Annotated in this window: 204 protein-coding genes, 2 tRNA genes, 3 rRNA genes and 1 pseudogene; 163 read left to right on the top strand and 47 right to left on the bottom strand. The window is 43.2% G+C overall.

The annotated features are described in order from the left end of the window. Positions 1 to 499: 499 nt before the first annotated feature. Entirely contained in the window at positions 500 to 1,141 is a 642-nt protein-coding gene (locus FNC98_RS12510) for a YitT family protein (protein WP_143581553.1), read from the top strand. Positions 1,142 to 1,218: 77 nt separating this feature from the next. On the opposite strand, the gene FNC98_RS12505 is transcribed toward FNC98_RS12510, so the two are convergent. Further along, positions 1,219 to 1,914 (bottom strand): PEP-CTERM sorting domain-containing protein, encoded by a 696-nt coding sequence (locus tag FNC98_RS12505; protein ID WP_143581552.1) that lies wholly within the window; start codon positions 1,912 to 1,914, stop codon positions 1,219 to 1,221. 287 nt (positions 1,915 to 2,201) lie between these two features. Between FNC98_RS12505 and FNC98_RS12500 the strand changes: the two genes are divergently transcribed. Continuing rightward, positions 2,202 to 2,570 (top strand): DUF2750 domain-containing protein, encoded by a 369-nt coding sequence (locus tag FNC98_RS12500; protein WP_143581551.1) that lies wholly within the window; start codon positions 2,202 to 2,204, stop codon positions 2,568 to 2,570. A 28-nt stretch (positions 2,571 to 2,598) separates the two neighbouring features. On the opposite strand, the gene FNC98_RS12495 is transcribed toward FNC98_RS12500, so the two are convergent. Further along, on the bottom strand, positions 2,599 to 3,375 hold the full coding sequence (locus tag FNC98_RS12495; RefSeq protein ID WP_313904105.1) for an MBL fold metallo-hydrolase: 777 nt from the start codon (positions 3,373 to 3,375) through the stop codon (positions 2,599 to 2,601). A 139-nt stretch (positions 3,376 to 3,514) separates the two neighbouring features. Here FNC98_RS12495 and FNC98_RS12490 point away from each other — a divergent pair, with 139 nt between their 5' ends. Continuing rightward, a complete protein-coding gene (locus FNC98_RS12490; RefSeq protein WP_143581550.1) occupies positions 3,515 to 3,979 on the top strand; it encodes a nuclear transport factor 2 family protein in 465 nt (154 codons plus the stop codon). Here FNC98_RS12490 and FNC98_RS12485 read toward each other — a convergent pair. Continuing rightward, positions 3,974 to 6,298 carry an FdhF/YdeP family oxidoreductase gene (locus tag FNC98_RS12485; RefSeq protein ID WP_409574557.1) on the bottom strand — a complete coding sequence of 775 codons (2,325 nt, stop codon included), beginning with the start codon at positions 6,296 to 6,298 and terminating at the stop codon, positions 3,974 to 3,976. The genes FNC98_RS12490 and FNC98_RS12485 overlap by 6 nt on opposite strands. A gap of 432 nt (positions 6,299 to 6,730) precedes the next feature. On the opposite strand from FNC98_RS12485, the gene FNC98_RS12480 reads away from it, so the two are divergent. After that, positions 6,731 to 7,615 carry a MipA/OmpV family protein gene (locus FNC98_RS12480; protein WP_143581549.1) on the top strand — a complete coding sequence of 295 codons (885 nt, stop codon included), beginning with the start codon at positions 6,731 to 6,733 and terminating at the stop codon, positions 7,613 to 7,615. A gap of 712 nt (positions 7,616 to 8,327) precedes the next feature. Here FNC98_RS12480 and FNC98_RS12475 read toward each other — a convergent pair. The 4 genes from FNC98_RS12475 to FNC98_RS12460 all read right to left on the bottom strand — a co-directional run bounded on the left by FNC98_RS12475 (position 8,328) and on the right by FNC98_RS12460 (position 14,536). Continuing rightward, positions 8,328 to 9,497 carry a hypothetical protein gene (locus tag FNC98_RS12475; protein WP_143581548.1) on the bottom strand — a complete coding sequence of 390 codons (1,170 nt, stop codon included), beginning with the start codon at positions 9,495 to 9,497 and terminating at the stop codon, positions 8,328 to 8,330. A 489-nt stretch (positions 9,498 to 9,986) separates the two neighbouring features. Then, complete coding sequence (locus FNC98_RS12470) at positions 9,987 to 10,517, bottom strand: DUF6702 family protein (protein ID WP_260680355.1); 531 nt, start codon at positions 10,515 to 10,517, stop codon at positions 9,987 to 9,989. 2 nt (positions 10,518 to 10,519) lie between these two features. After that, entirely contained in the window at positions 10,520 to 12,976 is a 2,457-nt protein-coding gene (locus FNC98_RS12465; protein WP_143581547.1) for a M1 family metallopeptidase, read from the bottom strand. 201 nt (positions 12,977 to 13,177) lie between these two features. Further along, positions 13,178 to 14,536, bottom strand: a complete 1,359-nt coding sequence (locus FNC98_RS12460) for an alpha-amylase family glycosyl hydrolase (RefSeq protein WP_143581546.1) — start codon at positions 14,534 to 14,536, stop codon at positions 13,178 to 13,180. Between the two features lie 198 nt (positions 14,537 to 14,734). On the opposite strand from FNC98_RS12460, the gene FNC98_RS12455 reads away from it, so the two are divergent. Continuing rightward, on the top strand, positions 14,735 to 15,181 hold the full coding sequence (locus FNC98_RS12455; protein ID WP_260680354.1) for a hypothetical protein: 447 nt from the start codon (positions 14,735 to 14,737) through the stop codon (positions 15,179 to 15,181). A gap of 784 nt (positions 15,182 to 15,965) precedes the next feature. Then, positions 15,966 to 16,487 carry a GNAT family N-acetyltransferase gene (locus tag FNC98_RS12450; protein ID WP_143581544.1) on the top strand — a complete coding sequence of 174 codons (522 nt, stop codon included), beginning with the start codon at positions 15,966 to 15,968 and terminating at the stop codon, positions 16,485 to 16,487. Here the strand turns inward: FNC98_RS12450 and FNC98_RS12445 are convergent. Further along, positions 16,484 to 16,729, bottom strand: coding sequence for a hypothetical protein (locus FNC98_RS12445; RefSeq protein WP_143581543.1), 246 nt, complete (start codon positions 16,727 to 16,729; stop codon positions 16,484 to 16,486). The genes FNC98_RS12450 and FNC98_RS12445 overlap by 4 nt on opposite strands. 110 nt (positions 16,730 to 16,839) lie before the next feature. On the opposite strand from FNC98_RS12445, the gene FNC98_RS12440 reads away from it, so the two are divergent. Beyond that, positions 16,840 to 18,234 (top strand): class I SAM-dependent methyltransferase, encoded by a 1,395-nt coding sequence (locus FNC98_RS12440; RefSeq protein WP_143581542.1) that lies wholly within the window; start codon positions 16,840 to 16,842, stop codon positions 18,232 to 18,234. Here the strand turns inward: FNC98_RS12440 and FNC98_RS12435 are convergent. Genes FNC98_RS12435 through FNC98_RS12425 form a run of 3 tightly spaced genes read right to left on the bottom strand, consistent with a single transcriptional unit; the run spans position 18,227 to position 22,490 of the window. Then, a complete protein-coding gene (locus FNC98_RS12435; RefSeq protein WP_143581541.1) occupies positions 18,227 to 20,122 on the bottom strand; it encodes a sulfatase-like hydrolase/transferase in 1,896 nt (631 codons plus the stop codon). The genes FNC98_RS12440 and FNC98_RS12435 overlap by 8 nt on opposite strands. Positions 20,123 to 20,125: 3 nt before the next feature. Next, entirely contained in the window at positions 20,126 to 22,135 is a 2,010-nt protein-coding gene (locus tag FNC98_RS12430) for a sulfatase-like hydrolase/transferase (RefSeq protein WP_143581540.1), read from the bottom strand. Then, positions 22,128 to 22,490 (bottom strand): hypothetical protein, encoded by a 363-nt coding sequence (locus FNC98_RS12425; protein WP_143581539.1) that lies wholly within the window; start codon positions 22,488 to 22,490, stop codon positions 22,128 to 22,130. The genes FNC98_RS12430 and FNC98_RS12425 overlap by 8 nt, the downstream gene beginning before the upstream one ends. A 219-nt stretch (positions 22,491 to 22,709) precedes the next feature. Here FNC98_RS12425 and FNC98_RS12420 point away from each other — a divergent pair, with 219 nt between their 5' ends. The 17 genes from FNC98_RS12420 to FNC98_RS12340 all read left to right on the top strand — a co-directional run bounded on the left by FNC98_RS12420 (position 22,710) and on the right by FNC98_RS12340 (position 39,452). Beyond that, on the top strand, positions 22,710 to 23,618 hold the full coding sequence (locus tag FNC98_RS12420) for a helix-turn-helix domain-containing protein (protein ID WP_143581538.1): 909 nt from the start codon (positions 22,710 to 22,712) through the stop codon (positions 23,616 to 23,618). Then, on the top strand, positions 23,563 to 25,254 hold the full coding sequence (locus tag FNC98_RS12415; RefSeq protein WP_143581537.1) for a L,D-transpeptidase family protein: 1,692 nt from the start codon (positions 23,563 to 23,565) through the stop codon (positions 25,252 to 25,254). The genes FNC98_RS12420 and FNC98_RS12415 overlap by 56 nt, the downstream gene beginning before the upstream one ends. A gap of 104 nt (positions 25,255 to 25,358) precedes the next feature. Continuing rightward, on the top strand, positions 25,359 to 25,556 hold the full coding sequence (locus tag FNC98_RS12410; protein ID WP_143581536.1) for a Flp family type IVb pilin: 198 nt from the start codon (positions 25,359 to 25,361) through the stop codon (positions 25,554 to 25,556). A 33-nt stretch (positions 25,557 to 25,589) separates the two neighbouring features. Further along, positions 25,590 to 26,156: a prepilin peptidase gene (locus FNC98_RS12405; protein WP_143581535.1), complete on the top strand. Its 567-nt coding sequence runs from the start codon at positions 25,590 to 25,592 to the stop codon at positions 26,154 to 26,156. A gap of 3 nt (positions 26,157 to 26,159) precedes the next feature. Beyond that, the gene (locus FNC98_RS12400; RefSeq protein ID WP_409574583.1) at positions 26,160 to 27,695 is read left to right on the top strand and encodes an AAA family ATPase; all 1,536 of its coding nucleotides are present in this window, start codon (positions 26,160 to 26,162) and stop codon (positions 27,693 to 27,695) included. A 51-nt stretch (positions 27,696 to 27,746) separates the two neighbouring features. Then, a complete protein-coding gene (cpaB, locus tag FNC98_RS12395; RefSeq protein ID WP_143581533.1) occupies positions 27,747 to 28,619 on the top strand; it encodes a Flp pilus assembly protein CpaB in 873 nt (290 codons plus the stop codon). 10 nt (positions 28,620 to 28,629) lie between these two features. Next, a complete protein-coding gene (locus FNC98_RS12390; RefSeq protein ID WP_143581532.1) occupies positions 28,630 to 30,129 on the top strand; it encodes a type II and III secretion system protein family protein in 1,500 nt (499 codons plus the stop codon). A 2-nt stretch (positions 30,130 to 30,131) separates the two neighbouring features. After that, a complete protein-coding gene (locus tag FNC98_RS12385; protein ID WP_143581531.1) occupies positions 30,132 to 30,437 on the top strand; it encodes a hypothetical protein in 306 nt (101 codons plus the stop codon). 35 nt (positions 30,438 to 30,472) lie between these two features. After that, on the top strand, positions 30,473 to 31,786 hold the full coding sequence (locus tag FNC98_RS12380) for a Tad domain-containing protein (protein WP_143581530.1): 1,314 nt from the start codon (positions 30,473 to 30,475) through the stop codon (positions 31,784 to 31,786). Then, the gene (locus tag FNC98_RS12375; protein WP_143581529.1) at positions 31,787 to 32,302 is read left to right on the top strand and encodes a TadE/TadG family type IV pilus assembly protein; all 516 of its coding nucleotides are present in this window, start codon (positions 31,787 to 31,789) and stop codon (positions 32,300 to 32,302) included. Then, positions 32,286 to 32,780, top strand: a complete 495-nt coding sequence (locus tag FNC98_RS12370; protein WP_409574556.1) for a TadE/TadG family type IV pilus assembly protein — start codon at positions 32,286 to 32,288, stop codon at positions 32,778 to 32,780. Before FNC98_RS12375 ends, FNC98_RS12370 begins: the two co-directional genes overlap by 17 nt. A gap of 14 nt (positions 32,781 to 32,794) precedes the next feature. Continuing rightward, the gene (locus FNC98_RS12365) at positions 32,795 to 34,036 is read left to right on the top strand and encodes a CpaE family protein (protein ID WP_143581528.1); all 1,242 of its coding nucleotides are present in this window, start codon (positions 32,795 to 32,797) and stop codon (positions 34,034 to 34,036) included. A gap of 3 nt (positions 34,037 to 34,039) precedes the next feature. After that, on the top strand, positions 34,040 to 35,359 hold the full coding sequence (locus tag FNC98_RS12360) for a CpaF family protein (RefSeq protein WP_143581527.1): 1,320 nt from the start codon (positions 34,040 to 34,042) through the stop codon (positions 35,357 to 35,359). Positions 35,360 to 35,383: 24 nt separating this feature from the next. After that, entirely contained in the window at positions 35,384 to 36,352 is a 969-nt protein-coding gene (locus tag FNC98_RS12355) for a type II secretion system F family protein (RefSeq protein WP_143581526.1), read from the top strand. A gap of 8 nt (positions 36,353 to 36,360) precedes the next feature. Then, positions 36,361 to 37,326: a type II secretion system F family protein gene (locus tag FNC98_RS12350; protein WP_143581525.1), complete on the top strand. Its 966-nt coding sequence runs from the start codon at positions 36,361 to 36,363 to the stop codon at positions 37,324 to 37,326. Positions 37,327 to 37,337: 11 nt separating this feature from the next. After that, on the top strand, positions 37,338 to 38,426 hold the full coding sequence (locus FNC98_RS12345; protein WP_143581524.1) for a tetratricopeptide repeat protein: 1,089 nt from the start codon (positions 37,338 to 37,340) through the stop codon (positions 38,424 to 38,426). A 135-nt stretch (positions 38,427 to 38,561) separates the two neighbouring features. After that, positions 38,562 to 39,452 (top strand): D-hexose-6-phosphate mutarotase, encoded by an 891-nt coding sequence (locus tag FNC98_RS12340; protein ID WP_143581523.1) that lies wholly within the window; start codon positions 38,562 to 38,564, stop codon positions 39,450 to 39,452. Between the two features lie 643 nt (positions 39,453 to 40,095). Here the strand turns inward: FNC98_RS12340 and mutH are convergent. Next, on the bottom strand, positions 40,096 to 40,764 hold the full coding sequence (gene mutH, locus FNC98_RS12335; RefSeq protein ID WP_143581522.1) for a DNA mismatch repair endonuclease MutH: 669 nt from the start codon (positions 40,762 to 40,764) through the stop codon (positions 40,096 to 40,098). A 145-nt stretch (positions 40,765 to 40,909) separates the two neighbouring features. Between mutH and rppH the strand changes: the two genes are divergently transcribed. From rppH to FNC98_RS12310, 5 genes are all read left to right on the top strand, one after another. Further along, entirely contained in the window at positions 40,910 to 41,452 is a 543-nt protein-coding gene (gene rppH / locus FNC98_RS12330) for an RNA pyrophosphohydrolase (protein WP_143581521.1), read from the top strand. A gap of 169 nt (positions 41,453 to 41,621) precedes the next feature. Then, the gene (gene ptsP, locus FNC98_RS12325; RefSeq protein WP_143581520.1) at positions 41,622 to 43,883 is read left to right on the top strand and encodes a phosphoenolpyruvate--protein phosphotransferase; all 2,262 of its coding nucleotides are present in this window, start codon (positions 41,622 to 41,624) and stop codon (positions 43,881 to 43,883) included. 45 nt (positions 43,884 to 43,928) lie between these two features. After that, positions 43,929 to 44,720 carry a sulfite exporter TauE/SafE family protein gene (locus FNC98_RS12320; protein ID WP_143581519.1) on the top strand — a complete coding sequence of 264 codons (792 nt, stop codon included), beginning with the start codon at positions 43,929 to 43,931 and terminating at the stop codon, positions 44,718 to 44,720. Between the two features lie 12 nt (positions 44,721 to 44,732). Then, the gene (lgt, locus tag FNC98_RS12315) at positions 44,733 to 45,584 is read left to right on the top strand and encodes a prolipoprotein diacylglyceryl transferase (RefSeq protein ID WP_143581518.1); all 852 of its coding nucleotides are present in this window, start codon (positions 44,733 to 44,735) and stop codon (positions 45,582 to 45,584) included. Continuing rightward, entirely contained in the window at positions 45,581 to 46,432 is an 852-nt protein-coding gene (locus FNC98_RS12310) for a thymidylate synthase (protein WP_143581517.1), read from the top strand. The genes lgt and FNC98_RS12310 overlap by 4 nt, the downstream gene beginning before the upstream one ends. Positions 46,433 to 46,966: 534 nt before the next feature. Here the strand turns inward: FNC98_RS12310 and rpsT are convergent. Continuing rightward, the gene (rpsT, locus tag FNC98_RS12305) at positions 46,967 to 47,227 is read right to left on the bottom strand and encodes a 30S ribosomal protein S20 (RefSeq protein WP_143581516.1); all 261 of its coding nucleotides are present in this window, start codon (positions 47,225 to 47,227) and stop codon (positions 46,967 to 46,969) included. Positions 47,228 to 47,972: 745 nt separating this feature from the next. Between rpsT and murJ the strand changes: the two genes are divergently transcribed. The 7 genes from murJ (at position 47,973) to FNC98_RS12270 (ending at position 56,127) form a co-directional block, all read left to right on the top strand. Next, positions 47,973 to 49,538: a murein biosynthesis integral membrane protein MurJ gene (gene murJ, locus FNC98_RS12300; protein WP_143581515.1), complete on the top strand. Its 1,566-nt coding sequence runs from the start codon at positions 47,973 to 47,975 to the stop codon at positions 49,536 to 49,538. Between the two features lie 171 nt (positions 49,539 to 49,709). Further along, the gene (ribF, locus tag FNC98_RS12295; protein WP_143581514.1) at positions 49,710 to 50,657 is read left to right on the top strand and encodes a bifunctional riboflavin kinase/FAD synthetase; all 948 of its coding nucleotides are present in this window, start codon (positions 49,710 to 49,712) and stop codon (positions 50,655 to 50,657) included. Between the two features lie 8 nt (positions 50,658 to 50,665). Beyond that, positions 50,666 to 53,488 (top strand): isoleucine--tRNA ligase, encoded by a 2,823-nt coding sequence (gene ileS, locus FNC98_RS12290; RefSeq protein ID WP_143581513.1) that lies wholly within the window; start codon positions 50,666 to 50,668, stop codon positions 53,486 to 53,488. Positions 53,489 to 53,518: 30 nt separating this feature from the next. Further along, a complete protein-coding gene (lspA, locus tag FNC98_RS12285; RefSeq protein WP_143581512.1) occupies positions 53,519 to 54,019 on the top strand; it encodes a signal peptidase II in 501 nt (166 codons plus the stop codon). A gap of 26 nt (positions 54,020 to 54,045) precedes the next feature. Continuing rightward, a complete protein-coding gene (gene fkpB, locus FNC98_RS12280; protein ID WP_143581511.1) occupies positions 54,046 to 54,480 on the top strand; it encodes an FKBP-type peptidyl-prolyl cis-trans isomerase in 435 nt (144 codons plus the stop codon). A gap of 33 nt (positions 54,481 to 54,513) precedes the next feature. After that, positions 54,514 to 55,443, top strand: a complete 930-nt coding sequence (gene ispH, locus FNC98_RS12275; protein WP_143581510.1) for a 4-hydroxy-3-methylbut-2-enyl diphosphate reductase — start codon at positions 54,514 to 54,516, stop codon at positions 55,441 to 55,443. A gap of 111 nt (positions 55,444 to 55,554) precedes the next feature. Next, entirely contained in the window at positions 55,555 to 56,127 is a 573-nt protein-coding gene (locus FNC98_RS12270) for a GspH/FimT family pseudopilin (RefSeq protein ID WP_143581509.1), read from the top strand. Between the two features lie 13 nt (positions 56,128 to 56,140). Here FNC98_RS12270 and FNC98_RS12265 read toward each other — a convergent pair whose 3' ends face one another. Genes FNC98_RS12265 through FNC98_RS12250 form a run of 4 tightly spaced genes read right to left on the bottom strand, consistent with a single transcriptional unit; the run spans position 56,141 to position 58,584 of the window. Continuing rightward, positions 56,141 to 56,557, bottom strand: coding sequence for a type IV pilin protein (locus tag FNC98_RS12265; protein WP_144035554.1), 417 nt, complete (start codon positions 56,555 to 56,557; stop codon positions 56,141 to 56,143). 14 nt (positions 56,558 to 56,571) lie between these two features. Next, on the bottom strand, positions 56,572 to 57,072 hold the full coding sequence (locus tag FNC98_RS12260) for a hypothetical protein (protein ID WP_143581508.1): 501 nt from the start codon (positions 57,070 to 57,072) through the stop codon (positions 56,572 to 56,574). A 42-nt stretch (positions 57,073 to 57,114) separates the two neighbouring features. Then, complete coding sequence (locus FNC98_RS12255; RefSeq protein ID WP_143581507.1) at positions 57,115 to 58,050, bottom strand: PilW family protein; 936 nt, start codon at positions 58,048 to 58,050, stop codon at positions 57,115 to 57,117. Between the two features lie 36 nt (positions 58,051 to 58,086). Beyond that, complete coding sequence (locus FNC98_RS12250) at positions 58,087 to 58,584, bottom strand: prepilin-type N-terminal cleavage/methylation domain-containing protein (protein ID WP_143581506.1); 498 nt, start codon at positions 58,582 to 58,584, stop codon at positions 58,087 to 58,089. A 613-nt stretch (positions 58,585 to 59,197) separates the two neighbouring features. Here FNC98_RS12250 and FNC98_RS16990 point away from each other — a divergent pair. The 9 genes from FNC98_RS16990 (at position 59,198) to FNC98_RS12205 (ending at position 69,424) form a co-directional block, all read left to right on the top strand. Further along, positions 59,198 to 59,779 (top strand): GspH/FimT family pseudopilin, encoded by a 582-nt coding sequence (locus FNC98_RS16990; protein WP_143581505.1) that lies wholly within the window; start codon positions 59,198 to 59,200, stop codon positions 59,777 to 59,779. Beyond that, positions 59,779 to 60,558, top strand: coding sequence for a PilW family protein (locus FNC98_RS12240; RefSeq protein ID WP_143581504.1), 780 nt, complete (start codon positions 59,779 to 59,781; stop codon positions 60,556 to 60,558). Before FNC98_RS16990 ends, FNC98_RS12240 begins: the two co-directional genes overlap by 1 nt. Before the next feature lie 46 nt (positions 60,559 to 60,604). Continuing rightward, positions 60,605 to 61,801 (top strand): PilX N-terminal domain-containing pilus assembly protein, encoded by a 1,197-nt coding sequence (locus FNC98_RS12235; protein WP_185967958.1) that lies wholly within the window; start codon positions 60,605 to 60,607, stop codon positions 61,799 to 61,801. A 19-nt stretch (positions 61,802 to 61,820) separates the two neighbouring features. Next, positions 61,821 to 63,863, top strand: coding sequence for a prepilin-type N-terminal cleavage/methylation domain-containing protein (locus tag FNC98_RS12230; RefSeq protein ID WP_143581502.1), 2,043 nt, complete (start codon positions 61,821 to 61,823; stop codon positions 63,861 to 63,863). Between the two features lie 17 nt (positions 63,864 to 63,880). Beyond that, entirely contained in the window at positions 63,881 to 64,315 is a 435-nt protein-coding gene (locus tag FNC98_RS12225; RefSeq protein WP_143581501.1) for a type IV pilin protein, read from the top strand. 354 nt (positions 64,316 to 64,669) lie between these two features. Next, positions 64,670 to 65,344 (top strand): Tfp pilus assembly protein FimT/FimU, encoded by a 675-nt coding sequence (locus FNC98_RS12220; RefSeq protein ID WP_143581500.1) that lies wholly within the window; start codon positions 64,670 to 64,672, stop codon positions 65,342 to 65,344. Next, a complete protein-coding gene (locus FNC98_RS12215; RefSeq protein ID WP_143581499.1) occupies positions 65,332 to 66,117 on the top strand; it encodes a hypothetical protein in 786 nt (261 codons plus the stop codon). The genes FNC98_RS12220 and FNC98_RS12215 overlap by 13 nt, the downstream gene beginning before the upstream one ends. Positions 66,118 to 66,119: 2 nt before the next feature. Then, a complete protein-coding gene (locus tag FNC98_RS12210; RefSeq protein ID WP_143581498.1) occupies positions 66,120 to 67,343 on the top strand; it encodes a PilX N-terminal domain-containing pilus assembly protein in 1,224 nt (407 codons plus the stop codon). Between the two features lie 8 nt (positions 67,344 to 67,351). After that, a complete protein-coding gene (locus FNC98_RS12205) occupies positions 67,352 to 69,424 on the top strand; it encodes a prepilin-type N-terminal cleavage/methylation domain-containing protein (RefSeq protein ID WP_143581497.1) in 2,073 nt (690 codons plus the stop codon). Positions 69,425 to 69,492: 68 nt separating this feature from the next. Here FNC98_RS12205 and nadE read toward each other — a convergent pair whose 3' ends face one another. Together nadE and FNC98_RS12195 are read right to left on the bottom strand one after the other, a co-directional pair. Continuing rightward, entirely contained in the window at positions 69,493 to 70,323 is an 831-nt protein-coding gene (nadE, locus tag FNC98_RS12200; RefSeq protein ID WP_143581496.1) for an ammonia-dependent NAD(+) synthetase, read from the bottom strand. 75 nt (positions 70,324 to 70,398) lie between these two features. Continuing rightward, a complete protein-coding gene (locus tag FNC98_RS12195; protein ID WP_143581495.1) occupies positions 70,399 to 70,683 on the bottom strand; it encodes a hypothetical protein in 285 nt (94 codons plus the stop codon). 485 nt (positions 70,684 to 71,168) lie between these two features. Here FNC98_RS12195 and FNC98_RS12190 point away from each other — a divergent pair, with 485 nt between their 5' ends. After that, entirely contained in the window at positions 71,169 to 71,507 is a 339-nt protein-coding gene (locus tag FNC98_RS12190; RefSeq protein WP_143581494.1) for a P-II family nitrogen regulator, read from the top strand. Between the two features lie 70 nt (positions 71,508 to 71,577). Here the strand turns inward: FNC98_RS12190 and FNC98_RS12185 are convergent, their stop codons facing one another. Beyond that, a complete protein-coding gene (locus FNC98_RS12185; RefSeq protein WP_143581493.1) occupies positions 71,578 to 72,342 on the bottom strand; it encodes an outer membrane protein assembly factor BamD in 765 nt (254 codons plus the stop codon). Positions 72,343 to 72,462: 120 nt separating this feature from the next. On the opposite strand from FNC98_RS12185, the gene rluD reads away from it, so the two are divergent. The 3 genes from rluD (at position 72,463) to clpB (ending at position 76,979) form a co-directional block, all read left to right on the top strand. Continuing rightward, complete coding sequence (rluD, locus tag FNC98_RS12180; RefSeq protein ID WP_143581492.1) at positions 72,463 to 73,437, top strand: 23S rRNA pseudouridine(1911/1915/1917) synthase RluD; 975 nt, start codon at positions 72,463 to 72,465, stop codon at positions 73,435 to 73,437. A gap of 53 nt (positions 73,438 to 73,490) precedes the next feature. Beyond that, on the top strand, positions 73,491 to 74,216 hold the full coding sequence (pgeF, locus tag FNC98_RS12175; protein ID WP_144035553.1) for a peptidoglycan editing factor PgeF: 726 nt from the start codon (positions 73,491 to 73,493) through the stop codon (positions 74,214 to 74,216). Positions 74,217 to 74,408: 192 nt separating this feature from the next. Further along, positions 74,409 to 76,979, top strand: coding sequence for an ATP-dependent chaperone ClpB (clpB, locus tag FNC98_RS12170; RefSeq protein WP_143581491.1), 2,571 nt, complete (start codon positions 74,409 to 74,411; stop codon positions 76,977 to 76,979). Here clpB and FNC98_RS12165 read toward each other — a convergent pair. After that, the gene (locus FNC98_RS12165; protein WP_143581490.1) at positions 76,968 to 77,408 is read right to left on the bottom strand and encodes a DUF4124 domain-containing protein; all 441 of its coding nucleotides are present in this window, start codon (positions 77,406 to 77,408) and stop codon (positions 76,968 to 76,970) included. The two genes, clpB and FNC98_RS12165, sit on opposite strands and share 12 nt — an antisense overlap. Positions 77,409 to 78,226: 818 nt before the next feature. Between FNC98_RS12165 and FNC98_RS12160 the strand changes: the two genes are divergently transcribed. The 5 genes from FNC98_RS12160 (at position 78,227) to rrf (ending at position 84,054) form a co-directional block, all read left to right on the top strand. Next, positions 78,227 to 79,769, top strand: a 16S ribosomal RNA gene (locus FNC98_RS12160). A gap of 84 nt (positions 79,770 to 79,853) precedes the next feature. Next, positions 79,854 to 79,929 (top strand) — tRNA-Ala (locus tag FNC98_RS12155). A gap of 23 nt (positions 79,930 to 79,952) precedes the next feature. Further along, a tRNA-Ile gene (locus FNC98_RS12150) sits at positions 79,953 to 80,029 on the top strand. 502 nt (positions 80,030 to 80,531) lie between these two features. Next, a 23S ribosomal RNA gene (locus FNC98_RS12145) occupies positions 80,532 to 83,752 on the top strand. A gap of 187 nt (positions 83,753 to 83,939) precedes the next feature. After that, positions 83,940 to 84,054, top strand: a 5S ribosomal RNA gene (gene rrf, locus FNC98_RS12140). Together the 16S, 23S and 5S rRNA genes with 2 tRNA genes alongside form the textbook arrangement of a ribosomal RNA operon. 423 nt (positions 84,055 to 84,477) lie before the next feature. Here rrf and FNC98_RS12135 read toward each other — a convergent pair. The 3 genes from FNC98_RS12135 to ygfZ all read right to left on the bottom strand — a co-directional run bounded on the left by FNC98_RS12135 (position 84,478) and on the right by ygfZ (position 87,007). Then, positions 84,478 to 85,251, bottom strand: a complete 774-nt coding sequence (locus FNC98_RS12135) for a hypothetical protein (RefSeq protein ID WP_143581489.1) — start codon at positions 85,249 to 85,251, stop codon at positions 84,478 to 84,480. 296 nt (positions 85,252 to 85,547) lie between these two features. Continuing rightward, on the bottom strand, positions 85,548 to 86,030 hold the full coding sequence (locus FNC98_RS12130; RefSeq protein WP_143581488.1) for a peptidylprolyl isomerase: 483 nt from the start codon (positions 86,028 to 86,030) through the stop codon (positions 85,548 to 85,550). 8 nt (positions 86,031 to 86,038) lie between these two features. Then, a complete protein-coding gene (ygfZ, locus tag FNC98_RS12125; RefSeq protein ID WP_143581487.1) occupies positions 86,039 to 87,007 on the bottom strand; it encodes a tRNA-modifying protein YgfZ in 969 nt (322 codons plus the stop codon). 183 nt (positions 87,008 to 87,190) lie between these two features. Between ygfZ and FNC98_RS12120 the strand changes: the two genes are divergently transcribed. Both FNC98_RS12120 and FNC98_RS17110 read left to right on the top strand, forming a co-directional pair. Then, positions 87,191 to 87,442: a succinate dehydrogenase assembly factor 2 gene (locus tag FNC98_RS12120; RefSeq protein WP_143581486.1), complete on the top strand. Its 252-nt coding sequence runs from the start codon at positions 87,191 to 87,193 to the stop codon at positions 87,440 to 87,442. After that, the gene (locus FNC98_RS17110; RefSeq protein ID WP_409574555.1) at positions 87,390 to 87,881 is read left to right on the top strand and encodes a protein YgfX; all 492 of its coding nucleotides are present in this window, start codon (positions 87,390 to 87,392) and stop codon (positions 87,879 to 87,881) included. Before FNC98_RS12120 ends, FNC98_RS17110 begins: the two co-directional genes overlap by 53 nt. Positions 87,882 to 87,886: 5 nt before the next feature. Here the strand turns inward: FNC98_RS17110 and nadB are convergent, their stop codons facing one another. Next, on the bottom strand, positions 87,887 to 89,491 hold the full coding sequence (gene nadB, locus FNC98_RS12115; RefSeq protein ID WP_143581485.1) for an L-aspartate oxidase: 1,605 nt from the start codon (positions 89,489 to 89,491) through the stop codon (positions 87,887 to 87,889). 258 nt (positions 89,492 to 89,749) lie between these two features. Here nadB and rpoE point away from each other — a divergent pair, with 258 nt between their 5' ends. From rpoE to acpS, 11 genes are all read left to right on the top strand, one after another. Beyond that, positions 89,750 to 90,328, top strand: coding sequence for an RNA polymerase sigma factor RpoE (rpoE, locus tag FNC98_RS12110; protein WP_143581484.1), 579 nt, complete (start codon positions 89,750 to 89,752; stop codon positions 90,326 to 90,328). Positions 90,329 to 90,342: 14 nt separating this feature from the next. Further along, on the top strand, positions 90,343 to 90,927 hold the full coding sequence (locus tag FNC98_RS12105; RefSeq protein ID WP_143581483.1) for a sigma-E factor negative regulatory protein: 585 nt from the start codon (positions 90,343 to 90,345) through the stop codon (positions 90,925 to 90,927). Then, complete coding sequence (locus tag FNC98_RS12100; protein ID WP_143581482.1) at positions 90,927 to 91,943, top strand: MucB/RseB C-terminal domain-containing protein; 1,017 nt, start codon at positions 90,927 to 90,929, stop codon at positions 91,941 to 91,943. The genes FNC98_RS12105 and FNC98_RS12100 overlap by 1 nt, the downstream gene beginning before the upstream one ends. 607 nt (positions 91,944 to 92,550) lie before the next feature. After that, on the top strand, positions 92,551 to 93,102 hold the full coding sequence (locus FNC98_RS12095) for a SoxR reducing system RseC family protein (protein WP_185967957.1): 552 nt from the start codon (positions 92,551 to 92,553) through the stop codon (positions 93,100 to 93,102). A 73-nt stretch (positions 93,103 to 93,175) separates the two neighbouring features. Beyond that, entirely contained in the window at positions 93,176 to 94,966 is a 1,791-nt protein-coding gene (lepA, locus tag FNC98_RS12090; protein WP_143581480.1) for a translation elongation factor 4, read from the top strand. 6 nt (positions 94,967 to 94,972) lie between these two features. Beyond that, positions 94,973 to 95,893 carry a signal peptidase I gene (gene lepB / locus FNC98_RS12085; RefSeq protein WP_143581479.1) on the top strand — a complete coding sequence of 307 codons (921 nt, stop codon included), beginning with the start codon at positions 94,973 to 94,975 and terminating at the stop codon, positions 95,891 to 95,893. Beyond that, a complete protein-coding gene (rnc, locus tag FNC98_RS12080) occupies positions 95,894 to 96,574 on the top strand; it encodes a ribonuclease III (RefSeq protein ID WP_409574554.1) in 681 nt (226 codons plus the stop codon). Beyond that, positions 96,567 to 97,478, top strand: coding sequence for a GTPase Era (gene era / locus FNC98_RS12075; protein WP_143581478.1), 912 nt, complete (start codon positions 96,567 to 96,569; stop codon positions 97,476 to 97,478). The genes rnc and era overlap by 8 nt, the downstream gene beginning before the upstream one ends. Positions 97,479 to 97,481: 3 nt before the next feature. Continuing rightward, complete coding sequence (gene recO, locus FNC98_RS12070; RefSeq protein WP_143581477.1) at positions 97,482 to 98,201, top strand: DNA repair protein RecO; 720 nt, start codon at positions 97,482 to 97,484, stop codon at positions 98,199 to 98,201. Positions 98,202 to 98,228: 27 nt separating this feature from the next. After that, positions 98,229 to 98,996, top strand: a complete 768-nt coding sequence (gene pdxJ / locus FNC98_RS12065; RefSeq protein WP_143581476.1) for a pyridoxine 5'-phosphate synthase — start codon at positions 98,229 to 98,231, stop codon at positions 98,994 to 98,996. Between the two features lie 583 nt (positions 98,997 to 99,579). Further along, on the top strand, positions 99,580 to 99,960 hold the full coding sequence (acpS, locus tag FNC98_RS12060; protein ID WP_143581475.1) for a holo-ACP synthase: 381 nt from the start codon (positions 99,580 to 99,582) through the stop codon (positions 99,958 to 99,960). Between the two features lie 589 nt (positions 99,961 to 100,549). On the opposite strand, the gene barA is transcribed toward acpS, so the two are convergent. Beyond that, a complete protein-coding gene (gene barA / locus FNC98_RS12055; protein ID WP_143581474.1) occupies positions 100,550 to 103,330 on the bottom strand; it encodes a two-component sensor histidine kinase BarA in 2,781 nt (926 codons plus the stop codon). A gap of 448 nt (positions 103,331 to 103,778) precedes the next feature. On the opposite strand from barA, the gene rlmD reads away from it, so the two are divergent. The 4 genes from rlmD to FNC98_RS12035 all read left to right on the top strand — a co-directional run bounded on the left by rlmD (position 103,779) and on the right by FNC98_RS12035 (position 110,551). Beyond that, on the top strand, positions 103,779 to 105,113 hold the full coding sequence (gene rlmD / locus FNC98_RS12050) for a 23S rRNA (uracil(1939)-C(5))-methyltransferase RlmD (protein WP_143581473.1): 1,335 nt from the start codon (positions 103,779 to 103,781) through the stop codon (positions 105,111 to 105,113). A gap of 418 nt (positions 105,114 to 105,531) precedes the next feature. Then, a complete protein-coding gene (gene relA / locus FNC98_RS12045) occupies positions 105,532 to 107,724 on the top strand; it encodes a GTP diphosphokinase (RefSeq protein ID WP_143581472.1) in 2,193 nt (730 codons plus the stop codon). Positions 107,725 to 107,733: 9 nt separating this feature from the next. Beyond that, a complete protein-coding gene (mazG, locus tag FNC98_RS12040; protein ID WP_143581471.1) occupies positions 107,734 to 108,540 on the top strand; it encodes a nucleoside triphosphate pyrophosphohydrolase in 807 nt (268 codons plus the stop codon). An 877-nt stretch (positions 108,541 to 109,417) separates the two neighbouring features. Beyond that, positions 109,418 to 110,551, top strand: a complete 1,134-nt coding sequence (locus tag FNC98_RS12035) for a DUF3083 family protein (RefSeq protein ID WP_143581470.1) — start codon at positions 109,418 to 109,420, stop codon at positions 110,549 to 110,551. A 296-nt stretch (positions 110,552 to 110,847) separates the two neighbouring features. On the opposite strand, the gene FNC98_RS12030 is transcribed toward FNC98_RS12035, so the two are convergent. Further along, on the bottom strand, positions 110,848 to 111,312 hold the full coding sequence (locus FNC98_RS12030; protein ID WP_260680353.1) for a secondary thiamine-phosphate synthase enzyme YjbQ: 465 nt from the start codon (positions 111,310 to 111,312) through the stop codon (positions 110,848 to 110,850). 367 nt (positions 111,313 to 111,679) lie between these two features. After that, on the bottom strand, positions 111,680 to 112,036 hold the full coding sequence (locus FNC98_RS12025; protein ID WP_143581469.1) for a four helix bundle protein: 357 nt from the start codon (positions 112,034 to 112,036) through the stop codon (positions 111,680 to 111,682). Positions 112,037 to 112,675: 639 nt separating this feature from the next. On the opposite strand from FNC98_RS12025, the gene FNC98_RS12020 reads away from it, so the two are divergent. Next, complete coding sequence (locus FNC98_RS12020; RefSeq protein ID WP_143581468.1) at positions 112,676 to 114,313, top strand: CTP synthase; 1,638 nt, start codon at positions 112,676 to 112,678, stop codon at positions 114,311 to 114,313. 67 nt (positions 114,314 to 114,380) lie between these two features. Next, the gene (gene eno, locus FNC98_RS12015; protein ID WP_143581467.1) at positions 114,381 to 115,679 is read left to right on the top strand and encodes a phosphopyruvate hydratase; all 1,299 of its coding nucleotides are present in this window, start codon (positions 114,381 to 114,383) and stop codon (positions 115,677 to 115,679) included. Between the two features lie 309 nt (positions 115,680 to 115,988). On the opposite strand, the gene FNC98_RS12010 is transcribed toward eno, so the two are convergent. Further along, complete coding sequence (locus FNC98_RS12010) at positions 115,989 to 116,276, bottom strand: GIY-YIG nuclease family protein (RefSeq protein ID WP_143581466.1); 288 nt, start codon at positions 116,274 to 116,276, stop codon at positions 115,989 to 115,991. Between the two features lie 364 nt (positions 116,277 to 116,640). On the opposite strand from FNC98_RS12010, the gene FNC98_RS12005 reads away from it, so the two are divergent. From FNC98_RS12005 to FNC98_RS11865, 29 genes are all read left to right on the top strand, one after another. Then, positions 116,641 to 117,282 (top strand): hypothetical protein, encoded by a 642-nt coding sequence (locus tag FNC98_RS12005; protein WP_143581465.1) that lies wholly within the window; start codon positions 116,641 to 116,643, stop codon positions 117,280 to 117,282. A 1,462-nt stretch (positions 117,283 to 118,744) separates the two neighbouring features. Then, positions 118,745 to 119,023 (top strand): cell division protein FtsB, encoded by a 279-nt coding sequence (gene ftsB / locus FNC98_RS12000; RefSeq protein ID WP_143581464.1) that lies wholly within the window; start codon positions 118,745 to 118,747, stop codon positions 119,021 to 119,023. 51 nt (positions 119,024 to 119,074) lie between these two features. Further along, the gene (ispD, locus tag FNC98_RS11995; protein ID WP_313904104.1) at positions 119,075 to 119,785 is read left to right on the top strand and encodes a 2-C-methyl-D-erythritol 4-phosphate cytidylyltransferase; all 711 of its coding nucleotides are present in this window, start codon (positions 119,075 to 119,077) and stop codon (positions 119,783 to 119,785) included. Positions 119,786 to 119,787: 2 nt separating this feature from the next. Then, the gene (ispF, locus tag FNC98_RS11990; protein WP_144035549.1) at positions 119,788 to 120,297 is read left to right on the top strand and encodes a 2-C-methyl-D-erythritol 2,4-cyclodiphosphate synthase; all 510 of its coding nucleotides are present in this window, start codon (positions 119,788 to 119,790) and stop codon (positions 120,295 to 120,297) included. 18 nt (positions 120,298 to 120,315) lie between these two features. Beyond that, positions 120,316 to 121,377, top strand: a complete 1,062-nt coding sequence (truD, locus tag FNC98_RS11985) for a tRNA pseudouridine(13) synthase TruD (protein WP_143581463.1) — start codon at positions 120,316 to 120,318, stop codon at positions 121,375 to 121,377. Continuing rightward, on the top strand, positions 121,358 to 122,104 hold the full coding sequence (surE, locus tag FNC98_RS11980) for a 5'/3'-nucleotidase SurE (RefSeq protein WP_144035548.1): 747 nt from the start codon (positions 121,358 to 121,360) through the stop codon (positions 122,102 to 122,104). Before truD ends, surE begins: the two co-directional genes overlap by 20 nt. Further along, a complete protein-coding gene (locus FNC98_RS11975; protein ID WP_143581462.1) occupies positions 122,101 to 122,754 on the top strand; it encodes a protein-L-isoaspartate(D-aspartate) O-methyltransferase in 654 nt (217 codons plus the stop codon). The genes surE and FNC98_RS11975 overlap by 4 nt, the downstream gene beginning before the upstream one ends. Beyond that, positions 122,751 to 123,329 carry a YqaA family protein gene (locus FNC98_RS11970; RefSeq protein ID WP_143581461.1) on the top strand — a complete coding sequence of 193 codons (579 nt, stop codon included), beginning with the start codon at positions 122,751 to 122,753 and terminating at the stop codon, positions 123,327 to 123,329. The genes FNC98_RS11975 and FNC98_RS11970 overlap by 4 nt, the downstream gene beginning before the upstream one ends. A gap of 66 nt (positions 123,330 to 123,395) precedes the next feature. Continuing rightward, entirely contained in the window at positions 123,396 to 124,241 is an 846-nt protein-coding gene (locus FNC98_RS11965; RefSeq protein ID WP_221932887.1) for a peptidoglycan DD-metalloendopeptidase family protein, read from the top strand. A 65-nt stretch (positions 124,242 to 124,306) separates the two neighbouring features. Continuing rightward, complete coding sequence (rpoS, locus tag FNC98_RS11960; RefSeq protein ID WP_143581460.1) at positions 124,307 to 125,242, top strand: RNA polymerase sigma factor RpoS; 936 nt, start codon at positions 124,307 to 124,309, stop codon at positions 125,240 to 125,242. 1,096 nt (positions 125,243 to 126,338) lie between these two features. Further along, a complete protein-coding gene (gene rfaH, locus FNC98_RS11955; RefSeq protein ID WP_143581459.1) occupies positions 126,339 to 126,875 on the top strand; it encodes a transcription/translation regulatory transformer protein RfaH in 537 nt (178 codons plus the stop codon). A 784-nt stretch (positions 126,876 to 127,659) separates the two neighbouring features. Next, complete coding sequence (locus tag FNC98_RS11950; protein WP_143581458.1) at positions 127,660 to 129,996, top strand: polysaccharide biosynthesis tyrosine autokinase; 2,337 nt, start codon at positions 127,660 to 127,662, stop codon at positions 129,994 to 129,996. A gap of 832 nt (positions 129,997 to 130,828) precedes the next feature. After that, positions 130,829 to 132,187 carry a flippase gene (locus tag FNC98_RS11945; protein WP_143581457.1) on the top strand — a complete coding sequence of 453 codons (1,359 nt, stop codon included), beginning with the start codon at positions 130,829 to 130,831 and terminating at the stop codon, positions 132,185 to 132,187. Between the two features lies 1 nt (position 132,188). Next, a complete protein-coding gene (locus FNC98_RS11940; RefSeq protein ID WP_143581456.1) occupies positions 132,189 to 133,013 on the top strand; it encodes a sulfotransferase domain-containing protein in 825 nt (274 codons plus the stop codon). A 35-nt stretch (positions 133,014 to 133,048) separates the two neighbouring features. Beyond that, positions 133,049 to 133,753 carry a sulfotransferase family 2 domain-containing protein gene (locus FNC98_RS11935; protein ID WP_143581455.1) on the top strand — a complete coding sequence of 235 codons (705 nt, stop codon included), beginning with the start codon at positions 133,049 to 133,051 and terminating at the stop codon, positions 133,751 to 133,753. Between the two features lie 13 nt (positions 133,754 to 133,766). After that, positions 133,767 to 134,699, top strand: coding sequence for a glycosyl transferase (locus tag FNC98_RS11930; protein WP_143581454.1), 933 nt, complete (start codon positions 133,767 to 133,769; stop codon positions 134,697 to 134,699). Then, positions 134,692 to 135,561, top strand: a complete 870-nt coding sequence (locus FNC98_RS11925; protein WP_143581453.1) for a glycosyltransferase — start codon at positions 134,692 to 134,694, stop codon at positions 135,559 to 135,561. The genes FNC98_RS11930 and FNC98_RS11925 overlap by 8 nt, the downstream gene beginning before the upstream one ends. Before the next feature lie 58 nt (positions 135,562 to 135,619). After that, positions 135,620 to 136,765 carry an O-antigen ligase gene (locus FNC98_RS11920; RefSeq protein WP_185967956.1) on the top strand — a complete coding sequence of 382 codons (1,146 nt, stop codon included), beginning with the start codon at positions 135,620 to 135,622 and terminating at the stop codon, positions 136,763 to 136,765. Beyond that, positions 136,765 to 137,967, top strand: a complete 1,203-nt coding sequence (locus FNC98_RS11915) for an alkaline phosphatase family protein (RefSeq protein ID WP_185967955.1) — start codon at positions 136,765 to 136,767, stop codon at positions 137,965 to 137,967. The genes FNC98_RS11920 and FNC98_RS11915 overlap by 1 nt, the downstream gene beginning before the upstream one ends. Continuing rightward, positions 137,960 to 138,919 carry a hypothetical protein gene (locus FNC98_RS11910; protein ID WP_143581450.1) on the top strand — a complete coding sequence of 320 codons (960 nt, stop codon included), beginning with the start codon at positions 137,960 to 137,962 and terminating at the stop codon, positions 138,917 to 138,919. The genes FNC98_RS11915 and FNC98_RS11910 overlap by 8 nt, the downstream gene beginning before the upstream one ends. 113 nt (positions 138,920 to 139,032) lie before the next feature. Next, a complete protein-coding gene (locus tag FNC98_RS11905) occupies positions 139,033 to 139,398 on the top strand; it encodes a hypothetical protein (RefSeq protein WP_143581449.1) in 366 nt (121 codons plus the stop codon). Next, positions 139,359 to 140,120 (top strand): glycosyltransferase, encoded by a 762-nt coding sequence (locus FNC98_RS11900; protein WP_185967954.1) that lies wholly within the window; start codon positions 139,359 to 139,361, stop codon positions 140,118 to 140,120. Before FNC98_RS11905 ends, FNC98_RS11900 begins: the two co-directional genes overlap by 40 nt. A 37-nt stretch (positions 140,121 to 140,157) precedes the next feature. After that, positions 140,158 to 140,862 carry a WecB/TagA/CpsF family glycosyltransferase gene (locus FNC98_RS11895; RefSeq protein ID WP_185967953.1) on the top strand — a complete coding sequence of 235 codons (705 nt, stop codon included), beginning with the start codon at positions 140,158 to 140,160 and terminating at the stop codon, positions 140,860 to 140,862. After that, positions 140,837 to 141,490, top strand: coding sequence for a uridine kinase (udk, locus tag FNC98_RS11890; protein ID WP_185967952.1), 654 nt, complete (start codon positions 140,837 to 140,839; stop codon positions 141,488 to 141,490). Before FNC98_RS11895 ends, udk begins: the two co-directional genes overlap by 26 nt. 33 nt (positions 141,491 to 141,523) lie before the next feature. Beyond that, positions 141,524 to 142,999, top strand: a complete 1,476-nt coding sequence (locus tag FNC98_RS11885) for a mannose-1-phosphate guanylyltransferase/mannose-6-phosphate isomerase (RefSeq protein ID WP_143581445.1) — start codon at positions 141,524 to 141,526, stop codon at positions 142,997 to 142,999. A gap of 277 nt (positions 143,000 to 143,276) precedes the next feature. Beyond that, a complete protein-coding gene (locus tag FNC98_RS11880; RefSeq protein WP_143581444.1) occupies positions 143,277 to 143,630 on the top strand; it encodes a four helix bundle protein in 354 nt (117 codons plus the stop codon). After that, positions 143,623 to 145,086, top strand: coding sequence for a phosphomannomutase CpsG (locus FNC98_RS11875; RefSeq protein ID WP_143581443.1), 1,464 nt, complete (start codon positions 143,623 to 143,625; stop codon positions 145,084 to 145,086). Before FNC98_RS11880 ends, FNC98_RS11875 begins: the two co-directional genes overlap by 8 nt. Positions 145,087 to 145,111: 25 nt before the next feature. Next, a complete protein-coding gene (locus tag FNC98_RS11870) occupies positions 145,112 to 146,281 on the top strand; it encodes a nucleotide sugar dehydrogenase (RefSeq protein ID WP_143581442.1) in 1,170 nt (389 codons plus the stop codon). A gap of 164 nt (positions 146,282 to 146,445) precedes the next feature. Then, positions 146,446 to 147,867 carry an undecaprenyl-phosphate glucose phosphotransferase gene (locus FNC98_RS11865; protein ID WP_143581441.1) on the top strand — a complete coding sequence of 474 codons (1,422 nt, stop codon included), beginning with the start codon at positions 146,446 to 146,448 and terminating at the stop codon, positions 147,865 to 147,867. 201 nt (positions 147,868 to 148,068) lie between these two features. Here FNC98_RS11865 and FNC98_RS11860 read toward each other — a convergent pair whose 3' ends face one another. Further along, complete coding sequence (locus FNC98_RS11860) at positions 148,069 to 148,716, bottom strand: PEP-CTERM sorting domain-containing protein (protein ID WP_143581440.1); 648 nt, start codon at positions 148,714 to 148,716, stop codon at positions 148,069 to 148,071. A gap of 336 nt (positions 148,717 to 149,052) precedes the next feature. Between FNC98_RS11860 and FNC98_RS11855 the strand changes: the two genes are divergently transcribed. Beyond that, positions 149,053 to 151,044, top strand: a complete 1,992-nt coding sequence (locus FNC98_RS11855; RefSeq protein ID WP_143581439.1) for an acyltransferase family protein — start codon at positions 149,053 to 149,055, stop codon at positions 151,042 to 151,044. Between the two features lie 542 nt (positions 151,045 to 151,586). Here the strand turns inward: FNC98_RS11855 and FNC98_RS11850 are convergent. Further along, positions 151,587 to 152,345 (bottom strand): DUF1643 domain-containing protein, encoded by a 759-nt coding sequence (locus FNC98_RS11850; RefSeq protein WP_221932886.1) that lies wholly within the window; start codon positions 152,343 to 152,345, stop codon positions 151,587 to 151,589. A gap of 728 nt (positions 152,346 to 153,073) precedes the next feature. Here FNC98_RS11850 and FNC98_RS11845 point away from each other — a divergent pair. Then, positions 153,074 to 153,433, top strand: coding sequence for a hypothetical protein (locus tag FNC98_RS11845; RefSeq protein ID WP_143581438.1), 360 nt, complete (start codon positions 153,074 to 153,076; stop codon positions 153,431 to 153,433). A 174-nt stretch (positions 153,434 to 153,607) separates the two neighbouring features. On the opposite strand, the gene FNC98_RS11840 is transcribed toward FNC98_RS11845, so the two are convergent. Genes FNC98_RS11840 through FNC98_RS11830 form a run of 3 tightly spaced genes read right to left on the bottom strand, consistent with a single transcriptional unit; the run spans position 153,608 to position 157,058 of the window. Continuing rightward, a complete protein-coding gene (locus tag FNC98_RS11840) occupies positions 153,608 to 155,191 on the bottom strand; it encodes a M48 family metalloprotease (protein WP_185967951.1) in 1,584 nt (527 codons plus the stop codon). After that, positions 155,184 to 155,555, bottom strand: coding sequence for a hypothetical protein (locus tag FNC98_RS11835; RefSeq protein WP_143581436.1), 372 nt, complete (start codon positions 155,553 to 155,555; stop codon positions 155,184 to 155,186). Before FNC98_RS11835 ends, FNC98_RS11840 begins: the two co-directional genes overlap by 8 nt. Before the next feature lie 18 nt (positions 155,556 to 155,573). Next, complete coding sequence (locus FNC98_RS11830) at positions 155,574 to 157,058, bottom strand: CHASE2 domain-containing protein (RefSeq protein ID WP_143581435.1); 1,485 nt, start codon at positions 157,056 to 157,058, stop codon at positions 155,574 to 155,576. A gap of 194 nt (positions 157,059 to 157,252) precedes the next feature. On the opposite strand from FNC98_RS11830, the gene FNC98_RS11825 reads away from it, so the two are divergent. The 6 genes from FNC98_RS11825 to FNC98_RS11800 all read left to right on the top strand — a co-directional run bounded on the left by FNC98_RS11825 (position 157,253) and on the right by FNC98_RS11800 (position 163,205). Then, positions 157,253 to 157,906 (top strand): excalibur calcium-binding domain-containing protein, encoded by a 654-nt coding sequence (locus tag FNC98_RS11825; protein ID WP_185967950.1) that lies wholly within the window; start codon positions 157,253 to 157,255, stop codon positions 157,904 to 157,906. 947 nt (positions 157,907 to 158,853) lie between these two features. Further along, a complete protein-coding gene (locus tag FNC98_RS11820; RefSeq protein WP_143581433.1) occupies positions 158,854 to 159,081 on the top strand; it encodes a type II toxin-antitoxin system ParD family antitoxin in 228 nt (75 codons plus the stop codon). Beyond that, positions 159,082 to 159,369 (top strand): type II toxin-antitoxin system RelE/ParE family toxin, encoded by a 288-nt coding sequence (locus tag FNC98_RS11815; RefSeq protein ID WP_143581432.1) that lies wholly within the window; start codon positions 159,082 to 159,084, stop codon positions 159,367 to 159,369. It abuts the gene before it with no gap. A 1,216-nt stretch (positions 159,370 to 160,585) separates the two neighbouring features. Further along, positions 160,586 to 162,220: a hypothetical protein gene (locus FNC98_RS11810; RefSeq protein WP_143581431.1), complete on the top strand. Its 1,635-nt coding sequence runs from the start codon at positions 160,586 to 160,588 to the stop codon at positions 162,218 to 162,220. Positions 162,221 to 162,706: 486 nt separating this feature from the next. Then, a complete protein-coding gene (locus FNC98_RS11805) occupies positions 162,707 to 162,928 on the top strand; it encodes a TA system antitoxin ParD family protein (protein WP_143581430.1) in 222 nt (73 codons plus the stop codon). Beyond that, positions 162,921 to 163,205, top strand: a complete 285-nt coding sequence (locus FNC98_RS11800; protein ID WP_143581429.1) for a type II toxin-antitoxin system RelE/ParE family toxin — start codon at positions 162,921 to 162,923, stop codon at positions 163,203 to 163,205. The genes FNC98_RS11805 and FNC98_RS11800 overlap by 8 nt, the downstream gene beginning before the upstream one ends. Positions 163,206 to 163,734: 529 nt before the next feature. Here FNC98_RS11800 and FNC98_RS11795 read toward each other — a convergent pair. Both FNC98_RS11795 and FNC98_RS11790 read right to left on the bottom strand, forming a co-directional pair. Beyond that, complete coding sequence (locus FNC98_RS11795; RefSeq protein WP_143581428.1) at positions 163,735 to 164,415, bottom strand: peptidoglycan recognition family protein; 681 nt, start codon at positions 164,413 to 164,415, stop codon at positions 163,735 to 163,737. 8 nt (positions 164,416 to 164,423) lie between these two features. After that, entirely contained in the window at positions 164,424 to 165,467 is a 1,044-nt protein-coding gene (locus tag FNC98_RS11790) for an LD-carboxypeptidase (protein WP_143581427.1), read from the bottom strand. Positions 165,468 to 165,597: 130 nt separating this feature from the next. Between FNC98_RS11790 and FNC98_RS11785 the strand changes: the two genes are divergently transcribed. Further along, entirely contained in the window at positions 165,598 to 167,091 is a 1,494-nt protein-coding gene (locus FNC98_RS11785) for a M14 family zinc carboxypeptidase (protein WP_143581426.1), read from the top strand. Between the two features lie 351 nt (positions 167,092 to 167,442). On the opposite strand, the gene FNC98_RS11780 is transcribed toward FNC98_RS11785, so the two are convergent. Further along, a complete protein-coding gene (locus tag FNC98_RS11780; protein WP_143581425.1) occupies positions 167,443 to 167,799 on the bottom strand; it encodes a four helix bundle protein in 357 nt (118 codons plus the stop codon). A 746-nt stretch (positions 167,800 to 168,545) separates the two neighbouring features. On the opposite strand from FNC98_RS11780, the gene FNC98_RS11775 reads away from it, so the two are divergent. From FNC98_RS11775 to FNC98_RS11670, 26 genes and pseudogenes are all read left to right on the top strand, one after another. Next, complete coding sequence (locus FNC98_RS11775; RefSeq protein WP_143581424.1) at positions 168,546 to 168,812, top strand: DUF3012 domain-containing protein; 267 nt, start codon at positions 168,546 to 168,548, stop codon at positions 168,810 to 168,812. 361 nt (positions 168,813 to 169,173) lie between these two features. Then, positions 169,174 to 169,404, top strand: coding sequence for a PA3496 family putative envelope integrity protein (locus tag FNC98_RS11770; RefSeq protein ID WP_143581423.1), 231 nt, complete (start codon positions 169,174 to 169,176; stop codon positions 169,402 to 169,404). Between the two features lie 297 nt (positions 169,405 to 169,701). Then, a complete protein-coding gene (locus tag FNC98_RS16985) occupies positions 169,702 to 169,827 on the top strand; it encodes a hypothetical protein (protein ID WP_260680352.1) in 126 nt (41 codons plus the stop codon). A gap of 221 nt (positions 169,828 to 170,048) precedes the next feature. Beyond that, positions 170,049 to 170,210 (top strand): hypothetical protein, encoded by a 162-nt coding sequence (locus FNC98_RS16815; protein WP_185967949.1) that lies wholly within the window; start codon positions 170,049 to 170,051, stop codon positions 170,208 to 170,210. Between the two features lie 227 nt (positions 170,211 to 170,437). Continuing rightward, positions 170,438 to 170,845 carry a hypothetical protein gene (locus tag FNC98_RS11765; RefSeq protein ID WP_143581422.1) on the top strand — a complete coding sequence of 136 codons (408 nt, stop codon included), beginning with the start codon at positions 170,438 to 170,440 and terminating at the stop codon, positions 170,843 to 170,845. A 1,220-nt stretch (positions 170,846 to 172,065) separates the two neighbouring features. Further along, on the top strand, positions 172,066 to 173,220 hold the full coding sequence (locus FNC98_RS11760; RefSeq protein ID WP_143581421.1) for a polysaccharide export protein: 1,155 nt from the start codon (positions 172,066 to 172,068) through the stop codon (positions 173,218 to 173,220). A gap of 21 nt (positions 173,221 to 173,241) precedes the next feature. Further along, positions 173,242 to 173,682 (top strand): low molecular weight protein-tyrosine-phosphatase, encoded by a 441-nt coding sequence (locus FNC98_RS11755; protein ID WP_143581420.1) that lies wholly within the window; start codon positions 173,242 to 173,244, stop codon positions 173,680 to 173,682. A gap of 99 nt (positions 173,683 to 173,781) precedes the next feature. Further along, positions 173,782 to 174,762 (top strand): SIS domain-containing protein, encoded by a 981-nt coding sequence (locus FNC98_RS11750; protein WP_143581419.1) that lies wholly within the window; start codon positions 173,782 to 173,784, stop codon positions 174,760 to 174,762. 57 nt (positions 174,763 to 174,819) lie between these two features. Beyond that, positions 174,820 to 175,572 (top strand): ABC transporter permease, encoded by a 753-nt coding sequence (locus FNC98_RS11745; RefSeq protein WP_260680351.1) that lies wholly within the window; start codon positions 174,820 to 174,822, stop codon positions 175,570 to 175,572. Continuing rightward, positions 175,569 to 176,234 carry an ABC transporter ATP-binding protein gene (locus FNC98_RS11740; protein WP_143581417.1) on the top strand — a complete coding sequence of 222 codons (666 nt, stop codon included), beginning with the start codon at positions 175,569 to 175,571 and terminating at the stop codon, positions 176,232 to 176,234. Before FNC98_RS11745 ends, FNC98_RS11740 begins: the two co-directional genes overlap by 4 nt. After that, positions 176,224 to 177,435 (top strand): lipopolysaccharide biosynthesis protein, encoded by a 1,212-nt coding sequence (locus FNC98_RS11735; RefSeq protein WP_143581416.1) that lies wholly within the window; start codon positions 176,224 to 176,226, stop codon positions 177,433 to 177,435. The genes FNC98_RS11740 and FNC98_RS11735 overlap by 11 nt, the downstream gene beginning before the upstream one ends. Beyond that, a complete protein-coding gene (locus tag FNC98_RS11730) occupies positions 177,435 to 179,078 on the top strand; it encodes a polysaccharide biosynthesis/export family protein (RefSeq protein WP_143581415.1) in 1,644 nt (547 codons plus the stop codon). Before FNC98_RS11735 ends, FNC98_RS11730 begins: the two co-directional genes overlap by 1 nt. Before the next feature lie 55 nt (positions 179,079 to 179,133). Then, complete coding sequence (rfbA, locus tag FNC98_RS11725) at positions 179,134 to 180,090, top strand: glucose-1-phosphate thymidylyltransferase RfbA (protein ID WP_143581414.1); 957 nt, start codon at positions 179,134 to 179,136, stop codon at positions 180,088 to 180,090. Continuing rightward, on the top strand, positions 180,087 to 180,632 hold the full coding sequence (rfbC, locus tag FNC98_RS11720; RefSeq protein WP_143581413.1) for a dTDP-4-dehydrorhamnose 3,5-epimerase: 546 nt from the start codon (positions 180,087 to 180,089) through the stop codon (positions 180,630 to 180,632). The genes rfbA and rfbC overlap by 4 nt, the downstream gene beginning before the upstream one ends. Before the next feature lies 1 nt (position 180,633). Continuing rightward, complete coding sequence (gene rfbD / locus FNC98_RS11715) at positions 180,634 to 181,533, top strand: dTDP-4-dehydrorhamnose reductase (protein ID WP_143581412.1); 900 nt, start codon at positions 180,634 to 180,636, stop codon at positions 181,531 to 181,533. 93 nt (positions 181,534 to 181,626) lie between these two features. Further along, on the top strand, positions 181,627 to 182,709 hold the full coding sequence (rfbB, locus tag FNC98_RS11710; protein WP_221932885.1) for a dTDP-glucose 4,6-dehydratase: 1,083 nt from the start codon (positions 181,627 to 181,629) through the stop codon (positions 182,707 to 182,709). Beyond that, positions 182,702 to 184,891 (top strand): glycosyltransferase family 2 protein, encoded by a 2,190-nt coding sequence (locus FNC98_RS11705; RefSeq protein WP_185967948.1) that lies wholly within the window; start codon positions 182,702 to 182,704, stop codon positions 184,889 to 184,891. Before rfbB ends, FNC98_RS11705 begins: the two co-directional genes overlap by 8 nt. After that, positions 184,884 to 186,098, top strand: a complete 1,215-nt coding sequence (locus FNC98_RS11700) for a glycosyltransferase (protein WP_143581410.1) — start codon at positions 184,884 to 184,886, stop codon at positions 186,096 to 186,098. Before FNC98_RS11705 ends, FNC98_RS11700 begins: the two co-directional genes overlap by 8 nt. A 164-nt stretch (positions 186,099 to 186,262) precedes the next feature. Continuing rightward, the gene (locus tag FNC98_RS11695) at positions 186,263 to 187,342 is read left to right on the top strand and encodes a discoidin domain-containing protein (protein WP_185967947.1); all 1,080 of its coding nucleotides are present in this window, start codon (positions 186,263 to 186,265) and stop codon (positions 187,340 to 187,342) included. A 185-nt stretch (positions 187,343 to 187,527) separates the two neighbouring features. Then, on the top strand, positions 187,528 to 187,920 hold the full coding sequence (locus FNC98_RS11690; protein ID WP_144035544.1) for an adenylyltransferase/cytidyltransferase family protein: 393 nt from the start codon (positions 187,528 to 187,530) through the stop codon (positions 187,918 to 187,920). Positions 187,921 to 188,682: 762 nt separating this feature from the next. After that, a complete protein-coding gene (locus FNC98_RS17105) occupies positions 188,683 to 188,838 on the top strand; it encodes a glycosyltransferase (protein ID WP_185967946.1) in 156 nt (51 codons plus the stop codon). Beyond that, positions 188,831 to 189,115, top strand: a pseudogene (locus tag FNC98_RS17100) (glycosyltransferase); the annotation flags it as partial. The gene FNC98_RS17105 and the pseudogene FNC98_RS17100, both read left to right, overlap by 8 nt. Positions 189,116 to 189,334: 219 nt before the next feature. Then, on the top strand, positions 189,335 to 190,234 hold the full coding sequence (locus tag FNC98_RS11685; RefSeq protein WP_409574582.1) for a glycosyltransferase family 2 protein: 900 nt from the start codon (positions 189,335 to 189,337) through the stop codon (positions 190,232 to 190,234). After that, entirely contained in the window at positions 190,227 to 190,736 is a 510-nt protein-coding gene (locus FNC98_RS11680) for a sulfotransferase family 2 domain-containing protein (RefSeq protein WP_143581408.1), read from the top strand. Before FNC98_RS11685 ends, FNC98_RS11680 begins: the two co-directional genes overlap by 8 nt. Positions 190,737 to 190,912: 176 nt before the next feature. After that, positions 190,913 to 191,314 (top strand): hypothetical protein, encoded by a 402-nt coding sequence (locus FNC98_RS11675; protein WP_143581407.1) that lies wholly within the window; start codon positions 190,913 to 190,915, stop codon positions 191,312 to 191,314. Next, positions 191,304 to 192,599: a hypothetical protein gene (locus tag FNC98_RS11670; RefSeq protein WP_143581406.1), complete on the top strand. Its 1,296-nt coding sequence runs from the start codon at positions 191,304 to 191,306 to the stop codon at positions 192,597 to 192,599. The genes FNC98_RS11675 and FNC98_RS11670 overlap by 11 nt, the downstream gene beginning before the upstream one ends. Before the next feature lie 5 nt (positions 192,600 to 192,604). Here the strand turns inward: FNC98_RS11670 and FNC98_RS11665 are convergent, their stop codons facing one another. Then, on the bottom strand, positions 192,605 to 193,726 hold the full coding sequence (locus tag FNC98_RS11665) for a glycosyltransferase family 1 protein (protein ID WP_143581405.1): 1,122 nt from the start codon (positions 193,724 to 193,726) through the stop codon (positions 192,605 to 192,607). A 655-nt stretch (positions 193,727 to 194,381) separates the two neighbouring features. Here FNC98_RS11665 and FNC98_RS11660 point away from each other — a divergent pair. From FNC98_RS11660 to FNC98_RS11590, 15 genes are all read left to right on the top strand, one after another. Then, positions 194,382 to 196,415 (top strand): capsular polysaccharide biosynthesis protein, encoded by a 2,034-nt coding sequence (locus FNC98_RS11660; RefSeq protein ID WP_143581404.1) that lies wholly within the window; start codon positions 194,382 to 194,384, stop codon positions 196,413 to 196,415. A 20-nt stretch (positions 196,416 to 196,435) separates the two neighbouring features. Continuing rightward, complete coding sequence (locus FNC98_RS11655; RefSeq protein ID WP_143581403.1) at positions 196,436 to 197,656, top strand: capsule biosynthesis protein; 1,221 nt, start codon at positions 196,436 to 196,438, stop codon at positions 197,654 to 197,656. A gap of 512 nt (positions 197,657 to 198,168) precedes the next feature. Then, positions 198,169 to 198,711, top strand: coding sequence for an acyloxyacyl hydrolase (locus FNC98_RS11650; RefSeq protein ID WP_185967945.1), 543 nt, complete (start codon positions 198,169 to 198,171; stop codon positions 198,709 to 198,711). A 147-nt stretch (positions 198,712 to 198,858) separates the two neighbouring features. After that, entirely contained in the window at positions 198,859 to 200,025 is a 1,167-nt protein-coding gene (locus FNC98_RS11645) for a nucleotide sugar dehydrogenase (RefSeq protein ID WP_143581401.1), read from the top strand. A 215-nt stretch (positions 200,026 to 200,240) separates the two neighbouring features. After that, a complete protein-coding gene (locus FNC98_RS11640; RefSeq protein ID WP_143581400.1) occupies positions 200,241 to 200,588 on the top strand; it encodes an SH3 domain-containing protein in 348 nt (115 codons plus the stop codon). Between the two features lie 225 nt (positions 200,589 to 200,813). Further along, positions 200,814 to 201,341, top strand: coding sequence for an outer membrane beta-barrel domain-containing protein (locus FNC98_RS11635; protein ID WP_143581399.1), 528 nt, complete (start codon positions 200,814 to 200,816; stop codon positions 201,339 to 201,341). A gap of 192 nt (positions 201,342 to 201,533) precedes the next feature. Next, the gene (locus tag FNC98_RS11630; RefSeq protein WP_143581398.1) at positions 201,534 to 202,070 is read left to right on the top strand and encodes an AraC family transcriptional regulator; all 537 of its coding nucleotides are present in this window, start codon (positions 201,534 to 201,536) and stop codon (positions 202,068 to 202,070) included. Between the two features lie 21 nt (positions 202,071 to 202,091). Beyond that, the gene (locus FNC98_RS11625) at positions 202,092 to 204,152 is read left to right on the top strand and encodes a tetratricopeptide repeat protein (protein ID WP_143581397.1); all 2,061 of its coding nucleotides are present in this window, start codon (positions 202,092 to 202,094) and stop codon (positions 204,150 to 204,152) included. Continuing rightward, positions 204,152 to 207,034, top strand: a complete 2,883-nt coding sequence (locus FNC98_RS11620; RefSeq protein WP_143581396.1) for a tetratricopeptide repeat protein — start codon at positions 204,152 to 204,154, stop codon at positions 207,032 to 207,034. The genes FNC98_RS11625 and FNC98_RS11620 overlap by 1 nt, the downstream gene beginning before the upstream one ends. After that, the gene (locus FNC98_RS11615) at positions 207,021 to 207,758 is read left to right on the top strand and encodes a tetratricopeptide repeat protein (protein ID WP_143581395.1); all 738 of its coding nucleotides are present in this window, start codon (positions 207,021 to 207,023) and stop codon (positions 207,756 to 207,758) included. The genes FNC98_RS11620 and FNC98_RS11615 overlap by 14 nt, the downstream gene beginning before the upstream one ends. Continuing rightward, on the top strand, positions 207,751 to 208,128 hold the full coding sequence (locus FNC98_RS11610) for a hypothetical protein (protein WP_143581394.1): 378 nt from the start codon (positions 207,751 to 207,753) through the stop codon (positions 208,126 to 208,128). Before FNC98_RS11615 ends, FNC98_RS11610 begins: the two co-directional genes overlap by 8 nt. A gap of 114 nt (positions 208,129 to 208,242) precedes the next feature. Next, complete coding sequence (locus FNC98_RS11605; protein ID WP_143581393.1) at positions 208,243 to 208,884, top strand: MotA/TolQ/ExbB proton channel family protein; 642 nt, start codon at positions 208,243 to 208,245, stop codon at positions 208,882 to 208,884. 14 nt (positions 208,885 to 208,898) lie between these two features. Next, positions 208,899 to 209,459 (top strand): ExbD/TolR family protein, encoded by a 561-nt coding sequence (locus FNC98_RS11600; RefSeq protein WP_143581392.1) that lies wholly within the window; start codon positions 208,899 to 208,901, stop codon positions 209,457 to 209,459. Continuing rightward, positions 209,459 to 210,010 (top strand): ExbD/TolR family protein, encoded by a 552-nt coding sequence (locus FNC98_RS11595; protein WP_143581391.1) that lies wholly within the window; start codon positions 209,459 to 209,461, stop codon positions 210,008 to 210,010. The genes FNC98_RS11600 and FNC98_RS11595 overlap by 1 nt, the downstream gene beginning before the upstream one ends. After that, positions 210,010 to 210,981 (top strand): AgmX/PglI C-terminal domain-containing protein, encoded by a 972-nt coding sequence (locus FNC98_RS11590; protein ID WP_143581389.1) that lies wholly within the window; start codon positions 210,010 to 210,012, stop codon positions 210,979 to 210,981. Before FNC98_RS11595 ends, FNC98_RS11590 begins: the two co-directional genes overlap by 1 nt. Positions 210,982 to 211,421: 440 nt before the next feature. On the opposite strand, the gene FNC98_RS11585 is transcribed toward FNC98_RS11590, so the two are convergent. From FNC98_RS11585 to FNC98_RS11570, 4 genes are all read right to left on the bottom strand, one after another. Beyond that, positions 211,422 to 212,396 (bottom strand): HupE/UreJ family protein, encoded by a 975-nt coding sequence (locus FNC98_RS11585; RefSeq protein WP_143581388.1) that lies wholly within the window; start codon positions 212,394 to 212,396, stop codon positions 211,422 to 211,424. Further along, positions 212,396 to 213,238, bottom strand: coding sequence for a peptidyl-prolyl cis-trans isomerase (locus FNC98_RS11580; RefSeq protein ID WP_143581387.1), 843 nt, complete (start codon positions 213,236 to 213,238; stop codon positions 212,396 to 212,398). Before FNC98_RS11580 ends, FNC98_RS11585 begins: the two co-directional genes overlap by 1 nt. A 78-nt stretch (positions 213,239 to 213,316) precedes the next feature. After that, positions 213,317 to 215,182: a DUF3604 domain-containing protein gene (locus FNC98_RS11575; RefSeq protein ID WP_221932883.1), complete on the bottom strand. Its 1,866-nt coding sequence runs from the start codon at positions 215,180 to 215,182 to the stop codon at positions 213,317 to 213,319. 82 nt (positions 215,183 to 215,264) lie between these two features. Further along, on the bottom strand, positions 215,265 to 216,845 hold the full coding sequence (locus FNC98_RS11570; protein ID WP_143581385.1) for a glutamate synthase-related protein: 1,581 nt from the start codon (positions 216,843 to 216,845) through the stop codon (positions 215,265 to 215,267). 137 nt (positions 216,846 to 216,982) lie between these two features. Between FNC98_RS11570 and FNC98_RS11565 the strand changes: the two genes are divergently transcribed. The 4 genes from FNC98_RS11565 to FNC98_RS11550 all read left to right on the top strand — a co-directional run bounded on the left by FNC98_RS11565 (position 216,983) and on the right by FNC98_RS11550 (position 220,677). Continuing rightward, entirely contained in the window at positions 216,983 to 217,672 is a 690-nt protein-coding gene (locus tag FNC98_RS11565; RefSeq protein WP_143581384.1) for an SDR family oxidoreductase, read from the top strand. A gap of 29 nt (positions 217,673 to 217,701) precedes the next feature. Beyond that, complete coding sequence (locus tag FNC98_RS11560) at positions 217,702 to 219,279, top strand: FG-GAP repeat domain-containing protein (protein WP_143581383.1); 1,578 nt, start codon at positions 217,702 to 217,704, stop codon at positions 219,277 to 219,279. 290 nt (positions 219,280 to 219,569) lie between these two features. Continuing rightward, positions 219,570 to 219,917, top strand: a complete 348-nt coding sequence (locus tag FNC98_RS11555) for an MGMT family protein (protein ID WP_143581382.1) — start codon at positions 219,570 to 219,572, stop codon at positions 219,915 to 219,917. Positions 219,918 to 220,236: 319 nt separating this feature from the next. Beyond that, positions 220,237 to 220,677 carry a hypothetical protein gene (locus tag FNC98_RS11550; RefSeq protein WP_143581381.1) on the top strand — a complete coding sequence of 147 codons (441 nt, stop codon included), beginning with the start codon at positions 220,237 to 220,239 and terminating at the stop codon, positions 220,675 to 220,677. 240 nt (positions 220,678 to 220,917) lie between these two features. On the opposite strand, the gene FNC98_RS16980 is transcribed toward FNC98_RS11550, so the two are convergent. Both FNC98_RS16980 and FNC98_RS11540 read right to left on the bottom strand, forming a co-directional pair. Next, on the bottom strand, positions 220,918 to 221,169 hold the full coding sequence (locus FNC98_RS16980) for a hypothetical protein (RefSeq protein WP_143581380.1): 252 nt from the start codon (positions 221,167 to 221,169) through the stop codon (positions 220,918 to 220,920). Positions 221,170 to 221,692: 523 nt separating this feature from the next. Next, on the bottom strand, positions 221,693 to 221,959 hold the full coding sequence (locus tag FNC98_RS11540; RefSeq protein ID WP_143581379.1) for a hypothetical protein: 267 nt from the start codon (positions 221,957 to 221,959) through the stop codon (positions 221,693 to 221,695). Positions 221,960 to 222,571: 612 nt separating this feature from the next. On the opposite strand from FNC98_RS11540, the gene FNC98_RS11535 reads away from it, so the two are divergent. The 7 genes from FNC98_RS11535 to FNC98_RS11505 all read left to right on the top strand — a co-directional run bounded on the left by FNC98_RS11535 (position 222,572) and on the right by FNC98_RS11505 (position 228,616). Further along, complete coding sequence (locus FNC98_RS11535) at positions 222,572 to 222,781, top strand: cold-shock protein (RefSeq protein ID WP_143581378.1); 210 nt, start codon at positions 222,572 to 222,574, stop codon at positions 222,779 to 222,781. 597 nt (positions 222,782 to 223,378) lie between these two features. Beyond that, complete coding sequence (dbpA, locus tag FNC98_RS11530) at positions 223,379 to 224,767, top strand: ATP-dependent RNA helicase DbpA (protein WP_144035543.1); 1,389 nt, start codon at positions 223,379 to 223,381, stop codon at positions 224,765 to 224,767. Positions 224,768 to 224,991: 224 nt separating this feature from the next. Beyond that, positions 224,992 to 225,474: an Hsp20 family protein gene (locus FNC98_RS11525; protein WP_143581377.1), complete on the top strand. Its 483-nt coding sequence runs from the start codon at positions 224,992 to 224,994 to the stop codon at positions 225,472 to 225,474. A gap of 304 nt (positions 225,475 to 225,778) precedes the next feature. Further along, a complete protein-coding gene (locus FNC98_RS11520; RefSeq protein WP_143581376.1) occupies positions 225,779 to 226,204 on the top strand; it encodes an ATP-binding cassette domain-containing protein in 426 nt (141 codons plus the stop codon). Continuing rightward, positions 226,201 to 226,503: a hypothetical protein gene (locus FNC98_RS11515; protein ID WP_143581375.1), complete on the top strand. Its 303-nt coding sequence runs from the start codon at positions 226,201 to 226,203 to the stop codon at positions 226,501 to 226,503. The genes FNC98_RS11520 and FNC98_RS11515 overlap by 4 nt, the downstream gene beginning before the upstream one ends. Further along, positions 226,493 to 227,347 (top strand): RNA polymerase factor sigma-32, encoded by an 855-nt coding sequence (locus FNC98_RS11510; RefSeq protein ID WP_143581374.1) that lies wholly within the window; start codon positions 226,493 to 226,495, stop codon positions 227,345 to 227,347. The genes FNC98_RS11515 and FNC98_RS11510 overlap by 11 nt, the downstream gene beginning before the upstream one ends. Before the next feature lie 300 nt (positions 227,348 to 227,647). Then, positions 227,648 to 228,616 carry an NAD(P)H-quinone oxidoreductase gene (locus FNC98_RS11505; RefSeq protein ID WP_143581372.1) on the top strand — a complete coding sequence of 323 codons (969 nt, stop codon included), beginning with the start codon at positions 227,648 to 227,650 and terminating at the stop codon, positions 228,614 to 228,616. A gap of 374 nt (positions 228,617 to 228,990) precedes the next feature. On the opposite strand, the gene FNC98_RS11500 is transcribed toward FNC98_RS11505, so the two are convergent. The 3 genes from FNC98_RS11500 to FNC98_RS11490 are packed head-to-tail and all read right to left on the bottom strand — an operon-like array spanning position 228,991 to position 230,641. Next, entirely contained in the window at positions 228,991 to 229,749 is a 759-nt protein-coding gene (locus FNC98_RS11500) for an SDR family NAD(P)-dependent oxidoreductase (RefSeq protein WP_143581371.1), read from the bottom strand. 36 nt (positions 229,750 to 229,785) lie between these two features. Further along, positions 229,786 to 230,187, bottom strand: coding sequence for a thiol-disulfide oxidoreductase DCC family protein (locus tag FNC98_RS11495; RefSeq protein WP_143581370.1), 402 nt, complete (start codon positions 230,185 to 230,187; stop codon positions 229,786 to 229,788). Position 230,188: 1 nt separating this feature from the next. Beyond that, positions 230,189 to 230,641: a DUF3429 domain-containing protein gene (locus tag FNC98_RS11490; RefSeq protein WP_143581369.1), complete on the bottom strand. Its 453-nt coding sequence runs from the start codon at positions 230,639 to 230,641 to the stop codon at positions 230,189 to 230,191. Between the last annotated feature and the right edge of the window lie 45 nt (positions 230,642 to 230,686).

Genomic DNA, 230,686 nt, shown 5'->3' with positions numbered 1-230,686 from the left:
CAGCTCTCGCGGTGACAACGAAGGGCCTTATGGTTAGGGGGACGCGACCAACAGCGTCGCTCCGGGTAAAAGCGCTCTCAACTCGAAGGGCGTTTTCTGCCCGTACCCGAAGCTGATTTATCAGCGTACCGTTAACAGAGATTTATTCCGGGTAAAAGCGCTTTTCCTCGAAGGGCGTTTTCTGCCCGTACCCGAAGTCAAAATCCCATTTTGACGTACCCGAAACCGAAATTTATTTTCGGTGTACCCGAAGCTGATTTATCAGCGTACCAATTAATTCTTGTTTGGTATGATTTATCAGCCCCTTAAAAGAGTCTATTTTGATTGAAAAATTACAAAAAACATTCAGCTTCTTAAGTGTTTTGGCTTAAAAGTAAACATTATTTTCCATATTGTGTAATTTTATGTAATTTAGTTAAGAATAATTACTCTAAAAACTTTCCTGTAGGGTTAACAATCCGTATAATTCGCGCGTTTTTTCTAACCTTTACCAGAATCTATGACCGCATTAACCCGTGATGGTGAGATTGATAATTCTCCTGCACCGAAAAAAAATCACTCTCTTATCGAAGACTTTCTTGCCTATGCCTGTGGTGGCTTGTTAATTGCGATGGGCGTACTTTTGTTTGAAAAAGTCGGCATTATTACCGGCGGTGCAGCTGGTATGGCGTTAATTCTTTCGAAAGTGTCACCACTTAGCTTTGGTATGTCCTTTTTCGTAATTAACTTGCCGTTTTATGCCCTTGCGTGGATGAAAATGGGACCGAGATTTACCATTAATAGCTTCTTCTCCGTCGCCTTGGTATCTTTTCTTTCAGATTACTTACATTTGTTTGTTGAACTTACATCTATCGATCCATTGTTTGCGTCGATTATGGGTGGGTTTTTAATTGCAATGGGCGTACTCGCGTTTTTCCGCCATCGTTCAAGCGTTGGTGGTATCGGTATCATGGCGGTATTTTTGCAGGAACGTTACGGGATCCGTGCGGGTAAATTCCAAATGGGTGTGGATTTTTCTATTTTAGTGACCGCGTTTTTTATTATGCCCATTGACCTGATTTTACTATCGGTTGTCGGTGCGGTTGCGGTTAATCTGATGCTGACATTGAATCACAAGCCAGGGCGCTACCAGATAACTTAATCATTCCTGACAATAAAAAAGCCAGTAGCGATACGTTACTGGCTTTTTTGCGTATTTAGCATAGTGAGCATTAATCGTTATGCTTTTTTTCTTCTACCAAGCAGTAAGCTAACTAAACCCAGACCCATCAACACCAATGAGGTGCTCTCAGGTACTTCTTGAGGCGGTTCTTCACCATCAGGGCGTCTGCCATTGTAAAAGGTGATGTGAGATAGCTCTTTGTCAGCTGGTGTTGTCCATGAACCTGTAGATGTTACTAAGGCACGACTCATACAATCATAAGTATCGGCATCGTTGGCACAATAACTGTTGTAATCGTCCATGGTGACATTCCAGAACAGAATAAAACCACCACCGCTGTTACCTTTACCACCGGCTTTTGCGGACCAGAAGCGAACAGCAGGCGCTTGTGGATCAGTAGGATTGTAACTCCAGGTGCCTGTAACATTATCACTCACCCCATCAGAAAACTCCCAATCACTGGCGCTAACCACGCTGGTGTAGAATTTGTTAACATCCTCAAATCCTGATAGATCACCTTTGAACTTCGCGATTACCGGCGAGATAAACATTTGAGGTTGATCAGATGCAAAAATCTGACAGCTAGAAAAACCTCTTCCGGTATTGAAGTAGCCGGAGCAGTCATTTTCGCCTGCGACAAACAACTCTACAGTCTTGATAGGTGACGCTTTAGCTGGAGTTGCGAATAGAAGGGTGAAAGTAAATAGGGTTGCGACCAAATAAATCGCAGATTTTAAAGAAAAATTTTTCATTTTCTTTCCTTTCAGTTTTTGTTATTTAACGTTTTCGGTTACCCGAATTCCTTGCTTTGTACTCTAAGCATTAGTTTCAAAGCATAAATTGTGCCTGATGTAAAAAAGATATTAAAAACAAATGTTTAGAGGTTTTTATGCCCTCTTGGTCGACGTCGGTGTTAATAATGCTGACAGGGTAATTTCGACATCGGCTAATTATCCAAAGAGATTGGGTTTGAACTGGTCGCAGTTGTTAGTTATTTGCTATGATCCTCAGCAACATAGATAACAGGAGTCGTTAACAGATGTCTGAGTTAACTGAAAAACAAATAGCCGCAATTGATAGCATGAGTGATCAGGTGCGTTTTGACCATCTGCTGAAAAACATCAAGCAACAGCAAAGTGTTTGGACATTAGCCAATGATAGCGGCTGTTTATTAATTGATACCGGCGAAGAACAATGCCTATTGTTATTTTCCCACGAGCAGCTTGCAGCATATTGGGGGGCTCAGGAACATCAGGAGTTTCAGCCTCTGGAAATTCAATTGTCAGTATTTACCGAAAAATGGCTTCCTGGCATGGCAAATGATGGGTTTTATCTTGCCTGCCAACCAAACCTACAAGGAGAGGCCTTTGTTGAATCGCCTACAGAATTTGCGGCGAGCTTTATTTGACGGCGAAGGCTAGTTAACAGCGAATTCTTTAGCTAAAAAACGCCTTTTTAAATTTTGCCTTGGTAGAGCGCCAGTGGGTCATCGGAACCTTTGGCGCTATTTTGAGAATCGTAGTAAATTCATCTTCACAAATACGGGTTTGCGGGCCGTGTGCCATAAGAACGTCGACGTCCTTCATTGCTCTTAGGCGTTCTATAGATTCGCGGTAACGACGCGGATAAAATACCGGGAAGGGTGGGACTAATTTACCTTTGACCCGAACTAACAAGTCGGCGATGTAGATTTTGCCGACACTCTCATTATAAAGAGATAAGTCCCTGTCGGTATGCCCCTGAGTATTTAATACCTGCCAAGCTTCAAAACCTGGGATCCTATCACCATCATCTAACAATATGTCCGCCTTTAACTTTCGCGGATAGTACACCGATTTTCTCGGTTGTTGGCGACGTTTAGCCACCCATTGGGTCAACGCAAGATCGGTCCAGTGCATCAATATACCATCCCAGCCCTGATACCAATGGCCCGGCACGTTGGCGCTTACAATTTTACAATTAAACAGTCGTCGAAATTTGTGAGCACCACCGGCATGATCCGGGTGCATGTGGGTGACAACCACCAATTTAAGATCGGTTATCGGGCGCTTGAGTTTCTTGGTAACGAATTCTGCAACGGTTTCGACATCGGCTTTTGCACAACCGTCGAGTAAAAATAATCCGTGGTCGTATTCGATAAGAAAAATATTCTGGATGTAACCGTTAATCTGATGGATCTTCATTAAAATTAAGAAATGGGAAGTTATAACCACGTTTCCCGAATTTTGCCTTATTTAGCAGGTTTTTTATAGATCTTTTTCTAAGCGAGAATATTCTCAAAGGGTTGCGCTGGGAATTTATCTAAGTTTGGCTAGTCTTTTAGACATCTGGTTATGTTTCTCAAGGTTTGGCATGCAAACGATTCTGACTCCAAATGTAGATGATATTGCTATCAAACAACGCCTGTTTAGTTTTGCTAACTATGCAGATAATCGCGAATTTTCTCTTTTAGGAGAGATTTTTAGTGAGCAAGTGAGGTTGGATTACACCTCCACCTTTGGTGGCGAAGTACAAAACCTGTCGCGTCAGCAGTTAATTGACCAATGGGCTGAGTTCCTGCCTGGCTTTGAACTGACTTGGCATCATTTGAGCAAAGTGCGGGTAACCATTAACGAGGATAGGGCGAGTGCAGAAGCTGACATAATCGCTTCACATTTTCTGGGATCGCATTTCTGGCAACTTTGTGGTCGTTATCATTTTAAATTACATCGCAATTCTGCAAACCCGCATTGGCAAATATATGAACTTACCCTGCATTTTGATTCAGAGCAGGGTGATCGTCAGGCCATTATCGAGGCCCATAAATCGGGATTATAAAATCCTGTTGTTTTTGGTTGGAGTCAAAAATACCGGCACGGATTTAGAGGTCGGGGTAAAAGATTCATCACCATAACTGTCGATGGCTACGAGCGGATTGGTCTCAGGGTAATATGCTGCCAGATTTCCTTTAGGAATATCGTAAAAGCACAGGGTAAAGCCTTCGACAGTGCGAGTCTGGTTGTTCTCCCAGACAGAAGTGATATCAACCAATTGTTGGTCTTTAAGCGTTAAATGCTTTGCGTCTCTTTCATTAATAAACAAGACCTTGCGATTGTTACTAATGCCACGGTAGCGATCGTCATAGCCGTAAATCGTGGTGTTGTACTGATCGTGAGAACGAAGGCTTTGTAAGGTAAACAGTTGTTGCTTGGTTTCGCTCTGCAACGTCATCTGTTCCTGAATTAGATGCTGTGGTAAGGCTTCTGCACTGAATTCCGCCTTACCTGAAACCGTGTTCCAGTTACGTTCCCGAGCACTGTTGCCGAGGTAAAACCCGCCGGGTTGCTCTATTTTCGCGTTGAAATCTTTAAAGCCGGGTATGGTTTGCTCAATTAAATTTCGGATAAGGTCATAATTTTTTACCAATGCTGACCAATCGACAGTGGCATTACCCAACGTTTTCTCAGCAATGGCGCAAACAATGGCTGTTTCCGATTTTAACATTGAAGATGCGGGAGGAATTTTCCCCAGCGAGGCGTGAACCATGGAAAACGTGTCTTCCACGGTAATCGCCTGTTCGCCAGTTAATTGCTGATCGATTTCGGTTCTGCCAAGACAGGGTAAAATCAACGCCTGTTTTCCCGGGTGCACGTGTGAGCGATTCAGTTTGGTACTGATTTGTACGCTAAGTTCGGCTTTTTCCAGCGCTTGCAAGGTAAAAGCGGTATCTGGAGCCGCTGCAGCAATATTGCCGCCCAGGCATATTAAAATCTTACTTTCACCACGGTTAAGTGCTTTTAATGCTTTTACGGTATTGTTACCGGGCGTTTTGTTGAAATCGGTTTTAAAGTGTTGGTTTAAGCCATCGATAAAGGCGGCGGTCGGTTTTTCATTAATACCGACCGTACGATTTCCTTGTACGTTCGAATGCCCCCTAACCGGACACAGGCCAGCACCGGGTTTGCCAATATTTCCGGTTAGCAATTGCAGATTCGCCAGTTCGCGAATGGTCGCTACCGAATGCTTATGCTGAGTTAATCCCATGGCCCAGGTACAGATTACCCGTTTGCCGCTAAGCAAAATATTCGCCGCTTGTTCGATGTCCGCCTGCTCTAAGCCAGATTGCTGATAGATTTTTTCCCAGCTGGTTTCGTTAACTTGTGCGATATAATCATCAATATTATTGGTGTGTTGTGCAATAAAGTCTTGGTCAACAATACTCGGCTTATGCTGTTCCTGATTTGCTTGTTCTTGCTCTAAAATGTATTTCACCATGCCACGGATGGCAGCCATATCACCACCGAGTTTGGGGGTGAAATAGGCGTGGGAGATTTGCGTCGCTTTTGGTGTTAATAGCTCTATTGGGTCCTGCGGGCTGGCAAAACGTTCTAAAGCCACTTCTTTGAGATTATTAAAGCTGACGATTTTGCATCCCTTTCGCGCAGCGCTGCGCAGGGCATTCATCATTCTCGGGTGATTGGAACCGGGATTTTGGCCAAAAACAAAAATGACATCTGCCTGCTCAAAATCATCGAGGGTAACGGTACCTTTGCCGATACCAATACTTTTATTAAGAGCGATACCACTGGCTTCGTGGCACATGTTGGAGCAATCCGGGAAGTTGTTAGTGCCAAATAACCGCCCAAATAGTTGATACAGGTATGCGGCTTCGTTACTGGCTCGACCCGAGGTATATAGCTCCAGTTGTTTTGGGCTATCGAGGTTATTTAATGAATCGGCAATCAATGAGGTGGCATCATCCCAGCTAATGGGTTGGTATTTATCCGTTTTTGAATCATAAACCAGAGGTTCGGCCAGGCGCCCCTGATACTCCAGCCAAAAATCACTTTGTTTTTGCAGGTAGCTAACGCTGTGTTCGCTGAAAAAAGCTCGGTCGATGGTCTTAGCGGTGGATTCCCAGGCGATGGCTTTCGCACCATTTTCACAAAACTGGATTAAGCCTTGTTTTTTATCGCCCCAGGCACAGCCCGGACAATCAAAGCCTTTATCCTGATTGGCACGTTTAAGGTTGTATAAGTTGGCCCTTAACTGTTCACTTCTGAAAACATGTTTAACGGTCGACGCCAGCGATGGCAGGCCACCGGCTTTATTAGGTTTTTGATGTTTATCAGTATCGCTCATGACAGGAATGAACATATTAATTTAAGGTGTCCTTTATCCTATCATGATTCCGCTACTGATACCGTATTCACAACCAGTCTTCGCAACCAGTTGAAGGCTAGCAGATTATGAATATCGCGGATTATCATGAGTGACAGCGCCTTTAATCGCTACTGGGTTTTGTGAAGGTTTCGTTTTGGTTTCGTTATTAATTATTGATGTAGAGAGTTTAATTAATAGCAATATTGGTCAATGATTGTTTTTATTTGCTTGTTAATCAGTGGGTTTTACTTTTTATTGGCAAGCAAGATCAAAGCTTCGCTTTCATGCTAATTGAGAAGCAAGTTGATAAACGGTACTTTGTACTACTGATACATATTGCCGATTTGCGATATGATGCCCTAAATGAATACCTTTTAATGGCCGTTGGCAAATGCCCAAACTTTAAAATAACAACCAGGAACTGTAGTGAAAAATACCATTGTTATCCTTCTTTTATTTGCCTTTATTGTCGCGACAGCACCTTTTTATAGTGTCGCCAAAAAGCAGGGCGGACCGTTAAGCAATCCACCGAAACCAGGCGATCCGGTATGGGAAGCTGGGATGTTTGGTGCCTATTTCAGCAATGCTTTGTATCCCGCTTCTGCCGATTCCCAACACAAAATTTTGCCTGTGCCATTTTTTATTTATCGTGGGGAATATCTGCGTGTTGGCGATGATGCCATCGTGCGAGCAGTGGCGGTTGAGAAAGAGCGAATTAAGGTAGATTTATCTTTAGCAGGGGCGTTCAATTCAAGCTCTAGTGATAGTGCGGTACGTTCTGGAATGCCAGATCTCGACTTCCTGTTTGAAGTAGGGCCGGAAGTAAGTTTTCGCCTGGATGATCCTGGTGATTCTGACGACTCGGAAATGTGGTTAAACCTGCAATTGCGAAGCGTTTTTTCTACCGATTTTGGTGGCGTTGACCATATTGACCACCGCGGTTATGTATTTGAGCCGGAAATCTCCTGGGAATCGGAAGATTTCGGCTATCCGGATTTAACCTTATATCTAAGTGCTGCAACATTATTTGCCAGTGAGAAAACTCACGATTATTTTTATCAGGTTGCTCCTGAGTTCGTTACCGATGATCGGCCCGCTTATGATGCGAGTTCTGGATATCTGGGGAGCAAATTCGCGATGTCGATAAAGTACGAATACGACGATGATTTAACCTTTTTCGCCGGCGCCCGCCTTGGTATGTGGAGCGGCAGTGCGAGTGAAGATAGCCCGCTTTATCAAAAATCCCTGACCTATGGTTTAGGGCTTGGGGTGAAGTGGCGCTTATTAGTGAGTGAGCAAAAGGTTAAGTAACGTTGCCGGCAACGTTACTGTTAGAAGGTGACAGACTGACGTCGGTGGATAAAACCTGCTGTGCTTACGGTTTTTAGGTGACAGACTGACGTCGGTGGATAAAACCTGCTGCGCTTACGGTTTTTGGGTGACAGACTAGCGTCGGTGGATAAAACCTGCTGCGCTTACGGTTTTTGGGTGACAGCTAACGCGGTGGATAAAACCTGCGCCGCTTACGGTTTTTAGGTGACAGCTAACGGGGTGGATAAAACCTGCGCCGCTTACGGTTTTTAGGTGACAGCTAACGGGGTGGATAAAACCTGCTTCGCTTACGGTTTTTGGGTGACAGCGAAGCGCCACTTTCCAACGCCATCCCGGCGAAGGCCGGGATCTCGCTGTTTAGTAAGTCGGGATTTCCTGTCGTAGCAGGAAATGACGAGGCTTATTGTTGTCAGCTGACGAAGCGTTTTTTGCTTCGTCTGTCAGCGTGAAAAATATATTATTTTTCACTGTCACCGAAAATTGCTCCTCGATAACTGCTCCTGCGTTATTCTAACTACATACATCCATGTATTAGTGCATTTTCGGCATACCGTCCATCCATGGACATAACCATTTCGAAATATCCTATTTCGAATGTCACCGTTTGGTGGTTTGGCAAGAGAATTGATGTTTAAACAATTCTCTCAATTAATCTCCAAACATCGTCACCCTTGGGGAATGAAGATCCTGCCTATTCCCCAAAGATCGTCTTCATCAAACCAATCACCTGCGTCACGCTTTTGCCTTGCTCAACGCTACTAATGATAGAACTGCGGTTGTTAACCAGATATTCCGGCATACCTTCGGCTTCGATGGCTTTATCGACGATTTGTGCCGCTGACTCTTTACTACGTTTCATCGCCCTTGGGATTGATGCTGCTTTTTTCGGCTTATTTTTCATCCGCAGATAATTGGATTGCTCCGCCTGATCTTCTTTGGCAAACAAAAATAAATCGAGGAAAAGTGCACGGTATTTCACCAGTCGCTCTTCATTTTCTCCTTGTGCTAAAGGCTGAGAAAACCAAGGACTGACGCGAATACTGGCAATCAATTCGTGCCAGTAGGTATCAAACCCCTGATTGTTAAGCTTGCTGATAGCAAATGCCTGGGAATAGGAGTCCATTTTGCTATTGGTAAGCGCTACGAACTGATCTGGACGGCGCATTGCCAGCAATCTTGTCGCTGGAGCAAGCGGCGCTTTATCGCCCTCACCATGCTCGTTAAAGATTCTTTGATAAGCACTGACAAAGCCATTGTAGTCGGCGATCGTTATATCACCTTCTAATGGTATATGGGCCAGTGCCTGATCAAACAAGCTCGGATACTCAGCCAATAAACGATGGAAGGTTTTTGCCGCTTTCGTGCTGGCAAACCACTCAACATCAAAATCATATTGCTCAGGACTGTGAGCACTGGTGTGTTTGCCGGCATAAGCGAGACGATCGGCTTCGTTCATATCGGCAAGATTTTGGCTGTTTAACTGCTCGATATAGGCGAGCAGGCGTAAACGTTCTTCTAAGCTTTGAAGCTCGGAACTTTGCTCAATAAAACCTGCAAACATTGGCCATGGCGTCACCCGTGTCATTTTTAACTGACCGAAAGAAATGGCCTGTTGCAGGATTTCCTGAAGTTTCTTTAATGGCCTGAATTGATGCTCATCGAGTAAGTTTCGATTAACGCCGTGCTCGCAAAGTTGATTTAGCTCGATGCACCAGTCGAGAAAGTCCTGCGGACGATTTTCGACTTTGACTGCCATCAAATTCAGGCTGATTTCGGATATGTATTTTAACGCGTTTTGGTAAATCTGATTTTCAATACCTGAGAGGGGCATTTTTACCGGAGAAGAAAGCAACTGTCTCATGAAAATTAAGGGCTCCAACGTCGAGATATATTATACCAATTGCGTTTGGTGTAAGCGCTATTCAGAATGCCAGCCGAGACTTTTACCCGAGGCGTCGATATTTAGGAATGGTGATTCCATTTCAAATAGCGACAACGAAGGAGAAATGGCTCTCGGGCATTCCCGTAGGGCGAGTTTTAAAAAGCCGCATGCTGCGTTATTCGAAATTGAAATAGATGACTATTCCTGCTTTCGAAAGCCTTGCCTGAGCCGTTTTAAATCCTTGCTGAATGGGCAGACTCCAATCGTAATTGGTATCGTCTAGATATTAGTTCAGGACGCGGGATAATACCTGTAGAAATTTTCGGTGCAAGAAGAAAATGAAATAAGAAACGAGAAGGGAGAAAAAATGAACAGATTGAGTGCAAAGATTGCAGAGTACAGAGTTCAGATAAACGAAAAGCCTTTCTGCTCACTGAATTCTGTGCACTGCCATCTAAGTCAATTTCGTTAGAAATTGACTGGTAATTTCAACCATTCATCATCTTTGTTAATGCGTACCGCTTTGGTTTTGCCATTACGCTCAACATTAACCTGATTGATTTGCGCCGGCCAGACTTCCTGTAGAGCCTGCATCTGGATATATAACGCCTGTAAATCTTCAGGCTGAGGAATTTCCTGATAAACCCAGAAGAACTTTCCTTCCACTTCATAGCCAACACTGCCAAGCTCAAGCAATTGCTTGTCCTGATTTAACAACCGAAATTTTGATTGAATGTAATCGGCAAATTTCTGTTGGGTGCTAGTATCGGAAATGATATCGGCTTTACCCTTGAACAGGTGCGCCAGAGCATGTTCCGTATCATGGATATAAAAGCGATGGGAAACTTCCAGATTACCACTACGGTCATTAAATAATACCGTGGTGTAGGCTTCCTTTTGCTGATGGGCAAGGGCATTTGAGCCCGCGGTTAAAACGGCAAATACCACCAAGAAACGCCCGAAGGCGCTCCTTAGTTTTAGCCAGTTCAAAGTGTTCATCATTACTTCTTGTACGGCTTTTCTTTAACGTCTTTTAACTCAGTTTTTGAGTCGTGCATGATGTCACGGGTAACACCTTTAGGCGTCGATTTCTTCTTAAAGGCTTCGACACGTGAATCGATGATCTTACGTGGGTAGTGGTTGTTGTGATTGTTCACATCGGCCGTTTCCCAGTTCGGATCGACGGTGATTGACTCGATTTCTTTACCTTTCTCGGTAACGATAAGTTTCGCTACTTTCTTTGGAGAACGACGCCAGATTTCCGCAGGGATATGCATCATTTCCTTGCTGCCATCAACATAGGTCATTTCTAATAGAATCGGCATTACCAAACCACCTAAGTTTGAGAAGCGAATCACGTAGTAATTCTTGTCTTCTTTAACGGCGCGCTCTAATGCTTTGCGTTCCCAAGGCTTAAGTTCGGCCATAAACTTGTTATAGGCATTACGCTCTTTGTTGGTCACGGTATAGATATCATTTTCGTCGTAGTAATCGCTGATATCCGGGTTTAATTCAACCCAAAGCTTTTTGCCTTCGGCTTTGTTACGCTCAACAAAGTATGAGCTTGGCTTTTCTGCTTCTTCCTGGCGACGACGGTCAAAGTCGATGTCCGGGTTTTTGGTATCTAAACGCAGTTTGTAAACACTGTCGACAGCGATATCAACGTGATCTGTGGTGTAGAACCAACCGTGCCAGAACCAGTCTAAGTCCATACCTGAAGCTTCTTCCATGGTACGGAAGAAATCAGATGGCGTAGGACGTTTGTTTTTCCAGCGAACCGCGTACTCTTTTAGGGCGAAATCAAACAGTTCGCGACCCATAATGACTTCGCGAAGAATGTTTAATGCAGCAGCAGGCTTAGTGTAAGCATTTGGACCTAAACGCAATACGCTATCAGACTGAGTCATTACCGGAACCTGAACGTCGGACTTCATGTAACCGACGATATCACGAGGCTCAACACCCCAAGGAATATCTGGATCCCATTCACGGCCAGCAACACCATCAAGGAAACTGTTCAGGCCTTCATCCATCCAGGTCCACTGACGCTCGTCAGAATTTACAATCATTGGGAAGTAGTTATGACCCACTTCATGGATAACGACGCCGATAAGGAAACGCTTTTCTGCCAGGGTGTAGGTACGAGAACCATCTTCCTGCCACTTAGTCCGTGGGCCATTGAAGGTGATCATTGGATATTCCATACCGCCAACAGGACCGTTTACAGAAATCGATGTAGGGTACGGGTAATCAAACGTGTAACGAGAGTAAACTTCCATGGCGTGGATCACCGATTCCGTAGAGTACTTCTTCCATAAATCGCCACCTTCTTTCGGGAAGTAAGACATCGCCATAACATGTGGCATTACGTCGCCACCTTGCTCATAACCTTTTGCGTCCCACATGAACTTACGGGAAGAGGCCCAGGCAAAGTCACGCACGTTTTTGGCTTTAAAGTGCCAGGTTTTGCTTTTATTGGTGCCTTCTTTCTCGTTTTCTAACGCTTCTTCAGCGGTAACAACAAATACTGGACGTTTTGCCGTTTTCGCTTGCTCTAAGCGTTGGCGCTGAGTCTTGGTTAATACTTTTTTCGGATTCTGTAATACCCCGGTAGAAGCCACGATATGGTCCGCAGGTACCGTCATTTTTACGTCATAGTTACCGAATTCAAGGGTAAATTCACCACGACCTAAAAACTCTTTGTTGTGCCAGGCTTCATAATCAGAAAACGCTGACATACGTGGGAACCATTGGGCCAGAAGGAAGATGTCGTTACCGCCTTCGCGGGCATCATCCGGGAAGTGTTCATAACCAGCACGGGCAGAAACGGCGTTTTCTTCAAGAATATTGAAAGCAAAGTTTAAGCTAAACTCGTACTTTTCACCGCTTTTAAGTGGCTTAGGTAAATCAATGCGCGCCTGAGCACCGGTGATGGTGATCTTTAATGGCTTGCCATCTTCGTCAGTAACGTTAGTGATATCGTAACCAATTTCATTGTCGTCATAATATTGCTGACGACGCAGCTCGCCCAAGCTAATTTGTGCTGGATTACCGTCTTTTGCCAAGGAAGTGCTTGGACCGCGGCGGCCTAAGCCACCAAATTCAACGGTACGCTCGGCAACTGAATCTGGCTTGAATCGGTTTTGCTCAAGTTGCAGCCATAAATACTTTAATTTGTAAGGAGAGTTATTGTGATAAACAATCGTTTGCTTTGCCGTTAAACGACGCTGGTTTTCATCAAGCTGGACGTTAATTTTGTAGTCCACTTGTTGTTGCCAATATTCTTTACCCGGTTCACCGGCGGCATTTCGATAATCATTAGGAGTCGGAAGAATTTCTTCTAACTGGCGAAACTTATCTTCAAAATCACCTTTAGTTTGCTTAACTGCTGATGCCTGTACCGAAGTCGATAGCATCAAAGCAAGCCAACTGGCTGATATTAAAGCTTTAATATTCATGAGCCTTCCAGAATGTATAGTTAGATTAATGGGTGCTTCACCTGGCGGCGAAATACTCTTTGATTTTGTTATAAGAATGGGAGCGTGACAGCTGTCCCATTTATGGCAGGCTATGTTAGCGGATTCACACCATGAGAACAATCAATCACGAAAAATTACAACGGGAAAACATGTGACTTTATCGCAATTGGATTTTGGTGGTTATTGCTCCAAATTTTTTGATACCAAAACCCGATATCCCCAAGCTTCCAGCTCAACTTTTTTAAAGTCCGTATCTTTGCTTGAAGATGAACTGGTATAACACTCTAGTTCGGCGAACTGGATGGCGCGATGATCTAGCTCGATAATGCGTTTTTCTTCACTTAGATTAGCAATAAACACCAGGCAATGATTGTGGTTTTGGTGTTGGCTCTGGCGAGAAAACGCAATGATATGGTTTCGTTGATCATGAGGGATTTCCTGCATCAAACTCCCGGCACAACCATTTTGCAGGGCAGGGTGGTTGGATTTTAGCGTTAGCATTCGCTGTAACCAGACATGCCTTGGATGCGTCACGATTTGCTCTGGCCATTGAATCGGGTCCCGTTCAAAAAACGCCAGCGATTGCTCCGTTGCGACTTCTTGCCCAGAGTAAATCAGTGGCATGCCGTCCATAACCATGGTTAGCGCCATTAATGCTTCTTCGGCGATGCCAAATCGTTGTTGGACGCTACCGTCCCAGGCGTTTTTGTCATGATTGTCGAGAAAATTCATCCGTATCGCATTAATCGGAAAGGCATTGTTATGTTTTGCGATATAACCACACAGGTTTTCAGCATTGCGTTTACCATTGGCTATGTCCTCAAGCAAATCATTGAGTGCCCAGGCATAAGACATATTAAAAGCACGTTTGTGAAGATCCCGCTCTTCCCATTCGGCTAACCAGAACAATTGTTGGTCAGGATCTAGGCTAGCCCTTGCCTGCTCCCAGAACTCAATAGGCACAAAACCTGCGACATCGCAGCGAAAACCATCAATATGAAACTCATCCAGATAATATTGCATTGCGTTCAGCATGTAATCACGCAATCCCTGTTGCTGGAAATCAAACTCAATAATGTCATCCCAGTCAAACCAGGTGGTAGAACGAAACTGTCCCTGGGGATTTTTCTTATACCAATGGGGGTGTGAGCGAGCGAGCGGGTTATCCCAGGCACTGTGATTGGCAACCCAGTCGATAATCACATACATGCCAAGGCGATGAATCTCATTAATCAGAGCGCGAAAATCTTCCTCGCTGCCAAGCTCATTATTAATTGCGCGGTGATCGCTAATGGCATAAGGGCTGCCTAAACTCCCTTTGCGATGTTGTATGCCGATAGGATGAATTGGCATTAACCAGAGTATCGTTACCCCGAGTGCTTTTAGTCTTGGCAGATGCCTGGCAAAGGCGCGAAAAGACCCTTCTGGGGTGTATTGGCGAATATTTACCTCATAAATGCTGGCATTCAAACTCCAGCTTGGGTGCTCTATTTGGCTGTATGGCGGAAGTGGTACATGGTTAAAAGGTGCGGCCTTCATTACTGCCTCATTATGAGATTAAAAAGAAGATTTGCTGTTTCTAACTTTGGTTAGCATTGGCGATTTTTACAAGTTTCCTGCAAAACCACGTTGATGATTCATTTACCTATTGAAAGCCAGTGCTAAAAGCCTGACAAGTGAATAATATTCAATTCGCGTTGTTACTTGTCTGACACTATTGAAACCGCAAGAAAAACAATGATTTTCTGCTATAACTTAAGTTTATCTATCGCCAATAATGGCAACCTTGCGAACCTGGGAGGAGCAATGACAGGTAATATTTCAACGAAGATTTGTGGATTGGTAATAGTGGCCCTGAGCAGTCCGTTAGTGTTTGCCAATGAAGCCCCTAATGCCCAGGAACGGCAGGAAATCGAAATGCTGTTGGCAGAAGCCGCCGGTAAGATGATTTATCTGACTAAACAGTGCGACAAACCGGTTGATAAAGATAAATTTAAAGAGTTATCCAAACTCAAAGCATTCTCAGAAGGCTATGAAAGTATTGAGGGGATAAGCTGGGAAAACGTTCGCGATGAAGCGAACCAAAATTATGGTGAGCTAAAAGCGAAAGGCCCGAATGGTGAGTTTTGCGAGCAGTATGAAAAAGATATCAAGAATGCTTACCCATTTTTAAAACCATTGTAATAAATAGGGGACGCCAAAACAGAATTTTGGCTTCGGGTACACCGAAAACAAGTTTTCGGTTTCGAGTACGTAAAAATGAAATTTTTACTCAGAGTACGGGCGGGTAGTGCCCTTTGAGTAAAAGCCGCTCTAACCCGCAGTGAAACACGTTTTTCGTTTCACGTACCCGAAACAATGAAGGAGCGCCAAAGCATAACTTTGGCTTCGGGTACGTAAAAATGAGATTTTTACTCCGGGTACGGGCGGATATCGCCCTTCGAGTAAAAACCGCTCTAACCCGCAGTGAAACATGTTTTTCGTTTCACGTACCCGAAGCGACGCTGTCTGTCGCGTACCCAAAACAATGAAGGAGCGCCAAAGCATAACTTTGGCTTCGGGTACGTAAAAATGAGATTTTTACTCAGGGTACGGGCGGATAACGCCCTTCGAGTAAAAACCGTTCTAACCCGCAGTGAAACATGTTTTTCGTTTCACGTACCCGAAACAATGAAGGAGCGCCAAAGCATAACTTTGGCTTCGGGTACGTAAAAATGAGATTTTTACTCAGGGTACGGGCGGACAACGCCCTTCGAGTAAAAAGCCGCTTTAACCCGCAGTGAAACATGTTTTTCGTTTCACGTACCCGAAGCGACGCTGTCTGTCGCGTACCAGCAGGAATATTCATATTCCGTACCCGAAGCGACGTTGTTTGTCGCGTACCCGAAACAATCTCTGATTGCGTATTTACTTTTCCGCGTATTTGCCACATCTTAGTAACAACTATCATCAATAACCGTCATTACCCGTGTATCCCATTGTCACTGAGCGATTAATAATACGTCCCATCACCGAAAATGAAGCCGAATTCATTTTACAATTGTTAAATGACCCTGGCTTTTTAAAATACATCGGGGATAAAAACGTTCGCACTCTGGAGCAGGCAAGAGAGTATATTCGTACGGGGCCGATGCAAAGCTTACTTGATAATGGTTTTGCATTGCATCTAGTGTCGTTAAAAAATGAAGACGGAATAAAAGAGCGCCCTATAGGGGTTTGTGGGCTGCTACAGAGAGATTTTCTCGATGCCCCGGACTTAGGCTTTGCCTTTCTGGAAAATGATACTGGCAATGGATATGGATTTGAGGCGGCCTCAGCAATACTTGAGATTGAATGTCATTATCTGGACGTACAGCATGTGCTGGCATTTACATCAATAGACAACCAGGCCTCACAGCGTCTTCTTAGCAATTTGGGTTTTGTATTTGAGCGCAACATGCCATATCCCGGCGGCGAGGAAGTTGCGCTTTTTAAGACTAACCTTGACTAACTTTTTGTTGAGTCGTTTGAATCTTGTTTTGAATTCACGAGTTCATTGTCGTCTTCCGATTCTGATTTTCTAAAAAAGCCAGTAAATCGGTGCCACCACATTTTCATGGTCGCCAGGCCAAGCGCTATGGATGCGATAATTCCCTGAATAATAATACTACCTGTCCCAGGGTCGAGATAAGCATACGATGGAAAGGATAATAGAATCAGGCTGATACTGGATGTGATAATGGAAAGTTTCATGTCTACTACTCATCAATGACAACGCTAAAACTATAGAAGTAATTTGAAAATCTGCAAAATCTCGATGTTCGATTATATTTTATGGATTGATTTGATTGATCCGGTAATTTATGAATAAACCATTTTCGCCTCATCCGGCATCCTTTCGCGATCCTGCTGGATTTATCTTTATTAGAAACGATGTATTATACCGGCAGATAAATCCTTCCGGTTTAAGCGACTATCAAGGGTTCGTGGATTCGAAATTATATAAAGAATTGACGAATCGTAACTGGCTGATTCCACACCAGGATGTAACGTCAGACTTTGCCTCCGCTGATGAAAGTGTGGTGATAAAACCACAGTTAATCCCCTATGTCAGCTACCCATACGAATGGTGTTTCTCACAATTAAAAGCCGCAGCGTTATTGACCTTAAACATTCAGTTGCTGTCTTTACAGCACGGCTTTAGCCTCAAAGATGCCAGTGCTTATAACGTCCAATTTGTTGATTGCGCACCGTTCTTTATCGATACCTTATCCTTTGCCGCGTATTCCGAGGGGCACTGGCCGGCATACCGGCAATTTTGTCAGCACTTTCTGGCACCCTTACTATTAATCAAGCACACAGATTTTCGTTTAATGTCGCTAGCAAATAATTATATCGACGGTATCCCCCTGGACTTAGCCAGTAAATTATTACCACGGCGAACCTGGCTGAGTTTGTCGGCATTGATGCATATTCATCTGCACGCTAATAGTCAGTCGCGTTATGCCGATGTCCGCGCCAAACCTCTAGCAAAAGTGCAGTCCATGTCGCGACAAAAATTAATCGCCTTGATTGAAAATCTCAAAAACTATGTGGAAACGCTTGAACTTGGGCAACGACAAACTGAGTGGGGGAATTATTATCACAACAATGACTATGATGATGGTCAAGCACAGCAAAAAGGCGACATATTAAAAGGTTTTTGTGAACAGATGACAGCAACGTTGGGGCTGGCAGCGGATATAGGCTCCAATTCTGGATACTATACGAAAATTATCAGCGACAAAGCGCGTCACGTGGTAGCTTTTGATATTGATTTTCAGGCGATTGAATATCTGTATCGCGATGCGAAGGAGACAGGCAACAATATTCTGCCGTTGTTGCTTGATTTGACCAATCCCAGTCCAGCCATAGGCTGGGGTAATGATGAGCGAAGTTCTTTTTTTCAGCGGGCTAATTTCGATACTGTGGTGATGCTGGCAATCATTCATCACCTCGTCATTGGTAATAATGTGCCAATGGCGAAAGTCGCCGAAAGTCTATTTCAAATATGTGATCAATACCTGGTTATTGAATTTGTTGGTAAGCAGGATTCTCAGGTAAAGCGGATGTTGTCGACAAGAGAGGACATTTTCACAGATTACAGTAGTGAATCGTTTGAAAAGCATTTCACTGACTATTTTAGCCTGCGATCGCGAGTCCCTCTGGATAACTCCCAACGCGTTATGTACTTGTTTGAAAAGCCAGCTTCTAACTAGGCGGGTAATATCGACGCAGATGCTCCCTCAACATTAATTCAATATCTGAACGACTTAGATCTTGTTCTGGACATTGATAGTCTGGTTGATGAAGCTGTTCAAATATTTGGTGTTCTGGAGATTGACTCATCAGGTTGAGCGTTAGTATCTTTCCGCAATAAAAAACTGACAGGGTTCCCAGGGAAAAATAGGGTGGTTCCAAAGAGGCTGAAACCTTCCAGTTATAATTATTTATTTTTCGAGTGATACTAGAACCGACCATATAAATGGGAACATGTTCACGTCCCTCAGCGAGCAAGCTTTGCCCTGTCATCCAAGTTGGCTTATCAATATTGAGATAGTCAAGAATCGTCGGTGCGATATCAATTCGTTGTGAAGGTAGCGATTCGGAGCCTGCATGACTACCTCGGGGATAGCGAATCATTAGGGGAAGGTCGTTATTGATTGTATGTTGCCAGCCATGATCACTATTAAAAATCAACATTGTGCTCTCCAATTGGTCGAGTCTAGAAAGTTGTTGATAAACCGCTTTGGCATAACTATCCCATTGATAAATCGCGTTATTATAATGCTCTTCCATCCATTCATGTGGCTGCTTGTTTGAAGCTGTAAATATCGGCTTTTCGTAAAAAAATCGGCTTCCGTGGGGACCGAGAAGATGAACATGTATAAAGTAAGGTTGAGGTGCGTTTTTGATACTGTTAATCAGCGCTTGCATGCGTGGAATATCAGACAAATGCTCCTCGAGCCCCTCTGTCTGGGTTACTAACACAAAAGGATTTTTCCAATCGTTTAAAAAGCTCAAGTGGAGTGCACGATAAATTAACCGTTCCCAGATGCTGTCGATAAACTTAGATGTTTCTTCCTGATGTCGATACATCCAAAGACTGAGTCCATGTCTAGAAAAGATTGGTCTTTCGTTAGCAAAATCGAAGGAATTATATAGGTTTAGATCTTCAGCGTCGATGTAATGACGAACGCTGATATCGATATTGTAGTAACCCAGTTTACTTAAAATAGCAGGCATGTGTTGATATCTATCTAACCCTTTAAAAGCGTCGGGGCGGAAAATTACTTTAGTTTGAGTCGGTAATTTACCCGTCAACAAAGCTCCCACAGACCCTGTGGTTTTCGCGGAATTTGTAAAATGATTGTCATAAATTGCCAGTTCATCGCGAATACTATCAAAAAAAGGCGTCGTTTCTTTATTGTAGCCGTATAGAGACATCTGCTTTGCATTTACGCCATCGGCACTGAAAATAATGATATTCGGGCGTTCGCCCCTGTGTTGTGAAACTGGAACCGGTAACGAGGTTGAAGCGTTTGACGTAAAGTTTTGAGTAAATGTAATCAGGGACAGGATAAATATTGGAATCAGGCTGAACAAAAGCGATTTTCTAACCTTAAGATTAGCATTCAAATAATCCATCATATTGCCGGTTTTCAGATAGAAATAGCCGCATAGTATGATTATCAAACCTAGATACAAAAGCCGATGTAAACTATCTTGCACCGTGTATGAGGCAAAGCTAAACAGGGTGTAAGTATTGTTATCAATAATCAATAAAACAGAGACTGAGCACAGTAGCAAAGGAATCAGTCGAATTGCGACACGATTCAGCAGCTCAGGCAGTTTTAAAAGCAATCCTGCGGTTTTCATTAGCAGTTGGATAAGCAGATAAAGTAAAACGTTTATGATTGTTAGAATTAAAAAACTATTGAGGAGAATCGCGACTTTTTGAAAATTGTCGATGTAGCTGAGAAAAGAAGGTTTAGTTAAGAAAAAAATCCATTCTAAAAATAAAAAAACAAAGGTGCATATCACTATGACGAGCAGGCCGCTCACGGTTCCGCTCTTGTTTGACTTGAGAGGATTTACATTGCTCATATATTATTGGCTCGTTAGATTTGTTTGATGCTGAGGGGGTTCACAAAAATGGATGTCTAAAGATTGGTAATGATGGCACAACATGCTCATTAGTCTCTGTTTGAGAAGTTCGTCCGGAAATTGCGAGTATAAATGCCATTGCTTCTTCTCGATATTAACGATGACCATATCCTTTATGGTTGGAATATATGCCAATTGCCAGTTATCGATATAAACACTACGCTGTTTCTGTTGCGAAAACTCCTTATAAGCCTTGGGTGACATAACTAAATGTCCTTCGTCTGTGACTTCATAGTGCTCCATCGAACGATAAATTATGCTGGTTTCATTGACCTGGCTGGTATCTACGGCTTTGCTGGGCAACGAGGAGTCGACGAATATAGCCCTATTTTCGCTTACTTCAGACTGCGTCATTGGCAATACATGTCCTTGCATCGATTCCGATGCAGCGGGTGAGCTCATATCCAGAGTATTTAGTATACTGGGCATAATGTCGGTAATCGAAAATAGACCATTTAGGGTGACACCAGGGTGAACTGGCTCGCCATTTTTAAAGGCGTTGTAGGCGAGTAAAATTTCCGACTGGGTCTGATCAAGTATATTGGTTCCATGCCCCCAGGAACTGACCCTTAACTCCATAGGAGGCGGCAACTTCGCGGGTTTTAAGGCATCTTTATCTAGGCGAAAGCCGTCGCCATGGTCGGAAAATAGATAAACCAGAGCATTATCAAGGTAGCCTTGACGTTCGAGCTCGGTTATCAGCTGCTCAAATTGGCTATCAAGGCGTTGTAACAAGGATGCATACATAAAATAGGGATAGTTGTTGTTCCAAAGGTCGTTTTTTACCTCGATAAAGTCTTTCGACGTATATGGCCAGTGCAACATACAAAGGTGCAATGCCAAAAAGTTTGGTTTGTCGGGTGACAGTGTGTTAATCACTTCCTCATTAAACATGATCGGGTCGTAGGTTTTTCCCTGCGCTCTGTTGAGATACAGAAATGGAAAAAAATAACGACCAAAAGACAGGTTAGTGAGAATATTGATGATGGGAATATCCGATACGCCGGTGATCAATTGATCGCCGATACCAATTGCCGGGCCTACTACAGTATCGAAACCGTAGTCAGTATCGATATGATTGAAACGCCGTTCGTCCAGCGCATAGATAGTGTGGTATCCGTGTTGTTTTAATAAGTTTAATGGCGCGATGTTTTTATCAACCAAAGTCGGGTGAGGGATGTTAAATCGACCGCCATGCTGATGCGGATATTGGCTTTTCAATAAACTGTGCCAGGCGACAAATGTTCGGGGAAGTGTGGTGTAGCTTCTGTCGTAAATTACCGTATCCTTTAAAAACCGGTTTAGAGTCGGCATTTTGTCTGCAAGGTGCTGGCGAGAATACTGCAAATGGTCGGGACGCAATCCATCGAGACCGATGAGGATAACATCGGGTTGTTCTTTGTCCTTATCCGGGTTGTCGAAAAAAACTGGAGGAGTCAGTAAAAACAAGAAGGCAACACTATAGACAAGGATTTGAATGTTTCGTTGTCGCTTGATTAAACCGAAATAAAATAGGCTTGTCAGCGCTAGCGTCAGAGGCAAGATAAACCACAGGGACGCAAACCCAGTGTTCCTGAAGATACTCAGCAGTGAAGTCGGGTACAAGTAGGAATTCAGAGCTAGCACCAAGAACAAGTGTAACACCACGATAATTAACCAAAATATGGTTCTTTGGTTGTCATTTCTTAGCTTTTCAAACCATGGGGCGCAACTGATTGTAATCAAATAAGCCCAGACAAAATGCAAAGCCAACACCACCACAACAAAGTAAACGAGATCAAAAATGGCGCCAATGGTCAGGTATTCGGCAGCTCTTTCGTGGGCAAGTATATTTAATAATGACAAGCTAGGAATGGGTTGCAGAGCGCTGCGAAAGTCAAACACCAATACCATCGACAGGATCAGTATCGCGACGGAACGAAAATAGGTACGTTTGAGGCTGACCTTATTCATTGTTGGTGTCCTGATTATCGGATTTCAGAACTTTGAGATTGTTACCTGCCTGTTGCTGAGCGAGGTTTTTCACCTTGGAAGCGGGGGGATTGTCGGCTGGCGTCTCTTCATCATCTGCCTCAACAATGAAATTCTGAAAGTTTCGGATCAGAGAATTACCAGGATCGGACTCAGGCCAGTCACCAACCTGCAGATACCGGTTGGCAGATATATTCATTGGTAATTCCTGGTCTTTCAACTCATTTCTGACCGACAGTGCAGAAGCAAAGTAATAGCCCAGAACCAAAACCAACCCCAACAAAATGGCGCTAAGTCCTGCCGTGGAAAGTACCGCTGTTTTTAACCGCTCAACCATACAACTACCTGATAACAACATTCATCAGCTAGACAAGTATAGAGGGTTAATGGCTATTGTCTAAATCCTGATGATGCAGATGGTTTTGTTTACAATTAGGTAGCTGAGGTGAAAAAATTTAAGAAGTCCATATTTGACATACCGTGCCTCACTACCTAGTTTTTGTTAAGCGTTTTTCAGAGTTTCTCTGAATCGGTAGTAACGTAATAGGTTGTGGTTATGCTAACAGGCGATCAAACCGGGGGGATTACTCTGGTTGCTTTTGATAATGCTTTAGCAGAAGTTTTTCAGAGCAAAATGAGCGAGTACTTTCAGGTTAACCTGATAGATACGATGCAGCGGCTCGAAGAATTCAATGGCTCGGTGTCTAGCTTTGCCTATTTGATGAGCCATACCACAAGTGATCACCTTCACAATATCCAGTACTTGTCTGAACGTTATTCCAGCATTCCGATTTTCGTGTTTAGTAATTCCTTGTCCATTCCGCTGTTGCAACACGGCTTACATTGCAACGTCCGGGAAATGTTTTTATTTCCGTTGACAGAGCAGGATATGCAGGTGTTTTTGCGAGAACTGGAAGTTATCGGCGATGTTTGCGTTCGCAAGGCCAAGCAACCGAACCTGGTACCTCTAGCTAATTTGCAGCAATCACCGGCGGCTAGGTATGGCGCCATCGCAGAGTTGCTGGAAGAAATTGAAAAAAACTTTTCTCGCGGCAGTTCACTGCAGGATTTTTGTCACTCTATCCATTTAAGCCAATCGCGGTTGAGCCATTTGTTTAAAGACGTGAGCGGTATCACCTTTAGCCATTATTTAATTTGCAGGAAGTTAGAAGAGGCCGAACGAATACTATCGTCACAACCCATGAGCAGTACCTCGGTGGCTTTTGAATTAGGGTTTTCTAACCCATCGCACTTTTGTCGGGTGTTTAAAGAGCACTTCGGGTTAAGTCCAATGGCGTACTCAGAAAACAATCGAACCATGCGAAATAGCAAAATGTATCTACAATATCTTAGAGTGCGCAGCAGTTTGTTTAACGAATTGGATAATACAGGGACTGGACGAATCAGCGATGCAAAACATGATAAAAACTCAGGGAACCAAGGCGTATCTAAAACTAGCCGCTAGGTTTAAGCTGGCTATTCACCTTTACCTGGCAAGCGCATTGTTGCTGTCATTATCGGCTATTGCGGGTGCGCCACTGTCTGGTATTCACTCGGGCTATAGTCCCTCATTTTCGTCGCCCACCATATTACAACTAAATGATATTGCATTACCTGCAGGCAGTTCATTTTATCTTCATGATAGTGGCATCATCTCCCGTTCTCATTATCAACTAATCCTGCAAAAAACTGGCCGTAGTGCCTTATGGTTTGAGTCTCAGGGGCTGAGTTCGTCAGGAAAGTACTTGTATCGATTGCTCGATGATTTGGGGTGGCTTCAGGAAAAGTCCTGGCAAAACGCCTCTGACACCTATCAGCGGGATATTCTGCTCACCCAAGGTACGTATTTTCTGTTGCAGTCTACCCAGGTAAACAATAACTCGGGCAATGGTCATGAGCTTCCAACCAGCACCTTGATATCAGCTTTTAACAAGCAGCAGGAGCAGGAACTTCTCTATCGAATGCTACCCAGACAATCGCAGTTTTGGCGACTACGAGGGCAATTGCAGGAATTTCGCAAACTTGCTGCTCTTTCCTGGCCAACGTTGGACCATTCATTTACCCCAGAACTGGGCCAGGCACACCCAGAGGTCAGAAAACTTAGGTTTATTCTGGAAAAATATCAGGATCTCGACGTTAAGTATCAAACCCCAACCAGGCAAGATGTTTTTGATTCAGTTGCCATTGAGGCGTTAAAACGGTTTCAGTTACGTCATGGCCTGAAGGCCGATGGCAAGCTGGGACCGAATAGCCATATGGCTTTGGCAATTGCTCCGCAACAGCGGGTTACACAACTTCAGATCAATCTGATGCGTTGGTTGCAGCTACCGCGAAGTTTTCGTGGTAACGAGATTCTGGTTAACATACCCAGTTATCAATTACGGCTTTTAAATAATGGCAGAACCCAGAAAACCATGCGGGTTATAGTCGGTAACAAAGAAAATCCCACCCCAGTGATAACCAGCGCGGTGAACCGCCTGACGGTAAACCCAACCTGGACCCCAACGCCGAAAATTATCAAAGATGATTTACTTGAAGAATATCAGCGTGATTTTCGTTATTTGCAACGCAAAGACTTTCAATTGGTGCGCGGCTATTGGCGCAACAAAGAGATTCGTCAAATCGATTCCCCCGATTATGACTTGCTTAATCTGCCCGATAATTTTCGCTTGGTGCAATCTGCCGGGCGCTCAAATCCCCTCGGCCGTTATCGATTTAACATGCCAAATGGCTACGCCATTTTTCTTCATGATACGCCAGCGAAATGGCACTTTAGTAAACCTTATCGGGCGCTGAGTCACGGTTGCATTCGCTTAGAGGAACCAAGATTTCTTGCCAACGAGCTGCTCAAACAATTGCCGGAACAGAACAAACATAAACAAACCATGCAAAGTGCGCTTCAAGAAAAACACACACAAATGTTGTTTTTAGAGGAGCCTGTACCTGTCTACATTACCTATCACACCGCCTGGATTGATGAACAGGGGGTGATTAACTTTAACCGTGATATTTATGGTTGGGATAATAAGGCAAACCTCATCGCGCAATTTAAGACCATAATTAGCAATCCAGTGATAACCCTTTCCTTGAATAACCTCTAATCTTGATACCGTCCAGTAATACACCAAAATGTTGCTGTACTTCATGCAGGGCAGAGGCTGAGTTGTATTTGCCCTGCAAGATTAACAAGTTGGAGTTATTTCACATGAGAAATCTAAACACCCTATTTACCGATTTTATCGATGATGAAAGCGGTTTGACGACGGTCGAGTATGCGATTGCTGGTGCCCTGGTAGCTGGTACGTTAGTGGTTGCTTTCACTAATTTAGGCGACGCGGTAAGCGGTACTATCAATTGCTTGACCAGCGCAGTTAATGGCGGCAGCACAAACTGTGCCTCGTAAATGAGAGTGCAGCATCAGGTTTAGGAGTGTGAAATGATTGATAAGTTTCTTCTCACCGAGTTAATCGCTATCGCTATTATCTTTAGCATTGCTCTGTATTTTGATCTCAGATATCAACGCATTCCTAATAGCCTGTGTCTGCTCGGCCTGATTACCGGCATTGCGGTACAGTTTGGATTTATGGGCCTTAACGGTGTTGGTTCGGCGCTATTAGGCGCTGGACTGGCATTTATCATTTTGTTTCCTCTTTACATGTTTCGGCTGCTTGGCGCCGGCGATGTGAAACTAATGATTGCTATTGGCGCATTTCTGACCCCCGCAATGCTGGTCTGGTCTTTATTGTATGGTCTTGTTTTTGGGGCCATTAGCTCGATTGGCATCGCCCTGTATAGATTCGGTTTTCGTCGCTGCATAGAACTTGTCGGCCATTACGCAAAATGTTTGTGGTATCGGGTTTACATAAAACCAGACACACCCGGTTTACTGAAAATGCAGATACCGTATGCACCGGCCCTTGCTTTCGGATGGGCTTTTGCGGCATGGCACAATGACAACGTCCAGTGGCTCATTTCTTCGTTACGATATTCGTGGGGGGCATAGGTGATGGGGTTATTTGGCTTTTCACGACAAAACGACTCGCAACCAGAATCTGAGACGCAAGAGGAAGCACTTACCGCTTCACCAGCAGAAAGTGCTGTTCAATTGTCGGTTGAATCATCGCAATTGCCCAAGGAGGCTGATGATACCGAGATTGATGAACCAGATATCACCACTGAGCCTGTGGTTCTGGATGAGGCACATGAAAATTTAGCGCAGGCACGAGTGGTTGAATCACAAGCGTCTTTGCCCGAAGAGGACAACAACCATGGGTTTGCATCCTACGCGCCAAAACCCGGAAGTATTGAAGAAACCGGGCTGCATATTAATTTATTGTTAGAGTTGTTGATCAAGCACATATATCGTTCTGGTGTTAGCGACCTGCAACAACTCTCTAAAGATCTCTGCCTTTCAGGAAGCATTGTTAAAGCCTTGTTGGATGAGGCCAAGCAAAAGGCCTGGGTTGAGAATCCATCGTCCAACGACAATGGTCAGTTTCGTTATTCACTAAGCAATATCGGTACCCTGGAAGCGGAAAAAGCGTTTTTAAAACGTGGTTACTTAGGTCCGGCACCAATACCGCTAGAGCTTTATCAAAAGGTCAGTAAAATCCAGTCGAATCGAACTCAGGTGCTGACTGAAGCTGAGATGCGTGAAGGTTTTGGCGATTTGGTTTTCCCTGATGAGGTTATTAACAGCGTTGGCCCGGCATTGAATTCCACCAAACCGATATTGATATATGGCGGTGCGGGTACTGGTAAAAGTTATTTTTGTCGGCACCTGAATCGATTGTTTGGTGAAACTGTACTGATCCCCTATGCGATTGAAATTAATAACGAAATCATTCAGGTCTTTGACCCTGAACTACATCATGTTAAGGATCAGCACCAGGCGTCTAATGTCGTCAGTGCGTTACGGATTGCGGATGGCTATGATCGTCGTTGGCTAGCTTGTGAGCGACCGTTATTGGTTACCGGCGGTGAGTTGACGCTGTCGATGTTGGAAGTGCAGTTTGATAACGCGTCTCGCTGTTTTCTTCCGCCGATTCAATTAAAAGCCAACAATGGCATATTATTTCTCGACGATTTAGGTCGCCAGCGGGTTACCCCAAAAGAGTTATTTAACCGTTGGATTTTGCCACTTGAAGAACGCCGTGATTTTTTGGCATTGCAGAATGGTCAACATTTCGAAGTACCCTTTGAGTTACTTTTACTGTTCTCCACCAACCTAACGCCTCAGGAACTGATCGATGATGCGTTTTTAAGACGACTCGGCTATAAGATTCAGTTTCAGCCGCTATCCAAAGAATTGTATCAGCAAATCTGGTTTCGCGAATGTGAACGATTTGAATTGAATTGTGATAACCAACAGTTCGATTACCTGATTAACATGTTACACCAACCAAATAATAAACCTTACCTTGCCTGTTACCCTCGCGACATTTTATCAATTGTCAGGGATCAGGTGTTATTTAAAAATTTACCAAATTCAGTGAATAGGGAACTCATCGACTTTGCCTGGCAAAGCTACTTTGTTGCTTAACTCGCTTTATTGGTTAGAAGCCTGGCTTCGAAATTCGATTCTGGAGGTAGTATGAACCGGAATAGTGTGTTGTTTATCCTTCTCTCCGTCATATTTGGCGTTGGTGCTGTTTTTGTAGCTCGTAACTGGCTGGAAGAAAATCAACCTAAAGATGTTGGTGAGAATCAAGTTGCAGTGGTGACCGTTAATGTCGAACTGCCAACAGGGACTATGTTGGAAGATAAATACCTGTCAATGAGGGTGATTCCTAAAAATATGGTGCCCAAAGGCGCTCTTACCGACAAAAAACAGATAAAGGACATGTTGGTAAAGCAAACGCTTTACGCGGGCGATATTGTGCGCGAGCAACGCCTTGTTAAAAAAGGTGAAGGCAGTAGTTTGGCTAGCTTAATTGGTAAAAATAAACGTGCTATTACCTTACGGGTTAACGACGTTGTCGGTGTTGCCGGATTTTTATTACCAGGTAACAAAGTCGATGTATTAAACACGTTTGGCCAGGGTGGCCGTCCTACCACTCAGGTGGTGTTGTCCAACGTTAAAATACTGGCGATTGACCAACGGGCATCTAATGATGAAAACAAACCTCAGGTGGTCCGTGCGGTAACCCTTGAATTGGGTTTGGAACAGGCAGAGACCTTATTAAACTCTAAGAAACGCGGCTCGATTCAGCTGGCGTTAAGAAACCCTAATGACGAGTCGGATTCTATCATCCTTGCGGAACAAAGTGATGCTACTGGTAAGCAATCCGTTGCTCATTCAAGTTCAAATAACGAGCAAGCTGCTGCGGGAACCGAGCAGGTAGCGTTGGCCAGAACCAACACTAGCCCGGCAACATCGAAATCTGCGGCACCAACCAGTTATGTTAATAATAAAGTGGAAGTCATTCGCGGCGTTAAACAACAAACCATTCAGGTTAACAAATAAGAGGTGTGTGATGAACGCAGTAACTCATCGTACAAAACACTGGGTGACCAGGGAAATACCGCTACTACTCGTCGCTTTTAGTCTTTTGGTTTGCGCCAAAGTCAGCGCTGGCGGTTCTATTGAAAATCAGGATCCGACGATAAAGATACCCATCCATAAATCGAAAAATGTGTCAATGGATCAGCCGGTTAAACGGGTGTCTATCGCCAATCCTAAAATTGCCGACATTCTGATTATTTCCAAAGATGAAATTTATGTGGTTGGCAAAAAGCTTGGCACCACGAACGTGATGATTTGGGACGAAAATGACGACATCATCGACGTATATAATCTGGAAGTAACCCATGATCTGGCAACACTTCGAAAACGAATTCATCAGTATCTTCCGGATGAAAAGATAGGTATTGAATCCTCACAGGGGCATCTTGTGCTCAGTGGTGAAGCCTCATCCACCGAAAAAATGGCAATGGCGGTGAAATTCGCAGAAGGTTATGCCACCGCCGCTGGTAGTGGAAAAAGTGGTTCACAAGTATTGAATATGATGTCTGTCGGCGGGGGACACCAGGTTATGCTAGAAGTGACGGTCGCCGAAGTTCAAAGTGAAGTTGCCCGTCGTCTGGACAGCAAAATGTTACTCGCCGTAGATGGCAGTGACGGTACCATAGGTATTACCTCTGGCTCGGATTTTTTAAGTTCTCTGGGGCTTACCCAAGGTATTGATCGCGGTTTGTTTGGATCGTACTTAGATGGTGATTTACTGCTAAATTTTGCCCTCGATATTGCTAAGCAAAACGGTTTAGCAAAAATACTGGCGGAACCGAATATCACGGCATTGAGTGGCCAACAGGCAGACTTCCTATCCGGTGGTGAATTTCCTATTCCGGTTCCGAACCGTGACGGTATTACTATCCAGTATCGAGATTTTGGGGTCGGTGTAAGTTTTGTTCCTACGATTCTCGATTCCGGAAAAATCAATCTCAACCTGCAAGTCCTGGTGAGTGAGTTAAGTTCAACCAATACCGTAGCGATTTCGCCAGACGAAACTAATACTAGTCTTGTTATTCCTTCCATTATCAAACGAACTACATCGACCACGGTTGAATTAGGTGATGGGCAAACCATAGCTATCGGTGGATTGATCAGCGATAACTTTCGTGAAAGCGTTAACAAAATCCCCGGATTAGGTGATATTCCGGTGTTAGGGCAGCTGTTTAGAAGTCAGGAGTTTATCAAAGGCCAATCTGAATTGGTGATCATGGTAACACCGAGATTAGTACGTCCTTTTAATCGTGAGGGGATCAAATTGCCAACCGATGGTTTTGTTGAACCGGGCGATATGGATTTCTACCTGCTTGGGCGCACATCTAGCAGACCGATAAATGAAACCAATGAAAGCAACCCGAATACCAGTGGTGATACCAGTAATCATTCCAGCGAATTGTTATTGGATGACGGCGGAACATCTGCCACCTATGGTCACGAAATATCTACCAATGAGTTTCAGGAGTAATTATGAACAGCTTAGCGATGACAAAACCTTTTATTGCCCTGACCGCCATCTTGTTGGTAGCCGGTTGCAGTGTGGGTCCTGAATACGAATATCGGTTGTCTGGTCATTATGACCAGATTTTGGAACGGCAAATTCTTGATCCGGCTGCTCCGGAAATGAATGCCGGCATTGTTAATTCTTTAGATGGTGACGTTGCCAGTAAGAATATTGAAGCTTATAAAAATAGCATTTATCAGCCTAAAGAAGCGCGAGGTGGTGGCAGTAGCTTTAACTCGGGCAGCGGATCAGCCAGTACTGGCAAAAACTAGCGCCCTTTAGTTTATTAATTTGAAGTGGAGGCTTTATGAAAAATCTTCACAAAAATAACGGTAATATCGTGGTTTTGGCGACTATTTCCTTAGTCGCCATTATCGCAGTAAGCGCATTGGCGCTAGATGGTGGGCATTTGCTATTGAGTAAATCTCGTTTGCAAAATCTCGCCGATGCCGCCGCTTTATCGGCAGCAAAAAGTCGTGATCGCGGCGAAACGATCACTCAGGCAAGGGCAGAAGCAGTGGCCATTTTGACGACCAACCTTGCCCATCAGGAAAATGGCGAGTTGGAATCTTCTTTGCCATTGACCGGTGCTAACACTTCCACCGTACAGGTGACATCTTTGTTGTCAGTCGATTTTTCGGAATCTCCCGATCCCTTTATCAGCTCTACTAGCAGCGATGCAATCTACGCCAAAGTGTCGATTGAAGATGTACCCTTGGATAGCTTTTTTGCGAGAATATTTTCTTTTGCCAAAGACGTCACTGCCACCGCATTGGCTGGCCCAAGTACCGATTTAACTAGCGACAAGTGCACTTCCGATTTAGTGCCGTTGTTAATTTGTGGCGACAAGAGCCAGCCGCCATCAGAAACCGGTGCCTGGGGTTTTAACTATGGTGACCTTACCGTGATGAAAATTGGCTCTAATACCGAGTCCAGGGTAGGACCGGGCAATTTCCAATTGGTTCGACTGCCAGGAAATTCCGGAAAAAATGATGTGCGGGATGCGCTTGCCAATGGTAATAGTTTTTGCTTGGGTGATTTGGATATTAATTCTTTCACGACCGAGACCGGTAATGCGGTCGGTCCGACGGAGGCTTTAGATGCGAGATTTACTGGTTCAGCACAGGGCTTAAAAAGCGTCGACGCCAGAGATTGGAATACCTGTCAGGGGCCGCCAATTGCTTACGATGATACCCAGCCCGATTTGATGGAATCTGGATACTTGAGTAAAGCCTATCGTTTTTCCAGTTATAAAACCGATACCGAAGCAAGCTCTTGTTCATTGCCTGGGTCCCTTGATGTTGTTAAGAGTGGAGGGTTACCTGACCGCCGCCTCTTTAACGTCGTGGTGGTTGAATGTGATGGAGAAACCAATGGCCATAAATTGCTCAGTGTTATTGACTTTATGTGTGTGTTTTTAACGCAACAGGTTCCGAGTGGCAACAAGGGGCAAGGTGGTGGAAACGGACAAAACAGTTATGCCGTTGGTGAAGTGGTTCGGGTATGCCCTTTTGAGGGCGATACCGACGATAACAGCGGTGGCCAACCGGGCACCACACCAAATGGTTCCGGTGCCTATCGCATCGTCCTTTTCCATGTACCTAACAGTAAGGATTCCTAAATGAACCCCCTTACTTCGAAAACAGCAGGGCAAAAGCTAGCGGTAATTTCTTCGGGTCGATTCAAACGTCAACGCGGTATTGCTGCGGTTGAGTTAACCATCGTTTTACCAATATTTTTGTTGTTGATTTTCGCGGTAGCAGAAATTGGTCGCTTTATTTATCAATACAACACCTTAACTAAAGCTGTACGGGATGCCTCCCGTTATCTTGATATTTATGCGACTCCGGGGATTTCTGATGTAATCGATATCACCCCAGCGCTGGAAACGGAAGTGGATAATCTGGTGTTTTATGGCACAACGACCAACAGCGGAAATGAATTACTGCCTGGTTTGAGTGGCAGCACCACAACCATTAGTGTTTCCGGGCAGTTAATTACCTTGTCGGTTAATTACACCTTTCAACCCATGTTTGCCGACGCCATTCCTAATTTTGGTCAAGGCGGTGACATAGGATTAAATTTCCCGGTCAGAGTCAGTTATACATTGAGGGCACAAAGTGGTGGTATTCGTTAAACATAACCGGAAGCGTCAGTCCGGTATTTATAGTGTGGAATTTGCCCTGGTGGCAGTGGTTTTCATGGTTATTTTATTTTTGACCATTGAAGTAGGACGATTGATGTATACCTGGAATATGCTGACGGAAGTTACCCGGCGTGGTGCTCGCCTTGCCACGGTTTGCAACGCTTTGACCAATACCAGCAACACTAATACCGTGGCTCAGCAAACAGGCCTTAGTACCACCGCAACTTTCTCAGGAACCGATCTACTGCCTAATTTAACGGCCAGTAATATCATCATTAACTATCTTGATAGTGCCGGCAATATTACCACCAATGCTGAACAGGTTGCGGCAGTGCAGACCCAGATAACCAACTACCAACACCGATTTATTGTGCCATTTTTCTCAGTCACATTAAATTCTCCGGCGTTAACGACGGATATCCCACGGGAAAGCCTGGGCTTTACCCGCTCGGGCATAACTTCTTGTTAAATGGTGAAATTACAATGAATAAAAACCTGTTCAGAGTTCCAATGATGCAAGAAAGCCTTGAGAGTAAAGCCGAGGTCTCAATGAACTTATCCATTTTGCTTGAGTGTCTGTTGGTTTGTCAGGACGAGGGATTAAGGGCCGAAATATCAGCATTTCTTGGAGGTTTTAATAACCTGGAAGTCGCATCTTCTGTTGATATTTCTAAGAATGAGCCGCAACTTGGCCTGATTATCATTACTTATAGCGGTAATATCGATTTTGTTACCGAGCAGATGGATAAACTCAGTAGTCTGGATAAAGCAATGATTTTGCTTGGAGACGATTTACCACCGGAATTACTGCGCCATGCGGTGCAGTTACAAATCAAAGATTTGGTACCAATTTCAGGGTACCAACATGAGTTAACCCAGACCATTAAAAACATCAGCACGCAATTGGAGTCTCAGGTTAAGCTGGCGCCAATCGTCAGCATCTTAAATGCCAAAGGCGGAAGTGGTGCAACCTTTATATCTCACGGCCTTTCCGATGTTCTGGGCCAACAATCTCCTATGGATATCGTGCTGTTTGATGGCGATTTTCAGCACGCTACCTTGTCAAAAATGTTGGCTCCGGATGCCACATATTTTCTTAATGATGCTATCAATGAATTAGATCATCTGGATGCATTGGCAGTGCGTAACATGATGTCGAAAAACGAAACTCTTCGCATTATGCCAGTGCAACCATTCTCTCACCTCAACCTCAACCAACATGATTACATCCAGAATCTCACCAGATTGTTGGCCAAAGTGCAGATGGGGTATGACCTGATTGTGGCCGATCTGTCCAGGGGGATTGAATCTGTCAATTTGCCAATTCTTGAAGCGTCTCAGGAAATACTGTTGTTGGTGCAACCCGATATTGTAAGCGTCCGCGAGGCCCAGGCTGTGCTTAAATTTTTAATGTCTCAGCTTGGCAAAGGAAAACAGAATATCGTGCTTTTAGTCAATCGTTATGATGAAAAAAACTCACCAATTTCTCTTAAAGAAATTCAACAAACCCTTGGTCTGGATCGTGTTTATGCGGTTCGCAATAATTTTTCCGTGGCCAGTGAGTGTAACGACTTAGGCCGCAATATTGTCAATGTCGATGGCAGTCGTCGGATTGTTGAAGACTTAATTCAACTGGTAAATCAACTGTCCAGTGTGGAGCTCACGGAGCAGGGTCATGATCGGGGCTTTTGGTCGAAAATGTTTAACAAGGTATATAAAGGTTAAGTTATGAATCCAGTGCAACCGAGTAATGATTTTGCGGTATTAAATCCCCAGGACCTTGAAACCAAGCAACAGATTTACGGAAAAATCGTCAAGATGCTTGATTTATCAGTGCTGGAAACTCTCGAAGAAAATCAGGCTGTGCTGCAAATCAAGGAATTATGTCAAAACCTGTTAAATGATGTGCCCAGGCCCTTAAACGTTCACGCCAGAGAAAAAATCACGCAATTAATTATCGATGAGATTCTTGGCCTGGGGCCACTGGAAACTCTGCTTGCCGATCCATCAATTTCGGATATTTTAGTGAATAATCATGATCATATTTACATTGAACGCCAGGGCAAGCTAGAGCGAGTTCCGGTGGCTTTTTATGATGATAAGCATTTACTGAATATTATTGATCGTATCGTTTCTCGAGTGGGTCGTCGCATTGATGAATCATGTCCCATGGTCGATGCTCGCCTCGAAGATGGTTCGCGTATTAATGCCATTATTCCGCCGCTGGCACTCGATGGTCCTTGTTTGTCGATCCGTCGTTTTACCGTGGAAAAGCTCACCGCTGCACAATTAGTAGATTATAAAACCATGAATCAAGATATCGGCACCTTCATCAAAGCCATTGTCGAAGGCAAGATGAATGTATTGATTTCCGGTGGTACCGGCAGTGGCAAAACCACGTTACTGAATATTCTTTCCGGATATATCCCTGAGGATGAACGTATCATTACCATAGAAGATTCTGCGGAATTGCAATTGCAACAACCCCATACGGTGCGCCTGGAAACTCGGGTAGCCAATATTGAAGGCAAGGGTGAAATCAAACAGCGTGAACTGGTGATCAACAGCTTGCGGATGCGACCTGATCGCATCGTTGTTGGTGAGGTTCGTGGTGGCGAAGCCATTGATATGCTGACGGCGATGAATACCGGTCACGAAGGAAGTTTAACTACCTTGCACGCCAACAGCCCTCGCGATGCCTTATCGAGAATGGAGAACATGGTATGTATGGCCGGTTTTGATATGCCGGTTGTGAATATTCGCTCGCAAATTGCGTCGGCGATTGACGTGGTTATTCAATTACAGCGTCAGGAAGATGGAAAACGTCGTATCACCAGTGTCCAGGAAATTAATGGCATGGAAGGGGATATTATTACCATGTCCGAAATCTTTAAATTCGAGCGTCGCGGCAGGGATGAACAAGGAAACGTATTAGGTGACTTTAAAGCTACAGGTGTGATCCCTAACTTTAATCATCACCTGCAGGCGCGGGGCATTATTCTTCCCAACTCGATTTATGGGGCGGATTTTGAACTGGCGCGACTTTAATAAAGCGCGACAGGAGGTAACACCATGAGTAACGAATTAATTTTTCTGGTTTTGATATTTGTAACGGTGATTTTCTTATCGCAATCGTTATTTGTGTCTGTCTACAACCCACAACGAGCTAAAACCAAAGAGCTGCGTAAACACCTGGCAGACATGGCCCGTAATCAGGAATTCAAGCATTCAGACCTGTTGCTGGACAACAAAATTAATAAGTTGCCACCGGTATTTCGAGCGATGGAAAGCTGGGGTTTTATTAAGGACCTGACCTATAAAATGGAGCTTGCCAATTATAAGTATCTCGGCCATCAATATTTCTTATTATCATTGTTTTCGGCGCTCGCGGTAACGCCTTTGGTGTGGTACTTCACCCGCGATATTCTGTATGTGCTTATTACCTTTTTGATTATATTTTCGTTGTTTATCGTCAAGCTAAATCGCGATATTAAAAAACGTCTGGAAAAAATTGAAGAAGAGTTTCCCGAGGCCTTAGATGTTCTCAAACGAGGATTACAGGCCGGTTATGCGTTTTCTGAATCGTTAAAGCTAGTATGTGATGAAACCAATGGTGAATTGCGTAGAGAATTTAACTATCTATTCCAATTAATCAATTACGGTACCGATATTAAAACGGCGTTATTGCTGTTTGTGCAACGGGTACCTATCACCTCTGCGATGGCCTTTGCCAGTGCTATCAGTATCCAAAAAGAAACCGGTGGTAATCTGGCGGAAAAAGTGGAAACCCTGGCTCGGGTGATTCGTCAGCGTTTTACCTTTAAGCGACGGGTCAGGACCTTGTCGGCTGAAGGCAGGATGTCCGCCTGGATTTTGGTACTGACGCCATTTGTGTTGTTTGCTTTTATTTACATTAGTACGCCCAGCTATCTAAAAATGCTGATCAGTACTGAAGATGGGATCTCGCTACTCAAGTGGGGCGCTCTGGCGATGATTATCGGCATCGGCTGGATTAATAGATTATTACAGCTGGATGTATAGGAGGAGGCATGGAATATATTAATAGTTTGATTTACAGCGTTACCCAGGATCCACAATTGTCGCAATGGGTGGTTCTCGGTTTGGCTGCAGCAGCAGGTATTACCCTGGCATTGGCAGTGAGTTATTTGTTATCCAGTGTTTTTTCTCCGGCAAAAGCGGAATTAAAGAAAATCCAAAGTGAAGGAATCGGTGCCAATACAGGTGGCGGTTTTAATCAGTCCCTGGAGCATGGATTAGACAAAGTCCCTTTTATCAAAAGCTCATTTGTAGGAGACAGCGACGCCAAGCGCTTGCTGATTCATGCTGGTTTCCACTCTGAAAATGCGCTGAAAATCTACAATGCTTTGAAGTTGTTGTTGCTGCTCATCAGCATTGCTCTTTGTACAGTAGTCCTGAGGTTATTCCCGGACCTGTCATTCATTCTGTCAATTTATGTCATTGCCCTGATTGTCGGTATTGGATACCTACTACCGGGTATTATTCTCACCTACCTGGCCGATAAGCGAATGCAAAGTTTACGAAAGCATTTTCCAGACGCTTTGGATTTACTCGTCGTTTGTTGTGAATCAGGTTTAGGGTTATTGGAATCCTTTCAACGGGTCAGCAACGAATTGAAAATCGCGCATCCGGTGCTGTCTCACGAACTGAATTTAGTCTGTAGCAAAGTTCGGGTCGGTTACTCGCTGCAAGAAGCTCTGCATGAATTTTCAGAACGAACCGGCCTTGAGGATATCCGCGGCCTAAATTCCGTTATCGTGCAAAGCTTAAAACTGGGTACAGGTATTGCCAGTACCTTGAGAATTTATGCCGAAGAATATCGCGATAAACGCATTCAGGAAGCCGAAGAAAAAGCCGCTAAGCTGGCGGTGAAGATGGTTTTCCCAATGATTTTTTGTATCTGGCCAGCGTTTTTTATTGTTGCCGTTGGCCCAGCAATTTTAAAAGTTATGTCGGTTTGGGATGTGGCGTTTTAGGAATCAATAAAATGAAAATACAACGATTTTATATTCTATTGCTAGTGGTAATAGGCCTGCTTTCGGGCTGCGAGACCACGCAACAGCAAACCACTAATCCACAGCCATCTACAAACAGCGAGTTTGCCGGTGAGTCTCAGGCCAATAAAGGCATTAACGTCAACTCCAAAGGCCAGGCAATTGAGCGAGCTGAAGAAGCCAAACGCGGTCGTGATTATGAAAGAGCCCTGTATTACTACATTCAGGCACTCGAGTTCGATCGCCAAGATGCGGATATCTATTTTCAGATTGGTGAGATACACCGTCGTTTACAAAATCTTGAAGTTGCAGAGAAAGCTTATTTAAAAGTCTTGCAGTTTGAGAACGAGCATTTAGGGGCGCACAAGGCGCTGGGCGTTTTATTTATGGTGCAACGGGATTACCTGGAAGCTCAGCGTCATTTGCAAAAGGCCATAAGTTTGGATCAAATTCGACTTCGACAGCAGGCCGAGACTGCCAAACACAACCCTCAGACACAGTTAAAAACCGTGTATCAGTCCCTGGATGACAAGTCACCAATCGAGGCTTATGTTGTTACTGGCGTTATCGAAGATATCCAGGAAAACCACCCTCAGGCGAGAAGCTATTATCAGTTGGCGCTGCAATACAAACCTAAATCTGCGGTTTATCTTTCTAATCTGGGTTACTCGTTTTATTTAACCGGTGATCTGATAATGGCTGAGCGCTATTTTAAACGGGCAATTAATTTTGATTCGACCTTTAAACGGGCCTGGAGTAACCTCGGCTTGGTGTATGCGCGCCAGGGGCAGTACGAAAGGGCGATCAAAACCTTTAAACATATTATGCCGGAACATGATGCCTACAATGATCTTGGTTATTTCTTGATGTTGGAATCGAACCTGCAACTTGCAGAACGTTATTTAAGGAAGGCGATTAACTTATCTCCTACCTATTTCGAAAAGGCTAATTTAAATCTGGAGCAGGTGGAAATGCTGCAACGCGACCAATGGCAGGCGCAACAGTCTCGAAAACTAGGCTCTGAAAATATTCCGGCGGGAAATCAACAGACCGAAGAGAGCGTAAACAGCACATATCGCTGAAAGTTGCATACGAATTCTTAACAGAAATATGACGTAACATCATAAGCCAATATTGCTTTTTTTATAGATTTTGTAATTATCGTCTCTCTTGCGGTTATTGTTAGATAGTTTCTGTTAAAGATGGGATGAAATATTATGAGTGTACAGTTGGTGGCTGAAGGCAAGGAACTGATCACTGAATCTGAACAGGGTTCGGTACATCAACAGGTCATAAATGGTAAGTTAGTCTATCTGACCATTTCTCACAAGTTATGTGAAGCCAAGGTTTCCTTATTCGGTGGGCAGGTCGTCTCCTGGCAACCCAATGGTCACCGTGAAGTTTTCTGGCTTAGCAAAAAAAGTGCATTTGATCAGTCTCGTCCGATTCGCGGGGGTATTCCAATTTGCTGGCCATGGTTTGGTCCATTAGTAAACGAGACCAGCCATGGTTTTGCCCGCAATAGTGACTGGCAGTTAGGCGATATACAATTAAATCCTGATGGTGTGGTTGTGCAGCTAAGTCTTGGTAAAAGTACACATCCTAACTGGCAGGGAACCTTTCAACTGATTCAGACGCTGCAGTTCAGCGATACCTTTAGTCAGGCACTAACAATGAAAAATTTATCGGCTGAGGCGCAAAATTTAAGCTTTGCTTTGCACAGTTATTTTGCTGTGAGCGACCCAGAGCTGGTAACCATTCCATCACTTGCTGACAGTACTTATGAAAACAAGGTGTCAGGATTGAAGCAGTGTCAACAGGTAGGCCAGGCCAGCGGTCTTGGGCCGGTTGATAATATTTATCAAAACAGCAAATCGGCAACGCTTATCGATAAGGGCTGGGGCAGGGCGATAGAGATTAACAAAAGTAATGCCAATCAATGGGTGCTGTGGAACCCTGGGCCAGAGACTGCTGCCGGTATGGCTGATGTTCATCAGCACGGGGAACAGGAATTTGTTTGTCTCGAAGCGGCAAACACGCAATGGTTTGCTCTTGACGCTGGCGCTGAAATTACCGCGAGTCAGGAAATTAAAGTCTATAATCTTTAGCCACTAGCACGCTGGTAAACTAGCTTCTTGCGCACGATATAAAATCGCTCCTAGCATGCAATCGTAGATTGCGCCAAGAGAAAGCAAGAGCTAGGGTGGAAGAGGGAGGTGGAAGACAGTTCTTCTTTCCACTGCGATGCTGGACACTTGCAACGTACACGCGCTTTTAAATACCGTCATTTCCAGCTACGACTGGAAATCAAAGCCTCGGCCTAAGCTTGAGATCTCCTTTTTCAAGGAGATGACGTGGTTAGAGGTTTTTCTTTTTGTGGCGATGGGTACTTAGCTTTTCTTCTACCGAAAATTGCTCCTCGATAACTGCTCCTGCGTTATTCTACCCACATACATCCATGTATTAGTGCGTTATTCTACCTTCGCACATCCATGTCCTCGTGCATTTTCGGCATATAGGTCATCCTTGGCCAAAACCGAAAATTGCATCATAAACCCGTCATTTCCAGCTACGACTGGAAATCAAAGCCTCGGCCTAAGCTTGAGATCTCCTTTTTCAAGGAGATGACGTGGTAAAAAGCTTCCAAGCTTTTTTGATGGTGTCAGAATCTTCTTCCACCTCCCACTTCAAACTTCCCACCGACGAAGTCTCCCTCCTCAAAAGCGATGATGTGTGAATATCATCGCTTAGTTAATTTATTCGCAAATGGTGGTTCAGGAGTTGTTGGGTAAAAGCGGTTTTTAAATAAAACCCTCGGGGAAGCGTCTGAAAAGGACGGCCGTTTTTATCGAACGCTTTGGTTTTTGCCTTGCTGTTAGCCGCTTTTGGTCTGAGTTGTAACACTTGACCATAAGTGCCATTGATTTTTTCCACCTCACCCAGCACTATCATATCCGTCAATTCCTGCCAGTCGGCTTGCATCAGTGCTTCTTCCTGTGGATTTGGCTGCCATAAAAATGGCGTGCAGATAACCCGCTCACCAACGGGAAGCTGGCGTTCTGAAATAATCGGTACCCACAACACTTTCGCCATTTTCTTTTTCACATGACTGGTTTGCCAGGTGACACCGGTTAAGCCAGTGAGCGGCGCGACACTGACAAAGGTTGTTTCCAGCACTTTCGCCTGACGATTAATGGGTAGGGTTTTTAGTTCAATGCCGAGTTCAGGAAAATCCGGTAATGGTTTTGAACCGGCACTGGCACCAAGAGCTTTCTCCAATAACAAGCCAATCCAGCCTTTCTCTTTGTTAAGGTTATCCGGCACTCGCACCTGCAACTGCATCGCTAACTCGCCAAGTGTTAGCCCGGATAAGTTTTGAGCGGTTTGCAGCAATTGGCGTTCGGTTTCTGGGGTTAGCACAGTGTTGTCAGCTTAACTGGTTGAATTGCCTTATTATCGGAAGCTTTGCCAGGTGAGGCAACAAATAAATCCATGCAATATTTGCTCAACGGCAAAGATTGTGGAAGAATCAAGTTATACAACATTTTTTTGAACGGGAGTTCATGTGATTGATGCCGAAGGCTATCGAGCCAATGTCGGCATAGTGATTACAAACGGTAAAGGACAAGTCTTTTGGGCTCGTCGATTCGGCCAGCATTCGTGGCAATACCCACAAGGTGGTGTAGATAAAGGAGAATCGGCCGAACAAACGATGTACCGGGAGTTATACGAGGAAGTTGGATTAAAGCCTCATCAAGTAGAAATAATGGCGAGTACCAAACACTGGTTAAAGTATCGCTTACCAAAACGGTTAATTCGTCATGACAGTAACCCTGTTTGTATTGGACAAAAACAGAAATGGTTTTTGCTGAAACTGATCTGCAAGGACGAGGACGTTAATTTACTTCACTCTTCTCACCCGGAATTTGATGACTGGCGTTGGGTGAGTTATTGGTATCCGGTGCGCCAGGTGGTGTCTTTCAAACGCGAGGTATATCGTCGAGTGATGAAGGAGTTTGCGCCGATTGCATTACCCGCAATGAGACGCGACATTCCCCACCGTAAAGAATCGTCAAGGCGTGATCCAAAACGTCGCCATTACAAGTGATCATTATGTATTGAGAAAGCTGTGTTATCACAGCTTTCTGTTTTTAAGGCTAGGCAAAATTATTCCTTTATATGGAGTGGTTTTTACCAGCCACACAAGGGAATAATTTAACCCACTGATTCTGAATTAGAACGACAGTTGTTATTGTTACTGTAAACTAAGGGAACATATGCTAACCACATTACGACGAATTGTATTAGCGTTTGGGCAGGAGCCAGAGCTCGACTCGGCTTTGCAGACCTTAGTTTCGCAGGTAAAAAGGGCAATGGATACTGAATGTTGTTCGGTGTATCTTGCCAACCAGGAATTACAGCACTTCTTACTTATGGCCTCCGATGGCCTTGCCAAAGATTCTTTGGGCCAGGTTCGAATTGGCTTTAATGAAGGCCTTGTTGGCCTAGTCGGACAGCGGGAAGAGCCGATCAATATTGCTAATGCGCAAGCCCACCCCAGATTTAAGCATGCCCCGGAAGTAAAAGAAGAAGCCTTCAATGCCTTTTTAGGCACGCCCATTATTCACCAACGCCAGGTGCTGGGCGTGATATCGGTGCAACAAACCGAATCCCGTCAGTTCAATGAAAATGAAGAAGCGTTTTTAGTAACCCTTGCCGCCCAGTTGGCGACAACCTTAAGTAGTGCCGAGTCCCGTGGTGTTATCTCGGCAATGTGTAAGCGGGTAGATAAAACTCACATTCGGGCGATTCCCGGTGCCAGTGGTCTGGCTATGGGACATTGCTACGTTAGCCGGCCATTGGCGGATTTACGCCGGGTTACGCCGACAAAACAGGGCAGCAAAGCGAAGCAAAAGAAACGGTTGCGCATTGCCATCGCACGTACCTATCGTGATTTAAGTAAAATGCGTTCACGTATGCAAGGCACTATACCCGGGGAGACGCTGGATATTTTTGATATGTACCAGCAAATGCTCTCGAGCGCCAGTATTGGCGATGATGTGGAAGAGCATATCGATGCCGGCTGGAATGCAGAAAGTGCCCTGAAACTGGTTATTGATGGCTATGTCGTGCAGTTTGAGGCGGTCGATGATCAGTACATTCGAGAACGGGCTGTAGATATCAAAGACTTAGGCAATCGAGTGCTGTTGCATTTACAGGATTATCAGCAAAAGCATACCCGGCTGCCAAAAGACCTGATTTTGGTTGCCCAGGAAGTCACCGCGTCAATGCTGGCGGAATATCAACACAAAAACCTCAAAGCCATCGTTTCGTTATCGGGTTCGATCAATTCTCATGCCGTTATTCTTGCCAGGGCGCTTGGTATCCCGGCAATCACGGGAGTTGGTGATATCCCTCTGACCGGTTTTAGCGAACGATTTGCCATTATCGATGGATACTCGGGAGAAATATTCCTGTCGCCAAGCGCTGAGCAGGAATCTCATTATCGGCGTTTGATGGCTGAAGAGACTGAATTGCAGCAACAAGTCAGAAGCGTAACCGAGTCTGAATCGGTTACCGAAGACGGTACGTCGATCGAATTGTTAATGAATGCCGGTTTGGTGGCTGAGTTTGATCATACAATGAAACATGGCGCGTCAGGGATCGGTCTTTATCGTACCGAAATAGCATTTATGGAACGCAGTAGTTTTCCTTCTGAACAGGAGCAAGTTCAGGCTTATCGAAATGTGTTGACGTCGTTCGTCAGCCAACCAGTGGTCATGCGCACTTTGGATATCGGTGGCGATAAAACCTTACCCTATTTTCCGATTCAGGAGGATAATCCTTTCCTTGGTTGGCGCGGCATCCGTGTTACCTTAGATCATCCGGAAATATTTCTGGTTCAGGTAAGGGCGATGATTCGCGCTAATGTTGACCAGAAGAATTTGCAGATATTGCTGCCGATGATCAGTTCATTGCAGGAAGTGGATGAAGCTTTGCGATTGATTAATCAGGCCTATCAGGAAATTCAGGCCGAACAGGCAAGAATCATCGAAAAACCACAAGTTGGGGCAATGCTGGAAGTACCATCATTGATTTTTCAAATCCCGGAACTGGCGAAACGGGTGGACTTTTTCTCAGTCGGTAGCAATGATTTGACTCAATATTTACTTGCCGTAGACCGCAACAATGGCCGGGTATCTTCGCTTTATGACGCCTATCACCCAGGGGTACTCAGGGCATTAAACCTGATTGCCAAAGAGTCAGCAGCGCACAATATGTCAGTGTCATTGTGTGGGGAACTGGCGGCGGAACCTGGTGGCGCGATTTTACTTTTAGCGATGGGCTACGACAAGCTGAGTATGAACAGTTTTAATATTCCCAGGATTAAATGGGTGATTCGTCACATATCTTATCAACATGCCAGACAGATGCTGGAAACTTGTTTACAATTAGACACGGCAGTTGCCGTTCACCAATATGTTGACAGTCAATTAGATCAGCTCGGCTTTGGTGGTTTTATTCGCGCTGGTAAATAGAGTTTATCGGTTGTGATTTAACTTTTTCAGATAATCAGTTTTCAGATGTTTTTAACAGTTTTTCTTATTTGTATGGCACTCGGCATGATAGTTGGCTTTCTCGCGGGCTTACTTGGCATCGGTGGTGGGCTGATTATTGTGCCGGCATTGGTGTTCGTGTTACCTATGCTAAATATCGAAGGGGAAATTGCTCTGCATATCGCCCTGGCAACCTCTCTCGCTTCTATCGTTGTCACTTCATCAACTGCGGCTTTCAATCATTATAAGATTGGTAACATACCTCTGCCACTGGCAAAAGTACTGATGCCATTTGTCGCGATCGGCGCGGTATTAGGGGCAATTATTGCGGACGAGTTATCGACGAAAGTATTAACCGTATTCTTCTCTAGTTTTGTGATCTTGTTGGCCTGCTACATGTTGCTGTCAATCCGTCAGACTGTGCATCGCTCATTGCCAGGTAAAGGCATATTGCGCGCGGTTGCCTCTTGCACCGGTGTGGTCGGTAGTCTAATGGGGATCAGCGGCGGTGCTGTGATGGTACCGTTTTTAACCTATTGTGGGGTAAATATTCTCAGAGCCATTGGGGTTTCTACAGCCTGTGGTATGATTGTTTCCCTATTCGGTACGGTCGCCTATATCATTGCCGGACTAGGACATGGGAACACCCCAGACTGGAGCATTGGGTATGTATATTTACCAGCGGTTCTCGGGATATCACTGACCTCGACGATTTTGGCCTCATATGGGGTAAGACTGGCGACACGACTACCGGTAAAAACGATAAAAAAAGTATTTGCTGCCTTCTTAATTGTGGTGGCAATCGAAATGATGATTTAACAGGGATTGCATATGAATTTTGCGGCGATTCAATTACCGGAAATTAACCAGGTTATTGTGGAATTTGGTGGGGTGGCTCTGCGTTGGTACGGCATGATGTATTTAGTGGGCTTTGTGCTGGCCTTGCTCATTGCTAACAAGGCTGCCGATCGTAGTAATGGGTTATGGACCCGAGACCAGGTTGGCGACCTGTTATTTTACGGGTTTTTAGGGGTGATTATCGGCGGTCGCGTCGGTTATGTATTTTTCTATCAGTGGGATCACTTTGTTTCCGATCCGCTTTATCTCATTGAAATCTGGCAGGGTGGAATGTCCTTCCATGGTGGCCTTATCGGCGTAATACTGGCGATAGTGTTCTTTGCCCGTGAAGAAAATAAGAAATTCCTCGAAGTAGGAGATTTCGTTGCGCCGCTGGTTCCTCTTGGTCTTGGTGCCGGTCGCATTGGTAACTTCATCAATGCTGAGCTTTGGGGCCGTGAAACTGATGTTCCATGGGCGATGATCTTTCCAAATGATCCTGAACAATTGCCACGTCATCCATCACAACTGTATGAGTTTTTCCTCGAAGGCGTGGTGCTATTCGCTATCATTTACCTGGTTTGTAAAAAGCCACGTCCAACCGGGTTGGCATCGGGATTGTTCCTTGCCGGGTACGGGTTATTCCGGATGTTTATTGAATTCTTCCGTGAACCAGATGCACATTTAGGCTTTGTGCTCTCACAACTTTCCATGGGGCAATTATTATCATTACCTATGGTTGTTGTCGGTATCGGACTTATTATCTGGGCTTTAACTAAATCCAGCGTACCGCAGCAGCCAGTCAGTAAAAAGAAAGTATCTAAAGCTAAGGGGATGGCAAAATGAAGCAGTATTTAGATTTATGTCAGCGTATTCTTGATGAAGGCGAGTGGGTTGAAAATAAGCGTACTGGCAAGCGCTGCCTGACGGTGATTAATGCGGATTTGACCTACGATGTTGCTGGCAACAGATTTCCTTTGATAACCACACGCAAAAGCTTTTATAAAGCCGCGATAGCTGAAATTATTGGTTATATTCGCGGTTATGACAATGCCGCTGATTTTCGCGCCTTAGGCACACCAACCTGGAATGCAAACGCCAATGAGAACAGTGACTGGCTAAATAACCCGCATCGCAAAGGTGAAGATGACATGGGCCGCGTCTATGGTGTTCAGGGACGTTCCTGGCAAAAGCCTGATGGTGGACACGTTGACCAGTTGGCAAAGATTGTCGAAAACCTGAAAAACGGGATTGATGATCGCGGTGAAATCCTAAGCTTTTACAACCCAGGTGAGTTTCATATGGGCTGTTTAAGACCATGTATGCATACTCATAACTTTTCGTTGTTGGGCGATACCTTGTATCTAACCAGCTTCCAGCGCTCGTGTGATGTGCCGCTAGGTTTGAATTTCAACCAGATTCAGGTGTTTACCTTCCTGGCATTGATGGCGCAAATCACCGGTAAGAAGCCTGGTAAGGCTTATCATAAAATCGTTAATGCCCACATATACGAAGATCAGTTGGATTTAATGCGTGATGTACAATTAAAGCGTGACCCGTTCCCGTCGCCGGAGCTAAAAATTAATCCAGATATCAAGTCACTCAAAGATCTTGAAACCTGGGTAACCATGGATGACTTTGAAGTAGTGGGTTATCAACATCACGATCCGATTCAGTATCCATTTTCGGTTTAATAAGCGGAAAATGGAGAAGGTGACAATGGTGACAGACTCAATAACGGTACTGAGTCAGGTGTCAGTTCGAAATAGAATTCGAACGGTGTCAGTCCGGTATTAATATTTTCGGACAGTTGAACAGCTGCTTTTCAATTTAAGCAAAGGCTCATCGTTGTCACCGCGAATGATGTCACCTAAAAACACGATGGTTGGAGTGTTTTATCCACCTGCGCAGCTTAATAAACGGAAATGGAAAAGGTGACAATGGTGACATACTCAGTAACGGTACTGAGTCAGGTGTCAGTTCGAAATAAAATTCGAACGGTGACAGTCCGGTATTAAATATTTTCGGACAGATGAACAGCTGCTTTTCAATTTAAGCAAAGGCTCTTCGTTGTCACCGCGAATGCTGTCACCTAAAAACACGATGGTTGGAGTGTTTTATCCACCTGCGCAGCATACTTCTGCAACAGTAAGACCGTTAACGCTCTTACTTAATTTTCTGGCATAAAAAAACCGGCTATAAAGCCGGTTTTTTCATTCACTTAAAACTTATAATGCTTTGATAGCAGCATTTAAGCGGCTCTTAGCACGAGCAGCTTTGTTTTTGTGAATCAAGCCTTTACCTGCCAAACGGTCAAGGATAGGAGAAGCAGCAGCGAACTCTTTGGTTGCAACTTCTTTATCACCAGCTTCGATTGCAGCGATAACTTTTTTCACGTAGGTGCGCATCATTGAGCGGCGACTTGCATTGTGTTGGCGACGCTTTTCAGCTTGGATAGCGCGCTTCTTAGCAGACTTAGAGTTAGCCAAGGTAAACTCCTAAATATTTAAAATAAGATAGCCATAATTTAAGGCGGTGAAATATGCCTGTTTTTTCTGCTGATGTCAAATGTTTTATGGTATTCATTGATAAATCATTTGATCGCTAAAAATGCACATAGTCGGGTATCCTGACAAGGATTATTCCACAATCATCGCACCACCTGATTTAATGTCGCCATTATAATGGAAAAGCTTGTCAGCTACGAGGGGTGTTACAAAAGAAAAAGGAATGCATTTAGGTTTCAGGTATCAAATGGCGAACGGCCTTAATCTCAGCTTTGAGCACGTTACACTCCTAGCACGCTGGCAAGCCAGCTCCTGGCACACGATTAAAAATCGTTCCTGGCATGCAATCGAAGATTGCGCCTGGAGAAAAGCAAGAGTTATGGTGGAAGAGGGAGGTGGAAGACAGCTTTTCTTTCCACTGCGATGCTGGACACTTCCTAGATACAAGCGCTTTTAACTACCGTCATTTCCTGCCACGACAGGAAATCTAAACTCAAGGCATTTCGTTGTCACCAACGTTAGTTCGTCACCCGAAAACCTGACAGCGAGATGGTTTTCTCACCGAAAATTGCTTCGGCATATAGGCCTTCCCTGGCCAAAACCGACGCAGTCTTCCTCTACAACAGCAATGATACTAGTCCTAGTGTCATTGCTTAGCCTTGTGTTAGCATTATCGACATTAACCACATTTGTGGCTTCAAAGGAATAATAACAGGAGCATAATCGTTTGAGTAAACGATTACTGAAATCAGGCATTATCGTCAGTGCCATGACATTGATATCGCGTGTACTTGGATTGGTTCGGGACATGGTTGTCGCCAATTTTATGGGAACCAATGCCGGCGCCGACGTTTTTTTCTTCGCCAACAAAATCCCCAACTTTTTACGAAAACTATTTGCTGAAGGTGCTTTTGCGCAGGCATTCGTACCAGTGTTAAGTGAGTATCAGGCCAAAGACGATAGTGAAGCTCAAACCAGAGAACTGATTGCCCGGGTTAGTGGTACGCTTGGCGTTATTTTAACGATTGTCACCCTCATCGGTGTGATCGCATCCCCGGTGTTGGTCGCCTTGTTTGGTTTTGGCTGGTTCTTAGATTGGCTAAATGGTGACAGCGGTGGTGAGAAGTTTGAGCTGGCATCGGTATTGTTAAAGATAACGTTTCCTTATCTTTGGTTCATCAGTCTGACAGCATTGTCCGGAGCAATCTTAAACACGTTAGGGAAGTTTGCAGCTGCCGCATTTACGCCGGTATTGTTAAACGTGTGTATTATCCTGGCGGCGATGTTTGGTGCTGATTATTTTGCACAGCCGGCATTTGCTCTGGCCTGGGGGGTCTTTCTTGGGGGCCTGGTACAATTTTTATTCCAGATACCTTTTCTATTGCAGGCCAACTCTCTGGTAAGGCCTCGATGGGGATGGCAACACCCGGGCGTTCAGAAAATACGCAAACTCATCATTCCCGCGCTGTTCGGGGTTTCCGTAACGCAAATTAACCTGCTGTTAGATACCTTGATAGCCAGTTTCTTAATTACCGGCTCTATTAGTTGGCTGTATTACGCAGACCGGTTACTGGAATTTCCACTCGGTTTGTTTGGCATCGGTATCGCCACCGTTATTCTTCCCAGCTTATCCCGGTTACATGCCAACCAGAATCCGCAGGAATTTTCGCAGACCATTTCCTGGGCATTGCGCGTGGTAAGCTTACTCGGCTGGCCGGCATTAGCCGGTTTAATGATCCTAGCGCAGCCGATCATCATGGTTTTGTTCATGCGTGGTGAATTCACTCAGTTTGACGTGCAACAGGTATCATTTGCGCTTTGGGCGTATTTATGCGGCTTACTGAGTTTTATGTTCATTAAGGTACTTGCGCCAGGGTATTACGCCCGCCAGGATACCAAAACTCCGGTAAAAATAGGCATTATCGCTATGGTTGCCAATATGGGCTTTAATCTGGCTCTGGCGCCGATATTTGGCTACGTCGGCCTGGCAATGGCCACGGCGATGTCAGCCACGCTTAACGCGTTCTTGCTGTATCGTGGCCTAAAAACACTCGGGGTCTTTGAGCTCAATAAAGAAACGCTGATGGTGATAGCTAAAATGATAGTGTCAACATTGGCTATGAGCGCGGTGCTTTGGTATTTGACACCGGAATTTGAACATTGGTTGCAGGCGCAATTACTAACGCAAATTTTATGGCTAACCGGACTAATTCTTCTTGGTTGTCTGATTTACGTGCTGTCACTGTTAGTCTGCGGCATGCGACTTCGTCATTTTATCGTTAAAAGCGCATAAATTAGTTGCTTCGAGATGCTGATTATTAACGCACACTGATATATAATTCGTCGGTTTTTAACGCTAATAGTCAAACTCCGGTCCGCAAGCTGAACAAATACGGCATTTGACGGACTTGGTACGAAAGGTCTTACGCCAGGTTAAACTGGCAGCTCAAGGTAAACAGAATAAATGCAGTTGGTTCGAGGCATTCATAACATTCGTAAACGTCATCATGGATGCGTGTTGACGATTGGAAACTTTGATGGCGTCCATTTGGGGCATCAAAGGGTCATTTCTGCGCTTGTCGAAAAAGCCTATCAATTAAATGCTATTCCTGCGGTGATGGTATTTGAACCCCAACCCCAGGAGCTGTTTAACCCCGCGCATGCACCAGCAAGACTTTCGCGCCTACGTGATAAATATCACCTGTTAAACCAGCTTGGCGTAAAGCGATTGATTTGTGTAAATTTCAATAAAGAGTTTGCCAGTCAGAGCGCTGAGGATTTTATCGAGAACCTACTGGTTTCCAAGTTAGGCATTAAACACCTGATCATTGGTGATGATTTTCGCTTTGGCAAAAATCGCCAGGGTGATTTTGCCATGTTAAAGCAAGCCAGTGAGCGATTTAATTTTTCGGTCACCGATACCGCCAGTTATAAACTGGCCGATTGTCGCATCTCCAGTACCGCTATTCGCGATGCCTTGTATCGGGATGATTTAGCAGAAGCGCAGCGCATGTTAGGTCGTCCGTATTCAATAATGGGCAAGGTGGTTCATGGCGATAAACGCGGCCGTAATTTGGGTTTTCCTACCGCCAATGTGTTATTAAAGCGTTGTGTATCGCCGGTGAATGGCGTTTATGCCGTGAAAATTCTAGTTGCCGGCGAAACCTTTTATGGAGTTGCCAATATTGGTTCAAGGCCTACCATTAATGGCGAGAGACAGCAGTTGGAAGTCCATATATTTGAATTTAACCGTGACCTCTATGGTCAACAAATTGAAGTATCCCTGTTGCAGAAGCTGCGACAGGAAGTGCGATTTAATTCCGTCGATGAATTAAGTCTGCAAATTAAAAAAGATAGTGAACAGGCTCGCACGGTTGTGCAAGCCGCGATTAATGCCGAACTGAACGGATAATGAAGTCAATGAGTGATTATAAACATACGTTAAACTTACCTGAAACCGCATTCCCGATGCGTGGTAATTTGCCACAGCGGGAGCCAAAAGTATTAAAAGAGTGGGCTGATAAAGATCTTTATGGCCAGATTCGCCAGGCTAAAAAAGGTAAAAAATCATTCATTTTGCACGACGGTCCTCCGTATGCCAACGGTAATATTCACTTAGGACATGCCGTTAACAAAATTCTTAAAGACATCATCGTTAAAGCGAAAACCTTGTCTGATTTCAACTCACCCTATGTTCCTGGTTGGGACTGTCACGGTTTACCGATTGAACTTGTGGTTGAGAAAAAATTTGGCAAACCAGGCAAAAAATTAAACTCTGCCGAGTTTCGTCAAAAGTGCCGTGAGTATGCGTTAAAGCAAGTCGACGGTCAGCGCCAGGACTTTAAACGTCTTGGTGTGTTTGCTGACTGGGACAAGCCATATCTGACAATGGACTTTGATACCGAAGCCAACATTATCCGTGCGCTAGCTAAAATCACTGAAAACGGTCACCTTCATCAAGGCTTTAAACCTGTGCACTGGTGTACGGACTGTGGTTCGGCACTGGCTGAGGCAGAAGTTGAGTATAAAGATAAAGTATCGCCAGCAATTGATGTGAAATTTACCGCCAGCGACGACGTTGCTGAGAAATTCTCGACACCGAAAGATCATTTAGGTGAAGGTGCTATCGGCATTGTTATCTGGACAACAACTCCTTGGACGCTGCCAGCAAACCGAGCCGTTTCTGTACATCCTGAGTTGCAATACACTTTGGTGCAGGTTGAGGGTGAACAAGGCCCGCAAAGACTCATTCTGGCGACCGACCTGGTTAAAGATTGTATGGACCGCTTTGGTTTTGACAAATACCATGCACTTGGTTTCTGTCTAGGCAAAGACTTAGAAAACGTTCACGTTCAGCATCCGTTCTATGATTTCACGGTACCAATTATTCTTGGTGATCATGTAACGACCGATTCAGGTACCGGTTGTGTTCATACCGCCCCTGGACACGGTGTTGACGATTTTAATGTTGGTAAACAATATGACCTGGAAGTTGCCAACCCGGTAGGCGCGAACGGTGTCTACTTGCCAGATACCGAAATTTTCGCAGGTCAGCACGTATTTAAAGCCAACGATAATGTTATCGAAGTGCTAAAAGACAAAGGTTCGTTGCTACACCATCACGCTTATGAGCACTCTTACCCTCACTGCTGGCGTCATAAAACGCCAATCATTTTCCGTGCAACACCACAATGGTTTATCAGCATGGACCAAAATGGTCTGCGTCAGCAATCATTAGCGGAAATTGACAAAACTCAGTGGATCCCAGATTGGGGGCAAAGCCGAATTGAGAGCATGGTAGAAGGGCGTCCAGACTGGTGTATTTCCCGTCAGCGTACCTGGGGTGTCCCTATTGCCCTGTTTGTTCACAAAGATACCAATGCGCTACACCCGGATTCTGTGGCGTTAATGGAACAGGTCGCACTACGCGTTGAAAAAGAAGGTATTCAGGCCTGGTTTGACTTAGAAGCCGAAGAGTTACTGGGTAGCGAAGCTGCAGATTATATCAAGATCACTGATACCCTTGATGTATGGTTTGATTCCGGCGTATCTCACTACTCGGTTGTTGAAGCCCGTGATGATTTTGACAAGAAAGCCGACCTTTACCTTGAAGGCAGCGATCAACATCGCGGTTGGTTTATGTCATCAATGATGTCATCGGTAGCTATGAATGGCAGTGCTCCGTATTCACAGGTACTGACCCATGGTTTCACCGTCGATGTGAACGGCCACAAGATGTCAAAATCTTTGGGCAACGTTATCACGCCTTCGGAAATCACTAACAAGTTGGGTGCTGACATTCTCCGCTTATGGGTTGCATCGGTTAACTACACCCAGGAAATTACCGTTTCCGATGAGATTTTTAAACGCCAGGCCGATGCCTATCGACGTATCCGTAATACCTCGCGCTTCCTGCTGGCTAATATGAGCGGTTTTGATCCGGCTCAACACATGGTTGCGTTTGATGACATGGTAGCACTGGATCGCTGGGTAGTCGGCAAAGCCGCACAGCTTCAGGATGAAATCATTGAAGCTTATGACAACTATGAGTTTCATGCGGTTGTCCAGAAACTAATGAACTTCTGTACTACTGAGCTAGGTGGTTTCTACCTGGATATCATCAAGGACCGTCAGTACACTGCCAAAGAAGACAGTAACGCTCGTCGTTCATGTCAGACTGCCTTGTATTTGATTGCTGAAGCTATGGTGCGTTGGATGGCTCCGGTGCTTTCGTTTACGGCTCAGGAAATTTGGCAGGCATTGCCAGGTGAGCGTGATGAGTTCGTATTTACCGGCGAATGGTTCACCGGTTTACAGGCGTTACCTGAGTCCACCGAAATGAATAACGAATACTGGCAGACCTTACTGGCGGTAAGAACCGAAGTAAACAAAGCCTTAGAGCAAGCGCGTCGTGACGAAGTGGTTGGTGCAACCTTACAAGCTGATGTTACCCTTTATGCCGATGCTGCATTGGCGTCAAAATTACAGGCAATGGGCGATGAACTGCGTTTTGTATTGATTACCTCGAAAGCTACGGTAAGTGAAGTTGTCGGCGCCCCACAAGATGCACTGGAAACCGAAGTTGATGGTTTGTGGTTAAGTATTAAAGCGTCCTCTGGTAAAAAATGTGAGCGTTGCTGGCACTATACCGATGATGTAGGCACGCATGCCGAGCATTCGGATTTATGTGGTCGCTGTATTACCAATGTGGAAGGCGATGGCGAAACCCGCCAGTTTGCCTAACGTGCGCTAGTTTAGGATAAAAGCAAGATAATGAATTTCAAGGAAACAGGCCTGAAGTGGCTATGGCTTGCGGTACTGATGATCATCGTTGATCAGGTAACCAAGCAATGGGTTGTGGCATCAATGGATTTGTATCAGTCAATCGATATCCTGCCATTTTTTAATCTGACTTATGTGCACAATACTGGCGCAGCGTTCAGCTTTTTAGCGGACGCTGGCGGTTGGCAACGTTGGTTTTTCAGCGCTATTGCCGTGGGTGTGAGCACCTTACTCGTCATTTGGATGGCAAAAGCAAAACCCGAAGAGCGATTAATTTGTATCAGCTATGCCCTGATTATTTCCGGAGCGCTAGGTAACCTAATCGATCGCCTGGCTTTTGGTTATGTTATCGATTTTCTCGATTTTCATCTGGCAGGGCACAGCTGGCCGGCGTTTAATATTGCCGATTCAGCAATTTTCGTTGGCGCGGCATTAATGATTTATGAAGCCTTTACCAACGATGAAGAAGCCGAAAAAAAAAGCGCTAATTAAACGAATTTAAAAAATTGGAGATGGGTATGTCGAGCCGTTGTATTGCTAATGACTCTACCGTATTAATGCATATTACCATGAAGCTGTCCGATGGCTCTGCCGCCGACAGTACTAAGGTAACCAATAAACCGGCGAAAGTGATAATGGGGGATAACAGTTTATCACCCGCATTTGAATCCGAGTTGTTGGGATTGTCTGTTGGCGATAATAAAGAGTTTACCCTCGAGGCCAGAGATGCATTTGGTGAAGTAAACCCAGATAACATTCATTATCTGGATCGCAGTAAATTTAATAGCGAGACACCTGCAGAGGTTGGTAGCATCATAACCTTCAGTCAACCCGGCGGAGACCTACCTGGCATTATCCGGCAAGTGAATGACTTATCCGTTACCGTTGACTTTAACCATCCCCTTGCAGGGCAAGCGATAACATTCGTTGTCGATGTGGTAGAAATCCTTTAATCTGTTGGTGAACGGTTGTTTTAAGAGACCATTATGGAAATTATATTAGCGAACCCCAGAGGGTTTTGTGCCGGTGTCGACCGCGCCATAAGCATTGTTGACCGGGCATTGGATTTATTCGATGCGCCCATTTACGTGCGCCATGAAGTGGTACACAACAAGTTTGTGGTTAATGGCCTAAAACAACGTGGGGCGATTTTTGTCGATGAGTTGGACGAAGTACCAGACGACAACACGGTCATTTTTTCCGCCCATGGTGTATCCAAAGCGGTACGTCAGGAAGCAAAAAATCGTGGGCTAAAAGTATTTGATGCAACCTGTCCGTTAGTCACCAAAGTGCATATGGAAGTAACTCGCGCCTCGCGCAAAAACCATGAATGTGTATTGATTGGTCATGCCGGTCACCCCGAGGTGGAAGGTACGATGGGGCAATACGAGAGCGACGTAGGCGGTATCTATTTAGTTGAATCGGTAGACGATGTAGCAACGCTGGAAGTGAAAAACCCTGATGTGTTGTTTTTCTGTAGCCAGACAACCCTATCTGTTGACGATACCTCGGAAGTTGTCGATGCCTTAAAGGCTAAGTTTCCAAAGATTGAAGGCCCTCGTAAAGACGATATCTGTTATGCAACTCAAAACCGCCAGGATGCGGTACGATCAATCGCCAGCAAAACCGATTTGTTGTTAGTGGTAGGCGCAAAAAATAGTTCGAATTCGAATCGACTGCGTGAACTGGCTGAGAAGATGGGAACGACTTCTTATTTAATTGATGGTGCCGATGATATCGATGTTAATTGGATTGAAGGCATTGAGAAAGTTGGCGTGACTGCTGGTGCATCAGCGCCAGAAATCCTGGTATCTAATGTGGTCAATAAACTCAAAGAGTTTGGTGGTACTGTTGTTATAGAAAACCCTGGTCGCGAAGAAACTACCGTGTTTGCGGTTCCCGCAGAATTGCGTTAACGCCACCGGAGACTCGTACAAAACCTCGCTAAAATGCGGGGTTTTTTAATTTCTGGCGCTTACTTAGTTGGGTAACTAAGTTGTATTATATGTTTTCAAAGGATTGAAACGATGCGCACAAACTTATTCAGACCACTTGGCTTTACGTTAATTGAACTCCTTATCGTCATTGCCATTATCACCGTGTTGGCGACACTAGCTATCCCTAGTTTTAACCGATTATATTTAACCTCATTATCTACGGCAGAGATGTATAAATGGCAGTCGGTATTTAACCAGGGCAAACAAACGGCAATCAGCAACAATAAACGGGTAAAGATATGTCCGAGCAGCGATCAGCGCCAATGTCATCGAAACTGGCATCAAGGAGGAGTATTATTTGCTGATGTTAATCAGGACAATGTCCGCTCCCTGTCTGAAACACTTTTTAAGTTTATCCAGGCCAGCCCCAGGGGCTTCGCCATTAATTGGAATTCGTTTCAAAATAAAGATTACCTGCAGTTTGAACCGACAGGCTTTACCCACAGCCAAAATGGAACCTTGTTAATTTGTTCGGATAATGGACGCCTGTTTCATCGCGCTCTAATCGTAAGTCGCTCAGGGCGTATCAGGCATTCCAGAGATTATAATGGCGACGGTATTCACGAAACCAGTCAAGGGGTTAATATTCCCTGCGGTAATTAGTAGGGAAGTTAAATTAACGCCAGCATTGAGGTGTAGGCGCTGAATTACTGTCTAATGCTAATGTCTCACCATAAGTATCTAAACTAAACGTCCTACACTCGGTATCTTTAGTTTGGGTCGAAATCGCTTCAGCGGTAATTTTAAAGTAGTCTTCACTGTCCTGCGCATGGGTTTTGACTTCCAGACTTAACTGGTATCGACTGGCGGTTTGCTTAGAAAAATTGTCCGGAAGCGTATTTTGATATTCCCCGGTCAATGCCAGCTGTTGCTCCTGCCAAAGGGCAATCTTATATAGTGTTTGCGTTGCTAAGCTTCGATAACTCTTCAGCCAGGCTTTTTGAAAACTAGGCATCAACATGGTTGATAAAATGGCAATAATCATCACAACGACTAACAGTTCGAGTAAAGTAAAAGCGCTGCTTTTATTCATGATTTATCTTCCCTTTATGGCGAGCTTTCTGTGGCTTTTGGTACGGCGTTAAAAGTCCGTTGGTGATAGGTTTGTTGCCGGTAAACCGTTGTCAATTGAATTTCAAATAAATGCTTTGTGATACCTGTAGGGTTAGATGCCTCGCCCAAATAGATCACCAGGAAACTCCCCTGATAAGTGCCTTGCTCAGTTACTTGTGAGACAACCTTGGTGTATGGTTCAGGGTTCAAAACGCTGGCGTGATTGATAAACCCAGGTTCTTCACTTTGTATCTGCTCATTCGATACCCGGGCATTAATCATTTTTGTTATTTTTAACGCGAATGCCTGCTGTATGTGTTCGGTTTTCAACTGAGCCAAAAAGGCACGATTTTGCTGCTGGCTGGATAAGGCCTGAGTAAACATGCTGGCGCATACTAGTGTCAAAATAGTCAACATGATCAGGCTGGTTGCCAATACGAAACCTTTTGTCCTGATGTGGGTAGTTGTTGAATTCGTGTAGATGAGTTTTGTCATGGCGTTAATGTCCAGTAAGTTATGACTGTAATTTTCGATTACCTATGAACTCGATAAGTCAACGGATAAAAACGACGTTTCACGTAAATAACCATCCTGATAATAAAATGAAGCTACTCCCTCAATCCTGCGGTCTTTAGCGATGTTGCTGACTTCACAATCAGAGCGAGCAATCAGCATGATATTGACACCAACAACATGCTGCCAGTTAGCGACAAGTTCAGCATTTACTACCTGCCAGCTGTTGCTAATTTCAGGGGTTCTGGTTATCAGCTCGATTTCCAACTGTTCTATACCGCTAATCAGCTCTTCGGTTCTCGGCAAACCATTCACTACGGTTTGTCGATACAAGGCAGGAATTGATTTGCCATTACAATAGCGACTGGTTTTGGCGATGTAGAAAGACTGGGTCACCAGTTGATAGCTTCTTACATCGTTAACAGGGAATTGGTTTTCCGCAGTGTCGCTATCCTGATAATGAAAAATCTTAGCTTGATTTCGAGACAGGCGAATATAAGGATAATGACTATCAGGCTTGACAGCCTCTTCCTGCAGATATCTGAGTGTCAAAACATCGGAACCTTTGAAAGTCGATGAATTGATGCAGCGGTAATTGCCAAGTGTATTATTCGACACTCGAATAGTATGCGTTGCACGGATGCTCCAATCGATTTGACCGCGGTCGCAATCCATTTGCAGATTAATATCACCGGCTAGCGAGCCACTCATGTCGATGAAAGGTATAAGGCCATGCCAGTATTGAATTTTTTGCAGGTTTGATTTCAATACATGGTTGGCAAATCGCAGGTTTTGTTGCAACTGACTTTGCTGTTGCGTTAGGAAGTGTTGCTTATTTATCGCAACGAATGTATTCACCGTTAACGATAAGATAAACAGGCCTATGACCAGGCAAATCATGGTTTCGACGAGGCTGATACCGGCCATATTCGATTGTAGCTTTGTGTTGGTTATACGCATGGAAATCCCTATCCATAAATATTTGTATTGGCTTTTTTAGTCACTCATCAACAGCATCAATTGACTACAGTGTAATCCCGGGTCACGTGGCAATATGCACTCACTAAGTGGTGATGTTGGCGTTTTTTCCTGCCAGAATACGGTGATTTTCACCTGATCCTGTTGTTCGGTAATGGACAGAGTTACATTGGGAATCTTTTCAATATGGGCGCGAACGGACGCTAGGTCATGGTAGGCGAGCTGGTTATCGTTACAGGTTTGTTGACTGCAATTAATGAATGTCGAATTTGGGTTGTTATTTGCTGCCTGATAGCTACTCAACGCATGATGATTCCTGATAATTGCGGTACTGATATTCATCAACGCCTGTTGAGCGGCAAATTGATATTGCCCCTGTTTTTGGTAAAAGCTACTGGCGAGCTGAAATTTACTAATACCGAGAATACTGATAGCAAACAACATCAACACCACCAGAACTTCAATGAGGCTAAAGCCGCTGTTGTGAGAGGTCTGTTTAGAAGCAATGATTTTCATCGACACATCCGTGTGCTTGTTATTGACGAGTACCAACTGAGACTAGAATAAGTAAGCGTTAAATACCCAATAGTTAAATAAATTTCATTTATCCGTTTTGCCCACTAAAACTTTCGATTGCTTTATCTAACACTCTGAAACTTATTGAGTTATTAACGAGCGAGAGTGTTGTTCTGAAAATCGATATGTTATTGAAAAAACATGGTTTATGTGAAGCAGTCGCTAAAATTCATGAAAAGTTAAGTAAACTGCTTGATACAGACAGATAACGCTTGAGCTTATTGTTGTAAACCGTAACAATAAGTGAGTAATAAGTTGCCAGGGCTTAAGAAATTTTCGTTAGTTTTAGTTGGAATTACCGATAGTTGTTGGTAAATTGATTATTATCATCTTGGTATTCAATAATGGTTAACGTTATCTGAAATGCTGTTAGGGCAGTAAAAACGATAAATAACTTGTGAATTAAGATAGTAAACCCCCCCTCTATACTTTCTGAAGTTTCACTACATGTAATACGTAGAAACCCTGTAGCCACTATGGCTTGGTCTACAAACGAAAATAATTACTCGTGCCCGAATTGATTTCTTTTTAAGGGATCCAGAGGTAAATAATAATGAAAAAAGTACGTGGTATAACCCTCATTGAACTCATCATTTCGATGGCAATCATCGCAATTTTGGCTTTGGTTGCAGCTCCAAGTTTTGTAAAAAACATGGAGAATCGTAATTTAGCCGGAGCGGCAGAAACCTTATATTCTCACCTGCAGCTAGCCAGATCTGAGTCTCTGTTAAGATCAGAAGATGTGGTGTTTTCTGTAGCCGGTATGGATTCAACATCCTGGGCATTTGGTATTAATGAGTTAACGGGCTGCGATCCAACCGTGACCAACAATGCCGCAACTAACGCCTGTGTTCTGCAAATTGATGATGGCGATGGCACCTTTGTTGCTGCCAATGACAATGTACTGCATCAGATTGATGGCGCGGAATTTACTGACGTTACCATGAAGATGCAAGTAATAAGCGGCACTGCGGGCAATTCTATCACCTTTGATCCTGCCCGGGGTACGACAGACGGGGCTCGTCAATACACACTAACCAATGCGTCAGGAAGCAGCGTGCAAATCTCTCTTTCTCTTATTGGCAATGTAAAACTTTGTTCAGATGATTTGCCCGATTACAGGAGCTGCAGTTAATGAAACGAATAGCTAACAATAAGGGCTTCACAATATTAGAGCTATTGATTGGTATGGTAATAGGGGTGACAGTCCTTGCCGGCGCAACCTATGTCTATGTCACCATAGTTTCCAGTAGTGCTTCGACCTTAAAAGCCAGTAAACTCAATACTCAGGTAATGAGTATGATGAGTATCATGGTCAATGACGTTCGCCGCGCTGGCTATTGGTCCACCTTTACCGAAACGCCTTCGTCGAATCCCTTTAGCCAAATTGATAATACTGCCGTAACTGTCTTAGATTCAATGGCTAGTGATACTCCTGTTGCGTTAGGCACAAATGCCGATGGTCAGTGCATCACTTTTTCTTATGATCAGAATGAAAATGGCGTGTTAGATACGGATCTCGAGCATTTCGGTTATCGATTAAATGCCGGCAATATCGAGATACGCACAGCGGGTGCAGTTTCCGATGGTGATAGTTGCGCCAGCGGTACCTGGTCGGCGTTAAGCGATGATGAACTCTACACCATTAATAGACTTTCATTTAATAGTCAGGATTCTGCATGCATAAACACCAGGGAGCCCGACGGTATAGATAATGATGGTGCTGCCGGAATTGATGATGATGATGAACGGGACTGCTATTCGCAGGTTCCAACCGCAGGCAGTGGTGATACCACTGTAGAGACCAGAGATATTCAAATTACTATCTCTGCCTCGTTAAAAAATGACCCAGATGTAACTACGTCGATAACCCAATCGGTGCGGGTCCGTAATGATTGGATAAGAATAAGGTAAATTTGTTATGTGCCGCAGTAATCACACAACAAAGTCCCCCACATATATGAAGAATCAAGCAGGCATGGCTGTGCTCGCCGTATCCGTTGTTTTGGTGATATTGGTGACCCTGGTATCTTTGTTTCTCTCTCGAACCATTTTGTTTGAACAAAAAATGGTGAATAACGATTTCAAATCGAAATCCACATTTGAAAGCGCGGAAGCCGGTTTGGCCATAGCACTTGAATATTTGGCCAATGGTATCGATAGAAACAATGATGGTGTTATTGATTTCGTTTTTGATTCTAATGGCGACGGTATTGGTGACTCGGCTACCGGCGTCGTTGGCCAGGCCAACGTCGTAGTGACCGTCAGTGAAGTAAACGCCGGTGATATTACCTCACTTGCGGTGGTGTCTGAAGCAACCAGCTTGGATGATGCATCCGTTAAAGTTGTTACGACAACAATGCAATCTTTAGATCCCTTGCCTAATCACCCGGACAACCCGCTTACGACCCGTGGTAACCTGGATGTTAATGGTTCAGCTACAGTGCACAACCCTGAAGGTCACAGTACCATCTGGAGCGGCGGAGATGTTGACATAGGATCAAACAACTCAACAGCTACGTATATTGCGGATCCTACGGATTCAGGCTATCCGGGCTGTATGGATATTCCAAGAGCTTGTTCGGAAATTCAGACATCGAACAAGGAAACGGTTGGCCTTGATATTCTTGAGCATGATTCCGATTTGTACAACTTAACCCCTGCCGGAATTTTCGAAAACTTTTTTGGCATGTCTCCAGAGGCTTATAAAGAGCTAATGGCGTCAATGGTTGTAGATCCAAGTAACCCTTCCGAGTCTGTGGGCTGCTCAGCAAATAGCTATGATGCTTGTGTCGCGGGTTCGACAAACGAAGTGATCTGGTTTGAAGGCGATGTCGAAATTAACGGTGGAACTGTCGGATGTCGCTCTTCAGTTAACGGAAGCAATGTTTGTGCAAATGCCGACGAAGCTCCGACCATTTTAATTATTGATGGCAATGCCACCTTTAAAGGCAGCCCTCATTTTTACGGTGTCGTTTTTATTATGGGTGACGCGAGTGCCAGTGGTAATTCAACCTTTCATGGTGCAGTTATTACTGGTGGTAGCCTCAACTCAACAAGTGGTAGTTTAGATATTCATTTTAATACTGGGTTATTAAAGAAAACCCGTGAAAATGGTCCCAGAACCGTCGCCTCAGGCAGCTGGCGCGATTTCTGATTTGGGATAAGGAAGCACGATGAAAAACAATAAAAATAGTTTTGGATTTAGTTTAATCGAGGTATTGATTGCCGTAGCAATCTTATCGGTGGGGCTACTCGGTGTCGCAGTATTTCAGGGTGAACTTATTAACTCAAGTGCCGAGAATAAAGCCCGAGCAGAAGCTCTCGCATTAGCACAGGCTCGCATGGAAGAGATGCGTAATTACACTGATACGGTTAGTGATGTAAGTGAGTTTAATACCCTGTTCACCGCCACGACCGGATTTGCCAATACCTCCTCTCACAATGGTGTGCATGCGGTATTTTCCCGTCAGGAAAGTATTGCTCAGGCGAGTGAGACCAAGCAAATTGCTATTAAAGTGAGCTGGGAAAATGGTACAGGTGTTTCCGAAGAGGTCATTATTCAAAGTGAGCTCGGCTTTAAATCGCCAGCATTAGTCGGGGAATTGGATGACTATGATGCCAATGGTCCTATGGTTCGTTCGGCAACGGGACGAGCAGAGCTTGGTGAAGGTGAGGTTTTGGCGACGGATTCGGTGGATCTGGCAGCCAATGGCGATTTGACCGGTTTATTGGATCGTGGCGACGGCGATTTACGATTAACCAATGGTGATCAAACCGGGGACGATGTGGTTTTAACCCTGAAAGATGCCTGTGAATTAGATACCAATGGTGATCGAACCGATCTCCCTTGCACTGGTTTCGTAGAAATTTCCGGCCGCGTGTACATTGATACCGCAACTCAAAGTAAAGTTGCGCCCGGGGATATCTATGTAAAAGCATCAGATGCTGCCTATTGTCAGCGCTATTACTACGACGGCAGTGGCAAGGTTGCAGTCGTAGACTCTGAAACAACTTCAGCACATATTACCGCTAACAGTGATTACAAATATTATGAATATACCTGTTATCTCGGCGGCGGTTGGCACGGTAACATCGGATTAGTCTTAGAAGGAGGCATTAGCCGTAATGATAAGGTCTGTATGGGTGACCCGACATCAGTAAACCCATGGGAAGATACGGAAATAGCCGGGCGTCGAGTTTACCGGGGTATGGCATATGATTTTACCGATGACACCAATACCACCAAATTAAGAGATGCCAATGGCGACATCATTTATTACTCCATCGGCGTGGCTGATGCACTAATTTTGCCACCAGAAGGTGGTGCTGGCCATGACTTCATACTTTCGGGCATGGGGCCTGGTGACAATGATGGTGACCTTTGCACCAGTGAAGGCATCATGGTTAGAACCGATGCTACCGTGGGGGGGATCCCTGGCGGATTGTTTACAGGCATGCCGAACGATTTCTTTTGTCTGAATACCAACTCCGCTTATGTCGATCAGTTAAAACTTGATACGTTCGGCTACGCGATTGACAACTTCTGCCCATTTGATCCTTCAGATCCGCCGTCAGAGCGTCATATATTGCAAGGTGTTGTTAATTTAACTGCTGATAGCTTCTGGGAAGATAATTTGTATCGAACCGGGGTAAATACATCCGATGGTTTAGGTAATTGCCGGAGAAATTACTGGACGAAAACCGATAATGTATACAGCTTGTATTATGAGTGCGATATTTATGATTGGGGCAATGGTTGGACAGGTTTTGTTCAGATCACACCAGATACATCCGTATTCTCGTGTTCGACGTTAAAGCAAAATTTCGCCGATGTAACAGGCGATCAGACCATTTCTGAGTTTAACTGTGCTAATGACGATACAGGTAAAGGAACGGTTACCATCAAAGGTAATATCACCCAAACGGCGGGTAACGTCGGAGCAATAACAATTTCAGATGCTTCAGGCAGTTGTTTGACTAGCTCCGATGGAAGCAGTTATTCTTGCACTAGTGCGGAATTCGATTCTGTGCTTCAGTGGAGCGGCGATGTGATGTATTCGGCGGCGAAAAACAAGAATCAAGTCTGTATCGGCGCTGTTAGTGGCGCAACACCAACAACAAATATTAGTGGTAAATCTGCGACTATCGGATTCACTAATGTGAATAGTGGTACTATCTACGTGGATATCACCATTGGTGACAACAAAAGTTGTTAGGGAAGGAGACGTTAACAATGAAAAATAATCAAAAGGGCTTCACTCTCATTGAGTTGATGATGGTTGTAGCGATTATCAGTATTCTTAGCATACTGGTATATCCTGCATATCAGGACTCAGTCAGAAAAGCCCGACGCAGTGACGCCCATACAGGCATGATGTCGTTAATGCTGGCGCAGCAGAAAATGCGAGGCAATTGTCCGTTTTATGCACAGGCTTTTGGCAGTGCAAACAGCTGCGGTGTGTCGGGCAGTGCCAGCACGGTAAAAGGCAGTAGCACGAGTCAGGAAGGCTACTATTCTTTTGCATTAAGCAATGCCAGCGGCAATAGCTATACCATTACTGCCTCGGCTCTCGGAGCTCAGGCTAGTGATGCCGGCTGTACTAGCATCACGTTGACCGTAAATGCCAGCAATCCTAAAGGCCTCAAGGCCCCAACAGACTGCTGGTAACAAGCAACCCATTTCTTAAAGGCCCATCTACGGGCCTTTTTTATTGTCTTTACAAATAATCTTTTTTACTTCTTTCTGATAACTTTTAGCTAAGAATCCTTATCTCACCGTTACCGCTCGTTAACGTCTACCGTACCTAACTTTGCCGTGCCTATCTTTGCGGTCAATACAAGCGTCAATACGAGCATTGTTAATAAAATCATTGCGATAGCTGAAGTAACAATGGTAGTCTAAAAAGTAGACAGTGAGCAGTCGTCGTTTTTATCCTAATAAAAATGTAAATGGATCAGCAATTATTCTGAGAGAGTAATTGCAAAATACACTGGATGTAACCCTTATAAAGGGATAGGTAAAATGGCTAATAACCCCCACTTTTTAGTCGCTCAAACACCGCTTTCTGAATCCTTGGGCGACAGAAACGTTTCTCCCATGGCTGTGCTAAATCAACACAGTTTTAAGAAGGGCGTATTTATACGTGGCTTCAGTATTATCGAATTAATGGTTACCTTAGCGATCATTTCATTATTAGCTTTGGTTGCCGTGCCTTCCTTTGTTAAAAGTTTTCAAGCCAGAAACCTGGTGGCAGCTACCGAAGATTTGTACGGTTATCTGCAGCAGGCTCGCGTTGAATCCTTGTCCAGGTCAAAACCTATATATTTGAACTTATCGGGTCTGGGTACCACTGAATGGGCTTATGGCCTGAATCTCGAGTCTACCTGTAACCCTGAAATTGTAAGCAATCAGGAGCCTTTCGCCTGTGTATTAATGGTTGATAATGGTGATGATAATTTTAATGCGGTTGATGACAATGTGCTAAGCCGAATGGATGCCAGCCAGTATCGAGATATCAGTCTCTCTGGCTCTACAGCTTCTGTTTCCTTTGACCCGGTTCGTGGCACCGTCAGTGAAAACCTGGTTATCACGTTTTTCAATGAAGACCAGCAAAGTACAAAAATAACCTTGTCGAGAATCGGCAATATCAGCATCTGTTCGAATCAACTTGCGGATTATCAGGAATGCAAGGGATGAGTATGGGACGCCAACGGGGATTTAGTTTAGTCGACCTTATGTTGTCCATGGTGTTAGGGGTATTTATCCTTGGCGGTGTTGTAAGCGTTTATGTGAGTACTGTTAAATCAAGCTCTGACACGTTGAAATCAAGCAAACTCAATACACAGTTACTGGCCATTATGTCGATAATGAGCAACGACATCCGACGCGCTGGCTACTGGGCAAACTTTGATTCTGATCCAAGCATTAATCCCTTTAATCAAAAAAATGATTCGGCGCTCGAAGTTATTGATAGTCTGGCTGCCAACACCATCATCGCGAGTAATACCAATGCCGGTGGTGAATGTATTGTGTTCTCCTACGATCAAAATGAAAACGGCGTTCTCGACGCCGATAGTGAATATTTTGGTTATCGTTTGCGGTCAGGGGCCGTACAGATGCGCGTCAACGGAACCGTATCTGCTGGTGACGATTGCAGTGATGGTGTCTGGCAGGATGTTAGTGACAGTGATTTATACGTCATTACCTCACTGACCTTTAATCCAAAAAATTCTCAATGTGTCGACTCTAGTGAACCGAATAGGGTCGATGATGATGGTGCAAACGGAGAAGATGATGATGCGGAAGCGGATTGTTATCTGCATATCCCGGCATCAGGCAGTAACGAAACGACGGTAGAAACCCGTGAGATTGAAATCACACTTGCGGCAGTACTTGTAAACGATAGTGACGTATCCATGGAAATTACCCAAAGCGTAAGGGTTCGCAACGATTTGATTAGGGTGAGGTAAGGATGAAAGGATTGTATCTTAAAAAACATAAAAGCAAGCAACGGGGGATGGCGGTGTTAGTCATGTCCATCGTGCTGATGATTTTGGTTTCCATGGTATCTATTTACCTGGCGCGCGCGGTTTTGTTTGAACAGAAAATTGTAAACAACGACTTTCGTGGTAAGGCAACATTCGAAGCTGCTGAAGCGGGTTTAGCGATTGCCTTGGAATACCTTGCCGATGGTATCGATCGAGATAATGATGGCATTATCGATCCGGTTTTTGACAGTAATTCCGATGGCATTGGTGATTCTGCATCTGGGACGGTTGGGACAGCAAACGTGACAGTGTCAGTTACCGATATAACCACTGGTGAACTGTCCTCATTGCGGGTTGTATCTCAGGCCGTCAGTGATGATCAGTCATCAACCAAGACAGTTACTGTCACCATGCAGTCACTAGACCCTTTACCAAACCACCCGGACAACCCTCTCACGACGCGCTCATCACTTGATGTAAATGGTTCTGCCACGATTCATAACCCAGAGGGGCATTCAACGATTTGGAGTGGCGGGGACGTTGATATTGGTTCTAATAACTCAACCGCAACCTATGTTGCTGATCCTACCGACCCAAACTATCCCGCTTGCATGGATGTGCCAAGAGCTTGTCAGGAAATTCAAACCTCAAATAAAGAAACCGTGGGTTTGGACATTCTCGAACATGACAGCGATTTGGCCAACCTCTCACCAGCGGGGATATTTGAAAACTTTTTTGGGATGACGCCGGAAGCTTACAAGGAAATGATGGCTACGGTTATTGTCGATCCCGCAAACCCTGCTGAAACTAGAGAATGCCCCGCCAATACCTATGCAGGCTGTGTGGAAAATGCCATGAACAAGGTTATTTGGTACGAAGGTAATCTTGAGATTAATGGCGGTACCGTTGGTTGCAGAAGTGCTGTCAATGGCTCCAATGTCTGTTCCAGTGCTGACGAGGCACCGTCAATTTTAATCATTAATGGTGATGTTGAATTTAAAGGCTCACCGCATTTTTATGGGGTGGTTTTCATCATGGGAACCGCAAACGCTTCAGGTAATTCCACCTTTCACGGGGCGGTCATATCTGCGGGTTCATTCAATAGCACTTCCGGGAGCCTTGATATTCACTTCAATACAGGCTTGTTGCAAAAAACTCGACAGGGCGGTCCGCGCACGGTCGCAGCTGGTACGTGGAAGGATTTCTAGGAGATAGCATGAAGACTTATAAAGGATTTGGGCTGGTAGAAGTATTAATCGCTCTGGCAATACTCGCGGTGGGATTGCTGGCGGTTGGTATTTTTCACTCCGATGTTATTGAGCAAAGCAATGGTAATAAAGCCAAGGCAGAAGCGATCGCAATCGCCCAGCAACGTATTGAAGAAATGCGTAATTATACCGGACAGGCAAGCGACATCGATGAATTTAATAGCCTATTTACGATAACCACGGGATACACCAATAACAAAACGGTAAATGGCAATAACGCGACATTTACTCGAAGTGAGAGTATCAGCCAAACTGGCGATACCAAAAAAGTTGCACTCATGGTTAGCTGGCAAAATAGCCAGGGGGATACAGAGCAGGTTGTGTTGGAATCGGAACTAGGATTTGGCTCTGCTGCATTGTCTGGCCAACTTGGGATGGATTTAGGCAGTGACCCCTTGGTCCGCTCTGCGACAGGCCGGGCCATCCTTGGTGCCGGCCAGGTAGAAGCGGGCGATACCATTGATATGTCTAGTAACGGAGATATGACTGGTCTTTTAGACAGGGGCGATGGTGATTTACGATTGACCAATGGCGAGGAAGAAGGTTCTGATGTGGTTTTAACCTTGGAAGATGCCTGTGAACTCGACGACAATGAGCAAAGAACAACCTTGCCCTGTACCGGATTTGTTGAAATTTCCGGAAAAGTTTACATCGACACGACCACGCAAAAGTCGCTAAAACCCGGCGAAGTTTACATCAAGGCTTCCGATGCCGCTTATTGTCAGCGCTATTACATGGGCGTAGATGAGTTAGGCAAGGCTAAGCCGGTACAAATTGATGAATCTACAACCACTACCATGCTAACCAGTAATGGTGATTATCATTATTTTGATTACACCTGTTATCTGGGCGGCGGCTGGCACGGTAATATTGGCGTCATGTTAGCAAGTGGTATCAGCCAACGAGATAAAATTTGTCAGGGCGACCCTACCTCATTGAATGCCTTTGAAGATCCAAGAATAGCGGCTCGTCGAGTATATAGAGGCATGGCTTATGCCATGTCAGGTGACAGCCCAATAACCGACTTAAGCGGCGATACCGTTTATTATTCGGTCGGGGTATCTGATGCATTAAAGCTACCGCAACCTGGCGAGGCTTCCCACGATTTTGTAATTTCGGATATGTCACCAGGAAGTAATGAAGGTGAGCTGTGTATTCTGGAAAATATCATGGTTCGAACCGATAGCTATATCGATGGTGAAGCGGGCAAGCTTTTCCAAGGTGTACCCACGGACTTCTTTTGCTTAAACACGGACTCAAGTTTTGTCGATTCCACCAAAATGAATACCTTTGGTTACTCGATGGATGCATATTGCCCATTTGATCCCAGTGACCCCCCATCCAGTCGCCATGAAGTGTCCTTTGTTGCCAATATTGATACCTCGTTTCTAATCGCTAAATTTAGTCCCTACGCCAACACCTCCGATGGCGCAGACAATTGCCGCTTTCAAGGTGTGTCAGCATTAATTGGTGGCTATCAGCTTACCTATACCTGCGATGTTTACGATTGGGGCAATGGTTGGGATGGTTATGTCGAGTTTGCCGATAATGCCGAAGTTTTTCAGTGTGATAGGAACAGACAGGTTTTAACCGGTATTAGCTCAGATTCGATAATAGACAGCTTTAACTGCAAGGCCATTGATTATTCCGTTTATGGTGAGGTAGTGTTCTCCGGTAGCATAACCAAAGACGTGAATTTTGATTTATTGAGCGCGGCATTCTCTGACGTTAGTCTTGGTTCTTGTTCTTTAGCGGCGGATTTTAGCACCTATACCTGTCGTACCAGCCCGATTGATATGAGTACAAGCTTTACGGGCAATTTGGCGATTAAAATAATTTCTGGTGGCGGAGGCAATCAGCCAAAGGTTTGCCTTAACGACATGAGCTCGGTTACCGCGGTTGCCGACGATGTAGTGGTAAATGTCAACAAAGGGGACACAGCAGTCAGCCTAACATCAGTTCCTGCTGGCGAGTACAACTTTGATATGCATGTAATTGCTCATAACGGCAGCTGTACTTAGTGATACAAAATAACGCCACAAAAAAGCCGCATTTGATGCGGCTTTTTCTTTGCTTAACCTGTAAGCGGTTAATCATAGATAGTTGGAATGGGTTGACGCTTGTGTTGGGTTTTTAAATAGATATCGATTAGCTTTTTGCTGACTGAATCGTCAACCGGCTTACCTTCAAGAAAATCATCGATATTGTCGTATGTGAGGCCAAGAGCATCTTCATCCTTTTTACCCGGTTCCAGCTCTTCTAAATCTGCAGTCGGTGCTTTATGGATTAATTTTTCAGGAGCACCCAACGCCGCGGCTAGCTGTCTAACCTGGCGCTTGTTTAAACCGAACAATGGAATTATGTCACAAGCACCATCCCCCCACTTGGTGAAAAAGCCTGTTATGTTTTCAGCGCTGTGATCAGTACCTATCACTAAGCCACCGAGAATGCCTGCCAGATGATATTGCATCACCATTCGGGTTCTGGCTTTGACATTACCTTTGGAAAAATCAAGACGATGGTTATCCGCCGTCAATAATCCGCTTTGCTCTAACACGGTTACCGCTTCTTCATGAATGCCTTCGGCACCTGCCATGATATTAGTGCTCAAGGTTTCACTTGGCTTTATGAAAGACAGTGCTAGCTGGGCATCATCTTCGTCTGCCTGAACGTTGTATGGTAATCGCACAGCGATAAATTTGTAACCACCACCGTGTTCTTCATTTAATTCATTTATCGCAAGTTGCGCTAAGCGTCCACAAGTCGAAGAGTCTATGCCACCGCTAATGCCAAGGAACAGATGTTTCAATCCGGATTTAACTAATTGCTCTTTAATAAAATTGACGCGACGCGTAATTTCAAATTGTACGTCGATTTCGGGCAATACCTTCATTTCATCAATGATTGCCTGGCGATTCATGATAGACCTCAAAACAGCGTTGAAAAAAAGCTAGTTTATCAATGTTATCCGTTGCTGACTACAAGCAGAATACAATTAACGGGCAGAGCAATTAGCAGCGTCATCATTGCCGCTACTTTCAAGATCATTATTCTTACAGGCCTGGATCCATTGTTCGCAATTATCAATGTCATCGGCTTCACATTTCGCAGCGATGCAAAAGCCTTTTGGATCCTGTTCAGTGCATTCAACGATGCGAATGCCAGTGACCATATCTTTATCGAAATTAAAGTCATCCTGTTTGCGATCACTGCTTTGGAAATAACTGCACGAAGCCATAAGGATACACATTGGCAACAGTAAAAAACGCATATGATTCATAGTGAAACCTCTATATCGTAAAAAGGGCCCGGATGTCATTCGAACCCGGTTAGGTTTGTTTAACTAATACTTAGTTTAGGCGAGAATTGCGACAATCCAGGAAAGCTTCTAATACCAATCCCACTAAGTTTGTGCACAACTCAGAGTTAGGGCCGAGGTTCAGTTACAACATAGATTTTATTGATATAGTCATTCTATATTAATGAAATATAGGGCAGTAAATGGGCCTCTCACTAACTCCCTACGGGTGAGTTTTAAAGGCGTTTATCCTGCGTTACTGATTTTGACAATGGAATAACCATTCTCTGCAATCAAAGCCTTGTCTAAAAGCCTTTAAATTCTCACTGAGTGAGCAATAATTTAATGGGATTGGTATAACAGCTTCTAAAGAAAGTCGAAGGTGATCATGATATTCGAACTTTACCTTGGTAACATTTGCGGATAATCTTTAGCAAAAGTATGTTGGCAAATAGCAAGGAACTACGATGAAGAAAATTGAAGCGATTATTAAGCCGTTTAAAATGGATGATGTCAGAGAGGCGCTTGCGGCGGTAAATATTACCGGTATGACGGTTTCTGAAGTGCGCGGATTTGGTCGTCAAAAAGGCCATACAGAATTATACCGCGGTGCAGAGTACATGGTTGATTTTTTGCCTAAGGTAAAACTTGAAATCGTCGTCAGTGAAGAAGATGCACAGCGTTGTATTGAAGCCATTATTGAAACCGCACAAACTGGCAAGATTGGCGATGGTAAAATCTTTGTTACTGATATCGAGCGAGTAATCCGCATTCGTACCGGAGAAGAAGGTCAGTCTGCTATCTAATCGCGAATAGATCGGTTCAGAATAACAAAAAGCCGGCATTGCCGGCTTTTTTACGTTAAGTCTTTAAGTATTACAAACTACTGACGAAAGGATTGTCTGGGTAGTTGAGTGCTAGCACCTGTTTGGCGTTGCGCTCCAGATCCGTCAGACCTAGCTTTTGATAACACTCAATCATAATAACCAATGCATCTTCTACCTGGGCACTTGGCGAGAAATACTCAACAATGTAGCGACCACGATTTGCGGCAGCGGCATATGCCTGACGTTCCATAAAGAAACGAGCGGCGGCAAGTTCGTACTCAGCAAGGCGTGCCTTTATCGCTACCATGCGAGCCCGTGAATCTGCGGCATACTTGCTGTCTGGATACTGAGTCATCACCATTTTAAAGTCTTTGAATGCCTGACGTGCATGGGTCGGATCACGATCGCTGCGATCAATGCCGGCCATTTCCTGGAATAGATTCTCTTCCTGAGACAGGTTGATAAGACCGCGCATATAGTGCACATAGTCGATATTCTGATGTCCCGGGTTTAAGCGGATGAAACGGTCAACTAAGGCGATGCCCTGAGCGGTGTCACCGGTTTTGTAATAGCTGTAAATCAAGTCCAATTGCACCTGGTGCGAAACTGCGCCAAATGGGTAGCGTGAATCGATAGCGGAAAGAATGGGAATCGCTTTTTGATAAAGTCCATTATCTAATGCACTTTTGGCATCCAGATATAGAGCCTGAGCCGATTTGTCTGGTACTTTCTGTACCTCTTTTGGCGCCGAGGAACAACCTGCAACACCTACCACTAATGTTAATAATATTGTTTTTAAAGCTAACTTCTGCATAGGTTGTCTAAGACCCAGTTAAAATAATTATGAAAGCCCGACACAAAGCGGGTAAAATAAAGTTATTGCATTCTAACCCAGCTAATCTGTATTGCACAGTGCTAATTCATAGAGACCTTAATGGCTGAGAAAATACAACTTCAGGAAACCGTTCCTGAATCCTGTTTAGGTAAACGCTTAGATCAAACAATTGCGCAAATGTTCCCGGAATTTTCAAGATCCCGATTAAAAGATTGGATTTTGGCTGGAAATATCCGGGTAAATGGTGAGGTTACGACCAAGGCCAGAGAAAAAATGTATGGCGGAGAGGTAATTAACCTTGATGCGGAAATTGAAGCTGAGGTACATTTTGAGGCTCAGGATATCGATTTAAATATTGTCTATGAAGACGAACATATTCTGGTCATTAATAAACCTGCAGGCCTGGTTGTCCATCCTGGCGCAGGAAATCCAGATGGTACCGTGCTTAATGCGTTGTTGCATCATAATCCGGATCAGGAAAACCTGCCTCGCGCTGGTATCGTTCATCGCCTTGATAAAGACACCACAGGTTTGATGGTGGTTGCCAAATCTATCGCTGCGCAAACCAATCTGGTTGACGCCCTGCAACACCGCGAAATTACCCGTGAATACGAAGCTATTGCCAATGGCATCATGACCGCTGGTGGTGTGGTTGATGAGCCAATTGGTCGTCATCCGACGAAACGCACTCACATGGCAATTACCATGTCAGGACGCCCTTCGGTAACTCATTATCGTGTAGCGGAAAAATATCGGGTACATACCCGGCTAAGATTGCGCCTTGAAACCGGACGCACGCACCAGATTCGTGTCCACATGGCCCATATTACTCATCCTTTAGTCGGCGATCCTGTTTATGGCGGTCGCCCGCGTCCCCCTAAAAATGCCAGTGAAGAGCTTCGTGATTTACTCCGTAATTTTAAGCGTCAGGCCTTACATGCGGCAATGTTATCCTTGTATCACCCGATTACTGGTGAGCTAATGACCTGGCATGCCCCGGTTCCAGACGACATGCAGGAAATCGCCGATGCATTGCATTTGGACGCGCAGCAAAATAAAGTGGAAGAGTACTAACCCGGCGTTAAAGGAAATGGATTTTGTTTATCAACAATCACAATCTTGAACCGATTTTCTCGATTGCCGAATCTGGTCAGGGGAACATTGTTGCCCATAGTACCACCCGAACCGGCGGCTACAGTCAGTCGCCATTTGACTCGTTAAACTTGGGTGGTCATGTCGGTGATGATAGAGAGAGTGTTGAAAAAAATCGGCAACTGCTTAGCGAAAAATATTTTGGTGACCCCGTCCAATGGTTGAATCAGATCCATGGCGATGAGGTAGTAGAGCTAACGGCATATTCTCAATCACCATTGACGGGGGATGCGGTATATACCCGTCTTCAAAATCAACCAATAGCGATACTGACTGCCGATTGCCTGCCAATTTTGTTAGCCAGTGAAAATGGTGATGAAATTGCCGCTATCCATGCCGGTTGGCGGCCATTGGCTGCGGGCATTGTCGATAAAACTCTGGATAAGTTTGATGGCGCTCCTGAGCATATTCATGCCTGGTTAGGTCCTTGCATTGGTAACCAAAAGTTTGAAGTTGGCGCTGAGGTTCGTAAAGCGTTTCTTCAGGTAAGTCGGGAAAATGATACCTGTTTTAGCGCTGTTGCTGAGGGCAAATTTCTCGCCGATCTGCCGCAATTAGCCATAAACAATTTACAGCGATTGGGTATCCACCGTATCGCGCGAAGTCCTTACTGTACGGTTTCCAATCCTCAGTCTTTCTTCTCCTATCGTCGTGACGGCAAAACCGGGCGGATGGCCTCGGTTATCGCCATAAATGGCTAGCCCGAAGCCTGATGCTTTTCCTGCGACTTTGCAGTTTATCCTCTAAATCCCACCTAAGTTTTTATTAATCTCTCGTTAAAAACTCTTTAATCGCTCTTGAAAAAGTAGCTTTTGGTTCTTATTTAAACATTATCGAATCAATTATCCACAACAAAAATGTGGGTAAAGTAAATCTATTAAGAGGATTGATGAATGCGAGTAGATAAATTAACTCAAAAGTTTCAACAAGCATTGGCCGATGCTCAATCATTGGCCCTTGGCCATGATAATCAGTTCATTGAGCCTAGCCACTTAATGGTGGCTTTGTTAAATCAAAGTGATGGTTCGGTTGCGTCTATTTTAAAGCAATGCCAGGTAGAAGTTTCGGCATTACGCAGCCGACTGAACCAAATGCTTGCTGATCTCCCAAAAGTTGAGGGCAGTGGCGGTGATGTGCAGGTTTCAAATCAGCTTGCAACCCTATTGAACCTTTGTGACAAAGTTGCTCAAAAGCAGCAAGACAAGTTTATCTCGTCCGAGACGTTTTTATTGGCAGCGCTTGAGGACAAAGGTCCGCTGGGCGCCTTGCTTAAGTCGTCAGGTCTTAAAGAAAAACCATTAAAGCAGGCTATCGACCAGGTTCGAGGTGGTCAGAATGTCAATGATCCTAACGCTGAGGACACCCGTCAGGCTCTGGAAAAATATACGGTTAACCTAACAGAGCGCGCAGAACAGGGAAAATTAGACCCCGTCATCGGTCGTGATGAAGAGATCCGTCGCACCGTTCAGGTGCTACAGCGCAGAACTAAAAATAACCCAGTATTAATCGGTCAACCAGGTGTCGGTAAAACAGCGATAGTCGAAGGCCTGGCGCAGCGAATTATCAACGGTGAAGTGCCTGAAGGCCTTAAAAATAAACAGGTGTTGTCATTAGATATGGGGGCATTGATTGCCGGTGCTAAATATCGAGGCGAATTTGAGGAACGTTTAAAAGCGGTTCTAAATGAATTGGCTAAAGAAGAAGGGCAGGTGATCCTGTTCATTGATGAATTGCACACTATGGTTGGTGCGGGTAAAACCGATGGCGCAATGGATGCAGGCAATATGTTAAAACCTGCGTTGGCGCGGGGTGATTTGCACTGTGTCGGTGCCACGACTCTTGACGAATATCGTCAATATATCGAGAAAGATGCGGCGTTAGAGCGACGCTTCCAAAAGGTCCTGGTCGATGAGCCAAGTGTGGAAGATACCATCGCAATTTTGCGTGGATTAAAAGAGCGCTACGAGCTTCATCACAGTGTAGAAATAACCGACCCGGCAATTGTATCGGCTGCAACCCTTTCACACCGATATATCAGCGATCGGCAGTTACCAGATAAAGCCATTGATTTAATCGATGAAGCCGCGTCTAGTATTCGCATGCAGATGGATTCCAAACCGGAAGACTTAGATCGTTTAGAGCGTCGGCTTATCCAATTAAAGCTAGAGCAGAAAGTTGTTGAGAAAGAAACGGATGACGCTTCAAAAAAACGTCTTGAGCTGCTTGAACAGGAGATTAACGAAAACCAGAGTCAATATGACGAGTTGGAACAGGTCTGGAAGAATGAAAAAGCTGCTTTGTACGGCACCCAAAATGTTAAAGCCGAATTAGAACAGGCAAAGTTGGATTTTGAAGTGGCGCAACGCAGCGGTGATTTTGAGCGCATGGCCGAGCTTCAATATGGTGTTATTCCTGACCTAACTAAACAGCTGGAAAGCGCCGAACAAAATCCTGTCGTCGATATGCAGCTTTTGAAAAATAAAGTAACCGATGTTGAAATCGCCCAGGTGTTATCAAAAGCGACGGGAATTCCCGTTGCCAAAATGCTTGAAGGTGAGCGGGACAAGTTACTGCGTATGGAAGAACAAATTCAAAAACGGGTAATAGGTCAAACTCAGGCGGTAACAGCGGTTTCCAACGCCATTCGCCGTTCTCGTGCCGGATTGTCCGATCCGAATAAACCGATTGGCTCTTTTATGTTTTTAGGGCCAACCGGTGTTGGTAAAACCGAGCTAACCAAAGCTTTGGCTAATTTTATGTTTGACAGTGATGATGCACTGGTTCGAATTGATATGTCTGAGTTTATGGAGAAGCACAGTGTCGCCCGTTTGATTGGTGCACCTCCGGGCTATGTTGGTTATGAAGAAGGTGGTTATCTCACCGAAGCGGTTCGTCGTAAGCCTTATTCGGTTATATTGCTGGATGAAATTGAAAAGGCACACCCGGAAGTATTCAATATCTTATTGCAGGTGCTGGATGACGGGCGTTTAACCGATGGTCAGGGCAGAACTGTCGATTTTCGCAATACCGTAATTATTATGACATCTAACATTGGCTCTGATTTAATTCAGGAAATGGCAGCAGAATCTACGTATGAACAATTGCGTTCTACGGTCATGGCCGTTGTAGGTCAGCACTTTAAACCGGAATTCATTAACCGTATCGATGAAACCGTTGTGTTCCACCCATTAACCGCAGAGCAAATCCAGGATATTGCAACCATACAACTAGACTTGCTTGGTAAACGTCTTGAAGAACGCCAATTGAAACTTGAAGTATCTGAATCGGCATTGGCGAAAATAGCGGAGGCAGGGTTTGACCCGGTATTTGGCGCTCGTCCGTTGAAGCGTGCAATTCAACAATATGTTGAAAATCCTCTGGCACAGGAGATCCTGGCTGGTAAGTATATGCCGGGGGCGAGCATAATTGTTGATGTAAATGAAGGTGAACTGTTAATTAGATAAGGACTTATTACAATAAACATCAACTTCGTTTTCAGCTAAACGAACTTGTTGAACTTTTTCCAAAGGGGTTAGAATCCGGGTTTGACCATCTTCTTCGGTGACTTTCACCTTTGGAAAATCTTTTAAAATGCGCAAATTATTTTTCGCATTTTCACATTTCTCTTCTGCTTGACGAGCTAACTTTGCAGAGACGACTTCTGGACTGTCGTTCTGATTAATTTGCTTATCCATCAATGAAGGTTTTTCCTTACCATAAGGAGTATCGATCAACACTTCAGCATATTCATTGTCAATCGGTTCGTGTTGGCTGTAATGAACCTGTCCATTTTTATCTACCCAACGATATACGGTTACTTCTTTAGCAATTACCTGTGTGGAAAATACGCTGAATACTAATAACGACGGGATTAGTTTTTTTACTGTATCCATAGGATGATTTCTTATTTTTAAAGTTAACTATAGGCTAGCCATTGGCTAGTGCTTTCTTTATATCAAACTTTGTCTAATAATTCCAAAATCGTTAATTAAAGGCAACTTTGCGATCATAATGCCAATCACACTAAGTTTGTGCACAACTCAGAGTTAGGGCAGAGGTTCAGTTACAACATAGATTTTATTGATATAGTCATTCTATATTAATGAAATGGTATAAGTTGAATAATCCGTTAACAGGAAGTTAGCTGTGTACAGTTTTTGTTCGAACAAACATTAATTAGTTTTTTTTCTAAAAATAGGTGTTGACGCCGACCGAAAAATACATAGAATGCGCAACCACTTCCACAGGACATGTTTAGTGCAAGTCACTGACTGGCCAGGAGGGGTTTTGAAGCCAAAAACATTTCGAAAGTTAGTTTAAAATTAATTTACGAAAAGCGGTTGACATCAAAACTGGATGGCGTAGAATGCGCATCCTGCTTCGGGCAAGGCCTGCAAGCAAATGAGAGTTAAGCGAATGCGACTTAATTCTCCTTCCTATAAAGGAAGGCATCGAATGAATATTCTTCCATGAATCGATTCGATGTAAGCACATCCATGTGCAGATCTTTAACAATTAGTTATCAAGCAATTTGTGTGGGCACTCAAGTTAAGACAGTTTTACCATATAGCTCGTAAGAGCAATATAAAAGTCTTAATGATTTGTGACACATGAGTCTTTATTAATTTATTTAATATACGTTTATATGTCAGTTACCTCTTGTAGGTAACAAGTGATTCATTGAGCATGGTCCGCAAGGATAACAACTTTTTAATTGAAGAGTTTGATCATGGCTCAGATTGAACGCTGGCGGCAGGCTTAACACATGCAAGTCGAGCGGAAACGAGAAGGTGCTTGCACCTTCGGCGTCGAGCGGCGGACGGGTGAGTAATGCTTGGGAATATGCCTTAAGGTGGGGGACAACAGTTGGAAACGACTGCTAATACCGCATAATGTCTACGGACCAAAGGAGGGGATCTTCGGACCTTTCGCCTTTTGATTAGCCCAAGTGAGATTAGCTAGTTGGTGGGGTAATGGCCTACCAAGGCGACGATCTCTAGCTGGTTTGAGAGGATGATCAGCCACACTGGGACTGAGACACGGCCCAGACTCCTACGGGAGGCAGCAGTGGGGAATATTGCACAATGGGGGAAACCCTGATGCAGCCATGCCGCGTGTGTGAAGAAGGCCTTCGGGTTGTAAAGCACTTTCAGCGAGGAGGAAAGGTTAGTAGCTAATAACTGCTAGCTGTGACGTTACTCGCAGAAGAAGCACCGGCTAACTCCGTGCCAGCAGCCGCGGTAATACGGAGGGTGCGAGCGTTAATCGGAATTACTGGGCGTAAAGCGTGCGTAGGCGGTTGTATAAGCGAGATGTGAAAGCCCCGGGCTTAACCTGGGAACTGCATTTCGAACTGTATGACTAGAGTTTTGTAGAGGGTGGTGGAATTTCCAGTGTAGCGGTGAAATGCGTAGAGATTGGAAGGAACATCAGTGGCGAAGGCGGCCACCTGGACAAAAACTGACGCTGAGGCACGAAAGCGTGGGGAGCAAACAGGATTAGATACCCTGGTAGTCCACGCCGTAAACGATGTCAACTAGCTGTCTGTGGACTTGATCCGTGGGTAGCGCAGCTAACGCACTAAGTTGACCGCCTGGGGAGTACGGCCGCAAGGTTAAAACTCAAATGAATTGACGGGGGCCCGCACAAGCGGTGGAGCATGTGGTTTAATTCGATGCAACGCGAAGAACCTTACCATCCCTTGACATCCAGAGAACTTTCTAGAGATAGATTGGTGCCTTCGGGAACTCTGAGACAGGTGCTGCATGGCTGTCGTCAGCTCGTGTTGTGAAATGTTGGGTTAAGTCCCGCAACGAGCGCAACCCCTATCCTTATTTGCCAGCGCGTCATGGCGGGAACTTTAAGGAGACTGCCGGTGATAAACCGGAGGAAGGTGGGGACGACGTCAAGTCATCATGGCCCTTACGGGATGGGCTACACACGTGCTACAATGGCAGATACAGAGGGCAGCGAGACCGCGAGGTGGAGCGAATCCCACAAAGTCTGTCGTAGTCCGGATTGGAGTCTGCAACTCGACTCCATGAAGTCGGAATCGCTAGTAATCGTGGATCAGAATGCCACGGTGAATACGTTCCCGGGCCTTGTACACACCGCCCGTCACACCATGGGAGTGGGTTGCAAAAGAAGTAGCTAGTTTAACCTTCGGGGGGACGGTTACCACTTTGTGATTCATGACTGGGGTGAAGTCGTAACAAGGTAACCCTAGGGGAACCTGGGGTTGGATCACCTCCTTACCTTAAGTAAAACAACTTTCTTGAGTGTTCACACAAATTGCTTTGATAACGAATAAAGACGATGACCCTGTACGTCAGAATTATGGGGCTATAGCTCAGCTGGGAGAGCGCCTGCCTTGCACGCAGGAGGTCAGCAGTTCGATCCTGCTTAGCTCCACCATTTCACGACTTGCAGTACATAGTAGGTCTGTAGCTCAGCTGGTTAGAGCGCACCCCTGATAAGGGTGAGGTCGGTAGTTCAAGTCTACTCAGACCTACCAATTTCGATTTTCTCTGCGTTGTTTTGCCACTCGTTTATTGAAAAATAAACGTCGCGCCAAAACGCCTTGATAAAACCGAAATTACATTGTCATCAAGAAATTAAAGATAAGAGCTAAGCTTAATTGGCGAGTTTTTATCTTTAGTTTCTATCTTTAGAAACCTGTTCTTTAACAATTTGGAAAGCTGATATTAAACCCGGTGTTTATATTCAACAACTCGTGTCGCGCGAGGTGTTGGTCAAATATAAATACCAAAACGGATAACGTAAGTTATCCGGCTAATAATCTTTATGATTATTAATTCTTACTCAAGTAATCTATTAGATTGCGTTATCTCCATGGATGGGGTGTATCCTGAATTTTGTCTGGAACAAAATCAGGGAAATGTCAGACATACAACAAAGACAACAGTGCACAGAGCACAATAAGCAGTTTCTGCTCGCTGAATTCTGCCGTCTGTCGTCTTGAAGATACTTCTTCGTGAGTTTTCTTTGGGTTGTATGGTTAAGTGACTAAGCGTATGTGGTGGATGCCTTGGCAGTTAGAGGCGATGAAGGACGTGTTAATCTGCGAAAAGCTGAGTTAAGCCGATAAAAGGCGTTATAGGCTCAGATGTCCGAATGGGGAAACCCACCCGTCATCAGGCGGGTATCGTTAAGTGAATTCATAGCTTAACGAGGCGAACCGGGAGAACTGAAACATCTAAGTACCCCGAGGAAAAGAAATCAACCGAGATTTCCTTAGTAGCGGCGAGCGAACGGGAATTAGCCCTTAAGCGGTTTGTAAGTTAGTGGAATGAGCTGGAAAGCTCAGCGATACAGGGTGATAGCCCCGTACACGAAAATGAACTTACCGTGAAATCGAGTAGGTCGGGACACGAGAAATCTTGACTGAATATGGGGGGACCATCCTCCAAGGCTAAATACTCCTAACTGACCGATAGTGAACCAGTACCGTGAGGGAAAGGCGAAAAGAACCCCTGTGAGGGGAGTGAAATAGAACCTGAAACCGCATACGTACAAGCAGTGGAAGCCCCATCATCAAATGGCTTTTATGGGTTCTTTCTGTGAGAAGCTTTGCTTGCTCACTCAAAGACACACCGAAGAAATAGAACCAATTCTGCAACCTAGCAGAGTTAAAGGTTTATTTCGAATAACTCTTTATGGGTTCTTTCTGTGAGAAGCTTTGCTTGCTCACTCAAAGACACACCGAAGAAATAGAACCGATGATGGTTCAAATGACAAGAGTCATTTGAGATGGGGTGACTGCGTACCTTTTGTATAATGGGTCAGCGACTTATGTTCTGTAGCTAGGTTAACCGAATAGGGGAGCCGTAGCGAAAGCGAGTGTTAACTGCGCGTTTAGTTGCAGGGCATAGACCCGAAACCCGGCGATCTACCCATGGGCAGGTTGAAGGTTGAGTAACATCAACTGGAGGACCGAACACACGTATGTTGAAAAATGCGGTGATGACCTGTGGGTCGGAGTGAAAGGCTAATCAAGCCGGGAGATAGCTGGTTCTCCCCGAAATCTATTTAGGTAGAGCCTCGGACGAACACCATTGGGGGTAGAGCACTGTTAAGGCTAGGGGGTCATCCCGACTTACCAACCCTTTGCAAACTCCGAATACCAATGAGTGCTATCCGGGAGACACACTATGGGTGCTAACGTCCATAGTGGAAAGGGAAACAACCCAGACCGCCAGCTAAGGTCCCAAAGTCATAGTTAAGTGGGAAACGATGTGGAAAGGCATAGACAGCTAGGAGGTTGGCTTAGAAGCAGCCACCCTTTAAAGAAAGCGTAATAGCTCACTAGTCGAGTCGGTCTGCGCGGAAGATGTAACGGGGCTAAACTATGCACCGAAGCTGCGGATTGGAGCATATCACTAAAGTTATTTAAGACTTCTGTGTTTTCTTCTTTTTGATAAATGAAGAGAAAACACTCAAGCGTCCCCAAACAGTCGATGGGCTGTGCGGATAGAGATGATTTTAGGATATGCTCCAGTGGTAGGGGAGCGTTCTGTAAGCCGTTGAAGGTGAACTGAGAAGTTTGCTGGAGGTATCAGAAGTGCGAATGCTGACATGAGTAACGATAATGGGGGTGAAAAACCCCCACGCCGAAAGACCAAGGTTTCCTGTCCCATGTTAATCAGGGCAGGGTAAGTCGGCCCCTAAGGCGAGGCGGAAACGCGTAGTCGATGGGAAACAGATTAATATTTCTGTACTTCTTATAATTGCGAAGGAGGGACGGAGCAGGCTAGGCAAGCATGGCGTTGGTTGTCCATGTGAAAGTATGTAGGCTGAAGAATTAGGTAAATCCGGTTCTTCTTAAGGCTGAGATACGAGACGAGGCTCTACGGAGCTGAAGTTGTTGATGCCCTACTTCCAGGAAAAGCTTCTAAGCATCAGATTATAAGGAACCGTACCCCAAACCGACACAGGTGGTTAGGTAGAGAATACTAAGGCGCTTGAGAGAACTCGGGTGAAGGAACTAGGCAAAATAGTACCGTAACTTCGGGAGAAGGTACGCCGGCTAGGGTGATGAGACTTGCTCTCTAAGCCTCGGTCGGTCGAAGTAACCAGGTGGCTGGAACTGTTTATTAAAAACACAGCACTGTGCAAAATCGAAAGATGACGTATACGGTGTGACGCCTGCCCGGTGCCGGAAGGTTAATTGATTGGGTTAGCGCAAGCGAAGCTCATGATCGAAGCCCCGGTAAACGGCGGCCGTAACTATAACGGTCCTAAGGTAGCGAAATTCCTTGTCGGGTAAGTTCCGACCTGCACGAATGGCGTAATCATGGCCACACTGTCTCCACCCGAGACTCAGTGAAATTGAATTTGCGGTTAAGATGCCGTATACCCGCGGCTAGACGGAAAGACCCCGTGAACCTTTACTATAGCTTGACAGTGAACATTGCTCCTACATGTGTAGGATAGGTGGGAGGCTTTGAAACTTTGTCGCCAGATAGAGTGGAGCCAATCTTGAAATACCACCCTTGTATGCGTGATGTTCTAACCTAGGCCCCTAATCGGGGCTGGGGACACTGTCTGGTGGGTAGTTTGACTGGGGCGGTCTCCTCCCAAAGCGTAACGGAGGAGCACGAAGGTTGGCTAAGTACGGTCGGACATCGTACGGTTAGTGCAATGGCATAAGCCAGCTTAACTGCGAGATAGACACATCGAGCAGGTACGAAAGTAGGTCATAGTGATCCGGTGGTTCTGTATGGAAGGGCCATCGCTCAACGGATAAAAGGTACTCCGGGGATAACAGGCTGATACCGCCCAAGAGTTCATATCGACGGCGGTGTTTGGCACCTCGATGTCGGCTCATCACATCCTGGGGCTGAAGTCGGTCCCAAGGGTATGGCTGTTCGCCATTTAAAGTGGTACGCGAGCTGGGTTTAGAACGTCGTGAGACAGTTCGGTCCCTATCTGCCGTGGGCGTTTGAGAATTGAAGAGGGCTGCTCCTAGTACGAGAGGACCGGAGTGGACGAACCTCTGGTGTTCCGGTTGTCACGCCAGTGGCATTGCCGGGTAGCTATGTTCGGAACTGATAACCGCTGAAAGCATCTAAGCGGGAAGCAGGCTTTGAGATGAGTTCTCACTGGAGCTTTAAGCTCCCTAAAGGGTCGTTGGAGACTACAACGTTGATAGGTCAGGTGTGTAAGTGCTGCGAGGCATTGAGCTAACTGATACTAATTGCCCGTGAGGCTTAACCATACAACACCAAAGAAAATTGTGTTGTTTGACATGCTACGCAGTCAAATAGATAGAGTAAGAATTGAAATTAATACAGCTTTTCGAATTAAAGTTAGAAGCGTCTTGATAGCGGAGTAAACAATACTCAGAACGCATCAGGAGGCCCCGTTCGCCAACGGGGCAAAAATCTTCTAGCGTACGATTTTTGTCTAGCGACAATAGCGTTGTGGAACCACCTGATCCCATGCCGAACTCAGAAGTGAAACGCAATAGCGCCGATGGTAGTGTGGGAGTTCCCATGTGAGAGTAGGTCATCGCTAGGCTTCCAATTCAGAAAAGCCCGCTCAGTTGAGCGGGCTTTTTGCGTTTGAGGGAATCTTACGAAGGTGGATAAAATACTCCACTGTGTCGTATTTTGGGTGGAGTCTTACGAGGGTGGAGTAAACACTATTTCAGTCGCGTTTAGGTAGCTTATTCTTCAAAATGCTTTAGATTTTGACTCACTCTTATTCAACAGTAACAAAATACTCCACTGCGTCGTATCTTGGGTGGAGTCTGGCGATGTTGGAGTAAGCACTATGTCAGTCGTGTTTATGTAGCTTATACTTCAAAATCCTTTAGATTTTGACTCCACCTTTGACGATTTCGTCAACTCCACCTTCGAATCGTTTTCTGATTCGACTCCACCTTCAAAATCTTAACGATTTTGACTACCTCTTCAGCAACAGTAACAAGGTAGAACCTTGTTACTTAGCCTGCATACTCATCTCTTTATCCAACACATAAATATTGTATTTAGAGTCTTTGAAATTCTCATCCCAGTCTTCAAAGATCTCCTCAGCTTTTTCCTGGCTACCGAGATGTTTGCTGAGAGCTTCATAGAAAGTTTCTTCAGGTCTCTCCATACCCTTGTAATTGGTATAGGGAATGACTAATCCAATTCCACCTTCGCCACCAATTCGTCTCGACCAGGACCAAAAGTAAGGCCACTTCATCTCTTTGGCATTGTCGCTCAACACTTTTTTACTTTGTTCAATGCTGCTGTCTTTACCGAATTTTCCGTGAAACTCGGTAACGCCAAAATACATGAACTTACTGTTGTCGTCTGGCCAATTACTGTTCTCCATATCAAGCTCATAAAAGTAATGCTCGTATGAAGCAACATATTGGGAAACTTTGTCATTCCAATGTTGGGAAATGTTGTTCTTGTTGGCCCACTCTTTATAGTTGTCCAGGTCGCCCCAGGCTACACAACAGGTTCTGACATGATACTTATTCAGGTGTTTTCCAAGTAAAGGGCGGTAAGTATTCCACTCTCTTGGATCTTCCTTGTCCTGGCGGTATTCAAGGTGGTCTTTGAATGCTTCTTCAAACTTTTCTTCCATCCCCTCGACAGGGACCATTACCCACACTTCAGCAATATTTGTGACGGGTTGTTGCTCAGCGCGAGCCGTTATAGAAAGAGCAAAAAGAAGCGATAAAGCTATCGTCAATTTTGATAGGTTGATTAGATGTTTCATGGTCTCGTCCTAATTTACAGTATTGAGAATCCACAATAACCAAATAGGGGACCTTACCGAACGGCATTAAACACATGAAACTTTGGTTACGTGTATCCCGGTGCTAATTAGTCTAGCAAAGGCTGGTTTTTTGGCTAATTAAGGTGATAAAAACCAGAGACTAATACCAATCAAATTAGTTTGCAGTGATGAAAGGTTACGCTGGTCGTTGAAAATTAGCGGTAAGTTGTTGGTCTTAGTAACCTTTAACAGGCAAAAATAAAGGGCTGTAAAAGCCCTTTATACGCTAACAATGACTAGTGGTCACAGCTGCCTTCGGAATGAACGTGGCCGTGGGCAATTTCATCGGCGGTGGCTTCTCGGATATCCAGTATCTCAACGTCAAATACTAAGTCTAAGCCGGCCAGGGGGTGATTGCCGTCGACAGTGATGGAATCATCCTGAACATCAATGACAATGACCGTTTGTTCACCTTCATCGGTTTGCGCCCTTAACTGCATCCCAACATCTAAGTCTTCGATACCCTGAAATAATTCTTTTGGCACGGTTTGCACAAAACCATCATGGCGTTCGCCATAGGCCTGTTTGGCTTCAACTTCGACGGTAAATTTGTCACCAACCAATTTGTCATTTAGGGCATCTTCTAACCCTGGGATCAGAAACCCGGTTCCCTGAATAAACTCCAGAGGCTGGTGGTCGTAAGAACTATCAATAAGATTTTTCTCACTGTCCATTACGGCATAGTGCATTTTAACTACGGTACTATTTGCAATTTTCATTAAGTTTCCTATTCGTCGGTAAGGTCGTAGGGAAGCGGTATTTGCGTTAACACCGTATCTGCTAGATCTTTGATTCTAAAAATATCATCAACGTCTGTGTCATTGGCCAACACAGCCTGAATATAGAGTTCACCGTTATCAGCCTGGTAAAGGCTAGTAATGTTACCGCCACGGCGCCAGTTGTCGCCAAGTTGTTTTTCCAATAGCGAACTGGAATCGACAAGCTCGTTGGACTGGCCCTGAAGAGTAAACATAGCTCTTTTGTTCTTTCCAAGGTACTTCATCCGGGCAACCGTTTCCTGTCCCATGTAACATCCCTTGGTGAAACTGATACCACCTAAAGCCTGAACATTGAGCATTTGCGGCACGTACTCGCCGATCGCGCTGTCGCTTAAGTGAGGAAAGCCGTTTAGAATTTCCAAAAGGTTCCAGACGCAACCGGAATAAACCGGTAGTTCTAACCTTGTTAAGAATTTATCTAAAGATGCCTCTGGGCCTGCGAGTAGATAGCTATCGTGTCTGCCGGATACATATACCAGAGTCAGATCCTGGTGAGTGATTACAGGCGTTTTCTCAGAAGGTAGGTCGCCGATTTGAGAGGTTAATACGTTAGCGATATCGGTGCCGGCCAGCGCCAATACGCCACACTCACTGATGGCCAGCTCAGCCTTAGCGAATACGGCAAACTTCTGTAACTGAACAAGTGAGGCTTGTGCAGACTCTTTGCTCATTAGCATCATAACTTCGTCGTTATGTTCAAATAGCCTGAACACACTAAATACTTTGCCTTTAGCGTCGCAATGCGCGCCTGATAGAAGCATGCGCTCATTCAAGGTATCCAGATCACAAGTCAATTGTCCTTGCAGATAACTGTACTTTTCGTCACCGGAGACACAAATCGTTGCCATCGAATCCATGCGACAAGCAAAGGCAGTCGGCAAAGCGTCAAATTGCGGTTTGGAGGAGTCTGTTTTCATGTATATCTTAGTATGAGAGCTTATGCAGTAAATAGTGGGGTAAATTATCGCAATTTCAACCTGTGATGATGATTTAATTAACTAATTTCAGGAATAATCGCATTCTTGCTGGTCACAAGTCAGAAGACGTTGATACAATTAGACCGTTAAGTTTATTTCTTCAGAAGGTAATCAGGTTTTATTATGACGTTGGCAAAAAACAAAGCGAGATTGAAATGGGCATGCAGACGCGGCATGTTAGAGCTAGATGTTTTGTTCATGCCTTTTGTTGATGAGGCCTGGGAGTTTCTGGATGACGAACAAAAGCAAGTTTTTGAGCGTTTGTTAGAGTGTGACGACCCCGAGCTTTTTGCCTGGTTTATGGGACACGAAGAGTGCAAAGATGAACAACTTAACGCCATGGTCCAGCTCATCCTCAATCGAGTCAAAGTATAAATTCTCACCTCTGACAACGAGCCGTGTAAGATGGTTGGTTACCACGGTTTTATCCATTTCAGGCATGTGCCTGCTTATAGTCAATCATTGGCTGGTCTTTGATGGATTTTCTATAATCGCAGCCAGTCTGATAATGTTGTCATCATCGGCTGTTTTTTTATGGTTGAAATTCAGTTTTAAGGCCAACAGACGAACCAATCTTCTTTCGCCAATCTTTTATTGTGACAGTCGCGGCAACTTAAGCAATGCCACGCAGCAACGTTGGCGGCTGACTCAAGGATGCATTGTTGCCCCATGGGGGTGTTACCTTTGTTTTAAACCAGAGCAGGGGAGTATTGACTCAGGTCCAACTCATGGGCAATGGTTGTTTATTGATATGCTACCTAAAGCCCAGTATCGGAATCTGTGCCGGATCGTATCATTCGTTCAGCGAAAATAACGGGATTAGTCCGATATTGGCGTTAACACGGTGGCACTGCCATGGTTTAGCGTTTCAGGGTAATCCAGGGTGTAGTGTAATCCACGACTTTCTTTACGTTCCATTGCACTGAGTATCATCAGCTCAGCTACTTGTACCAGGTTTCTCAATTCCAATAGGTTATTACTGACTTTAAAGTGTCGATAGTATTCCTGAATTTCAGTCTGCAACATAGTTACCCGATTTAACGCACGCTGCAGTCGTTTATCGGTCCTGACGATCCCCACGTAATCCCACATGAATAATCTCAGCTCGTGCCAGTTGTGCTGAATGACGACCTCTTCATCGGAATTTGTGACTCGACTCTCATCCCATGCTGGAATGCGGATAATGCTGCTATTGGAATGTAAATTTTCTGTTATGTGCTCGGCTGCGGCGCGGGCAAAAACGATACATTCAAGTAGTGAATTACTTGCCATTCTATTGGCGCCGTGCAATCCCGTATAAGAAACTTCTCCTATTGCATACAGGTTGTCGACATCGGTTTGGCCATGATGATTTATCATTACCCCACCACAGGTGTAATGTGCAGCCGGAACCACAGGAAGCGGCTCGCGGGTCATGTCCATGCCTAACTTTGCGGTTCTCTCATAAATGGTCGGAAAATGATGCTTGATGAATTTTTCCGACTTATGGCTGATATCCAGGTACATGCAATCAGCACCTAGTCGTTTCATTTCGTAATCGATGGCTCTGGCCACGACATCGCGGGGGGCAAGTTCTCCTCGGTGATCAAATTCCGGCATAAAACGGCTGCCGTCGGGTCTTCTTAATATCGCGCCTTCGCCTCTTAACGCCTCGGTAAGTAAAAATGTTCCCGCTTGCGGGTGATAAAGACAAGTAGGATGGAACTGATTAAATTCCATATTGGCTACTCGGCATCCGGCTCGCCATGCCATGGCGATACCGTCGCCGCTGGCAACATCTGGATTGGAGGTATATTGATATACTTTGCTGGCTCCACCGGTAGCCAGAATCACCTTTTTGGCATGGATGGCTTCAACCTTTTCGATATTTCGATTCCAAACATAGGCGCCGATGCATTGTCTGCTCGCTTTGTCATTTTTATTAGATTTGGTGATTAAATCGATAGCATTGCAGCGCTCAAAAATTCGGATGCGAGAATGTTGACGGGCTTTATCGACGAGCGTCGTTTGCACCGCATGCCCGGTCGCATCGGCGGCATGTAAAATGCGCCGATGGCTGTGGCCGCCTTCACGGGTCAGATGATATTCGGTATTGCCACTGGCAGACTGGCGCTGATCAAATTCTACACCTTGATCAATGAGCCATTGCATCGAGGCTTTCGCCTGTTCAGCGGTAAAACGCACCATGTCTTCATCACATATACCACCCCCGGCAACTAAGGTGTCTTGTACGTGCGCTTCAATGGTATCGTTTTCATCGAAAACCGCGGCGATACCGCCTTGAGCATAGTAGGTGGAACCTTCATGAATCGGACCTTTGCTTAAGATAATGACGTCAGCTAACTGCGCCAGGTTTAGCGCCAAAGTGAGTCCTGCGGCACCACTGCCGATAATGAGGACGTCGCAGTTGTGTTGTTGATTCATGATTGCAAGTAATATTATGATGACGAACTGGGTTCGAATTTTAACGTAAAATCAGTGGAATACCAATGTGTAGCTGCTTGAGAGGCGTTAAATTAAGGCTTATATTGATGTTACGGGGAGTTTTTTTCATTCTCTTCATTTTTTTGCGAACTTTTTACGTTCATAGCAGTCATAATTGATGCGTTTGCCGAGAGCTGAGATGTTGTCATCGACCACAGTACGGTGACAGATACAAAGTATAAAGGGGAATTAGCTCTGATGAGCGAACAGAATGTTGACCAGATGTTGGTCGAACAGGTACAGAACGGAGATAAAAACGCTTTCAATTTGTTGGTGCAAAAATATCAGCAAAAAGTGATGAACCTGGTTTCTCGATACGTTAAAAACCAGGCTGACGTTGCGGATGTTACCCAGGAGGCTTTTATTAAAGCGTACCGGGCCATAGGCAGCTTTCGCAGTGAAAGTGCTTTTTATACTTGGTTGTATCGTATAGCGGTGAATACAGCTAAGAACCATCTGTTAGCAGGAAGTCGTAAACCACCAGGTTCGGATATCGAGGTGGAAGATGCGCAGATGTATGATAGTGGGGATGCATTACGGGAAAATGCATCGCCTGAACGGATGATTTTAACGGACGAAATTCGCCAACTAATTTTTAACACCATTGAACAGTTGCCCGAAGAATTACGAACAGCGATTAACCTTCGTGAACTGGATGGATTAAGTTATGAGGAAATAGCCAATATAATGGAGTGTCCCGTCGGTACGGTTAGATCACGTATTTTCCGTGCAAGGGATGCGGTAGATAAGAAAATCAAACCATTATTGCAGCGCTAATTGTGAGTTAAATTATGAGTAACAAAAATAGTGAATCAATATCCGCATTTCTGGATAACTATGATCTCGAAGGTTTATCTGTTGAGGACCTCAAGCAAGATCAACAACAGGTAGAAACCTGGGGACGTTATCACATGATTGGCGATATCATGCGCGGTGAGACCGGCGAATATGTGATGCCGGATTTAGCAAATGATATTGCTGTGGCGATTGCTGCAGAGCCGACGGTATTAGCACCGCAAAAAACGCCTTCCCTAACCAGCAAGGTTAAAGCTAAAGTCATTCAGCTTGCCAAGCCCGCGGGTCAGTTTGCTATCGCTGCCTCTGCTGCCGGGCTCATGGTTCTGGGTGTTCAACAAGCGAATGTTGTTGAAGAGGTACCACTGGTTCCTAGTCAGGTATTCCAGCCAATGCCATTTGGTGGCGTTGCCGACCCGGTGAGTTATAACTTTGAGCCAGCAAGTATTAACCAGCAAAAACAAGAGTTAATCAAAAGACAACAAAAGCTCCAGGCCATTTTGATGGATCACCAAAAACAGATCAAATTGCAAGACAATAGTCCCAAACCAGAACAGGCACAGGAATTACCTGAAAATTGATGAAGTCGGCATTATTTATACTCTTATCGGCAGCTATCAGTTTGCCGGTTCTTGCTCAGCAGTCTGATGAGGCGAAGGCCCCGGAAGCCTCCACCACTCAACCGGCAGAAGCTGAAGGTCCTTTGCAAATGCAGCAACCTACCGCGAAACAGTGGTTGCAACGCTTATCTACATCCCTGAGGGAACTCAATTTCGATACCTCGTTTGTCGTGGTGCGTAACAATCGCGCCGAGCCTTATCGATGGCTGCATGGCGTTGAAAATGGTCGGGAGCTGGAATTAATTTCTTTGCTCAACGGGCCAAGAAAAGAAGCGGTTCGAGTGGATAATACGGTAAGTTACTTTGAGTCAAACCAACAGCCGTACTCGGTGAACACCGACAGTATTAGCGGCCCAATCCCGAGAGCCTTCACCTCTGATATCGATAAGATTTATCAAAGTTATGACCTGGTGGAAGTTGGTAAAAGCCGTATCCTTGGCAGGCCGGCACAGTTAATCCGATTGGTGAGTAAAGACAAACAGCGCTTCGGTTATTGGATTTGGCTGGATATCGAAAGCGGTTTATTACTAAAAGCCGCTATTATCAACAATGAAGGCGAATTGTTGGAACAAATTCAGTTCACCCACCTGACTATCAGTGAAAACTCCAATGAAATGCTCAAGCAATTGCTTGAAGCTGAGTTGCCTGAAACCCATGAAAGCCCCAGTGAAGTAACTCAAGCCCAGCTGAGTTGGCGGGTCAACTGGCTACCTAAAGGCTTTGATATGCTAGAGTCCAATCAACATTACGTAGAACCCATTAATTTACCAGTAGATTTCCTGCTGTTTAATGATGGTTTGGTAGACGTGTCTGTTTATGTCAGCGCCACCGAAGAGGCTCCGCGTAAGTCCTCGGTCAATCAAACCGGAGCAACGGTTCTGCTATCGCAAATTCGTGAAGGCTACGAAATCACTGTGGTAGGAAAAGTCCCTGCCCAGACCGCGGACGCTATTGCCGACTCGATAACCTTCAACTAAATCCGGACTTCAACTAAACCCCCTGTGGTTTAGTTGACGGAGCACGCTTCGTTCCTAGCACATTACATTCCTAGCACGCCTCGCTCCTAGCACGCTTCGCTCCTAGCACGCTTCGCTCCTAGCACGCTTCGTTCCTAGCACGCTTCGCTCCTAGCACATTGCATTCCTGACACGTTTCGCTCCTAGCACATTGCATTCCTAGCACGCTTCGCTCCTAGCACATTGCATTCCTAGCACGCTTCGCTCCTAGCATGTTACACTCCTAGTAACTAGCAGCCAGGCGCAATCTTTGATTGCATGCCAGGAACGATTTTCAATCGTGTGCCAGGAGCTGTTTTTCAGTGTGTTAGTAGTTGTTCTTTAAACCCAAAAGCCTAAAACCGAAATCCCAAAACAGAAAGCGATATGTTAATATCGCTGTTAAAGCCAAACCTCGCGTCATTCCCTGATATTACAGGGAATCTAAGCCATAGGTTTAAGCTGAGATCCCGGCCTTCGCCGGGATGACGAACCGGACTTAAGCCGGATGACGAACCGGACTTAAGCCGGATGACGAACCGGACTTAAGCCGGATGACGAACCGGACTTAAGCCGGATGACAAAGCGGATGACGTTTAATTTTGTTGAAACCACATCCCGAAACCTAACACCAATTCATGAGTTTGTAATGATCGAAGAAACCGCACGCGTCACTCGCATTCAGGGGGACCTTGTTGATGTCGAAAGTGTCGTTAAATCCGGTTGCTCCAGCTGTCAGCAGGTCGATACCTGTGGCAGTGGACAAATCGCAAAGGGTATGAGTACTCGGTATCTGAAACTTACGATTCAATCTTCTCTGCCATTAAATGTTGGCGACGAAGTTGTTATTGCTCTGCCGGAAAACAAATTGTTGTCTGCGGCCATGCAGGTATACATTTTACCGTTAATCGGTTTGTTAATCGGTGGGGCGATAGGGCAGTATTTGTTGGTAGATAAGTGGCAGCTTCATGAACTGTTTGCCCTGCTGTTGGCAGCAGTTGCGAGTCTCTCAGGTTTTTTATTCGCTCGTTACTCTCAAAACCGGCCTGATACTCAAAAAGCGCTGCAGGTGAAAATCCTGAGAAAATGTGACAATTCCCATGCCGCTAACGCAATCGGCGTGAATATCCACAACAAATGATAGCCGCGAGGCGTGAAATTAGCTAAAATCACGCCATTATTGATTTTATTACACTCTACTTAGTTTTCCCTCTATGAAGCATATCCGAAATTTTTCAATCATTGCTCACATCGACCATGGTAAATCCACCCTGTCAGATCGTCTTATCCAATTTTGTGGCGGTTTGTCTGATCGTGAAATGGAAGCTCAGGTTTTGGATTCGATGGATCTTGAACGTGAGCGCGGCATCACCATTAAAGCCCAAAGTGTAACATTGGATTACAAAGCCAAAGATGGCGAGACTTATCAGTTAAACTTTATCGATACGCCGGGTCACGTTGATTTTTCTTATGAAGTATCTCGTTCTCTGGCTGCTTGTGAAGGTGCACTTTTAGTTGTAGATGCAGGTCAGGGGGTTGAAGCCCAGACCCTGGCAAACTGTTACACCGCGATTGAGATGGATTTAGAAGTGGTGCCAATTCTCAACAAGATTGATTTACCACAAGCTGATCCCGACCGTGTCAGTGAAGAAATTGAAGATATTATTGGTATCGACGCCACCGGTGCTGTCCGGTGCTCGGCGAAAACCGGTATCGGTATCGAAGATGTGCTTGAGAGCATTGTTGCCAATGTTCCGCCACCGAAAGGTGAGAAAGATGACAACCTGCAGGCGCTAATCATTGATTCATGGTTTGATAACTACCAGGGCGTTGTATCTTTGGTACGTGTCGTCAATGGTGAGGTAAAAGCTGGCGATAAGATGACGGTAATGTCCACAGGGCAAACACATGTCATTGATAAAGTGGGAATATTTACCCCGAAACAAACCGATACCGGGGTTTTGAAAACGGGTGAAGTAGGGTTTGTTATTGCCGGTATCAAAGAAATTCACGGCGCACCGGTTGGTGATACGTTAACTTTAACGCGTAAACCCGCAGCAGAGCCATTACCGGGTTTTCAAAAGGTAAAACCTCAGGTTTACGCTGGGATTTTCCCAATCAGCTCGGACGATTTTGAAAACTTCCGGGATGCGCTGAATAAACTAAGCTTAAATGATGCGTCGTTGTTCTTCGAACCAGAATCCTCGGGCGCCCTGGGCTTTGGTTTCCGTTGTGGCTTCCTTGGTATGCTGCACATGGAAATTATTCAGGAGCGTTTGGCCCGGGAATATGACTTAGACTTAATCACCACCGCGCCGACGGTAAACTATGAAGTATTGCGCACCGATGGTGAAATATTAACGATTGATAACCCATCTGATTTACCTGCGGTAAATGAAATTTCAGAGATTCGTGAGCCAATCGTTGAAGCACATATTCTTGTGCCACAGGAGCATTTGGGTAACGTTATTACCCTTTGTGTAGAAAAACGCGGTGTGCAAAAAAATATGACCTACCATGGCAATCAGGTAGCCGTTACCTATGAGCTGCCAATGGCGGAAGTGGTGATGGACTTTTTTGATAAGTTGAAATCAACGTCTCGTGGTTATGCATCATTGGATTATAACTTTGTACGATTTGAAGCATCGGATATGGTAAGAACCGATGTATTAATCAATGGCGATCGGGTTGATGCGTTAGCGATGATCACTCACCGTACAAACTCAGTTTCCCGCGGTAGACAACTTGTTGAAAAACTAAAAGAATTAATACATCGGCAGATGTTTGACGTTGCTATCCAGGCAGCCATTGGTAACAATGTTATTGCCCGTACAACGGTCAAACAGCTTCGTAAAAACGTAATCGCCAAATGTTACGGCGGTGACGTAAGTCGTAAGAAGAAACTATTACAGAAACAAAAAGAAGGTAAAAAACGGATGAAGCAGGTAGGAAGCGTCGAAGTACCTCAAGAAGCGTTTTTAGCCGTTTTAAAACTAGGAAAATAACAGGCTATGGCAATGTACTTTTCACTGATTTTGGTAATTGCAACGTTTGTCACGGGTGCCGTCTGGCTTCTGGATAAATTTGTATTTGCGCCAAAAAGACAGTTAAACCTGGCGGCGACTCAGGCGCAATGTGCGCAACCTTTGAGTGCAGAAGCGGAGCGTAAAATTGTCGAACCAAACGGATTTGTCGAAACGTCGGTACAAATATTCCCAGTTATTGCCTTTGTTATGGTCTTGCGCTCATTTATCTATGAGCCCTTTCAGATACCAAGTGGCTCAATGATGCCAAACCTGTTTGACGGTGATTTTATTCTTGTTAATAAATTCAATTATGGCTTGAGAGATCCGGTTACCCGCACCAAATTCTGGGAAAATGGTGCACCAGAGCGCGGTGACGTTGTGGTGTTTAAATACCCAGAAGATGAAAGAATCGACTATATTAAACGCGTAATTGGTGTCCCGGGAGACGTGGTGATTTATCGCAATAAGACTCTTTATATCCAGCCGGCATGTACCGATAAGACTGCAGATTGTCCAGGTGCTGAAAAAGTCTTAAATGATTTCATCGCTAGTGGTGAATATCACCAGCTCGATATGCCACTGACGCGTTATACCGAAAACTTACCCGGACGTGCTCATGAAATCCTGGTTAATAACAATACGTATCAACAAACCCGCCGATTCTATAATCAACCGGGCATGGTTCGCGGTCAGTGGGTGGTTCCTGAAGGCCAGTACTTTGTAATGGGTGACAACCGTGATAATTCTCAAGACAGTCGCTTTTGGGGGTTTGTTCCTGAGGACAATCTGGTTGGTGAAGCGGTTGCCATTTGGATGAGCTTTGATTTCGAGCGAGGCCAGGACAGTTGGTTACCAACCTGGATTCCAACTGGGGTGAGATTTGAACGAATTGGTGGAATCAACTAGTTGACTGGTATCGATAAATTACAACGTTTGAGTAATAAACTGGGATACCAGTTTAATGATAAGAGCCTGTTAACCCAGGCTCTTACCCATCGAAGTGCCAAGGGCAACAATAATGAGCGTCTGGAGTTTCTTGGTGACTCGATTCTTGGCTACATCATCGCCAACGAACTATACCAGCGATTCCCAGGTGCATCAGAAGGCGAACTTACCAGAATGCGTTCCAGCCTTGTAAGAGGCGTAACACTTGCTGAAATTGCCCGAGGGTTTGAACTAGGCGATTACCTGTTGATGGGACCGGGAGAACTGAAAAGTGGTGGATTTCGCCGCGAATCGATATTAGAAGATGCTACAGAAGCCATTATTGGTGCAGTCTACCTTGATTCCGATCTGCGCCAATGTCAGAAGCTAATAGGTCAATGGTTTGCTAAGCGCCTTGATGACATCAAGCCGGGTAAAGCGCAGAAAGACCCTAAGACACGATTGCAGGAATATTTGCAAGGGCGAAAGTTGCCTCTTCCTTGCTATGAAGTTATTGATACTGCCGGCCAGTCCCATAATCAGGAATTTACCGTGAGTTGTCAGGTAACTGGTATCGAACAAACTATTATTAGTAAGGGCACATCTCGTCGCAAAGCAGAGCAGGCGGCGGCACAACAGGCCTTGGAGTTACTAAATGTCTGAACAAACCCCACATTGTGGTCTGGTTGCCTTAGTCGGTCGTCCAAATGTCGGTAAATCGACACTACTAAACGCCTTACTGGGGCAAAAAGTAAGTATAACCTCTCGAAAACCGCAAACTACCCGCCATCGTATTCTGGGTATCTTGACCGAAGATAACAGGCAAGCAGTGTTGGTGGATACTCCAGGTTTGCATTCAGAAGAAAAACGCGCCATTAACCGACTAATGAACCGAGCTGCGAGTAGCTCAATTGCCGAAGTTGAGTTAATTGTTTTTCTGGTTGAAGGTACCCATTGGACCGACGATGACGAGCTGGTGCTCAACAAAATCAAAAAGAGTGGCCGCCCGGTAATATTGGCTATCAACAAGGTAGACAACGTTCAGGATAAAGAAGCGCTGCTGCCTCATCTGCAGACTCTTGGTCAGTTACATGACTTCAAAGATATTATTCCTATCAGTGCTACCAAAGGCGATAATGTCGATGAAATTCGCCAGCGTTGCTTAGAGGCGTTACCTGAGGGAGATTTCTGGTTTCCGGAGGACTATATCACCGATCGTTCTTCTCGATTTATGGCATCGGAAATCATCCGTGAAAAATTAATGCGATTTACCGGTGATGAACTTCCTTACTCAACCACAGTGGAAATCGAGCAGTTTAAAATTGATCAAAGTGGCATTGTTCATATTAACGCTTTGATATTGGTTGAGCGCAATTCACAAAAACGTATGATCATCGGCAACAAGGGCGAAAAACTTAAAGTGATTGGCCGTGAAGCGCGTCGTGATATCGAAAACCTTGTGCAACGACAAGTATTTTTAGAGACCTGGGTGAAAGTCAAATCCGGTTGGGCCGATGATGAAAGAGCGTTACGTAGCTTGGGTTACGGAGACGATTATTCAGGATAAACCATGGGCAGGGACGAGGAATTAGGGTTACAGACTGTTTACTTGCTGCATTCTCGTCCATATCGGGAAAATAGCCTGCTATTGAACCTGCTTTCAGAACAGCATGGGCACATTAGTGCCGTAGCCCGTGCAGGCGCAAACCGCAAGAGCTCTGTTCGCGCCCAGCTCCAACCTTTCTCATTGCTTCAGGTTCAACTTAAAGGCAAAGGCCAGTTGCTGAACTTAACTCAAATTGAAGCTGCGGAACTACCATTACCCCTGACAAAGCAATTCTTGTATAGCGGCTTTTATTTAAATGAGCTTTGTGTTCGCATCCTGCCGCAAAATATCAGCTGTGATGATCTGTTCCGTCATTATCATCACTCATTAATAGCGTTAAATCATCAAAACCCTATTGAACCGGTTTTGCGTAAGTTTGAATTCACTTTGCTAAACGAGCTTGGCCTGAGTCTCGATTTTTCAGTGCTGGATGACGAAAATCAGGTCCAGGAAGGGGACTCTGAGTATTGGTACTTTTTGCCCGAGCAGGGCTTTGTTGCTGCCGATTACCAGAGTCGCACAAATCGATATTCTCGTCAGCACTTATTCGCGATCCGGGATGGTAATTTGCAGGATCCAGACGTACTATTGACCTGCAAGGTACTGATGCGACAGATATTTAAGCCATTGCTAGGCAACAAACCATTACAAAGCCGAAAGTTATTTGCCTATAGCAAATCCTGACTTTGGAACATTGAGAGTAGTAAAACCATGAAAGATATTTTATTGGGTGTAAATGTGGATCACATTGCAACACTTAGACAGGCCAGGGGCACCAGTTACCCAGACCCGGTACATGCGGCATCTGTTGCCGAACACGCTGGCGCTGATGGCATCACGATTCATTTACGCGAAGATCGACGCCATATTAACGACCGCGACGTCGAAGTCATGGCCAGAACTCTGCAAACCAGAATGAACCTGGAAATGGCGGTAACGGAAGAAATGCTCAATATTGCCGCAACCATTAAACCGAAATTTTGCTGTCTGGTTCCAGAGAAACGTGAAGAGTTAACTACTGAGGGCGGATTGGATGTAGCCGGACAACTAGACAAAGTTACCGACGCGGTATCAAGACTCAAAAGCCATGGTACGACGGTAAGCCTTTTCATTGATGCGGATATACAGCAAATAGACGCCGCTAAGTCAGCAGGGGCGCCATTTATTGAGATTCATACCGGTCAGTATGCAGAAGCTGAAACCGAAGCTGAAATGCACGAGGAATTGGCGCGCTTAATCAAAGGAATTGAATACGCAGATTCCATTGGCCTGAAGGTAAATGCTGGTCATGGTTTGCATTACTTCAATGTAAAACCTATCGCCGCGATACCTCAAATTATTGAGCTTAATATTGGCCACGCCATTATTGCTCGCGCCGCTATTGATGGTTTGGACAAAGCGGTGCGTGATATGAAGCAGCTAATGCTCGAAGCGCGAGCGATGGAATTAAATCCGTTTACTGCCGCAAGCGGGCATTAAACTCAAAACGCTAAGCGTTTTGAAGGTTTTAACCAGGGACGGTTTATATGCCGAAAATGCACTAATACATGGAAGTATGTAGGTAGAATAACGCAGGAGCAGTTATCGAGGAGCAATTTTCGGTGGAGTCGACGCAAAGCGTCGAAGGTGGAGTTTACAAAAACCGTAAAAGGTGGAGTCGAATCAAAAGTGATTCGAAGGTGGAGTCGAATCAAAAGTGATTCGAAGGTGGAGTCAAAACAAAAGGCGTTTTGATGGTGGAGTTGAAACAAAAAACGTTTCAAAGGTTTTAACCAGGGACGGTTTATATGCCGAAAATGCAGGAGCAATTTTCGGTGGAGTTTCAGCGAAGCTGAAATGGTGGAGTCGAGACTATTAGTCTCGAGGTAACTTTTCGTCATTTCCAGCTACGACTGGAAATCAAAGTAAAGCACATCGGTAGAGTCCACCATAAATACGACGCTTGGGAGTATTTACTCCACCTTCGGTAGACTCCACCATAAAATTGACGCAGTGGAAATTTTACTCCACCAAATAAGGTGGGAGTGTTACTCCACCTTAATTACGACTTCAGGAGTACATTATGTCCGTTGTTGGCATTGGCAACGATTTAATTGAAATCGCTCGGATTACTGAGATGGCAGACAGAGCCAGGGAGAAACTCTCTAGACGGGTATTAACCGAATCAGAGTTGCATATTTATGGCAGCCATAATTTCCCAGAGAGATTTCTCGCTAAGCGCTGGGCGGCAAAAGAAGCAGCAGCAAAGGCTCTGGGGAAGGGCATTGCTGACGGTGTATCATTCCAGCACTTTGAAGTGACTAACCTGGACAATGGCCAACCACAACTCACCCTTTCTGGCCGCGCATTAGAAATTGCCGAGCAGCTTGGTGCCAATTCCTTTCACATAAGCCTTTCCGATGAACAACATTACGCAATCGCCTTTGTCGTTTTAAGCAAGTGATCAAAACAGAAGACGTTTTAAAGGTGGAGTCGACGCAGAGCGCCGAGGGAGGAGTCGAATCAAAAGTGATTCGAAGGTGGAGTTGAAACAAAAAACGTTTCAAAGGTGGAGTTGAAACAAAAAACGTTTCAAAGGTGGAGTTTACGCATGCGTAAAGGGTGGAGTTTCAGCGAAGCTGAAATGGTGGAGTCGAGACTATTCGTCTCGAGGTTGCTTTTCGCAAACCAACATAACAGCTAGATCCCGGCCTACGCCGGGATGACTCGGAAGGAGACAGTTTTTTGTCAGTGCGTTAGCTGTCACCTAAAAACCGCAAGCGGAGCAGGTTTTATCCACCGACGATAGTCTGCCAACTAGATGTTATGTCATTTCCAGCTACGACTGGAAATCAAAGTACAGCACATCGGTAGAGTCCACCCAAAATGTGACACAGTGGAATATTTTCTCCTCAGAAAATTGCTCCTGCATTTTCTGTTTACCGACCATCCGTGGTCATAACCCTCGTCAGACTCCACCTTACATACGACGCTAGGGAGTATTTACTCCGACTTAGGTAAAAGCTTAATTAGGGTTTTACCTAATTAGGCTTTTACCTAGTTGAGTTTTTCCCATCCAGGCTTTTCGTTATTTCTTCGCTGGCATCGATAAGTTTGTCAATCTCGTCAAACATTTCCAGAAGCTCCGGCTCGATGCTCGCCAGATCCTGCTCACCTAACTGGGTTTCAATTTCCCGGCAAACTTTTTCTAATCTTGGAACACCGTTATAACAACATGCGCCGTTAAGTTTATGGACGGCCTGAATAAAGCCTTGTTGGTCGTTATTTTCCAGATGTTTTTGCAGCGTCGCTTTGGTCTCCGGCAACGATTTTAACAACATCGACAGCATATCTTTGGCAAGTTCCGGTCGATTACCCGAACGCTCGATGGCGAGTGACCAGTCGATGACACTCTTGTACTTACTTATCGGGAATATGTCCTGTGGGGCGACTTCCGGGCGACTATAAACCAGTGCCGGCTCTTCCATTCCGTGCTCATATAAATAGTGCTTTAACAGGGTTTCATCTATCGGCTTGGTCATATAACCAAAGAACCCGGTTTCCAGCATTTTATCTTTTTCGCCCTGCAATGCGTGCGCTGTCACTGCCACTACTGGGGTATCACTATTGAGCGTCGTTAAGCGAATTTTTTCCATGGCGGTGATACCGTCCATGATTGGCATCTGAATATCCATAAAGATAAACGCGAAGCGCTCTTTAGAGGCCAAATCAACAGCTTCTTTACCATTGCTGGCGGTGACAACCGACTCAGCCAGCTCAGACAATAATGTACTGATTAATTTTAAATTGGCCTCATTGTCATCAACAGCGAGAACTTTGATTGCAAGTTTTTTCTGAGGTAGGGCTTTCGGTGAAGACTGCGCTGCAATCTTATCGTCTTTTGATATGAGCTGTGCGAGCTTATTCGCCATCATCGGTTTGCTAAAACAATTGCGTGCCCCAGCAGAGATAAAGGCTTCCGAGAGGTTCACGGCATTGGAGTTAACGGCAACGAAAATGTCTTCAACATATTGATGTAAGTTGTGAACTAATTGCCTTGAATCATCGATGTTGGATTCAAGCAAGTGAATACCTACTACGGCCATATCAAAGGATTGTTCTTCACTGGTTTGCAAAAGCTGTTCGGTGCTGGTTACCACTGCTACCTGCATTTGCCAAAACTTAAGCAATTCGTTAATCGCCAGGCGACAGTGCGGTAGGGGGTCGTAAACTATGACGCTTTTGCCCTTTAAGTCACTCGGGTATGGTTTGCTGTCAATTGGCAGGGGATTAAGTTGGCATTGCCATTCGAACCAGAAAGTCGTTCCCTGATCGGGGCGACTCTCAAAACGAATATCGCCATTCATTTCCTGAGCAAGACGTTTGGAAATAACCAGACCTAACCCCGTACCACCATACATACGGGTAATACTATTGTCAGCCTGGCCAAAGGCTTCAAACAAGTTTTCCTGTTGCTGCGAACTAATTCCAATGCCGGTATCTTTAACCGCAATCACAAGTTGAATATTCGAGTCTTCAAGTATCTTATAATCAATATCAATCTCGATCGAGCCGGTATCGGTAAATTTAATCGCGTTACCTACCAGATTCGTCAGAACCTGTTGAATACGCATCGCATCACCGATAAGAGCATCCGGTAAATTAGGGTTGATACGTACCGAAAAATCCAGGTTCTTGTCGTTGGCGGCTGGCGCCAACAAGGTTACGGCTTCTTCAATCGTGGCGTTAAAAGCAAACGGTATGTTTTCTATGATGAGACGGTTGGAATCAAGTTTCGAGAAATCGAGAATATCATTGATGATAGTAAGCAGACCATTGGCTGAACGTTCAATGGTACTTAAATAATCTCGCTGAGTATTCGATAACGGGGTTTTTAATACCTGACGGGTAAAGCCGATAACGCCGTTTAATGGTGTGCGTAATTCGTGACTCATGTTCGCGAGGAATTCAGATTTAACCCGGCTAGCTTCTAATGCTCGGCGCTTGGCTAAATCGAGTTCGACGTTTTGAATCTCAAATTGCTCAAGGCTTTCTCGTAAATCCGTTGTCGCCTGATCAATGTTTCGGTCTAAATCATTGTGATAATCGCGCAACGAGAAAAACAAAATGTTCAAGCCTTTGCGAAGCTCCTCAAGCTCACCTTTATAATAAGCATCGATTTGCGTGTCGTAGAGGCCGTTGCGCATCCGGTCGATAGCCAGGTTCATTTGTTGTACCGGAATCGCAATCCGGTTAATGAGCCGGTTTGCAAACACACCAGATAACAATACCGACATCAGGATTATCAAAAATGAGACGATATACAGGCTTTGTTCATGCATGGTGATATCGGTTCTGTCTACGACCAGCAGCAGATATCCCAGTAACTGCCTTTCACGCTGCCCATCTACGGTATATTGATTTAAGGTAATTGGTGAGGTGTAAAGGTAGTAATCTTCAAAAGCAACAAACTGAGTGTTAGCAAGGTTGTTGCGTATCTCAGCTGTTAGCAAAACACTGCTATCAACGTCTTGGCGACTAACCGCAACCGTCTCCAGCCGGTCGCTCAATATCAGCATGTTATCGAGTAAATCGTTTTGATTTACCTGTAATTCTTTTAATAACTCATCCAGGAATCGTACGTTATTATTTCTTAGCCCAGACTGAGCGCTGATTTTTAGGGGCTGGGAAATCGCATTAACACGGTAAAACAAGCTGGCTTCGAGATCGGATATTCGTGAAAACGTGAAGAAGCCGGCCAAACTGAGTCCAATTACGGTAGTTGGCAAGATGGTTAATAATATTACCCAATCGCGCAGACTGATTTTAAACATATAGGTACAGAAACCGTGTTAGAATTGTTTTTGTTTAAACTTCTCTCATCATGGCATAACTCGTGCAAAAGTTGTAGTCGAAGCGACACTCGCTTCGACTACAACTTTTGCACGAGAGAGGAATCGAAACGTTAAACGGCATACGTTTATCGTTTCGAAGGTGGAGTCGACGCTGAGCGTCGATGGTAGAGTTGAAACGTAAACGTTTCAAAGGTGGAGTTGCAGCAAAGCTGCAATGAACAGACACAGTCGTTCATCGTTAGAATCCACCATCAATACGACGCTAGGGAGTGTTTACTCCTCAGAAAATTGCTCCTGCATTTTCTGTATACCGACCATCCGTGGTCATAACCATCGTTAGACTCCAACTTAAAATGAGACGCAGCGGAACATTTTACTCCCACTTCGTCAGCTATAAGTCTTTAGCTGACGAACTATCGGAATTCTTATGGTAAAAATTTTTAAATCCCCTAAACGGCAAAACAACACTGAGCAAAAAATTCAAGTCGATATCTTGCGGTTTGATATGAACGGTGACGGTGTTGCCCGCCACGGACAAAAATCTGTATTTGTTGCCGGCGCATTACCTGGCGAAACAGTGGAAGCCAAAGTGGTCTGCGAACAGTCAAAGTTCATCCGGGCGAAGGCTATTAAGGTGAGTAATGCCAATGCTCAGCGCATCACCCCAGATTGTAAGCACTTTTATCAGTGTGGTGGTTGTGATTTCCAGCATATGGATGGTGAGTTGGAACTCAGTGTTAAAAAACAAAAAATCGATGAGGTTTTCAAGAGAAATGCTGGCGCTGAAAATCTACCTTGGCAGCCGCCAGTGGTATCGGAACCCTGGCATTATCGACGCAAGGCGAGGATTGGCGTTCAATACAATCGCTTAAACGAACCGAGCATTGGCTTTCGCCAGAAAAATTCCAAGCATATTACGCCCATTAAATCGTGCCCAACTTTGGTACGCCCCCTCGCGGATGTATTTCCGCCACTACAAAAACTTATCGAACAATTGGCTGGTCGTCAGGTCATAGGCCACGTTGAGGCTTTTTATACTGCCTACGTGACTCTGGTGTTTCGATATCTAGGAAAATTATCCGAAAAAAACCGCCAATCTTTGCGTCAGTTTGGCCTTGAACATGATTACCGGATATTGGTTGTCGATGATCAACAGACCATAGATTTGTCAGCCAATGGCAATTCTCAATTGTCCTATCAAATCGATGATTGCCAATTATACTTTTCGCCAAGGGATTTTATTCAGGTAAATGCAGAACTGAACAAGGCAATGGTGGAGCAGGCGATAGCGTGGTTGTCGTTGGATATGAATGACAGTGTCTTGGACTTATTTTGCGGCCTGGGTAATTTCAGCTTACCCATTGCAAAGCGGGTTAATTCTCTGGTTGGTGTTGAAGGTGTTCAGGAAATGGTAGACAGGGCCACTGCCAACGCCAAGGCGAATGGTGTCAACAATTGTCAGTTTTATCAGGCCGACCTAAACGCCGAAAATCTAGTGTGGCCATGGCAGGAAAACCTTGCTTTTAATAAAGTGTTGTTAGATCCAGCAAGGGCAGGAGCCATTGGTGCGATTAAGCCTATTGCTGAGTTAGGGGTAGATAAGGTACTTTATATTTCTTGCGATGCTGCAACTATGGCTCGGGACAGCCAACTATTGCTAGCATCTGGATACAAACTCGAAAAAATAGCGTTATTAGATATGTTTGCCCAGACCCGCCATGTTGAGACGATGGCGCTCTTTCACAAAACCAACCCCCGGTAGCGGTTTTGTGAAAGGTGGAGTCGACGTATGGCGTCGATGGTGGAGTTGACGTAAAACGTCAATGGTGGAGTTGAAACGGAAAGCGTTTCAAAGGTGGAGTCGAATCAGAAAACGATTCGATGGTGGAGTTGCTGCTCAGCTGCAAAGGAAGTGAACTTAATATCCCAAAACGCGACGCAGTGGAGCGTTTTGCTCCACCTTCGGTAGACTCCACCATAAAATATGACGCAGTGGAATATTTTACTCCACCTTCGTCAGACTCCACCCAAAAGCGCGATATAGGATAGAGAGTGATTTTATTCTTCGTTAGACTCCACCATAAAATATGACGCAGTGGAATATTTTACTCCACCATCGTTAGATTCCCTCTATAAAAAGTTTTTAACCGCTAGGATAAAAACTTAACTAAGGATGTTAAATGGTTTCCGTTAGAAAATCTCACCAAATGACCAGTGCCAGCTTTGAGGCCTGGTTAGAACAGCTCAATCTCTCTGGCGACAAACAAAAGAGTGTTGAGTCTGTCTGGCTTGAGAATCAATCGCTGTACTCCGAAAACCTCGACTGCCAGGTAAAAGCGTTGGAAATGGTTGAGATTTTGTCTGGCCTGAATATGGATAGTGATTCCTTAATCGCCGCCTTATTGGTGCCACTGGTTGAGCATAATCTGATTGACGCTACACAGGTAGAAAATCAATATGGGAAATCCATTCATACCTTAGTCTCCGGTGTTGTGCAGATGGATGCTATCCGCAGTCTACAGCAACCTAGTGGTACTCATTTTGCCAGTGGCCAAATCGACAATCTTCGTAAAATGCTGTTATCCATGGTTGAAGACGTGCGGGCCGTGGTAATTAAGCTAGCGGAAAGAATATGTAACTTGCGTGAGATCAAAGAAAGCGATGAAGAAACGCGAGTCATTGCTGCCCGTGAAACCCAAAGTATCTATGCACCATTGGCGAATCGCCTGGGGATTGGACAACTGAAATGGGAGCTGGAAGATATTTCATTTCGCTATTTGCACCCAAACACTTACATGCGTATCGCTAAACTTCTTGATGAAAAGCGCTTGGACAGGGAGCAATACGTAAGCGACTTTGTCGATTATATTCAGCAGAAATTAAAACAGATGCACATCTCGGGTGAGGTCTATGGCCGCCCAAAACATATCTTCAGTATCTGGAAGAAGATGCAGAAAAAGGGCCTCGATTTTGAACAGCTTTACGATGTCAGGGCGGTAAGGGTTGTAGTCGATAAACTGCAGGACTGCTATGGTGCCTTGGGCGTTGTGCATACCAGCTGGAAACATTTACCGAGCGAATTTGACGACTATGTTGCAACCCCAAAACCTAACGGTTATCAATCCATTCATACCGTAGTATTGGGGCCAGAAGGAAAGTCTGTTGAAGTACAGATCCGAACCAGGCAAATGCACGATGATGCTGAGCTTGGTGTCGCCGCCCACTGGCGGTACAAAGAAGGCAGTGGTCAGGGTAAAGGAAGTTTTGACGATAAGATCAACTGGCTTCGCAAACTGCTGAAATGGCAGGAAGATGTTGTCGAATCCGATGAGCTGGTTGAAGAATTGCGCAATGAGGTTTTCGAAGACCGAATTTACGTATTTACACCCAATGGCGATGTCATCGATTTACCTAATGGGTCAACGCCTCTGGATTTTGCTTATTACATCCACTCAAATGTCGGCCATTGCTGTATTGGCGCCAAGATCTCGGGACGAATCGTTCCCTTTACTTATAAGCTGAATACCGGAGAGCAGGTTGAAATCCTTACCTCGAAGCAACCTAATCCGAGTCGGGATTGGTTGAACCCAAGCCTTGGTTATATCCACACTGCGAGGGCAAGGTCTAAGGTACAGCACTTCTTTAAATTGCTGGATAAAGATAAAAACATTTCTCAAGGTAAAGAACAGTTGGAAAGCCAGCTGCAGAAATTTGAAGATTTGGAACTCGATTACGCGCCGGTGTTGAAGCGTTTTAATGTGCTGTCCTTAGAGGATTTGCACGCAGCTATCGGTGCCGGTCATGTAAAAGTTGCGCAGGTCATTAATCAATTACAGGGGCAATGGCAAAAGCAGCAACCTCAGGAAGAAGTCGATCCTAAACTTATTATCAAAGGTTCCTCAGAGAAGCGGCAAACCGACAAAAACGGCATTACCGTTTCCGGTGTCGGGAATTTGTTAACTCATATGGCCAAGTGTTGTCAGCCAGTACCTGGTGATACCATCACTGGATTTATTACTCAGGGGCGGGGGATATCCATACATCGCAGCGATTGTGAGCAGTTACTTAACGCTGAAAAACAAAATCCTGAGCGTATTGTTGATGTGCAATGGGGGGATGATCAAAAAACCGGTTATCAGGTTTCTGTACAAATTATTACCGGTGAAAGGCAGGGGTTATTGCGGGATGTTACGACCATCATTGCCAATGAAAAAATAAACGTTCTTGATATGTCCTCGAAGAATGACCAAAAACTTCATCAAAATGTGATGACCTTCAAACTTGAGCTGGCTAACACCTCGGTTTTAGATCGTTTAATTAATAAAATAATGCAATTAGACGATGTGGTCAGAGTCGATCGCATTCGTCAGTAAGGATGGAATATGTTGTCATCGCCCGGGAGTGTTGAAAAGCTCATTTGGATCATGAAATCGTTACGGGATCCTGACGAGGGTTGTCCCTGGGACCAAAAGCAAAGCTTTGCCACGATTGTGCCATACACGCTCGAAGAAGCTTACGAAGTTGCAGAAGCCATAGAAAACCAAGACTTCGAAGAGCTTGAAAAGGAGCTCGGCGATCTCTTGTTTCAGGTGATATTTTACGCTCAGCTTGGTAAAGAGCAGGAGTTATTTGATTTCGATTCTGTCGTTGAAAAAATCTGTGAAAAACTGGTTCGTCGCCATCCCCATGTTTTTGCCGATAACCAATTTGCCGATGAAGCCGCGATAAAAGCCAATTGGGAAGCAGAAAAAGCCAAAGAGCGGCAGCAAAAAACTGCGCAATCACAATTAAGCATGCTGGCCGATATACCACGCAGCCTGCCGGCGCTATCGCAAGCTGCAAAAATTCAAAAACGTTGCGCCCACGTTGGTTTTGATTGGGACAATATTGCAGACGTATTTGATAAGGTTCGTGAAGAATGTGATGAAATCTCAGCAGAGTTAAATGCGAAAGATGTAAACCAGCAGGCTTTATCGGAAGAAATAGGCGATTTACTGTTTGCTGTTGTAAATCTCGCTCGCCATGCAAAGCTGGACCCGGAACAAACCTTACGACAGGCAAACCAAAAATTCACTCGCCGTTTTCAGTCGATTGAAAACCATTTCTTTAATACCAATACGGATATCACCCATGCCAGCCTCGAAGAGCTGGAAAGGCTTTGGCAACAAGCAAAACTTAATGGCTATTAAGTTTTGCGGGTGGAGTCAAGGCGTAGCCTTGAAGGTGGAGTTGACGTAAACCGTCAATGGTGGAGTCAAGATGGAAGCCATCTTGATGGTGGAGTCGAGACCAGCCGTCTCGAGGTAGGTTTTCGTCATTTCCAGCTACGACTGAAAATCAAAATCAAAACCATATCAGAGCAAAGCTAACGCCTTGCTCTGGGTTAGAGAGGTAAGCTTCGCTGGTGGAGTCAAGATGGAAAACATCTTGATGGTGGAGTCGAGACCAGCCGTCTCGAGGTAGGTTTTCGTCATTTCCAGCTACGACTGGAAATCAAAATCAAAACCATATCAGAGCAAAGCTAACGCCTTGCTCTGGGTTAGAGAGGTAAGCTTCGCTGGTGGAGTCAAGATGGAAGCCATCTTGAGGGTGGAGTCGAGACCAGCCGTCTCGAGGTAGGTTTTCGTCATTTCCAGCCACGACTGGAAATCAAAATCAAAACCATATCAGAGCAAAGCTAACGCCTTGCTCTGGGTTAGAGAGGTAAGCTTCGCTGGTGGAGTCAAGATGGAAAACATCTTGATGGTGGATTTGACGTAATACGTCAATGGTGGAGTTGCAGCAAAGCTGCAATGGAATGAGTTATCCTAAAACGTGACCTAGAGGAACGTTTTACTCCACCTTCGTTTGACTCCACCATAAAACACGACGCAGAGGAGTGTTTGACTCCACCATAAAACACGACGCAGAGGAGTGTTTGACTCCGACTTCGCAGAATCCCTCCATTACCAGATGCAAAGCGCTAGCTTTGCATCTGTAACAATTCTTTCATTCCCCAGTCATCCAACCGTCACAAACTCACTTTAAAGTGGCAGCGATTTTTCTAATCAGCCCCAGAGGTCAATTATGTTGCAACACCGAACACGTACTTCATTGATTCGTAAACGCAGTGCCGCTCATAAAGTTTACGTGCCATCGTCGGCTCGCGAAAATCAGTATCTTCTTATCGAAATCAAGCCTGATGATTTGATTGCTAAGTTTCGCAGCGATTTTCCCCAAGCTTCAGCTGAGCAACTTTATCAGTCATTAAGCAGTGTATTCTTTCAGCTTTGCGCTCAGCATAAGGTTGAAAATGCCAGTTTTATAGCCCAGGACAAATTGGTTCGGGTCATGTATTCACCAGAGCAGCAGGTCGTGGAAACCAAGCAGCAATTGCTGTTTCTTTATAATCCGGTGGCGCACTATGGTCGCCAACACTTTTATGATGGTGACACGTGGGCGAAAAAAATACAGTTATTGTTTTTAGCAACAGGCGATACGATTCGCGAGCATGCGCCAGAGTTTCATATACAAATCACCCAACTTGTGACGGAATTTGTAACAACACAAGGTTTGCAATCAGCGAGTATTAAAGTAAAAGACTTTCAGCATTTAACCTATGATGTGTTCGCGCCACACAAAGGCGATAAAAAAACACTAACTCATGGGTTTCGACCGATTAGCAAACGATACCAGCAACAACAGCTGATCCTTCCAGCTAAGCGTCAAGCCATGACCTTTGCAGTTGCCAGTTTGCCGGTTACCAATGCGTTGTTAAGTCAATGTGAAATTGATGCCAATGCCGTCGATCCTTACAATCCTTTGTATACCATGGTCGCTGATAAATTCACTAAGCTGGCACGCCAATATAATCTTAATCATTTGGCAATGGTTGCTAATGGCAAGATGCCTATTATTCGTCAAAGTGATGAGGATTTTGTGGTTCCCGATGGTGAGCTGTTAAACCTTGGTTTTAATACAATGGCGATAAATGGTCTGTTAGTTAGCCAATGGGATGCAAGTAAGCTGGTGGATACCATTCGTTTAGTATTTATCGCTAGTGATCATAATTGTACCCATAGAGGTTATGGCCGCTTTGTAAACCAGCTTTCGGAAGTTTTGGCCAAGCTGACAACCCAGTTAGGTTACAGCAAGGAAAAAGATGCGATTACCTTGCGGATTCATCAGCATTTGATGCACCAGCTTCCAGAGCAAGGCTAACGCCTCGCTCTGGGTTAGAGAGGTAAGCTGCGCTGGTGGAGTCAAGATGGAAAACATCTTGAGGGTGGAGTCGAATCAGAAAACGATTCGATGGTGGAGTAGAGACTAGTCGTCTCGAGGTGGGTTTCCGTCATTTCCAGCTACGACTGGAAATCAAAGCCAAGTTCATCGTTAGAGTCCACCTTAAATACGACGCTAGGGAGTATTTACTCCACCCTCGTCAGACTCCACCATAAAATATGACGCAGTGGAATATTTTACTCCTCCTTAAAACTCGATGTAGCGACGTGTTTTAATTAACTTTCGCCATTTAGCGTGCAGACAATCCTTCTCGCACCACCATGATTACGGTGCTCGCACAAGTAGATGCCTTGCCAGGTGCCCATAGCTAACCGGCCATTTTCAATAGGGACCATTAACTGGCAACCCAGAATTGAACTCTTAATATGAGCAGGCATATCATCCGAACCTTCATAATCGTGCAGGTAATAAGGCTGATTTTCCGGTACGAACTGATTAAAATGGCTCTCCATATCCATACGCACCGTCGGATCTGCATTTTCATTTATGGTTAAGGAAGCCGACGTATGCTGAATAAACAATTGCATAAAGCCAACGCGAAAATCCGAAAGCGCCGAAATTTTCGAGGTGATCTCATCGGTTACCAAGTGAAAGCCCCTGGATTTAGGCTGCAATTGAATCGTTTGTTGATGCCACATAAAAATTATCCCGATCATTAAAATAGGAGAATAATACGTCATTTTTATTCTCCTATTAAAGAGGGATAATATACTCCATTGCGTCGTATATTGGGTGGCGTCTACCGATGTTGGAGAAAATTCTCCCAGCCTTCGAATTTTTGGTGGAGACTGACGAAGAATCTTGCTTTGATTTCCAGTCGTGGCTGGAAATGACGAAAACCTACCTCGAGACGACTCGTCTCGACTCCACCCTTGACGTTTTACGTCAACTCCACCCTTGACGTTTTACGTCAACTCCACCATTGACGCTTTGCGTCGACTCCACCCTTGACGTTTTACGTCAACTCCACCCTTGACGTTTTACGTCAACTCCACCATTGACGCTTTGCGTCAACTCCACCCTTGACGTTTTACGTCAACTCCACCTTCAAGACGTCTTCTGTCTTGACTCCACCTTCTTAATCAACCCTATTATCATTCGATCTATAAGCTCGGCTTCTTGTCTATAATTTTTTACAGAATGAAAATCTAGATAACCTATTCGCTCGCCAATTATTAACTGGGTCTTAAGCTCTGCAAGGCTGCCTTTCGCGATATACAAATACTTCTTTTTGTCATTTATAGTCGGTTTCTCTATGCCTTCAGCTATATTGCTGGCGATAGACAAACTACTTCTGGTTATTTGATCGCGAAAGCCAAAATCGGTTATCGATGCCGTTAATTTAAAAATTTGAACCGCTAGGTCACAACTCTTTTGCCAAACCACAAGCTTTTCATGAAACATAAGTATTCTCCTTATCTTCCTAAGCTTAAACTGATTGCTATAAAACGAATTTGAAGTGAAATAATTTTGCTCCAGACTTCGCTTTTCCTGACTTTAATAAAACAGATCCGGATACGTAAAATTCTCCCAGCCTTCGAATTTCGGGTGGAGTCTGACGAAGAATCTTGCTTTGATTTCCAGTCGTGGCTGGAAATGACTAAAACCTACCTCGAGACGACTCGTCTCGACTCCACCATTGACGCTTTGCGTCAACTCCACCCTTGACGTTTTACGTCAACTCCACCATTGACGTTTTACGTCAACTCCACCTTCAAGACGTTTTGCGTATTGACTCCACCCTTGACGTTTTACGTCAACTCCACCTTCAAGACGTTTTGCGTATTGACTCCACCCTTGACGTTTTACGTCAACTCCACCTTCAAGACGTTTTGCGTCTTGACTCCACCTCGGGATTTAAAGAATCAAAACACCGCTAATAAATGATAGGGATTTGATACATAAAATCCCGATAATAACTGATAGGGTTTTGATAAAGAAAATCCCGTTGTTGTCCCGCCGAGCTTTTGCTACAATGCTTTCCCGTCCTGCTACACTGTTAGCACAACTACTTTACTGTTTTTCCTTACATCTGGGTTTCACATGACAACAAGATATATTTTTGTAACTGGTGGGGTGGTTTCATCCCTGGGCAAGGGTATTGCTGCAGCCTCAATGGCGGCGATACTGGAAGCACGTGGTTTGAAGGTAACCATGCTAAAACTTGACCCATATATCAATGTTGATCCAGGTACGATGAGCCCGATTCAACATGGTGAAGTGTTCGTTACCAATGACGGCGCCGAAACCGATTTGGATTTGGGTCACTATGAGCGTTTTATTCGCACCAAAATGACCAAGCGTAACAACTTCACTACGGGCCGTATCTATCAGGATATCTTGGCTCGTGAACGTCGCGGTGAATTTTTAGGTGCAACCATTCAGGTAATTCCACACATCACTAACGATATCAAACGTCGCGTTATCGAAGGCGCTGAAGGTTTTGATGTTGCTATGGTTGAAATCGGTGGTACGGTTGGTGATATCGAATCACAGCCTTTCTTAGAAGCCATTCGTCAATTAGGTGTTGAACTGGGACGTGAGCGTGCCATGTATATGCACCTTACCTTAGTGCCTTATCTGAAAGCTTCGGGTGAAATTAAAACCAAGCCTACCCAGCACTCGGTTAAAGAGTTGCGTTCGATTGGTATTTTCCCTGACATTCTGGTTTGTCGCAGCGAAGGCGTTATTCCTGCAAACGAACGCGCGAAAATTGCCTTATTCACCAACGTTGAAGAGCGTGCGGTGGTATCGATGCGCGATGTCGACAGCATCTACAAAATCCCGGCATTGTTAAAATCACAAGGCACTGACGAGCTAGTTGTTAAGCGTTTCGGTATTGACGCGCCAGAGGCTGATTTGCACGAGTGGGAACAGGTTCTTTATCAGGAAGCCAATCCAAAGGGCGAAGTAACCATTGGTATGGTTGGTAAATACATTGAATTACCCGATGCCTACAAGTCAGTTAACGAAGCTTTAAAGCATGCCGGCCTGAAGAATCAGTTGTCGGTAAACATCCAGTATATTGATTCACAAAGCGTTGAAAGCAAAGGCGAACAAGCGCTTGCAGGCGTTGACGCTATCCTGGTACCGGGTGGTTTTGGTGAGCGTGGTGTTGAGGGTAAAATTTTAACGGCCCAATATGCCCGTGAGAATAACATTCCTTATTTCGGTATTTGTTTAGGGATGCAGGTAGCACTTATCGAGTACGCTCGAAATGTAGCCAAACTTAACGATGCTCACTCAACCGAATTTAATGCTGAAACACCATATCCGGTTGTTGGCCTGATTGAAGAGTGGCTTGACGAAGAAGGTCAGGTTGAGACCCGTGACGAAAACTCCGATTTAGGTGGTACCATGCGTCTTGGCTCACAGCAGTGTCATTTAATTGCAGGGACTAAGGCTGCTTCCATCTACGGTGGTGAAAGTATTTTTGAACGTCATCGCCACCGCTATGAAGTGAATAACAATTACCGTCAGCAATTAAGTGATGCCGGTCTGGTATTCTCAGGTTTATCCGCAGATAAAAAGCTTGTTGAGATGATTGAATTGCCAGAGCACCCTTGGTATGTCGCAGGTCAGTTCCACCCAGAGTTCAATTCGACACCACGGGATGGTCACCCATTGTTCGAAAGCTTCGTAGCTGCAGCGTTTGAACATCAGAAAAACCAGCAAAAATAATAAGTTCAAAGCGAGCCGTAGCTAAGGATGTTAGCTACGGCTTTTTTATTAAAATAAAGAGGTTGATATGTCAGAGATAGTTAAAGTGATCGCTCGCGAGGTAATGGACTCTCGCGGTAATCCAACGGTAGAAGCAGATGTACGTTTAGCATCTGGTGCTTTTGGTCGTGCTTGTGCGCCTTCTGGTGCTTCTACTGGTTCTCGTGAAGCGTTAGAATTACGCGATGGTGATAAAAGCCGTTACTTAGGTAAAGGCGTTCTTAAAGCCGTCGCCGCCGTGAATGAGAAAATTGCCCTAGCACTAATCGGTAAAAATGCTTTAGAACAAGCTCAAATCGATCAAATCATGATTGATTTAGATGGTACTGAGAACAAAGAAAACTTTGGTGCGAATGCGATTTTGGCGGTATCTTTGGCGGTTGCCAAAGCAGCCTCAGCTGCCAAAGGTGTGGAACTATACGAACACATCGCTGATCTCAATGGTACGCCTGGCGTTTACAGCTTGCCGGTACCTATGATGAACATTATCAATGGTGGTGAGCATGCGGACAACAACGTTGATATTCAGGAATTCATGATCCAACCGGTTGGTGCTCCGAACTTCTCTGAAGCATTGCGTATGGGTGCTGAAGTATTCCATGCCCTGAAAAAAGTGCTTTCCGCAAAAGGCCTGAATACAGCCGTTGGCGATGAAGGTGGTTTTGCCCCTGACTTAGAATCCAATGCCGATGCCCTGGCGGTAATTAAAGAAGCGATTGCGGCTGCAGGTTATGAGTTAGACAAAGACATCACCTTAGCGATGGATTGTGCGGCGTCAGAATTTTATGATGCTGAGAACAAAATCTACGACTTAAAAGGCGAAGGCAAAAAATTCACCTCGAATGAATTCTCTGACTTTTTAGGTGAGCTTTGTAAGCAATACCCAATTGTTTCTATTGAAGACGGTCTGGACGAGTCAGATTGGGATGGCTTCAAATACCAAACACAATTGCTTGGCGATAAAGTACAAATCGTTGGTGATGACTTGTTTGTTACAAACACTAAAATCTTAAAGCGTGGTATTGAGAACGGTATCGGTAACTCAATCTTGATCAAATTCAACCAAATCGGTTCTTTAACGGAAACCCTGAATGCGATCAAAATGGCGAAAGATGCAGGCTTTACCGCCGTTATCTCACATCGCAGTGGTGAAACCGAAGATGCGACTATCGCTGATTTAGCGGTAGGTACTGCAGCGGGTCAAATCAAGACCGGTTCTCTGTGTCGCTCAGATCGCGTTGCTAAGTACAACCAGCTATTACGTATCGAAGAGTTCCTTGGCGATAAAGCGGTTTATAATGGCCGCTCGGAAATTAAGGGCCAATAACTTTAAAAAGCTCCTTCGGGAGCTTTTTTGCTTTTAGAGGGAGGCTTCGCAGGTGGAGTCAAAACTGAATATGTTTTGAAGGTGGAGTTGACGCGCAGCGTCAAGGGTGGAGTTTCAGCAAAGCTGAAAAGCTTAACCCGTCATTTCCAGCTACGACTGGAAATCAAAGCCAAAACCTAATCCTGAGATCTCCAGTTACCCGGAGATGACGAAGCGAGGCTCACTTCCACCTTCCACTTCCACCTTCCTCTTCCTCCCGTCATTTCCAGCCACGACTGGAAATCAAAGCCAAAACCAAAACCTTAACCATCAGAGTATCTCCGGATACAAATCGCGCCAATCAGGGTTAGAGCTTCCTATCAATTCATCTTTCCAGGCTCGGGACCATTTTTTTAGCTGCTTTTCCCGTGAAATAGCATTGACCATATCGTCGAAAAGCTCGAAGTAAACCAATTTAGACAAACTATATTTACTGGCAAAACCTGCAACCAGTTTCTCTCTGTGTTGGTATATGCGCTGCGGTAAGTTGCTAGTAACACCGATATATACGACAGTGTTTTCTTTGTTAGTGACTATATAAATTGCAGGTTGTTTCATCAGAGAAATCCATTTCTATGACTGATTAGAAAAGTGTAGACCTTGATTCCCTGTCGTGGCAGGGAATGACTCAAACGCTCTATGCCCTTCCATCCAATTTAAGACGACGCACCCGCTCTATGAGCTCCCAGCACGCCACTAACATAGCAGCGGCTTACTCAATTCTCGAAACCTCTTTTTGTGTCGCCAAATCCATTGTTGACGCTGATTTTCAATTTCACTACCCAGGAGTCGTCTCGACTTTACCATCCAAACGATTCGTTTATTACGCTGGCTTTTTTTAGGGAACTTATGTTTAATTAATAAACAACCAATAATAACGGATAGCAAGGAGCATTGCTGGTTCAGGCAACTCTCACGGAAAATGGAACAAGACTCTTTTTGGCAAGGGGCTGGATCCCACCCTCAATTTCATCAGCTTTGCCACGCTTTATATGAGCGTGAAGTTGACAAGTTGTCTGCTTTGGAAACTAGCAGCGTTGCACCTATTCAAGCCAAGCTAAAAAGTCTCAGCCATTACATATCGAGAACAGCCCATGCGCTCTTAGCCTCTGACGCACCAATTCAGGTTGATTGTCAAAATGCAAGTTGGTCAGCAAAACAATCCACTAAGATACCCATAAATGATCAAACCCCAGATACCGTCGCTAGTTGGTTTCAAACGAAAACACTGTCACTGGGATTAGTTGTGCCTGTGTATCAACAAGCACAAGGTATAGAATTTATTTTCCTCGATTGCATCGATAAAATTGACCTTGAGGCTAATACCATACGCTGTAATTTTTCAGGTCGGTTCCAGCTGACCAGTTCCGGAATCGAAAATAAGTATGGCTATCAGCTTTTAAAACCGAACCGCAAAGTAATGCTTGCCGCATGCAGTGGACATCGATGGGTTGCAGGTAAAAAATCTAACCCCAGATCTCTTGATTTAAGAGAGCTATTGTTGTCTTCACAAATTAATTGGAAGAATTTTCAAAAGCCTTTGCCGCCGGCGGAGAAGTTTTAAAAAGCTCCCGTCGGGAGCTTTTATCTTTTTAGAGGGACGCTTCGCAGGTGGAGTCAAAACAGAATACGATTTGAAGGTGGAGTCGACGCTGAGCGTCGATGGTGGAGTTTACGCAAAGCGTAAAAGGTGGAGTTGCAGCAAAGCTGCAAGGGTTTTAACCAGGGACGGTTTATATGCCGAAAATGCACTAATACATGGAAGTATGTAGGTAGAATAACGCACTAATACATGGAAGTATGTAGGTAGAATAACGCAGGAGCAGTTATCGAGGAGCAGTTATCGAGGAGCGGTTATCGAGGAGCAGTTATCGAGGAGCAGTTATCGAGGAGCAGTTATCGAGGAGCAATTTTTGGTGGAGTTTCAGCGAAGCTGAAATGGTGGAGTCAAAATAAAATTTTGAAGGTGGAGTTGACGCAAAGCGTCAATGGTGGAGTCGAGACGAGTCGTCTCGAGGTAGGTTTTCGTCATTTCCAGCTACGACTGGAAATCAAAGCCGTAACCTAAGCACGAGATCTTCAGTGACCCGAATATGGTCAAGGATGACCGGTATGCAGAAAATGCAGGAGCGATTTTCTGTGATGACGGTAATTAAACTGCGTAACATAAAGTCGCTTTTCGTCATTTCCAGCTACGACTGGAAATCAAAGCCATAACCTAATCCTGAGATCTCCAGTTACCCGGAGATGACGAAGCGAGGCTCACTTCCACCTTCCACTTCCACCTTCCTCCCGTCATTTCCAGCTACGACTGGAAATCAAAGCCAAAACCTAATCCTGAGATCTCCAGTTACCCGGAGATGACGAAGCGAGGCTCACTTCCACCTTCCACCTTCCTCTTCCACTTCCAACTCGTCATTTCCAGCTACGACTGGAAATCAAAGCCAAAACCTAATCCTGAGATCTCCAGTTACCCGGAGATGACGAAGCGAGGCTCACTTCCACCTCCCACTTCCACCTTCCTCTTCCACTTCCAACTCGTCATTTCCAGCTACGACTGGAAATCAAAGCCAAGTGCATCGTTAGAGTCCACCATAAATACGACGCTAGGGAGTATTTACTCCACCATTGACGCTGTTCGTCAACTCCACCTTCGAAACATCTTTGGTTTCGACTCCACCTCCGAAACATCTTTGGTTTCGACTCCACCTGCGAAACATCTTTGGTTTCGACTCCACCTTCGAAACATCTTTGGTTTCGACTCCACCTCCGAAACATCTTTGGTTTCGACTCCACCTCCGAAACATCTTTGGTTTCGACTCCACCTTCGAAACATCTTTGGTTTCGACTCCACCTTCGAAACATCTTTGGTTTCGACTCCACCTCCGAAACATCTTTGGCTTCGACTCCACCTCCGAAACATCTTTGGTTTCGACTCCCCCTATACAGCTCTGCTGTAAAACCCATTCCGTTTTACGGGCGAAGTTGCTATTATCTCCTTAACTCCGTTAACGGCCCGTATCTTCATGAAAATCATCAATGCCATTCTCATCATTCTTGTGCTGTTACTGCAGTACCGGCTGTGGTTTGGTAAAAATAGTATCGGTGATTACATTGCTCTTGAAGAGAGGGTGGTTCATCAAACAGAACAAAATCAAAAACTGCAGCAACGAAATAAGCTGGTTTATGCGGATATTGATGATTTAAAAAATGGCCTGGAAGCCATCGAAGAGAATGCCCGTAACGAACTTGGCATGATCAAAGAGGGCGAAGTCTTCTTCCGGGTGATCCCTAAAGAGAACTAAAGGTCATTGGGGTCAGGTCTTGACCCCAATACTTCTTAATGAGAACGAATCGTGATCGATAAAGACGATAATCTTCAGGTTCCGGTAGTGGTTCCTGCCGCGGGTATTGGTAAACGCATGGCCAGCGATATCCCCAAACAATACCTAACTCTGGCTGGAAAAACGATTCTCGAACATACCGTTGAACGTTTGTTAGCCCATCCAAATGTTTCCAAGGTCATTGTCGCCTTAAATAGCGAAGATACCTTCTTCAACAAATTACCCCTAAATGATAATCCTGATGTGATTACCGTAACTGGCGGCAGCGAACGATGTGATTCGGTTTTAGCCGGTTTAAAGCAAGTTAAGGATAGTCCCGTTGCCATGGTTCATGACGCCGCTCGGCCTTGCCTGACCCATGAAGACATCAGCCAGTTAATCAATCATTACCAGCAAACGGGACGTGGCGCTATTTTAGCATCTCGGGTAAGAGATACGATGAAACGCACCAATGCCGACAATCAAATATCTCACAGCGAGTCGCGAGACAATCTTTGGCATGCTTTAACCCCACAACTTTTTGCAACTGGCTTGCTCATCGAAGCGCTTGAAAAAGCCCTTGCGGCGAAACAAACCATTACCGATGAAGCTTCGGCAATGGAATATTGCAATCATCCCGCCGATGTTGTTGTGGGTCGGGCGGATAATATCAAAGTCACCCAGCCGGAAGATTTGGATTTGGCTCAATTCATCCTCAAACAACAGCAAAGGACAGTGGAATGAACATGCGAATAGGACACGGTTTTGACGTTCACAAGTTTGGCGGAGAAGGCCCGGTTACCCTTGCCGGTGTGAAAATTAATTTTGATCAGGGTTTCGTTGCCCATTCCGACGGTGATGTCGCCATTCACGCGCTTTGCGATGCTATCCTTGGGGCATTGTGCCTTGGCGATATCGGTAACCATTTCCCTGATACCGACGCAGATTACGAAAATATCGATTCACGCATTTTGCTGCGCCACGTGGTCGGCCTGATGCAACAAAAATCCTTTCAAATCGGCAATGTCGATATCACCATTGTCGCTCAGGCGCCAAAAATCGCACCACATTTATTAGCGATGCGACAAGTGCTTGCAGAAGACTTGCTCACCGATATTGATAACGTCAATGTCAAAGCAACGACCACCGAAAAGCTCGGCTATGTTGGCCGCAAAGAAGGTGTGAGTGTGCACGCCGTAGTCCTGTTATCGGGTGCGAGCGCCGGACGCCGGGCACTTCGAAGAGCGATAAGGTAAATTGCCTGGTAAACCATTATGAATAATGAATTAGCGTATCTATATCAAAAACCACAATCCACGGGTGTTATCCGTACCAATCCTGAAGACTTTAAGGTTTTCGAAGTACTGCCGTTTACGTTCAGTGGAGAAGGTGAGCACCTGGTATTACATATTCGCAAAACCGGCGCCAATACCACATTTGTCGCCCGGCAATTGGCCCGTTACTTTAAGGTAAAAGATGCCTTGGTTTCATACGCCGGTATGAAGGATAGAAATGCAGTAACAGAGCAATATTTCAGTATTCATTTACCGGGTAAGCCTGACGATGATATCAGCGATTTGAAGATTGAAGGTGTCGAGGTTCTGGCAAAATATCGTCACAATAAAAAACTGAAAACCGGCGCCCTTTCAGGAAATCGCTTTGAATTAGTGATCCGCAATGTTACCGATGTCGATGACATCTACCGACACTGGATACACATTTGTAAAACCGGAGTACCAAATTACTTTGGCGAACAGCGATTCGGAATCAATGGTAATAATTTAGACCGGGCAAAAGACATGTTTGCCGGCGCCAAAGTAAAAGATAAGAAAAAACGCGGTTTTTATTTATCTGCAGTTCGCTCTTATTTATTTAACCAGGTATTGAATCAACGCATCGAACAGGGCTTATTCAGTCATTTAGATGTTGGCGATGTGATGATGATGGCGGGTAGTCAGTCGGTGTTTATCATTGACGAGTTAAACGATGATATTCAGGATAGATTTAACCGCAAAGATATTGATTTAACTGCGCCGATGTGGGGCAGGGGCAGATTAATGACTGAGGGCGCAGCCGCAGAACGTGAGCAGAATTTAGCAAGGTGTTTTCCGGATTTGTGCGAAGGCTTAGAAGCTTTTGGTTTGCAGCAGGAGCGTCGTCGTATTCGACTGATGCCCACCGATGCCGACATTCAAACTGCGAACGATAATGTGAAGTTAAGCTTTTTCTTGCCGGCTGGTAGTTTTGCTACCACGGTTTTGCGAGAGTTAGTTGACTATCAAGATGCGAGTGAGCTTAAAAGGACAGAGAATCATGTTGAAAATTCTGGTCAGTAATGATGATGGCGTAAATGCCAGGGGCATTGCCGTTCTCAATGATGAGTTGAGTAAATTTGCCAATACCATGGTCATTGCGCCCGACAGGAATTGTTCCGGTGCCAGTAACTCGCTTACCTTAGTAAACCCGTTACGAGCCGAAACCCATAGCAATGGCTTTATTGCCGTCAATGGGACGCCAACGGATTCCGTGCACGTGGGAATATCGCAACTATTCGATGGAACGCCAGACTTAGTTGTTGCCGGCATCAATCACGGCGCCAACCTTGGTGATGATGTATTGTATTCTGGCACGGTAGCTGCTGCTACCGAAGGACGACACATGGGCCTACCGGCAATTGCCGTGTCTCTGGCGGGCAACGAACATTTTGAAACGGCAGCCATTGTTGCCGCAAAGTTTATCAAACGCCTTGGTGAGCACCCATTAAATAGCGATCAAATAATCAATATCAATGTACCAGATGTGCCGATATCAGAATTGAAAGGCATTAAGGTTACCAGGCTAGGACATCGCCATCGTGCTGAATCGATGACCAAAACATTGGACCCGTGGAATCGCGATATTTATTGGTATGGCTCTTTAGGGGCTGGCCTTGATTGCGCGGAAGGAACCGATTTTTATGCGATTGAGCGAGGCTACGCGTCGATTACGCCATTAACGGTTGATATGACAGCGTATCGAAGTTTGATGCCAATGACCGAATGGGTAAATGAATTAAAACTATGAGTCGAAGTTCCTCATTAGGCGGTAAATCCCAACGTTCAGGATTAATTCTCGCCAAACAATTGCAAGCCAGTGGTATTACGAGTACCAAAGTACTTGAAGCCATTGCAAATTGCCCTCGTCATTTATTTGTGCCTGAGATATTGGCGCATAAAGCGTATGATAATACCGCGTTGCCTATCGGCCAGGGGCAGACCATATCGCAACCTTATATTGTCGCCCGAATGACAGAGTTAATCTTGAGCGACAATAACGACCAGGTACTTGAAGTTGGCACCGGCTCTGGCTATCAAACCGCGATTTTGGCGCAAATATTTGCTAAGGTATTTTCCGTTGAACGGATAAAATCTTTGCAATGGCAGGCAAAACGGCGGCTGCGAAACCTCGACCTACATAATGTCTCGATGAAACATGGTGATGGCTGGAAGGGCTGGGCAAACAAAGGGCCCTATAAAGCCATTATTGTTACCGCAGCCCCTGACGACGTTCCGCCACAATTGCTTGAGCAACTCGATGATGGCGGAAAAATGATTATTCCGGTCGGTCAGGATCACCAGATATTGAGACTGATCACCCGTAACAACAATAATTTTCAACAACAAATGATAGAGGCGGTTAGATTTGTACCGCTTGTTCCCGGAGAACTGCTTTGAAAATCTTTACCGCCCTATACGATTGGACTTTAAAGTGGGCCGAACACAAATTCGCCCCTGCGGTATTATCTGCTATTACCTTCGCTGAATCGGTGTTTTTTCCAATTCCACCGGATGTGTTACTTGCCCCTATGGTCTTGGCAAAACCTCATCGCGCATGGCGATTAGCGACAATTACAACCATTTCGTCAGTGATCGGAGGAGTAGTCGGGTATTTTCTCGGTTATCTGATGTTTGAACCGCTTATTCAACCGCTTTTAATAGAATTTAACTACATGGATAAGTTTCAAAGAGCGATGGACTGGTTTGAACAATATGGCGTATGGGTAGTTTTTCTCGCTGGCTTTTCGCCAATCCCCTATAAAGTGTTTACGTTATCTGCAGGATTCCTGCAAATGATGTTCCTGCCGTTCCTGATTGCTTCGGCGGTAGGGCGTGGAATGCGCTTCTTTTTGGTCGCGGGTTTAATTGCCTGGGGCGGTGCAAAAATGGAAGCTAAGTTGCGTAAAAGTATTGATGTTATCGGCTGGAGCGTTGTCGCGCTTGTTGTGATACTTTATTTTATGATGCGCTAAACGCTACAATAGAAAATATAAAGACTAATAAATTCAAATTAATATGTTGTCAGTGTGAGAGTCATTGTGTTGCTGAAAAAGGAAATTACTGCACTGTTGCTCGGCGTTACGTTTTTACTTAGCGCCTGTGCTGAGCGAATTCGACCCGCAGAAGTGGTGAGCATCGGTGGTTCCAAACCGACGTTGCAAAAAGAAAAAAACACCTTGTCCGGCTCAACCCATAAAGTACTAGCCGGAGAGACCCTTTACTCTATTGCCTGGCGCTCAGGAAGCGATGTAGAAACCCTTGCGGCCCTCAATAATTTATCTGCGCCTTATCGAATATTCCCTGGTCAGACCTTATCCTTGGTCGCCAGTAAACCCTCCTCAAAGCGAGCTGCAGCAAAGAAAAGCACAACTAATAAGGCAAAAAATAAAACTGCCTCAAAAAAACCACAAAAATCTCAAACAAAAGTTGTTGCAAATCAAAAATCAGAGGAGTATGTTAAAAAAAGTGACGAAAAAATAACCAATGTGAAAGTCCCGTCTATCAACTCCAAAGTTGATTCCTGGCTCTGGCCAGCGGCAGGAAAAGTCATCTCTGGTTTTTCGAGCGCGAAGCAAGGCAACAAAGGCATTAGTATTGCCGGCGTTAAGGGGCAGGAAATTAAAGCATCAGCCGATGGCTTGATTGTCTATTCCGGAAATGCCTTGCGAGGATATGGAAACCTAATAATTATAAAACACAATGACGATTACCTAAGTGCTTATGCGCATAACGACACCTTGTTGGTTCAGGAACAGCAAAACGTCAGGGCAGGGCAGGTAATCGCCAAAATGGGTAGCACGGGTACAGATAAAACCATGCTACATTTTGAAATTCGATTTCGGGGCAAGTCGGTGAATCCAGCCAGGTATTTACCGAAGCGTTAATAAAAAAACAGAGGCAAGCAGTGAATAAAACCTAGACAAATTACGATTAGTATTGGGAGATATTGATGAGTAAGAGTAAAAGCAACGAAGCGGTAGTTGAAGCAGTAGCCGAAACTGAAACCAACAAACTCAAGGAAGAGAAGATAACTCCAGAAGATTCTGGCGCTAATTTAGATGCAACGCAATTGTATCTGAGTGAGATTGGCTTTTCACCTTTATTGTCAGCCGAGGAAGAGGTTTACTTTTCCCGCAAAGCGCTGAAAGGTTGCCAGGCATCTCGAGCCAGGATGATCGAGAGTAACTTGCGACTGGTTGTCAAAATCGCCCGACGATACAATAATCGTGGTTTACCCCTTCTTGACCTAATCGAAGAAGGAAACTTAGGTTTGATCCGAGCCGTCGAAAAATTCGACCCTGAACGCGGATTTAGATTCTCCACCTACGCCACCTGGTGGATTCGTCAAACCATCGAACGTGCCATTATGAACCAAACCCGCACGATTCGACTTCCCATCCATGTTGTCAAAGAACTCAATGTTTACCTGCGTGCGGCACGTGAACTGGTGCAAAAACTTGACCATGAGCCAACCGCTGAAGAAATCGCAACCAAACTCGATGTGCCCGTTGCTGATGTCTCGAAAATGCTCAAATTAAATGAACGCATCACTTCAGTAGATACGCCGTTTGCCGGCGATTCTGAAAAAGCCTTATTGGATGTGCTCGCGGATGAGAAAAGCCAGGGGCCAGAATCCGATCTGCAAGATAGCGATATCAAAGAAAACATCGTGCACTGGTTGAACGAGTTGAACTCGAAACAGCGCGAAGTCCTTGCTCGTCGCTTTGGCCTGTTAGGCTATGAACCAGCCACCCTCGAAGATGTGGGCCTGGAAATTGGCTTAACACGCGAACGCGTACGCCAGATTCAAGTAGAAGCACTGAAGCGCCTGCGCGATATTCTGTCTGCGCAAAATCTCAGTATCGAGGCGCTCTTCCAAGGCTAAGGAAGAACCAAGTTTAAAAACCGGCTGATGCCGGTTTTTTGCTTTTTAGGGTACGCCAATAAACGGCATTGGCTCCGGGTACACAAAATCAAGATTTTGTTTCGGGTACGTAAAAATAGGATTTTTACTCCGGGTACGGGCAAACTACGCCCTTCGAGTGAAAGGGTACGCCAATAAACAGCATTGGCTTCGGGTACACAAAATCAAGATTTTGTTTCGAGTACGTAAAAATGAGATTTTTACTCCGGGTACGGGCAAACTACGCCCTTCGAGTGAAAGGGTACGCCAATAAACAGCATTGGCTCCGGGTACACAAAATCAAGATTTTGTTTCGGGTACGTAAAAATAGGATTTTTACTTCGGGTACGGGCAAACTGCGCCCTTCGAGTTAAGAGCCGCTCTAACCCGTAGCGATGCTTTTCATCGCGTACCCGGAACAATCTCCGATTGTGTACCCAACAAAGCTCGCTCTAACCCGCAGCTGCGTTTTTCCGCAGCGTACCCGAAATGAATCTTTGATTCATGTACTCGAAGAGGCGCTGTTCGCCTCGTACCCGAAACAATCTCCGATTGTGTACCCAATAAAGCTCGCTCTAACCCGTAGCGATGCTTTTCATCGCGTACCCGGAATAAACCTTGGTTTATGTACCCGAAGTGAAACGCGTTTTCGTTTCACGTACCCGGAACAATCTTCGATTGTGTTCCCAATAAAGCTCGCTCTAACCCGAAGCTGCGTTTTTCTGCAGCGTACCCGAAATGAACTTTTGGTTCATGTACCCGCAGTGACGTTGATTGTCACGTACCCGGAACAATTTTCAATTGTGTACCCACGCGAAGTGTCGCCGAATCAACAAGTTGACCTTCGGTGACGCTTCGCGCAAAAATTTTTCTCCCTTCCCCCTTTGTATCCACTGTTTTTTCCGGTAATCTATAACGACAGTCGAAACATCGAATCCAACCTGTTTTTGGTTGTTTTTCCATCATGGTTGATGGTTAAATAGGCGATGTCGCCTCTTGAAAAATCTAAGAGGCAATACGGCAATAAAAATAGTTAATTAATGAGGGTGTGTGCAACACGCCTTTTGCTGAGTGCAGTATGTCTAACGCAGTAAATTCGACACAGAAGTGGTACGTAATTACTTCAAAACCCAGGGATGAGCGTAGAGCGTTCGACAACCTGGTAAGTCAGGGGGTTGAAGTTTTCTATCCCAAGATTTCTGCAGTAAAAAAACGACAGGGAGTTAAGTCGGTTTCCGTTGAACCTCTTTTTCCAAACTACCTTTTCGTAAAACTGGATTCAGTGAATGCCAATTTTAATGCAATTCGCTCCACCCGCGGGGTGGCGAATTTTGTTCGTTTTGGTGCCAATATGGCTACCGTAAACGAACCGTTAATTGAACAATTAAAACAAGATACGGAAATAACCGGCGATTCAGACCAGCTACCAACCTTAGCTGACCTAGAAAATTATCACCGGGGTGATGCGCTAATTGTCACCAATGGCCCGTTCAAGGGCTTATCCGCAATATATAAATCGTCAGATGGCCTCGAACGTTCAATCATTCTATTGAACATGCTCGGCCAACAGAACGAAGTCGTGGTTTCCAATCAGGACATAGATAAAGAGGATTGATTGGAACCACGACTAGTACGCCAATAAAAAACATTGGCTTCGAGAACACCGAAAGTAAATTTCGGTTTCGGGTACGTAAAAATAAGATTTTTACTCCGGGTACGAGACAGACAACGTCTCTTCGAGCAAAAGCAATTTACCCGAAGCTGATTTATCAGCGTACCCGGAATGAATCTTCGATTCATGTACCCGAAGCGAAACAGTTTTATCGTTTCGCGTACTCGGAGGGGCGCGGTTTGCCCCGCACTTAGAAAAAATTCGAAGTTCTTAAAAATTTCGAATCAAAATTTTTAATCACCGAATTTTTTGCCTTTAGGAGCCAAACCTAAGGGCGGAAGCGTGCCTAAAACGCAACCATGGGGTCAGATCTTTAGCTCTGACCCCATCGTTGCGAAAGTATGCAACAAACAGCGTTGCGCCGAGTACGCGATAAACAGCATCGCTCCGAGAACGTAACAAACAACGTTACTCCGGGTACGAGACAAACAGCGTCTCTTCGAGTTAAAGCGCTCTAACCCGGAATGAATCTCCGATTCATGTACTCGAAGTGAAACATGTTTTTCGTTTCACGTACCCGAAACAAAATTTTTAATTTTGTGTACCCGAAATGAATCTCTGATTCATGTACCCAAAAAAATCAAATGATTTTGTGTACCCGGAATGAATCTCTGATTCATGTACCCGAAGTGAAACATGTTTTTCGTTTCACGTACTCGAAACAAAATTTTTAATTTTGTGTACCCGAAACAATCCTCGATTGTGTACCTAAAAACAAGAAACTATTATGTCTACTACCCCCAATAAAACAGCACCTGTCTCTGACAGCGATGAAATTGATTTATCCCGCCTATTTGGCTTACTGCTGGAGAAAAAACTCTTCATTGTTGCGGTAACCGCCATCTTTACCTTCATCGGTATCGCGTATGCGTTACTTGCCACGCCGGTATACAAAGCTGATGCCCTTATTCAAATTGAGCAAAAGAGCGCAGGTCTTCCTGGTCTTGATGATCTAGGTGAGATGTTTGCTACCGATAGTGAAGCGGTTACCGAAATCGAACTGTTAAAATCGCGCATGGTAATGGGTAAAGTGGTTGATGATTTAAAACTGACCAATGTGGTAACACCGAACTATTTAGGCAGTGTTGGCGAGTTCTTTGCCCGTCGTTATAGCAAAATATCTGATGATGATTTCAATCAACCTTGGTTAGCAAATTTAACGTCAGATAAATACGCCTGGGGCGGCGAAGTTATCAATGTCGCGAACTTTTCTGTACCGAGAAACCTTGAAGGCAAGGGCTTTATTGTTACAAACCTCGGGGATGGTGAGTATCAGTTATCATTGGCGGATAATGCGGAAAAAGTATTGCTAAAAGGGCGCGTTAACCAGCTGGCAGTTAGTGAGGGCTTACGCGGCGGCGATATTCGTCTGCTTATCACTGACTTGTTAGCCCTTAAAGGAACTCAGTTTAATCTAACCAAGCAAGCACGAAGTGATGCCATTAAAGATTTACAGTCAGGTTTAAGCGTATCGGAAAAGGGCAAGAGTTCAGGTATCTTATTCCTGACGATGGAAGGTACCAATAAAGCGAAAACGGAATTAATCCTTGATGCCATCACCCACTCCTATGTGCTGCAAAATGTTGAGCGCATGTCTGCGGAAGTGCAAAACTCCATCCGTTTTTTAGAGCAGGAACTTCCCCAGGTTAAAAAGCAGTTAGAAACCGCAGAGGGTTTACTCAACAACTTCCGCCTGGAAAACCAATCTGTTGACCTTTCATTAGAAACCCAATCAATTCTTAATCAAATTGTCGATATCGATACCCGTATCCATGAATTGTCGTTCAAAGAAACGGAAATCTCCCAGCGCTATACGAAAGAACATCCAAGTTATGTATCGCTAATTAAGAAAAAAGAAGATTTATTAGCGCAAAAGCAGTCCTTGGCCAATAGCGTTAAAAACTTACCTTCCACGCAACAACAAATTCTTCGCTTAACCCGCGATGTTGAAGTCAATCAACAAATATATTTATCTCTTCTTAACAATGTTCAACAGCTTAATGTTGCCAAAGCAGGCACGGTAGGCAATGTTCGCGTTGTTGACCAGGCACAGGTTGCCAAGCATCCGGTAAAACCTAAGAAATCATTGATTGTTGTACTGGCTACTATGCTCGGCGGTATGTTTGCCGTGGCTATTGTATTGCTAAAAGCGGCATTTAATCGCGCAATTTCCAATCCCCGCGATTTCGAAGATATCGGCCTTACTCTATATGCCACTATTCCGGTGAGTGAAGTGCAGGATGCGTTTAATAAAAAGCGGGAGCGCGTTAGCAAACTAAAAGCAAAATTAAATAAATATCGACCTAGTTCCAAGAAAGCTAAGTCCGAGAGCAAAATCGATTTTGGCACCAATCGTCGTAAAGATCATGAGTTGCTATTAGCTAAAGAACATCCTACAGATTTAGCTGTTGAAGCTATCCGAAGCCTCCGCACATCTTTGCATTTCGCCATGCTTGAAGCGAAAAACAACGTAGTGATGATCTCCGGTGCTAGCCCGGAAGTAGGTAAATCCTTCGTCAGTGCTAACCTGGCAACGGTTATCGCTCAAAGTGGTCAAAAGGTGTTGATTGTCGATGCCGATATGCGCCGTGGCTATCTGCAGAAAATGTTCGATTTGTTATGGGATACCGGCCTGTCCGATTTACTTTCTAATAAAGCAATTTTTGAGGATGTGATTAAGTCTACCGATGTAGAAAATCTGGACATCGTCACTCGTGGTGCTATCCCGCCTAATCCATCAGAATTACTAATGGGTAAAAACTTTGAAGAGTTCGTACATCGAGCTTCTAAAGAATACGACTTGGTGCTTATTGATACACCACCAATTATGGCAGTAACCGATCCTGCGGTTGTGGGCAACCATGCCGGTACCTCTTTTATGCTTACCCGTTATGAAGTAAGCACCTTAAAAGAAATCGGCGCAGCACTTGAGCGATTTGAACTTAATGGCGTTGATATCAAAGGCGTGATCTTTAATGCGATGGAAGCAAAATCCAGCTCGTATTACTCAGATTACGGTTATTATCAGTACGAATATAAAAAAGCAATCGATATTTCCCAATAGAAATACTGCTGCTTTGTTTTCAGGAAGGGGAAGAGATTTTATTGTATATAGTTACAAGACGACGTAATTACTACTAGTACTAGGTTTATGCTAACGTTGTATTAAACTTTTCGAGTAGAAGAACAATACTGTTTTAGCCTTACTAAACTACTGACCAAAAGTAGATACTTCCCAATATTGTCCGGTAGAATTTAATGCCGGAATTTCTAACTGAAAATCTCCATTACCGACTCATTTTACATTATTACGCCTAATCTCTAAACTTTTAACTAACAAAAAGTCGTACGTTTAATTTAAACAGTATTATGTCGTAAGGTGCGATAAATATTAAAGATTAATAAGTAACCAACTGTAGGGTATTAAAGTACGAGGCTAATTAATATTTGACCTGCCTACAACTTCTGTTGTTTTAAAATAAAACTCATCTTACTGGAGAAAGCTTATAAGAATCGCTTGATCTTCTTTTTTAGACGTCGGCAAACGTCGTTTGGGATTTCTTGATATATTAATTAAATACTGAATGCATTATCTTTATAAGAGAAATTAATTAGTGCTCAACGGTCAAAGGCAAATTTCAAAAAGTGCAAGCCGAATTGACACAGAATAGATTTGAATTTTGTCCGCACCAACCCAATAAATACTTTGCCTTTGCTATCATCCTTTTTATGACTGTTTTACTCGATTTTTCATCAGTTTATTAAAAGCAGAACCTACCAGTATGGTAAGAATTTAAAGTAAAAATATTAGTTATGTTGATATCTTGAATATGACATGAGTCAATTCAAGAGGGATATATAAAGATTGCCATTTAGGAATAAATAGTCACCATACGATGGATACATTAAAAACAAAAATCCAACATAATCTTAAAATAACCCTTTCTGATAAAAACTTTTCTGAACTGTTGAGTGGAAGCTTTTTGACTTTTGGCTCAAAAATTCTCGCTTTGGCATTTAGCTTTGCAGTAAATATTATTATAGCAAGATACTATGGTGCGGAGATAATTGGAATTATTGCGATCATAGTGTCGTTTTTAGCGTTCGCAACAATGTTGTCTTCGGTAGGGTTGAGCACGTCAATATTGAGGTTGATACCTGAGCAGTTAGCTACTCGGACGTTACATGATGTAAAGAAAATCATTTTTAAATCATTCGCTATAGTTATCTTCGCTTCTAGCGCAGTTTCCATTTTACTTTGGTTTAACATTGAACTCATTGCTAATTATATACCTAACGGAGAAGCTTTAACTGAATGGTTTCATATAGCAATTTTCTTTATTTTGCTATCTAGTCTTTTCAATCTAAATCAATCAATCATTCGAGCTTTGAAGGAAGTTAAGTTATTTGCAGCTATACAAACTGTTCAGCCTTTAATAAATCTAGTTCTACTAGTTTTAGTTACGAGTTTTTTTTGGAACGTTAATAATCCTGTATATATATTTTTTTGTTCTATTGCATTTGGATTTATTTTAACTTCTATTTTAATCGTCACGAGTTTAGCTAAAAAAACTGACTATGGCGAAAAGAACATTGGAAATTCTCCATACACAGTTATCCAGATAATTTCGATTTCTTGGCCAATGTTTATGACAAACGGGATGTCTGTTGTAGTTTTAAATACTGATACTTTAATGCTTGGTGCATTGGCAGGAACCAAAGATGCTGGCATTTATGCGGTAGTAATGAAGTTAGGTATGTTATTAACTTTCGTTTTAACATCTATAAACATGGTTGTCGCTCCAAAATTCTCAGAACTCTATTTTTCATCGCGACTGGAAGATTTGAAAGCTTTAGCGCAAAAGTCATCTCAGCTTATTTTTTATACTACATTGCCAATAATAATTACTTTTTTCCTGTTTGGAAAATACTTGTTGGGTGTGTTTGGTGAAGAGTTTGTAACGGGCTATTATGCCTTGCTTATAATTGCCGTGAGTCAACTAATAAATTCAACTTGTGGTTCTGTTGGATATTTTTTAAATATGACTGGTAACCAAAAGATATTTAATTCTATCGTTTGTTGTGGTGCGTTAATAAATGTTTTTTTAAATTATTTATTGATTCCGCCATACGGCATAGAAGGGGCCGCCGTCGCAAGTTTAGTTAGTACTATATTTTGGAATGTTATTTCAACAGTTGTAATTTATAAAAGATTCAATATTTTTATTGGATATAGGCCCAGAAGGTTAATTTAAAATGAATACTCCCTCTAAGGTACAAAAATTGTTATTTCGTAAGGTAAAAAGCTTTTTAAAGTTAGGGAGCGACCCCGATTTTTTCATTCTAGGAGCTCAAAAAGCAGGAACCACTTCTTTGTTCAAATACATTGAGCAAGCCGGAGTTAATTTTAAACCTCCTAGACAAAAAGAATTATATTTTTACACAGAAAATTACTCCCGTGGTAAGGGCTATTACAGGTCAGCATTCCCTTTTTGGAAAGGCAGAAATAGTGTTTCAGGTGAAGCAACCCCAGATTATTTGTTCCATCATAAAGTTCCAGAGCATTTAGCCCAACATCATCCGGAAGCAAAACTAGTCATTTTATTAAGAGATCCTATTGATAGAGCTTTTTCACAATATAATCACCAGAATTTTACTAACAAAACTTCAGCGTACGATCCTCTTGATTTTAGTCGAGCTATTCGCACGGAAAGTGAACGCTACCAGGTCCACCATGAGTCTCCTTTCTTCTACGAATACAAGTACTTTTCGTATAAAGCTCGTGGATTATATGAAGAACAAATAATCAGGTATAAAAAACTGTTCAATGAGGAACAACTGTTATTTTTAGATATATCCGACTTGAAAAATGAGTTGAAGATTAAAGAGGTATTTGACTTCCTTGGGATAACTATCGATACCAAGAAACTTAACCTCAATGAGAAGTATAACTCCAATAAGACATTCAAAATGCTAGATCAAGATAGAGCGTATCTCCTAGAATTTTATAAAGGAAAATTTCAAAGCTTAGAAACTCTAACCGGACGTTCTTTCCCTTGGTTAAGTCCCTATTTGAAGTAATGGTCCATCACATCTCCAATATTTAAAGGTTTTAAATGATTCGTCGAAATAATTCAATTTTTAGGAGATATTTTAGATCACTTTCATTAGTATCACCTTTCTCAATCGTTCGTGATTTAAAAATAAAGTGGCAATCTGATTATCCATACCGAGCATATACAAAGAAATATGAATGTATTTTTATTCATATACCTAAAACAGCAGGTACTAGCATACTTAATGCTTTACAAGGCAAAAAAGTAAATCGAGACCACTGTAGTTTTCACGAATACTCTAGGAGTGATGTTATAAAGTACAGCGAATTCTTTAAGTTTACATTCGTTAGAAATCCTTACGATAGGGCAGTTTCAACTTACGAATATTTAAAGAGAGGTGGTAATCAAATTGGCGGTTTATATTTTAAAGAACTTATAAATAAGCATTATCCTACATTTGAAATGTTTGTGTTGGATTATTTAGATAAAGAACAAATACAACTTCATAAATTATTTAAACCTCAATACCTATTTATTTATGATCATAAATTAGAGTGTCAAGTCGATGAGATTTTTTATTTTGAAAATATAGAAGAATCGTATTCGCATATTTCTCAAGTGTTGAAACTTAATGTTCCTTTGAAGTGTGAGAATAAAGTTGTCAGGGAACATTATTTGTCATATTACAAAAATAGACAGGTGGTTGAAAAAATTAATTATTTATATTCTAAGGATTTTGACCTTTTTGGATATGATAAAATTTAAAGGATAACTTATCGTGTTTAAAAAATTGATCAACTTTTGCCAGAAGTTTATTGCTTCCGTAAATACTGCAGAGCGAATAGAAAGAACTTTTGAACTAAAAATTAGGGCAAATCACTTATTGAATTCGACGTTAAATTCAAAAGGTATGATAACACGTGATTTAAGTGATAGTGAAACCCCCACTGTAGTAAGTCTTACTACTTACAGTAAACGTATTCATGAAGTGCATTTAACTATCGAATCGATATCAGAACAGACCATAAAGCCTCATAGGGTAGTACTTTGGTTAGATGAGGAAGAATTTACGTTTGAACAATTACCAATATTGATTCGAAAGCAAGTTGAAAGGGGGCTTGAAATAAGGTTTTGTAAAAACCTTAGATCATATAAAAAATTGATACCCTCTCTTCAGTCGTTTCCTGATTCCAATTTGATTCTTATAGATGATGATATTTTGTACCCTCATGATCTAATTGAATTGCTATTAATTGAACATGAAAAGTTCCCAGGTGTTATTGTGGGACATAGAGCTCATAAAGTTACGTTCGATAGTCAAGGTAATATCAAACCTTATAGGCACTGGGGTATGGAGTCATCGTCGCATGAAGTGGATAGGACCACGTTTATTACGACGGGAGGGGGAACTTTTGTTCCTAGAGGGGTAATCGACCCTTCTGATATTAATATTGAAATGGTACTGGAACTTTGCCCTAATGCCGATGATATTTGGTTTAAAGCGTTTTGCTTGAAGCATAATATACCATGCAAGAAAGTAAAGGACGATAGAGATTTTAGAACAAGGTTTATATCTGTAGAATCGGTGCAAGATATTGGTTTAAAAAACGAGAATTACTTCGAGAGTGGAAATGATCTCCAGTTAGTTAATATTTTTGATTATTTTCGAATAAAGAATAATTACAACACCTTTATAAATAATAATGAATAAAAACAAAGTAACGGTATACATACCTACACACAGAAGGCCGAAACTGCTAAAACGAGCTATCGAGTCCGTGTTGAAGCAGAGTTATAAAGATATAGAATTAATCGTTGTCTCCGACGGACTAGATCCAGAAACAGATAAGTTAATGGATAATTATTTAATTCGATATCCTAATTTGATTTATTTGAAGTATGATAAACCTAAAGGGGCTTGTGTCGCTAGAAACTTAGCTATTAATAAAGCTAGTGGTTTTTTTATTACTGGGTTAGATGATGATGATTATTTTACCGAAGATAGAATAGAGTTTCTAGTAAGTAAATGGGAAGATAAGTATTCATTCATTTGTACGAAGTCAATTTTTGAAAAACGTTTAGATAGTGTCTTCTATGCACTTTTCTCAAAATTAAATAAAGATTTGATTTTTGGTCATAAAGATTTGATCAAGTTTAATTGCGTTGGAAATCAAGTGTTTACTAAGGCTTCTCGCTTAAAGTCCGAGCTATTTGACGAACGCTTACCTGCTCTTCAAGATTGGGAATTATGGATTAGGTTGATAAAAGCAAAAGGGTTAGCAAAGCGATTTAGGCATAGAACACAAGTTAAAGATTTTGATCATGGGTTTTCTCGAATAAGTAATTTCGAGCGAAGAGTTAGGGGGCTGAGTATTGTAAAAGATAAACATAGTATTAATAACAATGAAATAGAACTGATAAAAACTCTTTGGAAAATGGAATATAACATGCAGATTTCTATGCATGAATACCTAAAGTTGTTGAAAGGCGGGCCCTTTTGGCCAGTATTGAAAATGAGTTTACGAGAAGTAAAGAAGTTAGCCCAAAGCCTGAATTTAAGTAACCATAATTAGTCGCCCTTAGACAATGCTAAAAATTACAACATACGGGTTTACATCGACAGCGTTTTTAATGTTAATTTTAATGCGGCCTTCAACAGGGCTACTCGGTGATTACTCCTATCTGATGAATGGATTTATCGCATTATCGGCATCGGTATTGTGTGTTTATCTCATCATTAAAGATCAAAAATTTCGTTGTTCTCGAGCATATCTTTACTTTATTTTGATCAGTGTTGTCGGCGATATATTGAACTTAGGACTAAATGTTAGTTTTAGTGAATATGTAAGATTGTTTTCAATTCTCTCTTTTCAAGTTTTAGCCATCAATTTTATTACTAACTATCAATCTTTCTCGCTAGCTAAAATTACTTTTCTAGGCTCTCTTATTCCTTTAGGTTTTGGTTTTTTTCAATTGGCTGTTGGAGACTATTACAATTTTTACGAAACTAGAGGTGGAACCGATGTTAGTTCGCATGCAATTAGGTCGATTTTTGTTCATCCAAATGCGTTCGGTGTGTACTTGGTTGCGATTTTTTCTTTGTTGTTTAGTTATGCCCTGTTTGTTAAGCCGCAAAGGAAATTTTTCTATATAGCGATTGGGGCATTACTATTCGCTGTAGTTTTAACCAAGGCTAGAGTTGCTTACGTCGGTATTGCCTCGATTGTTTTGTTCTATCTCACATTTAAATATGGGAAAAAAAATATAATCCTTTGGGTCATAGCACTAATAGTAGTGATTATGGCCTCTTCTCTTTTCTACGAGGAAGTAATATCTTCAGGCAAGGGAATTCGCTCAATAATGTGGAGGCTAGATTTATGGCATCGTCTATTTTCAATGGTGGAATTGAAGGATTACTTATTTGGGGCTGGGAGCGATGCTTCGACCTATTATATAACTCAGAAATTGAATATAGCCTATGTTAGCGAGCCACATAATGATTACCTAAGAGTGTTTATTAACGCTGGAGTTTTTGGCTTGATTTTTTATTTCGCGCCCGCTTTCATTCTTATTTTTAGGTGTTTAACGAAAAGAGTTTGCTCGGGTAAAATAATGATAGCTAGGTTTTTAGGGGGAAGTTTGTCGGCAGCTTTCGTTGTTATGTCAATAACAGACAATATTTATTCAGATACCAATTTTCAGATTGTATTTTGGGGAATTGTCGTAATATCTAGTTTTTACGATTTTCAACATAAAATTTTGAGTAGGAAATTATAGTGGTTCAAAAAAACAAACAACTACTTCTAATATTTTTAGACGGGTTAAAGCCAGAGAGTTTATCTGAAATGCCTTTCTTAAATTCATTTCGAACGAAGGGCAGAATTAAGGGCGAATATGGTTACAGTATAGCTTGTCATGGGAGCATGTATTCTGGGGTGCATACAAAAGATCATGGCTTGTGGTTTGTGTGGTTTAAAAATAAGTTTGGAGGACCATTTTCGATATTTAATTCTTTCAATAATAGGTTCTTTTCTAGTTTTTTAATCTATAAACTTTTGATACATAAACTGGTATCGATGACTGTTGGGCGATTTAATACATCGTTTTTTGGAATACCGAGGTTTGTTCATGTAAATAATAAAATGATTTCTATGTTAGATGTTATTGAAAAACGTAATTATGACGAACCTGACTATCTAACTTTAGTTCCCAGCTTATTTGACTATTTTCGAAAGAATACGGTTTCTTACACCGTTGTTGGTATGGACAAGAGTTTCAAGGAAGAAAGTGAGATTTTAAATCGTTTTAGTGAGCATCGAAAAGAAGATGTAACTTACTGGTTTTTAGGTGATGTAGACCATTTTTCACATAAGTACACGCAAGAATCTTCGGAGGCGAAGAGAAAGCTTCGTGCACTTGATGCACTTCTAAAAAATAAATACGAAGAGTTAGTATCGACCGTAGGCTCGGTGGACCTTATCGTGTGGAGCGACCACGGACACATAACAGTAAAAGAAAGAGTAGACCTTTATAGTGTTTTCAAGCAAGAAAACCTATCGTTGACCCGTTATGATCACGTTATCGATGGCACTTTTGCGCGTTTCTGGGTCAAATCCAAAGAAGAAGAGCAAGAGATCCTTTCGGTATTTAATAAACACTTGGCAGGTTTATTTGAAGTTTTAGACGAACAGAAGTTAAAAGATCATAACTTGTACCAAACTGATGAAAAATATGGCAATTTAATTATCGCTTTATTACCAGGTTCGATATTTACTAAAACAATTTGGGGGTGGTCAAAAGGAAATAACTCAATGCATGGTTATAACCCTAATTATCCAGAGTGTGATGGCGTAATTATATCTAATTTAAATTTAGATTTAGATAACTGTCGTTTAGTGGATATAACTCCTACGGTTTTAAACTATGTTGGTATTAAAGTGCCTGGCTTCATGGATGGAAAGAGTTTGTTAGATGAATAAGTATACGGTCGGGCCCCCTCCAAAAGAGGTTGCTCTTCTGCTTACCCAAGAGTTGTATAGCCTAAACACTGTAATTGGGTTATTTTACGCTGGTTCAGCAGCGTTAGACGAGTTGTTATATACACAAGAAAGAAAGTTAATAAGTGATATCGAGATTGGGGTTTATATAAGTAGTTTTAAGCAGTTCAGGAAAATAAAAAGCATAGAGAAGAAGTTAAGAAAAAAATTTTCTTTTGATATCGAGCTGTTTTGCGTTAGTAAAAACCGCTATGAGTTGGGCACAGTACAAAATGGCTCAAGAATTAAGTCTCATGTTAATCTATTAATGTTTGATATTTATAATTCCGCAAAATGGATTTTTATGAAAGAGGAAGCCCATCCCCCAGGAGAGTTTTTAGATTCTCGTAATATAGATCTATGGGAGGCTGTGAAATTAGTTCTGAATCGGTATGGTGAATCTTTACAGTATTTTGAAGACTTAAGCGAACTTTCTTCGTTAAATGAACAACAATATAGATGGGTTACTAAGTGTTACTTGGCTGTTGGGGATGCCTTTCTAATATCGAAGGGAATGTATGTTAGTGGTTATCGGAATAGGGCAAAATGCTGGGAACAACTAAAGAATGACAATATTTCCTCTAACTTAAATATTCCCAATATTTTAAGTGCTTACCGAGTAAGGTTAGACAATTCGGGAGTGTTTTTTAATGGAAGTTCTGAAAGTTTTGTAGAAGATATTAAAAATGCGATAATTCTAATTTTAAATGTCAATAAAGATACGTTTTATAAAAATTATAGAGTGATTTTGGCGGAACATCATAAAGCTAGAAGAGTTATGTTTCACAATCGTTTTATGGATTTTTTTGTAATTTTGCGATCGATTATATTCAGGCTACAAGAAAAAAAGTTATCCCGAATCCTATATTACCGATTAAAAAAAGCAGAGTTTTGAGCTGTTGGCATACATCTGCTTGGTAGAGAACTTATTGAATGTAAGTAGAAGTGGCAAAGAAAAGCTTGTAATTGGAAGGAGTGTGAGTCCTATATTATATTGGAGAGTATTTTGTGCGTAAGGTAGTTCACATAGTAAACGGGGATTTTTATGGAGGGGCGGAAAAAGTTCAAGAGCTTCTCTCTTTGGAGTTAACTAACTACGATTATTTATTGAAATTCATCACGTTGAAAAATGGGCATTTTATGAAGAATTTTAAAGGTGATAAAGATAATATTGTTCCGTTTGGTTTGAAAGGCCTCTTTGACTTTAAAAATCTAATAAAAATTAGAAAATATGTTCGACTTAGTAATACTCAGATAATTCACTGTCATACTCCACGGTCATTGCTGGTGGGAGTATTATGTACAGCCTTTAGTGATAAAAACTTATTTATCACTTGCATAGCCCGACCATTCGATGCGGCAATTCTCGCATAAAAAATTATTTAAATGTTGCTTCAGAGGTTTTCTCAGGATTTTTTTGTGACAGAGTAATCTGTGTATCGTCATCAATATTTGATTATGCAAAACCCTTTTTCAACAGTGATAAGCTAATCCAAGTTAATAATGGTGTTCCTGAATATAAGTTAAATCTAAGTAGAAATTATTCAGTAACTAATAATAATTTTAATATTTGTTGTGTTGGGCTTTTCAGAGAGCGAAAAGGTATTCTTAACTTAGTTAAAGCAATCAAAAAGAGTAATGTAAATTGTAATCTAAATCTAGTTGGTAGATTTGTAGAAGAATCGTATAGAAAAGAGGTTCTAAATGAATGCAGGAGCTCCAATATACAAGTTAATTTACTAGGGTTTCGAGATAGTGTCCAAGAAGAGATGTTGAAAAATGATTTATTCATTCTTCCAAGTTTGCCTGGTGAAGGGCTGCCAATGGTTTTGTTGGAAGCAATGTCTGTTGGGATGCCTATAATTTGTACGAATGTTGAAGGTGTATCTGAGACTCTTCAGAATAATGTTTCAGCTTTAATTGTTGAGCACTCCTCTATTGATTCCTTATCTAAAGCTATTATTAGAATGCACGATGACGAACTACTTCGAGAAAATTTAGGGATGTGTTCTAGGAACAAATTTGAAAATGAGTTTTCTAGTACAGCCATGACAAAGAGGGTAAGTAGTATTTATGATGAATTCCACGCAGCGTAATCAGATATTTGGGCTAAAGCTCCACCAACAACACAACATGAATAATCTGGTAAATTTAATTGAAAATCATGAACATCAAAAATACAACTATCTTGTAACGCCTAACGTTGACCACGTGTTAAGGATAAAGGGAGGTACGAATTCTCAGTTTCACAGGGCATATGATGGCGCCGATTACGTCGTATGTGATAGTAGAATTTTGAAATTGGTCTCAAAACTATACAAGCATCCTATCAAACATGTAATTCCTGGTAGTGACTTAACTAAGCTTTTATTTGAAAATAGCTTGTCTAAAAAACGAGTCATGGTTATTGGTGGGCAAAATGATGATGTCGAAACACTTTACAACTTATTTAATGTAAAACATATAAGTTTATATTCTCCTCCTTTTGGTTTTATCGAAATAGATAACGAAGTAGAAAAATGCATTAACGCAATTGAAAATGAAAATCCAGATATTGTTTTTCTTGCCGTAGGCTCGCCAAGACAAGAAGTTTTAGCCATGAAATTAAAGGAAACCCATTTTCGAGGTTTCGCGCTTTGTGTTGGAGCTTCAATTGACTTTCTCGTGGGAAGGCAAAAAAGGGCTCCCCAAATTGTACAATTACTTCATTTGGAGTGGCTTTATAGAATGTTATCTCAGCCCAAAAGATTACTGGGTAGATATTTAAAATCTTTTATACCATTAACAAAACTGATTATTGATGATTTTCAAAATGGAAAATTACGAAAGTATAGATAAAGTGAAGTTTATTAGTGTTACCGGGGCCTCTGGCTCAGGGAAATCTACTTTTGCAAGGAAATTGTGTGATAGTATCAATAGTTATTGGGGAATTGGTACTGCAAGCGTAATTAGCGAGGATGAATATTACAAGTGCCTCAAAGATTTAGAGCCAGTGCAAGTCGGTTCTTATAATTTTGATAATCCATTGTCTATAGAACATGATAAGTTGTTAAGTGACTTGGAACAATTGGAAAAAAAACTTTCCATTAAAATTAATGAGTACTGCTTTAGTAGTCATTCCAAATTGGATACATTTAAATATATTGACCCAACAAAAATTGTTATTGTTGAAGGGTTGTTTTTATTAACGAATGAGCACCTTAAAACAAAATTTTCTTTAAACATATTTATAGATACACCAATTGATATTTGCCTTCTCCGGAGAATTGAAAGAGATTTAAAAGCGCGAGGGCGCGATATCCAATCTATATCAAATCAATATCGACATACAGTTAGAAATGCACTTTTTGAGTTCATCTTACCAACTAGGCAAGAAGCAGATGTACGCATAGATACCTCCAAATCTCATAACAACATTGTTAGGTTATTAACTTCTAGCATATTAACCGATGCATTTGTGAGTTAATCTTATCCAAAATAAAAAGTAATAAGAGTTATTATGATTAAACCCGTAATTATGGCAGGTGGCAATGGTAGCCGCTTGTGGCCAATGAGTCGTAAACTTTTTCCAAAGCAATTTTTAAAAATTGCTTCCGACTTTACTATGGTTCAGGAGACCGTAAAGCGTCTGGATGGTTTAGTTGCGTTTGAACCAATTACCATTTGTAATGAAGAACATAGATTTATTGTCGCGGAGCAGTTACGTGAAATTGATCAGTTAGGGCAAATCGTTCTTGAACCAGTAGGCCGAAACACAGCTCCCGCCATCGCTTTGGCTGCATTGTCGGAGATAAAGCAAGGTAACGATCCTGTGTTGTTGGTTCTGGCAGCAGATCATGTAATCGGCGATATTAATAAGTTTCAAACTGTCGTAAATATTGGTTTGGAACAGGCCGAAACAGGGAAGCTTGTTACTTTTGGTATCGTACCTACTCATGCTGAAACTGGGTATGGATACATAAGGAAGGGGGAAGTGGTAAGTGGTGAGGTGGAAGACTCTGACTCTACCTTGACCAATAGCCTTGAAGCTAATGCCCTTGACGCCTTTTCTGTCGATTGCTTTGTTGAAAAACCTGATTTGGCAACTGCTGAGACATATCTAGCTTCCGGCGAGTATCTGTGGAATAGCGGTATGTTCATGTTTAAGGCAAGTCGTTATATTGAGGAGTTAGGAAAGTTTCGACCAGATATTCTAGAAGCTTGTGAAGAATCTCTGAAAGATACGTCTAGTGATATGGACTTTATCCGTGTCGATAAAAGTGCTTTTGAATCATGTCCAGATGAATCCGTAGACTATGCCGTTATGGAACCTCTTTGTGCGGCTGAGGGCTCCGATTCAGCGGTTTTAGTGCCACTTGATGCAGCTTGGAATGACATTGGTAGTTTCTCTGCGATTTGGGATATGTCTGATAAAGATGAGAACGGCAATGTTCACCAAGGTGACGTATTAGGTCATGAGTCTAAAAACAACCTTGTTATTGCTGAAAATAAATTGGTTGCAACGGTAGGTTTGGAGAATACCGTAGTCGTGCAAACCAAAGATGCGGTTTTAGTTGCGGATAAAAGTAAAGTTCAGGATGTTAAAAAAATCGTTGAACTGATTAACCTAAAGGGCAGAACCGAAGCGGATTTGCACCGTCAGGTCTATCGTCCTTGGGGACATTATGATTCCATTGATTTTGGTTCTCGCGATCAGGTAAAACGCATCACGGTAAAGCCTGGTGAAAAATTATCGATACAAATGCATCATCATCGTGCCGAACATTGGATAGTTGTATCTGGTACCGCAAAAGTTACTAATGGTGATGAAGTATTCCTGCTAACTGAAAATCAGTCGACTTATATTCCTGCCGGCGTCGTTCACGCATTGGAAAACCCTGGAGTTTTACCTTTAGAATTAATTGAAGTTCAAAGCGGAAGCTATCTCGGCGAAGATGATATTGTAAGGTTTGAGGATCGTTACGGGCGCGTATAGGCGCGAGGAACGTTAAAGGAGCGAGGACCTTTGGTTCAAGGAATCAAGGATTAAGGACTGTGGTTCAAGGAATCAAGGACTGAGGTTCAAGGAATCAAGGGCTGAGGTTCAAGGAATCAAGGTGTCAAGGCATAAGGTCCGGAGACTTTGTAATTTTAACTGTTATTTACTCAAAGGCTGCGGTTTAGAGCCCGGCAACACGAATACTGTTACTTTATCAGACTAAGAAAGCTAAACTTTTAGTCTATTGTTACTTGGCTTGGTTCATGGAGGAACCATGAAGTTTGAACAGTTAAACGTGTGGCAGCGCTCCTTAGCGCTTTCAAAAGAAGTATACCTGCATTTCAAATCATGTCCTGATTATGGTTTCAAAGATCAGATCACACGCTCTAGTTTATCCATACCTTCGAATATTGCCGAAGGTCATGAAAGACAATCAACGAAAGAATTGATTCGTTTTTTGATGTATTCCCGAGGTTCATGCGGCGAACTGCGAACCCAAATTTATTTAGGTATTGAAATAGATTATATCGATTCAAGTGTTGGCCAGCGTTGGATTGATGAGAGTATCGAAATTTCAAAAATGATAACTGGCCTGATTAAATATAGAAAAGAAAATTTCAATGAATGACAACACACTTGACACCTTGAAGGCAGATAAGCCTCTTGACTCCTTGACACCTACTTCCCTTACTTGTTTCAAAGCATACGACATACGCGGAAAGTTGGGCGAAGAATTAAATGAAGACATCGCTTACGCGATCGGTCGTGCCTTTGCTCTTGAAATTAAACCAAAAACTGTGGTGGTTGGTGGTGATATTCGACTGACTTCAGAGATACTTAAACTGGCATTGGCAAAAGGGCTGCAAGACCAGGGGGTCGATGTCATCGATCTCGGAATGACAGGTACGGAAGAAATCTATTTTGCTACCAGGCATCTAGGGGTTGATGGTGGAATTGAAGTTACCGCATCCCATAATCCTTTAGATTACAATGGGATGAAATTCGTAAGGGAAGACTCTAAGCCGATATCAGGGGATAGCGGTTTGCGCGCGATCCAACAAACCGCAGAAAAAGTGGTGAGTGGTGAGATGAAAGGTCCTTCTGCTGACATTCGTGGTAAATATATCACTCGTAACTTAAAAGCGGAATATGCGCAGCATATGCTGGAGTTCATCGATCCGAAAAAGCTTAAGCCGTTAAAGCTGGTTGTAAATTCGGGAAATGGTGCTGCCGGGCCTGCACTGGATGCTATAGAAAATGCGCTAAATAGCGCTGGAGCAAGCATCGAATTTATCAAGGTCCACCACAAGCCGGATGGGAAATTTCCGAATGGTATTCCTAATCCATTGCTACCGGAATGTCGTGAAGATACCGCTAAAGCTGTTATCGAACATGGTGCGGATATGGGCATTGCATGGGATGGAGACTTTGATCGCTGTTTTCTTTTCGATGAGGAGGGAGAGTTCATTGAAGGCTACTATATTGTTGGCCTCCTTGCCGAAGCATTCCTCCAACAGGAATCAAGGAATCAAGGCGTCAAAGAGAAAATCATTCACGACCCAAGGTTAACCTGGAATACCATTGATTTGGTGGAAACTGCAGGTGGAGAAGCGATTCAGAGTAAAACTGGACACGCCTTTATCAAGGAACGCATGCGCTCGGAAAATGCAATATATGGTGGTGAAATGAGCGCTCATCATTATTTTAGAGATTTTGGCTATTGCGATTCGGGGATGATCCCCTGGCTGTTGGTTGCAGAGCTATTGTCGGTAAAAGGCGTTGCTCTGTCATCGCTAATTTCTGAGCGTATTGCTGCCTATCCATCTTCGGGTGAGATTAACTCTAAACTGGAAAGTCCTAAGCAAGCGATTCAACGAGTGCGAGCTGAGTATGAACCGGACGCAGTCTTGGTGGACGAAACTGACGGGATCTCAATGGCTTTTAAAGTAGGTGAAACTGAATGGCGGTTTAACCTACGATCATCAAATACAGAGCCAGTGGTGCGTTTAAACGTTGAATCAAAGGGTGATGTAACCTTAATGCAGAACAAAAAGCAGCAAATTCTTGAGCTTTTAAGAGCATAGTCTCAAATAGAAAAGGATCATTTGAATGAAGAAAATTGCAGTAGCCGGTACCGGGTATGTTGGATTATCTAATGCACTATTGCTCGCTCAACATAATGACGTGGTTGCGGTTGATATTGTTCCCAGAAAGGTGGAACTGTTAAATGATAGGCTGTCGCCTATTGTCGATGATGAAATAGAACAGTTTCTGGCAACTGAAAACTTAAATTTTAGAGCTACGTTAGATAAACGATTGGCCTATGAAAGTGCCGATTTTGTTATTATCGCAACACCCACGGATTATGATCCTGAAACTAATTACTTTAATACAGACTCCGTTGAGGCCGTAATAAAAGATGTGATCAATATTAACCCAGATGCGGTGATTATTATAAAGTCTACGGTACCTGTTGGTTATACTCAGCGTATTAGTAAAGCGTTGAATACCTCAAATATATTGTTTTCTCCTGAATTTTTGAGAGAGGGTAAGGCTCTTTATGATAACCTTCATCCGTCCCGCATTATTGTTGGTGAAAAAACGGAACGCGCTAAACAGTTTGCTAGGTTGTTAATTCAGGGAGCAACAAAAAAAGACGTTGATACGTTGTTTGTCGATTCCACGGAAGCAGAAGCCGTCAAGCTTTTTTCAAATACTTATTTGGCGATGCGCGTAGCCTATTTTAATGAATTAGACTCTTACGCAGAAGCGCATTGTTTGGATACTCGTTCGATCATTGAAGGGGTGAGTTTAGATCCAAGAATAGGTAGTCACTACAACAATCCGTCCTTTGGTTATGGCGGTTATTGCTTGCCAAAAGATACCAAGCAATTGTTAGCAAATTATCAGAATGTGCCTAATAATATGATCCAAGCCATTGTCGATGCCAATAGAACACGTAAGGATTTTATTGCTGATTCTATCATTGCAAGAAGTCCCAAAGTTGTGGGTATCTATCGCTTAATCATGAAAGCTCATTCTGATAACTTTCGTGCATCGTCAATACAGGGCATCATGAAACGTATTAAGGCGAGGGGTATTGATGTAATTGTATATGAGCCAGTATTAAAGCAAACCGAATTTTTCAATTCCCCTGTGATTACGAATATTGATTCTTTTAAGCAGCAAGCCGACGTTATTGTTTCAAACCGAATGGCCGATGAGCTGTTCGATGTTGCAGACAAGGTTTACACTCGCGATTTGTTTGGATCGGATTAGGAAAATAGGGGGCGAGGGGCTTATGGCTTCAAGGAATCAAGTTACGTATCAAGGGGCAGCATCGTTCCATCTTATTCCTTACCAGTTTGACTCCTGATCATCTCTTGTTCTAGCCTGTTATTTTTTATATTGTAGTTGTGAGATAGCAAAAAGAAGTAGTATTTATGAAGCATGGTATTCTTCAAAGTCACTCGACACTCGTAACCTTCTGTAATCACCTGTTAGATATCTTATCGATCCCACTTAGCTTTGTATTGGCGACATACCTAACCAATCAATTAAGTTTCGATTTGCGCTTTATGTTAAGCGCGGCAGTTGCGGCAATCGTATTTCAGTTTATAGCCAGTTTTAGAGGCCTATACTTATCGATGCGAGGTGAGAGCATTGCCACAGAAATATTCAAGTGTGGTAAATATTGGTTAGTCAGTTTCGCAATAGGGTTCAGCTGTTTTTATGCATTGGTCGAATCTTCGGTCATGTATGATAAAGCCATGTTGTTCTGGTTCTTTCTGCAATTAGGTTACTTTGCGTTGTCTCGATTTAGTTTACGAGAATTTCTTCGATTTATGCGCCGTAAAGGCTATAACCAGCGTAATGTGGTTATTGTTGGCGCAGGGGAAACCGGTAGGAAGCTGGCAGATAACATTATTACCTCGCCAAGTTTGGGCTTAAAAGTAGCGGCTTTTTATGATGATGTGCGAACAGGAGCTATGCAGATTTCGGGGGAAACCCTTGAGATTGTAGGAAATTCACAGGATCTTATCGACGATGCTAAGCGCGTTAAAATCGACAGAGTGTATATCGCTTTATCAATGCGTCATGACGCATTTATCAAAAAAATTGTTGCCGAACTTGCCGATACAACCTGCTCAGTACTTTTTGTACCTGATATGTTTTCGTTTGAATTGTTAAATTCTCGTATGGGGCATTTAAACGGAATGCCCATTATCTCAATTTATGATACGCCAATGGAAGGCGGCAATCGGGTGGTAAAACGCATTTCCGATATTGTCCTGTCAGCAATTATCTTAATGCTGGTTTCTCCAATTTTATTGTTGATCAGTGCTGCGATAAAATGGACATCTCCTGGCCCAGTATTTTTCAGACAAAACCGTTACGGAATGGATGGCAAAGCCATTCAGGTTTGGAAGTTTCGTTCGATGAAAATCCATCAAAACGGTGCCATCGGAGATAATGGCAATAAAGTCGTGCAGGCATCAAAGGGCGATTCGAGAATAACCCCGCTGGGAGCGTTTTTACGCCGCACCTCGTTGGATGAATTACCACAATTTATCAATGTGCTGCAGGGAAGTATGTCAATTGTAGGCCCCAGGCCCCATGCAGTAGCGCACAATGAAGAGTACCGACAACTAATTGACGGATACATGCTTCGTCATAAAGTGAAACCCGGTATTACCGGTTGGGCACAAATTAATGGTTGGCGTGGTGAAACCGACACCCTAGATAAGATGCAAAAACGAATAGATTTCGATCTTGATTATATCAATAACTGGTCAATTTACTGGGACCTGAAAATTATCGTAATGACAATTTTTAAAGGATTTGTGAATAAGAATGCGTACTGACGTGCGATGACGAGGGGTGAGGAATAAAAGAAACTCAGGGTCACATCAACGAAATGTCAGCTAGAAGGTGAAAGTGGTGAAGTATTAAATTACTTTCTTGTTTTGAATAAAAAACCAGCTCAATTGAGCTGGTTTTTCTTTTACGGTAGTGCATCTAAGCGGAAGCAAGCAATCCTTTTATCTTACCCCTCTACACTATACTTACTTTATATCCGTTTGACTTTTTCTACGAGCTATTAATATTCCAGTTAAACCGCTCAAGAAAAGAAGAAGGTTACCTGGCTCTGGAATACTTTGAGGAGGAAGAAGTTCATTGCTGATCCACACTGAACCTAAATAAAGTTCTCCAGAAACTACGCTCATGGGATACGTATCTGTTGTGCCCAAGTATGTGAACATAGGGCTATTATTGTCAATTGTAACGAATTGTCCGGGAACTTTTTCTACGATGGACTCCATAATTCCGCCTTCATTCTCGTGTCCTACAAACAACAAGGTCATGTCATCAACATTGAATGGTGAGCCATCTAATGTAAAAGTAAAAGTAATCCCTTCACCGACATTTATGTTGTCATCTGAGTTGTTGTTACAATCATCGGTTTTACAGACCCCTAAACCAGAACCGGCATCTAACCAATGAAAATCCCCTCCAATTGTTGTAAACGTAACATCAAAACCCGATATACCTAGTAAGTCTTCGAACGTGAATACACCCGGAACCGGCCCTTCATCCTCTTCAGCGGTTTCCGTAAAATCCAAAAGTTTAATCAATTCTGCGTTAGCAAAGGTCGGTAAAGCAAGTAAAGTTGAGAGTAACCCAACTTTTAAAAGGTCGGTAAATTTCTTCATGTGTTGGCTCCAAAATGAGTGTGCATTTACTACAAGTTATTCTTACTAGAGCAGAAACGAATACTCTTACTACGAAACTATGCGTATCAATGCATAAATCACGCCAACGACATTACCTCATTTAAAAAAGTACTCTAATTCAGGGGATTAGGAACAGCCTTGATTTCTTGTAAATTTTGCAATTTCGTAGATTTGTAAAAAAAACTGACAGCGAAAAAAAGTTGTGAATACTATGCTTCTAGGGTTTTTATTAGAGAGCAGTCATTGTAATATTTAGACCCAATCGCTAATGTCTAGCGTAAATTACTCATTACAATTACTTTAAGGCAGTTATAAATGGAATTTCGGAACGACATAAACGGACTTAGAGCAGTAGCCGTTTTATCCGTATTACTTTTTCATTTTGGAGTGTTTGGGTTCCAAGGAGGCTTTATCGGTGTAGATATTTTCTTTGTTATTAGCGGCTATTTAATGACAAGGATTATTTTTCATCGGCAGACTCGAAATGAGTTATCACTCACGAACTTCTATACTGACAGAGCGATTAGAATAATACCGGCTTTGACAGCGATGTGTGCGATTGTAGTTGTGGGGTGTTATTTTCTTCTGCTACCGAGTGAATATAAAACGTTAAGCGAGCATGTCATAGCGAGCTTGGGGTTTGTTTCAAATATTACATACTGGCGTGAAAGTGGTTATTTTGACTTAGCTTCACATTCTAAGTGGTTATTGCACACCTGGTCGTTGTCTGTGGAATGGCAGTTTTATATCCTTTACCCGGTGGTATTGATTATCGCGTTTAGGTGCTTGTCAAAAAATAATATTAAAATCCTAGTAGTCATTGGCTTTTTAATATCTCTCGGATTGTCGTTTTGGTTGACGAATAAGTCGGCCAATTCAGCGTTTTATTTGTTACCCTCTAGGGCATGGCAAATGCTCCTCGGCGGGTTAGTATTTCTATACCCTCTCAAACAGCTAATTATTTGGAGTAAGAGCCTAAATTTCTTGGGGTTAGTGGGATTAGGGCTGAGTATTTATTTATTCTCTGGAAATGATGCTTGGCCTGGGTATGGGGCTTTGTTACCGACAATATCTACTGCGCTCATAATCTGGGCGAATCGTCAAGATAGCGTATTCACCAATAACTTTGGCTCTGCTTGGTTGGGTAAAATATCATATTCTGTATATCTTTGGCACTGGCCAATCGTTGTATTTTTAACTTACCAGAATTTAGATTCAGTTATCTGGATTATGATGGGTATTGTAGCGTCATTTGTACTGGGATATTTTTCGTGGAAATATATTGAGTGCAATTCGAAGTTAATTAAAAGAAATTTATCAGATAAAAGTTTTCCCGGGCTTCATCAATTGGGACGCCTATTTGGCTTAGTTTCCCCTGTGTTATTGGTCAGCATAATCGTAAATTATAATGACGGAATGCCAAACCGTTTTGATGAAGCGGTATTTCTGGCTGAAACTCAGGCTAATGACCGAAATCCAAGAACCAGTGAATGCCTTGTTTTAAGGGGGGTTACTCCTTCTGATTGTTTATACGGCGTCGGAACAGACATTAAATTAATTGTTTTGGGTGATTCCCATGCAAATTCAATGGTTACAGCCATAGAGTCAGCAATGTTAAGATATACGAGTGGCCAAATTCTTTTCATTGGCTATTCTGCTTGCTCAACAATCCCAGGTATAAAACGCAGAGATATTCCTGATTCACAATGCGGGGAATTTGTCGATAATCAAATTGAAAGGCTCAACCGCGAATATCCTGAGGTTCCTATTGTTATTGTAAATAGACCATCTGTTGCACTATTTAATCAAACAAACCCCATGAAAATTAGGCTAGATGGTCCTTTGGTATACTTTAATGAGCCTTATAATGATCATATTCAAATTTTATATGACGAATTTGAAGCGCACTTTAATATGGCAATTAAGAGATTATCAACAAATCGAGAGCTTTACATCGTCAAAGCGGTTCCTGAATATTCGGTAGATATCCCCCAGAGTTACGCTCGCGAACTAAAATCAGGTATCAAAGAAACATCACTGTTTATTACGAAGCATGAATACGGCCAGCGTAACGCATTTATGCATGGTTTATATGAAAACGCAGCGGAAACATTTAATGTTAACTTGTTAGATCCGTCCGAATATTTGTGTGATGACACCAGCTGTTTCGCAGTGAAACAAGGTGTTCCACTGTATTATGATGATAACCACTTAAATGAAACCGGTAATAAAGTATTAATCCCCATGTTCGAAAAAATTTGGGTAGATATCAATCAAGATACAAAAGGCATTTCTCAAGGCAATTAAAAAATCACGAGTATTAAACTACGTGGTCAAGTCTTGAACCGTGCAATAAGCTCAACTTTAGGGTTGGGCTTTTTTCGATTATAGGGCGCAGCAAAGAGGAAATTGTTTAACGAGAGTTAAGGCTTTGATTTCCAGTCGTGGCTGGAAATGACGGGGTGGATATACGGGGTCAAGTCTTGAACCGTGCATGAAAGAGTGAGGTGTCAGATTGGATTCTGTGATTCCAATCAGGTGTCAAACGCGACACAAGAGTCGCGTTAGGTGTCTGTCTAAAATTAAAATTTTTGACAGGTGTCAATGGGAAGCCATAACTATGCGTTTTCGATGTTCGAAATTCCATTTCGAATTGTCGCTTTGGGAGAGCCTTAGTTCTCAGTTGATTACGAGACCAGACAAAACTCGGGGTCAAGTCTTGAACCGTGCAGGAAGCTCAACTTTATGGGTGGGCTTTTTCATTTTCACTGGGTAATTTTTATTAGTTCATTTGTAGCGTCTGTTTTGCACCTAGGCTTCAGCTCGTTTCGCTCACTGTAAACTGTTTGCTATTTCTTACTTCCGACAACGTAATCAATAAACTCGGTATCGTAAGATATGCCTTGGGGATGCCGAGGATCGCCTGACTCGGTAAACCCTAACACTTTGACCGGTTTTCCTGAATCAATAAGCAGTTTGAGCACATTTTCCAGTCTATAGCGCAATGCCGTTATTAACTTCTCCTTGGAACCCCAACAGGGAACAAGTATGTCGGCTTGTTCGATGATTTTTTCAAGGTAGTGATCATTCTCCGGGCCTATCGGATCGTGTACATGTGAAAGCTTTTTTACATCGGTTGAGCGATACCCAAAACAATTCCCCACCAGTATTTTCTTCGCACCATATCTTCTCGCAAATGCCTGCCAATTCTTTAAAGTATTGTCATCGGTCGTTGCATCCGCCGTTGACGGGTTCATGCCGATATACGCGATAACCGTTTTACCATTAGGATCTATTTGCCGATCTAATAGATAACGATAATCGCCACACGATGAAATCGTCGCATCCCCAGATACCCGCTCCTGAACACTAACTTGTACGTCAGTAGGTATCCCAAACAATCTGTCCCATATAACCGTCATCGTTTTCGTATCCGGCTTTCTGATCTCGTAGTAACTTCCCACTTCCAGATAATCTAAGCCGGTAAAGATATTTTTGTGCGACTGACTAACCGCAACGGTGCCATTATCATGCAGCGTTAGCAAGCCACTCACCCCGTCCATCCGGAATTTGGTTTGTTTTACTTTTCGAGTACAGGTGACAGCCATAACCATACGCCTTTAAGTTTCCGCTTGATGTTGAATTATAGGCGCGATTCTACGGTCACTGAATTAACCACTCAAGCAATAGAGCCAATATGGGGATGTCAGATTTTTTAACAGTTGTTTAGCCTTTCTCATATTTTTCTTTGTTGTTCTTCTCGCCAATACCTGCCAATTTTAGAAAGTGCTGTCATTGGTTGTCGTATCCGAAGTTGATAGTCGTCAATTTAAATTGGTTGCAGTGCTAAGGTCTTGCTAACCGATATCGCATTAAAACCCGACTATAGTTACTTAGCAGAATCCTTGATTAAACAGACGATACATACTGGGTGCGCCATGATATATGCCATCATCGGGATAATTGTTGCGGTATTCTCATTAAAACTCCTGTTCTATATACTAATGTGGCTTATGGAAGTACAAATATTCCCTACGGTCATTTTTGATAATGAAAAACCCAAGGGGTCGCTTTCAACGTTGTTAGAGCTCTTGGCAGTGGCCTCGGTGTTTAGTTTTGGATATTTTCTCTTTTATAAGGGCATGTGGGGGGAGATCGTTGCCCTATCTGAGTACGAGGATGAATCCAAGTCATTGGTTGTCGTATCCGAAGTTGATAGTCGTCAATTTAAATTGGTTGCAGTGCTAAGGTCTTGCTAACCGATATCGCATTAAAACCCGACTATAGTTACTTAGCAGAATCCTTGATTAAACAGACGATACATACTGGGTGCGCCATGATATATGCCATCATCGGGATAATTGTTGCGGTATTCTCATTAAAACTCCTGTTCTATATACTAATGTGGCTTATGGAAGTACAAATATTCCCTACGGTCATTTTTGATAATGAAAAACCCAAGGGGTCGCTTTCAACGTTGTTAGAGCTCTTGGCAGTGGCCTCGGTGTTTAGTTTTGGATATTTTCTCTTTTATAAGGGCATGTGGGGGGAGATCGTTGCCCTATCTGAGTACGAGGATGAATCCAATTTTAGTTTCTGGCTAATGTTATCTTTCGCAAGCTATTTTGCTGCCCGGCTGTTCAGCTATTTATCGAAACTTTCGGCGAAACATTATCAAAGTACAAAAGATAATTAAGTGTATGGGTAACACGTTATCCTTGCAGGGGCGGATATTCCCGAGATATTACCGGCGCTGATGGAAGGGGGCGAACCTTAATCCTTAATTATCCACCATTGACGTTTTCTGTCAGTTCCATCCTTAGCCAGCTATTTGCAAACGTTAAGGCTTAGCCCATTTTTAATTCTGCTCTTAAAAATCGACTTTCGTCTCAAACTCCTGACAATCAGGTACTTTATCTGGATAGTCTTTACAGGCAGATAATGCACTTTCTAATCTCTGAGTATCGTTAACCTGATAGGCTGCAAGGATTTCTTCTAATAGAAATATTTCGTCATTGTTAAAAGTGTCTTTCGCGGAATCAACAAATTTAATGACGTTGTTATAATCTTTCCTGACTTTATAGACCTCAATGGCTTTGCGATAAGTATCCACGCTTGCAAATGACCATTCATTGATGTTCAGTAGGTGTTGCTCAGCAAGTTTGGGATTGTTTATATACTGATAGTAATTGAACAACGCTTCGCTAAGTCCAGGCTGATTATGTATATCAGATTGCAATAGCTGATCGACGAAGGCTTTAGCCTGTTCAGGTTTATCATCCGCTAAAAAAACATTAATGTTGCGGGCTGCCCGATAAGATATCTGCAATTCTCGAATAAAGTCAGCATTGCGAATTTGTTCCCAGGAGTCGTTATCAACCCGTCGTCTAAGGTGCTGAGCGTGCTCTCGCTTTACATAATGACGTAGCGCTAACTCTCTTTTTATCGGATCTTCATGAGTTTCTTTAAACCAATCTGTAACCGTATTGGCTGCAGCTCCCAGCAGTTGCTCTTTGGTACTGTCAATTTCGGTTTGCATGGTCCCAATATCCAAAGTTTCAATAGCATTTCCCATGGCGGATAGCTTTAGGTTGTATAACTGCTCTAAGTGACCCTGCTTGGTTTTTTGAATGCTGTCCAAGCGTTGCAAGCACGTTCTACTGGCTCGTGGTGAATAGCCTGCCTGAGTTGCTAGATCCATGCCCAGTAAGTCTGCTTCCTCTTCTTGTTTTCTTCCCCAAGCTGTACTCCAGATATCATTAGAAAAAGTATTGATCAAGTTCGCATAATAAGACGCTTTTTCAATATTTTTCTGACCTTGTTGTGTAGGTTCATATTTGAGCTCTGTCCCCGAAGATGTATCAATTAACTCACTGTCTTTGAGGATGTTTGCCTTTTGCACTAAAAACGCCAGGGTATCGACCTGTTCCTGTTGTTCTTCAAACGACTCTGCCCGTGCATGATGATTTAGAAATAAATGACTCAATTCATGAGCCAACATCATCGCCACTTCGTCATCACTTTCTGCATTGAAAATAAAGCCGATAGGCACCAAAATATTACCACGTGCGTCCACCGCGACTGAGTAATCAAAACTGTTCGTGATAATCACATTGGTTTTCGCTGATGAGTCGGACCAGGCGTTGGCTAATTTGTTGGCGATAGCTTGAACGTAACGCTGTAAGGTTGGTGCCTCTACAATAGTGTGACGACGAACATGGGAAGTTGGGATTTTTTCACCGGAATAGCTTAACGCCAGGTTAGGATCCTGAACGTCTAGGTTTTTAGTTCGATGCGCTTGAATATGCGGTTGATCAATTAGTTTTCCCTGAAAGTCATTATAAGATTCATTTCCAACCAGATTGGTCAAAGCGCCTTTGGCACCCTCGAGTGTTTTGCAAGAGGCAATATTCAGGGTAACAGTGATAAGCAATAAAGTATGGAGTTTAATCACAAGACTCCCCATAACCTAATAGGCCTGCTTGTTTACTATCGTCTTTTTCTGATTTAGGGTTTTCAGGGCATGGAATAATCACGCCTTTCTTTAAATTTAATTCTAAATCATAGGTATCAATCCAAACTGGCTGCTGTGTTACCGTCTCGACTTGCAGTAAATCGTTTTCAACGTCAAATGCTAAGATTTTGAGATCTTCGGGGTCTTTCGGTAAGTCATCTAGGTTAACTTCTCCGGTAGGAATGCCTTTTTCATCATAGGTAAGAAAAACATCGTTCAAGTACTCAAGTGCTTTTAATTTCTCTTGCGCCAAGAGCGAGTGGCATACGAGTAAACCTAGACTCAACAAGAGTGTTCTAAACATAAATCCTCCTCTGGGAAATTAACCCTGCTCAGGGTTAGAGAACACCATCGGTTTAAACAAAAACTCTATCGTTAACGATATCGACAACAATAATAGACCAATAAAGTTTATCGTTCCGTAATTCGTAAAAATCATGAAGCAAACGGTAATAAATAGGATCAGTAAAATGGTTAATATCATCGGGTATGCACGGTGTTTTTTCAGCGTTTTCCAACGTAAGTCATTAAAGATTATCCAATGAACCGCTTCTTCCTGAGGATCAGAAATTGCATGGCCTATGTTCACGGAATTATTTGGACTTTTTTCCTCGGGACTACCTTTGCGACTTCCTTGAGAGCTTTCGTTACTAGGGACTACAGAATTCATTTTGCTATTGCCTTCGTAGTTTTCGTCGCTGTTTCGTTGATGTAATATTCGTTTTTTAAAATACCAAATATACAGTACCAGTAGTATTTCGAAGATCTCTAACACGTTATATTGATAAAATACTTCAGGAGCCATTCTGGTGTAATTTTCACGATAAGAGATCAGATTATCCAGCGCCATAGCATGATAGAAAACGCCGGCAATTTTTCCGTGTACAGGAGAATGAACCAGATCTTTGGCCCCATCAATACTTGCTCCTATCAACACAATTTTATTGGTTAATGCTTTTTTTAAGCTTTTTTTCACTTGCTCATCTCTACTCAATAGTAGAGATGCCGGAATGGTCAGCGTGTACGGACAATTCTGGATGAACTTATCTTCTTGAAAACGCCAAAACATATCGGAGATGAATAAATTGGTTAACGAATTTGTAATGGACTCTTTTGGTTTGCAATTTGACGTTTTAGTAAAGTACTGTTGTTTATCGGAGAAGTTGAATCCCCATTGAACATGCAATGGCTGTTGAAAATAGAAAGGATCGAAATTACACCCGAAGTTCTTACAGTATTCTTGATACAAAATAAAGGCTGCCGTTTTTTGATTACCTTTTAGTAACGGGTATTGATTTTTGTACCCTGACCAGGCTACCAGTCCCTTGTAAGGGTAATTATTTAAAAATTGAGACGTACTGTTTGCACTATCGAGGTCTGCGAGAAAGGTCTTAATATTAAATTTCGAATGGTAGTCACGAAAAAGCGCATTCAATTTATAAAGCTCATCGCCTTCCTCACTGCGATCTTGAGCAAAAATTAAATCGATAAACAACGCTTGTGGCTTAAGACTCAGGGCTCTTCGGTACAAGACCGCTTGCTGTTGATAACTAAGCGGCCAAGTTTCGTTCGTGTTACGTAAAAACTCATCATCAATGAATATAACCACAACATTATGTTGGCCATAATTTGAGTAGTAAACGGACTTAATTCGGTCGATAAAATTGGACGACGCTTGATTTGTAGCAGTGACGAGCCCTAGAGGATCGAGCAAAATAATCGCCACTAAGCACAGTGTTTTTAGCGGAGACATTATTTTACTATAATTCAGGGCTGAAAATTTAATCTTGGTATCCTCAATTAACAAAATATAACAATAGTGTAGCTATCTGATATTTCAATTTGATATTGTGTTCAAACGCCTTGAACCGTGCTACTTACATCATCTCTTTATCGAAGAACCTACTCGCTTAGAATCATTGAACAATATCTGGATTCGAACTTAATTCTTTTCATGTTAATATCACAAAGTCCCACCGATTTATGTAAATGGAAGCTGTAATGAACGGAATTGATAGTCAGAAAACTTACCGTGGCAAAATAAAAAACTGGAATGAAGATAAAGGCTTTGGCTTTGTTAACGTCGATGAATTACCAAGAGATGTGTTTCTCCATATTAGCCTGTTAAAACACATGAGCCGCGAGCCAAAGCAAGGCGACTATGTACACGTTACAGTAATTGAGGACGCGGGAGGAAAGCTTAGAGCTTCTTCCGGGCGCATAGAAGGGGTGATGGCGAAATCTACAAAGCCTCAGGGCATTCAACATAAGCGACCTACGCGACATAGGCGCAGTTACTCGGGTAAGTCAGATAGTAGATTCGCCCGCACTGTGCGTTCAATCATTTTTCTGGCGTTAGTATTTGTCGCAATCGATGCCTATCAGCTTTATATAGGCGGCAGCACAACGACAATTAGCGATGAGCCAAGCCAAATTGAACAGCAATTGGCAGTATCGCAGGACACTCAACCCGCAAAACCACGACAAGCTCAGCGCTCAATATTTGATGAACCGGAATTTACGTGCGATGGTCGCCAGCATTGCTCACAAATGCGCTCTTATGAAGAAGCGTTATTCTTTATCCGCCATTGCCCGAATACCAAGATGGATGGTGATCATGATGGTAAGCCCTGTGAAAACGATTCCCGTTGGTGATTCTTCAATAGCATGTGGGGTCAAAACTGAGGGGGCAAGTCTTGACCGTGCATGAAAGAGTGAGGTGTCAGATTGGATTCTGTGATTCCAATCAGGTGTCAAACGCGATAAATGAATCGCGTTAGGTGGCAGTTTAGAATTTAAATTATAAATTCAGGTGGCAGACTGCAGACTACGGAAATCTTGGCAAGTATGCTCTTTCTGAATTCTGTTGTCTGTGCACTGTGCACTGTGCACTTCGAGATTTAACGCGAATAGTTAAATCTCGCGACATGGTGGGGGTCAGATCTTGAACCGTGCATGAATCGAAGATTCATTTCGGGTTAAAACGGTTAACTTCGTTAATACCTTCGGATTTGGCTTTGATTTCCAGTCGTGGCTGGAAATGACGGGGGGAAGCGGAAGGTGGAAGGTGGAAGTGGAAGGTGGAAGTGAGTCTCGCGTCGTCATCTCCGGGTAACTGGAGATCTCAGGATTTAGTCTTGGCTTTGATTTCCAGTCGTGGCTGGAAATGACGGGGGAAGTGGAAGGTGGAAGGTGGAAGGTGGAAGTGGAAGGTGGAAGAGAGCGTCGCTTCGTCATCTCCGGGTAACTGGAGATCTCAGGGGTTGGTCTTGGCTTTGATTTCCAGTCGTGGCTGGAAATGACGGGAGGAAGTGGGAGGTGGAAGTGTCTAGCTTCGCTGGTGGTAGTATGCGTGCGCCTCAAGGCAAGGTGTCGCGGGTGACTAAAGGTGCCAACGAATAGCCTTGGTTTGCGTTATCGTTGTTCGAAACTCAAATTCGACCTTTTTAAGCTATGTCATCCCAGTGCCGACAGGGATCTTAAATGGATGCCGGGTGCTTGGGCTTTGCACTAATATTTACAAGGAGAATTTGTAGGTGTATATTTGCACCAATGCTGCACCAATGCTGCACCTATCGCGAGCTGGTTTAGGAGGGGATATTATGGCAAGGCAAAGTATTACGTTAACGGAACCAAATGATGAATGGCTAAAGTCTCAGGTTTCTGCTCACCACGAGTACAGCAATAAAAGCGAACTTATCAATGATTTGATTCGGCAAGCTCGCCGCGCCGATATGATAAATCAAAAGCTAGCTTTATCCGAAGCGAGCGGCTCGGTTGAACAATCCAAAGAAGATATATTGAAAGAGTTTAAGGCAAAGCTTAAGTAAATGTATAAATACGAATTAACTGAAAACGCCAAGGAAGACCTTTTTCGTATCTATCGTTTTGGCTTTGAAGAGTTTGGTGAAACGTTAGCCGATAATTACTACCACAGTTTATTCGACGCCTTTGAAAAAATTGCAGCAGACCCTTTTGCTTACCCAACGGTTGATCATATCCGACCCGGATATCGGCGATTTATACATCAGCCGGATAGTATCTATTTTCGGATTGTCAGTGATAAAATCATAATAACCGCCATTATAGGTCGACAAAACTATGATATGTGGCTGTAAAGCTGAATTCTCGGGATTTTGCTCGAGAATTCAGACGACAGATGGCGGATTAGGCGCTCTTCTCGTCATCACAGAAAATTGCTCCTCGATAACTGCTCCTGCGTTATTCTACCTAAATACATCCGTGTATTAGTGCGTTATTCTACCTAGATACTTCCATCCATGTATTAGTGCATTTTCTGCATACCGGTCATCCTTGACCATATTCGGGAAACTGAAGATCTCAGAATTAGGTTATGGCTTTGATTTCCAGTCGAGGCTGGAAATGACGGGAGGAAGTGGAGGGTGGAAGTGGAAGTGGAAGGTGGAAGTGGAAGGTGGAAGTGGAAGGTGGAAGTGGAAGGTGGAAGGTGGAAGTGAGCCTCGCTTCGTCATCTCCGGGTAACTGGAGATCTCAGGACTTGGTCTTGGCTTTGATTTCCAGTCGTGGCTGGAAATGACGGGGGAGGCTGTGTCAGCTCGAAATGGAAGACTTTCGAGCAGGTGTCAACGAATAGCCTTAGCTAGTAAAGCTAAGCGTTGTCGTCGTTCGAAATTGCATTTCGAATTGTCACCGAGCAGAATCTTGATTTTGCTTTGTCACCTGTCCGGTATCAGCGTTACCGGGCTGACACCTGACGCAGTGTTTTCTGCTGCGTCTGTCACCTTGGCGTAGCGTCGTTAATTGCGTCTGTCACCTTGACGCAACGCCGTTCACTGCGTCTGTCACCTTGACGCAACGCCGTTCACTGCGTCTGTCACCCTGCAGAATTTTGATACAAACGTTCGTTAAATTCTGCCCTAAACACCTTTTCTTATATCAAATTCACAAAAAACACTTGCACAAATTTCAAAAGAATTTAACGTATTAGGCGAGTCTAGGAGTTTATACCAATCACACTAAGTTTGTGCACAACTCAGAGTTAGGGCAGAGGTTCAGTTACAACATAGATTTTATTGATATAGTCAATCTATATTAATGAAATCTAGGGCCGTAAATGGGCCTCTGATAAACTCCCTACGGGTGAGTTTTAAAGGCGTTTATCCTGCGTTACTGATTTTGACAATGGAACGACCATTCTCTGCAATCAAAGCCTTGTCTAAAAGCCTTTAAATTCTCACTGAGTGAGCAATAATTTAATGTGATTGGTATTATTAGCTCCAAATCGTTCAAAGCAAAGCCCCCATTTGTTTATCGTCTTATCTCTGTGAGGTAAGAAACCCAGGAAGGTAAAAAATGAGAGCTCTTGTCCCCGTGTTTTCTGCAAAGCATTATTCAATCGTGGCTGTTGCAACGATGGTTGCTTTATCCGGTTGCAAATCAACCCCCAAAAATGATAATCAAATTCCCGTCTCCTTAACTGTATCTGCTGTCAAGAATGCCACTGAATCATCCGTATCCCTTGATGATGTTTTAGAATATGACAGGCCTATCTCCTACTCGATTAACCTAGATAACCCGATTTTTCATACGGAAACCATCGACATTGTTGGCAGTTCTCAGGTTATTCAGGGTAAGGATAAAAATACACCTAAATTTATCGCAACCGAAGTGGCCAGTAGCTGGCATTATTGGATGGTTAAGCAGGCGCAGACGTTGTTTGTTGATTCTGTGATTGATGGCGACTTGGAATCCTTATACCAGCCAAATAAGGTTGATAATGTCGACGTCTTAGATTTAGGCAGCAAGCCGTATAAAGAGCAAGATGTACTTGTTGAACTATTTGAAAAATACAGCGCAGACGTTGACGTTAATGTTGTTAAAAAAGTTCACCAGCAATGCATTAAAAGCGTTGGCAGAAGTTCATTAAAAGACTTATCGAATGCTGAAGTACAGGCTTTTTATCGGAATTGCTCACATGTCATTAAAAGAGCATTACCTGGCGTGTTTATTCCGGAAATTGAATACCATCCAGCGAATAATGCGTATCCCTACAATGACCTTACGATTAAACAGCATGTGGTGTATCAGGGGGAAACCTTTGACGGTGCGTTTTTAACTCACCTAAAAGGCGATTTTAGCAAACAGATTCAACATGATTTGCGTAACCCCGATGTAAATCAGGTATTGGTTTCATTGCCAAATAGCGAGAATGCGTTAACCAACCAACGTCTTTATGATGACGAATATTTTCATCGTATTGGTAACTCTCATGAGCTAGATACCTACTCGTTAGAAACCTTGTTTAACAAACGAGGGCTGGCAGGTATGTTTCATATAGATGTGGCTAACGTGGCGAGTGCGGGGCAGAACAATGAAAGTAAGTCATTAACTACCGATAGTTTGAACACAGCGAGTTCGAAAACCTTGCTCCGTCCATTATCAGCAATGTGTAATATCGATCCTTCTGTATACCATATGGCAAATACTGGTGCTTATTCCAGGTTTCAGTTTGATTGTTATTCTCAGCCGAAGCTAATTCCGGAACAAGAATGGCAGGGCGAAGATAAGTACCAGACTTATGTTTACGAAAAAAATCAGGAAGTCCGACAGGCTGTGCTTGGCGATGCCAATCGATACCCTGGCGTAATTCGCTCAAAAGCCACCTACCTTAGGTTTGATGACAAAGCGATAGCAACATCAAGCAATGCATCACTGCGTCAAACTCTGATAGCATTTGATATCGGAGCAAGTGGTAGTTATCACTACAAAAAAGTTGATGAAAACTTTCCCGTGTTAGCCAATACATCTGAACCCGGAAATACCTCTATTTTCGCCTTGGAGCTTCTCAAACGCCTGCCGCCAAACGCTCATGTTGCCTGGATAGATTCAAGCTCAATCAAAACCTCTAAATTATCCAGTTATGTGTATCACCATGGGTTTTTGTGGGAGTTTCCGCTGAAGACGTTTGAAGGAGTAATCGAGCTTTAATCGGACAGCGCGGACGGTTAATCTTTGTATCAGCGCTCAATGATTAAAAGGTGTCAGCGAGGAGCCTCAGGGAGGTGGTGTCAGCTCGAAATGAGAGACTTTTGAGCGGGTGTCAGCTCGAAATGAGAGACTTTTGAGCGGGTGTCAGCTCGAAATGAGAGACTTTCTAGCGGGTGTCAAACGCGACATGTAAGTCGCGTTAGGTGTCAGTTTAAAATTAAAATTTTAAACAGGTGTCAACGAAGAGCCTAAAACTTGTCATCCCGGTGTCGGCCGGGATCTCGCTATTCTCGGCGCAATCTTCGATTGCATGCCAGGAGCTGATTTATTGGCGCGCCAGATAATGAAAAATACCAGAAGTGCAGTACGTAGGCGGGATTTAGCAGCGGCTAGTTGCTTCGTACCCTTTTGAAGTTGATTTGGGTGTGGCGTGTTGCTGCATTTGTGGCGTTACGCTACAATGACTGTCGTAACAGGAGAATGATTATGGCAACAGCAAGTATTAGACTCGATACGGAATTAGTAGAAAAAGCCGCTATTATGGCGAAAGCACTGAATAGAACTACGCCCAAACAAATTGAACACTGGGCAAAGATTGGCGAAATTATGGAAGATAATCCCGATCTTCCCTACGAATTTGTAAAGCAAGCTATTATCGCAAAAGCGGAGAAAGAAGCTGGCAAATTAGAGGAATACGACTTTGGCTAAGATATCCAAAGTTTTACAAACGGCAAGTTTTAAAAAATCGGTAAAAAAGCTTCAGCAAAATCAAAAATCTGATCTCGATAACGCGATTAGGGCTTTAATTGAAAACCCGCAGCTAGGTGATAAAAAGAAAGGAGACCTTTCTTTTATGCGCGTCTATAAATTCAAAATGGCCAAACAATTAACGCTCTTGGGCTATAGCTATGAGGACGGCTCGATTGTACTAGAGCTGTTGGCAATTGGCACGCACGAGAATTTTTATCGGGATGTGAAGAGGTAAGAAAAACAGCGTCTTGGCTAAGTCTTGAATTCAATACTTCGAGATTTTGCTCGAGAACTTAAATCTCGTAAAGGCAGACTGCAGATGGCAGACTGCGGATATCTTGGCAAGTAGGCCTGAGTTAAGGCGGCAGAGGGCAGACGACGGATTAGGCGCTCTTCTCGTCATCTCCGGGTAACTGGAGATCTCAGAATTAGGTTATGGCTTTGATTTCCAGTCGTAGCTGGAAATGACGGAGACTCTGGTTTAGGTGGAAGGTGGAAGAGTCTAGCTTCGCTGGTGGGAGTATGAGCTGTGCCTCGCGATTCGACCGGCTTTCTCGGCACAATCTTCGATTGCATGCCAGAAGCGGACTTATCAGTGTGCTAGAAACGCAATGTGCTTTTGTTGTCTTCCACCTCACACTTCCACCATAACTCTCGCTTCTCTGGGCGCAATCTTTGATTGCATGCCAGGAGCTGATTTATCAGCGTGCTAGCAGTGAAACGTGCTAGGAACGCAGTGTGCTTTTGTTGTCTCCCACCTTGCTCTATTGTGGCGCACCTGATAACTTCAGTGGCGCCAGTTTATCTCTGAGTTGTTCCATAAACGCCGTTCCTGGATCGCTTTTCTCCGTGCGATAGTTGGGGTCCGTTTCTTTAAACAAGGGGTGGTCTCTGAATTGATTCGCTTCCTGGTGGCCAATTAGGTATTCCACTTCCGGGTATTTGTTTTTCAGGTATTTGATCAACTCGATATTGGCATTTAATTGTGCGTCGGTCAGTGGCGTGTTCTCATCGCCACCAACATTTTCTATGCCAAACGCACAATAGTTCAGGCCGATGACGTGACGGGCAAACGTGGTTTCCTCGGGTAATATTTGGTAGATGGTACCGTCCCTGTCTACCACAAATTGTGAAGAAACGTTTAAGGAACTTGCGCCGGTTATTGCCACCCGAAAATCGGGCAGTTTCGGCTCGTTAAAAGCTCGCATGGTGCCTTCCAGGGTGGGAATAACGGTATAGTGAACGACAATCATTTTCGGGTCGATAACGGCTTTGTCGGTGTCGATATCGTGACGTTCTTTCAGGTATTGCAGAGATAACTGTTCTCGCTCCTGATCGAAAATGACCGGTTTTTTGACAATGTTAATGTCCGGTGATGCAGAGCAGCCCGAAACTGGTAACAGGAGTACCCCCAAGATAGCGGCGATGATAATTTGCTTTTGCATAATGACTCCTATTCGCCAAGTAGCTTATCTTGCGTTAACGAACAGTAGTTTTTATCAACGCACGCAAGCTCTGCGGTTTTACCCAGAAATACCGGGTGGTTATAAAAACCGTGACCAATTTTCGGGTAGTAGTAGACGGGGATGTCAACGCGTTTGGCGTAGTTTTCCAGTACGGTCTTAAAAATTAAGCGCTCTTCGTCTTTAGCATCAATGCTGTGAAATTGCCCAAAAACCACACCGGCGGCATTTAAATTGTCGGCATATTCCAGATGATGCAACATCCGGTCAATTTTTCGATAGCCTTCGTTAACATCTTCAAGAACTAAAATCTTGCCAGTTAAGTCCGCCTCAAAGCGAGTACCGATAGTGGCCTGGAACAAGGTTAGATTGCCGCCTCTTAGCTCACCAGATACTCCCGATTTTGCCGCGTCGTTCAATGGCAACAGCCGATCATAATACACACCTTCGTATAGAGATTGATGCAATCTGGCGATACTCTCCCTGGCGTTTGAGGTGTATTCTTTTTCCGGGACGACAGGCTCTTCAGACATATCTTCAATTTCACGGTTATAAGCTGCGACGATGCCGTGCACCGATGGCCAACCCACACTATTATTTAAAAAATGATGGATGGCCGTGACATCACTGTAACCGATGATAGGTTTGCCAGGTTGCTGTTTTAATTCTTCCTTATATTGTTCTAGCGCCGGTAATAAATTCAAGGCGCCAGCGCCTCCTCGAATAAACCACACCAGGTCGCTATCTGGTGCCTTAATTGCGTTAATTAATGAAGCAACACGGTTTTCGTCGACGTTCACATACCCCAGGTCGGATATGGTTTGATCGAAATAGCGAGTGTTAACCTTCATTCCCAACCGTTCCAGTTTTTCTTTAAGCGACTCGACTTTGGTTTCATCAAACGAACTGGAGATTGAAATCAAATCCACGGTTAACGGCTTGTAGGGTTTTACTGCTTTTTTTTCTGCATTGCTGGAACAGCTTGTTAGCAGCAAAAGCGGGGCTACTAATGCGGTGAGTATTGCTAGTTTCATGTTAACACCCTGAGTCTAAGTGAGTTATAAAGTATTCTTTTGGTACTTATATTTGGAATATTTTATTTATAACATCTTTATGATTAAATGTGTGCACTTATCCGGTAAATGAGCAACAGGTTTGGTTGATATGAGACGATTGATAGCAGCAGTAATAGGGTTACTGTGTTTAAGTGGTTGCGCGGCAAACTCAGCAAAAGCCCCTAGCACAGCAAAAGCACCTAGCACAGCAAAGGCCCCTGCAAAAGCGGTTACAGCAAACACTCAAATTGGCGCGGCTGACTCGGTTGCTGCGCTAAAAAGCCAATATCAACAGCTAAAACAAGACAGTTTCGATAAACACACCATTTATCCCAACGATATTTATCCGCTGATCACCGCGTTGCAGCAGAACTCTCGCTTTAAAGTGTCTGAAGCGGGTAAATCTTTTTTGGAAAAGCCGATTTACCACATTATGGTGGGAGAGGGCGATCGACACGTTTTTATGTGGTCGCAAATGCACGGGGATGAACCAACGGCTACCGCCAGCGTGTTTGATTTAATCAACTATATTGATGCGCCGGAAAATCAGCAGTGGTACCAGAGCTGGAAGGACGAATTAACCATTCATATTGTGCCTATGGTAAATCCCGATGGCGCGGAGCTAGAATCTCGTTTTAACGCCCAGGGTATTGATATTAACCGCGATGCAAAGCGTCTGCAGACACCTGAAGGAAGACTGTTACTGAAGTTAGCCAAAGCCATTAAACCAGAATTTGGTTTTAATTTGCATGACCAGAATCGCTTTTATACCGCAGGTGATACTGCCAATCCTGCAACCATCTCGTTGTTAGCCCCGGCATTCAATGAAGCAAAAGCGCTTAATGATGCGCGTCGAAATGCGATGAAATTAATTGGCCTTTTAAACGAAACTATTCAACAACAGATACCCGGCAATGTTGGCCGCTACGATGATGCCTACTCCTATCGCTCTTTCGGTGATTTATTTTCTGGCCTGGACATTGCCACTACCCTGATTGAGTCTGGCGGGCACCATGATGATCCAAACCGACAAGTGGCACGGTGGTTAACCTTTCTGATGTTGGTTCAATCCATTGATGCGATTGCCGAAAAGCAATACGAGAGCGAATCTCTGGCGAAATATGAGTCGATTCCGATGAATAGAAGCCGCGGTATTGTTGATGTGTTGATTAAGAATGTATCCGTGGATTCGGATCAGGAGAGCATAGGTAGTTTGGAAAGTGAGGGTTACCTTGTTGATATCAGCCTGAACTTAGGCCGAACGTTTGACAGAGCGAATATTTCTGAAATAGGTGATATTAGCCACGGCAATGGCTTTGCAACGTTTGATATGTCGGGCTATCAACTAATGCCGATAAAAGGATATGAAGTTAGTGAAGCCTTTACTTTAACGACAGCCAAATACCGGCAACTGCTATCACAGGGATTGAGTTATTTTATTGATGAGAACCAGCTATTGGAAATCGCGACGGATTTACCGGTAGTCAAAACCAAGCAGGCGTTGCCAGAAATTCCTCAAAGATACAAACCGGTTAGCTTTTTGTTTAGTAAAGAAGGAAAAATCGCGGTCGCGATAATTAACGGGCAGAAAATCGCGCTTTAAGCGAGCGTTGTCGCAGCCGCGCTAAGTGTCAGCTCGAAATGAAAAGCATTCGAGCAGGTGTCCCACGCGACATGACAGTCGCGTTCGGTGTCAGTTTAAAATTAGAATTTTAAACAGGTGTCAACGATGAGCCTCAACCAGGGTTGTCTTCGTTCGAAATTTCATTTCGAACTGTCACCGAGCAGTATTGTCATCTTCAGTACCTGAAAATCCTGCGTTGTCACCGTCACCGCATTTTTTGCGGTGATTGTCATCGAAGTGGAAAGGGCAGACGGTGCTTAGTACTTCCACGTAACTCGTCACCAAGCAGGATTTCTATTTTCAGTTCTGGCAAATCCTGCGTTGTCACCGTCACCGCGTTTTCTGCGGTGCTTTTATCTTCCTTATTAGCCTTGTAAGCATAAAGTCTATTGCTTCAACGTCTTTTTTCACTTCCTGTGAAAATATGGCGCTCAGGTAGTTTGCTTTTTCACCAATTATTATTTGTGTTTTTACTTCTGCAAGTGAGCCTTTCGAAATATACAGAAACTTTACTTTATCTTTCATCGTCGGTTTTTCTATACCTTCAGCGATATTGCTAGGAACGGACAATCCGGAACGATTTAATTGATCGCGAAAGCTCCAATTCTTTATCTTTTCGGTTTCGATAAGTATTTTCACAGATAACTCGCAACTTCGCTGCCATACATCTAGTTTTTCGTGATACATGCTTTCGGCCTGACTTAAATTAATTCGTTGCTTACACTATGGCTAACCGAACCCGGAAATACAGAAATAGATAATGTGCCCTAGAATACAAGAGGTTTGGATTGGTATCCGGAGTAAAAAAGATGGAGAGTAGGGGGCGGTGTCAGCTCGAAATGGAAGTATTACAAGGGGGTCAGCTCGAAATGAAAGGGTGGCCGCAGTGTTAGCTCGAAAGCCTTTCAATTCGAGCAGGTGTCAAACGCGACTTGTGAGTCGCTTTAGGTGTCTGTTTAAAATTGAAATTTTAAACAGGTGTCAACGAAGAGCCTCAACTAGCTTTGTCATCGTCACCGCGTTTTCTGTGTGATTGTCACCGGAGTGGGAATGGCAAGCGATACTCAGCACTTCCACGTAACTCGTCACCTTGGAGGATTTTTACCTTCAGTCTCAGCAAATCCTGCGTTGTCACCGTCACCGCGTTTTCTGCGGTGATTGTCACCGGAGTGGGAATGGCAAGCGATGCTTAGCACTTCCACGTGACTCGTCACCAAGCAGGACTTTTATCTTCAGTTCTGGCAAATCCTGCTTTGTCATCGTCACCGCGTTTTCTGTGTGATTGTCACCGGAGTGGGAATGGCAAGCGATACTCAGCACTTCCACGTAACTCGTCACCTTGGAGGATTTTTACCTTCAGTCTCAGCAAATCCTGCAATTTGGACTACCCTTATCCCATCTAAAAGTGTCATTATTTGTTTGGGAGTTCAATTATGAAACAACTCATTATCATTGCCGTTGCCTTCTTTTGTTTAACCGGTTTTATGACCGAGGAAGAAAACGAGAAAGAGCGCGAGCGTATTTGGTGTGAAAACGTCCAGGAAAACCCTGAGGTTTTTGAAAAAGAAGCCAAATCCATGGAATACAAAGTCAAGTGTGAAATTGGCAAAGAAAAATTTTGCGCAGACTTAAAAGCTAAATCTAAAGGCGATTGGTCAAGCCGTGAGGCAGCAGCTTACGGCGAATACTGCGTATTCTAATATGTGTTTTGTAAGAGAAGAACAATCCAGGTAGCACTTCAAGGGCTAGTGCACCTGGATTCCTAAACCTGTCGCATTCTGGGTAGGCGCTTTTAACCCGCAGTAACATGTTCCATGTTACGTACCCGAAATAACATTTTAATGTTATGTACCCGAAGCCGTACCCGAAGCAATGTTTTACATTGCGTACCCGAAGTAACGCCCTGCGTTACGTACCTTTCAGGCGTGAAAACAGGCAGCGCCGCTTCACGCCGTTAACAAATACTTTTTATCGTCAAATCTAAAATATTTTGCTTTTCAATTTGTTGTTTTCAAACCAATATTTGATCGAATTCAATGGTGAATTTAGCTGAGGAATACAATGAACAGCAATGACTATGATGATGTCTTAGACACTGATCTGGAAGGTGACGATACCTACCTTGAAACAGGCTTGGCAGGATACGAGATAGCGTATGGTAGTAAAAATAAGCAAGCGTTAAAGCGCGTTGCCAGAAACAAATTGAAAATTAAACGCAAACTGGATTCTTTATTAGAAAAGAGGCAGTTGGATAGAGAGTTAAGCTCATTTTATTACGATATGGAGCTTTGACGGTTTTTCGTTGACCAGGAACATAACATGAAAACAATAAAGTTATAAATACCAAGTCCAATAAGTGTTTTCCCACTCAGTGAGAATTTAAAGGCTTTTAGGCAAAGTTTTGATTGCAGAGAATGGTCGCTCCATTGTCAAAATTTGCCAAAATCAGCAACACAGGATAAGCGCCTTTAAAACTCACCCAAAGGGAGTTTATCAGAGGCCCATTTCCGGCCCCAGATTTCGTTAATATAGAGTGACTATATCAATGAAATCTATGTTGCAAATGAACCTCTGCCCTAACTCTGAGTTGTGCACAAACTCAATGGAATTGGTATTAGCGTATTGCTAGCGGTAAGTTTGCCAACCATGGCTCAGGAAAATTATGAACAGGAATTTACCGAAGAGGCACCTATCAGTTTTATTGAATCGGTTTGAGGGCCTGTTGACCTTTTACAGCCGAATTTTGTTCAATAAAGGCGTGTTAATTACTAATAGTGGTAAAAAACAATTAAGTTCTTTTGACAACCCGACGATTGAATTCTTCGAACAGCGTTTGTTTTGAATCTGACCGGCGTTTTTTCAATTTACCGTACAATGAGTACGCTAAACAGAAAAAGCCTTGTTCATACCCCAAACAATTCGCTGCAAAAATGACCGTGAAAGAGCAACAACCCCTGAAAACCTGCAAAATTTATGCGGAAGAAGATGGCGTTACACCTGATGAGATGACGACTTATCTTCTTGAATGCGTCAATGATGATATGGAAATGAGTGGTTATAAACATTTGACTAAGCTGCCAACTAAAACTGCGGAGTAAGGGCGCGGGCTGTTGTGAATCCACAAACCCTGACAGGTGCCTATACACGCGTGGCGTCTGGTATCCCCTTGAAGCATGACATCGGGGCAGAATAAAAAACTGCCCCGTTGTTATTTAATGAAGCCAGGATTAATCGTTAGAAAAATTATTTTATTTTAATTTATTTGCTTTTTTTAAATGTTTTTTATTAACTTACAGTCAGACACAAATAAAAAGACAGGTAAATTATGACGGTAATAAAAAATATTTTGCTAAATGAAAAGTTATTAACAGCAGAACTTAAAAAATTAACGGTTGATGAAAAAATACAGGCAAAAAAAGTATTGACCACTGTCGCTAATAAACTAAAACTCCCGTCACAGAAATTATTGAAGGCGCTTAAAAGCGAAGGCTTTGAATTTGCCGATTTGGTGGGTGCCAGTATCCCAAAACCAAAGCCCGTTGCCAAAAAGCGAGCACCGCGCAAACTTGTTCTGGAAAACCAGAGTTTTGCGATCATTGATGAAAAAAATAAAGAATTGGCACATGCTGTCGGTCGCGGAGTTACGTCTTATAAAGACAAAGGCTTTAACGTGGTTAAATATGGTGAGCTTTCTTCAGAACTTCAAAAGGTCGCCAAGTCTTTATTGAACTAAAACGGTAAATTTTTCCGAGTTATCTGGAAAATCTGTTACCGTCAAAGCAAGTTCAACTTAGGTTGTTGGTAGTCAAGATCCGGGTATCTGTGATTTTGCGACGATGACTCGTTACCAATTCATCAAAAAAATATGAAGATTCTGTCTACAGGGGGCTTAAATAGCCCCTTTTTTGTGCAACCTCACCGTTCAAAACAGAAACTTGCTTTGAATCATTTGTGGAGACCCAGGCACTTCTCCCATGTTTATATAGAGTTAAAAAAAATCAAGCGTTATTCCGGTTATTCTTGCGTAAATAAGTATTAATTCCAGTAGCAATTAACTAATAGCTTTCATATAATTACCTTCGTTTTAGAGTATGGACTCAACTTTTACTCAGCGGCGTCCAATAATAATAATTAGCCAGTTAGTAACGTGAATGTACCTCGTTTGGTTGTGAAATCGCCTTTTGAGGTTATGTAGATAACGCTGGAAACCGATTGGGAAAGTCACCGTCTTGTGAAGCAAAAGGTGGCTAAGAGCTTGTTAAAGATACAGTTTTTATCTTTTGGCTTTTGACATGGATATGGTCGATTTATTACTTAAGGCTAAGCCTTTGTAATTACGTTTTCCAACCTGCAGATTGTAGTGATACAGCAGTTTTAATGCGGATGTTGTTTCTGATAGGAAACCATCGCAACAAAATTTCCTGTTCTAAAACCAGGTATTGTAGGAGGGAGCGCTAATCTCACCCCAAAGTGTGCAACAGTTTTTGTTGTCACTCATACCATAAACATAAAAATTGGTAGTGTCTCTGTTAAGGCAGGGAACAATTTTGTTATGCCCGAGTTATTGAATTCGAGTTTTAAGAAAGATGCGAAGTCAGCTTAGATTTTTAAGTGATGTTAGCTCTCTAGCTAGCAGCTTGAATGTCATTGCCTAGTATTGACTCTCGAAATGAGCACAACTCCAACTACAACAAATCGCTTATTCGCAACATGCCGCGAAAGGCTGATACCAAATTAAAAGCGGATTATTTGCTTTTGGGAGCGAGACCTAAGGGCGGAAGCGTGTTAAAAGTATCTATCCTGCAGTATAAAATTGACTGCATCACAGTTAAATTGAACTCAATGTCGTCTATGTAAGTGTGAATATCCATCTTGCAGGCCATTGAGGTTTTAGAAAATTAAGGCAGTTATCGCCTGTACAGCAATAAAACAATTAGAAAAAGACATTGCACTATGAAGAAGAATAAAGCGAACAGATTGAAAGTGAATAATAAAGTAAAAGCGTTAACCATTTGTTTACTAACCGCCTCTATTTCGGCTTGTACAATTACGCCGGGCGGCCATGTTAGCCAAATTGACAGAAACGATGCGGAAAAATCGTTTGATGTAGCCGAACAGATAAACGCTATGTTGGTAACACCAGAGGTGATCAATCAACTGCGTGTGAGCAAGCCTGAAGCAAAAATCAATCCGCAACTCGAAGCGAAAGTACAAGAGTACAGCTATATCATTGGTCATGGTGACGTCTTAAACATCACCGTATGGGATCACCCAGAATTAACCATTCCTGCCGGTCAGTTCCGCTCAGCCGGAGAGGCTGGAAATGTGGTTCATGCCGACGGCTCCATTTTTTATCCATACATTGGTAAAGTCAAAGTTGCCGGGTTAAGCGTTACTGAAGTTCGTGATTTAGTTACTGAACGCTTGAGTCGCTACATTGAAAAACCACAAATTGATGTTTCCGTTGCTGCATTTCGTTCGCAACGAACCTTTGTTACCGGTGAAGTTAAGCAACCTGCTGTATTGCCTATCACCAATGTTCCGATGACGCTTCTTGATGCACTCAACAGCACCGGTGGTCTGGGTCCAAATGCCGACTGGCGTTCAGTTGTACTGACTACCTCTGGCACCTCTGGGGTAAAAGAGGAAGTACTTGATTTATATGCTTTATATCAACAGGGTGATATGAGTCAAAATCGCTTGCTGAACCACAACGATATCATTCATGTACCAAGAAATGACGCATTAAAAGTGTTTGTAATGGGCGATGTTGAGCAGCCGATCACCCAGCGCATTGATCGTGAAGGTCTGACCCTGGCAGAAGCGCTTAATAATACTGGCGGTATGAACGAAGGCACTGCCGATGCCAGTGGTATTTTTGTCCTTAGAGCCTCAGACGAGCCTGGCAAGTTAGTCGACGTTTACCAACTTGATGCAACAAATAGTGCGGCGTTGATTTTAAGCACTCAGTTTGAGTTGCAGCCAATGGATATTGTCTATGTCACGTCCGCACCGATTGCTCGTTGGAATCGCGTGATGTTGCAATTGTTACCAACCTTTACCGCGTTGCGTAACTTAAGTGATGGTTACGATCGCTTTCGGGATTAACTAAGGCCGTAAAGGGAAATCATGTTTAATAATATTCTCGTTGTCTGCGTTGGTAATATTTGTCGAAGCCCGGCGGCTCAAAATATCCTGCGTCAACAATTACCGGAGAAGCATATCCATTCTGCCGGACTCGGCGCTCTGGTTGGGCATGATATTGAAGAAAATATGGCTGCTTTGCTTGAACAAGATGGTTATGAGCACAATGGCCATCAGGCCAGGCAGATAAATGAACAATTGGTGGCGTCTGCCGATTTAATTTTGGTGATGGAGCAACGCCATCTAAGTTCTATTCGTTCGAAATTTCCAACCGCCTCTGGCAAGACCATGTTACTGGGAAAATGGAACGGCGATGAAGAGGTGCCGGATCCTTACAGGCGAAGTCAGGAGATATTTGAGATCTCCTACGGACTCATCGCCAAACATTGTCAGCAGTGGCAAGACAAGCTGGCAACACCTAAGTAGTTTAAACAAAGGTTACATTAAAAGACCACTAAGGATTAGGTGGTAACTGATATAGGCGTTATGCCTTTGAGTGATTAAATAAGGAAATAGGAAGACATTATGCAAAATGCACATTATGAAAATCAGAACCTGGAGCGCAATGCCGAAGACGCATTGATTCTGGCGCAGCAAACCATGATTGAACAAGGGCGCCAGGTTCAACGCATGGCTAATGGTCTGGGCGATGCATTTATTCAGGCTCTGAATTTAATGTTTAATTGTACCGGCCGGGTTGTAATCTCCGGTATGGGGAAATCAGGTATTATTGGCCAAAAAATTGCGGCGACTTTTGCTTCAACCGGAACGCCTTCTTTTTTTATTCACCCTGGCGAAGCTTTCCACGGTGACCTTGGTATGTTGCGCCCCAAGGATGTGGTAATTCTTATCACCAATAGCGGCGAAACTGACGAAGTCTTAAAATTGATGCCTTCCCTGCAAGCTTTTGGCAACAAGATTATTGGTATTACCGGAAATCTAAACAGTACCCTTGCCAAAAACTCGGATATCGCGCTTGAAATTCAAATTGAAAAAGAGGTGTGTCCAAACGAGTTGGCACCGACAACTTCCACGACTGCTACCTTGGTTTTAGGCGATGCAATGGCGATTGGTTTAATGCATATGCGTGATTTCCAACCTCAGGATTTTGCCCGCTTTCATCCCGGTGGTAGCCTGGGACGGCGTTTACTTACCCGTGTAAAAGATGTGATGCACAAAGAAAATCTGCCATTTATTCCCAAAAATGATCCGATGAAGCATGCGATTATGGTAATGACCAAATCACAACATGGTGTCGCTATCGTTTGCGATGAAGGCAAGTTGGCGGGGGTTATTACCGATGGTGATTTACGCCGTGCGTTAGTGTCTGGCGAAGACATGAATACGATTGTTGCCAGTGACATTATGTCGACCAACCCGATAACCATCAGTGAAGACGCCAAGGTTATCGAGGCAGAAGAGCTAATGCGAGACAGCCAGATAAAACAAATTTTGGTGGTCGATGGCGACGGCAATGTGTCTGGCTTATTCAACTTTTATCAGTAATTAACTAATCCATTAACCTCAACTATGTCGTTACCCCAAAGATCGTCCTGGCAAATCATGTGTGACAGTATTCACGCTTTAATGTTGCGTGAAGTGAAAACTCGATTTGGTAGCAATCGACTCGGTTATTTTTGGGCTATTGCTGAGCCCTTTGCGCAAGCAACAATCATGGCGGCAATGTTTACTGCTATTGGTCGCAATAGCCTATCCGGTGTACCAGTGGCGATGTTTCTTATCTCTGGCATCTTGCCGTTTAAGATGTTTTCTAAGCTTATGCCGCAACTTGCGGCGTCGGTGTCGGCAAATAAAGGGTTGCTAGGGTACCGCCAGGTAGAACCAATAGACCCGTTAATAACGCGATTTATCATTGAAATGGTCACCTTTGTCATTGTTTATGCGATAACCGTTTCGGTATTAGCGTGGATCGGTTTTGAGGTAATGCCGGAAAATTTCAGTGCGTTAGTCTTGATCACTTGTTTATTAAGTCTATTAGCTTTAGGGCTTGGGCTACTGCTTTGCAGCGCGACAATTTACTGGGAAGACACACCAAAAATTGTTTCCATACTGATGATGCCAATGTTCTTAATTTCAGGGATCTTTTTTTCAGCAACTATGATCCCGTCGCAATATTGGTTTTTATTTGACTGGAACCCGATATTTCACGTTATTGAATTAAGCCGCGACGCTTACTTTCAGTCCTACACAACCCCTGTGGGGGATTGGAAATACGTCTGTTTTGTGGTGCTCTGCTGTTTGGCTGCCGGTTTAATGACTTTCCAAATCAATCGATTGAAGTTCATTACCGCATGATCAAATTAGAAAATTTAAACAAATATTATCGAACCAAAAACGGCCGTCATTACGTCTTTAAAGATGTAAATATTGAATTGCCCACCGACAGAAGCATTGCGGTTTTAGGCCCCAATGGCGCGGGTAAATCGACCTTAATTCGGATGATGGGTGGAGCGGATATGCCAAGCTCAGGAAGAATCATTTCTGATAAGAATATCTCCTGGCCCCTGGGATTAAAAGGTGGCTTGCAAGGCTCTATGACAGGACGTGAGAATGTTAGGTTCGTCGCTCGTATCCATGGCTACAAAGATACCAAACAAATTGAACAGCAAGTGGCGGATTTTGCCGAAATTGGCAAATATTTTGACGAGCCAGTTAAAACCTATTCAAACGGCATGCGCTCAAAAATAACCTTTGGCCTTACTATGGGCTTCGATTTTAACTTTGATGTACTGCTTATTGACGAATTAAGCGCCGTTGGCGACGCGGCTTTTAAACAAAAAAGTACCGCATTGTTAAAAGAAAAATATGAGACAACCAAGATTATTATGGTCCATCACTCAATCGCTGAATTAAAGAAATTTTGTGACTCTGGCGTTGTGGTTAAAAACCAAAACCTGGTCTTCCATGAAAATTTAAATGCAGCTATTGCTGACTACAGAAAAACTTATGTCAACTAATACTAAAATAAAGCAAAAGCCGGAAGCTAGTTTAAACCGGAAAGTGCGCAAGTTAAAAAACAATCCCAAGTTGTTTATCGCGGATTCAAAAGTCTACACCAACACCAGGCAAACACTACTGACGACCTGGACAAAACTAGGTTCATTTGCCCTTGTATTGTTGGCATCAGTATTAATCATTGCTTATTACATGGTTGTTGCTTCCCCCAGATTTGTCAGCGAATCGCAATTTGTGGTGAAAGAGGCGGGGTCCAGCGATATGGTTCTCGGTGGGTTAGCGGCACTGGGCGGCAGTTCACCGTCGATGCGAGATGCTTTGATCTTAAAAGCCTTTATTGAAAGCCGGGAAATGGCTATCTTGCTCGACAAAAAAGTACAGCTTAAGGCGCACTACGAGAATGAAAATTGGGACTTTTTCTCCAGACTCAAAAGCAACAGTAGTAACGAAGAATATATAAAATACTATCAGGAACACGTGAGTGTTTATCACGATGAAATGTCCGATGCGTTGAAAATCGAAGTGCAAACTTTCAATCCTGAGTATTCCCTGCAAGTTACTCAAACCTTGCTTGAAGCCAGCGAAGCATTTATCAATCAGCTCAGCGATAAAATGGTTCAGCAGCAATTATCCTACGCCCAACAAGAAGTGGAACGTGCCTACGCGAAAATGTCGGAACAGCAATCGTTACTTATCGAATTTCAGGATACCCACGAAACCTTCAGTCCAGAAGTTAAAGGCGGCGCTCTGGTGCAAGCGATTAATCAGCTCGAAGGCGAAATTATCAAGCAAGAGGCCGAATTAAAAGCGTTGTCGGTTGTGATGCGTGAGGATTCCGTCGATGTGTTGTCGAAACAAACGCAAATTGATTCTCTCAAAGCGCAGGTTGCGCAAGAGCAGGAAAAGCTAACATCAAAAGATCAGGGGTCGCTTAACAAAGTGAATCGTGAGTTTAAAGAACTGCAGCTAAAAAATGAATTAGCGGCCGAGCTTTACACCTCAACTCTGGTTAACTTGGAAAAGGTTCGCGCCGAAGCCTACCAGGATGTGAAACATTTATTGGTTATTGAATTTCCGGCTTTGGCTGAGGATCAAAAATATCCACGTCGTTTATACAGCATTTTTACTTGGTTTCTGGTTTTACTATTAACCTATGCCGTCGGGAAAATGGTATTCACCATTATTAAGGAACATAAAGAATAATGAAAAGCTATGTACCTATTTTACTTTTATTATTGATATCAAACTTGGCGTATTCCGCTGTCACTATCAATAAGGAAATTAGTGATGAGTCTCAGCAAACCATCGATAAAAGTGCGGTGTCGCAAAAATATGGTGGCTGGGTATTTAATGGTGGATTCAAAGAAACCTCCTTTTCTGCAATTAACCCAAATTATTTGATTAGCCAGGGCGATACCTTATTGGTTCAGCTCTGGGGTGGCGTAAATTTTCAGTCCGAGCTTATCGTTGACCCAAGAGGCAATATTTTTATTCCTAAAGTAGGTCCAATTAAAGTTTTGGGCGTGAGCAATGGAGAGCTCAATACGGTTGTTAACAACAGTGTTAAACGCGTATACAAGAGCAATGTTGAAGCCTATGTCAGCTTAATATCCAGTCAGAAAGTGAAAGTGTTTCTTTCCGGCTTAGTAGTAAATCCTGGCCTGTATGAAGGGCAAAGCGCGGATAGTATCTTACGATTTATCGATTTAGCCGGTGGTATTCGCGAAGATATCGGCAGCATGCGCCACATTGAAGTTAAGCGTAATAATCAAAGCAAATATCAGATTGACTTGTATCAGTTTCTACAGCGCGGTGAGATGCCGGCGATGCAATTACAAGATGGTGATGTGATATTCGTTGGCTCTAAACAAGGTGAAGTCGCTATTGAAGGCGAAGTTGGCTTTGAAGGTGTTTATGAGTTAAAAAACGCCAAAGCTAACTTACAGCAAATCATAAATGCCGTTGTTGCTAACGATAAAGCAACCCACATTACTATCATCGCTCCCGAGCAAACCAATACATCCGATTCGGTAAAACAGATATTAGCCAAACAATATCCGTTGATTTCAACCAATCTACAGGAGATTGACGTTGATGCTGGCGCTTTGATTAAAGTTTCTTCTCAGGTTCGTCCAACCAGTATTAGTGTCGATTTGCTTGGTGAGCACAATAGCGAGTATGAAATGGTACTGCCATGGGGCGCCACCCTGGCGGATTTGATTGCCAAGGTAGAATTTAACCAACAGTCCAATCAAGACGCGATTCAATTATTCAGAAGGTCGGTAGCCGTTCGTCAAAAGGATATGTTGAATGCATCGTTGAGTTCACTCGAGCAAACCGTGTTAACCACTCGCTCTCAATCCACCGAGGCAGCAGTACTAAGGGAAGCGGAAGCGTCCATTATTCTCGAATGGATTGAAAAAGCACGCCAAGTAGAACCTAAAGGGCAGGTGCTTTTGTCCGATGGTTATGAACCAGAAAAAATTGTCCTTCAACAAGGCGATAAGATTGTTATACCAGCCAAAAAGAACCTGGTTATGGTTCATGGTGAAGTACTATTTCCTACCGCTATCGCTTATAAAGGCGAGATGACCATCAAAGATATCGTGGGCAAAGCGGGTGGTGCTACTGCCGACTGGGATGATTTAAATATCCTGCTACAAAAACCTAACGGTGATTTTGTAAAAATTACCGGAAGCGATATCAAAGATCGCTCTTTGATTATGCCTGGCGATGAAGTCTTTGTGCTGGCCAAGCCAGATATGAAAGAGTGGCAATTAACCAAAGATGTGTTTCAGGTTATCTATCAAATCGCACTTTCTGCCGCCGTTGTTGTCGGTCTTTAATTAACCAAATAACTCAAAAAATCATTAAATTACTTTTTATTTTCAGGGAACTATCATGATTAATTTAGTGCACTCCGCTACTAAAACATCACGAAAGGGGATTATTCTTGCGGGTGGCTCAGGTACTCGTTTATACCCTTTGACGAAATCTGTCAGCAAGCAATTAATGCCGGTTTATGACAAACCGATGATCTATTATCCGCTATCAACACTGATGCTCGCGGGCATTACTGAAGTGCTTATTATCAGTACGCCGGATGACAAGGAAGACTTCGAGGAGTTGCTTGGTGATGGTTCTGATTGGGGAATTACTATTGAGTATGCAGTGCAACCAAGCCCTGATGGTTTAGCACAAGCGTTCATCATAGGTGAGGAATTTATCGGTGATTCTCCAGTATGTTTGATTCTCGGTGATAACCTGTTCTTTGGTCACGATATGTCCAAAGATATGTTATCTGCAGCCAGTGATGAAGAGGTTGGCGCAACGGTATTTGGTTATCATGTGCAAGAGCCTTCAGCATATGGTGTGGTTGAGTTTGATGAAACCGGAAAAGCGATTTCAATCGAAGAAAAGCCAGACGTACCCAAATCTAATTATGCGGTTCCAGGATTATATTTTTATGATAATCGTGTTGTTGAATTTGCAAAACAGGTAAAACCATCGCCACGAGGTGAGCTGGAAATTACCGATATCAACAATGCCTATTTATCCGAAGGTACACTGCGCGTACAAACCTTGAGCCGCGGCACTGCCTGGCTGGATACCGGTACTCATGATTCACTGCTCGATGCCGGGCATTTCATCGCCACCATTGAGAAGCGTCAGGGACTAAAAGTATGTTGTCCTGAAGAAATCGCTTACCGATTAGGCTTGATCAGCGGTGAGCAATTATACGTGCTGGCGGACAAAATGAAGAAAAATGGCTATGGCCAATATTTGTTCTCAGTGCTAAAAGCCCAAGAGTCGAAAGCGGGCCAATTAAACGCAGCGTTGAAGGTAGCAAATCAATGAAGTTAATTGATACCGCAATTGAAGACGTAAAAATCATTGAACCTCAAGTGTTTGGTGATGAGCGTGGTTTTTTCATGGAAACGTATCGCGCAAGCATCATCGACGAACTGACCGGCGGCAAGCCGTTCGTTCAGGATAACCATTCTAAATCTTCGCAAGGAATTCTTCGTGGATTGCATTACCAAATGCAGTCAACCCAGGGAAAGCTCGTGCGCGTAGTACAGGGTGAAGTTTTTGACGTGGCGGTAGATATGCGTAAAGATTCTCCGACCTTTGGAAAGTGGGTTGGAGAAATTTTGTCAGCTGAAAATAAACGCCAGCTTTGGGTCCCTGAAGGATTTGCTCATGGTTTTTATGTGATGAGTGAGACGGCTGAGTTTGTATACAAATGCACGGATTATTATGCGCCTGAGCACGATCGCTCATTGAAATGGGATGATCCAACCGTTGCTATCCAATGGCCACTGGTAAACGGTGAACAGCCGTTGCTGTCTGCGAAAGATGAAGCAGGTAAATCCTTCGAGGACGCTGATAAGTTTTAACATGAAAGTTTTAATTACCGGAAAAAATGGACAACTCGGTTCGGAGCTTCAGGCTATCTGCCCTGATAATGTAGAAGCTTTGTTTACAGGTTCGAGTGAACTAGATATCTCTGACAGCGGTGCTGTAGAAGCGTTACTTACAGAGTTTAAACCTGATGTAGTTATCAATCCTGCGGCATACACTGCGGTAGATAACGCAGAAACCGATCAGCAAACGGCGTTTAAGGTAAATGCGCAAGGGCCAAAAAATTTAGCATTAGCCTGTAAGAAAATTGGCGCAAATCTGATACACATATCGACAGATTTTGTATTTGACGGTTCGCAGAATACTCCTTATCAGCCTGACTCAAAAACAAACCCAGTCAGCGTTTATGGCGCGTCAAAACTTGAAGGTGAAAAAGCCGTTAGTGAAATCTTAGGTGCTAACGCGACGATTATTCGCACGGCGTGGGTATATAGTCGCTTTGGCAATAATTTCGTCAAAACCATGATACGTTTGATGCAGGAAAAACCTCAGCTTGGTATCGTTTCCGATCAAATAGGTACCCCGACGTCCGCAGAGAATTTAGCAAAAGCCATTTGGGCACTCACGCCTCAGTTGGTCAATATTGAAAGCAGCAAAACCAATGATGAAAGCAAAGCAATAATTTTCCATTGGAGCGATTTAGGCACCTGTAGCTGGTATGATTTTGCCGTATCTATTCAAGAACTTGGGCTAAAATATGGCTTGTTGGAACAAGAAATACCCGTTGCTCCGATTATGGCCAGCCAATACCCAACGCCGGCTAAAAGACCGTCTTACAGTGTCTTAGATACCAGTGCACTTCGCGAACAACTTGATTTTAGCGGCATTCACTGGCGTAAAGCGCTGGATAACGTAATTGCTTCGTTAACCAAATAATTTTAACCCTCCTACAGGAGCCAGGTAGCTTTTCATAACCGCCCAGAGTTATAAAAGTTTTTCTCCTTGTAGCCCCCAAAAATGAGAATAAAGATGAGAAATATATTAGTAACAGGTGGTGCCGGATTTATTGGCGCTAACTTTGTTTTATATTGGCTTGAAGCTAACCCTAGCGATAAGGTAGTTGTGCTTGATGCGCTGACCTATGCGGGCAACAGAGCTAACCTTGCGAGCGTAGAAGACCATGAACACTTTAACTTTGTACAGGGTGATATCTGTAATACCGACCTTGTCGAAAGTTTACTTAAAGAACACAGTATTGACACCATTGTTCACTTTGCAGCAGAAAGTCATGTCGATCGTTCAATCACCGGCCCGGATGCATTTATTGAAACCAACATTATTGGTACATACAGCTTACTAAAAGCGGGTAAAAAAGTTTGGATTGATGAGCCGAAGGCCAATGGTAATGACGTCATTCCACACCGTTTCCACCACGTTTCTACCGATGAAGTCTACGGTACCTTATCACCTACGGATCCGGCATTTACCGAAGATACGCAATATGCGCCAAATTCTCCATACTCGGCATCAAAAGCTGCCAGTGACCACTTGGTTCGCGCGTACCATCATACTTATGGAATGGAAGTTACCACCAGTAACTGTTCAAACAACTATGGTCCGTTCCACTTTCCAGAAAAGCTTATTCCATTAGTTATCACTAACATTCTTCATGATAAAGCCTTACCTATTTACGGTGATGGCCAGCAAATCCGCGACTGGTTATATGTAACTGACCACGCCCGTGGTATCGAAAAAGTATTGAATCAAGGGCGTTTAGGTGAGTGTTACAACATTGGTGGCATCAATGAATGGGCTAATATCGATATCGTCAAACTTATCTGTGAATTAATGGATGAAGCGTTTTCAAAAGACCCAAGCCTTGCAGAGAAGTATCCGTTAGCAACAAAAGCGATTGCATCTAATTCTGCTGAGCTTATTACTTATGTTGAAGACCGAGCGGGTCATGACCGTCGCTATGCAATAAACCCGGAAAAATCCAATAACGAATTGGGCTATCAGCCGGTGGAAAGCTTTGAGACAGGTATCCGTAAAACCGTTGAATGGTATTTGACTAATGATTCTTGGTGGCAAGAACTATTGCGCAATGGTTAATAAACAAATGTTGATTGAAAAAATAAAAAATAAAGCAAAAAGAAAAACAAAAAAGAAAAAACTGCGTTGTCAGTTTGATGGTTTTGATAATGGCTTTTTAATTGGTTGGGTTCCTGCTTTTGTTGAATCTATTGATATTTTTATTCAAGGTAAAAAGGTAGCAACAGGGAAATGTGATCAGCCCAGAGATGATGTGAAAGAGGCTCTGGGTATCGATGCTAAAGGATTCAGAGTGCTTCTGGATGGCCATGAATTAGAACAACATTGGTCATATTTACCTGAGCTAAATATCACCATTGAGGCTATTGAACACCCCAGAGTTAAGGTTGAAAAAACAATCTCATTAACTGATTTAGTTGATAACATAGAGTTTTTGAATCAAAGACCAACTAGAGATTTAAAAGTACTAATAGAGAAATCTCTATTGTGGAATGAAAGCTACTACTTCACACAATTGAACGGTGATAGGGCGTTACCAAAAAATCCGATAAAGGATTACATTTTATTTGGTAGTAAGATGCGACTAGATCCGTCCTCTCACTTTTCAACAAACTATTACTTAGACCAGGTTAAAGAAGATAAGGGGCAGATTGATAATAGCCTTGTCCATTACTTGACGTACGGTGAGTTAAATGGTTTCAAGCCAAACCCTTATTTTGATCCGTTGTCTTATCGCAAACTCAATTCAGATCTCGACGAGTGGCAACACAGTTTATTGGCACACTATGCTGTATGTGGTCAATCTGAGGGACGAGTGTATAACGACACAACAAACTTTCCTGTAGTTACTAAAGAAATTATAAAGCATGTTGAAAAAGAGTTTCCTTATCCTAGAAAAGCGTCGACTCAAGATTCATTTGGTCATTGTGAATATGTAATATGGGGCAAAAATTATGCCTTTATCGTTGGTTGGTATATTGGAGAAAACCCACTCTTAAAGTTAAGTTTATCTGTTGATGATAGCTCTTACATGTTGACAGAAGAATCAGTTCACGTAGAGGTGTTCAGGCCAGACGTTAAAAATGCTTTTTCAGAAAAGAATGTTTCTGACTTTAGTGGGTTTTTAGCGACAGTAAAGATTAAAGAATCGGTTAGTCCCGTTAACCAGTCCAGAGCTTTGTTTGTTCATTTGATTGATGAAAATGGCTCAATATCAGTACCTGTTCAATCACTGTTTTTATCTGAAGATGATAAAGTGGAAAATTGTGCGAGAGTATTAAATTGTTGGGATCCTCAAAATACACAACATCAGAAAAAAGCTTCGGACGTTATTCTTCCAATTATTCAAGATATTTATCCCGTCAATCACTCGGTATGGGCTAAGCGCGTAGATTTTGGTTCACAGGTAGAGGAACCTAAAGCGTCCGTAATTATTCCGTTGTATGGTCGATATGACTTTATGCGCTATCAATTATCTAACTTTGCTAGGTTTAACGGCTTAGATAGTTTTGAAGTTATTTATGTCGTTGACGATCCGTCAATTGTTAAGGCGGTAGAAGAACTTGCTGTTGTATTGCATAAAACATTCGAATTTTCTTTTAGCGTTGTTTTCCTGGAGAAAAATGTTGGTTATGGGCAGGCAAACAATATCGGTGTCAATTTCGCGAATAGTGACAATTTAATATTGTTAAACTCGGATGTAATTCCTAAAGATGGAAGTTGGGCCAAGGAGTTAGTTCATCAACTAAATACCTTACCTGATGCGGGAATAGTCGGGGCACGTTTGCTCTTCGAAGATGAGTCGATCCAACATGATGGTATGGCTCCGATGACTTTGGAACAATTCCCAGGGTTACTTTTCAATGATCATCCCAAGAAAGGCTTTCCTCTAACATTGGTTAACAACTCTGAAAAAGCGGAGGTTTGTCCTTTAGTTACTGCGGCTTGTGTTGCACTTAAAAAAGAAACTTTTGAATCGTTACAGGGCTTTGACCAAAGCTTTGTTCTTGGCGACTTTGAGGATTCTGATTTATGTCTGAGAGCATTGGAGAATGGCAAAAAAAATTACATATGTAGGCATGTAAAGTTGAATCATTTAGAACGATTGTCACAAAACATTATTGATACGGGTGGTTGGAAACACAAATTAACGTTGTTAAATGCCAATACTTATAGCCAACGTTGGTCGAAAACGTTGCAAGATCTTTACCCAGACCACACGAAAGGGCTTACCAATGCATAAAGTATTATTTTTGAGTCATGGCCATCCAGAATTGAACAAAGGTGGGGCCGAAGTTGCAAGCTGGAACTTATTTGAGGCACTGAAAGAAGCTGGACATGAATGCCTGTACGTTGCTCGTAATGATGCAAAATCGCATGGCGGCTCTACATTTTCAATTCGTAGTGAGGAAGAAGTCATTTTCCATACAGGAATGACTGATTGGTTTTGTTTAAGCTCCAGTAATACCAAGCATTTGTTCGATGATTTCGGTCAGCTTGTGCAATCATTTGAGCCAACGGTAATTCATATACATCATTACGCACATATTGGAATCGAAGTGCTAGCCGCAGCCAGAAAGGCGGCACCGAATGCGAAGATTATCTTCACCATACATGAGTTTATGGCGATGTGTTTACACAATGGGCAAATGGTTAAGACGGAAAGCCTTAAGCTTTGTTATAAAGCTACTCATTCAGACTGTGCACGTTGCTTCCCACAGCACTCACCAGCAGACTTTTTTCTTCGGAAAAGTTATATCCTTGATCAATTTAGTTATGTTGATGAATTCGTATCACCTAGTCAATTTTTAGCAGAACGCTATGTTGATTGGGGTTTACCGCAGGAAAAAGTACATGTAATTGAAAATGTTCTTCCTGAAATTTCTGCTATCCCGCCCAGAAAGTTAAAAAAGGGAGAAAAAAGAGGGCGCTTTGCGTTTTTCGGTCAGGTAAACCCATATAAAGGTATCGATATTCTGTTAGACGCATTTTCAAAGCTTCCTGAAGATATCAAGGACATGGTTTCTTTAGATATTCATGGCGCAAGCCTAGAGCACCAGAGTGGTGAATTTCAGGAGAAAGTTGCAAAACAGCTAGAGGATCTTGGTGAATTGGTTACCATGCGAGGCTCCTACGAATCTCATCAATTGCCGAACTTAATGGCGGAATGCGATTGGGTTATTATCCCATCCATTTGGTGGGAGAATTCGCCCGTTGTGATTCAGGAAGCAATTGCTTACGGTAGGCCGTTAATCGGTTCTAATATCGGAGGAATGAAAGAGAAAATTGAAGGTATAGCCGGTTTAACTTTTGATGCCAGGAGTTCAGTTTCACTAGCTTCCATGATCGAAACCGCACTTGATAATGAGGTTTTTGAACATAACCAGTCTCAGCTATCTAGAGTTGATGTGGTAAGTCAGCATTTGGATATTTTGAATGTATCTGCGTGAAGAACTCGATTTTTGAATCTTATGGTTTAAAACGAAAAGTGACTTACTAGTTAATAAGTTCCTCTGTTTCGATATGGCGTTTAAGGATAATGTTTTATTCAGAGCAAGCCGATTTGTTGAAATGAAACTTATTAAAAAATTAAAATAAAATGAGGAATCATAATTTGCAATATAATAGCGAAGAAATGAAAACCGAATATGAAAAGGTCGTTTCTTATTTAAAAGACAGTGGGCCTAACCTATTCAAAGGGGTTAGAAGCGACAAGCCTCTAATAATAAATACGCATATCAATGCAAGATTTATCAAATTAAGATTACAGGCAAAAGATAGCTTCCAATTGGACTCTATAAAAATCATTGATAAAAATGGGCAGAATGTTAGCTCAGGTGGAAATACTATTATAAGTTCATTTTTCAATGATTTAGAGAAATATGATGGTCGAAACTTTCTTGCTAGAACGGGTGACGGTGGTTGTGGTTTTCACACTAAAAATGAAGATAACCCCTGGCTAGTTATTGATTTAAAAGATAAGTATTCAGTCGAGCAAATCATTATTAATAACAGAGATGACAACTTTTATAAAAGAGCATTGAGCCTTTGTGTGGAATCATCAGGTGATTTAACTAATTGGACGACCATCTATGATAATTGGCAATATATAAAGCAATATAAAAACGGTCAACGTAGCGAATTTGAAAATTGCTTGCTTTACGCCAGTTCATTTTGTTTTGATAAAACTAAACCATTTGTAGATAAATTGAAAAAACTAGGGAGAGATACTGAGGCTTTAGTTGCTGTTGATTATATAAATAAGATAGTTAGTGAAGAAGGAATTGCGATCGGTCCTCACGGCTTCACAGAAACTTTTGGATTAGCTAGCGTCGAACGAAAAGAGCAAGTTTATTCAGAGCTCTCTAAATTACTGCATCTATTGAATGAAAAGTTTCAGGTACCGGCGTTTGTGTCTTCTGGAACTTTGCTCGGGATAGTGAGAGATGGTCAATTAATTGCTCATGATGATGACTTAGATATTTGTTATATCAGCCAAGAGGTAGAAAAGTCCGAGATTTTAAGAGAGCGAGAAGAAATTGTCGACTTTCTCGATCGTAATGGATATCAAGTCAAAAACTCTAACGTTGCCCACTTATGGTGCCGATCACCAAGCGGGATAATGGTCGATATATTTACAGGTTTCATTGAAGAGGGTTTTTGTAGCATGAATCCTTTCTCAAAAAAAGATTAAGGCGGAAAAAGTCATCCCTGTTCAGGCCATATCTTCAAATAACGTAAAGCTTTATTTGCCTGCTGATCCTGATGCAGTATTGAATGCAAATTATGGCGGGAATTGGTCTGTCCCCGATCCTCTTTGGCGTTTTGATTGGTCAAAAGCCGAACGCGATTTTAAATTTTTATATTTTGGGAATTAGAATGAAAACAGTAATTACTTTCGGAACATTTGACGTATTTCATGTAGGGCATGTCAACCTTCTGCAGCGCGCTGCAACATATGGAGATAGGCTAATCGTGGGCGTTTCTACAGACGAATTGAATTTTTCCAAAAAAGGCCGGAACCCTGTTTACAACCAAGATGATCGAATGAAAATTATTAATGGACTCAGGTACGTAAATCTATGTTTTGAAGAATACTCATTAGAGAAAAAAAGAGAGTATATCGAATATTATGGCGCAGATATTTTAGTAATGGGCGATGACTGGAAAGGAAAGTTCGATTACTTATCCGACATTTGTGAGGTCGTTTACCTGGAGCGGACACCGTCAGTATCAACAACGGAAATTATTGAGGTAATAACCTCGCGTTAGAGGTTTTATTTCAAATTCTAACCTTTGCAAGGCCTATATCATCTATGCTGCACCTTTCCTTGGATTCTTTCTAGTCTTATTAATCCTACAAATGAAATTATCAAAAATCATACACAATACGTGCCTTCTAATAGATCGTCGTTCTAAAACCTCTATTTATGAGACTGCAAATGTTAAACGGACTGCTAACTGTTTGGAGTGGAATAACACTGACCCTCAATGTTATATTCAAACTAGCAATATTTGCCCTCCACAGGTTTTACATGTTGGAGGTCAGAGTCTCACACTCGGTAATAAATGTTGTCAAAGCTCTATGTCGATTATGGTAAGGGTTTTAGTGAGTCAAATGCGATCAATTTGCCTATCAAAGGAATTGGTTGTTTCAAGCGAGTTTGCTTTTTGAGCGCCCAATTAAAGGATTAAGGTGGGATCCTTCCGAAACTCCAGGAAGTGCGTTTGGTTTGGAGATAAGGCTGAGAAAAATCACTCACAGATTGCAAGAACAAGGATCCTGAGAAAGCTTGAAGTTAAATTTGGCAATACTTTACGGCACTTTATTTAGTAGTGAATCGACAACGTGTTTATTAAATAAATATGACAAGTTATTCGATTTAAAGTCAAATCATGTTGCATCTTATGATGCTTGGATAAACTCTATAGAACCTGCGCTCTGGAGCAAGGGTATTTCAAAAGCTGGTGTAAATGAAAGTCCTTCCCTCTATTTTCGATTTTAGTCCCTACGTACAACACTAAACCTCAGTTTTGGATGAGTGCATTCGCTCTGTTTTAGACCAAACATGCGACAATTGGCAATTGGTTATAGCAGACGATGCATCTACATGTATAGATACGCATGCGTGTTTGAAGAAGTGGCAAATCTTGATGATTCAAGGATCAGTATTATTTTCGAGAGGATAATGGGCATATTTCAGCAGCAAGTAATTCGGCTTTGGCTTACGCTAAAGGAGAGTACATCGTGTTGTTGGATCATGATGATCTCTTATCCCCTCATGCACTGAATGAAGTGGCGTTGAAGATAGAATCTAATACGAATTTGAAATTAATTTACTCTGACGAAGACAAGGTAGATGAAGATGGCAAGCGCTCATCTCCGCATTTTAAGTCTAGTTGGAATCCGGATTTACTCTATTCCCAAAACTATGTTTCTCACCTGGGCGTATATAAGCGGGAAATTGTAAATAAAATAGGCGGCTTTAGGCTCGGCTATGAAGGCAGCCAAGATTTTGATTTGCTGTTGAGGTTTACAAGAGAGATCACAGAATCCGAAATTGCCCATATTCCGAAAGTGCTGTATCACTGGCGTGCCATTGAAGGTTCGACTGCATTGGACGAAGGCGAGAAGAGTTATACCACAGAAGCTGGAATCCGAGCGCTTCGAGATCACTTTGCCGCGATGAACGAGAAAGTACTGATCGAGTCGGGTAAATATCCTAATACTTATAAAACTTCTTGGGTCATGGACTCCGAACCTTTGGTAAGTTTAATTATTCCGACATACAATGGTTATGAAATAACGAAACAAGCCATTGATTCAATATTAGAAAAAACCACATACAAAAATTACGAGATATTGTTAATCGACAATAATTCCGACGATGAAGTCGCGTTAAGCTACTTTGACGACATTAGTAATCATCCCCAAGTTACCCTTTTAAAATACCCATTTCCATTTAACTATTCTGCAATAAATAATTTTGCTGCTGGTTATGCAAATGGAGAAATTATTGGTCTGATTAATAATGATGTCGAAGTTATCAATGGCGATTGGTTAACACAAATGGTTAGTCATGCAGTAAGAGATGAAATAGGCTGCGTCGGTGCAAAGCTTTATTACAGCAATGATACTATACAGCATGCGGGGGTCATTTGCGGCATAGGTGGTGTAGCGGGGCATTCTCATAAATATTTCGAGAGAGATGACCCTGGCTATTTCTCTCGACTTAATTTAAACCAAAACTTATCCGCTGTAACGGCGGCGTGTATGTTAGTCAAGAAGCCGATATTTGAACAAGTAGGTGGGTTGAATGAACATGACCTTACAGTGGCTTTTAACGATGTTGATTTTTGTTTGAAGGTTAAACGAGCTGGCTACCGAAATTTATGGACACCATATGCTGAGCTTTATCATCATGAATCTATCAGTCGAGGTGCAGAAGATAGCCCTGAGAAGATTAAACGGTTTAATGAAGAAGCACGACATATGAAGTCAACATGGCCTAAAGAGCTGGCAAATGATCCATTTTATAGCCCCAACCTTACTAAGAATAAAGAGAATTTTGAAATAAATGGCTAACATCGTTGTAAAAAAATTGCCAAATAACCTTGATAGGATTTTGTTTCATGTAGATTCAGAAACCGTTGAGAAAAAAAACAAACTTTGTGGTTGGATAATTGATATGGATTCTGAAATTAATAGGGTTTTTTATAGTTCAAAAAACGGTAAAACTATTTCGGAAATACACTTGTGTTTCCCCAGACCTAAACTGGGTGAGAGCTTTCCTGATATAGAAAATTCTGGCAATTCCGGTTTTGAAATAGATCACTCTAATTTTAAGGCTGAAGAAAAATATAATATCAAGATTCAATTGCATTCGGGCCAAACGATTTCTCTTGCGGAGATTTCTACAGTAAATTCGATTTTATATGTTCACATACCAAAAACAGCCGGTTCTACGATTAACAATATCATGGAAGAGTTATTGGGACATTCTGCAGTATTGAAACATGTGGAATCGAAGTCTAATTGGAAGGATGAGCTTCAAAATCGTAACATTTCATTTTGTCTGGCCATCTAGTTTATGAAAACTTTAAAAAACACGCTGACATAGGCTGCTTTAAAAAAGCTGTAACATTACGAGAGCCATATGCTCATGTTATCTCCCATTTAGCTTGGGTACGAGCGCTAGGGGAGCCGGAAAACGCAGACAGATACATGCAGCATCCGGAATACATTCGAATCATTGCCGATAAAATGAAACAGTTCGATTTATCCAACGCATCAGAAATTACTAAGATGCTCAATTCGTTTGAGCCACGGGAATATCACCTGTTTGACAATGTTCAAACTCGTTACCTTCGTAAAAATACCTCAAAACCTCAGATTTCAAAAAGCGATGTTGATGAGGCTATAGAAAACCTCAAAGAGTTTGACGTGATCGGCTTTGACAAAAATATCAATCAATTTTTAACGTCTATCTTGAATCATTTTGGGCTAGTTTATACGCCTACAACAAATCGAGTCGATAATGCCCTTAACCATAAATTTGGGTTGGAAGCTTCCGATGAAAGCATTTGTGAGGCTCTCAAACCTTTGGTTGTCCATGATCTAGCGCTTTATCAGTATTTAGAAACAAATCATTTTTATGCTAACTAATTTATTTTCAAGAGAGCGTGACAAAAGAGTCTTTCCACAACTATTCATTCACGTTGGACCTGGTAAAACGGGCACTTCCGTAATTCAGAATTGGTGTAGTAAAAATACTAAATTTCTAGAAAAAAAGGGGTACTACTATCCAGAGCACAATTTGGATGAAAATGGGATTAGTTCAGGCCATGCGGGCCTGCTAGGAACTGTAATTGATGGTAAATGGACGTTAAGCTCATCTAAAATAAATAAATTTAAAGGTGATATATCTCGGCTTCGTAATAAGAAAATTATTTTGTCTTCTGAGGCTTTTTGGCGTCACTTAGACAAGTTAATTGAGTATTTTCCAGGCGCCCAATTTATATTTTACATTCGCTCCCCGCTAGAATTCTTTGAGTCCGGTTATAACCAGAATGTAAAACGTTCCAGGTTAATGAAGCCAATAGCTGATCGTTACCATTCATTTAGTGCAAGACCTTATGGCGCAGAGTTCCTGACCAAGGCGGTACGAGATTATCGGCTGGAGAACTTTATTATCAGGTTGTACTCCAGAGACTTATTTGCAGGTGGAAACATCCTGCACGACTTTTTTGAAATATTTAATATTTCAAAGTTACCGAATTTAACGGTTGGTGATGTTAATCCTTCTTATTGTTTTGAAGCATTAGAATTCAAACGATTAATCAACCATTACCATTTATCTGCAGCCAATGATATTAAATTGGATAAGTTGCTTCAGAGTTATCAGGGGGGGGTTACAGACTACTCAATCGTTGACCCAGAGACCTATGAAGCATTTAAAATACAAGTTGTGGATACACTCGTCCCGCTTCTTGAACAGTGTAAAATTCCTGAAAGTTCGGCTAAAGGGTTTCTGGATCAGATAAAAACTAAGAAGCAAAAGGCATACTTTAAGCAGAATCTTAGCGATGATGCTCGAAATTCGATACTCCAATACCTGTCTGAACATGACAACGATTTAGCTGCATTACTGCGAATGAAACTTAAATGCAAACCGGGCGATGAGGCAGATTCATCAGTAACTGAGAAAGTGCAACTCGGGAAAGGAGTTCCTAAAACCGCGCATCGTTTATTAGATTCTTTAACAGAGATTTATGGGAACGACATCGCTTCAGCCGAGCTCTACCGAGATTTATCGTGTTGTTTCGAACATGAAAATCTTGGCTTAGCTCAGATCCTCATGGAAAACGCGGCTAAGTTGAGACCCACAGGACCATTTATCAATTCGAAACTTAGCTATCTGAACAAGCTCCTGGATGAGAGCGGGAGTTAATAACTTTAACGCCTAAAACTTTTCACAACTTTTGAGTCGCGGAAGAATTCGCGAGGTGAACGCAACAGCTTTTTAGCTTTTCTTGATATTGTACTGGGCTTAGCGGGCTTATCTAAAAGGCTAATGGTGGTTGCTCTGTTTTTTAACAAAGTATTAATCTCAATTGAGACATCGCAGATCTTTAACGATGTTCCTAATTTATTGGTCAATGGCTCTGGAATTAACACTTGAGATTGTCCAAATGCTTCATCAACGAAATTGGCATGTTTGAAATCAGTATCTGTCGGGTTTAGCAATTTTCCAGGCCATCTTGGGCCAAACCAGGCGCTCATAAGGTAATGATGTAACCGCGCATATTTTTCGGAAAGTTTAATTGTTACGATTTCAGAGCCTGCTTCTGATAACCCTAAACTCTGCAACCTTTGTTCTTCTTTGCGATGAACTGCTTTTAGAGCACGGTCTTCAGCATCAGCACAGGCCGTTTGATAGCTAGCTTCATCTGTCATCTGCTCGAGGGCGGCTAGCCATTCTTGGTCAGTGCTACAAAGCATCAAGCCTTTATTTTTGAAGCGAGATATATCGTCGATAGGTGAGCAGATTGCCGGAACCCCGAGCAAACCACTTTCCCAAAATTTTAAACCACTTTTACACTGGTTAAATACATTGTCTTCAAGTGGGGCCAAAGTTAACCAACTCGTTGCAATTAAATCCGGTAGCTCCTCAAACGCTACGTAACCTCTGCGTACAAATTGCCCTTGCGGAAACGCGGATTCGTCGACACTCATATCACCAATAACTTCGAGTGTGACGTCAGGATGTCTTATTAGAAATGTCGAGAGCGGTGAAGCAATCCGCTGAAAATCGTGACTGTGGTGACTGGTGCCAGGCAAATAACGAATGATTTTCTCGGCAAATTTGCTTTGTACACTGGTCTTTTCAACCTGGTTTACCCATCTTAGCGGAAGCATATTAAAGATGACATCAATGTTTTCAGCGGAGTGGTTGAGCGCATTGACTGTATTTTCAAGTTGGTTTTTTAATGGTTGGGTTGAAACCCAAAAATTAGCAAACAGCTTTAGCGCTTTTTGGTAGGAATGAACTTGCTTCAGGCATTGATTTGCCGACATTTTTCCTGACAACACTGCCGGGCTTTGCTCGACGGAATCGGTACAGAATAATAAATCATCGTAATCGGCAACCGTATAGATGCCGGCTCCTGATAATTTCTGGACAAATGATTTGAGCTTTCTTGAATACTGCGGGCGATGGAAAACAACGTGGGAATAATCGCTCAGTTCAATAGCCTTGTGCTGGCTAAAGTGAATAACATCGGCCTTTACGCCACTTGCATTGATAAACTCCGCAGGAAAAATACATCGATAACGAGCGGAGGCGTCGTTATAGAAGAAGTCACCGCGTTTTGAGTGACTAATAAAAAGAAATCGAACCATGCAAGCCGTCTGGGATCGTCTACAGAGAGTTTCGTATTATAGGTTTTGAGAGGCGAGAATGTACAGTCTGAATAGCAAATGTTTTGCGGCAATGGTATTCACTCAGGCAAAACTTAACAACCTGATAACAAAGCTTTTTATGCATCAGGGTTTAATTTGAACGATTGCTTAGATATAATCACGATGCTTTTCGTAAGCTTGGTGTTTTTCGTCAATACCTGAATCGTATTCCCCCAATTACAATGTCGAAAAAGCCTGATATCCAACTTCTTTGCATTTTGCATTTTGCTTTTTGCGGAGCATAGTTTTTAACCTTCAACTGATTTTATTCATGACAATTTACACAAGCTCAAAAGGACTGGCAAAACGAAAGCAGCTTATCGAAGCAGTGTTTGGCATGCCGCTGGAAATCTTCCGCAGTAATAAATGCCTGGCAGGTGATGACGTTTTTGTCGGTTGGGGCTTAAAGGCCAATACTGAAAATGTTCGTAAGCAAGCGTCATTAGCCAAAGCCCCTTTTTGGGCATTGGAAGATGGGTTTATCGGCTATACAGGCCACCCGTCAAAATCAGGAATTGCTGTTTCCATTATCAAAGATGTGGCCGGCATGTACTACGATGCCAGTCAGGAATCTGATCTAGAAAACTTGATAAAAGCCAGAAGCTATAACGGCTCGACAGAAAGAGCCAAACCGTTAATCGGTGCGATTATCCGCAATGGGGTAACCAAGTACAATTGCTATGATTCATTGGCATTGCCACCAGCTATTGCGCAGCGGCTTGATGCCATTAAAGGGAAAAAAATTCTTTTAATTGATCAGGTTGCCGGCGACCTGTCGGTACAAGGTGCGTTGGCCAGCGACGCTGATTTTTTAACAATGCTTGAGGCAGCAAAGCGCGATAACCCTGAGGCAACTCTAATTCTTCGTGCTCACCCTGATACCCGTTTAGGTAAGAAAAAAGGCATTTTGGCACGTCAGAACCTCGATAATGTTATGGTTATTAGTGAAGCCTGCCATCCCCATGCTCTGTTAGGGGCTGTAGACGAAGTCTATACGGTCTCCTCGCAAATGGGCTTTGAAGCATTGCTACTGAACAAACCGGTACACTGTTTCGGTATGCCGTTCTATGCTGGGTGGGGGCTTACAAACGATACTAAACAATGTAAGAGAAGGAACATCAAAGTTTCTCTTGAACAGCTTGTATCCGCCGCTTTAATTGATTACCCACGTTATTTCAATCCGATAAGTGGTAAGCCTTGTGAAGTAGAAGAAATCGTTGCGTTGATCGGCACGCAATTGCAACGCGATGCTATGTCGCTGTCAATGCAATTACAACCAAGGCCAAAGTATTCCACCATCTATTTGGTGGGGTTTTCGTTTTGGAAGCGGGCGTTCATTAAGACATTTTTTAAACACCACGCTGACAAACTTAAGTTTGTTTCCCGACCGGTAACGCAACTTAACGACGGTGAACAAAATGCGGTTTGGGGTAATAAATATCCGGAATTAAACTGCTGTATCCGCATCGAAGATGGGTTTATACGCTCTTCAGGACTAGGCTCAAATTTGTGCCGACCATCGTCTTTAGCTATTGATTTTAATGGGATTTATTTCAACAGCACGCGTCCGAGTGATTTAGAACACAGTTTAAACTCCTATCCTTTTGAAGCTGCCCACGCATTGCGCGGCGAGAAGTTGATAGAATTGCTTAATGCGACCGGCGTAAGTAAATATAATGTTGGCAGCCATGAAGATTTTCTCCCGCCGCAAGGAAAGCGTAAGATCCTGCTCGTTGTCGGGCAGGTAGAAGGGGACGCATCCCTATTGACAGGAAGTCCTCGAATTCAATCTAACGAACAACTTCTTTGCTCGGTAAGAGAAAAAAATCCTGATGCCTTTATCATTTATAAACCGCATCCTGACGTTGTCGCTGGGAATAGGGGCGGTGATATCAGCTCTGAGTGTCGCAATCACTGTGTCGACCAGGAAGTGTCGAAATTAACTTTAAATAAGTTATTTCCACACATAGATGAACTTCATACTATGACCTCTCTGAGCGGATTCGAGGCTTTGATCAGAGGCGTTAAAGTGGTGACCTGGGGCCAGCCATTTTATTCCGGTTGGGGGTTAACTGAGGATCATTGCCAACCGCAACGACGAGAACGAAGTATATCCCTTGCCGAGTTGGTTTACGCTACGTTGGTTATCTACCCCCGTTATATAGACTGGCCTACAGGCCTGTTTTCCTCCCCAGAACTGGCGATCGCCGGATTGGCCGAGCAAGGCTCAACGGCCATTAATCGAGACAGTTTCTGGCAACGAATTAAAACTAAATGTATTTACCTTTGGCATACGTTTAATTGACGTTGGATTATCCAATTTTTATGAAACATATTTTATTTTTACAAAGCCCTTTAGGTACGTTTTTCAAGCATCTGGCGCAGCATTTTTCCAGTCAGCAACATTGTACCTACAAGATTAACCTTAATGGTGGCGACAGAGTGTACGCCTGGGCCGATAAAGTTTACGACTATACGGGCCTGGCAAAGGACTGGAGTGATTACCTTAATGCCTTTTATAAAGAGCACAAAATCACCGATATTGTCGTGTACGGCGATTGTCGCTATTACCATAGTGTGGCTATTTCTTTAGCCAAAGCCTGCGGCATTAAAGTATGGTGCTTCGAAGAAGGGTATTTACGAGCTGGCTTTGTGACATTGGAAGAAAATGGTTGCAATGCCAATTCTGAATTAGATCTAGACCTTGTCAAAATCAATAATACTGACGCCAAAACTGTAAAGAGCACCGCAAACGTTGGGCCGACATTTAAAAAACGTCTTTGGTATGGTTTTCGTTATTATGTTGAATATCAAAGACAGAACAAATCTTTCATCAACTACATCCATCATCGCCCCTGGACGAGCTGGCAGGAATGTTTTTTTTGGTTGAGTAACTTCCGGCAAAAGTGGAGTTCAATGTTGGTTGATAGGCTAACTAAACGAAAACTCATCAGCAAACATCGCGGAAATATTTATCTGTTACCATTGCAGGTTCGAGTTGATTTTCAATTAAGACAACACTCTCCTTTCGCTTCGGTTGAAGAGGTGATTAAACAGGTAATTCATTCGTTTGCGACGAATTCTGAGAAAGACAAGGTTCTGGTAATTAAGCACCACCCTCAAGACAGAGGCTTTATTAGTTACCAAAAACTCATCAAGGGATTAACCAGCTTTTACAAGTTGGAAGGCAGGGTTTTTTATGTTCACGAACTCAACCTTCCAAAAGTTTACCCGTATTTGCGTGGGGTAGTAACGGTCAATTCAACGGTTGGATTATCTTCGTTATTACACAGTATCCCGACTATAGCTCTGGGGAGCGCGTTGTATGATCTCCCCGGAACCACATTCCAGGGCAGTTTAGATGATTTCTGGAAATCCAGCTATCGGGTTAATTCCAAGTTTTTTGCAAAGTTTCATACTTATTTGATGCAAGAAACTCAGTTGTCCGGAGATTTTTATACCGAACGGCAGCAATTATTAACATTATGCTATCAAAAAATGTGTCGTACTAATGACGACATAAAAACGGTACAAAAAATCGCTTAAATGCTTAGCTTGGCCGGTTAATACCAATCCCACTAAGTTTGTGCACAACTCAGAGTTAGGGCAGAGGTTCAGTTACAACATAGATTTCATTGATATAGTCATTCTATATTAATGAAATATAGGGCCTTAAATGGGCCTCTCACTAACTCCCTACGGGTGAGTTTTAAAGGCGTTTATCCTGCGTTACTGATTTTGGCTAATTTTGAAATAATGGAACGACCATTCTCTGCAATCAAAGCCTTGTCTAAAAGCCTTTAAATTCTCACTGAGTGAGCGATAATTTAATGTGATTGGTATAACATACCGGTCAACTAATCCCTTGTCTTTCCTGATAATTTATTTGCTATCTGCTTTTCCATATCCTACCTTTTTTAATATCGGATCTGATATTTCTTTTCATTTAATTTTTGGTGCATTTCTTTGCCGATAAAAGGACCAACGGCACCGAGCGTTACCTGCAGTTTTCATTTATGGGTTAGTCCTCTTAGTGGCTTACTCCCAGGAGATTGCTTGTGGGAAAAATTCGTCAATATTATTCGCTTCGTACCACCATCACTTGTTTCAGCCTCTTTGTTTGCTCGGGAGCAGCGGCGCTCGACCACAATGTTAGCCTTTCCTATTCATATCCAAGCGCGGTTCAAAACATTGATATCGAAAAAGTTGAATTAACCTATTCAACGTCCGATTACTCGATTTCAGAGTATCTGCCGATTTACTTGTATCCCCTGTTGAATATTGGCCAACTGCAAACATCAGGGGGGGATGGCGAAATTCTCGGGGCGGGCGGTGGAGTCAATTATTACCTAAATTATTCATTACGACTATTTGGAGAAGGCGGGGTGTACTGGTTGTCAAACTACGAGTTTGGGGAACCTGGCGTTGCGTTTAAAGACTATGGTGGGCCTATCCAATTTTATTACAAAGTAGGCTCGAGCTTTGCTTTAAGTAAAGATATAGAAGTTGGGCTTGCCTATCAGCATATGTCTAACGCCAACAGATACGATATCAATCCTGCGTTGAATTCTATCCAATTGAGTTTTCAATATTCATTTTAAGGACAACCGATAAAGCAATAACCCAAATTGGTTAATCGATTTTTTGTGAACTAGGCTTTTGATAAATGTTTTATCGAAAAGTAAACATAATTCCATGTGATGGAATCAGGCTGTAAGCACCCGGAGTTTTGCTTAGGAAGGTTAAATATGAAAATAGCCGTTGCGGGATTGGGATTTGTTGGATTGTCTAATGCTTTATTGTTGGCGCAGAATAATACTGTGGTCGGTTATGACATCGACCACACAAGGGTTGATCTATTAAATGACAAAATAAGTCCTTTTGCAGACAAGGAAATCAGGACGTATTTAACGAAAGATGACGTTTGTTTTAGTGCAACAACGAATGCTGTTGATGCTTTTTCTAGAGCCAATTTCGTTATCGTAGCTACGCCGACCGATTATGACCCGTCTTGTAATTTTTTCGATACGTCTTCCGTAGAATCTATTGTCGAGAAAATTTATTCCATAAATCAACAAGCCATTATTGTAATAAAGTCGACAGTACCCGTCGGTTTCACTGAAAAACTAAAAGAAAAGCTGGGTAGTAACGATATCTTCTTTTCTCCTGAGTTTTTACGAGAAGGGCGGGCATTGTTTGATAACCTGTATCCCTCGAGAATAATCATCGGAGAACAATCTGATAGAGCGGAGTTTTTCGCAAGCCTTTTGCTAGAAGGTGCGATAAAAGAAGATATCCCGGTCCTATATACAAACTCTACAGAAGCAGAAGCAGTCAAATTGTTTGCTAACACCTATTTAGCAATGAGAGTTGCATACTTTAACGAACTGGATTCCTATGCAGAATCTTTAAGCTTAAACTCTCGCCAAATAATTAGGGGAGTATGCTTGGACCCAAGAATTGGAGATCATTACAATAATCCTTCTTTTGGGTATGGTGGATATTGTTTGCCCAAAGACACGAAGCAATTGCTGGCGAACTACGAGCACGTACCTAATAACATCATAAGAGCTATTGTTGACGCGAATTCTACCCGAAAAGACTTTATCGCTGACTCCATCATAAAAAAATCTCCAAAGGTTGTCGGCGTTTACCGATTAATTATGAAAACAGGTTCAGACAATTTTCGTTCGTCTTCAATACAGGGAATCATGAAGCGAATTAAAGCAAAAGGTATTGAAGTTATTGTTTACGAGCCGGCATTAATGGATGAAGAGTTTTTTCATTCAGAAGTTGTCAATGACTTAGACGCCTTTATCAGAAAATCTGATATTGTGCTGGCAAACAGGATGCATCAAGATTTGCTGTGTTGCGATGAAAAAGTTTATACGAGAGATTTATTTGGGTTGGATTAGTGAGGCATATCCCATAGGCGTGTAAATTCAATCAGAAAATAATTTTCTTCAGAGAAAAAACTAGATAATTTAGCGTCATTGCTTTAATGTTCAGTTGAGTAATAACGTCATTACATATGAAGGCTGTGGGCATCGCCAGCAGTTCCATAAACTCTTGGCCAGGTTATAGTTCAGGTCTAATTTGGCGTTAAGCGCAAACTGTTAGGTAATCGATTATGAATAATAAAATTAAATCAATGGTATCACTAATTGTGGCATCGTTTTTTTTCATGCTTTCAACACAAGCTTCGGCCGCAGAAGGACCTCAGGTTAGAGTCGCCAGCGAGTTTATAAATATCCACCTTGGACCAGCAAGTGAAACGCCAATCTTTTATGTTGCCGAGAAAGATGAATGGATGGTTTTGACCAACCGTCGCACGGGTTGGTTTAAAGTACAAACAGAAAGTGGCTTGGAAGGGTGGATTGCGGAATCTTCATTGGCTTCTACGCTCGATGAAGAAGGGAACCCCGTCAGTTATAACCCTTCGTTAGTGAAAAATTTTATTACCAATTTATCTAAATAACTGATTATAATTAAAAGAGATTTTGCAAGCCCCCCGCTTGTTGGCTTTTTATCATTAATGTATAGTGACGTGAATAGCGTATTATTCACGGCACTTCGAATATAAGCCGTATCGTTACTATTAAAGCTTTACTAAGAACACGAATAACAGGAGCAAATTTCAGTGGATACCTTTAAAAGCAGATTTATCCAGCTTTCACTAATTTTAGTGCTTTCGGTCACAACCATGACAAAAGCCATTGCTGAGGAAGACGTCGAAACGACGGTAATCGACCCGGTAATAGGTCAGCCGACTATTGAAATGCATTCCAAAGATTTTGAAATTTCAGGCTTCCTGGGTTTGGCTGGTGTTGACCAGGTAACTACTAATGGTCTAGTCGGGCTGCGCTTTGCTTTCCATATCACCGAAAATATTTTTGCTGAGGCCTCTTACAGTGTATCAGGGCATGCTAACAGTGTTACCTATTACGATGCAGTGATGGGGTATCAGTTTCCGGGGCAATTATTCTTAACTCAAAACTATCGATACAATACTGCTACCTATTTAGTCTTCGGTGGCGGTAAGTCCGATTTTGAAAATCGCCCTGGAGCTCACAACACTGTCGTTGGTGGCGGTGGCTACCGGATTATGATTACTGATGACTTAAATGTACGCTTTGACTTACGCGGCCATGTACACCATCAAATTGAAGGTGATCGAGATAAATGGGCAATTGACTTTGAAGCCGCGGTCGGTCTTGGCTATTATTTTTAAACGAGTGTCATTTTTTTAGAGATTTCTAAACAACTGTAAGCTGTTGTAAAAAATGGAAATGCATTAACCGCTCTATAAAAACAGGAGTTTTTGGTTAAAAGCACGGTTGTTTTAAATGGGTCGATAGTGTTACGTTAAGCTATATACGCTATTGCTAATAACAAACCGTTTAATTCGTGAACAGGTTAACCGATGAAATACAATAATAAAAAAATGGCAATGCTGTTGTTGCTTGTGTTGCCGTTTTTAGCACCCTTTAAGGCATTTTCCCAATCCGAAAATGAATCCCAAACGACCAACAAACCGTTGGAAGTTCTCAAACCGCAAATTGTCGATTTAAGCACGGAACTTCGCCTGCTCGAAGAAAAGTTGCTTTATCCTGACGTTGAACAAATTTCCATTTATTTGTCATTTAATACCCGAGAGCAGTTCCTCATTGAAAATTTAAAAATTAAACTGGATGGCGAAGTGATTTCATCAGGCCAGTACGAATCCCGACAAATCAATGCGTTAAATAAAGGTGGAATCCAGCGTGTATTTTTAGGGAATATTTCTCCGGGCGATCACACGCTAGTTGCTTTCTTTACTGGTGTTGACGGCTATAATAAACCTTATAAGCGTGCCGCAAGTCTGGATTTCAACAAAGGTAGTACTGCCAAAGCGATTGAGCTGAAAGTGTCTTATTCGACTCAATCCTTACAGCCGATCTTTGAAGTTGTTGAAAGATAACAAGCGTTTACGAGCATACCAATGAGAAATCAGCAGTATTCAAAATCGAGAGCGGACACTCCACGCAAAATTAAGCAGTTTTTGACCCAAGGGTGTTTACATAGCCGAAAAGATAATCTGTTATCTAACGGCGATTCCTTTTCCCTGTCTAAATGTGCCAGACAAGTGGGCTTTGTCCTATTGTCTGCAATATCAGCCTCCACCATGTCTTTCCAGGTGGCAGCTGATCAAGAAGGCACTACCGTTGCTGAACAATTGCAAGAGCACAAAGTTCGCACCAATCAATTAGATTTATCCACGTCTCTTGCAGCCTACGAATATTACCAAGGTAATTATTTTGACGCGCTGACTGAGCTGAGCCTCGGTAAAAAAGAGTTAGGTGAGGCCGTTACCGCCAATGGTGAACTCTTTGCTGCAGGCTTGAATCTCCATTTCGACATCAATAGTGATGCTGCTCGTAAATTTGAGGAATCGTTAAATGCGATTGAAGATCCTCAGTATCGTGATAGCGCCTGGTTCCTGTTAGCGAAAAGCTTTGCTTCCAAACAAAACGTTAACGGTGCTACACAAGCCCTTTCGAAAGTAGGTGATAATTTACCAGATTACATGCTGGATGATTATTACTACCTGCTCGCGCAAATGCATATTGCTAATGGCAAAATGGATCAGGTGGGGCAGGCCCGTCTCAATATCCCGGCCGAATCTGTTTACCATTGCTATATCACATTTAACGAAGCGGTTAAGTGGGTTGAACTTGGCGACCTTGATCAGGCCATCAAGCATTTCAAGCAAACTGTCGCCCTGGCAAAACAGCTTCCTGTTTCTGACGAAAGTGAAGCGTTAAGCGACCGCGCCAATGTCGCGATGGGTTACCTTTATATCCAGCAAGGTATGAACGACCAGGCAGTAGCGTCGTTCAAAGAGGTGACTCAGAATAATCTCGATACCCATTCCGCAATGTTAGGCTATGGCTGGGCCATGGCTAACAAGAATGAGTACTATGCAGCCATTGCAATATGGCAACAATTAACCGGCCAGACGTTACAGTCTCCTTTCGTTCGAGAAGCATTTATTGCCGTCGCGTATGGCTACGAACAACTCGACGATCTGCAATCAGCGCATACGGCTTTTAATAACGCCCTTCAACACTTTAACCAACAACAGGCCATTACCATTGGCGCTTTGAATATGGTGAAAAGTGAAGCGTTTTTCGATTCGGTTGTGCAACACAGTATTGATGTGGCAGAAGCAAACAAACGTCGTGGCCTCAAGGGGGCGGATGTCTCCCTAACCTTGCCGCCACAATTGCACAGCGCGCAACTCGCTGCGAGTAAATCGTTTCAGAATAAGCTAAAAGATTTACAAGACGTCAATGCAATCATTACCCAACTTCTTGAATGGCAATCACGGGCTGATGCCTTAGCGGAGGGCTATTACGGTACGCTAACCGAAGATTTGGATATGTCCTTTGAGGCCGAGCAACAAGTTAATCAGCAACGCATCCAAACGTTTATGACAAGCTTGGTGCAGCATAGTGATAGTCTTAACTCCCAATGGCAAACTCACCAGGGGCGTATTTATCAAGACAGCAAAGTCGAAGCTAAACAAACAAAGCTACTCGAAGATTTAGCTCGTTATCGTCAGTTAACCGAATCGTTTGAGAACCAGGTCGGTGTTGATAAAGAGTCTGAAGAATATAAACAGGATCTTCAGCGCTTGAATCGAATCGGTGGTGTATTGTTATGGCAACTCGGTGATTATTTTCTCGATAATCAGGGTGCTAGTGACAAATTTGATACGGTTATAGCCGCTGGACGTTATCAGGAAGCCAGTGCAACTGAGTTAACGCCAATTAATAACCTGCGAGCAAAACTGCAAGGTAAACTGAATGATGCGCTTCTGGTTCGTTCAGAAATTACCCGGGATATGCAAACTCAGTTACAAACGAGTTTGACCACACAATTACAAGATATCGATCATTATGTGCAACAGGCACAACTGGCTATTGTCCGCCTGCAAAACGCCGGTTTCCAACAAGATAATGAGTTTAACGATACGAACTCAGGTGGAGGTCAGGAATAATGAACAAAAGCCTATTAGCTCTTACTGTATCCGCTGTATTGCTAAGTGCCTGTACCAGCTATAACGAAGAAGACGCTAGAATCGCTGATGCGAGAGAGCGTCGTTCGACGTTAGCTGAGCTGGATTTACAACCTTCACCATTAGTGAAAATGGAATTGCCGAAGTTAGAAGCCAGTGATCTGAAATCGGCGTTTCATGATGTATTGAAACTCGACATCCCCGAAGATATTAAAGCCAATATTCGTCAGCGCCTGGCGATATTGGAGCTTCTTGAAGCCGAAGAAGCCCAGTTAAATGGTGGCCCTGGCAATCAATATTACAATGAAGCCATTGCCGCCTTGAATGATATGATCGACCAAAACCCAGGTGGTGTTGGTAATGACCGTTTACTGTATCAACTTGCTAAAGCTTATGACCTGCAGGGCCAACAGCAACAAAGCTTTAACACCATTGAGCGTTTGATTGAGGAACATCCTGGCAACCCTTATATGCTGGAACTGGAATTCAGACGCGCTGAAATTCTGTTTTCTCAACAACGCTATAGTGACGCATTAAAGAGCTACACCGAAGTTGTTGCGAATCATGAAAATAATCCGTTTTATCATATCGGCCTGTATATGCAGGGTTGGTCTTTATACAAGATGGAAGCCGATGACCAGGCATTAGTATCTTTTACCCGATTACTTGACGCTTTGATTATCGCCGAATTTGATAATATCTGGAGCATCGATGAAATGGCGTTGTTAATCCCGAAGGGTGATCAACAGCTACTTCGCGAAACCTTTGAAGTCATGACCCTTATCTTCTCGTATAGTCCGGAAGGTGGTGGTGATTCAATTGCCGCTCATTACGACCGTTTAGGTGAGCGTCCATATACTTACCTAAATTACCAGGCGCTCGGTGATTTTTATCTTGAGAAGCAGCGCTACACCGACTCTGTCGATGTTTACGACGAGTTTGTTAAACGTAATCCAAATCATCCGGGCTCAGTTTGGTTTTCGAAACTGAAAATGGATGCATTAGTTCTGGGTAATTTCCCTACCCAACTGATGGAGGAGAAGCTCAAATTCGCTGCGGCTTACGAATTAAATTCGCCATACTGGAACGATAAGTCTGAAATTAACAAACAGAAAATCACCCCTGTGCTGATGGATTTGTTGCAGGAAATTGCGCAAAACGCCCATGCTGAAGCGCAGGCCAAGAGACGCATTGTTTCCGCAGCATCGAGCCCAAGCAATCAACAGCTTGAAGAGATGGAACAAGCCTATCAGCAGACAGCTCGATGGTATCAATTATTCCTGTCAAACTTTCCGGGCCATGAGCGTTCAAACGAAATCATGTTCTACCTTGCCGAAAGTTATTATGAAACTGAGCAATATCGTCTGGCGGCTAAATATTTTGAGAAAGTTGCTTACCAGCAAGAAGACGATCCGAACGGTGCTGAAGCCGCTTATGCCCTGATTCTTAGTCAGGAAAAACTGCTGGCGCAGTTACGCTCAGCTCCGGCGATTTCTGAAAATAATATTTTGCTGCAGGAATTTAAAGCGCAGTTTATCCTGCATTATGGCAATGATCCTCGTTCCACCATGGTTCAGAACGACATTATTCAGGAGTTCTTCCGTGAGGGTGAATACGAGAAAGCCTTATTGTATGCCAACAATGCGCTGGAAAATGATCCTCGATTAACGTTGGAAGAGCGCATTTCAGCCCTGCTGGTAATTGGTCACAGCCAATTTGCCATGGAAGATTATAAAGATGCGGAACTGACTTACGAGCGCTTGCTGGTTAAGTACGATCACAATAAAAAACGCTATAGCGATATCAATGACAGACTAGCGGCAAGTATTTATCGCCAGGCGGAAGTGGCCATTGCCCAGCAACAGTTGCAGCAAGCTGTCGATCACTTTGCGAGAATTATTCGTAAAACCCCAGATTCACCAATTCGCTTAAATGCACAATACGATATGGCCACGTACCTGTTGGAAATGGAATCCTGGAACAAAGCCATTGATCAGTTACATGAATTCAGAGTTCTGTATCCTAACCATCGCTTGTCTAAAGAACTGTTAACTAAGTTAGCATTTGCTTACCAGCAGACTGAACAATGGGAACAGGCTGCTAACTATCTGAAGATGATTTGGGCGGAAAAACCACAGAGTGAAGAAACTCGCGAAATGCTATGGTTGGCCGCTGAAACCTATGAAAAAGCCGGTAACCGTTATCAGGCATTACGCTCCTATCGCGTATACGCACACACCTACCCGCAACCATTTTCTGTAAATATGGAAGCGCAGTACAAGATGAGCGAATTTTATCGTGAAAACGGTGATAATGAGAAACGTGAATTCTGGCTGAAGAAACTTATTGCCTCTGACAGCAAAGCCGGTGAAGACAGAAGTAACCGCTCCAAATACCTTGCTGCGATGGCATCCATTACCTTCGCTGAACAGGCCATGGATAAGTTCACTCAGACCAAGCTTACTCTGCCATTGGCGAATAGCCTTAAAAAGAAAAGAGCCTTGCTTGATACGGCATTAGCGGAGTACAACAAAACCTTATCTTACGGTGTCGCGGATTTTACCACTCAGGCTAATTTTCAAATTGGTGCGATTTACAATCAGCTGGCGAGTGATTTAATGAATTCGCAACGCCCGCAAGGATTAGATGAACTAGAGCTTGAGCAATACGATATCTTGTTAGAAGAGCAGGCGTTCCCATTCGAAGATAAAGCCATCGCAATTCATGAACAAAACGTTCAGCGTAGCTGGAATGGTATGTATAACGAATGGATTCAGGAAAGTTTCACTGCATTAAGTAAGTTATTGCCAGGTCGTTACGATAAGCAGGAAGTGATTGTAGAGGTTGTTGATGAATTTTACTAAATCCCAAAATCGTAGCTATTCCATTCGTCACTGGCTACTCTTATGCTCCCTACCTTTTGTTATGGTTGGTTGTGCGATGAGCCCTGAAGAGGAAGCTGCTCTTCTTGCCGAGCAACAACGACTTGAAGAAGAAGCTCGCCAGGCGAAGTTAAACGACGGTAAAAGTGAAGAATACCTGCGTTTGATTGCACTCCCTAACAAGTACAAGCAAAGCGCGGTACAGGTGCAACCGCCATTGTCTCAGGAGATCAAAGCGGCGATGGCTAAAGTGGATGGTGGTGAAATTACTGATGGCAGAAAAGCCTTGGAAAAAATCTCCATCAATCACCCAAACCTTTCAGGAATTAAACTGAAGTTAGGTGATATTGCGCTTAAAGATAACAACCTGAAACTTGCACAGGTATATTATCGACAAGCCATTAGTGCTAATGAGTTCAATTATTTCGCCCATAACAGACTGGGCACAGTACTAAGAAAACTCGGCCAATTTGAGGCAGCTAAAGCCCATTACCTGGCAGCTATAGACAGTTGGCCTGCTTTTGCTCCTGCGCACCACAACTTAGGTATTCTTCTGGATATTTATCTTGGAGATAAAGCTGGTGCAATTCAGCATTATCAAACCTATCAGGTTCTTACCGATAGCAAGAACCGCAAAGTGAATGGTTGGATTGCTGATAGTTCTGCGCAATTATCAGCCTTGCAGAAGGGAAACAATAATGGCTAAGTTGATAACTACAAACATAAGGCCAATTGCTTTATTAATTGTTACAGCCCTTGTCAGTACTGGCAGTTATGCGCAGGAAGAGGCTGAAGCGAACGAATCAACCGATGATGTGGTAGAGCAAACACCTACAACATCATCAAATACTTCGGTTACTACCACCCCCACTAGTAGTGGCTTTATTACCTTGGAAACGACAATTGTTGGAAACAAGGAGCAACCTAAAGTTTTGTCTATTGTACCATGGCAAAACCCGGAGCAAGCCGGCACGCTTTCTACCGAAATCACCAGCCAAATCGAGCAGGTGTTTCGTCCGTTAGATGCCGAGACTCTGAATCGGGAAATCGTGTACTTTAAGCAGAGCCAACAATAATAAAAATGGACTTTAGCGGTCGTTAGTCCGCTTTTTTAATAAATCAAAAAATTAACGTATTTGTCAGTGCGTTATGGTGTATTTTCAGATAACAGAACAAAAAGGTGAGGACCTATGTTTGAGACAATTATTCGATTCTTCCAGGAAGGGGGTACCTTCATGTTTCCTATTGCGGTGGTACTGGCAATAGGACTTGCAATTGCACTGGAGCGTGCAATTTATCTAAGCCGAGCATCTCGTCTAAATGGCAAGGCGCTTAAATCTATCCAACCATTATTAATGCGCAAAGACTTCGAATCTATTGGCCGTATTTCTGACAAATCAGCTATCACAAGTATTTTCTCTGCCGGTGTAAACCGCATGAAAGACACTACCGATCGCGGTGAGATCGAATACGCGATGGAAGAGGGCGTGATGGAAGTTGTGCCTCGTTTAGAGAAACGCACTTCTTATTTAGCCACATTAGCTAACATAGCAACTCTATTAGGTCTACTTGGTACCATTATCGGTCTAATCGCAGCATTCTCTGCAGTAGCTTCTGCAGATCCGGCAGAGAAGGCATCGTTACTATCAGAGTCAATCTCTGTTGCGATGAACACAACGGCATTCGGTCTGATTTCCGCAATTCCATTGTTGTTGCTTCACTCGGTATTGCAAACCAAAACTACTGAGATTGTTGATAACCTGGAAATGGCTGGTGTCAAATTCCTAAACATCATCAGTAAAGATAAAGCGGCTAAGCAAAACGCACAATAAGGCGGGCCTTACTAATGCTAAGAAAGCCCCGAATTAAGCGCGAGGATGCTGAACTAGACATTACATCATTTATGAATTTGATGATTGTTCTGGTGCCGGTGCTTTTGATGATGATGGTATTTTCCCATATTACCGTTCTGGATCTTAAGCTGCCGGATTTAGCAGATCCCGCCCAGCAGACGGAGCAAAATGACGAAGAGGTGAAAAACCTGGAAATTATGGTTCGACAAGATGCCATAGAGGTTTATTACCCGCAGTCTTATTTGCTCAAGTATATTCCTTCCAATGAGGAAGGGTATGATTATGAAACTTTAGTGGCGACGCTCAAGCAAGTGAAACAATTATTGGCAAAACAAGGTATCGAAAAACGCGATTTATCCCTGTTGTTAGAGCCAGATATTGACTATCAGACCATCGTAACCCTTATGGACAAATCTCGCTCCTACAAGGCTGTTGTTGTCGCGTCTGTTGTTGATGCCGAGTTATTTCCGGATATTTCCCTTGGTGATGCGCCAATGCTAAAAAATCCTGAGTTAGTCACTCAAGGTGTAGCTGCAGCCGGAGGTAATGAATAATGAAACAGTCATTACGTGCCAAACGCATGCAACGTCATCACGAGAGAAACTCGAAAGTATCAAAACTAAGCCTTGTTTCTTTGATGGATATATTCACAATTTTGGTTTTCTTCCTGATGGTGAATGCATCTGATGTGCAAGTATTGCAAACCAATAAACAGTTGGAATTGCCTGAGTCTGTTTCTGAGGAAGCTGCTGAGGAAAATCTGTTAATTATGGTTAATGCCAATAATGTGATTCTTCAAGGCCGACAAATTATTACTGTAGAGGAATTGATGGCGCTGGAAGGCGTTATTGTTGAATCTTTAAATGATGAGTTGGAATATCAGAAAAATCGCAAGCAACTGACAGAAGACGAGCTGGAAAACGGATTATCCATCAACATTATGGCGGATAAAACGGTTCCTTATGCGTTATTGAAAAAAGTAATGCAAACCTCAGCTTCTGCGGGCTATACCAATATTTCTCTGGCAGTAGAGCAGGTATATGCCAATACAGATGCGTTGCTTGAAGAGGCTCAGGCCGCAGAAACCGGGGAGGCAGGACAGTAGTGAGCAGTCAAAAAAATCCTGTGCTGATCCACTGGCGACTAGGGGAAGACAACAAAACCTTTAACCGTATTACCGGAGTTATGCTCGCCCTGACTCTGATCTTTACGTTGATCGTATCGTTGATCACCCTGCCGGAGCAGACCCGGGAAGAAAAGGAAAAGATTCCTCCGCAGTTGGTACGGATCATGGAGCGAAAGGTAGAAGTTGTTCCTCCTAAGATAGAGCCAGTTCCAGAATTGCAGGCGGAGGCTGAACCAGAGCCGGAGCCTGAACCAGAGCCTGAAGAGCCAAAACCAGAGCCGGAACCAGAGCCAAAACCTGAACCTAAGCCAGAAGTGGTGAAGGACGATAAGGTTAAAAAAGCTCAGGAGAAAGCAAAGAATTCTGGTCTTTTAGCTCTGTCTGATGAGTTAAGCGAAATGCGTGATCAGTTAGACATGGGTAATCTGCAAAGCGAAAACCTAACTAACGAAGGTGGTAACGCAGAGCAGACACAGCGCGTGATTCTGGCAGGTAAAACCAAAGGCACATCCGGTGGTGTAAGTAACGCAACGCTATCTACAGACGTAGGTGAGGGTGCGCAACTTGCCGGCCGAAGCAGCACTGAATTTACTGCGAAAGTGATGCCTACGGGTGGTAATGCCGCTGTAGCAGCACAGAGTGAATCAGAGATGTTATCTGGTGCGCGTACCACGGAATCAATTCGCCGTACGTTCGACAAGAACAAAGGTGCGTTATATGCGATTTATCGCCGTGCATTACGCTCTGAACCCGGTTTACAAGGTAAAGTTACGGTTAACTTGATCATTCAACCTGACGGTACAGTAACTCTGGCAGATATTGCTTCGAGTGAAATTGATCTTGATGAGTTCAAACGCAAGCTGCTTGCACGTATCAAGTTGATAAACTTTGGCCCGGAAGACGTAAACGAAACGAAACTATCGTACACGTTTAACTTCTTACCGTTCTAGAGCGGATGATTACATTAAAAAACCGGCTTAATCGCCGGTTTTTTTATGCCAATGAAAAGTACACAATCGAAGATTGTTCCGGGTACGAGACAGAAAACGTCTCTTCGGGTACACAATCGAAGATTGTTCCGGGTACGCGGCAAAAAAGCGCCGCTCCGGGTAACGAGCACTTTCACTCGGAGTAACTCGTTGAGTTACGTACCCGGAGTGAAATTTTCAATTTCACGTGCTCGAAGGGTGTTTTTTACCCGTACTCGGAGCGGAACCATGTTCCGCGTGCTTAAAATTGGAGATTATTACGGGTTCTAGACGGACCATAACTCGGAGTGAATCTTGATTCACGTACCCGGAGCAACGATTTAGGTTGCGTTCTCGAAGCCAATATCTTTTATTGGCGTACCCGAAATAAAATCTCTGATTTTATGTTCCAGAGCTTCGCGTCAGAATGCCGCCAACCGCTGAATCACCCAAAACATCGCCAGAGATCCGCAAAAGTAGCCTACGACAAACCGCAGCTTATCTAAGGTTAAGGTTTTCATCATAAGCCTTAACAGAAGGAAACCTGCAAATAATGCTCCCACAAACAATAACTGGCCAATTTCTACGCCAACATTAAAGCTCAGCAACGCCTGCCAGGCTTCGTCCTCGGGTAACCCGATATCGCTTAACACCGACGCAAAGCCAAAACCGTGTAGCAGGCCAAAACTCGAAGAAACGGCCACTGGATACTTCAGGGTTATGCTATTTTGTTTGTTTTTCAAAATTTCCCAGGCGAGCAATACGATACTCAACGCAATAACAGCTTCAACCGGGGCGATAGGAACATAAACAGTGCCAGTACTGGCGAGAATAAGGGTGATGGAGTGAGCAATTGTGAAACCAGTAATGGTAAGCAACAACTTTTTACCTGTGCGGGAAATGTAAATTAAGCAGGCGACAAATAACAAATGATCTAAACCAATTAAAATGTGCTCAATACCCAGAACCATGTAGGTCACGAAGGTATTCTGTGTTTTTTGTTCATCGCTCAGCTTATAGCTTTGTAGGTCAGCATTTAATACGTCAGTAATAACTCGCCCTTGAGCGTCAATAATGCGAAGCAGCACGTCGGCAGAATTGTCCCTGAGCCCTAAAATGGTTATTTCCAAACCAGACAAGCCAGGACGTTCAAATTTCCAGCTGGTAATGTATGCCTGACGTATAAACTGACCGCTGACTAAACCAAGTTGACGGCTATTTTCATCGAGTTGCACATCAAGCTTCAACCTGGCGCCATCCCTTGCCGGAACCTTAAATACCGCTTCGAAGGTACTATTATTTAGTTGTTGAATCGTTAACGATGCAGGGCGCATGTCATCGGCGCTGGCGACTTGTGCATAGATAGTAATCAATAATGTGAAGATGAATAGCCGCATCAATAGTCTCCGGCAACTAAGGTTGGTCTGCTTACCTTAATGTCATAGCGACTTAGTAATTCTTCCTCAAAAGCTTGTTGCTGCTCGAGGTTTTTCTGGTATCGCCAGTCGGCCAGCACTTTATCTTTCACGACGGCAAAGTCGGGTAGGTTACCTGATTCTACGTCATTGATATATACGAAATGCAAGCCATATCCAGAACGAATGGGACCGGTCCACTGCTTAAACGGTTGCACCGATAACGCTTGGGCAAAATCATTGCCAAATTGTCTGGCTATATGGCTTTTCCTTTGCTTCTGTAAAACTTTGGGCAACAACGATGAGGAGCCTTCCGGTTCAAGTCCTTTATTGATTCGGTTTTGCTGTTGCTCCACCCAAATACTGATGTTCTTTTGTGGTACGTCATGACTCATAAATACCTGAGAAAAACTGAATGCACCCTGCTGTTGATACTTTTTCTGGTGCTCGACAAAAAAGCGCTTAAGCTCTTCGTCTGAGGGCGGCGATGCTCCAGCGATATCCTGGATCATGAACTCCATTTTTTGCCTCAGCCTTTTGCGGATAACTCCATCATTACTGTCCAACCCCAAACTTCTTGCTTCCCGGGCGTAGATCTCATCCATCACATAATTGCTTATCAGGTTGTCCATTTCTTCCTGGGTCGGTGTGCGCTGCCAGACTTTTACAAAACGTTGATGTAGTTGTTCAACCCGACCTTCGCTGACGACGATAGTATTTACATCTTCAGGAGCCTGCGGATTCAACGCCTCAAAAATGACAAACAAAGCAATGGCGATAGCAATGAAATGGGATAATGGGTCTCGGAGTATTGTTTTTATCATAATCTTCAAATTGTCTTAGCAAGTTGTTACTCAATTCAGTGCCCTTGTTTAAAGGGCACTCACGGGTCGAAAAACGGGTTAATTGGGGGTATACCAAATTGGCGAGCTATACACCCTCTCCTGGATGGTAGCCGGCTGATTGGTTTCCTTGTAGTCGATACCTAGCTTGATAGCATCTAACAATGAATATCTCGGGGTGGGGATCTCCAGGGCGCGTACGTAATAGAAACTATGTTGAGCAGGATTAAAATTCGGATCTTCCCAGGCTACTGTAAATTGCTGAGCACCTATGCTGTTCTCGTATTTGCCGGTTTTTAGATCAACCGTATTGCCAACTTCTTTTGTACATCGACCTTCTTCATTGATTGAACGACCGTCAGACACGGCAATATCATAAATACGCTCTCTGGCTTCGCCCTTTTCATCCAGCCATCCTTTGACAATTTGCATACGGTCCAGATTGGCGCCATCGGGCGCTTTCAGAACCGATGCCATAAAGGTGGGAGATTTGTCGCTCTGCGGAGTTAAGTCGCCTCCCATGGGGACGCCGTTCTGATAACCTTGCTTAACGAGAGATTGAGGGTCTAAATTATCACTATCAAAGTCATAACCAGCAAAAAATCTTAATGTGATTCGGGGTCCTGACGTGGCGTAGACTTCTTTACGTTTAAAAGCTGCAACAATCTCTTCTCGAGTATTTTCTTTCGCCCACACTGCAGCGTATCCTGCAGCGGCCATATCCCAACCCTTTGAACTTCCTAATCCAGTTGGCTTGTTTCTGATTTCAGGTTTCGAGTCATGCTGACCTTTTCCGGCAAAGTTATTCTCTTCTGCCGCGGCAATGCCAGTATGTGCATCGGTGCTGCCGATCATTCCTACTTTATATGGGTTAACGCCAAGCTGTGATTGAAATTCTAACCCACGTAATAAACCGGAACGTACGTAATCGGCTTTGTCCGGCTCTGCTAAAGAACCGTCCGGCGTAAGCACAAAGGTGTAGGTTTCAAAATCGGCAAATTCATCATTTGGCGATAAATCAGGATGAGTTTCAGAGTCACCTTTTATTTGCGTGACTTCAACCACAGGTTCCCATTTTGATCGAGCTTGAGAATAGGATTTATCAACCGGTTTGCCATTATTTCTTTCGGTTGGAAACATGCGATTACGGCTGATGTTGGGGTTGTGTGGGATGGCTACAAAGGTTGCACCGGTGGCTTTAGACGTTGAATCTAACCACTCCCATAAATCTTCAGGATCGTCACTCTCAAAAGTGCTGTATGGAAGATATTTTTTCGCGACATCACCATCTTGCGATTGGAAAACGACCCGATGCAAATTGGCGCCTTTAGTATTCGAAGTCCATTCCCAACCAATAATCGCTGAAAAATTACCGGGGTCATTGTGTTTTTCCGCTTCACTAATGTAACGCTCCCATGCCGTTCTTCGCTTTTCTCCTGCATGTAAATCCATCGCCATCTCTTTAGCCGTCAGCCCTAATTTGTTTTCTTTGCCATCATTAGCGTTCTGCAGCTCATAATAAACCTCGAGCAACTCTTCTTCTGACTTCGAGCCTCCAAGTTTCAGGAACGCCTTGCCAGATTTGGTTTCGGCCAGTAAAGGTAAGTTTTCATCGAATAGTAGCGGCATATTGCCCAGCATTTCAGCATGATCGGCAATGACGAGAAAATCTAATGGAGTATTAATTTGCCATTGTTCGCCTGTTGTGGGATTTGTGATTTTTTCTCCTTTTGCGTAACGATATGCAGTTTCAGGAGTTGAACTTGGCGTCCCAAAAAGATAAACGTCAAACGAATTGCCGGTATGGTTATGGGTATCACCAAAATAGACGTTGGCTGGATAATCACTATCTTTTGCAATTGCACTTTGCTGACAAGCGACCAGTATAGCGACAAAGATGGCGTTTAATGGTGTGGAAATTTTCATAGGTAGCTCTATTAATTCAGAATTATCTAGAGTATAGTTCAACATCTAACGTGAATTTTTTCGCCACAAACAGGTGGCCCCATCACATTCTTGTCAATTTTACGCCTCCATACTCAATTCCAGCCAACTCAGACAGTTCTTTGTTCCAGCTGGCAATATCGTACTTATTAAACTGATTAAGGTGATTGTGACCGCAAGCCCGCGCCATGATTTTCATAAGCTCAGTGGATGCCGTGAAAAATCGGGCGAGTTGTTCGGCTCCAGTTTCAACATCTAGGCGTTTGGTGAGTTCTGGATCTTGGGTGGCAATACCTGCGGGACAGTTATTCAGGTTGCACATTCTGGCACCTACACAGCCAATTGCCTGCATCGCAGAATTTGCCAGGGCAATACCATCGGCGCCCAGTGCCAGGGCTTTTACAAAATCACTGGGGGTGCGCAGCCCACCGGTAACAATTAGGGTGACTTTGTCACTGGCGCCAATTTTATCGAGTATGTGTCTGGCTCTGGCTAATGCCGGGATCGTCGGTACACTGATATGGTCTCTAAACAGTGCCGGTGCCGCGCCGGTACCACCACCCCGGCCATCCAGAATGATGTAATCGGCGCTGGCTTCGACAGCAAACTTAATATCGGCTTCGATATGGTTGGCACTTAATTTGAAACCAATGGGGATGCCACCAGTAATTTCCCTAACGTGGTTGGCAAAGGCTTTAAAATCATCGACGGTGTGTAAATCTTTAAACGTTGCCGGCGATATGGCATCGGTGCCCGCTTCGATACCACGAACACGGGCAATTGATTCGGTATTTTTGTCCGCGGGTAAGTGGCCACCGGTACCGGTTTTCGCTGCCTGGCCACCCTTAAAGTGAAATGCCTGGACCTTCTTAAGTTTTTCTTCATCGTAGCCAAAACCCGCACTGGCATATTCGTAGAAGTATCGGTCATTATTTCTTTGTTCGTCCGGCAGCATGCCGCCCTCGCCAGAGCATATTCCGGTTTCAGCAAGCTGTGCGCCTTTAGCTAGCGCAACTTTGGCATTTTCCGATAGAGAACCAAAACTCATATCTGACACGAATAGCGGAATGGACAAGCGCAGTGGTTTTTTTGCCTGTTTGCCGATAACCAGTTCGGTCTCTACATTGGCATCATCAAGCAAAGGCTTTTTCGCAAGCTGGGCAACCATGATTTGTATATCATCCCACTTCGGTAATTGCGATTTTGGAACCCCCATGGCCACCATAGGCCCGTGGTGGCCGGTTTTGGTTAAGCCATGCTTAGCTAACTCATGAATATAAGCAACCGTAGGCTCTTCTGGGGTGGGTTTCGCTTTGGGTTGTTTTTGTTCAGAAGCATCAAGGGAAGTGAGTGAACTACTGATATCAGTGCCCTCAGACTTTGCAGGTTTGCCTATGTCATCGTCACTATATTGTTTATGAGTGCCGTCGCAGAAAGGCAGGTTTGACGATTGTTTGCACTGGCATAGATAAGCGGTTTTATCTTTATCGACCCCCACCTTTATCGGCGTAATATCTGTCGATGCGTGGGAACCATCGCAATATGGTTGGTTCGCCGATAAACCACAAGCGCAAAAATACACGTCTTTTTCCGTGGTTAATGAAACTTTAGCAGGGACAATATTGGCGATAACAGGTTTGGTCATAGGAAATCCTTTGCTTGGCGTTTTATACAGTATAGATAAATTTTCTTACCATTTAGCAGTTAACAAGCATCGCCGTTTTGCCTTAGAATTCATGAAATAAATCTTTACGTATTAATGCTTTAAGGAATGCAAAAATCATGTTGAAATCAAATGCGAACACAATCGTTATCACAGGGGCAAATCGAGGGATCGGATTAGCGATGACGGGTATTTTTGCGCATCGCAATAATCGTGTTTTTGCGGTTTGTAGAAAGCCATCGGCAGAACTTATGAAACTGAGCAATGAATACGATGTTGAGATAATTCAAGATATTGATGTTGCTAACGAAGACGATGTGATGGTACTTAAAGAGCGTTTATCTGAAATTGATATTGATCTGTTGATCAACAATGCCGGTATTTTAAGAGACGAGTCGTTGCAAGACTTTAACCCTAAGCAAATTGAACAACAGTTTCGGGTAAATGCATTAGCGCCATTGATGATTTGTCAGGCATTGCAGGCAAATTTAAGCGAAGGAAGCAAGATAGCTCTTATTACTTCAAGAATGGGCTCTATCGCCGATAACACATCCGGTGGACGTTATGGATACCGAATGTCAAAGGCGGCTTTGAATATTGCCGGCATGTCTTTAGCAAAAGACTTATATACTAAAGGTATAGCGGTTGGTATCTATCATCCTGGATATGTGCAGACGGATATGGTCAACGGGCGCGGTGATATTTCTGCTGAGGTCGCCGCCGAGCGGTTGGTCGGTCTGATGGATGAGCTAAACCTAGAAGGCAGCGGAGTATTCAGACACTCCAATGGAGAAGTTTTACCCTGGTAGTGATCCAGAAAACAGTTACGGACAGGAACATGATGAAAGTATTGGATACAGGTAAGTTGTTAGTCGCGGGTTCGGCAATGGCGATTGCCGGCGGTGCGCAGGCGGAATCGATAAGTTTGAAATCGCAAACCATATCGGCGCCATTTTCTATTTCTCAGGATCCTATCCGCGGGAATTTTCTACCCAACCCCGGCAAAGAAATTATTTTAATTGGTGAAAATGACGGGCAAGGACAATTGGCGATTTTTGCCGTCGATGAACGCTCTGGCGAATATGAGCTTTTTCGCCACCTACCCATAGATAGTCAATTCTTTTCTTTTGATACCGATGCGCAATTAAAACTTCAGCAAGGCGTTGCAGCAGCGGATAAATCGGCTCTCAACCGCCTGTACTTTTTAACCTCTGATCAAGTTGTTGAATTACGTCCTGAAGACGCTTCTCAACCTTATCACCCAAAACTTGATGTCAAATCCATCGTCATTAAGGATTCATCGAACTATTTAAAACGCGCTAATTTCGTTAAGCACCTGAATCGGGATAATCATCCGGATTTTGCACTGACCGATTTTAAAGGCATCAATTTATACGTTTCCACTCAAGCAAATGAGGACAAGGCAAGCGAGGACGGCAAAGCCCAAGTGTCATACGTTAATCAGCAAATCCCAGTTACGCCGATTGTTGAAGTTTTTGAAAGTAGCGTTAGCTATACCCAGAGAAAGTGGTTTTTGACCGACATGAACCAGGATGGCAAGGTAGATATTAACTGGGTTAATGATGGCGACTTGTTGGTTCATTACGCCAAAGATAACGCTGAATTTTCTCTGGAGCCAACTGTGGTTTCGATCAATTCGCAGATCTCCGGGCAAAACTGGTGGGATACCCGTAATGCTGATGGCTCGAATCTGGATCAAAGTAACCTGGATCACAAAAACCTTGAGCGCATGGAAGATATCAACGGCGATGGTATCACCGACCTGATAGTTCGCCATAGCACCAGCTCAGGCGTTCTTGATAGAAGCAACGATTACCAGGTGTATTTGGGGCAGGTAAAGAATAACCAGGTTGTTTATTCCGAGCAGCCGAATACGGTTCTGGCAAGCGACGGAACCGTGGGTGATATCGAATTTGTCGATTTAAATCGTGACGCGCGTCAGGAAGTTTTAATGTCTTCCTTTGATATATCTGTATCCCAGATCATCGGTGCTTTACTCAGCGGTAGTGTCGATCAGGATGTGCTGATTTATGTTCAGGACAGTCAGTCAGGCTTGTTCAAGCAAAGCATTAGTAAGGAAGTCGAACTTACCTTTAGTTTATCTACCGGAAAGAGCGGCGCCCCTGTGGTGAAGCTTGCGGACCTTAATGGTGATGGCTACAAAGAACTGATCCTCAGCGCTGATGAGGATAAGTTGAAAATCTACGCTGGCGTCAATGGTGATCAATACATTGCCAGTAAAGCGCAGAAGTTTTCTCTACCATTGCCAAAAAATGGCGTTTTGTTAAGCTCAGATGATTTGAACCTGGATGGCAAAGAAGAGTTACTCGTCCGTTATGGCGATGAGGACGCTGAGCAATATCATGACGACTTGCTGATTGTTAGTGCGAAATAGATGAATTTTAGATGGCAGACTGCAGACGACAGATTGCGGATATCTTGGCAAGTATGTTTTCATTTAGACGGCAGACAACAGATGACAGACTGCGGATATCTTGGCAAGTATGTTTTCATTTAGACGGCAGACAACAGATGACAGACTGCGGATATCTTGGCAAGTATGCTTTCAGTTAGATGGTAGACTGTAGACAGCGGACAGTCGACAGCGGACAGCGGAAATCTTGGAAAGTTTGCTCTTTACTTTAGTCTGTTGTCTGTGCACTGTTTCCTTGTTTTGTTAATTTCATGCCGACTATCAATGATAACAACTTGCAACGCATTTGGATCCTGGTGACGCTCGTTCCACCGGGTAAAGTGGTGAGCTATGGTCAGCTAGCAGATTTAGCAGGATTGCCTGGTCGCGCGAGGTTGGCTGGTAGAGCCTTAAAACTGGCACCCAAAGCGCACAATTTACCTTGGCATCGCGTGTTAAATAGTCAGGGTAAAATATCCCTCCCCAAAGGCTCTGATGGTTATCAAGAACAGGTTAAACGATTGCAGGAAGAGGGCGTTGTCGTGCTTAGCGGTAAAGTTAAGCTAGCCGAATTTCAATGGCAACCGGATCTCGGTGAGTTATTAGCACTTCCGTTTTAAAAACACTTCGAGATTTTGAATGAGAGCCAAAATCTCTGGACGGCAGACAGCGGATGGCAGACTGCGGAAATCTTGGCAAGTGAGCTTTTTCTGAATTCTGTCGTCTGTGCACTGTGCACTGGGAGTTTCAAAAATCTGCGTTAGCTGATTTTGAAATCCCCGCCTTTTTTGTCTACATTTCTATATGTATTTCATAATGTTGTAACAAAGTTGTCATAAAACTTCACAAGGTTGTACTTGCCGTGGCGGTGAGTCTTCTGCCTGTACCCGCTGATTATTTACTTGTGAATCTATCAAACATACACAGAGGAACGATTCCATGTTGAAGAAACTACTGCTCGTGGCGGGCTCTATCATTTGCGCCACTACACTGACTTTAACGTCTGCTAGTGCTGAAGAAGGCAAGCGTTATGATGAAAGCGTTAAATGGAAAAACATTGTGCAAATTACCTATAAAATAGGTAAACGGGACGCTGCATTAAAAATCATCAGTGATTACTATAAAAAGGCCTCGGAAAAAGCCAAAACACCAATGCCAGAAGTAGTTATGGAGATGCATACCGGCGATTACGATTTGCTCGTGGTTTGGCATATGGAGAACGGCGTTGAGGACATGACCTGGGAGCAAAACCCTAATGGTATGGCCTGGCGCAAAGCCTTAAATGAAATCGCCGGCTCAGAAGAAAAAGCTCAGGAAATCCTGGATAACTACGCCAGCTACATCGATCACGCTGAAAATCAGATTGCGATTGTAAGATAAAGGCAATGAACCGTTGAAGTTTCCCTTAAAGGTTCAATCTTTAAAAGGTGTCAGCTTGAAATGGAAAGCTTTCAAGCGGTGTCAAAAGCGACATGTGAGTCGCTTTAGGTGTCAATGAAGAGCCAAAACCTACTTGTCTCTCGATGTTAATCTGTCACCTTGAACCTGACAACGAAAAGGTTCTGTCTCTCGACGCTAGTCTGTTTTCTTTTACAGAACCAAACAACGTTTGGTTCTGAGCTACCTTTGCTTCGCCTTAGTGCCAATAATCTTAAACGCTGGTGTGCCCCGAACCAGAGTATCCCTGGCGAACTCAGTCTGACAATTGGGACATATTCCTGGTTGCTGGGTATTATCCTCAATAATCCTTTCTTTAAAGCACTTAATCAGGGCACCAGTGCCACCTTTTTTGTATTTGAACAATAGCTGATTGCAGTTACTGCATATCACTTTTACGGTTTTGGTTGGCAGTCTTTTATTCGGTTTAGCCATAAGAAATTAGCGTTCAGAAGTCAAACGATAGAATTCAGAAAATTAGTTGTTGGATGATAACAGATTTGACAGGTAAAGAGGTGTCAGCTTGAAATGGACAACTTTCAAGCAGGTGTCAAATTAGGGTTTAACCGTTTCTTTAACTTATCAACGGTTAAAGGTGTCAGCTTGAAATGGACAACTTTCAAGCAGGTGTCAAATTAGGGTTTAACCGTTTCTTTAACTTATCAACGGTTAAAGGTGTCAGCTTGAAATGGACAACTTTCAAGCAGGTGTCAAAATCCGCATACAACGCGAATTTAAGGTGACAACGAAGAGCCTAAATCTATTGCTCTTTCGACAACGTCCTCACCCCATAACCGCTTGGCAAGCGCAACTCCACCGACGAAGTCTCCACCTCTCAACCGCCCAGCAGGCGAAGTAGTCACCCTTAGAGCAATTGTTCACCGACAATTGTTCGCCAATCATTCTTATCCCCGTACAGCAGAATTTTTTACGAACAAAGTTTGGCCATTCCCTGTGCTTATTTCGATTGCTTCACCGTCAATGAATTGCTCAGGCAATTAAACATGGCACGCTCCATCATAAAGGCTCTGGCCTTTTTGGGTTCTGCAGCGGTTTCCATAAACATCTGCTGGCGTTTTTCCTGAATATTGGGGTCGGTGGATTCCATCAGCTTTTTATTTTCGATGGTATGCTTTTGCACAAACTCTACTGCCAGGTCTTTACGTTGTCGGTCATAAAGAGCAAATAGAGCGTTATGATCCGCTTGGTTGTGAATGATATCCACTAATTTAATGGGATTGGTATTATTCGACAGTTTTCGTTTGAGCTAGTGTGCCGCTAACCCCAGTGCAAAGCGCAACAACGCCACTATGGCTGGCAACCTTACCCGATGAGGGGGCAAATGGTGGTTTCTGTCGCAACCAGCAAGAGTATCCGTGGTGATTGGCGTCATTTTGTTTTTAACAAAATGACTAAGGGCGACATTCGATTTCTTTCGAATACTGACTAATCGTTAGAAATCGAAAGGGTGACGGTCCGATAAAATCAGACCGCTGACAGTCCAAAATTAGAAATTTCGGACGCTGACAGACATCGAAAAACGATGCCTGCGGACAATGCAGAATGGAAGGCAAATTCTGCATAAGCTGTTTGTAAAAAGCTTTCAATGTAAAATAAATGTACGATAAATGGTAAATCAGCGAATCACATGTTAGACTTCACCTCGTTAAAATGTTCTACCCGATAATCGATCATCGCTTCTACGTCTTAGTTTAAAGTTAGTCACTATTTGTTTCTCTCCTTAATCATTGTTTAAAGCTATTCGCTTAAGTTAGTTCTTTTTTAGCAACATGCGTAACTTACGCACATTGATAATTTTATTTAATAGGAGAGTTTTATGTCTAAAACTACAGGTACTGTAAAGTGGTTCAACGAAACTAAAGGTTTTGGTTTTATTACACCAACTGATGGCAGCAAAGATGTGTTCGTACACTTTCGTTCAATCGTTTCCGATGGTTTCAAAAGCCTTGCGGAAGGTCAGCAGGTTGAATTTGTTGTAGAACAAGGTCAAAAAGGCCCACAAGCGGCTAACGTGACTGTTATCTAACAGACGAATTTAATGACAAGCTTGACGAACGTTAAGCTTGTCATCTATTTGCAATAATTGCTTCTTATACTCAATTAGAGGTACACAATTTATTTTATAAGGAAATGAATGCGCTTTTTAATCGGCAATTCAAATTGTTATTATCGAAACCCACCAATATCAGAAGTTGCGGTAAATAAGAACACTGTCACTTTCAACGATACTGACGGCAAACAAAAACTTAGATTCAATTCACCAGCTCAAAGAACACTTTTTATAAAGTGGCTTTTATCTTAAGCTTTTAAATCCCTCGTTCATTGCAACATAGTAGCTATCAATCAATAGCCTATCCAATTTAACGCTGCATAGTTAAATCAATCCACATGAATGACTGATCACTCAGCATATATTTGAAAAGGTAAATTTTTCAATTTATTGAATCGAATATTATGACTGGGTCAATTAAATAGCTCGTTTCTTCATATTTGCCCATGCAGAAATGCCCGCGAGGCAATTCTGACTAGATCACATATTTAAGAGGGGTGCTATCGTATATAATGAAACGGTATTTTTACTCATCTTTTTTAAGGCGCTATTTTGTCTAATTCAACTTCATCGATGCCCGATAACTCTTGTTTCTCACAGCTCTCCCTAAAGCCAGAATTAATGTCAAATTTAGCGACCCTGGGTTATGAGCAAATGACACCCGTTCAGGCAAAAAGTCTGCCTCAGGTGTTAAATGGCAAAGATGTCATCGCACAAGCGAAAACCGGTTCCGGAAAGACAGCGGCTTTCGGATTGGGGTTGCTGCAAAATTTGCGAGTGAAACGATTTCGTATTCAGGCAATGGTGTTATGCCCAACACGAGAACTTGCCGATCAAGTCGCTAAAGAAGTCAGAAAACTCGCCCGTGGCATTCACAACATTAAAGTATTGACCTTATGTGGCGGCGTACCCATGGGCCCACAAATTGGCTCTTTGGAGCATGGTGCTCATATTATCGTCGGAACACCGGGACGAATTTTAGATCACTTAGAAAGAGGCCGAATCAGTCTCGAGGAATTAAATACCCTGGTTCTGGATGAAGCAGATAAAATGCTTGATATGGGGTTTCAGCCCGCGATTGATGCATTGGTTGCAGCAGCGCCTGTTAGTCGTCAAAGTTTATTGTTCAGTGCTACGTTTCCCGAACAAATTCAGAGTGTTGCAAGTAAAATACTGAAAGAACCTGTGATGGTAAAAGTAGACGGCAGTGAAAATCACAGTTCAATAAGCCAATATTTCTACCGTGCGGATAATCAACAGCACAAGCTCGAAATAACCAAAGCTTTGTTACTCGAACGTAAGCCCGAGTCCTGCGTTATATTTTGCAATACTAAGCAAGCGAGCTTTGAAGTAGCGGATTACCTTGCTGATTTCGGCTTTTCCTCGCTGGTATTAAATGGAGATTTAGAACAAAAGCAGCGCGAACAAACTTTAGTCCGTTTTGCCAATAAAAGTGTTTCCATTTTAGTCGCCACCGATGTGGCTGCCCGCGGGTTGGACGTAGATAAGCTCGATGCGGTAATAAACTACGATATCGCTCATGATCCGGACACCCACGTACACCGTGCAGGACGAACTGGTCGTGCTGGTGAGCAAGGTTATGCGTGTAGCCTTTATTTAGACCGAGACGCACAGAAGCTAATCAGCATTGAAGAGTATCAAAATATCACCATAACGGATTCTGAATTACCAGCACTGAATGCATCGCAACCAGTCTATAAACCAACAATGGTAACGCTGAGAATTGACGGCGGGAAAAAACAAAAAGTTCGCCCTGGAGATATTTTAGGAGCGTTGACCGGCAAAGGTGGTATCAACGGACAAGCGGTAGGGAAAATCAATGTATTTGATTTTTGCGCCTATGTTGCGGTTCAAAAGTCTGTCGCCAACGATGCGTTAAAAAAGTTAGAAACAGGAAAACTCAAAGGCCGGACATTCAGAGTCTGGAAGGTTTCACAATAGTGACGTTGCGAAGCTTTGTGCTGGTCCTTACTTTCCGATAAGTTAGCTGAGCGGCTAGCGGCCGAAAAGCGAATGATAGACTTTCTCCTACCAAATAATTAACAAAATCCTCTTGGGTTTTTCATTTTTATCCCCAAATAAATAATTGTGGCACGTTGTCTTGTAAAGAAACCAGGCCACGTTAATTGTTTTTATTGTATGTTGCTTCAATCGGAGGATATATTATGAACTCAGTTGATTTAACCCCATTATACCGCAGTAGTATCGGTTTTGACCGTTTAGCGTCATTGCTTGATAGCGCATTAACATCGGATGCAACGCCAAGCGGTTACCCTCCTTACAATATCGAAATTATCGATGATAATCGTTATGCAATAACCCTTGCGGTAGCAGGCTTTTCACATGATGAGCTTGATATACAGGTTGAAAAAGGCGTACTTACGGTGCGTGGCAGTCAACGTAGTAAGGATGAACGTGAATATCTTTACCACGGTATTGCCAATCGAACCTTTGAGCGTAAATTCAACTTAGCTGATTATGTCGAAGTTACTCATGCTGATCTTTCCAACGGTCTATTAACCATAGATTTAGTGAAAGAGATCCCTGAGGCGATGAAACCAAAGTCAATTGCGATTAACACAAAAGCGCAAGCGATTGAACATAAAGCTGATGGTGAAAAAGTAACAAAGGCTGATAAAGCGGCTTAGGGCGTTGTTTGGGGGGATTTATTCCCCCCAATTTATCGCCCCCATTAATGCACCAATCATAGTCGTGTTGTTTATAGGATCAAAAAATAAGGACAAATAACTTGAATCAGTAAATTTTGCCCATATCAAAAAATCGAACTCGTTTTGTACTTTGTTTTCGGGAATTTTCCCTGCAACCATGGAGACATTTAACAATGTATTTTTCGAACCTTTCAAACGTACCGTTCAAGGGTGCATGTGCAATTAATGCAACGCAACGTTTAATCACCATAAAAACTAACATTCAGTAAACGTGGGGACTACCATGCTTGATGTGAGACATTTGACTCGCAGCTATGGCAGTTTTATCACTGTAGATGATGTGAGTTTTTCAATTAAAAAAGGCGAGATTATTGGTCTTTTAGGACATAACGGAGCGGGTAAAACCACCATTATGAAAATAGTCAGTGGCTATTTAGAAGCTGACGACGGAGACGTTTCCCTCGACGGCATTTCGCTTGGGAAAAATGCCGAATTACTGCAACAACACTTAGGCTATTTACCAGAAAGTCTGCCCCTTTATCCTGATATGACTGTTGCCGAGCATTTAGACTATGCTGCTGATTTAAAAGGGTTCAACGGAAAACAAAAAAATAGCAGAAATTCAATTCGTGGCTTAGGCAATTTAAGTCTACACAAGCACGTTATTTTGAACTTATTTTATATTGCTTATAGTGAGGATATATCATGACTTCAATTTACACACAGACCATTAAAGCACTAATTATTTCACTAGTCATTACGGTTAGTATCGGGCTATCGGCTTTTTCTATCGTTACCGAAAGTAAAGAAAGTACCAACTTCCAGGCAAAGACAAGCGTGAAGAGCGATGGTAAAAACCAGGTTTTTCAACCCAAATCTCAGTTTGAGAAAAAATTACATCGAGATCTCAGTATGTTAATGCCTTGGCACAAACAGTTTAATCCGCGTTTTCTTAGCTCTGTGCTAACAGATAACTCGAACAAGCAAGGAGGCCGGCATGACAACTGATCTAACACCTGTGCTACAAAGTACGGGCAGCTTCGAAGCGTATTTATCCTTTGTAAACCGTCAACCCGTCGTCGATGAACAGCAAGAAAGGGCATTGTTTGAAGACTACCAGCAACGAAATGATTTAGAGGCCGCACAAAGGCTTATCCTCTCACATTTAAGGCTTGTTGCTTATATTGCTCAAAGCTACAAAGGCTACGGACTACCTTTGGATGACCTGGTTCAAGAGGGCACCATAGGTTTGATGAAGTCGGTAAAAAAATTCAATTTAGACTTTGGCGTGAGGTTGTCTAGCTTTGCTGTGCATTACATTAAAGCAGAAATTCAAGAATATGTCATAAGGAACTGGCGTTTAGTAAAAGCGACCACAACTAAGGCAAAACGAAAGCTATTTTTTAACTTACGTAAACTAAAGTCGAGCACACATTGGTTAACTTACAAAGAAAAAAATGAAATTGCTGAGCAATTGCAAGTCTCTGAAGGCGATGTTGCTGACATGGAAGTGCAACTCTCACATTCAGACTTTTACCTCAATTCGTCAGTGAAAGGCGAAGGTGATGAACACGTACATTCAGATATCATTCTAGAAGATAAGTCCGAACCTTTTGCAGCAAAATTAATACAGCAAGATTTTAATATAAAAGTATTCAAGCAAGCCAAATTACTTATAGAAGAGCTAGATGAGCGCTCAAGGGATATTATTGAAAACAGATGGTTAGCAAAAGAAAAATTAACGCAAAAATATTTTTCTGAAAAATATGGCGTTTCCCAAGAACGAATTAGACAAATAGAAGCAACGGCGCTGGCAAGAATAAGGAAAAAATTAGCGATGCTGAATAATTGAAATATTGAAGAATAGTCGGTGAAATATCGACAGCACGTTAAATTTATCGATTCTCTAGCGATAAAATCCAGCGGTCTTTGGTCGCTGGGTAGTTCACTTGAAAGCACCCTTGAAATGAAACGGAGTTAATATGGGGAACGACAAAGGGGGTGCTCTCTCCCCCTCGAGCCTTGCGCTCATCGTCAGTTTGGTGGCTTAGGGTCTGGTTTACGCAATGGTGTTGCGTCCATTAGCCATCAGGGCCAACAATCCGCTATTATGGATGCCACATTGGAATTTCGTGCATACAGAGAGAGATAGATGCGTTATTTAGCGGTCGATGAAACACAGCAACTTACTTTTTCAGAAACAGAGCAACCCGTTATCGATGACGATGAGTGTCTGATCCAGGTTCTGGCAATTGGCATAAATCGTGCGGATTTACTGCAAAAAGCTGGCAAATATCCAGCACCGAAAGGGGAGTCGGAGATTCTCGGGATTGAAGTATCTGGCACCTTGGCACAAATTGGAAGTCATGTTGAAAACTGGCAGGCAGGGCAATCGGTTTATGCATTGGTTCCGGGCGGCGGTTATGCCGAATTTGTGAAGGTGAAAGCGTCACATCTGATGGCGCTGCCCGAAAACAAAACCCCAACCCAAGGTGCTGCGATTGCGGAAACCTTTCTAACCGCCTATCAGAGCCTGTTCGCCATCGCCAACCTCCAAGAAGGTGAGAAAGTATTGATACATGCCGGCGCTTCAGGTGTGGGTTGTGCAGCGATTCAACTGGCTAAAGCGAAAGGTTGCTTTGTTGCAACCACCGTGGGCAGTGATGATAAAGCACAGGCGTGTAAAGCCCTTGGCGCGGATATCGCCATTAATTACAAACAACAGGATTTTGCTGCCTGGGCAAAGGAAAATCGTTATCAGTTTGATGTCATAGTTGATGTGGTGGCCGGCGAGTATGTCGCTAAAAACATCAATGTGGCAGCACTTGATTGTCGTATTGTTATTTTGGCAATTCTTGGCGGACGTTTTAGTCAGGACTTTGATATGGCGAAGATGCTTGGTAAGCGGATAAGTTTGTTTGCATCAACGCTGCGTAATCGCAGCGATGATTATAAAGCCGAGTTGGTAGGCCGGTTTGAGCAGGATTTTGGTAAGGCTATTGCCGATGGTTCATTAACGCCAATAATCGATAGCGTTTATTCCTGGCAGCAAGCAAATCAGGCCCATGAAAAAATGGCCAATAATGCCAATATCGGTAAGCTGGTACTTTCAGTCGATTAGACGCCTTCGATATCGGCAAATAAATCCCGTTTATTAAAAGCAGCGGTTAACAAGCGACTGAAACTTTTGTCACCGGTAAACTCATAACCTTGCTTCCGGATTTGCTGGCGCTTAAGGCACCATCAAGCAATCATCGGGTTACGGTTTCAACGTTATCGCCAAGAATCTTGAAGATTTTCTTGGCTTTTTACCATTCCGGCGAGCTGGTATCGTAATCGCCAATTAATATGTCTGTAACCAACTGCTAGCTGCTTTTATCCTATTGCCATAATGATGTATCAACAATTCATTTGTTGCGTTTTGAACTATAGCAATCCCTGTGTTAGCCGATGTGCAAGGGCGGTAGCTGTTTGAAATGTATGCGAAATCGGTGGTCAAAACTCGATAGGGTTATTATTCCAATCGAGGTAACTAAGCTGACCATCAAAATCGACGGATTGAACAATATCTAAAAGTTGCGATGCGACAAATTTCGGGGTGAAGAGTTTGCCCGCAGGTACATTGGCCTGGAAAGGTTTGGACAGGTGGGTATCCGTTGTTCCGGGGTGAAAGGCGATGAGTTTGACCTTTTTAAACCGCCGCGAAAATTCAACCGAAACGGTTTTCAAAAGCATATTCAGTGCGGCCTTAGAGGCGCGGTAACTGTACCAGCCGCCAAGGCGGTTGTCGTTGATGCTACCGACCCTGGCGCTAAAACACACGACTTTGCAGGGGTGGTTGGTGGCGAATAAAGGGATCAGGTTTTGCAGCCAAAGTAAGGGAAGCATGGCGTTGCTCTGGAGCACATGACTTAAGGCCGCAGGGGACACATCCTCAAGTTTTTTTTCCGGGAAAAAATCAGTGTGTGAACCTTGGTTGACGAAATTGCCATGCAAAACACCATTGCAAATGAATACAGCGTCGATGTGCATCCCGGTCGCTACAATGTTTGAGCAAATCGCTTCAATGCTCTGTTCTGAATAATCCGATTGCCAGTCGGACACCGTGGATGCCCCTGATTGAGTTTGAGGAATCTCAGGCAGGGAAGAGCGAGAAACTCGCAATAATGCATGGTTTCCCGGTTGCTCCAGAATTTGCTCTGCAATAGCGTGAGCGATGGCGCTATTGGCGCCAATGATTAATGCATTCGTCATGGGTTACCCGGATAACAGCTGGCGAAAGAGCCCTGTTCATGGCCTTTTGTTCAGATCAGCACATTGATCGCAATTTAACCGTTCCTGACCAGTTAACCATCGGGAAATTTTAAAGCGGTTCTTCGCAAATACCAAGTAGGCTTTATCGGCGGCTTTGTCGACTAAAGGCCACCGTAGTGGGGCAACGCGCCACTTCTCACCAACCAGTGTCCAGGCACGGTAGGTGACGTCTAATCCAAGTAATATCTCCCCCCTATCATCTTCGCCGTGCAGGATAGCCTTAGCTTTCTCTAAATCAATGTGGGGATAACGCTCGTTAAAATCGACTCGGTTGATATCGACAAAATAAATGAGGTTATCGACATTCTTACGCTGCAATGACCGCATTTCCTGCAAGCACAATGGACATTGCCCATCGTAGAAAATTTTCAACTTCATCCTAAGCTCCTTGACCGAAATGAGGGAACAAAATCAGGCCGGCTAATAACAAGTGTAATGCACTAACTATTAGGGTCAGCAATTTACGCATCGAAAAGTAGTCAGGGTAAATCTCAGCGTAGTTTTCAAGTGTCGCTTCGTGTTTAAAGATAAGCAGGTATGCGATAAGCAACAAGGTAACGGCGATCAGGGTCGAATTCATTAACAGACAGACGAAAGCAATCAAGGAGATGACGTTGGATGTAATGAGCTCTTTGTCGTAGACCGCCTCACCATTGTTTTTGAGGCTATTGGCCCAAAGTGTACCGGCCAGAAAACTCAAAATGACTGCGCTGTAGAGTACGAATAATGTGTCGCCGGTAAGATTAAAAATACTGGTATCGAATGCATAGAGGCCGACCCCAAAAACAAAGGGTAGCAGCCCTGCGTATCCGAGACGTTTGTAGGTGGGCATAATCTGCCTCCTGTTTACCTGTGCAATTGTAGTTTGAAACTCATA

This window comes from Thalassotalea sp. PS06 (genome assembly GCF_007197775.1).
Classification (GTDB): Bacteria; Pseudomonadota; Gammaproteobacteria; order Enterobacterales; family Alteromonadaceae; genus Thalassotalea_A.
The sequence above is the reverse complement of the archived record's forward strand: the minus strand, read 5'-3'. Positions and strand labels throughout refer to the sequence as shown.

Bases quoted from the DNA above. Each gene is read 5' to 3' on its own strand.
- FNC98_RS12510 (WP_143581553.1), top strand. From the start codon at position 500: ATGACCGCATTAACCCGTGATGGTGAGATTGATAATTCTCCTGCACCG.
- FNC98_RS12505 (WP_143581552.1), bottom strand. From the start codon at position 1,914: ATGAAAAATTTTTCTTTAAAATCTGCGATTTATTTGGTCGCAACCCTA.
- FNC98_RS12500 (WP_143581551.1), top strand. From the start codon at position 2,202: ATGTCTGAGTTAACTGAAAAACAAATAGCCGCAATTGATAGCATGAGT.
- FNC98_RS12490 (WP_143581550.1), top strand. From the start codon at position 3,515: ATGCAAACGATTCTGACTCCAAATGTAGATGATATTGCTATCAAACAA.
- FNC98_RS12485 (WP_409574557.1), bottom strand. From the start codon at position 6,298: ATGTTCATTCCTGTCATGAGCGATACTGATAAACATCAAAAACCTAAT.
- FNC98_RS12475 (WP_143581548.1), bottom strand. From the start codon at position 9,497: ATGAGACAGTTGCTTTCTTCTCCGGTAAAAATGCCCCTCTCAGGTATT.
- FNC98_RS12470 (WP_260680355.1), bottom strand. From the start codon at position 10,517: ATGAACACTTTGAACTGGCTAAAACTAAGGAGCGCCTTCGGGCGTTTC.
- FNC98_RS12465 (WP_143581547.1), bottom strand. From the start codon at position 12,976: ATGAATATTAAAGCTTTAATATCAGCCAGTTGGCTTGCTTTGATGCTA.
- FNC98_RS12460 (WP_143581546.1), bottom strand. From the start codon at position 14,536: ATGAAGGCCGCACCTTTTAACCATGTACCACTTCCGCCATACAGCCAA.
- FNC98_RS12455 (WP_260680354.1), top strand. From the start codon at position 14,735: ATGATTTTCTGCTATAACTTAAGTTTATCTATCGCCAATAATGGCAAC.
- FNC98_RS12445 (WP_143581543.1), bottom strand. From the start codon at position 16,729: ATGAAACTTTCCATTATCACATCCAGTATCAGCCTGATTCTATTATCC.
- FNC98_RS12440 (WP_143581542.1), top strand. From the start codon at position 16,840: ATGAATAAACCATTTTCGCCTCATCCGGCATCCTTTCGCGATCCTGCT.
- FNC98_RS12435 (WP_143581541.1), bottom strand. From the start codon at position 20,122: ATGAGCAATGTAAATCCTCTCAAGTCAAACAAGAGCGGAACCGTGAGC.
- FNC98_RS12430 (WP_143581540.1), bottom strand. From the start codon at position 22,135: ATGAATAAGGTCAGCCTCAAACGTACCTATTTTCGTTCCGTCGCGATA.
- FNC98_RS12425 (WP_143581539.1), bottom strand. From the start codon at position 22,490: ATGGTTGAGCGGTTAAAAACAGCGGTACTTTCCACGGCAGGACTTAGC.
- FNC98_RS12420 (WP_143581538.1), top strand. From the start codon at position 22,710: ATGCTAACAGGCGATCAAACCGGGGGGATTACTCTGGTTGCTTTTGAT.
- FNC98_RS12415 (WP_143581537.1), top strand. From the start codon at position 23,563: ATGCAAAACATGATAAAAACTCAGGGAACCAAGGCGTATCTAAAACTA.
- FNC98_RS12410 (WP_143581536.1), top strand. From the start codon at position 25,359: ATGAGAAATCTAAACACCCTATTTACCGATTTTATCGATGATGAAAGC.
- FNC98_RS12405 (WP_143581535.1), top strand. From the start codon at position 25,590: ATGATTGATAAGTTTCTTCTCACCGAGTTAATCGCTATCGCTATTATC.
- FNC98_RS12400 (WP_409574583.1), top strand. From the start codon at position 26,160: ATGGGGTTATTTGGCTTTTCACGACAAAACGACTCGCAACCAGAATCT.
- cpaB (WP_143581533.1), top strand. From the start codon at position 27,747: ATGAACCGGAATAGTGTGTTGTTTATCCTTCTCTCCGTCATATTTGGC.
- FNC98_RS12390 (WP_143581532.1), top strand. From the start codon at position 28,630: ATGAACGCAGTAACTCATCGTACAAAACACTGGGTGACCAGGGAAATA.
- FNC98_RS12385 (WP_143581531.1), top strand. From the start codon at position 30,132: ATGAACAGCTTAGCGATGACAAAACCTTTTATTGCCCTGACCGCCATC.
- FNC98_RS12380 (WP_143581530.1), top strand. From the start codon at position 30,473: ATGAAAAATCTTCACAAAAATAACGGTAATATCGTGGTTTTGGCGACT.
- FNC98_RS12375 (WP_143581529.1), top strand. From the start codon at position 31,787: ATGAACCCCCTTACTTCGAAAACAGCAGGGCAAAAGCTAGCGGTAATT.
- FNC98_RS12365 (WP_143581528.1), top strand. From the start codon at position 32,795: ATGAATAAAAACCTGTTCAGAGTTCCAATGATGCAAGAAAGCCTTGAG.
- FNC98_RS12360 (WP_143581527.1), top strand. From the start codon at position 34,040: ATGAATCCAGTGCAACCGAGTAATGATTTTGCGGTATTAAATCCCCAG.
- FNC98_RS12355 (WP_143581526.1), top strand. From the start codon at position 35,384: ATGAGTAACGAATTAATTTTTCTGGTTTTGATATTTGTAACGGTGATT.
- FNC98_RS12350 (WP_143581525.1), top strand. From the start codon at position 36,361: ATGGAATATATTAATAGTTTGATTTACAGCGTTACCCAGGATCCACAA.
- FNC98_RS12345 (WP_143581524.1), top strand. From the start codon at position 37,338: ATGAAAATACAACGATTTTATATTCTATTGCTAGTGGTAATAGGCCTG.
- FNC98_RS12340 (WP_143581523.1), top strand. From the start codon at position 38,562: ATGAGTGTACAGTTGGTGGCTGAAGGCAAGGAACTGATCACTGAATCT.
- ptsP (WP_143581520.1), top strand. From the start codon at position 41,622: ATGCTAACCACATTACGACGAATTGTATTAGCGTTTGGGCAGGAGCCA.
- FNC98_RS12320 (WP_143581519.1), top strand. From the start codon at position 43,929: ATGTTTTTAACAGTTTTTCTTATTTGTATGGCACTCGGCATGATAGTT.
- lgt (WP_143581518.1), top strand. From the start codon at position 44,733: ATGAATTTTGCGGCGATTCAATTACCGGAAATTAACCAGGTTATTGTG.
- FNC98_RS12310 (WP_143581517.1), top strand. From the start codon at position 45,581: ATGAAGCAGTATTTAGATTTATGTCAGCGTATTCTTGATGAAGGCGAG.
- ribF (WP_143581514.1), top strand. From the start codon at position 49,710: ATGCAGTTGGTTCGAGGCATTCATAACATTCGTAAACGTCATCATGGA.
- ileS (WP_143581513.1), top strand. From the start codon at position 50,666: ATGAGTGATTATAAACATACGTTAAACTTACCTGAAACCGCATTCCCG.
- lspA (WP_143581512.1), top strand. From the start codon at position 53,519: ATGAATTTCAAGGAAACAGGCCTGAAGTGGCTATGGCTTGCGGTACTG.
- fkpB (WP_143581511.1), top strand. From the start codon at position 54,046: ATGTCGAGCCGTTGTATTGCTAATGACTCTACCGTATTAATGCATATT.
- ispH (WP_143581510.1), top strand. From the start codon at position 54,514: ATGGAAATTATATTAGCGAACCCCAGAGGGTTTTGTGCCGGTGTCGAC.
- FNC98_RS12270 (WP_143581509.1), top strand. From the start codon at position 55,555: ATGCGCACAAACTTATTCAGACCACTTGGCTTTACGTTAATTGAACTC.
- FNC98_RS12265 (WP_144035554.1), bottom strand. From the start codon at position 56,557: ATGAATAAAAGCAGCGCTTTTACTTTACTCGAACTGTTAGTCGTTGTG.
- FNC98_RS12260 (WP_143581508.1), bottom strand. From the start codon at position 57,072: ATGACAAAACTCATCTACACGAATTCAACAACTACCCACATCAGGACA.
- FNC98_RS12255 (WP_143581507.1), bottom strand. From the start codon at position 58,050: ATGCGTATAACCAACACAAAGCTACAATCGAATATGGCCGGTATCAGC.
- FNC98_RS12250 (WP_143581506.1), bottom strand. From the start codon at position 58,584: ATGAAAATCATTGCTTCTAAACAGACCTCTCACAACAGCGGCTTTAGC.
- FNC98_RS16990 (WP_143581505.1), top strand. From the start codon at position 59,198: ATGAAAAAAGTACGTGGTATAACCCTCATTGAACTCATCATTTCGATG.
- FNC98_RS12240 (WP_143581504.1), top strand. From the start codon at position 59,779: ATGAAACGAATAGCTAACAATAAGGGCTTCACAATATTAGAGCTATTG.
- FNC98_RS12235 (WP_185967958.1), top strand. From the start codon at position 60,605: ATGAAGAATCAAGCAGGCATGGCTGTGCTCGCCGTATCCGTTGTTTTG.
- FNC98_RS12230 (WP_143581502.1), top strand. From the start codon at position 61,821: ATGAAAAACAATAAAAATAGTTTTGGATTTAGTTTAATCGAGGTATTG.
- FNC98_RS12225 (WP_143581501.1), top strand. From the start codon at position 63,881: ATGAAAAATAATCAAAAGGGCTTCACTCTCATTGAGTTGATGATGGTT.
- FNC98_RS12220 (WP_143581500.1), top strand. From the start codon at position 64,670: ATGGCTAATAACCCCCACTTTTTAGTCGCTCAAACACCGCTTTCTGAA.
- FNC98_RS12215 (WP_143581499.1), top strand. From the start codon at position 65,332: ATGCAAGGGATGAGTATGGGACGCCAACGGGGATTTAGTTTAGTCGAC.
- FNC98_RS12210 (WP_143581498.1), top strand. From the start codon at position 66,120: ATGAAAGGATTGTATCTTAAAAAACATAAAAGCAAGCAACGGGGGATG.
- FNC98_RS12205 (WP_143581497.1), top strand. From the start codon at position 67,352: ATGAAGACTTATAAAGGATTTGGGCTGGTAGAAGTATTAATCGCTCTG.
- nadE (WP_143581496.1), bottom strand. From the start codon at position 70,323: ATGAATCGCCAGGCAATCATTGATGAAATGAAGGTATTGCCCGAAATC.
- FNC98_RS12195 (WP_143581495.1), bottom strand. From the start codon at position 70,683: ATGAATCATATGCGTTTTTTACTGTTGCCAATGTGTATCCTTATGGCT.
- FNC98_RS12190 (WP_143581494.1), top strand. From the start codon at position 71,169: ATGAAGAAAATTGAAGCGATTATTAAGCCGTTTAAAATGGATGATGTC.
- FNC98_RS12185 (WP_143581493.1), bottom strand. From the start codon at position 72,342: ATGCAGAAGTTAGCTTTAAAAACAATATTATTAACATTAGTGGTAGGT.
- rluD (WP_143581492.1), top strand. From the start codon at position 72,463: ATGGCTGAGAAAATACAACTTCAGGAAACCGTTCCTGAATCCTGTTTA.
- clpB (WP_143581491.1), top strand. From the start codon at position 74,409: ATGCGAGTAGATAAATTAACTCAAAAGTTTCAACAAGCATTGGCCGAT.
- FNC98_RS12165 (WP_143581490.1), bottom strand. From the start codon at position 77,408: ATGGATACAGTAAAAAAACTAATCCCGTCGTTATTAGTATTCAGCGTA.
- FNC98_RS12135 (WP_143581489.1), bottom strand. From the start codon at position 85,251: ATGAAACATCTAATCAACCTATCAAAATTGACGATAGCTTTATCGCTT.
- FNC98_RS12130 (WP_143581488.1), bottom strand. From the start codon at position 86,030: ATGAAAATTGCAAATAGTACCGTAGTTAAAATGCACTATGCCGTAATG.
- ygfZ (WP_143581487.1), bottom strand. From the start codon at position 87,007: ATGAAAACAGACTCCTCCAAACCGCAATTTGACGCTTTGCCGACTGCC.
- FNC98_RS12120 (WP_143581486.1), top strand. From the start codon at position 87,191: ATGACGTTGGCAAAAAACAAAGCGAGATTGAAATGGGCATGCAGACGC.
- FNC98_RS17110 (WP_409574555.1), top strand. From the start codon at position 87,390: ATGAACAACTTAACGCCATGGTCCAGCTCATCCTCAATCGAGTCAAAG.
- nadB (WP_143581485.1), bottom strand. From the start codon at position 89,491: ATGAATCAACAACACAACTGCGACGTCCTCATTATCGGCAGTGGTGCC.
- rpoE (WP_143581484.1), top strand. From the start codon at position 89,750: ATGAGCGAACAGAATGTTGACCAGATGTTGGTCGAACAGGTACAGAAC.
- FNC98_RS12105 (WP_143581483.1), top strand. From the start codon at position 90,343: ATGAGTAACAAAAATAGTGAATCAATATCCGCATTTCTGGATAACTAT.
- FNC98_RS12100 (WP_143581482.1), top strand. From the start codon at position 90,927: ATGAAGTCGGCATTATTTATACTCTTATCGGCAGCTATCAGTTTGCCG.
- FNC98_RS12095 (WP_185967957.1), top strand. From the start codon at position 92,551: ATGACGTTTAATTTTGTTGAAACCACATCCCGAAACCTAACACCAATT.
- lepA (WP_143581480.1), top strand. From the start codon at position 93,176: ATGAAGCATATCCGAAATTTTTCAATCATTGCTCACATCGACCATGGT.
- lepB (WP_143581479.1), top strand. From the start codon at position 94,973: ATGGCAATGTACTTTTCACTGATTTTGGTAATTGCAACGTTTGTCACG.
- era (WP_143581478.1), top strand. From the start codon at position 96,567: ATGTCTGAACAAACCCCACATTGTGGTCTGGTTGCCTTAGTCGGTCGT.
- recO (WP_143581477.1), top strand. From the start codon at position 97,482: ATGGGCAGGGACGAGGAATTAGGGTTACAGACTGTTTACTTGCTGCAT.
- pdxJ (WP_143581476.1), top strand. From the start codon at position 98,229: ATGAAAGATATTTTATTGGGTGTAAATGTGGATCACATTGCAACACTT.
- acpS (WP_143581475.1), top strand. From the start codon at position 99,580: ATGTCCGTTGTTGGCATTGGCAACGATTTAATTGAAATCGCTCGGATT.
- barA (WP_143581474.1), bottom strand. From the start codon at position 103,330: ATGTTTAAAATCAGTCTGCGCGATTGGGTAATATTATTAACCATCTTG.
- rlmD (WP_143581473.1), top strand. From the start codon at position 103,779: ATGGTAAAAATTTTTAAATCCCCTAAACGGCAAAACAACACTGAGCAA.
- relA (WP_143581472.1), top strand. From the start codon at position 105,532: ATGGTTTCCGTTAGAAAATCTCACCAAATGACCAGTGCCAGCTTTGAG.
- mazG (WP_143581471.1), top strand. From the start codon at position 107,734: ATGTTGTCATCGCCCGGGAGTGTTGAAAAGCTCATTTGGATCATGAAA.
- FNC98_RS12035 (WP_143581470.1), top strand. From the start codon at position 109,418: ATGTTGCAACACCGAACACGTACTTCATTGATTCGTAAACGCAGTGCC.
- FNC98_RS12030 (WP_260680353.1), bottom strand. From the start codon at position 111,312: ATGACGTATTATTCTCCTATTTTAATGATCGGGATAATTTTTATGTGG.
- FNC98_RS12025 (WP_143581469.1), bottom strand. From the start codon at position 112,036: ATGTTTCATGAAAAGCTTGTGGTTTGGCAAAAGAGTTGTGACCTAGCG.
- FNC98_RS12020 (WP_143581468.1), top strand. From the start codon at position 112,676: ATGACAACAAGATATATTTTTGTAACTGGTGGGGTGGTTTCATCCCTG.
- eno (WP_143581467.1), top strand. From the start codon at position 114,381: ATGTCAGAGATAGTTAAAGTGATCGCTCGCGAGGTAATGGACTCTCGC.
- FNC98_RS12010 (WP_143581466.1), bottom strand. From the start codon at position 116,276: ATGAAACAACCTGCAATTTATATAGTCACTAACAAAGAAAACACTGTC.
- FNC98_RS12005 (WP_143581465.1), top strand. From the start codon at position 116,641: ATGGAACAAGACTCTTTTTGGCAAGGGGCTGGATCCCACCCTCAATTT.
- ftsB (WP_143581464.1), top strand. From the start codon at position 118,745: ATGAAAATCATCAATGCCATTCTCATCATTCTTGTGCTGTTACTGCAG.
- ispF (WP_144035549.1), top strand. From the start codon at position 119,788: ATGCGAATAGGACACGGTTTTGACGTTCACAAGTTTGGCGGAGAAGGC.
- truD (WP_143581463.1), top strand. From the start codon at position 120,316: ATGAATAATGAATTAGCGTATCTATATCAAAAACCACAATCCACGGGT.
- FNC98_RS11975 (WP_143581462.1), top strand. From the start codon at position 122,101: ATGAGTCGAAGTTCCTCATTAGGCGGTAAATCCCAACGTTCAGGATTA.
- rpoS (WP_143581460.1), top strand. From the start codon at position 124,307: ATGAGTAAGAGTAAAAGCAACGAAGCGGTAGTTGAAGCAGTAGCCGAA.
- rfaH (WP_143581459.1), top strand. From the start codon at position 126,339: ATGTCTAACGCAGTAAATTCGACACAGAAGTGGTACGTAATTACTTCA.
- FNC98_RS11950 (WP_143581458.1), top strand. From the start codon at position 127,660: ATGTCTACTACCCCCAATAAAACAGCACCTGTCTCTGACAGCGATGAA.
- FNC98_RS11945 (WP_143581457.1), top strand. From the start codon at position 130,829: ATGGATACATTAAAAACAAAAATCCAACATAATCTTAAAATAACCCTT.
- FNC98_RS11940 (WP_143581456.1), top strand. From the start codon at position 132,189: ATGAATACTCCCTCTAAGGTACAAAAATTGTTATTTCGTAAGGTAAAA.
- FNC98_RS11935 (WP_143581455.1), top strand. From the start codon at position 133,049: ATGATTCGTCGAAATAATTCAATTTTTAGGAGATATTTTAGATCACTT.
- FNC98_RS11925 (WP_143581453.1), top strand. From the start codon at position 134,692: ATGAATAAAAACAAAGTAACGGTATACATACCTACACACAGAAGGCCG.
- FNC98_RS11920 (WP_185967956.1), top strand. From the start codon at position 135,620: ATGTTAATTTTAATGCGGCCTTCAACAGGGCTACTCGGTGATTACTCC.
- FNC98_RS11910 (WP_143581450.1), top strand. From the start codon at position 137,960: ATGAATAAGTATACGGTCGGGCCCCCTCCAAAAGAGGTTGCTCTTCTG.
- FNC98_RS11895 (WP_185967953.1), top strand. From the start codon at position 140,158: ATGAATAATCTGGTAAATTTAATTGAAAATCATGAACATCAAAAATAC.
- udk (WP_185967952.1), top strand. From the start codon at position 140,837: ATGGAAAATTACGAAAGTATAGATAAAGTGAAGTTTATTAGTGTTACC.
- FNC98_RS11885 (WP_143581445.1), top strand. From the start codon at position 141,524: ATGATTAAACCCGTAATTATGGCAGGTGGCAATGGTAGCCGCTTGTGG.
- FNC98_RS11880 (WP_143581444.1), top strand. From the start codon at position 143,277: ATGAAGTTTGAACAGTTAAACGTGTGGCAGCGCTCCTTAGCGCTTTCA.
- FNC98_RS11875 (WP_143581443.1), top strand. From the start codon at position 143,623: ATGAATGACAACACACTTGACACCTTGAAGGCAGATAAGCCTCTTGAC.
- FNC98_RS11870 (WP_143581442.1), top strand. From the start codon at position 145,112: ATGAAGAAAATTGCAGTAGCCGGTACCGGGTATGTTGGATTATCTAAT.
- FNC98_RS11865 (WP_143581441.1), top strand. From the start codon at position 146,446: ATGAAGCATGGTATTCTTCAAAGTCACTCGACACTCGTAACCTTCTGT.
- FNC98_RS11860 (WP_143581440.1), bottom strand. From the start codon at position 148,716: ATGAAGAAATTTACCGACCTTTTAAAAGTTGGGTTACTCTCAACTTTA.
- FNC98_RS11855 (WP_143581439.1), top strand. From the start codon at position 149,053: ATGGAATTTCGGAACGACATAAACGGACTTAGAGCAGTAGCCGTTTTA.
- FNC98_RS11850 (WP_221932886.1), bottom strand. From the start codon at position 152,345: ATGGCTGTCACCTGTACTCGAAAAGTAAAACAAACCAAATTCCGGATG.
- FNC98_RS11845 (WP_143581438.1), top strand. From the start codon at position 153,074: ATGATATATGCCATCATCGGGATAATTGTTGCGGTATTCTCATTAAAA.
- FNC98_RS11835 (WP_143581436.1), bottom strand. From the start codon at position 155,555: ATGTTTAGAACACTCTTGTTGAGTCTAGGTTTACTCGTATGCCACTCG.
- FNC98_RS11825 (WP_185967950.1), top strand. From the start codon at position 157,253: ATGAACGGAATTGATAGTCAGAAAACTTACCGTGGCAAAATAAAAAAC.
- FNC98_RS11820 (WP_143581433.1), top strand. From the start codon at position 158,854: ATGGCAAGGCAAAGTATTACGTTAACGGAACCAAATGATGAATGGCTA.
- FNC98_RS11815 (WP_143581432.1), top strand. From the start codon at position 159,082: ATGTATAAATACGAATTAACTGAAAACGCCAAGGAAGACCTTTTTCGT.
- FNC98_RS11810 (WP_143581431.1), top strand. From the start codon at position 160,586: ATGAGAGCTCTTGTCCCCGTGTTTTCTGCAAAGCATTATTCAATCGTG.
- FNC98_RS11805 (WP_143581430.1), top strand. From the start codon at position 162,707: ATGGCAACAGCAAGTATTAGACTCGATACGGAATTAGTAGAAAAAGCC.
- FNC98_RS11795 (WP_143581428.1), bottom strand. From the start codon at position 164,415: ATGCAAAAGCAAATTATCATCGCCGCTATCTTGGGGGTACTCCTGTTA.
- FNC98_RS11790 (WP_143581427.1), bottom strand. From the start codon at position 165,467: ATGAAACTAGCAATACTCACCGCATTAGTAGCCCCGCTTTTGCTGCTA.
- FNC98_RS11785 (WP_143581426.1), top strand. From the start codon at position 165,598: ATGAGACGATTGATAGCAGCAGTAATAGGGTTACTGTGTTTAAGTGGT.
- FNC98_RS11780 (WP_143581425.1), bottom strand. From the start codon at position 167,799: ATGTATCACGAAAAACTAGATGTATGGCAGCGAAGTTGCGAGTTATCT.
- FNC98_RS11775 (WP_143581424.1), top strand. From the start codon at position 168,546: ATGAAACAACTCATTATCATTGCCGTTGCCTTCTTTTGTTTAACCGGT.
- FNC98_RS11770 (WP_143581423.1), top strand. From the start codon at position 169,174: ATGAACAGCAATGACTATGATGATGTCTTAGACACTGATCTGGAAGGT.
- FNC98_RS11765 (WP_143581422.1), top strand. From the start codon at position 170,438: ATGACGGTAATAAAAAATATTTTGCTAAATGAAAAGTTATTAACAGCA.
- FNC98_RS11760 (WP_143581421.1), top strand. From the start codon at position 172,066: ATGAAGAAGAATAAAGCGAACAGATTGAAAGTGAATAATAAAGTAAAA.
- FNC98_RS11755 (WP_143581420.1), top strand. From the start codon at position 173,242: ATGTTTAATAATATTCTCGTTGTCTGCGTTGGTAATATTTGTCGAAGC.
- FNC98_RS11750 (WP_143581419.1), top strand. From the start codon at position 173,782: ATGCAAAATGCACATTATGAAAATCAGAACCTGGAGCGCAATGCCGAA.
- FNC98_RS11745 (WP_260680351.1), top strand. From the start codon at position 174,820: ATGTGTGACAGTATTCACGCTTTAATGTTGCGTGAAGTGAAAACTCGA.
- FNC98_RS11740 (WP_143581417.1), top strand. From the start codon at position 175,569: ATGATCAAATTAGAAAATTTAAACAAATATTATCGAACCAAAAACGGC.
- FNC98_RS11735 (WP_143581416.1), top strand. From the start codon at position 176,224: ATGTCAACTAATACTAAAATAAAGCAAAAGCCGGAAGCTAGTTTAAAC.
- FNC98_RS11730 (WP_143581415.1), top strand. From the start codon at position 177,435: ATGAAAAGCTATGTACCTATTTTACTTTTATTATTGATATCAAACTTG.
- rfbA (WP_143581414.1), top strand. From the start codon at position 179,134: ATGATTAATTTAGTGCACTCCGCTACTAAAACATCACGAAAGGGGATT.
- rfbC (WP_143581413.1), top strand. From the start codon at position 180,087: ATGAAGTTAATTGATACCGCAATTGAAGACGTAAAAATCATTGAACCT.
- rfbD (WP_143581412.1), top strand. From the start codon at position 180,634: ATGAAAGTTTTAATTACCGGAAAAAATGGACAACTCGGTTCGGAGCTT.
- rfbB (WP_221932885.1), top strand. From the start codon at position 181,627: ATGAGAAATATATTAGTAACAGGTGGTGCCGGATTTATTGGCGCTAAC.
- FNC98_RS11705 (WP_185967948.1), top strand. From the start codon at position 182,702: ATGGTTAATAAACAAATGTTGATTGAAAAAATAAAAAATAAAGCAAAA.
- FNC98_RS11700 (WP_143581410.1), top strand. From the start codon at position 184,884: ATGCATAAAGTATTATTTTTGAGTCATGGCCATCCAGAATTGAACAAA.
- FNC98_RS11690 (WP_144035544.1), top strand. From the start codon at position 187,528: ATGAAAACAGTAATTACTTTCGGAACATTTGACGTATTTCATGTAGGG.
- FNC98_RS11685 (WP_409574582.1), top strand. From the start codon at position 189,335: ATGAACGAGAAAGTACTGATCGAGTCGGGTAAATATCCTAATACTTAT.
- FNC98_RS11680 (WP_143581408.1), top strand. From the start codon at position 190,227: ATGGCTAACATCGTTGTAAAAAAATTGCCAAATAACCTTGATAGGATT.
- FNC98_RS11675 (WP_143581407.1), top strand. From the start codon at position 190,913: ATGAAACAGTTCGATTTATCCAACGCATCAGAAATTACTAAGATGCTC.
- FNC98_RS11670 (WP_143581406.1), top strand. From the start codon at position 191,304: ATGCTAACTAATTTATTTTCAAGAGAGCGTGACAAAAGAGTCTTTCCA.
- FNC98_RS11665 (WP_143581405.1), bottom strand. From the start codon at position 193,726: ATGTCGGCAAATCAATGCCTGAAGCAAGTTCATTCCTACCAAAAAGCG.
- FNC98_RS11660 (WP_143581404.1), top strand. From the start codon at position 194,382: ATGACAATTTACACAAGCTCAAAAGGACTGGCAAAACGAAAGCAGCTT.
- FNC98_RS11655 (WP_143581403.1), top strand. From the start codon at position 196,436: ATGAAACATATTTTATTTTTACAAAGCCCTTTAGGTACGTTTTTCAAG.
- FNC98_RS11645 (WP_143581401.1), top strand. From the start codon at position 198,859: ATGAAAATAGCCGTTGCGGGATTGGGATTTGTTGGATTGTCTAATGCT.
- FNC98_RS11640 (WP_143581400.1), top strand. From the start codon at position 200,241: ATGAATAATAAAATTAAATCAATGGTATCACTAATTGTGGCATCGTTT.
- FNC98_RS11635 (WP_143581399.1), top strand. From the start codon at position 200,814: ATGACAAAAGCCATTGCTGAGGAAGACGTCGAAACGACGGTAATCGAC.
- FNC98_RS11630 (WP_143581398.1), top strand. From the start codon at position 201,534: ATGAAATACAATAATAAAAAAATGGCAATGCTGTTGTTGCTTGTGTTG.
- FNC98_RS11625 (WP_143581397.1), top strand. From the start codon at position 202,092: ATGAGAAATCAGCAGTATTCAAAATCGAGAGCGGACACTCCACGCAAA.
- FNC98_RS11620 (WP_143581396.1), top strand. From the start codon at position 204,152: ATGAACAAAAGCCTATTAGCTCTTACTGTATCCGCTGTATTGCTAAGT.
- FNC98_RS11615 (WP_143581395.1), top strand. From the start codon at position 207,021: ATGAATTTTACTAAATCCCAAAATCGTAGCTATTCCATTCGTCACTGG.
- FNC98_RS11610 (WP_143581394.1), top strand. From the start codon at position 207,751: ATGGCTAAGTTGATAACTACAAACATAAGGCCAATTGCTTTATTAATT.
- FNC98_RS11605 (WP_143581393.1), top strand. From the start codon at position 208,243: ATGTTTGAGACAATTATTCGATTCTTCCAGGAAGGGGGTACCTTCATG.
- FNC98_RS11600 (WP_143581392.1), top strand. From the start codon at position 208,899: ATGCTAAGAAAGCCCCGAATTAAGCGCGAGGATGCTGAACTAGACATT.
- FNC98_RS11595 (WP_143581391.1), top strand. From the start codon at position 209,459: ATGAAACAGTCATTACGTGCCAAACGCATGCAACGTCATCACGAGAGA.
- FNC98_RS11585 (WP_143581388.1), bottom strand. From the start codon at position 212,396: ATGCGGCTATTCATCTTCACATTATTGATTACTATCTATGCACAAGTC.
- FNC98_RS11580 (WP_143581387.1), bottom strand. From the start codon at position 213,238: ATGATAAAAACAATACTCCGAGACCCATTATCCCATTTCATTGCTATC.
- FNC98_RS11575 (WP_221932883.1), bottom strand. From the start codon at position 215,182: ATGAAAATTTCCACACCATTAAACGCCATCTTTGTCGCTATACTGGTC.
- FNC98_RS11570 (WP_143581385.1), bottom strand. From the start codon at position 216,845: ATGACCAAACCTGTTATCGCCAATATTGTCCCTGCTAAAGTTTCATTA.
- FNC98_RS11565 (WP_143581384.1), top strand. From the start codon at position 216,983: ATGTTGAAATCAAATGCGAACACAATCGTTATCACAGGGGCAAATCGA.
- FNC98_RS11560 (WP_143581383.1), top strand. From the start codon at position 217,702: ATGATGAAAGTATTGGATACAGGTAAGTTGTTAGTCGCGGGTTCGGCA.
- FNC98_RS11555 (WP_143581382.1), top strand. From the start codon at position 219,570: ATGCCGACTATCAATGATAACAACTTGCAACGCATTTGGATCCTGGTG.
- FNC98_RS11550 (WP_143581381.1), top strand. From the start codon at position 220,237: ATGTTGAAGAAACTACTGCTCGTGGCGGGCTCTATCATTTGCGCCACT.
- FNC98_RS16980 (WP_143581380.1), bottom strand. From the start codon at position 221,169: ATGGCTAAACCGAATAAAAGACTGCCAACCAAAACCGTAAAAGTGATA.
- FNC98_RS11535 (WP_143581378.1), top strand. From the start codon at position 222,572: ATGTCTAAAACTACAGGTACTGTAAAGTGGTTCAACGAAACTAAAGGT.
- dbpA (WP_144035543.1), top strand. From the start codon at position 223,379: ATGCCCGATAACTCTTGTTTCTCACAGCTCTCCCTAAAGCCAGAATTA.
- FNC98_RS11525 (WP_143581377.1), top strand. From the start codon at position 224,992: ATGAACTCAGTTGATTTAACCCCATTATACCGCAGTAGTATCGGTTTT.
- FNC98_RS11520 (WP_143581376.1), top strand. From the start codon at position 225,779: ATGCTTGATGTGAGACATTTGACTCGCAGCTATGGCAGTTTTATCACT.
- FNC98_RS11515 (WP_143581375.1), top strand. From the start codon at position 226,201: ATGACTTCAATTTACACACAGACCATTAAAGCACTAATTATTTCACTA.
- FNC98_RS11510 (WP_143581374.1), top strand. From the start codon at position 226,493: ATGACAACTGATCTAACACCTGTGCTACAAAGTACGGGCAGCTTCGAA.
- FNC98_RS11505 (WP_143581372.1), top strand. From the start codon at position 227,648: ATGCGTTATTTAGCGGTCGATGAAACACAGCAACTTACTTTTTCAGAA.
- FNC98_RS11500 (WP_143581371.1), bottom strand. From the start codon at position 229,749: ATGACGAATGCATTAATCATTGGCGCCAATAGCGCCATCGCTCACGCT.
- FNC98_RS11495 (WP_143581370.1), bottom strand. From the start codon at position 230,187: ATGAAGTTGAAAATTTTCTACGATGGGCAATGTCCATTGTGCTTGCAG.
- FNC98_RS11490 (WP_143581369.1), bottom strand. From the start codon at position 230,641: ATGCCCACCTACAAACGTCTCGGATACGCAGGGCTGCTACCCTTTGTT.